193 protein-coding genes, 1 tRNA gene, 7 pseudogenes and 2 riboswitches (1 of these 203 cut by a window edge) are annotated in these 230,686 nt (G+C 56.4%); of the genes and pseudogenes, 109 read left to right on the top strand and 92 right to left on the bottom strand.

The window, feature by feature from the left end; genetic code table 11:
- The 5 genes in view from AC2FFH_RS10290 to bioB are tightly spaced (each overlapping or abutting the next) and all read right to left on the bottom strand, a layout consistent with a single transcriptional unit that may run on beyond the window.
- Window positions 1–342, bottom strand: the 5' portion of a protein-coding gene (locus AC2FFH_RS10290; RefSeq protein ID WP_496766453.1) for a pimeloyl-ACP methyl esterase BioG family protein. It extends 279 nt beyond the left edge of the window; 342 of the gene's 621 nt are visible here — the first part of the coding sequence; the start codon lies at window positions 340–342; its stop codon lies off the left edge, out of view.
- Window positions 339–1,625 carry an adenosylmethionine--8-amino-7-oxononanoate transaminase gene (bioA, locus tag AC2FFH_RS10285; RefSeq protein ID WP_496844356.1) on the bottom strand — a complete coding sequence of 429 codons (1,287 nt, stop codon included), beginning with the start codon at window positions 1,623–1,625 and terminating at the stop codon, window positions 339–341. Before bioA ends, AC2FFH_RS10290 begins: the two co-directional genes overlap by 4 nt.
- The gene (gene bioD, locus AC2FFH_RS10280) at window positions 1,622–2,242 is read right to left on the bottom strand and encodes a dethiobiotin synthase (RefSeq protein WP_496844355.1); all 621 of its coding nucleotides are present in this window, start codon (window positions 2,240–2,242) and stop codon (window positions 1,622–1,624) included. The genes bioA and bioD overlap by 4 nt, the downstream gene beginning before the upstream one ends.
- Window positions 2,239–3,372: an 8-amino-7-oxononanoate synthase gene (locus AC2FFH_RS10275; protein WP_496844354.1), complete on the bottom strand. Its 1,134-nt coding sequence runs from the start codon at window positions 3,370–3,372 to the stop codon at window positions 2,239–2,241. Before AC2FFH_RS10275 ends, bioD begins: the two co-directional genes overlap by 4 nt.
- On the bottom strand, window positions 3,369–4,349 hold the full coding sequence (gene bioB / locus AC2FFH_RS10270) for a biotin synthase BioB (protein ID WP_496766445.1): 981 nt from the start codon (window positions 4,347–4,349) through the stop codon (window positions 3,369–3,371). The genes AC2FFH_RS10275 and bioB overlap by 4 nt, the downstream gene beginning before the upstream one ends.
- A gap of 389 nt (window positions 4,350–4,738) precedes the next feature.
- Here bioB and AC2FFH_RS10265 point away from each other — a divergent pair, with 389 nt between their 5' ends.
- Window positions 4,739–6,718, top strand: coding sequence for a bifunctional 2',3'-cyclic-nucleotide 2'-phosphodiesterase/3'-nucleotidase (locus AC2FFH_RS10265; RefSeq protein WP_496766443.1), 1,980 nt, complete (start codon window positions 4,739–4,741; stop codon window positions 6,716–6,718).
- A 102-nt stretch (window positions 6,719–6,820) separates the two neighbouring features.
- Here the strand turns inward: AC2FFH_RS10265 and AC2FFH_RS10260 are convergent, their stop codons facing one another.
- The 5 genes from AC2FFH_RS10260 to AC2FFH_RS10240 all read right to left on the bottom strand — a co-directional run bounded on the left by AC2FFH_RS10260 (window position 6,821) and on the right by AC2FFH_RS10240 (window position 14,261).
- On the bottom strand, window positions 6,821–7,855 hold the full coding sequence (locus AC2FFH_RS10260) for an AI-2E family transporter (RefSeq protein ID WP_496724686.1): 1,035 nt from the start codon (window positions 7,853–7,855) through the stop codon (window positions 6,821–6,823).
- 81 nt (window positions 7,856–7,936) lie between these two features.
- Window positions 7,937–8,728 carry a TIGR03084 family metal-binding protein gene (locus tag AC2FFH_RS10255; RefSeq protein WP_496844351.1) on the bottom strand — a complete coding sequence of 264 codons (792 nt, stop codon included), beginning with the start codon at window positions 8,726–8,728 and terminating at the stop codon, window positions 7,937–7,939.
- A 100-nt stretch (window positions 8,729–8,828) separates the two neighbouring features.
- Window positions 8,829–10,802, bottom strand: coding sequence for an acetyl/propionyl/methylcrotonyl-CoA carboxylase subunit alpha (locus AC2FFH_RS10250; protein ID WP_496844350.1), 1,974 nt, complete (start codon window positions 10,800–10,802; stop codon window positions 8,829–8,831).
- Window positions 10,803–10,857: 55 nt separating this feature from the next.
- Window positions 10,858–12,477 carry an acyl-CoA carboxylase subunit beta gene (locus tag AC2FFH_RS10245; RefSeq protein ID WP_496766437.1) on the bottom strand — a complete coding sequence of 540 codons (1,620 nt, stop codon included), beginning with the start codon at window positions 12,475–12,477 and terminating at the stop codon, window positions 10,858–10,860.
- Entirely contained in the window at window positions 12,477–14,261 is a 1,785-nt protein-coding gene (locus tag AC2FFH_RS10240; protein WP_496844348.1) for an acyclic terpene utilization AtuA family protein, read from the bottom strand. Before AC2FFH_RS10240 ends, AC2FFH_RS10245 begins: the two co-directional genes overlap by 1 nt.
- A gap of 167 nt (window positions 14,262–14,428) precedes the next feature.
- Here AC2FFH_RS10240 and AC2FFH_RS10235 point away from each other — a divergent pair, with 167 nt between their 5' ends.
- Window positions 14,429–15,010, top strand: a complete 582-nt coding sequence (locus AC2FFH_RS10235) for a TetR/AcrR family transcriptional regulator (protein WP_496766433.1) — start codon at window positions 14,429–14,431, stop codon at window positions 15,008–15,010.
- Window positions 15,007–16,164: an acyl-CoA dehydrogenase family protein gene (locus AC2FFH_RS10230; RefSeq protein ID WP_496766431.1), complete on the top strand. Its 1,158-nt coding sequence runs from the start codon at window positions 15,007–15,009 to the stop codon at window positions 16,162–16,164. Before AC2FFH_RS10235 ends, AC2FFH_RS10230 begins: the two co-directional genes overlap by 4 nt.
- Window positions 16,165–16,741: 577 nt before the next feature.
- Here AC2FFH_RS10230 and AC2FFH_RS10225 read toward each other — a convergent pair.
- Window positions 16,742–16,826: transfer RNA gene (locus AC2FFH_RS10225), tRNA-Leu, on the bottom strand.
- Between the two features lie 787 nt (window positions 16,827–17,613).
- Between AC2FFH_RS10225 and AC2FFH_RS10220 the strand changes: the two genes are divergently transcribed.
- The 12 genes from AC2FFH_RS10220 to AC2FFH_RS10165 all read left to right on the top strand — a co-directional run bounded on the left by AC2FFH_RS10220 (window position 17,614) and on the right by AC2FFH_RS10165 (window position 33,404).
- Window positions 17,614–18,009 carry a hypothetical protein gene (locus AC2FFH_RS10220; RefSeq protein WP_174822482.1) on the top strand — a complete coding sequence of 132 codons (396 nt, stop codon included), beginning with the start codon at window positions 17,614–17,616 and terminating at the stop codon, window positions 18,007–18,009.
- 2 nt (window positions 18,010–18,011) lie between these two features.
- Entirely contained in the window at window positions 18,012–20,024 is a 2,013-nt protein-coding gene (locus AC2FFH_RS10215; protein ID WP_496766429.1) for a dynamin family protein, read from the top strand.
- Between the two features lie 8 nt (window positions 20,025–20,032).
- Complete coding sequence (locus tag AC2FFH_RS10210) at window positions 20,033–21,757, top strand: dynamin family protein (protein WP_496844347.1); 1,725 nt, start codon at window positions 20,033–20,035, stop codon at window positions 21,755–21,757.
- Window positions 21,758–21,789: 32 nt separating this feature from the next.
- Complete coding sequence (locus tag AC2FFH_RS10205; RefSeq protein WP_058276616.1) at window positions 21,790–22,191, top strand: hypothetical protein; 402 nt, start codon at window positions 21,790–21,792, stop codon at window positions 22,189–22,191.
- A 23-nt stretch (window positions 22,192–22,214) separates the two neighbouring features.
- Entirely contained in the window at window positions 22,215–23,075 is an 861-nt protein-coding gene (locus tag AC2FFH_RS10200) for a hypothetical protein (RefSeq protein ID WP_496844345.1), read from the top strand.
- 66 nt (window positions 23,076–23,141) lie between these two features.
- Window positions 23,142–25,184, top strand: coding sequence for a dynamin family protein (locus AC2FFH_RS10195; RefSeq protein WP_496766423.1), 2,043 nt, complete (start codon window positions 23,142–23,144; stop codon window positions 25,182–25,184).
- Window positions 25,181–26,467 carry a dynamin family protein gene (locus AC2FFH_RS10190; protein WP_496766421.1) on the top strand — a complete coding sequence of 429 codons (1,287 nt, stop codon included), beginning with the start codon at window positions 25,181–25,183 and terminating at the stop codon, window positions 26,465–26,467. The genes AC2FFH_RS10195 and AC2FFH_RS10190 overlap by 4 nt, the downstream gene beginning before the upstream one ends.
- 338 nt (window positions 26,468–26,805) lie before the next feature.
- The gene (locus AC2FFH_RS10185; RefSeq protein ID WP_496844344.1) at window positions 26,806–28,968 is read left to right on the top strand and encodes a serine/threonine protein kinase; all 2,163 of its coding nucleotides are present in this window, start codon (window positions 26,806–26,808) and stop codon (window positions 28,966–28,968) included.
- Window positions 28,969–29,173: 205 nt separating this feature from the next.
- Entirely contained in the window at window positions 29,174–30,175 is a 1,002-nt protein-coding gene (locus tag AC2FFH_RS10180; protein WP_496766417.1) for an FHA domain-containing protein, read from the top strand.
- A 3-nt stretch (window positions 30,176–30,178) separates the two neighbouring features.
- Entirely contained in the window at window positions 30,179–30,964 is a 786-nt protein-coding gene (locus AC2FFH_RS10175; RefSeq protein WP_496766413.1) for a PP2C family protein-serine/threonine phosphatase, read from the top strand.
- A 22-nt stretch (window positions 30,965–30,986) separates the two neighbouring features.
- Window positions 30,987–32,249, top strand: a complete 1,263-nt coding sequence (locus AC2FFH_RS10170; RefSeq protein ID WP_496724718.1) for a type 2 periplasmic-binding domain-containing protein — start codon at window positions 30,987–30,989, stop codon at window positions 32,247–32,249.
- Between the two features lie 45 nt (window positions 32,250–32,294).
- The gene (locus AC2FFH_RS10165) at window positions 32,295–33,404 is read left to right on the top strand and encodes a peptidoglycan-binding protein LysM (protein WP_496766411.1); all 1,110 of its coding nucleotides are present in this window, start codon (window positions 32,295–32,297) and stop codon (window positions 33,402–33,404) included.
- A 276-nt stretch (window positions 33,405–33,680) separates the two neighbouring features.
- On the opposite strand, the gene AC2FFH_RS10160 is transcribed toward AC2FFH_RS10165, so the two are convergent.
- From AC2FFH_RS10160 to AC2FFH_RS10125, 8 genes are all read right to left on the bottom strand, one after another.
- Entirely contained in the window at window positions 33,681–35,894 is a 2,214-nt protein-coding gene (locus AC2FFH_RS10160) for an NADP-dependent isocitrate dehydrogenase (protein WP_496844343.1), read from the bottom strand.
- 335 nt (window positions 35,895–36,229) lie between these two features.
- Window positions 36,230–36,778 (bottom strand): tetratricopeptide repeat protein, encoded by a 549-nt coding sequence (locus AC2FFH_RS10155; RefSeq protein WP_496844342.1) that lies wholly within the window; start codon window positions 36,776–36,778, stop codon window positions 36,230–36,232.
- A 124-nt stretch (window positions 36,779–36,902) separates the two neighbouring features.
- Window positions 36,903–37,928, bottom strand: a complete 1,026-nt coding sequence (locus AC2FFH_RS10150; protein WP_496766406.1) for a trans-3-hydroxy-L-proline dehydratase — start codon at window positions 37,926–37,928, stop codon at window positions 36,903–36,905.
- A 9-nt stretch (window positions 37,929–37,937) separates the two neighbouring features.
- Complete coding sequence (locus AC2FFH_RS10145) at window positions 37,938–39,176, bottom strand: NAD(P)/FAD-dependent oxidoreductase (protein WP_496844341.1); 1,239 nt, start codon at window positions 39,174–39,176, stop codon at window positions 37,938–37,940.
- Window positions 39,173–40,105, bottom strand: a complete 933-nt coding sequence (locus AC2FFH_RS10140) for a 4-hydroxyproline epimerase (RefSeq protein WP_496766402.1) — start codon at window positions 40,103–40,105, stop codon at window positions 39,173–39,175. Before AC2FFH_RS10140 ends, AC2FFH_RS10145 begins: the two co-directional genes overlap by 4 nt.
- On the bottom strand, window positions 40,096–41,055 hold the full coding sequence (locus tag AC2FFH_RS10135; RefSeq protein ID WP_496724731.1) for a dihydrodipicolinate synthase family protein: 960 nt from the start codon (window positions 41,053–41,055) through the stop codon (window positions 40,096–40,098). Before AC2FFH_RS10135 ends, AC2FFH_RS10140 begins: the two co-directional genes overlap by 10 nt.
- A gap of 135 nt (window positions 41,056–41,190) precedes the next feature.
- Window positions 41,191–42,249, bottom strand: a complete 1,059-nt coding sequence (locus AC2FFH_RS10130; protein WP_496766392.1) for an ABC transporter ATP-binding protein — start codon at window positions 42,247–42,249, stop codon at window positions 41,191–41,193.
- Complete coding sequence (locus AC2FFH_RS10125) at window positions 42,246–43,052, bottom strand: IclR family transcriptional regulator (protein WP_496766382.1); 807 nt, start codon at window positions 43,050–43,052, stop codon at window positions 42,246–42,248. The genes AC2FFH_RS10130 and AC2FFH_RS10125 overlap by 4 nt, the downstream gene beginning before the upstream one ends.
- Window positions 43,053–43,202: 150 nt before the next feature.
- Here AC2FFH_RS10125 and AC2FFH_RS10120 point away from each other — a divergent pair, with 150 nt between their 5' ends.
- From AC2FFH_RS10120 to AC2FFH_RS10075, 10 genes are all read left to right on the top strand, one after another.
- Complete coding sequence (locus AC2FFH_RS10120) at window positions 43,203–44,462, top strand: ABC transporter substrate-binding protein (protein ID WP_496766380.1); 1,260 nt, start codon at window positions 43,203–43,205, stop codon at window positions 44,460–44,462.
- 96 nt (window positions 44,463–44,558) lie between these two features.
- Complete coding sequence (locus AC2FFH_RS10115) at window positions 44,559–45,482, top strand: carbohydrate ABC transporter permease (RefSeq protein WP_496844340.1); 924 nt, start codon at window positions 44,559–44,561, stop codon at window positions 45,480–45,482.
- Window position 45,483: 1 nt separating this feature from the next.
- Window positions 45,484–46,332: a carbohydrate ABC transporter permease gene (locus tag AC2FFH_RS10110; protein ID WP_170418690.1), complete on the top strand. Its 849-nt coding sequence runs from the start codon at window positions 45,484–45,486 to the stop codon at window positions 46,330–46,332.
- Between the two features lie 22 nt (window positions 46,333–46,354).
- Entirely contained in the window at window positions 46,355–47,695 is a 1,341-nt protein-coding gene (locus AC2FFH_RS10105) for an alpha-glucosidase/alpha-galactosidase (protein ID WP_496844339.1), read from the top strand.
- A gap of 25 nt (window positions 47,696–47,720) precedes the next feature.
- Window positions 47,721–49,430: an IlvD/Edd family dehydratase gene (locus tag AC2FFH_RS10100; RefSeq protein WP_496844338.1), complete on the top strand. Its 1,710-nt coding sequence runs from the start codon at window positions 47,721–47,723 to the stop codon at window positions 49,428–49,430.
- Window positions 49,430–50,197, top strand: coding sequence for an SDR family NAD(P)-dependent oxidoreductase (locus tag AC2FFH_RS10095; protein ID WP_496766372.1), 768 nt, complete (start codon window positions 49,430–49,432; stop codon window positions 50,195–50,197). The genes AC2FFH_RS10100 and AC2FFH_RS10095 overlap by 1 nt, the downstream gene beginning before the upstream one ends.
- A gap of 4 nt (window positions 50,198–50,201) precedes the next feature.
- Entirely contained in the window at window positions 50,202–51,095 is an 894-nt protein-coding gene (locus AC2FFH_RS10090; RefSeq protein WP_496766370.1) for a 2-dehydro-3-deoxygalactonokinase, read from the top strand.
- Window positions 51,092–51,697, top strand: a complete 606-nt coding sequence (locus tag AC2FFH_RS10085) for a 2-dehydro-3-deoxy-6-phosphogalactonate aldolase (RefSeq protein ID WP_496844337.1) — start codon at window positions 51,092–51,094, stop codon at window positions 51,695–51,697. Before AC2FFH_RS10090 ends, AC2FFH_RS10085 begins: the two co-directional genes overlap by 4 nt.
- Window positions 51,694–52,554 (top strand): SMP-30/gluconolactonase/LRE family protein, encoded by an 861-nt coding sequence (locus tag AC2FFH_RS10080; RefSeq protein WP_496766366.1) that lies wholly within the window; start codon window positions 51,694–51,696, stop codon window positions 52,552–52,554. The genes AC2FFH_RS10085 and AC2FFH_RS10080 overlap by 4 nt, the downstream gene beginning before the upstream one ends.
- Window positions 52,551–54,467: a beta-galactosidase gene (locus AC2FFH_RS10075; RefSeq protein WP_496766364.1), complete on the top strand. Its 1,917-nt coding sequence runs from the start codon at window positions 52,551–52,553 to the stop codon at window positions 54,465–54,467. Before AC2FFH_RS10080 ends, AC2FFH_RS10075 begins: the two co-directional genes overlap by 4 nt.
- 37 nt (window positions 54,468–54,504) lie before the next feature.
- On the opposite strand, the gene AC2FFH_RS10070 is transcribed toward AC2FFH_RS10075, so the two are convergent.
- From AC2FFH_RS10070 to AC2FFH_RS10030, 9 genes are all read right to left on the bottom strand, one after another.
- Window positions 54,505–55,770, bottom strand: coding sequence for an ABC transporter permease (locus AC2FFH_RS10070; protein ID WP_496766362.1), 1,266 nt, complete (start codon window positions 55,768–55,770; stop codon window positions 54,505–54,507).
- Window positions 55,767–56,687 carry an ABC transporter permease gene (locus AC2FFH_RS10065; RefSeq protein WP_496766359.1) on the bottom strand — a complete coding sequence of 307 codons (921 nt, stop codon included), beginning with the start codon at window positions 56,685–56,687 and terminating at the stop codon, window positions 55,767–55,769. The genes AC2FFH_RS10070 and AC2FFH_RS10065 overlap by 4 nt, the downstream gene beginning before the upstream one ends.
- A gap of 11 nt (window positions 56,688–56,698) precedes the next feature.
- Window positions 56,699–57,811, bottom strand: coding sequence for an ABC transporter ATP-binding protein (locus tag AC2FFH_RS10060; RefSeq protein WP_496844335.1), 1,113 nt, complete (start codon window positions 57,809–57,811; stop codon window positions 56,699–56,701).
- A gap of 118 nt (window positions 57,812–57,929) precedes the next feature.
- The gene (locus AC2FFH_RS10055) at window positions 57,930–59,054 is read right to left on the bottom strand and encodes an extracellular solute-binding protein (RefSeq protein ID WP_496766357.1); all 1,125 of its coding nucleotides are present in this window, start codon (window positions 59,052–59,054) and stop codon (window positions 57,930–57,932) included.
- 457 nt (window positions 59,055–59,511) lie between these two features.
- On the bottom strand, window positions 59,512–60,594 hold the full coding sequence (locus tag AC2FFH_RS10050; RefSeq protein WP_496844334.1) for an ABC transporter ATP-binding protein: 1,083 nt from the start codon (window positions 60,592–60,594) through the stop codon (window positions 59,512–59,514).
- A gap of 3 nt (window positions 60,595–60,597) precedes the next feature.
- Window positions 60,598–62,253 carry an alpha-amylase family glycosyl hydrolase gene (locus tag AC2FFH_RS10045; RefSeq protein ID WP_496766353.1) on the bottom strand — a complete coding sequence of 552 codons (1,656 nt, stop codon included), beginning with the start codon at window positions 62,251–62,253 and terminating at the stop codon, window positions 60,598–60,600.
- A 9-nt stretch (window positions 62,254–62,262) separates the two neighbouring features.
- On the bottom strand, window positions 62,263–63,411 hold the full coding sequence (locus AC2FFH_RS10040; RefSeq protein WP_496778319.1) for a carbohydrate ABC transporter permease: 1,149 nt from the start codon (window positions 63,409–63,411) through the stop codon (window positions 62,263–62,265).
- Between the two features lie 4 nt (window positions 63,412–63,415).
- Window positions 63,416–64,423, bottom strand: a complete 1,008-nt coding sequence (locus AC2FFH_RS10035) for a carbohydrate ABC transporter permease (RefSeq protein ID WP_496844331.1) — start codon at window positions 64,421–64,423, stop codon at window positions 63,416–63,418.
- Window positions 64,424–64,489: 66 nt separating this feature from the next.
- A complete protein-coding gene (locus AC2FFH_RS10030) occupies window positions 64,490–65,758 on the bottom strand; it encodes an ABC transporter substrate-binding protein (protein ID WP_496766349.1) in 1,269 nt (422 codons plus the stop codon).
- Between the two features lie 216 nt (window positions 65,759–65,974).
- Between AC2FFH_RS10030 and AC2FFH_RS10025 the strand changes: the two genes are divergently transcribed.
- The 7 genes and pseudogenes from AC2FFH_RS10025 to AC2FFH_RS09995 all read left to right on the top strand — a co-directional run bounded on the left by AC2FFH_RS10025 (window position 65,975) and on the right by AC2FFH_RS09995 (window position 71,904).
- On the top strand, window positions 65,975–67,006 hold the full coding sequence (locus AC2FFH_RS10025) for a LacI family DNA-binding transcriptional regulator (protein WP_496724758.1): 1,032 nt from the start codon (window positions 65,975–65,977) through the stop codon (window positions 67,004–67,006).
- A 3-nt stretch (window positions 67,007–67,009) separates the two neighbouring features.
- A pseudogene (locus tag AC2FFH_RS10020) lies at window positions 67,010–68,314 on the top strand (GH1 family beta-glucosidase); the annotation flags it as partial.
- A gap of 18 nt (window positions 68,315–68,332) precedes the next feature.
- Window positions 68,333–69,334 carry a glucokinase gene (locus AC2FFH_RS10015; protein WP_496766540.1) on the top strand — a complete coding sequence of 334 codons (1,002 nt, stop codon included), beginning with the start codon at window positions 68,333–68,335 and terminating at the stop codon, window positions 69,332–69,334.
- Window positions 69,335–69,371: 37 nt separating this feature from the next.
- The gene (locus AC2FFH_RS10010) at window positions 69,372–70,298 is read left to right on the top strand and encodes a carbohydrate kinase family protein (protein WP_496739074.1); all 927 of its coding nucleotides are present in this window, start codon (window positions 69,372–69,374) and stop codon (window positions 70,296–70,298) included.
- A gap of 17 nt (window positions 70,299–70,315) precedes the next feature.
- A complete protein-coding gene (locus AC2FFH_RS10005) occupies window positions 70,316–70,981 on the top strand; it encodes a D-lyxose/D-mannose family sugar isomerase (protein ID WP_496766347.1) in 666 nt (221 codons plus the stop codon).
- Between the two features lie 166 nt (window positions 70,982–71,147).
- Window positions 71,148–71,423 (top strand): hypothetical protein, encoded by a 276-nt coding sequence (locus AC2FFH_RS10000; protein WP_058272015.1) that lies wholly within the window; start codon window positions 71,148–71,150, stop codon window positions 71,421–71,423.
- 10 nt (window positions 71,424–71,433) lie between these two features.
- The gene (locus AC2FFH_RS09995; protein WP_496766344.1) at window positions 71,434–71,904 is read left to right on the top strand and encodes a phage holin family protein; all 471 of its coding nucleotides are present in this window, start codon (window positions 71,434–71,436) and stop codon (window positions 71,902–71,904) included.
- 6 nt (window positions 71,905–71,910) lie between these two features.
- Here AC2FFH_RS09995 and AC2FFH_RS09990 read toward each other — a convergent pair whose 3' ends face one another.
- Together AC2FFH_RS09990 and AC2FFH_RS09985 are read right to left on the bottom strand one after the other, a co-directional pair.
- Window positions 71,911–73,080: an acetate/propionate family kinase gene (locus AC2FFH_RS09990; RefSeq protein WP_496766342.1), complete on the bottom strand. Its 1,170-nt coding sequence runs from the start codon at window positions 73,078–73,080 to the stop codon at window positions 71,911–71,913.
- Window positions 73,073–74,467: a bifunctional enoyl-CoA hydratase/phosphate acetyltransferase gene (locus AC2FFH_RS09985; protein WP_496844329.1), complete on the bottom strand. Its 1,395-nt coding sequence runs from the start codon at window positions 74,465–74,467 to the stop codon at window positions 73,073–73,075. The genes AC2FFH_RS09990 and AC2FFH_RS09985 overlap by 8 nt, the downstream gene beginning before the upstream one ends.
- Window positions 74,468–74,660: 193 nt before the next feature.
- Window positions 74,661–74,866: riboswitch (cobalamin riboswitch) on the top strand.
- Between the two features lie 101 nt (window positions 74,867–74,967).
- Here AC2FFH_RS09985 and AC2FFH_RS09980 point away from each other — a divergent pair.
- The 13 genes from AC2FFH_RS09980 to AC2FFH_RS09920 all read left to right on the top strand — a co-directional run bounded on the left by AC2FFH_RS09980 (window position 74,968) and on the right by AC2FFH_RS09920 (window position 87,320).
- Entirely contained in the window at window positions 74,968–75,324 is a 357-nt protein-coding gene (locus AC2FFH_RS09980; protein WP_496844328.1) for a DUF1636 family protein, read from the top strand.
- On the top strand, window positions 75,321–76,106 hold the full coding sequence (locus tag AC2FFH_RS09975) for an ABC transporter ATP-binding protein (RefSeq protein ID WP_109311106.1): 786 nt from the start codon (window positions 75,321–75,323) through the stop codon (window positions 76,104–76,106). Before AC2FFH_RS09980 ends, AC2FFH_RS09975 begins: the two co-directional genes overlap by 4 nt.
- Window positions 76,107–76,116: 10 nt before the next feature.
- Window positions 76,117–77,067, top strand: coding sequence for an ABC transporter substrate-binding protein (locus AC2FFH_RS09970; RefSeq protein WP_496844327.1), 951 nt, complete (start codon window positions 76,117–76,119; stop codon window positions 77,065–77,067).
- Window position 77,068: 1 nt separating this feature from the next.
- Window positions 77,069–78,082, top strand: coding sequence for a FecCD family ABC transporter permease (locus AC2FFH_RS09965; RefSeq protein WP_496844326.1), 1,014 nt, complete (start codon window positions 77,069–77,071; stop codon window positions 78,080–78,082).
- Between the two features lie 101 nt (window positions 78,083–78,183).
- A complete protein-coding gene (locus AC2FFH_RS09960) occupies window positions 78,184–78,747 on the top strand; it encodes a ferredoxin-type protein NapF (protein WP_496844325.1) in 564 nt (187 codons plus the stop codon).
- Entirely contained in the window at window positions 78,744–79,037 is a 294-nt protein-coding gene (locus AC2FFH_RS09955; RefSeq protein ID WP_496778341.1) for a chaperone NapD, read from the top strand. The genes AC2FFH_RS09960 and AC2FFH_RS09955 overlap by 4 nt, the downstream gene beginning before the upstream one ends.
- Entirely contained in the window at window positions 79,034–81,526 is a 2,493-nt protein-coding gene (napA, locus tag AC2FFH_RS09950) for a nitrate reductase catalytic subunit NapA (RefSeq protein WP_496844324.1), read from the top strand. Before AC2FFH_RS09955 ends, napA begins: the two co-directional genes overlap by 4 nt.
- Before the next feature lie 27 nt (window positions 81,527–81,553).
- Window positions 81,554–82,372 (top strand): ferredoxin-type protein NapG, encoded by an 819-nt coding sequence (napG, locus tag AC2FFH_RS09945; RefSeq protein ID WP_496706212.1) that lies wholly within the window; start codon window positions 81,554–81,556, stop codon window positions 82,370–82,372.
- Window positions 82,369–83,286 (top strand): quinol dehydrogenase ferredoxin subunit NapH, encoded by a 918-nt coding sequence (gene napH / locus AC2FFH_RS09940; protein ID WP_496844323.1) that lies wholly within the window; start codon window positions 82,369–82,371, stop codon window positions 83,284–83,286. The genes napG and napH overlap by 4 nt, the downstream gene beginning before the upstream one ends.
- Before the next feature lie 12 nt (window positions 83,287–83,298).
- Complete coding sequence (locus AC2FFH_RS09935; RefSeq protein ID WP_282119339.1) at window positions 83,299–83,736, top strand: nitrate reductase cytochrome c-type subunit; 438 nt, start codon at window positions 83,299–83,301, stop codon at window positions 83,734–83,736.
- Window positions 83,737–83,765: 29 nt separating this feature from the next.
- Window positions 83,766–84,467, top strand: a complete 702-nt coding sequence (locus tag AC2FFH_RS09930) for a NapC/NirT family cytochrome c (protein ID WP_058272027.1) — start codon at window positions 83,766–83,768, stop codon at window positions 84,465–84,467.
- A 14-nt stretch (window positions 84,468–84,481) separates the two neighbouring features.
- Window positions 84,482–84,739: a hypothetical protein gene (locus AC2FFH_RS09925; protein ID WP_108859619.1), complete on the top strand. Its 258-nt coding sequence runs from the start codon at window positions 84,482–84,484 to the stop codon at window positions 84,737–84,739.
- 193 nt (window positions 84,740–84,932) lie between these two features.
- The gene (locus tag AC2FFH_RS09920; protein ID WP_496844322.1) at window positions 84,933–87,320 is read left to right on the top strand and encodes a fatty acid cis/trans isomerase; all 2,388 of its coding nucleotides are present in this window, start codon (window positions 84,933–84,935) and stop codon (window positions 87,318–87,320) included.
- A gap of 318 nt (window positions 87,321–87,638) precedes the next feature.
- Here AC2FFH_RS09920 and AC2FFH_RS09915 read toward each other — a convergent pair whose 3' ends face one another.
- Window positions 87,639–88,247: a TetR/AcrR family transcriptional regulator gene (locus tag AC2FFH_RS09915; protein WP_496844321.1), complete on the bottom strand. Its 609-nt coding sequence runs from the start codon at window positions 88,245–88,247 to the stop codon at window positions 87,639–87,641.
- A 415-nt stretch (window positions 88,248–88,662) separates the two neighbouring features.
- On the opposite strand from AC2FFH_RS09915, the gene AC2FFH_RS09910 reads away from it, so the two are divergent.
- The 8 genes from AC2FFH_RS09910 to AC2FFH_RS09875 all read left to right on the top strand — a co-directional run bounded on the left by AC2FFH_RS09910 (window position 88,663) and on the right by AC2FFH_RS09875 (window position 96,695).
- Window positions 88,663–88,965, top strand: coding sequence for a hypothetical protein (locus AC2FFH_RS09910; RefSeq protein ID WP_496844320.1), 303 nt, complete (start codon window positions 88,663–88,665; stop codon window positions 88,963–88,965).
- A gap of 30 nt (window positions 88,966–88,995) precedes the next feature.
- Window positions 88,996–90,060, top strand: a complete 1,065-nt coding sequence (locus AC2FFH_RS09905; RefSeq protein ID WP_496766318.1) for a hypothetical protein — start codon at window positions 88,996–88,998, stop codon at window positions 90,058–90,060.
- 208 nt (window positions 90,061–90,268) lie between these two features.
- On the top strand, window positions 90,269–91,687 hold the full coding sequence (locus tag AC2FFH_RS09900; protein WP_496766316.1) for an MFS transporter: 1,419 nt from the start codon (window positions 90,269–90,271) through the stop codon (window positions 91,685–91,687).
- A gap of 224 nt (window positions 91,688–91,911) precedes the next feature.
- Window positions 91,912–92,130: a hypothetical protein gene (locus AC2FFH_RS09895; RefSeq protein ID WP_496844319.1), complete on the top strand. Its 219-nt coding sequence runs from the start codon at window positions 91,912–91,914 to the stop codon at window positions 92,128–92,130.
- Window positions 92,131–92,148: 18 nt separating this feature from the next.
- The gene (locus AC2FFH_RS09890; protein ID WP_496844318.1) at window positions 92,149–92,580 is read left to right on the top strand and encodes a DUF2141 domain-containing protein; all 432 of its coding nucleotides are present in this window, start codon (window positions 92,149–92,151) and stop codon (window positions 92,578–92,580) included.
- A gap of 202 nt (window positions 92,581–92,782) precedes the next feature.
- Complete coding sequence (locus AC2FFH_RS09885) at window positions 92,783–94,519, top strand: DUF1800 family protein (RefSeq protein ID WP_496844317.1); 1,737 nt, start codon at window positions 92,783–92,785, stop codon at window positions 94,517–94,519.
- 4 nt (window positions 94,520–94,523) lie between these two features.
- Entirely contained in the window at window positions 94,524–95,906 is a 1,383-nt protein-coding gene (locus AC2FFH_RS09880; protein WP_496844316.1) for a DUF1501 domain-containing protein, read from the top strand.
- A gap of 252 nt (window positions 95,907–96,158) precedes the next feature.
- A complete protein-coding gene (locus AC2FFH_RS09875; RefSeq protein ID WP_496739095.1) occupies window positions 96,159–96,695 on the top strand; it encodes a TetR/AcrR family transcriptional regulator in 537 nt (178 codons plus the stop codon).
- A gap of 26 nt (window positions 96,696–96,721) precedes the next feature.
- Here the strand turns inward: AC2FFH_RS09875 and AC2FFH_RS09870 are convergent, their stop codons facing one another.
- The 3 genes from AC2FFH_RS09870 to AC2FFH_RS09860 form a co-directional block, all read right to left on the bottom strand.
- Window positions 96,722–97,783 carry a 2Fe-2S iron-sulfur cluster-binding protein gene (locus tag AC2FFH_RS09870; protein ID WP_496844315.1) on the bottom strand — a complete coding sequence of 354 codons (1,062 nt, stop codon included), beginning with the start codon at window positions 97,781–97,783 and terminating at the stop codon, window positions 96,722–96,724.
- Window positions 97,784–97,866: 83 nt separating this feature from the next.
- On the bottom strand, window positions 97,867–98,742 hold the full coding sequence (locus AC2FFH_RS09865; protein WP_496844314.1) for an ABC transporter six-transmembrane domain-containing protein: 876 nt from the start codon (window positions 98,740–98,742) through the stop codon (window positions 97,867–97,869).
- A complete protein-coding gene (locus AC2FFH_RS09860; RefSeq protein ID WP_496778368.1) occupies window positions 98,739–99,890 on the bottom strand; it encodes an aromatic ring-hydroxylating oxygenase subunit alpha in 1,152 nt (383 codons plus the stop codon). The genes AC2FFH_RS09865 and AC2FFH_RS09860 overlap by 4 nt, the downstream gene beginning before the upstream one ends.
- A 326-nt stretch (window positions 99,891–100,216) precedes the next feature.
- On the opposite strand from AC2FFH_RS09860, the gene AC2FFH_RS09855 reads away from it, so the two are divergent.
- Together AC2FFH_RS09855 and AC2FFH_RS09850 are read left to right on the top strand one after the other, a co-directional pair.
- Entirely contained in the window at window positions 100,217–101,395 is a 1,179-nt protein-coding gene (locus AC2FFH_RS09855; protein WP_496844312.1) for a patatin-like phospholipase family protein, read from the top strand.
- A gap of 108 nt (window positions 101,396–101,503) precedes the next feature.
- Window positions 101,504–102,415 (top strand): LysR family transcriptional regulator, encoded by a 912-nt coding sequence (locus AC2FFH_RS09850; RefSeq protein ID WP_496844311.1) that lies wholly within the window; start codon window positions 101,504–101,506, stop codon window positions 102,413–102,415.
- A gap of 28 nt (window positions 102,416–102,443) precedes the next feature.
- On the opposite strand, the gene AC2FFH_RS09845 is transcribed toward AC2FFH_RS09850, so the two are convergent.
- Window positions 102,444–103,022, bottom strand: a complete 579-nt coding sequence (locus AC2FFH_RS09845; protein ID WP_496766294.1) for a TetR/AcrR family transcriptional regulator — start codon at window positions 103,020–103,022, stop codon at window positions 102,444–102,446.
- Between the two features lie 194 nt (window positions 103,023–103,216).
- On the opposite strand from AC2FFH_RS09845, the gene AC2FFH_RS09840 reads away from it, so the two are divergent.
- A complete protein-coding gene (locus tag AC2FFH_RS09840; protein WP_496766292.1) occupies window positions 103,217–104,404 on the top strand; it encodes an aromatic ring-hydroxylating oxygenase subunit alpha in 1,188 nt (395 codons plus the stop codon).
- A gap of 174 nt (window positions 104,405–104,578) precedes the next feature.
- Here AC2FFH_RS09840 and AC2FFH_RS09835 read toward each other — a convergent pair whose 3' ends face one another.
- Together AC2FFH_RS09835 and AC2FFH_RS09830 are read right to left on the bottom strand one after the other, a co-directional pair.
- Window positions 104,579–106,129, bottom strand: coding sequence for a class I adenylate-forming enzyme family protein (locus tag AC2FFH_RS09835; protein WP_496844309.1), 1,551 nt, complete (start codon window positions 106,127–106,129; stop codon window positions 104,579–104,581).
- Window positions 106,130–106,237: 108 nt separating this feature from the next.
- Window positions 106,238–106,735, bottom strand: coding sequence for a flavin reductase family protein (locus tag AC2FFH_RS09830; RefSeq protein WP_109311127.1), 498 nt, complete (start codon window positions 106,733–106,735; stop codon window positions 106,238–106,240).
- A gap of 186 nt (window positions 106,736–106,921) precedes the next feature.
- Between AC2FFH_RS09830 and AC2FFH_RS09825 the strand changes: the two genes are divergently transcribed.
- A complete protein-coding gene (locus tag AC2FFH_RS09825; protein ID WP_496766287.1) occupies window positions 106,922–108,361 on the top strand; it encodes a coniferyl aldehyde dehydrogenase in 1,440 nt (479 codons plus the stop codon).
- A gap of 112 nt (window positions 108,362–108,473) precedes the next feature.
- Here AC2FFH_RS09825 and AC2FFH_RS09820 read toward each other — a convergent pair whose 3' ends face one another.
- From AC2FFH_RS09820 to AC2FFH_RS09800, 5 genes are all read right to left on the bottom strand, one after another.
- Window positions 108,474–109,175: an ABC transporter ATP-binding protein gene (locus tag AC2FFH_RS09820; protein ID WP_496724825.1), complete on the bottom strand. Its 702-nt coding sequence runs from the start codon at window positions 109,173–109,175 to the stop codon at window positions 108,474–108,476.
- Window positions 109,175–109,939, bottom strand: a complete 765-nt coding sequence (locus AC2FFH_RS09815; RefSeq protein WP_496734790.1) for an ABC transporter ATP-binding protein — start codon at window positions 109,937–109,939, stop codon at window positions 109,175–109,177. Before AC2FFH_RS09815 ends, AC2FFH_RS09820 begins: the two co-directional genes overlap by 1 nt.
- Window positions 109,936–111,222: a branched-chain amino acid ABC transporter permease gene (locus AC2FFH_RS09810; protein WP_496778387.1), complete on the bottom strand. Its 1,287-nt coding sequence runs from the start codon at window positions 111,220–111,222 to the stop codon at window positions 109,936–109,938. The genes AC2FFH_RS09815 and AC2FFH_RS09810 overlap by 4 nt, the downstream gene beginning before the upstream one ends.
- On the bottom strand, window positions 111,219–112,175 hold the full coding sequence (locus AC2FFH_RS09805) for a branched-chain amino acid ABC transporter permease (protein ID WP_109311132.1): 957 nt from the start codon (window positions 112,173–112,175) through the stop codon (window positions 111,219–111,221). Before AC2FFH_RS09805 ends, AC2FFH_RS09810 begins: the two co-directional genes overlap by 4 nt.
- An 81-nt stretch (window positions 112,176–112,256) precedes the next feature.
- On the bottom strand, window positions 112,257–113,501 hold the full coding sequence (locus AC2FFH_RS09800; RefSeq protein ID WP_496837136.1) for a branched-chain amino acid ABC transporter substrate-binding protein: 1,245 nt from the start codon (window positions 113,499–113,501) through the stop codon (window positions 112,257–112,259).
- A 378-nt stretch (window positions 113,502–113,879) separates the two neighbouring features.
- On the opposite strand from AC2FFH_RS09800, the gene AC2FFH_RS09795 reads away from it, so the two are divergent.
- The 11 genes from AC2FFH_RS09795 to AC2FFH_RS09745 all read left to right on the top strand — a co-directional run bounded on the left by AC2FFH_RS09795 (window position 113,880) and on the right by AC2FFH_RS09745 (window position 126,138).
- Window positions 113,880–114,713, top strand: a complete 834-nt coding sequence (locus AC2FFH_RS09795) for an FAD binding domain-containing protein (protein ID WP_496766281.1) — start codon at window positions 113,880–113,882, stop codon at window positions 114,711–114,713.
- Window positions 114,706–117,456, top strand: coding sequence for a molybdopterin-dependent oxidoreductase (locus AC2FFH_RS09790; RefSeq protein ID WP_496766279.1), 2,751 nt, complete (start codon window positions 114,706–114,708; stop codon window positions 117,454–117,456). The genes AC2FFH_RS09795 and AC2FFH_RS09790 overlap by 8 nt, the downstream gene beginning before the upstream one ends.
- Complete coding sequence (locus AC2FFH_RS09785; RefSeq protein WP_496844307.1) at window positions 117,446–118,939, top strand: 6-hydroxynicotinate reductase; 1,494 nt, start codon at window positions 117,446–117,448, stop codon at window positions 118,937–118,939. The genes AC2FFH_RS09790 and AC2FFH_RS09785 overlap by 11 nt, the downstream gene beginning before the upstream one ends.
- 6 nt (window positions 118,940–118,945) lie before the next feature.
- Window positions 118,946–119,809: a UPF0280 family protein gene (locus AC2FFH_RS09780; RefSeq protein ID WP_496739110.1), complete on the top strand. Its 864-nt coding sequence runs from the start codon at window positions 118,946–118,948 to the stop codon at window positions 119,807–119,809.
- Complete coding sequence (locus AC2FFH_RS09775) at window positions 119,802–120,383, top strand: amino acid synthesis family protein (protein WP_113788527.1); 582 nt, start codon at window positions 119,802–119,804, stop codon at window positions 120,381–120,383. The genes AC2FFH_RS09780 and AC2FFH_RS09775 overlap by 8 nt, the downstream gene beginning before the upstream one ends.
- On the top strand, window positions 120,380–120,961 hold the full coding sequence (locus AC2FFH_RS09770; protein ID WP_496844306.1) for an amino acid synthesis family protein: 582 nt from the start codon (window positions 120,380–120,382) through the stop codon (window positions 120,959–120,961). Before AC2FFH_RS09775 ends, AC2FFH_RS09770 begins: the two co-directional genes overlap by 4 nt.
- 88 nt (window positions 120,962–121,049) lie before the next feature.
- On the top strand, window positions 121,050–122,264 hold the full coding sequence (locus AC2FFH_RS09765) for an ABC transporter substrate-binding protein (RefSeq protein ID WP_496844305.1): 1,215 nt from the start codon (window positions 121,050–121,052) through the stop codon (window positions 122,262–122,264).
- A gap of 67 nt (window positions 122,265–122,331) precedes the next feature.
- Window positions 122,332–124,176: an ABC transporter permease gene (locus tag AC2FFH_RS09760; RefSeq protein ID WP_496766270.1), complete on the top strand. Its 1,845-nt coding sequence runs from the start codon at window positions 122,332–122,334 to the stop codon at window positions 124,174–124,176.
- Window positions 124,173–124,946, top strand: a complete 774-nt coding sequence (locus tag AC2FFH_RS09755; protein WP_496766268.1) for an ABC transporter ATP-binding protein — start codon at window positions 124,173–124,175, stop codon at window positions 124,944–124,946. Before AC2FFH_RS09760 ends, AC2FFH_RS09755 begins: the two co-directional genes overlap by 4 nt.
- Window positions 124,939–125,640: an ABC transporter ATP-binding protein gene (locus AC2FFH_RS09750; RefSeq protein ID WP_496766266.1), complete on the top strand. Its 702-nt coding sequence runs from the start codon at window positions 124,939–124,941 to the stop codon at window positions 125,638–125,640. The genes AC2FFH_RS09755 and AC2FFH_RS09750 overlap by 8 nt, the downstream gene beginning before the upstream one ends.
- 72 nt (window positions 125,641–125,712) lie before the next feature.
- Window positions 125,713–126,138, top strand: a complete 426-nt coding sequence (locus AC2FFH_RS09745; protein ID WP_108859585.1) for a MarR family winged helix-turn-helix transcriptional regulator — start codon at window positions 125,713–125,715, stop codon at window positions 126,136–126,138.
- Here the strand turns inward: AC2FFH_RS09745 and AC2FFH_RS09740 are convergent.
- Window positions 126,133–127,245, bottom strand: coding sequence for a CaiB/BaiF CoA transferase family protein (locus AC2FFH_RS09740; RefSeq protein WP_496766264.1), 1,113 nt, complete (start codon window positions 127,243–127,245; stop codon window positions 126,133–126,135). The two genes, AC2FFH_RS09745 and AC2FFH_RS09740, sit on opposite strands and share 6 nt — an antisense overlap.
- 268 nt (window positions 127,246–127,513) lie before the next feature.
- Between AC2FFH_RS09740 and fdxA the strand changes: the two genes are divergently transcribed.
- Together fdxA and AC2FFH_RS09730 are read left to right on the top strand one after the other, a co-directional pair.
- Window positions 127,514–127,843 carry a ferredoxin FdxA gene (fdxA, locus tag AC2FFH_RS09735; protein WP_282169614.1) on the top strand — a complete coding sequence of 110 codons (330 nt, stop codon included), beginning with the start codon at window positions 127,514–127,516 and terminating at the stop codon, window positions 127,841–127,843.
- A gap of 9 nt (window positions 127,844–127,852) precedes the next feature.
- Window positions 127,853–128,659, top strand: coding sequence for a ferredoxin--NADP reductase (locus tag AC2FFH_RS09730; protein WP_109311145.1), 807 nt, complete (start codon window positions 127,853–127,855; stop codon window positions 128,657–128,659).
- Between the two features lie 76 nt (window positions 128,660–128,735).
- On the opposite strand, the gene AC2FFH_RS09725 is transcribed toward AC2FFH_RS09730, so the two are convergent.
- Both AC2FFH_RS09725 and AC2FFH_RS09720 read right to left on the bottom strand, forming a co-directional pair.
- Window positions 128,736–129,506, bottom strand: coding sequence for a crotonase/enoyl-CoA hydratase family protein (locus tag AC2FFH_RS09725; protein WP_496766260.1), 771 nt, complete (start codon window positions 129,504–129,506; stop codon window positions 128,736–128,738).
- Window positions 129,507–129,515: 9 nt separating this feature from the next.
- Window positions 129,516–130,277 (bottom strand): SDR family NAD(P)-dependent oxidoreductase, encoded by a 762-nt coding sequence (locus AC2FFH_RS09720; RefSeq protein WP_496766258.1) that lies wholly within the window; start codon window positions 130,275–130,277, stop codon window positions 129,516–129,518.
- A 208-nt stretch (window positions 130,278–130,485) separates the two neighbouring features.
- Here AC2FFH_RS09720 and AC2FFH_RS09715 point away from each other — a divergent pair, with 208 nt between their 5' ends.
- Genes AC2FFH_RS09715 through AC2FFH_RS09700 form a run of 4 tightly spaced genes read left to right on the top strand, consistent with a single transcriptional unit; the run spans window position 130,486 to window position 135,545 of the window.
- Window positions 130,486–132,330, top strand: a complete 1,845-nt coding sequence (locus AC2FFH_RS09715; protein ID WP_496844304.1) for a feruloyl-CoA synthase — start codon at window positions 130,486–130,488, stop codon at window positions 132,328–132,330.
- Complete coding sequence (locus AC2FFH_RS09710; RefSeq protein WP_496844303.1) at window positions 132,327–133,955, top strand: acyl-CoA dehydrogenase family protein; 1,629 nt, start codon at window positions 132,327–132,329, stop codon at window positions 133,953–133,955. Before AC2FFH_RS09715 ends, AC2FFH_RS09710 begins: the two co-directional genes overlap by 4 nt.
- 16 nt (window positions 133,956–133,971) lie before the next feature.
- Window positions 133,972–134,385: a Zn-ribbon domain-containing OB-fold protein gene (locus AC2FFH_RS09705; protein ID WP_496706163.1), complete on the top strand. Its 414-nt coding sequence runs from the start codon at window positions 133,972–133,974 to the stop codon at window positions 134,383–134,385.
- Window positions 134,386–134,396: 11 nt separating this feature from the next.
- Window positions 134,397–135,545 carry an acetyl-CoA acetyltransferase gene (locus AC2FFH_RS09700; protein ID WP_496844302.1) on the top strand — a complete coding sequence of 383 codons (1,149 nt, stop codon included), beginning with the start codon at window positions 134,397–134,399 and terminating at the stop codon, window positions 135,543–135,545.
- A gap of 204 nt (window positions 135,546–135,749) precedes the next feature.
- Here AC2FFH_RS09700 and AC2FFH_RS09695 read toward each other — a convergent pair whose 3' ends face one another.
- From AC2FFH_RS09695 to AC2FFH_RS09650, 10 genes are all read right to left on the bottom strand, one after another.
- Window positions 135,750–136,919: an amidohydrolase family protein gene (locus AC2FFH_RS09695; RefSeq protein ID WP_496844301.1), complete on the bottom strand. Its 1,170-nt coding sequence runs from the start codon at window positions 136,917–136,919 to the stop codon at window positions 135,750–135,752.
- Window positions 136,920–137,206: 287 nt separating this feature from the next.
- Window positions 137,207–138,343, bottom strand: a complete 1,137-nt coding sequence (locus AC2FFH_RS09690) for an LLM class flavin-dependent oxidoreductase (protein ID WP_496844300.1) — start codon at window positions 138,341–138,343, stop codon at window positions 137,207–137,209.
- Between the two features lie 141 nt (window positions 138,344–138,484).
- Window positions 138,485–140,254, bottom strand: a complete 1,770-nt coding sequence (locus AC2FFH_RS09685) for an acyl-CoA dehydrogenase family protein (RefSeq protein WP_496844299.1) — start codon at window positions 140,252–140,254, stop codon at window positions 138,485–138,487.
- 12 nt (window positions 140,255–140,266) lie between these two features.
- Window positions 140,267–142,564, bottom strand: coding sequence for a 3-hydroxyacyl-CoA dehydrogenase/enoyl-CoA hydratase family protein (locus tag AC2FFH_RS09680; protein ID WP_496844298.1), 2,298 nt, complete (start codon window positions 142,562–142,564; stop codon window positions 140,267–140,269).
- Complete coding sequence (locus AC2FFH_RS09675) at window positions 142,565–143,746, bottom strand: acetyl-CoA C-acyltransferase (protein ID WP_496766239.1); 1,182 nt, start codon at window positions 143,744–143,746, stop codon at window positions 142,565–142,567.
- 23 nt (window positions 143,747–143,769) lie between these two features.
- Complete coding sequence (locus tag AC2FFH_RS09670) at window positions 143,770–145,419, bottom strand: long-chain-fatty-acid--CoA ligase (RefSeq protein WP_496844297.1); 1,650 nt, start codon at window positions 145,417–145,419, stop codon at window positions 143,770–143,772.
- 38 nt (window positions 145,420–145,457) lie between these two features.
- The gene (locus AC2FFH_RS09665) at window positions 145,458–146,846 is read right to left on the bottom strand and encodes an amidase family protein (RefSeq protein ID WP_496844296.1); all 1,389 of its coding nucleotides are present in this window, start codon (window positions 146,844–146,846) and stop codon (window positions 145,458–145,460) included.
- A gap of 26 nt (window positions 146,847–146,872) precedes the next feature.
- Window positions 146,873–147,250 (bottom strand): nuclear transport factor 2 family protein, encoded by a 378-nt coding sequence (locus AC2FFH_RS09660; RefSeq protein WP_496844295.1) that lies wholly within the window; start codon window positions 147,248–147,250, stop codon window positions 146,873–146,875.
- Window positions 147,251–147,298: 48 nt separating this feature from the next.
- On the bottom strand, window positions 147,299–147,946 hold the full coding sequence (ribB, locus tag AC2FFH_RS09655) for a 3,4-dihydroxy-2-butanone-4-phosphate synthase (RefSeq protein WP_496844294.1): 648 nt from the start codon (window positions 147,944–147,946) through the stop codon (window positions 147,299–147,301).
- 10 nt (window positions 147,947–147,956) lie between these two features.
- Window positions 147,957–149,090 carry an LLM class flavin-dependent oxidoreductase gene (locus AC2FFH_RS09650; RefSeq protein WP_496844293.1) on the bottom strand — a complete coding sequence of 378 codons (1,134 nt, stop codon included), beginning with the start codon at window positions 149,088–149,090 and terminating at the stop codon, window positions 147,957–147,959.
- 179 nt (window positions 149,091–149,269) lie between these two features.
- Here AC2FFH_RS09650 and AC2FFH_RS09645 point away from each other — a divergent pair, with 179 nt between their 5' ends.
- The 5 genes from AC2FFH_RS09645 (at window position 149,270) to AC2FFH_RS09625 (ending at window position 156,050) form a co-directional block, all read left to right on the top strand.
- Window positions 149,270–150,241 (top strand): TetR/AcrR family transcriptional regulator, encoded by a 972-nt coding sequence (locus AC2FFH_RS09645; RefSeq protein ID WP_496766227.1) that lies wholly within the window; start codon window positions 149,270–149,272, stop codon window positions 150,239–150,241.
- Window positions 150,242–150,503: 262 nt separating this feature from the next.
- Window positions 150,504–152,600 carry a hydantoinase/oxoprolinase family protein gene (locus tag AC2FFH_RS09640; protein WP_496766225.1) on the top strand — a complete coding sequence of 699 codons (2,097 nt, stop codon included), beginning with the start codon at window positions 150,504–150,506 and terminating at the stop codon, window positions 152,598–152,600.
- Window positions 152,600–154,252, top strand: a complete 1,653-nt coding sequence (locus AC2FFH_RS09635) for a hydantoinase B/oxoprolinase family protein (protein ID WP_496766223.1) — start codon at window positions 152,600–152,602, stop codon at window positions 154,250–154,252. Before AC2FFH_RS09640 ends, AC2FFH_RS09635 begins: the two co-directional genes overlap by 1 nt.
- A complete protein-coding gene (locus AC2FFH_RS09630; RefSeq protein WP_496766221.1) occupies window positions 154,249–155,316 on the top strand; it encodes a pyridoxal phosphate-dependent aminotransferase in 1,068 nt (355 codons plus the stop codon). Before AC2FFH_RS09635 ends, AC2FFH_RS09630 begins: the two co-directional genes overlap by 4 nt.
- The gene (locus AC2FFH_RS09625; protein WP_496766219.1) at window positions 155,313–156,050 is read left to right on the top strand and encodes a maleate cis-trans isomerase family protein; all 738 of its coding nucleotides are present in this window, start codon (window positions 155,313–155,315) and stop codon (window positions 156,048–156,050) included. Before AC2FFH_RS09630 ends, AC2FFH_RS09625 begins: the two co-directional genes overlap by 4 nt.
- 66 nt (window positions 156,051–156,116) lie before the next feature.
- On the opposite strand, the gene AC2FFH_RS09620 is transcribed toward AC2FFH_RS09625, so the two are convergent.
- The 3 genes from AC2FFH_RS09620 to AC2FFH_RS09610 are packed head-to-tail and all read right to left on the bottom strand — an operon-like array spanning window position 156,117 to window position 158,181.
- The gene (locus AC2FFH_RS09620) at window positions 156,117–156,914 is read right to left on the bottom strand and encodes an iron chelate uptake ABC transporter family permease subunit (RefSeq protein ID WP_496844292.1); all 798 of its coding nucleotides are present in this window, start codon (window positions 156,912–156,914) and stop codon (window positions 156,117–156,119) included.
- Entirely contained in the window at window positions 156,914–157,666 is a 753-nt protein-coding gene (locus AC2FFH_RS09615; protein WP_496724895.1) for a metal ABC transporter ATP-binding protein, read from the bottom strand. The genes AC2FFH_RS09620 and AC2FFH_RS09615 overlap by 1 nt, the downstream gene beginning before the upstream one ends.
- A 2-nt stretch (window positions 157,667–157,668) precedes the next feature.
- Window positions 157,669–158,181, bottom strand: coding sequence for a Fur family transcriptional regulator (locus AC2FFH_RS09610; RefSeq protein ID WP_496734856.1), 513 nt, complete (start codon window positions 158,179–158,181; stop codon window positions 157,669–157,671).
- A gap of 56 nt (window positions 158,182–158,237) precedes the next feature.
- Between AC2FFH_RS09610 and AC2FFH_RS09605 the strand changes: the two genes are divergently transcribed.
- On the top strand, window positions 158,238–159,290 hold the full coding sequence (locus tag AC2FFH_RS09605) for a zinc ABC transporter substrate-binding protein (RefSeq protein WP_496766215.1): 1,053 nt from the start codon (window positions 158,238–158,240) through the stop codon (window positions 159,288–159,290).
- Window positions 159,291–159,528: 238 nt separating this feature from the next.
- On the opposite strand, the gene AC2FFH_RS09600 is transcribed toward AC2FFH_RS09605, so the two are convergent.
- Window positions 159,529–160,314: a HalD/BesD family halogenase gene (locus AC2FFH_RS09600; protein ID WP_496844291.1), complete on the bottom strand. Its 786-nt coding sequence runs from the start codon at window positions 160,312–160,314 to the stop codon at window positions 159,529–159,531.
- Between the two features lie 474 nt (window positions 160,315–160,788).
- Here AC2FFH_RS09600 and AC2FFH_RS09595 point away from each other — a divergent pair, with 474 nt between their 5' ends.
- From AC2FFH_RS09595 to AC2FFH_RS09565, 7 genes are all read left to right on the top strand, one after another.
- On the top strand, window positions 160,789–161,553 hold the full coding sequence (locus tag AC2FFH_RS09595) for an enoyl-CoA hydratase-related protein (RefSeq protein ID WP_496844290.1): 765 nt from the start codon (window positions 160,789–160,791) through the stop codon (window positions 161,551–161,553).
- A gap of 319 nt (window positions 161,554–161,872) precedes the next feature.
- Entirely contained in the window at window positions 161,873–162,361 is a 489-nt protein-coding gene (locus AC2FFH_RS09590) for a CBS domain-containing protein (protein WP_058272048.1), read from the top strand.
- Between the two features lie 24 nt (window positions 162,362–162,385).
- Complete coding sequence (locus AC2FFH_RS09585) at window positions 162,386–163,750, top strand: ArsB/NhaD family transporter (protein WP_282169644.1); 1,365 nt, start codon at window positions 162,386–162,388, stop codon at window positions 163,748–163,750.
- A 137-nt stretch (window positions 163,751–163,887) separates the two neighbouring features.
- A riboswitch (TPP riboswitch) is annotated at window positions 163,888–163,993 on the top strand.
- A gap of 33 nt (window positions 163,994–164,026) precedes the next feature.
- Window positions 164,027–165,007, top strand: a complete 981-nt coding sequence (gene thiB, locus AC2FFH_RS09580; protein ID WP_496766207.1) for a thiamine ABC transporter substrate binding subunit — start codon at window positions 164,027–164,029, stop codon at window positions 165,005–165,007.
- Window positions 164,983–166,530, top strand: a complete 1,548-nt coding sequence (locus AC2FFH_RS09575; RefSeq protein ID WP_496766205.1) for a thiamine/thiamine pyrophosphate ABC transporter permease ThiP — start codon at window positions 164,983–164,985, stop codon at window positions 166,528–166,530. The genes thiB and AC2FFH_RS09575 overlap by 25 nt, the downstream gene beginning before the upstream one ends.
- On the top strand, window positions 166,517–167,209 hold the full coding sequence (locus AC2FFH_RS09570; protein WP_496766203.1) for a thiamine ABC transporter ATP-binding protein: 693 nt from the start codon (window positions 166,517–166,519) through the stop codon (window positions 167,207–167,209). Before AC2FFH_RS09575 ends, AC2FFH_RS09570 begins: the two co-directional genes overlap by 14 nt.
- A gap of 66 nt (window positions 167,210–167,275) precedes the next feature.
- Complete coding sequence (locus AC2FFH_RS09565; protein WP_496844289.1) at window positions 167,276–169,144, top strand: adenylate/guanylate cyclase domain-containing protein; 1,869 nt, start codon at window positions 167,276–167,278, stop codon at window positions 169,142–169,144.
- A gap of 31 nt (window positions 169,145–169,175) precedes the next feature.
- Here the strand turns inward: AC2FFH_RS09565 and AC2FFH_RS09560 are convergent, their stop codons facing one another.
- The 6 genes from AC2FFH_RS09560 to AC2FFH_RS09535 form a co-directional block, all read right to left on the bottom strand.
- Window positions 169,176–170,141 carry a GlxA family transcriptional regulator gene (locus AC2FFH_RS09560; protein ID WP_496724915.1) on the bottom strand — a complete coding sequence of 322 codons (966 nt, stop codon included), beginning with the start codon at window positions 170,139–170,141 and terminating at the stop codon, window positions 169,176–169,178.
- A gap of 233 nt (window positions 170,142–170,374) precedes the next feature.
- A complete protein-coding gene (locus AC2FFH_RS09555; protein ID WP_496724917.1) occupies window positions 170,375–171,352 on the bottom strand; it encodes an HpcH/HpaI aldolase/citrate lyase family protein in 978 nt (325 codons plus the stop codon).
- Window positions 171,353–171,397: 45 nt separating this feature from the next.
- Complete coding sequence (locus AC2FFH_RS09550; RefSeq protein WP_496724919.1) at window positions 171,398–172,369, bottom strand: 2-hydroxyacid dehydrogenase; 972 nt, start codon at window positions 172,367–172,369, stop codon at window positions 171,398–171,400.
- Window positions 172,369–173,259 carry a succinate--CoA ligase subunit alpha gene (sucD, locus tag AC2FFH_RS09545; RefSeq protein WP_496766196.1) on the bottom strand — a complete coding sequence of 297 codons (891 nt, stop codon included), beginning with the start codon at window positions 173,257–173,259 and terminating at the stop codon, window positions 172,369–172,371. The genes AC2FFH_RS09550 and sucD overlap by 1 nt, the downstream gene beginning before the upstream one ends.
- Window positions 173,259–174,455 (bottom strand): malate--CoA ligase subunit beta, encoded by a 1,197-nt coding sequence (locus AC2FFH_RS09540; RefSeq protein WP_170559666.1) that lies wholly within the window; start codon window positions 174,453–174,455, stop codon window positions 173,259–173,261. Before AC2FFH_RS09540 ends, sucD begins: the two co-directional genes overlap by 1 nt.
- A 28-nt stretch (window positions 174,456–174,483) precedes the next feature.
- A complete protein-coding gene (locus AC2FFH_RS09535; RefSeq protein WP_496844288.1) occupies window positions 174,484–175,725 on the bottom strand; it encodes a pyridoxal-phosphate-dependent aminotransferase family protein in 1,242 nt (413 codons plus the stop codon).
- Window positions 175,726–175,945: 220 nt separating this feature from the next.
- Between AC2FFH_RS09535 and AC2FFH_RS09530 the strand changes: the two genes are divergently transcribed.
- The 3 genes from AC2FFH_RS09530 (at window position 175,946) to AC2FFH_RS09520 (ending at window position 177,956) form a co-directional block, all read left to right on the top strand.
- The gene (locus AC2FFH_RS09530) at window positions 175,946–176,575 is read left to right on the top strand and encodes a response regulator transcription factor (RefSeq protein WP_496766192.1); all 630 of its coding nucleotides are present in this window, start codon (window positions 175,946–175,948) and stop codon (window positions 176,573–176,575) included.
- Between the two features lie 27 nt (window positions 176,576–176,602).
- Window positions 176,603–176,968 (top strand): transposase, encoded by a 366-nt coding sequence (locus tag AC2FFH_RS09525; protein ID WP_496766190.1) that lies wholly within the window; start codon window positions 176,603–176,605, stop codon window positions 176,966–176,968.
- A gap of 127 nt (window positions 176,969–177,095) precedes the next feature.
- Complete coding sequence (locus AC2FFH_RS09520) at window positions 177,096–177,956, top strand: Rossmann-like and DUF2520 domain-containing protein (RefSeq protein WP_496844287.1); 861 nt, start codon at window positions 177,096–177,098, stop codon at window positions 177,954–177,956.
- A 421-nt stretch (window positions 177,957–178,377) separates the two neighbouring features.
- Here AC2FFH_RS09520 and AC2FFH_RS09515 read toward each other — a convergent pair whose 3' ends face one another.
- Window positions 178,378–178,782 carry a Crp/Fnr family transcriptional regulator gene (locus tag AC2FFH_RS09515; protein WP_496766538.1) on the bottom strand — a complete coding sequence of 135 codons (405 nt, stop codon included), beginning with the start codon at window positions 178,780–178,782 and terminating at the stop codon, window positions 178,378–178,380.
- A pseudogene (locus AC2FFH_RS09510) lies at window positions 178,762–178,956 on the bottom strand (cyclic nucleotide-binding domain-containing protein); the annotation flags it as partial. The gene AC2FFH_RS09515 and the pseudogene AC2FFH_RS09510, both read right to left, overlap by 21 nt.
- 74 nt (window positions 178,957–179,030) lie before the next feature.
- Here AC2FFH_RS09510 and AC2FFH_RS09505 point away from each other — a divergent pair.
- Window positions 179,031–179,684, top strand: a complete 654-nt coding sequence (locus tag AC2FFH_RS09505) for a YrbL family protein (RefSeq protein ID WP_496766185.1) — start codon at window positions 179,031–179,033, stop codon at window positions 179,682–179,684.
- Between the two features lie 131 nt (window positions 179,685–179,815).
- Here AC2FFH_RS09505 and AC2FFH_RS09500 read toward each other — a convergent pair whose 3' ends face one another.
- The gene (locus tag AC2FFH_RS09500; RefSeq protein WP_496724932.1) at window positions 179,816–180,421 is read right to left on the bottom strand and encodes a YrbL family protein; all 606 of its coding nucleotides are present in this window, start codon (window positions 180,419–180,421) and stop codon (window positions 179,816–179,818) included.
- A 617-nt stretch (window positions 180,422–181,038) separates the two neighbouring features.
- Between AC2FFH_RS09500 and AC2FFH_RS09495 the strand changes: the two genes are divergently transcribed.
- From AC2FFH_RS09495 to AC2FFH_RS09485, 3 genes are read left to right on the top strand one after another with little or no spacing between them, the layout of a single operon-like run.
- Entirely contained in the window at window positions 181,039–181,863 is an 825-nt protein-coding gene (locus AC2FFH_RS09495) for an ABC transporter substrate-binding protein (protein WP_496844286.1), read from the top strand.
- Window positions 181,864–182,724: an amino acid ABC transporter permease gene (locus tag AC2FFH_RS09490; RefSeq protein ID WP_058273739.1), complete on the top strand. Its 861-nt coding sequence runs from the start codon at window positions 181,864–181,866 to the stop codon at window positions 182,722–182,724.
- The gene (locus tag AC2FFH_RS09485; RefSeq protein WP_496844285.1) at window positions 182,721–183,452 is read left to right on the top strand and encodes an amino acid ABC transporter ATP-binding protein; all 732 of its coding nucleotides are present in this window, start codon (window positions 182,721–182,723) and stop codon (window positions 183,450–183,452) included. Before AC2FFH_RS09490 ends, AC2FFH_RS09485 begins: the two co-directional genes overlap by 4 nt.
- 688 nt (window positions 183,453–184,140) lie before the next feature.
- Here the strand turns inward: AC2FFH_RS09485 and AC2FFH_RS09480 are convergent.
- The 3 genes from AC2FFH_RS09480 to AC2FFH_RS09470 are packed head-to-tail and all read right to left on the bottom strand — an operon-like array spanning window position 184,141 to window position 186,622.
- On the bottom strand, window positions 184,141–185,217 hold the full coding sequence (locus tag AC2FFH_RS09480; RefSeq protein ID WP_496766178.1) for a helix-turn-helix domain-containing protein: 1,077 nt from the start codon (window positions 185,215–185,217) through the stop codon (window positions 184,141–184,143).
- A 59-nt stretch (window positions 185,218–185,276) separates the two neighbouring features.
- On the bottom strand, window positions 185,277–186,023 hold the full coding sequence (locus tag AC2FFH_RS09475; protein ID WP_496741138.1) for an anti-sigma factor: 747 nt from the start codon (window positions 186,021–186,023) through the stop codon (window positions 185,277–185,279).
- Window positions 186,020–186,622: an RNA polymerase sigma factor gene (locus AC2FFH_RS09470; protein ID WP_496844284.1), complete on the bottom strand. Its 603-nt coding sequence runs from the start codon at window positions 186,620–186,622 to the stop codon at window positions 186,020–186,022. The genes AC2FFH_RS09475 and AC2FFH_RS09470 overlap by 4 nt, the downstream gene beginning before the upstream one ends.
- Window positions 186,623–186,640: 18 nt before the next feature.
- On the opposite strand from AC2FFH_RS09470, the gene AC2FFH_RS09465 reads away from it, so the two are divergent.
- A complete protein-coding gene (locus AC2FFH_RS09465; RefSeq protein WP_496778480.1) occupies window positions 186,641–187,585 on the top strand; it encodes a c-type cytochrome in 945 nt (314 codons plus the stop codon).
- An 87-nt stretch (window positions 187,586–187,672) separates the two neighbouring features.
- A complete protein-coding gene (locus tag AC2FFH_RS09460) occupies window positions 187,673–188,695 on the top strand; it encodes an Ldh family oxidoreductase (protein WP_496766173.1) in 1,023 nt (340 codons plus the stop codon).
- A gap of 62 nt (window positions 188,696–188,757) precedes the next feature.
- Here the strand turns inward: AC2FFH_RS09460 and AC2FFH_RS09455 are convergent, their stop codons facing one another.
- The 6 genes from AC2FFH_RS09455 to AC2FFH_RS09430 all read right to left on the bottom strand — a co-directional run bounded on the left by AC2FFH_RS09455 (window position 188,758) and on the right by AC2FFH_RS09430 (window position 193,443).
- Entirely contained in the window at window positions 188,758–188,913 is a 156-nt protein-coding gene (locus tag AC2FFH_RS09455; protein WP_496741144.1) for a hypothetical protein, read from the bottom strand.
- A 6-nt stretch (window positions 188,914–188,919) separates the two neighbouring features.
- A complete protein-coding gene (locus AC2FFH_RS09450) occupies window positions 188,920–189,936 on the bottom strand; it encodes an alpha/beta fold hydrolase (protein WP_496766171.1) in 1,017 nt (338 codons plus the stop codon).
- A 16-nt stretch (window positions 189,937–189,952) separates the two neighbouring features.
- Window positions 189,953–191,392 (bottom strand): glutamine synthetase family protein, encoded by a 1,440-nt coding sequence (locus AC2FFH_RS09445; RefSeq protein WP_496844282.1) that lies wholly within the window; start codon window positions 191,390–191,392, stop codon window positions 189,953–189,955.
- 102 nt (window positions 191,393–191,494) lie between these two features.
- Window positions 191,495–191,893, bottom strand: coding sequence for a cupin domain-containing protein (locus AC2FFH_RS09440; protein WP_108859955.1), 399 nt, complete (start codon window positions 191,891–191,893; stop codon window positions 191,495–191,497).
- 4 nt (window positions 191,894–191,897) lie between these two features.
- Window positions 191,898–192,332 carry a lactoylglutathione lyase gene (gene gloA / locus AC2FFH_RS09435; protein WP_085823161.1) on the bottom strand — a complete coding sequence of 145 codons (435 nt, stop codon included), beginning with the start codon at window positions 192,330–192,332 and terminating at the stop codon, window positions 191,898–191,900.
- A 19-nt stretch (window positions 192,333–192,351) separates the two neighbouring features.
- Complete coding sequence (locus AC2FFH_RS09430) at window positions 192,352–193,443, bottom strand: aromatic ring-hydroxylating oxygenase subunit alpha (RefSeq protein WP_496766168.1); 1,092 nt, start codon at window positions 193,441–193,443, stop codon at window positions 192,352–192,354.
- 433 nt (window positions 193,444–193,876) lie between these two features.
- On the opposite strand from AC2FFH_RS09430, the gene AC2FFH_RS09425 reads away from it, so the two are divergent.
- The 3 genes from AC2FFH_RS09425 (at window position 193,877) to AC2FFH_RS09415 (ending at window position 203,140) form a co-directional block, all read left to right on the top strand.
- Window positions 193,877–194,413: an Lrp/AsnC family transcriptional regulator gene (locus AC2FFH_RS09425; protein ID WP_496844280.1), complete on the top strand. Its 537-nt coding sequence runs from the start codon at window positions 193,877–193,879 to the stop codon at window positions 194,411–194,413.
- 450 nt (window positions 194,414–194,863) lie between these two features.
- Window positions 194,864–199,615 carry a hypothetical protein gene (locus AC2FFH_RS09420; protein ID WP_496844279.1) on the top strand — a complete coding sequence of 1,584 codons (4,752 nt, stop codon included), beginning with the start codon at window positions 194,864–194,866 and terminating at the stop codon, window positions 199,613–199,615.
- 24 nt (window positions 199,616–199,639) lie between these two features.
- Window positions 199,640–203,140 carry a hypothetical protein gene (locus AC2FFH_RS09415; protein WP_496844277.1) on the top strand — a complete coding sequence of 1,167 codons (3,501 nt, stop codon included), beginning with the start codon at window positions 199,640–199,642 and terminating at the stop codon, window positions 203,138–203,140.
- Between the two features lie 203 nt (window positions 203,141–203,343).
- Here the strand turns inward: AC2FFH_RS09415 and AC2FFH_RS09410 are convergent.
- A pseudogene (locus AC2FFH_RS09410) lies at window positions 203,344–203,570 on the bottom strand (DDE-type integrase/transposase/recombinase); the annotation flags it as partial.
- A gap of 113 nt (window positions 203,571–203,683) precedes the next feature.
- Between AC2FFH_RS09410 and AC2FFH_RS09405 the strand changes: the two are divergent.
- Window positions 203,684–203,871: pseudogene (locus tag AC2FFH_RS09405) on the top strand (transposase); the annotation flags it as partial.
- Between the two features lie 105 nt (window positions 203,872–203,976).
- Here AC2FFH_RS09405 and AC2FFH_RS09400 read toward each other — a convergent pair.
- From AC2FFH_RS09400 to AC2FFH_RS09390, 3 genes are all read right to left on the bottom strand, one after another.
- A complete protein-coding gene (locus AC2FFH_RS09400; RefSeq protein WP_496844276.1) occupies window positions 203,977–204,993 on the bottom strand; it encodes a GlxA family transcriptional regulator in 1,017 nt (338 codons plus the stop codon).
- 72 nt (window positions 204,994–205,065) lie between these two features.
- Entirely contained in the window at window positions 205,066–206,538 is a 1,473-nt protein-coding gene (gene nhaC / locus AC2FFH_RS09395; RefSeq protein ID WP_496844274.1) for a Na+/H+ antiporter NhaC, read from the bottom strand.
- A 348-nt stretch (window positions 206,539–206,886) separates the two neighbouring features.
- Entirely contained in the window at window positions 206,887–207,969 is a 1,083-nt protein-coding gene (locus tag AC2FFH_RS09390; protein ID WP_496844273.1) for a helix-turn-helix domain-containing protein, read from the bottom strand.
- Window positions 207,970–208,090: 121 nt separating this feature from the next.
- Here AC2FFH_RS09390 and AC2FFH_RS09385 point away from each other — a divergent pair, with 121 nt between their 5' ends.
- Window positions 208,091–209,281 carry a sterol desaturase family protein gene (locus tag AC2FFH_RS09385; RefSeq protein ID WP_496766150.1) on the top strand — a complete coding sequence of 397 codons (1,191 nt, stop codon included), beginning with the start codon at window positions 208,091–208,093 and terminating at the stop codon, window positions 209,279–209,281.
- A gap of 130 nt (window positions 209,282–209,411) precedes the next feature.
- Here the strand turns inward: AC2FFH_RS09385 and AC2FFH_RS09380 are convergent, their stop codons facing one another.
- The 3 genes from AC2FFH_RS09380 to AC2FFH_RS09370 all read right to left on the bottom strand — a co-directional run bounded on the left by AC2FFH_RS09380 (window position 209,412) and on the right by AC2FFH_RS09370 (window position 211,510).
- Window positions 209,412–210,029 (bottom strand): TetR/AcrR family transcriptional regulator, encoded by a 618-nt coding sequence (locus AC2FFH_RS09380; protein WP_496844272.1) that lies wholly within the window; start codon window positions 210,027–210,029, stop codon window positions 209,412–209,414.
- Window positions 210,026–210,544, bottom strand: a complete 519-nt coding sequence (locus AC2FFH_RS09375) for a dihydrofolate reductase family protein (RefSeq protein WP_496766144.1) — start codon at window positions 210,542–210,544, stop codon at window positions 210,026–210,028. The genes AC2FFH_RS09380 and AC2FFH_RS09375 overlap by 4 nt, the downstream gene beginning before the upstream one ends.
- A 93-nt stretch (window positions 210,545–210,637) precedes the next feature.
- On the bottom strand, window positions 210,638–211,510 hold the full coding sequence (locus AC2FFH_RS09370) for a LysR substrate-binding domain-containing protein (RefSeq protein WP_496766142.1): 873 nt from the start codon (window positions 211,508–211,510) through the stop codon (window positions 210,638–210,640).
- Window positions 211,511–211,613: 103 nt separating this feature from the next.
- On the opposite strand from AC2FFH_RS09370, the gene AC2FFH_RS09365 reads away from it, so the two are divergent.
- The 3 genes and pseudogenes from AC2FFH_RS09365 to AC2FFH_RS09355 form a co-directional block, all read left to right on the top strand.
- Window positions 211,614–213,182: a trimethylamine methyltransferase family protein gene (locus AC2FFH_RS09365; RefSeq protein ID WP_496844271.1), complete on the top strand. Its 1,569-nt coding sequence runs from the start codon at window positions 211,614–211,616 to the stop codon at window positions 213,180–213,182.
- 14 nt (window positions 213,183–213,196) lie between these two features.
- On the top strand, window positions 213,197–214,288 hold the full coding sequence (locus tag AC2FFH_RS09360; RefSeq protein WP_496844270.1) for an aminomethyl transferase family protein: 1,092 nt from the start codon (window positions 213,197–213,199) through the stop codon (window positions 214,286–214,288).
- A gap of 65 nt (window positions 214,289–214,353) precedes the next feature.
- Window positions 214,354–214,745 (top strand): annotated as a pseudogene (locus AC2FFH_RS09355) (site-specific integrase); the annotation flags it as partial.
- A 119-nt stretch (window positions 214,746–214,864) separates the two neighbouring features.
- Here AC2FFH_RS09355 and AC2FFH_RS09350 read toward each other — a convergent pair.
- A complete protein-coding gene (locus AC2FFH_RS09350; RefSeq protein WP_496766134.1) occupies window positions 214,865–215,755 on the bottom strand; it encodes an AraC family transcriptional regulator in 891 nt (296 codons plus the stop codon).
- 160 nt (window positions 215,756–215,915) lie between these two features.
- Between AC2FFH_RS09350 and AC2FFH_RS09345 the strand changes: the two genes are divergently transcribed.
- Together AC2FFH_RS09345 and AC2FFH_RS09340 are read left to right on the top strand one after the other, a co-directional pair.
- A complete protein-coding gene (locus AC2FFH_RS09345) occupies window positions 215,916–216,728 on the top strand; it encodes an SDR family oxidoreductase (protein ID WP_496844269.1) in 813 nt (270 codons plus the stop codon).
- 38 nt (window positions 216,729–216,766) lie between these two features.
- Window positions 216,767–217,609: an SDR family NAD(P)-dependent oxidoreductase gene (locus AC2FFH_RS09340; protein ID WP_496844268.1), complete on the top strand. Its 843-nt coding sequence runs from the start codon at window positions 216,767–216,769 to the stop codon at window positions 217,607–217,609.
- A 572-nt stretch (window positions 217,610–218,181) separates the two neighbouring features.
- On the opposite strand, the gene AC2FFH_RS09335 is transcribed toward AC2FFH_RS09340, so the two are convergent.
- Complete coding sequence (locus AC2FFH_RS09335) at window positions 218,182–219,264, bottom strand: DUF2652 domain-containing protein (RefSeq protein ID WP_496844267.1); 1,083 nt, start codon at window positions 219,262–219,264, stop codon at window positions 218,182–218,184.
- An 878-nt stretch (window positions 219,265–220,142) separates the two neighbouring features.
- On the opposite strand from AC2FFH_RS09335, the gene AC2FFH_RS09330 reads away from it, so the two are divergent.
- Window positions 220,143–222,170, top strand: a complete 2,028-nt coding sequence (locus AC2FFH_RS09330; protein ID WP_496766122.1) for an oxidoreductase — start codon at window positions 220,143–220,145, stop codon at window positions 222,168–222,170.
- A gap of 219 nt (window positions 222,171–222,389) precedes the next feature.
- Here AC2FFH_RS09330 and AC2FFH_RS09325 read toward each other — a convergent pair whose 3' ends face one another.
- Window positions 222,390–222,614, bottom strand: coding sequence for an ester cyclase (locus AC2FFH_RS09325; protein ID WP_496766536.1), 225 nt, complete (start codon window positions 222,612–222,614; stop codon window positions 222,390–222,392).
- A 355-nt stretch (window positions 222,615–222,969) separates the two neighbouring features.
- Between AC2FFH_RS09325 and AC2FFH_RS09320 the strand changes: the two are divergent.
- Both AC2FFH_RS09320 and AC2FFH_RS09315 read left to right on the top strand, forming a co-directional pair.
- A pseudogene (locus AC2FFH_RS09320) lies at window positions 222,970–223,089 on the top strand (site-specific integrase); the annotation flags it as partial.
- A 553-nt stretch (window positions 223,090–223,642) separates the two neighbouring features.
- The gene (locus tag AC2FFH_RS09315) at window positions 223,643–224,278 is read left to right on the top strand and encodes a glutathione S-transferase (protein ID WP_496766532.1); all 636 of its coding nucleotides are present in this window, start codon (window positions 223,643–223,645) and stop codon (window positions 224,276–224,278) included.
- 253 nt (window positions 224,279–224,531) lie between these two features.
- On the opposite strand, the pseudogene AC2FFH_RS09310 reads toward AC2FFH_RS09315, so the two are convergent.
- The 5 genes and pseudogenes from AC2FFH_RS09310 to AC2FFH_RS09290 form a co-directional block, all read right to left on the bottom strand.
- Window positions 224,532–224,621 (bottom strand): annotated as a pseudogene (locus AC2FFH_RS09310) (IS6 family transposase); the annotation flags it as partial.
- A gap of 99 nt (window positions 224,622–224,720) precedes the next feature.
- On the bottom strand, window positions 224,721–226,205 hold the full coding sequence (locus tag AC2FFH_RS09305; protein ID WP_496844266.1) for a SpoVR family protein: 1,485 nt from the start codon (window positions 226,203–226,205) through the stop codon (window positions 224,721–224,723).
- Window positions 226,198–227,520: a YeaH/YhbH family protein gene (locus AC2FFH_RS09300; protein ID WP_496844265.1), complete on the bottom strand. Its 1,323-nt coding sequence runs from the start codon at window positions 227,518–227,520 to the stop codon at window positions 226,198–226,200. The genes AC2FFH_RS09305 and AC2FFH_RS09300 overlap by 8 nt, the downstream gene beginning before the upstream one ends.
- 15 nt (window positions 227,521–227,535) lie before the next feature.
- Window positions 227,536–229,470, bottom strand: coding sequence for a PrkA family serine protein kinase (locus tag AC2FFH_RS09295; RefSeq protein ID WP_496844264.1), 1,935 nt, complete (start codon window positions 229,468–229,470; stop codon window positions 227,536–227,538).
- Window positions 229,471–230,236: 766 nt separating this feature from the next.
- A complete protein-coding gene (locus tag AC2FFH_RS09290) occupies window positions 230,237–230,632 on the bottom strand; it encodes a RidA family protein (protein WP_496766114.1) in 396 nt (131 codons plus the stop codon).
- Between the last annotated feature and the right edge of the window lie 54 nt (window positions 230,633–230,686).

Below are 230,686 nucleotides of genomic sequence, written 5' to 3'. Positions count from 1 at the left end.
GGTCAGGTTTTCCGCCGTGGCGCGGATCATATCCGGTGCGATGCCACGCTCGGGGTCAGCCGGACATAGCGTGCCGCTGACGGCAATCAGCCGATCGGGACAAAATCCAGTTTGCGTCAGCCAGTGGCCCGCAGATGCGACACCAAAAGAAAAGGCAATCAGATTGACCCGGTCATATTGCGCAATATCAGGCAGAGGATCGTCAAGGTGGCGGAAGTCGTCGACGAATAGCACATCACCGCGCCCTGAAAGCCCAGCAAAAGGCGCAGCCCCCAGCGCCCAACCGCCAAAGATCAGGATCAATTCATCCGTTCCGGAATGCGATAACCACCGCTGTTTCATGACATGCCTTTGACGAGCGAGATCATGGCCGATGTTACACGGCTCAATTCATTCGCAGAGATGATGTAAGGCGGCATGCAATAGATGTTGCGGGCAAACGGGCGCAACCAAACGCCGGTATCGGGTGCCAGCGCATGCGCAACCGCGGGATCAGCCCATTGCTCCATTTCAATGACCCCGATCGCGCCAAGCACGCGCACATCGGCAACGCCTGGCAATTCACGTGCGGGGGCAAGTTCTTGCTTGATCTGGTCGGCGATCGCGTGCACTTCGGCGCGCCAATCTCTGACCGATAGTTGGTCCAGACTGGCCACCGCGGCAGAACAGGCCAGCGGGTTGGCCATATAGGTCGGGCCATGCATCAGAACGTTTGCTTCGCTTTCGCCAATTCGGCGCGCGACATCTTCAGTCGTGGCGGTCGCGGCCAGAGTAATATGTCCGCCTGTCAGCGCTTTGCCCATGCAGATGATGTCAGGAACCACTTCGGCATGACGCATCGCGAACAGTTCGCCCGTGCGACCAAACCCAGTCGCGATTTCGTCAAAAATCACAAGAATTCCGTACGCTTTACACAGGTCTTGCGCGCCTTTTAACCACTTGGGGTGATAGAAATACATGCCACCCGCGCCCTGCACCACAGGCTCAAGGATCAGGGCCGCGATCTGATCGGCCTTGGCTTCCAGCAGCTCAGCCAGTGCATCCAGCCCATTCAGGGTTGGATCATCCGTCCATTCCTGATCAAACGATATCGGTGGGCGGGGCAGGAAATGTTGGATCGACAGCGCGCCGCTGAACAGCCCATGCATCCCATTCTCGGGGTCGCAGACGCTCATCGCTTTCCATGTGTCCCCGTGGTATCCGCCGCGAATGGTCGCAAATTGCGTGCGCCCCGTGTGACCCAGCGCCATCTGATACTGCACAGCCATTTTCAAGGCGACTTCAATCGCGACCGATCCGCTATCGCTGTAGAAAATGCGATCCAGCCCGTCAGGCAACAGCTCGACCAGCTTGCGACCCAGTTCAATAGCGGGTCGATGCGTCAGGCCACCGAACATGACATGGGGCATTTGCCGCAGCTGTTCCTGCATCGCAGCAGTAATGGCCGGATGACGATGCCCGTGCACCGCACACCACCACGACGACATAGCATCGATCATCCGAGTGCCGTCTTCCCGGGTCAGCCATACCCCTTCGGCCTCGGTGATCAGATGCATCGGACCGGGGTTCAGAACATTCGTATAGGGATGCCACAGGTGGCGGGCATCAAACTCCAGAGCGGTCACAAAGCTCTCCGAATTGTTGCTGTGTCAATCGCATCGAAAGCATCCGACAGCGTTTCTCGCGACAGGGTTTCAAGATACGGCAAGCGTCCCAAATGGGTAACCTGACACATCTCGGCGATGGTCTGTTCAACCTCTGGCTCAGCGTCGCCTACAAACGCTACGCCGACGACGTTGCAACCTGCTCCCCGCAAAGCCATCAGGGACAGGCTTGTGTGGTTGATCGTACCCAATGCGGTCCGGGCCACCAGAACCACGGGCGCCCGCCACACCGAGATGACATCAAGGAAAAAGGTCTTGCGGTTCAGCGGCACCATGATCCCGCCTGCCCCCTCGACGACCAGGGGTCCGTTGACCTGAGGCAGCGCAAGCCGATCCGGCGAAATCTCGACGCCCATGTCTTCGGCCGACAAATGTGGTGAGGCTGGCATGTTCAGGCGATAGGCTTCCGGCAAAATTACAGCACCGGAAAGCGCCGCGACGGTTTCTGTGTCCGTTGCATCCTCAAGCCCGGATTGCACCGGCTTCCAATAGGTTGCGCCAAGCGCGGCCGTCAGGCCCGCAGCAAAAACCGTTTTTCCGACACCAGTGTCGGTGCCTGTGACGATTACAGCGCTCATGCCGCCTCCGTCTGTTGATGCGCCAGTGCTTCGAACAGGGCGCTTATGTCATCCTTGCCCACGTTGCCGGTGATCGACACGCGCAGGCGCGACGTGCCCCGTGGCACGGTCGGCGGCCGGATACCACGGACATCAAAACCTTTGGCCTGTAACGTTGCGGCCATTTCCATGGTTTTGGCGTCATCGCCCAAAATTATGGGGATAATCTGGCTGTTCAGCGCCTCTTGGGGTGTTCCGATCTGACGTGCAACGGCATGCGCGTGGCGGGTGCGGGACAGGGCGTTCAGGGGCAGCGAACTATCTGTTTGAAGATGCTGCAGAACCACGCGAACAAGGGCCGCATTGAGCGGAGATGGGGATGTCGCAAAGATAAACGGGCGCGCGCGGTTGATCAATGTTTCGATCAACACCCGCGGGCCACAAATCAGCCCTCCAGAAACCCCCAACCCTTTGCCGCATGTGTGCAAAGTCAGCAACTCAGCCTTGAGGCCATGCGCCAGACCCTTTCCGTTCGGGCCAAATACTCCGGTCGCATGAGCCTCATCCACGATCAATATGGCACCGTGTTCACAGGCCAGATCAGACAGCGCAGCCAAGGGCGCAATGTCGCCCTCCATGGAATAGATGCTTTCCACGGCGATCCAGATTTGACCAGACCCGCCTTTTGCCAGCCACGCCTCAATGGCCAGACGCGCTGCGGTCACGTCATTATGAGCAAAGGCACGTGTTTGGCCACGTCCCATCCGCATGCCTTCATGCGCGCTTGCATGAACCAAAGCATCGTAAAGGATCAGATCTTCGGCGGCAGGAAGGGTCGAGAAAATCGCCTGATTGGCCTGGAATCCTCCGCCCATGAACAAAGCAGCCTCAGCATCAAAAAAGGCGGCGGCCTCGTGTTCAAGCGCCTCATGTTCGGGATGATTGCCCCGCAAAAGACGGGAACCACCGGATCCCAGCGGCACGCCCTGCGCCAATGCCGTTTGCGCGGCAACGCGAAGGAATGCCGATTGCGCCAAACCTAGGTAATCATTGGACGCAAAGTCCAGACCGCGCCGTGATGCCAACACCCGGCGACGGTGCCGGGTGTCCAACAGTTCAAGCATCGAGTTCAATCGACTCAGTGCTATCATTCAGCAGCATCCAAACAGGATTTTTCGGCCGATGTTTCCGCCTGCAACCCAAGCTTGGCAAACAATATGGCATCAGTGTCTTCTTCGGGGTTTTCTGCCGTCAAAAGCGTTTCACCAACAAAGATCGAGTTCGCACCGGCGAAGAAGCACATGGCCTGCAATTCCTCACTCATATCGCTGCGCCCTGCGGACAGACGAACATAAGACTGCGGCATCATTATCCGCGCCACGGCTATTACCCGCACAAAGTCGATCGGGTCGATGGGCTTCGCGTCTGCCAATGGTGTGTCTTCCTGCGGCATCAGCATATTGATCGGCACTGAATCCGGCGCCGGGTTCATATTGGCCAAAGTGACAAGCATATCGACCCGGTCCTGAACCTCTTCGCCCATTCCGAGGATACCGCCGGAACAGACTTTGATACCCGCTTCCTGCACACGGTTCATCGTGTCAATCCGGTCCGCAAAGGTGCGTGTGGTGATGACTTCGGGATAATACCGCTCGGACGTGTCGATGTTGTGGTTATAGTAATCCAGCCCCGCATCGCGCAAACGGACCACCTGATTGTCGTCCAGCATGCCAAGGGTCATACATGTTTCCATCCCCATCTCGCGCACGCCTTCGACCATGGCAACAAGGGCATCCATATCCCGGTCTTTGGGTTCGCGCCACGCAGCGCCCATGCAGAACCGGGTTGCCCCACCGTCGCGAGCCTTGCGCGCTTCGGTCAGAACGCGCTGAACCTCGATCAATTTGGAGGCCGACAGCTTTGATCCGTTCCGCGCCGATTGCGAGCAATAGGCACAATCCTCGGCGCATCCACCGGTTTTGATCGACAATAGTTTGGATGTCTGAACCTTGTTGGGATCAAAGTTTTCGCGGTGCACAGTCTGAGCGCGAAACAGCAGATCCATCAACGGAAGGTCATACAACGCTTGGGCAGCTTCGCGGGACCACAGCGGGGAGGTGTTTTTCATTTTATAGATACTTTTCGAAAACTCTCATGGCTGCGCATACTTTTATAGATAAAGATCGTTATCACAACCAGATTCTACCATCTGCGTCACTCAGGCGGAAAAACGCGGATGCTTGCAATGGTCCGCTGTGCCAACGCCGCTTCAGCAAACGATGCGGAACATTCTATCCCAATGCGGCTGCCGCCATTTCCGCAATATGCACCGCGCGAAAATCAACCGTCTCAAATCGACACATGTTGCCATGATTGGGTAAGCAGATCACAATGGGCATCAGTACCAAACATTCCCGCATGCGCCGCGCCGCTGCAAACGCGTTGGATACCAGTGTCACACGGTTGTTTTGTAAGTTATGCAGAAGGCGCGTTAGCCAACATATTGAAAGGTTCCGAATGACCTCCTCCAACCATTTTTCGATGTCTCGCCGCCAGTTCCTTGCCACAACCACGGCCAGCGCCGCCGCAATCACCCTGCACCCTTTTTCGGCCGCCGCTGCCGACAATCAGGCGCATCTTCGGATCATGGAAACCACCGATATCCATGTGCATGTCTTCCCTTATGATTACTACGCAGACAAGCCGCGCGATACGGTAGGCCTGTCGCGCACCGCATCGATCATCAATGACATTCGGTCAGAGGCAACCAACTCGTTGCTGGTGGATAATGGCGACTTTTTGCAGGGCAACCCGATGGGCGATTACATCGCTTATGAGCGTGGTATGAAAGAAGGCGACAGCCATCCGATCATCGCCGCATTCAACACCGTAGGCTATGACGCCGCTACTTTGGGCAACCACGAGTTCAATTACGGTTTGGATTTTCTGGAAAAGTCACTCGCCGGCGCTGATTTCCCTGTCGTGTTGGCCAACGTCGCCAAAAAACAGGGTGCAGGGCCACGCGATGATAAGACCCTGGTCAAGCCTTACGCCATTCTGGACCGGGAAATTGAAATGGGCGACGGCAGCAAGCATCCAATCAAGGTCGGCGTCATTGGCTTTACACCACCTCAGATCATGAATTGGGATCGCAAGCATCTGGAAGGCAACGTTCAGGCCCGAGACATTGTCGATACGGCGAAAGCCTATGTACCAGAAATGCAAGAGCAAGGCTGCGACCTGATCATCGCCCTGTCGCATTCGGGTATCGGTGAGGCAGACCATGCCGACGGGATGGAGAACGCCTCAGTCGCGCTGGCTGGCGTCGATGGCATTGACGCGCTGGTCACAGGCCACAATCACCTGGTCTTCCCTTCGCCCACCTTCGCGGATCGTCCAGGTATCGACGTCGAAAAAGGTACCTTGCTGGGCAAACCAGCGGTCATGGGCGGTTTCTGGGGCTCGCATCTGGGTCTGTTGGACCTGCTGCTGGAACGCGACGGGAACGAATGGCGCGTCGTAACAACGACGTCCGAGGCGCGCCCGATCTCAAAGCGCAACGAAGATCGCTCAATCACTGCGCTGGTTGGCGACGACCAGACCGTGCTGGATTCGGTTGCCAAAGATCACGACGAAACACTGGCATATGTTCGCCGCGCCGTAGGGAAGACGTCCGCGCCTTTGCACAGCTATTTCGCGCTCGTCGCGGATGATCCGTCGGTGCAAATCGTGTCGATCGCACAAAAATGGTATGTTGAAGAGATGATGAAGGGCACCGAGCACGAGGGGCTGCCCATCCTATCAGCCGCAGCCCCGTTCAAGGCCGGTGGCCGTGGTGGGCCAGAGTATTATACCGATGTTCCAGTGGGCGATGTGGCAATCAAAAACGTGGCTGACCTGTATCTCTATCCGAACACCGTGCGGGCGGTCCGCGTGAACGGGGCACAGGTCCGGGGTTGGCTGGAGCGTTCGGCAGGTATGTTCAATCAGGTTGAGCCGGGCTCGGCCGACGCAATTCTACTGAACCCGGAATTCCCGTCCTACAACTTTGATGTTATGGACGGCGTGACCTATCAGATCGACCTGTCCCAGCCCTCGCGATTTGGACCAAAAGGCGAAGAGGTGAACCCAGATGCGGCTCGGATTGTGAACCTTTCCTTCAACGGCACGCCGGTTACGGATGATATGGAGTTCATCATCGCCACCAACAATTACCGCGCGTCTGGCGGTGGGTCCTTCCCGGGCGCATTGGGTGACACGATTGTTTTCGAGGCCCCAGACACCAACCGCGACGTCATCGTGCGTTACATTGTCGAACAGGGCACAATCGATCCAAAGGCGGACGCCAACTGGTCCTTCGCCCCGCTCGCAGATACCACGGTGCTTTTCGAAACCGGCCCCAAAGCGCGCGACTATATGAGCGACGTCAATGGAGTGGTGATCGAAGACGCCGGCGAAGGCGCCGATGGTTTCGCCGCGTTCCGCATCAAGCTTTAAACGCCAGAACTTATAAACCGACCGTCACCCCGACCAATGGGTGGCGGTCGCGCACCAAAGATGACGAATTATTCGATCACTTAAAACCGGGCTTTGGAAAAATCAGTCAAGTTCACCGCTTTCTGACATCAAAATCGCCAGCGGTCGTGTAGAATGGATTTGCGACAAGATGATCATCACCACGGCAGTCAACGGTATCGCCAATATGGTGCCTGCCAGACCCCACATCGCGGTCCAGATCGTCAGCGAAAACAGCACCATAAACCCGCTCAGGTTCACCGAATTTCCGACCAGGCGGGGTTCAAGGAAGTTTCCGACAAACAGCTGAGCGGCCATGAGCGCGATCAGCGCGACACCGGCGTGCCAGATGCCGCCGAATTGCACGAGGCTCAGCATGACGGGAAACAGAACGCCAACAATGGAACCCAGGTATGGGATATAGTTCAAAAGGCCGATCAATATGGCCCAGAACATTGCGAACTCGATGCCAAGCAACAACATGATCACATATGAGATCACAGCCAAAATGACGTTGATCAGGGTCTTTGCGCTTAGGTAGCTGCCGATTTTCTGGTTTATCTGGGCGACAATTTGCAGCGACCGGTCAGCTGTTTCAGCATCACCCAAAGCCTTTCTAACTTTTTCCGGCATATCGTCCAGATCGGACAGGATGAACACAATATAAAGGATTGTCATTAACATGACCGTCCCGAAACCCTGCACTGTGGAAAGCGTCCCCTGCACAAAACCCAAAACATCGAACTTGCCAGCAATCGTCTGCTCGATCGTGGACCAGTCTGGCAGTTTTTTGACACCCAAAATCGCCATTGCCGAGTCAACCAGCGCTTTTAGGTTGGTTTGGTAACGCGGGATATTCTGGGCGACCGCTTGCGCGTTTGCCTCAAGAAAAACCCCTATCAGAATCAGCGTTAGAAATATGGCAAGCAGTGCAAGTAAACGGCGCCCGCGGCGTGGAATGTGGCGCAACCCCGGAACACGGCCGATTGTCGAGGCGGTCGAGTCCAGAATGTATATTCCGATAATGCCCAAAAGCACCGGAAGAAAAATGCTCTTGCCCAGCACCAGCAGCCAGCCGATGACAACAGCGACGATCAGGCCAGATGCAAGTTTTGTCACATTAAACTGCAGCATATCTTCGCTTTCGGTCGAACGTGTGGGTCCTTTTGTGCCGGGTTCTAGGCTTATATTCAACGTCTTTCACGCAATCTGAGCGCCCCGAGCGCAGTGACGGCTACCCGGTGCTGGAGGCGTTTCGCGACCACCGGCAAAACACTGCGCGATTGACATCCATTCGGCAGAAACCGGCCCTTCCACCTTTAGAGATGTATCTGCGATGTTGCGGGTTTGGGCCGAGACTTGCGCAAACTCTACCGCAGGTCCTGTTATCCGATTGTCCCCCGGTTCACCGAACTCCCATAAGGCTCCGGAAGGTGCGGTCAGTTCAAGTCGCGGCATCGCCTCGGGCACAGGTTTGCCGTTGACCTGATAAGCCCAACCAAAGGTATTCACACCCAGAATGACGATGTTCTTGACTCGGTCCTGTTCGACGCGCTCGACACCAAGAACGTCAAAAATCTCTTGCCCGTGTGCCCAAGTCTCCATCTGGCGGGCCGTGATCGACGAGCGTACAGACATATCCGGACCGGCCCATTTCACCCGGTGCTTGGGATCGAGATCGGCCCAACGTGTGCCAATATCTGTGTAAAGTGTCCGCCAAGCATCGCGCAGCTCGTTCCCACGCAGCAAAATCGCTTCGTTCTCGGCTGCGCGCAGCCCTTCGGCATTGGCTTTGACAAACAATGCGCCAATGCGCGCAGCAAATGCGTCGGGGTCCTGAAGCGACAAATCGGCCATCTGGTTCCAATAGTGCAGATGCACCAGAACATCGTTCAGCGTCCATCCCTTGAACTGGGTTTGGTTTTCCCATTGGTCGCCCGAAATATCGGCTAGAATGGCAAACAATGCCTGGCTTTCTTGCAAAAAATCCATTGCCTGTTGCACTGCTTGTTCCCTCGATTTTGTGTTTGCCTGTTCGATGTCCCCGGATGCAGTGCCTGAGCGGCGGTAGCCGACACACACCCAATTCTACCTATGTTTCGTCAATCTCGATCATAACATCCCCCGCCGCCACCTGTTGTCCGATCTCAACGTGTACAGAGGTCACGACGCCCGCAACGGCGGCAGTGATTTGGTGCTGCATCTTCATGGCTTCGAGAACGGCCAGACAGTCGCCATTCGAAACGCTTTGACCAGGTCTTGCCGCCACCTCGACCAGGGCACCCGGCATGGGGGCGGTGACGCGACCGCTAGCGATCGTTCCCGCATCCAATGCACCGGGACGCAGGCGTCGAAACGTCCGGCGCTCGGCGCCGATGGCGATCTGGGCCGTGTCCCGGGTTATGTGTGCGGTGGCGTCGACGGTGTTGTCATTTATGCGTGCCCGGACCTTCCCGCTGCTGCGCTTGATGAACGAGACATCATACGCGTTGCCCTCAACCCATACGGTCCATCCTTCGGGGCGGGCGAGTGCGCGCGTTTGTATCTCTTCGTCAACATAGGCAAGCGTCACGGCGAACGGCGGCAACGCCGCGCTAGACCAACCCAACTGTTCGGCGGATACGTAGCCCGACGCCGCCCTTGCGCGGGATTGATCCGCATCCAACAACAGCGCAGCCGCCAAGGCGATGTCCGGCGCAGTTACCCGGTACGCAAGAAAGCCCCGGGGGTAGGTCCGATCCAAAAATGTTGTCGTTGCATCACCAGCAATGAAATCTCTGTGCTGCAGCACATCTGCAAGAAACCGCGAATTTGTCACCGTTCCCAGCAAAATAGATTCGTTCACAGCCTTGATCAGCCGCGCACGTGCCGTTTCGCGGGTTGGACCATGCGCAATGATCTTTGCAAGCATGGCGTCATAGAAAGGCGATACCTCCTGCCCTTGTTGAATGCCGGAGTCCACACGCACTCCGGGTCCAGTCGCAGCCTGCCAGAAATCAATTGGACCGGTTGCCGGTAGATATCCGTTAGCGGGGTCTTCGGCATAAAGCCGCGCCTCAATGGCGTGGCCGTTCATGGTGACGTCTTCCTGAGAGATCGGAAGGGCGTCACCCTGCGCGACAGCGATCTGTAGCGCCACTAGGTCGATGCCAGTGACCATCTCGGTGACAGGATGCTCAACCTGCAGTCGGGTGTTCATTTCAAGGAAATAGAAAACGCCGGACGGTTCCAATAGGAACTCCACGGTTCCGGCGCCGCGATAGTTCACCGCACGGGCCGCCTCAATCGCCACGGCTCCCATTTTTTCGCGCAATTCTGGCGTCATGGCGGGGCTTGGGGCTTCTTCGATGACTTTTTGGTGGCGACGCTGAATCGAGCATTCCCTTTCGCCCAGATGAATTACGTTCCCGTACCCATCGACAAAAATCTGAAATTCGATATGGCGCGCATCACCGATCGCTTTCTCAAGGATCAATTTGCCGGATCCAAAAGCGTTCTCGGCCTCGGATCTGGCAAGCGCAATCGCCTCAGAAAGAGCGTCGGCGGATTGGACCACGCGCATTCCGCGACCACCGCCACCAGCTGCGGCTTTAACCATAATAGGAAAGCCGATCTTGTCCGCTTCTGTGACCAGAGCGGCATCCGATTGATCATCGCCTTCATACCCCGGAACGCAGGGAACGCCCGCGCCGATCATCAGGCGTTTGGCGACGGCCTTGTCGCCCATCAGCCTGATCGCTTCGGGATCGGGTCCGATAAAAGTCAGACCCGCGGTCTCGACTGCCGCTGAAAAACCCGCATTTTCGGACAAAAACCCATAGCCCGGGTGAATTGCCCCTGCCCCGGCTTTCTGAGCGGCAGCAATGGTCTTTTCTGCGTTCAGATAGCTATCACCAACCGGCCCTTCACCGATCCAAACCGCCTCATCAGCAAGTTCGACATGGGGTGCCCGCGCGTCAGCGGTTGTATAAACGGCCACCGTGCGCAGCCCAAGCGACCGGGCGGTTCGGATGATACGCGCGGCGATTTCCCCACGATTGGCAACAAGAAGCGTGTCGAATGTCATGCCTCAGCCTCTGCTATCTGTCTTGGATGTGGATTTGGTGAGTAATGCAGTATGATCAAAACCTGTGCACCCCGTACGAGCTGGGTTTGACCGTTCGCGCGCGACCCTCAAGGCAGGTTTCAAGGCAAAAACCCAGCACGCGCCGCGTGTCGCGGGGGTCAATGACGCCATGATCGATACACCGGCCCGAGGTATAAAACGCATTTTCCTGTCGTGTGAAATGCGCTGTGATCGCTGCCTTCTGCGCAGACAGTTTGGCTTCGTCGGGGTCGATCCCTTTGCGTTTGAACCCTGCGCGCGCGACCAGTTCCATCGTCCCGGCGGCTTGCTCGCCGCCCATCACGCCCGTTGCCGCATTGGGCCAGGCGAACAGGAAGTCCGGGTCATAGGCGTAGCCGCACATCCCGTAATTGCCCGCCCCGAAACTTGCCCCGACATAGAGCGTGATCTTGGGCACATCGACAGATGTAACGGCCTGAATCATCTTGGCCCCATGTTTGATCATGCCGCTTTGTTCATATTGGGTGCCGACCATGAAACCTGTGATATTGTTCAGAAAGATAAGGGGAGTGTCAGCCTGACCACATAGCTGAATAAACTGCGCGGCTTTGTTCGCGCCTGCAGGGTCCAGTGGCCCGTTGTTTCCAAGAATGCCCACAGCGATACCATTGATTGTGGCCTGCAAACAGACAGTCGCTGAGCAATAGTCGGGTTTGAAATCCTCAAAATCCGAGCCATCCACAATGCGGGCCACGACCTCGCGAACGTCATAGGGAACGCGATAATCGGTTGGAACAAGGCCTGCGATCTCATCCGTATCATATTTCGGAGGCTGCACGTCTTTGCAGCGACGCACAGGCAAGGATTTGTTCCAATCCAGCCGGGCCATCACGTTCCGGGCCATTTCGATACCGTGCGCATCATCCTCGGCCAGATAGTCGACCAGCCCGGATGTGGTGGCATGCATCTCGGACCCGCCCAGATCGCGGTCATTGGCCTTTTCGCCCGTCGCCGCGTGAACCAAGGCTGCACCGGCCAATGCGGCCATACCATTGTTCTTCACGCCGACAACATAGTCTGCAAGGCCTGGCATATAAGCCCCACCGGCGGTTGACGGGCCATGCAGTACCGCGATGTTGGGCAGGCCAGCGGCCGAATGGCGGGCCAGATTGCGGAACAGTTTGCCGCCATTGGCCCAGAATTCGACCTTGTACTCCATAAGATTTGCACCGGCGCTTTCGACAAGATGCACAAAAGGCAGGTTCTGTTTCAAAGCCATGTCTTGCGCACTCAGGAAGGCCGCAGCTGACATCTCGACCATCGCGCCGGCCTTGATCCCTGCATCGTCGACGATGATCATGCAGCGCACGCCCGAGATGAAACCGATGCCAATAACCAATGACGCGCCCGGAACCGATTGATCAGGATCGTCTGTATCGACGCAGTAACCCGCCAACCCGTGCAGCTGCAAAAAAGGCATTCCAGGATCCAACAGTTGGGTCAAACGGTCACGGGGTGTGATCTGCCCCCGGGCCTCCATCCGTTCACGCCGTTTCTCTGACAGGGCGACAGGACGTGCTTCAAGCGCGCGCATCTCGTCGACAAGAGCCAGCATATCGGCTCGGTTCTTGGCAAAGCTGCCAGAATCGCGGACGACTTTACTGACAAAACCCATCAGATTTCTCCTCGCTCGGTGTATGAGGATAACTCTGCAGGAATCCTGATCGGTGTGGCCAGCAATATCTGGGCATAACTCTTGCCTTGCGCGTCGTTGCGCAACGAGGCTACGCCACCGCCACCCAGCGCATTGTGCAGCAGAATGTTCATGGAATGCATTCCTGGAAGAAAGAACCGTTCGACCCTGCCAGATAGGTAGTTAGAAAAAACATCTGCCAGCGTCGCTTCGGTCAGCGCGGCCCAAATGTAGGGCAAAAAGGTAGCATGACGTACAATGACCCCAATGTTTGCGGTGTCGCCTTTGTCCCCAGATCTAGCACAGGCCAAATCTTCCAAAGGGCATGTGATCCACTCGGTCACCTTTTCATCGGCTATTTCCGGGGCTTTTGCCGGGACAGGTTCCGGGTCTTGAGTGGGCGTTTTTGGCGGATTGTATGCGATATCGTCCCCATCCATCGTTACGCAATAGGTCAGCGTGTCGTTTGGCACCAAGAAGGAAAACAGGGCAACGACTGGCGAGGGTTTTGGCCGTCCTCCTCCGGTAAAGATGTGCAACCCCGGCGGTGCGGCCAGTGCGCACCCGGTCATCTCACGCAGGAATACGCCAACCGCGCGGGGGTCGTCGTGTTTCACGGCTGCCTTGAACGAGATCTCTTCGTAATCGCCGTCGCCAGGCCGACCTCCGAAGGTTTCAAACGACACCTCGCGATAGTCGGGAGAACCGATCTGGTGGAGGACAGCGCGCGCACGATCCAACCCCGCTTGGGCAAAAGCCTTCGCCTTTTGTCGTGCCTCACGCCCGTTGATCAGAATCGTAATGCCCGCGCGATAGCCATCCGCCCAGGTGGCGGACACTTTGAGCTGCCCGGTCGGCGCGCGGCCTTTTGCACCCAAAACGGTTACATGGTCTGGCTCGGAGTGCTTAATCCTGACATTGGAAAAGTCGCAAATCACGTCAGGCAGAATATAGGACTGCGGGTCGCCGATCTCATACAGCATCTGCTCGCAGACCGAAGCCGGGGTCACACATCCAGCTGTGCCCTGCGGCTTGGTCAGGACCAGCCCGCCATCGGCGTTTACCTCGACAATTGGATAGCCGATCTTGGCGATGTCGCCTGCCAATTTCCAGTCCGTGAAATTGCCTCCGGTGGCTTGCGGACCACATTCTATCAAATGCCCTGCAAGCGACCCGGCAGCCAATAAGTCGTGGTCTTCGGGCCGCCATCCAAAATGATACATGCACGCCGCTAAAGTCAGAGCGCTGTCGACGCAGCGGCCTGTGATGACGATATCAGCACCGCCGTGCAGCGCCACCAATATCGGCCCAGCCCCAATATAAGCATTCACCGAGGCGATCTTTTCGATCGGTGGCATCGGCGCACCGGAAAACATCTCAGTCCGATCGACAAACTCAGCCACACGCGGCAGCAGGTCGTCGCCTTCGACCACTGCAACTTTCAAGTTCAATCCCAACTCTGCAGATTTGCGACGTAATTCATCAGCACAGGCAACTGGGTTGACCCCGCCTGCATTTGACAAGACCTTGACGCCTTGCTCGGCGATTTGGGTTAAATTGTTGGCCATAACGTCAGAGACGAAATCCACCGCATATCCCTTTTGGGGGTCTTTAAGACGGGCGCGGGCCATGATCGACATGGTGATTTCGGCGAGGTAATCGTAGACCAGAAAATCGAGCCCCGGGGCACGCAGCAATTGCTGTGTCGCATGAGGGGCATCCCCCCAAAAACCACTTGCTCCTCCGATCCGCAGAGAATGTGTCACGCCACGTCTCTCCCGCTTGGGTGCGATCCGCAGTTTACAGACCGACTGTTCTGTTTTTATGATTTACTGACCACCTTGGTCAACGAAGATTTACCACTGCGACGCGACGGAAGATGACGGAATCGATGCCAAAAAAACCTTCAGTCCAGGATCAAAGGTCCCGAGATATGCAGGCCAAAATCAGCAATGCGACGGTCACTTGTCTGGATCAGCTTGGGTATGCCGAGACCACTTTTGCCAAAGTACAAGCCAAGGCGGGTATCTCACGCGGGGCAATAACGCATCACTTCCCCACGAAGCAGGCATTGGTCGCAGCGACCGCGATGCGACTATTGGGCAATGCGCAAAACCCGCTCTGGCCACATGATCGCGCGCCTCAGCCCGTCTATGACCTGATTATGTCTGCCTGGGCCAATATCGTAAATTCCGCAGGTGGGCGCGCCATAGTCGAGATTCTGGTTGCTTGCCGAACCGATCCGGAACTGTTCGGCATGCTTGAACAGAGCCTGAGAGACTGGGACAAGTCGAACCTCACCCTGATCTCCGCCCGGTATGTCAGCGCAACGGGTGACCGTAACGACACTGAATTGTTGTGGAGCATCGCCCGGAATTTCCTGCGTGGTTTGTTGTTGCATGAGAAATTCGTTTCATCGCCAGAATACCTTACGCAGATGATGGATCGCTTCGCACGCATGATGGAAAGCCAGCTTCAGGTATTGCCCGAAAATGACGTTGAGGAGGTCAAATGACCCTGCCATCCCCTTTCATGGCCCCTGAACGCGAAGCTTTCCGCGGAAATTTCCAGCGTTTTGTCGATGCCGAAATCAAACCTCATATTGAGCAATGGGAGGCGGATCGCAGCGTCCCGTGGGAGCTGCATGCCGCAATTGCTGAGTTCGGCGTATTTGGCTTTGGGATCGATGAGGAATACGGCGGTCTAGGTTTCGACAACGCCTTTATGCGCCATGATTATAGTGAAATCCTGTTCGGCTGTGGGGCATCCGGTATCGGAGCCGCCGTTGGGGGACGTACGATTTCCATCAGCCCAATTGCGAAATTTGCTTCCGAGGAGTTCAAACAGAAAGTGCTGCCCGAGATCATCTCGGGGCGCATGATGTCGGCCCTTGGGATCACCGAACCAGGCGCAGGGTCGGACGTTGCCAATATTCAAACAAGTGCCGAGCGCAAAGGCGGCCGATGGATTCTGAACGGGGAAAAGACCTATATCACCGGGGGTATGGATGCCGAATGGTTTGTGATCGGCGCCCGCACTGGCGGCCCGGGCCTGACCGGTATCTCATTGTTTTTGGTCCCTCATGACGCGCCCGGGTTCAGCCGCACGCCGTTGGGTGGCAAGATGGGTTGGCACAGTTCACAGCAAGCGACGCTGCATTTCGATGATTGCGAGCTGGATTCTACTGCCCTGTTGGGGCCTGAGAACAGGGGCTTTATCGCAATCATGAACAACTTTAACTTTGAACGGCTTGGCCTGACATCCGCTTCGTTGGGTATGATGAAACTATGCTACGATAGTGCCCTGGACTGGGCACGGGAACGCAAGACATTCGGCAGGCGACTGGTCGAACATCAGGTCATTGGCCACAAGTTTGCAGAAATGTCTGCCCGGATTGATATGAATGAGGCATATATCGAACGGATCTGCTGGGCAATTGAACAGGGCCTGATGCCAGTCGCCGAAATTGCAAAGGCCAAGGTTCAGGCCACGACGTCACTGCAATTTGTTGCTTCCGAAGCGATGCAGATCTTTGGCGGTGCCGCATACATGCTGGGCAATCCGGTCGAGCGGATCTGGCGCGAAATCAAAATAATGGCAATTGGCGGCGGATCCGAAGAGATAATGCGCGACCTGGCCGTGCGCCAGATGGGATTGGCCGGGCAATAGTGGCGGCGTTGTGGGTCCGCAAGCGCGTGCTATGGACGTGAAGAGATCGCTGAAAGGCCGAAATTAACCAAATTCTTTGGTCAGCAATTGCCGAAAATGATCAATGCACAATTGCGCAATCATTTTTGACAACCTAAGTTGCGCCAAACTCATCACGCGAGGGAATTATGGATATTTGGTTCTATGTGGGGCTTGGCTTGTTGTTATGGGCTATCAGAGACTTGGTGTTTGGTTCGACCTACTTGTGGGAACGGGTAACCCGCGCTGAAAATCCGGGAACCTACTGGGTTTGCGTTTTGGTTTGGCTTGTCGTTGCATTGGCTATTTTAGCCACGTCACCAACGACCTACTACCTGTTCTCCTGACTGCGCGTTCCGAAATGCAGGCCATGTAACCTGCATTTCCAAATCATAGAGGCCGGTGTTTTCACTATGGATGCAGTCACCTAATCGTTCGCTTGGCGAGCGGACCCGACTGTTCAAACGTCAAAATCCAGTCGGCTGTCCCGTACGAAACGTTGGTCATTGCCTGAAAGCCGGCAAAGGCGGTCCGGACGGGAAAATTCTCTGAAATGGTATGGTGCGGGTGGAGGGACTTGAACCCCCACGCCTTGCGGCGCCAGAACCTAAATCTGGTGCGTCTACCAATTTCGCCACACCCGCAACCCAGGCACTCGGTGCCGGAATGTCGGGGTGAATAGCAAAGCTTGCCACGGAGTGCGAGAGGGAAAATTGAGTTGTGCGCAAGATTATTGATGACATCGGCGCAACATGCTTCTGAACTGACCGTCGTGCACATATGGTGTCTGCCGGACGCTGCCGCTAAGCGGGATGCGGGATATTCTCATGTGTTGCTGTTCGCGGCAGGAAAGCAGCCTGATTTTTGGCGTTCTACGAGTAGAGAGAAAAGATTACTTGGGCAAGTTTGACTAATTTTATTGTTTTGTATTTAGCAACACTCAGGTCCCTTTGGTGAGAAGAAGAAAACTATCTTACGTTGAGTAAAATGCCCCTCATCTAAGGGCGGGCTATGATGAGAACCCAAAGACGAATGCAACATACATATATTTTACAGACGTCCTCTGGGTAGATTTGGTGTCAGGTTGATTTCAAAAGATAGAGTAATTACTGTTTATGAACAGTGCTCTAGACGCACTACCAAAAATACAACACGTGCGCATCGTTGCAAGTTTTCTGCTCTTGAATGCTGCTAACGATAAATGGCGCTGTTCACATTGACGCCGAAAATACGCCCGTAGGTTGTGGTTGAAAAATGTTACCAAACACAATTGCGCCACAATTCAAACGCCAAAAAATCTTATTCGCGTCAAAATAAGAACGCCTTGAAAGTCACTTATGAGCAGTAGGAGTTAATGAGTCTTTTTTGCCTTCGGGCGCTGTACGAGTTTTTTCGCTCAACTCCAGTACAAGGGTCTGAAACGTGACCAATATGATGAACTCCGCTGCTGCCGAGCAAGAAGCCGTTGGCCTTGCGCGTGAAAGTTTTCTTGGTGAACTCAAATCCCTGAACCGCGACCATCCAAACACCGGGTTTGGCGTTTCGTTGCGCACCCGCTCCGGGCGGCGATATTTGCTAGCCAACTCGCGTATGCCGCTGCCCGAAACCAAATCCGAGGGCTTTCCGACCGGGCGTCGTCTTGCCCGCCTTGAAAACAGCGAGCGATTTAGCTCGATCGAAGTTCTGGCGGATTGCCACACCTTCGAATCGATTTCGCCGGGGGCCGAAGCTGCGATCCTGGGCAATGCCCTGAATCTGATCGCCCGAATCGACACCATGACCAGCACGCCGACAGACACGTTGGCCGCGACAGGAACCGGAGGCTGAACATGGCGCGCAACGACCATCTTTTGTCAGTTGGCAATGAGGCACTGACGCCCATGACGTCAGCGATGAACTCGCTGACCGCACAGATTGATCAACTGACAGAGGTGGCGGATGCACGTTCGTCCGCACGTCTTGCCACGCTCAAGACGCGGATGGAGAATTTCTCGGCCAGCGTTACAATGGTCGGGCAGGTCAAGGCTGGTAAGTCCTCGATCGTGAACATCCTGGCCGGGCGCCCTGCCCTGCTTCCATCGGATGTAAACCCGTGGACATCGGTGGTGACCACGTTGAACATCAACACCCGCACCGAAGGCGACAAACGCGCCAAGTTTACCTTCTTTGAACAGGAAGAATGGGACAATCTGATGGTCGGCGGCGGCCGCCTGGGTGAGTTGGCAAACCGCGCCGGAGCCGATGACGAGATGGATGACATTCGCCGCCAAATCGGCGAGATGAAGGCTAAATCCGAATCCAGATTGGGCCAGCATTTCGACCTGATTCTGGGGCAGAGCCATCAATATGATTACTTCGACGAAGAGCTGATCCAGCGCTATGTCTGTCTGGGTGACGAAGATGACCCGGACATCAACCCCAAGACCGGGCGGTTCGCCGATGTGACGAAGTCGGCAGAGCTGTATATGGATATCCCGCAATACCCGATTGCGCTCAAACTGTGCGACACGCCGGGTGTCAACGATACCTTTATGGTCCGCGAACAGATCACCCTGCGCAGCTTGCGCGGATCTGAGGTCTGCGTTGTTGTTCTGGCTGCCAGCCAGGCGCTGACGACAATGGACATGGCGCTGATGCGCATTATCGCGCAATTCGAAAACCGGCAGATCATCCTGTTTGTGAACCGAATTGACGAATTGGCGGATCCGGTCAATCAGGTGCCGGAAATCCGCGACCGCATTCAGGATACACTCAAACAGAACAATATCGACGCCAATACCAGTGTTGTCTTTGGCAGCGCCTTGTGGGCCGAGGCCGCGTTGACGGGCAACCCTGAGATTCTTTCCGATGAATCCCGCGAGGCGTTGAACACGTTCTATCTGGCCGCCGGTTTTGGCGATCAGGCACCCTCGCTCGACAAGATTTGGGCACTGTCCGGCTTGCCCGATTTGCTGTTGGCCATGAACGAACGCATCGCCGAAGGCGCAGGCACCCGGTTGCTGGATCGCGTCCGTCACCGCGCCCGCAATATCGCCAGTCAAATCCGCGCCACGGCCGTTGCCAAGACCCTTTCGGGCGGCGAAGGCCTTGTGCGTGATTTGGACGGGGTATCGCCAGAGGAAGCGATTGCCACACTCTCGGATCAATATGAAAAGAAAGCGGCCGAATTGACCGCATCCCTGCGTGCGAAGGTGTTGGAGCGACTGAATTCAGCGGAATCGAACTTTGTCAAACGTGCAACGGATTCGCTGATTGCCCACCTTGAGCTGAACGGCGAACAAGGCACATGGCAGTATGACCCAGCGGGGCTGCGCACCTTGCAAAAGGCCGCATATTTCAGCTTTGCGCGGTCGATGCGCAAAGAAGCAAGTGCGCTGTACAATACGGCGGCCGCAGATATTGAGACGCTTTATCAGAAGATACTGGGCAACCACCTGGGTGAGTTCAGTATCGAAGCGCCCATTGTTCCGCGTGTCCCACCCCCACTCGGAATTGGGCGAACAATCGCTTTGGACTTGCAAAGCACCTGGTGGCGTCGCTGGTGGCAGCGCCGCAAAGGGTTCGAAGCTTATGCAGCCGACTATACGCGCCTGATCGCGTCCGAGGCGAATTCGATCACCAAGGATATCGAGGAAAATCAGGTCGCAGCCGTATTGGAAAACGTACGTGCCGTCCTGTCGGATTTCATGCGCGAGCAGAAAGAGACGTTGCTTAGCATTTCGGCCTCGGCCGAGAATGACCCAAGCCGCAACGCAGCTCTGATGGCAGGACTGACACCACAGAAATCGCGTGACGATATTCTGGGCGACATCCTGAAAGATCTTAGTAACGAGGCAGCATAAGTAGCGATATGGCAAAAGACTCACAAACCCGTTTCGTCTCGCCCAAAGCATGGGAACGCATCGAGCAGTGGTCCCGCCGCAAGCCGGTCTTTGCCCTTATGGGAGAGTTCAGCGCCGGCAAATCGACGCTGATGAACTTTCTGCTTCGGTCGCACGCGCTGCCAACCCAGGTGACGGCCACACAGTTACCGCCGGTCTGGTTCAGCTGGGGTAAGCAATCAGCCTATGTGCAGCGCCATGATGGTATGCGCGAGAATATTGAACTGGATGCGTTGGAATCGATCGGCGTAAACGACGCCCAATTCATTCGTATTTTTCTTGAATCCGATATCCTCGAAGCGGTTGATCTGATCGACACGCCGGGTATCTCGGACCCCAAGATTTCAACCGATGTTTGGCGTCGCGCCGTAGGTCAGGCCAATGGCGTGCTGTGGTGCACACATGCAACCCAAGCCTGGCGCGAGACCGAGCGGGCGACTTGGGTCGCCCTGCCCGAACGGTTGCAGCACAACTCGCTGCTGTTGGTAACACGTGCGGATACACTGGGTCCGAAAGACCGCCAAAAGGTGTTGCGCCGCGTCAACCGCGAGGCAGGGCATCTGTTCAACCGGTCGATTTTGTTCTCAGCTCGCGATGCGATCACCGCCCGCGACAAGAGCGGCGATGCCGAACTGTGGGGACGCAGCGGTGGCGGCAAGATGGTAGACAGCTTTCTTGAGATCACCGAGCAGATCATGGACAATCGCGCAGACATGCTGGCGCGGTACCAGATCGACAATAGCCTTGCTGATGGGCCACGTGTCCAACCGATCCCCCCACGCAAAACCACTGAAAGCGCAGAACAGCCCACTCCACTAAAGCTGGTCAATCCCGTTCAGGACGAAAATGCGCAGGACGAAGTGGTAACAAGCTTTCCTGTACGCCCTGCCCGCGTTGAAGCACGCTCAAACGATACGGAACGTGCCCCCCGGATTGATGCGGATGAGGCTGAACGGTTGCGCGCTGAGATGACCGCGATATCGGAAGAAACCAAACCTGAGACCGAAACCGATCAGGACGAGCTGCGTTCTTTCTTCCGGGAAACGCCCAGTCAGCCTCTGAATTTGGCCGATGTTGCCGAGATCCCTTCGGAAGAAAACGCGTTTCTTGAACTGGATGACGAAGATTTCGACGAAGAAGAGACCTTGGAACTGGAAGTCGAGAGTGAAGGCGAGGCAAATCAGCCTGACACCGGCTCCGATGGTCAGGATCACCTATTGGCGTCGATTGAGGATAAGCTGGCTGACGCAGCTGAAGATGCTGTATCCGAAAACACCGAAGCAGACGCGCAACGTGCTGACACATCTGTGTCGTCAATCGTTGCATTGCTCGCCGAGCAATCGGATGGTACGGCCGATGAGTTCGAACTGGAACCCGAAACCAGCGGCCTGATCGAAACACAGGTCGTGCCTATATCAAACGGAACGTCCGAGGCCGAGCCTGAGTCTGAAACCCTTGAGAAATTGCTGAATGCGGACGCCGGATCAACACTCAGCGCATCGGCGATGTGGCGCGAGATCACCGCTGGTGAGGATCTTCCTGAAGACTCCGAAGGCCTGAAAAAAGTTTTTGTGGCCTTCCTGGAAGAGTTCGACAAGATCGCCGCTGAACACGGCGCCCGCGACGCAAAAAAAGACGTTTCAACGCTTCCGAAAGCCGGGAACAAGGGCGGGGCTGAATGGCATGTTTTATAACGTGAAATCAAGGTAGAAGGACGGGAAGCCCGATGTCTATCGAAGCCGCACTGAAATCTGCGATGGAAACGATACCCGACTGCGTCGCAGCCGGGTATATCGACATGGAAACAGGGATGTTATTGGGGACCAGTGTCCGCGATCAAGAGGACGCCGAAGTGCTGGACAGTCTCGCGCTTGCAGTGGCGAACCTGTTTCAGGGCGGCGGCGTGGGTGCTTTTGAAGCATTGCTGCGGAAATCGGGTAATGCTGATACCGAAAATCCGGGATTTGGGGAAATCGCGGTGTTTTCAAAGGATCGGTTGAACATTTTTTTGCGGACGCAGGCCTATCCGGATCATGTGGTCTGCTACATCTGTCGCAACAGCGCGAATGTAGGGTTGGCACTGACAAAATCGCATCTCAGTCTGGGGCCCGTCGCGGCCGCAGTTTAGACGGGACCAGAGGGGGTCACGGCATGATGGATACAAACATACTCGATTTGCTCGAGGACATTGGGCGATCATCGGTTGCCCGACTGGAGCCAGCCGTCGCGCTTGCTGGTGACACTGCGCTTGAGCGCCGCGAAAAGGTATTGCAGTCCATCCGTGGCACTGTTTTGCCGCGCCGGTTGGAGTTTACGGCTGCCAATGGCGATTGTCTCGCGATTGAGGTCAACAGCTCTCGGGTTACAGATGTCTTTCGTGTCCGGTCCGGCGTTGCGCCTGATTTTGAAACCGAAGAGCGCGATACGCTGGCTGGGCAATTGGCGCAACTGGTAACCGATATTGCCGCGGCGCCTGCACCGCTCAGCCTGATATCCCTACGGCCGGACGCCACGCTGGAAGCGGACGATGTCGGAATCACTTTTAGCGAAATCGCTAGTGCTTGCACGATGATCGAAATGCCCGCTGAACCCGTCATAGCAGTCGTTCCGGACACAGCCGAGCCAGCAAATTACGTGGAAGCAACAGACGATGCCAGCGATTTGGCCAATCAGTTCTATCTCGGCAGCCAGCGTTTGGCTGTTGGTCGCATCCGGGTCAAAGCTGAAGGCGGGGAAATGGTTCAGTCTGACGGCGATTGTAGTGAAGATCAGCCATTACATGCAGATGAAACTTTGCTGGCGCAGTTCGCGCATGACCTGTCGGGCTGGGATGATGACGCAGCCGCGGCGCTGGATCATCCGCAATTGATCGTCATGCGTCCGTCCGGCGGTAAAGGTTCTGGTTTGGCCGTCCTGAACGACGGCGAAGAATTTTCCATGGTCGTTCACGAGGCGCGCAAGCTAGGCGCCATTGTGAATCTGTGGACATCTCTGACGGAGCGTTCCGAATGAGCGCGCCCGTAATATTCAATTTTTCGACTAATTCAATCTGTGATTGCAAGTACCCAGGGTAACAGTATGAGTGAAAATAACCGTCGTGAGTTAATAAGAATCGCCGAAGATATGAACGGGGTCAGCAATGACGAGACCCGCCAGTTCATTTCGCGTATTGTCGGCGACCTTTCAAATCTAAAACCGTCAATTGCATTTGTCGGGCAAATCAAGGCTGGCAAGTCCCGCCTTATCAACGGGTTTACGGGGCAGGCCGAATACCTGCCCTCGGATGTTAATCCGTGGACGACCGTGATCACCGACATGCATTTCGGTCACCCCTCGGGTCGGACCCAAGGGGCCGAATTTCATTTCTTCGATAACCGTCAATGGCAGGCGCTGATCGCCGAGGGCGAAGAGCTGCGCAACATGTTCCCCGACGACGAGGACAGCTATAAGCGCGAGATGATCGAAGAGCAGGTCGACGCGATGAAAACCCGCGCACAACTGCGATTAGGCGACAGCTATGAGCAGTTGCTGGGTCAGCATCACGATCTGGAGCATCTGAACTCGGACGATCTGGCCCGTTATGTTTGTGCGGGTGACGATCCGACCGACAGCGAAGAATACGACCCCGGTTCAGATCGGGGACTGTACAGTGACATCACGCGCAAGGCCGAGGTCTACTTTGACATTGGCCATTTTCCGTTCCCGCTGACGGTCACGGATACGCCCGGCGTCAACGACCCGCTGCTGATCCGCGAAGAAATCTCGCGCCAATACCTCAAGGAATCCGATTTCTTTGTTGTTGTATTGTCCGCACATCAGGCGCTGTCCCGTGCGGATCTTAAGTTGTTCCGCCTGATGCAGGCGCTGGAACTGGGGCAGATCGTCGTCTTCATCAATCGCGTGGACGAACTGGGCGGCGGCGCTGAAGACGCTGGAAAAGTCCGGACGGACGTGTTGGATGGCCTGGAAAAAGCCCTGGGCAACTCGGACATTGATGTTCTGATGGGCAGCGCCCAATGGGCCCATTATGCCTTGACTGGTGACGATACCGGCGTGAACCACGATCACGTTCTGGCTTGGCTGCGCGCCCACCCCGAGCAGATGAAGCAATATCTGGACGGTGTAGAAGAGATCAAACAGGGCCCTGGCCCAATCAGCCGTGAGGGCGTTTTGCGCTTTGCCGCAATGATCGCCTCTGGTCTACCCGATCTGCGCCGCCACGTTACGCACGCCTTGACCCAAGGGCCCCGTGACGAACAGCTCAAGATGGCCTGGCAGCACCTTAACAGTTTTGCGCAAGGTGAGCTGGAACGGTCTAAGGCCCATCTGCGCGTAATTGACGACGAAAACTCCGCCGACATTACCGACGGCGACGAAAACGACAAAACATTGGCCGAGCTGCGCGCGCTGGTTTCGCAAAAAACCACACAGATCATTGACGATATGGATGATGTGTTGGCCAATCTTCGCGGCGTCATGGATGACACTGTATCCGAAGCCGTCTCCGCCGTTGTCCGCGGACCGAATGGCGATTCCCCTTTGTTGGCCAAGGGCGGTGACACTGAATTGAACTTTTCGCCGCTGCGGGACCGCATGCGCGAGCTGGTTCAGGGTGCGACACAGGTGGTGCGGCAGCGAATGCTCAGCGAGCTTTATGCGGTCGACATGAACAGCAATGCCGCACTTCGCGCCCTGCCCGGCTGGCAAGACCCGACCGACAGTCGGATGAATACCAGTGCGGTTCGGTGGTTCCGTCCGGATACCACCGCACTGACGCGTGGCATTACCGTGGAACTGCGCGTCAGTTGGCTGTCCCGTCTGATTTCGCGTAAAAGTGTGGTCGCTCGGGCCGAACGGATGATCGTTCAGGAATTCGAAATGATCGGGGACGATCTGGTGGACACGGCGCGCGCCGATCTGCTTGAGCGTCTGAACACCGTTCTTGATCACTATCTGGCCTTGTTGGCCGGACATCTTGAACAACGCGCCGGAACCGGCCAAACCAATGTTCGTGCAGAAGCACAGGCAGCATTCGATCAGGCACAACGTGTTGCAGATGATCTGGATGCGGTATTTGGCGGCAATAGCGCCGACAAGAAATTAGCAGAGGCTGCGGAATGATTGAATTTCCCGGAACCGAACAGGAAGTACGCAAGCTTGAACGCTTCCTGACCGCCACCGAAAACCTGCCTTCAGAGGCGGGTCTGGACAAGATGCGCGAGCGCGCCTTGTTCCATGCCGAACGGCTTTCGAATGCGGTAAACATCGGTTTTGCCGGGGAATTCGGGGCCGGAAAATCCAGCCTCGCAAACATGCTAGCCGGGGCGGACATTCTGCCAACCGGCCCTCAACACTTGAAATTGCCATTGGTTATAGTGGCCTATGCGGATGCACCGGAAACCACCGTTGGCTGGTGGGACAAAGAGCCCAAAGTCTATTCCGGCATTGCACTGGAAAAAGCCGCGGCAGACGACCCGGACTTTATCTCGATTGGGCTGAATACCCCTGCCCTGCAAGAGATCTCATTGTTCGATCTGCCGGGAACCGGCGCATTGGATGACACCTACAAGTCCACTTTGGACCTATTGTCCTATGTCGATTGTGCCATCTGGTGCACGAACGGAACCAATGCCTGGCGTGAGACTGAGCGCCACCTGTGGGCACAAGTTCCGCAAGAGTTGCGCTCGAATAGCTTGCTGGCCGTAACCCACGCGGATCTCCCCCCGGTCCGCGACGCGCTGGACCGTGTTCTGAACCGATTGGAAAAAGGAAAAGGTAAATTCTTCCGGTCTGTCGTGCCTATCGGCACACCAGTCGCGGTCAAAGCCATGGCGCAAGAACCCGAGCCTGATTTTGATCTGTGGGAGACCTGTGGCGGTCAAAATTTGGCCGAACAGGTCCTGCAAGTCGCATCCGAGCGGCGTTTGAAGGATTTGGAAGCTGCCCGAAATGACATCGAGCAAGAGTTTCTTCCGTATCTCTCCACCCTGGACATCGCAGAAGCTGAACCAGCGCAGGTCGAAGCACCGTCGATTCATGCGACGTTGGAATCCGCCCTTCCCCCGCTTGAAAACCCGATCCTTGAAGACTGGCTGGCGGCAATTGCCAGCATCTATGACGACTTGCGCGAGACATCAGATATAGAACCGGCCGCATTCCTGAACAGTTGTCAGGAAATCGTCGAAGATTTTGCGGAGCGTCTGGAGCAAGGAGGCGAAATCGCCACTGAAGCCGACTGGATCCCCGGTGAGTTTGAAAAGGCCACCGATCTTCTTTTGCTGCTGCAATTCGAAAGCGGTGACGCGCCACTGAAGGACGCAATCAGCATCCTCGCCCAGCTAAGCGACAACCTCGCCTGGGCCGGCAGCCGCGTCGATTCCGTTCAGGCAAAAACCGGAACCTGACGCCTACCCGTTTTAATTGAGCCGCAATGCAGCGATTCGAAGCCCTCAGAATCGCGCGTTTATTGTTTCGGATTTAGTGACCAATCCGCAAAAAACAGGCACTCAGTCCGCAAGTTTTACCGGTAAAAAATCAACATTTAGATTCACGCGCACGCAATGGCACCATATGTGGATTTTCTTGGCGCTGGGTTCTTAGTGAAGCCATCAGGCGGCCCCAATAAAGTCAAATTTGAAACGTCTAACGTACTTGAGTGTCCTGCGGTTGTGTTTGGTTGTGAGTTCGCGGGCTGAAAGCCCAGTTAAGTAAGCCGCAAAACGATTAGAACGGGCGGAAAGAAATGAGCCACAACCAGGCCGTCGGCGCGACGCACGACGAACCGAAAATTGAAGGTCTTCAACCAGGCGCCAAGCTGTTGCGCGGGCAGTACGAGATCCTGCGCTTTATCAGCAATGGCGGATTTGGGATCACCTATCTTGCGCGGGACAGTCTGGAACGCGAAGTTGTGATCAAAGAGTGCTATCCCGGTGCCCTTTGCCGTCGTAACGGCGATATGGTTGAACCGGTCGAGCCGGACTACAAGGACGATCTGCGCGCAATCATCGACTTGTTTATCCTCGAAGCACGCAATCACGCCCGCTTGGTACACCCCAATATCGTCGACGTTCATCAGGTGTTCGAAGACAACGAGACCGCTTATATCGCGATGGATTTCATCCGTGGCTGCGATCTGCTGGACTACGTTGAAGACTCCAAAAACAAGGCTGGTCCGGACTTTATCGTTCAGGTCACTGAAAAAATGCTGTCAGCGGTGTCTTTCATACACCAAAGCGGCATGCTGCACCGCGATATTTCGCCCGACAACATCCTGATCGACGAAAACGGTGATCCGGTGCTGATCGACTTTGGCGCCGCGCGTGAACAGGCTGCGCACCAGTCCGCCGCGCTGATGACCCTGCGGGTTATCAAGGATGGCTATTCGCCGCATGAGTTTTATGTACGCGGCGCGGAACAAGGGCCAAGCAGTGACCTCTATGTTCTTGCGGCGACCCTGTATCACGCCATCAGCGGCGAACGTCCGATCGACGGTCAGACCCGCCTGAACGCATTCAACAACGGTCAGACGGACCCCTACACACCGCTGGCAGGGCGTATCGAAGGCTACCCCGATGGGTTCCTGGAAGCCATTGACAAGGCGATGGAAGTTCACGCAACGGATCGCCTGCAGACCGCATTAGATTGGCTACGCATGTTCCGCGGCCCCGGCGTGATGTTCGACAGCTTTGACTATCGGCCGGTGTCGGTGATCGTGGCGATGGACCAAAAAGACGAAGAAGAAGAGAAAGCCAGGATCAAGGCTGAAAGCGAAAACGCCGAAGCCGTTGTCACCGCATTGCTTGCCGGAAACACTGACATTGCACTGGGCAATGAGGACAAGAACGACGACGGGCTCGCTACGTTCACATCGAAGGATGAAGCTCCGGTCGCGGTGGATACAGTGGTCAAAAGCGGATCCAGTGGTGCAGGCAAAATTGTTGCGGGTGTGGCCGTGGTCGCCGCTTTGGCGGCAGGCGGGTTCTTCCTGATGTCCGGAGAGGAAACTCCGGTCGAGGACACCGCATCGACCCAAACACCCGTGGTGGCGGAACCGGCGGAAGAAACCGCCGCAGTCGAAACATCTGAGCAGGAACCGGTCGAGCAAGTGACCGCAGCCGAAGTGGAGCCGGCACCAGAACCAACTGAGCCCACGCAGGCCGAAGTCGCATCCACTCCAGAGCCTATCGAGCAAGCGCAAGAAGACCCGGTCGCCACGGAGCAGGAAGAAGCTGCGGCGACGGAAACGGCCGAAGCCGCGACCGTTGAGCCGACGCCGCTTGTTCCGGCGGAACCGGTGAACCTGGCAGAACAGCAGATCGCATTCTCTCACTGGGACGTAGACATCCCGTTTCAGACATCACGCCGCCGGGCTTCGACCGGCAACGTGATTGCGATAACCGGTGTTGACCAGGATATGGACGCGTCGATTGTGGGTGAGTGGGTCAAGCGCGGCGCCACGATCTTTACTCTGAATGGCACACCGGTGCAGGCGGATACGACTTTTGCCGCTCAGGTGTTGAACGATCTGAAGGTGGACCCGGACGGCTACATCCGCGTTTCTGCCCGGTATCGCACATTGGGTGAAACCCGCCCTCAGAACGGATTGTTGGCACTGCCCGCGATGCGCGTGCTCGGCCTGGAAAATGGCTACGTTTTCACAATTCAGAACAAAGACGGTGCGGGATGGAAAACAGTCCTGAGCTCGGTTCCGCCCGAGGCGACAGGCAGCTTGCAGGAAGGGGATGTCCTGGTCGCAGAGACAAATTCGGGAACTGGCATTGATGGCTCGGACAGCCTTGATGTTTTGTTGGCCAAACTTGTTTCCGAAAACCAGCCGCAGGCCCGTTTCAGCGTTTTGCGCAGTGGGGTCGAAACGAATGCTGACATGCCCTTAGCGCAGGAGTGATCTGACCGGTTCGTGTGTGATCTGCCAGTAAGTGTTTGCTGAGGGTTGTGTCAAATTCGGCACCCCTGACGGGAACCGGCCCGTCGCGGAAGTAGAAAGTGACTTGTTATCGCAACTATCCATGCCGTTGTGCAACCGCGCACAGAGGTAAGAAGCAGCCCCATGGGACCGTTGTCCTGTGCCAAGAAATAAAGGTGTCGACACCATGTTCAAATACAAAAGCCCTCTTAGCCGGCTTCTCGAAGGTGCCGGCAAACCGAAAGAGAACGAAGCCGAGGAAGCTGTAACGCCAGAGGCGGAAAAGACCGAACCAATCGCCGATTTCAATGCCCTGCGCGAAGCGCTGGCAGGTGGCAATATGACCTCGGACAGCTACGAAGAAACCGATGAGTTGGTACCCGAAGAGAAAATGCCAGATTTCTCTGAGGAAGGCGCGCTGGACACAACTGAGGCTGAGGATGAAATCGTCGTCGCTGAAGTTATCGCAGAAGTTCAGGACGTGGCGGACGAGGCACCCGCGCCCGAAGCAGAGACCGTGTTGACGCTGCACTCGGCAGTTGAGGAAGAGGTCGAAGCGGTCACTGAAGAGGTTGTCGAGCACGAAGTAGTTCAAGTCGTGGACCCCGAGCCGGAACAGATTATCGAGGTTGTCGCTGACGAACCCGCCGCAGAACCGGTTGCAGAAACACCGGTCGCCGAAGAACCGTTGGTTGAGGTTGCACCGGTTCCGCAACCCGCGGCTGCCGAAGATCGTCGTGGTCGCGTCAAGACAACCTTCCTGGGTTTCGAACGCGCCGATACACATGTGCAGGACCTCATTGAGACAGCAGAACCTGCAGCCAAAACCGACAATGCCGAACAGTCTTTCCCGGTTGGTTGGCTGGTCATCACTGGCGGTCCGGGTCGGGGTGCAAGCGTAACGCTGACCGAGGGCTTGATGCAGATTGGACGCAATGACGATCAGGCCATTCAACTGGACTTTGGAGACACTGGTATTTCCCGCAGCAACCATGCGGTGATTGCCTATGATCCCGAGGACCGCAAATGTTACTTGGGACACGGCGGCAAGGCCAACCTGGTGCGCCTGAACGGCAAGCCGGTCCTCAGCACCGTCCCACTGTCCAGCGGGGACCTGATCCGCATCAGTGAAACCTCAATCCGCTTTGCCGCCTTCTGTGACGATGGCTTTGACTGGCGGGATTCCTGATAGATGCTGGCGACACCGGCATATGATATTGCGCTGATCCTGGACAAGGGCCAGCGTGACACGCAGGAGGACGCGGTTGCCTCGCGCATGTTCGATGCGGCGAACGCAAGCTATGTCGTCGTCGCTGACGGCATGGGCGGGCATGCGGCGGGCGAAGTCGCCTCTGACCTTGTGATCCAGGCCTGGCGTGACGCGTTAGATGCTGAGCTTGAAGGTACAACAACACCCGAGTCCGCATTGATCGACGCGTTGCCCCTGGCGGCGATGCAGGCCAATGCCTCCATCGCCCGCTATTCCGAGGAACAAGAGGCTGGATTCAACATGGGCTCGACCATGTTGGGCACTTTGTTGCTGGGCCAACGGCTGTTCTGGATTTCGATCGGCGACAGTCCACTATACTTATTCCGGGACGGAGAGCTGTCGCAGATCAACGAAGATCACTCGATGGCACCCATGATTGATGCGCAAATGGCCGAAGGCACTTTGACCGAAGCCGAAGCGCTGGCGCATCCTGACCGCAACCAACTGACTTCGGTCATCATGGGTGCTGCAATTCCAAAGGTCGATTGCCCGGAAACCCCGTTGGACCTGACACCTTCGGATGTTTTGGTTCTGGGAAGCGACGGCCTGCAATATCTCAGCAACGCAGAAATTCAGGCCATTCTTCAATCCAATGCCAGCGGGCTTGCACAAGACATAGCCGGGGCGCTGCAGGCCGCGCTGAACGCTAAGGGCGACCCGGATCAGGACAACATCTCAATCGGTGTTGTCAAACTTACAAAAAACTAAACAAGGCAAAGCAACAGGACCCATGAGAAACCATCTGATCATATCAAGCCTGGCACTTGCTGCCGCAGCGGGCACTGCCTCGGCGCAACAGGCGTGCTCAACCTACGAAATCCAACGCGGCGACAGCCTGCGAGAGCTTACGATCGAAGTGTATTCGACCGAAGACTTTCGTATCATTTACGATGCAAACCGGGACGTGATCGGCAACAACCCGAACATCATCCGGGTGGGTGACGTTCTGACCATGCCTTGTCTGGAAGAGATCGGCCGTGCCCCGGCCGCTCCGCAGACCGAAGCCGAGGCAATGGCCGCGGAAATGGCAGCCGAGCTGGTCAAGGCCGCCGAGGATCGCGCGGCGAAAGCCATCGCCGAGGCGGAAGCCCGCGTTGCCGATGCCGAAGCAGAAGCCAAAAAGGCAAGCGAAGATGCAGTGATCGCCGCAAAAGCGGCAGCCAAGGACGAGATCGAAGCCGCCCGGGCAGAAGCCGCAGCGCTGATCCGTAATGCAGATGCCGGCGAACGCCCGGAAATCCGTGACCGTCAGTTGTTGCTTATCACTGGCGGTGACTATGCGCCGTTCACCGACGAGGCACTGCCCAATCGCGGGCTCTACACCTACCTTGTCGAAACAGCGATGCTGCGTGCCGCGCCCGAACAGTCCTATAAAATCCAGTTCGTCAACGATTGGTCATCGCATCTGGACCTTCTGATGCCGACACTCGCGTTCGATGCCACCTTCCCCTGGTCGCGTCCAAACTGCGAAGAGGCCGGGGCGCTTTCTGAAAAAGATCGTGCGCGGTGTGATACATACAACTTCTCTAACCCGTTCTACGAAGTTGTGGACACGTTCTTTGCCCGCGACGGCTCGGGCTATGAGCAAACGCTGACCTATGCCGACTTCGCCGGGACAACCATCTGTCGCCCGGAAGGCTGGTCCTTGTCGCACATGGATACGGTCGGATTGTACGAACCGGCAATCTCGCTTTTGCGTCCGGTTTCACCCGATGACTGCTTTCACGCGCTTATGAACGGGACAGCCGATATCGTCGCAATCGAAGCTCATCTAGCTGTCGAGGCAATCGGCCGACTGGGTTATGAACACCGTATCATCGAGAACCCCAATCTGGCGGCAATCAAGTCGCTTAACGTCATGACCCACAAAGATAATCCGGATGGGGAAGCGATCCTTGAGACGCTCAATCAGGGTCTGGCGATCATGCAGCAATCCGGAGAGTGGCGAGACATCGTGGCAGCCGCTCTGCGTCATCAAATGGAAAACGGTTAAGGCCCCTTTTGGCCTAACTATAAGAAAAGTCTAGAGGAAGTGGACATGTTTGAAATCAACCTTAAGAAAGTTGTAATGTCGGCCACCGCCGTCACCGCTCTGAGCGCCGGCGCCGCCGCTGCGCAGGAAGCTTGTACCAACTATACCGTTGCCGATGGCGACACGATGGCAACCATCGCGATCGCAGCTTACGGCACATCGAACTATCAGCCGATCTTCAACGCGAACCGAAACGTCATCACCAACCCGAACGCGCTTGCGCCGGGCCTGGTTCTGGCCCTGCCGTGTGAAGACGGTAGCCTGCCGAACGGTCAGACCGCCCAGGAAATCATCGCGGCGGAAGAACAGCGGGCTGCGAGCGTGCAACGCTCCAGCGTTTATCAGCCGCCGATCAAGCTGGTCACCGGCAACGGTTGGGCACCTTTCGCTGATGAATCACTGAATGGTGGTGGCGCGATCACTCGTCTGGGCACAACCGCGCTGCAGCGTGGCGGCAACGCACGCGACTACTCGGTCAGCTTCGTGGATGACTGGAATTCGCACTTGGAAACACTGCTGCCGCTGGGGGCGTTCGACGTCTCGATGGCCTGGAACATGCCGGACTGCACCAACCGCACATACGAATGGTCCTGGGAAACCGAAGTGCGTTGCACTCAGTTCGACTCGTCGGTTCCGGTTTATGATATTGTCGTTGGCTTCTACACGCTGCCGGAAAGCCAGTACGCAAGCGCCACTACTTTCGATGAGCTTCAGGGTTCCACAATCTGCCGTATGGACGGCTGGTTCATCCATGACATGGAGCAGGAAGGCCTGCACAACGGCGATACCATGACGCTGATGCAGCCGATCACGGCGCGCGAATGCCTTGACGCGGTTCTGACCGGCACCGCAGATGTCGCTACTTTCGAAGTTCAATTGTTCTCGGACACCATGGTAGAAATGGGTCTGAACCAGAACGACCTGATCGAGAACCCCTTCGTCACCTCGCTGTCGTCGCTGCGCTTCATCAGCCACCGCAGCAATCCATTCGGCAAGCAGTATTTGGCGATGCTGAACAAAGGTCTGAACGAGATGCGTGAATCCGGTGAATGGTACGCCGTTGTCTCGGACACGTTGCGTGAGCACAACGAAAAGCTGATGGCAGCTTCCAACTGATAATTCGGAAATCCGAACGCCTTGGGCCGGTCTTCTGACCGGCCCTTTTTCATTTTTCGTCGGAATTTATGAGAAGTTTGGACCTTAAAACTCGAATAGTACGGGAATCCCCTAATTTCCAAGAATTGTGGATTGGTTAACATGAAATCAACTACACCGGTGAGGCTTCGGCCTGACCACTCACTCAAAAAAGGGTCGACTTTGGGGGTCGACCCTTCTTTCTATTGATCTCATCAATCCAAAAATACCCACGCCGCAAAGCGTGGGTACTGTTTATCAGCCGATGATCGCGTTCAGTGTTGCGCTGGGGCGCATTACCGCTGCGGTCTTCGCAGGATCGGTGTGGTAGTATCCACCGAGATCCGCCGCAGCACCCTGAGCGGTCGCCAATTCAGACAGGATCTTGCCTTCGTTGTCCGCCAGCTCTTTTGCAATCGGCGCAAATTCTGCTGCCAATTCAGCATCATCGGACTGCGCGGCAAGGGCTTCGGCCCAATAACGCGCGAACCAGTAGTGGCTGTCGCGGTTGTCCGGCTGTCCAACTTTACGGCTGGGCGATTTATTGTTGTCCAGGATGCCTTGCGTGGCCGCTTCGGCCGCAGCACCTAAAACACCCGCTTTGGCGTTGCCTTTGTTGTCGGCCAGGAAGTTCAGCGATTCACCCAAAGCACAGAATTCACCCATCGAGTCCCAGCGCAGGTGGTTTTCCTCGACCAATTGCTGCACGTGTTTCGGAGCGGACCCACCCGCACCAGTTTCGAACAGACCACCGCCATTCATCAGCTTTACAATCGACAGCATCTTGGCCGACGTGCCCAGTTCCAGAATCGGGAACAGGTCAGTCAGGTAGTCGCGCAAAACGTTGCCCGTGATTGCGATGCTGTCCTTACCTGCCGTGATGGTTTCCAACGACTGGCGGGTCGCCTCGCGCGGAGCCATAATCAGGAACTTGTCGGCAACCCCAGCCGCCTCAAGCGCCGGTTTGACGTATTTGATCAATTCCGCATCGTGAGCGCGGTTTGCGTCCAGCCAGAAGATCGCTTCGGATCCGGTCAGGCGCTGACGGTCCATGGCCAACTGGATCCAGTTTTCGATCGGAGCTTTCTTCACAGTGCAGGCACGCCAAATGTCGCCCTTTTCAACGTCGTGTGAATGCAGCCTTTCGCCATTGGCCAGAACGATACGGATGGTGCCGTCGGCCGGCGCTTGGAACGTCGTCGGGTGCGAACCGTATTCTTCCGCTTTTTGCGCCATCAGGCCGACGTTGGCGACAGCACCGACAGTGGCTGGGTTCAGCGCGCCATTGGCTTTGAAAAAGTTAATGCTCTCATCATAAACCGATGCATAGCAGCGGTCAGGGATCACACAGTTGGTGTCGCCCTTGGCACCGGCCTCGTCCCAGCCTTTGCCGCCTGCACGGATTACGGCAGGCATCGAGGCATCGATGATCACGTCCGACGGCACGTGCAGGTTGGTAATGCTTTTGTCACTGTCGACCATATACATGGACGGGCGATCAGCCTTGATCGCGTCAATTGCCGCCATGATTTCGGCATTGTCCTGAACACGTTCCAGCAAATCGCCCAGACCCGAGTTTGGGTTCACTCCCAATGCGTCCAGCTCTGCGCCAAATTTCTCGAACACCGGAGCCAGCCACGCTTTGACAGCATAGCCAAAGATGATTGGGTCCGAGACCTTCATCATCGTGGCTTTCATGTGCAGCGAGAACATCGTTCCGTCTTTCTTTGTGTCCTCAATCGCATCTGTCAGGAAGGATGACAGCGCCTTGACGGACATGAATGTGGCGTCTGCAACGGTGCCCTCGGCCAGTGGCCAGGCGTCTTTCAGGACAGTGACGCTGCCGTCTTTGCCGACAAATTCGATCTTGGCATCACCGGCCTGAGCGGCGGTAATGGTGGCGGACTTCTCGTTGGCATAGAAATCATTGCCAGACATCGACGACACTTTGGTTTTGCTGTCCGACGCCCACTCCCCCATCGAATGCGGGTTCTTCTGAGCATAGTTCTTCACCGCACGCGCCGCGCGACGATCCGAGTTACCTTCGCGCAGAACCGGGTTCACGGCCGAGCCCTTGATAGCGTCGTAACGCGCACGGATCGCCTTTTCCTCATCGGTCGACGGCTCTTCGGGGTAGCTCGGGATGTCATAGCCTTGTGACTGGAGTTCCTCGACGGCCGCCACCAGTTGCGGGACCGATGCCGAGATGTTTGGCAGTTTGATCACGTTGGCGTCCGGCGTTCTCACCAGCTCGCCTAATGCGGCCAAATCGTCGGTGATGCGCTGTGCATCAGTCAGTTTATCCGGAAAGGTCGAGAGAATACGACCGACCAATGAAATATCCTTGGTGCCAACACTGACACCTGCGGCACTAGCAAACTTGCGAATGATGGGCAGAAACGAGGCGCTGGCCAGTTCGGGCGCTTCGTCTACAATGGTATACAATATGTCGAAGTTCGAGTTATCTGCCATATTCTTTTACCTTTTTTAAACCTTTCGGGGCGTGCGATCCAAGAGTGTTCCACTTTTGCGTGGCGTAGGGGGGGGCGCGTTTCTCCTACCGCCCCGACGGTGACTCTGATTTGACAGGGCCTCCCATAAATCAGGAAGGGCCTGGGATCAATCATCTAAAGCGCGCGCATATTGCCACGGGTAGTCAGATTTACGGATTGGACCATGGGTATAACTATTGATCAGTAAGTTTGCGGGTAGTTATTGATACAGCTTTTTTGCCGGTCCAAAACGCCTTGAACCCGCCTTCGTTTGCAATTTGGTTCACGTGATCTTCAATTGCGGTGTCCAAATGCTCAACAGAACCAGCGTCCGCCTCGCGTGGAACCGAGGTTCCCGCTCCCCGCATGACTCGGGTCGAGATCCAGAACCTTCTCAAAACCATGAATAGCGGCAGATGTGTTTCCTTGATCCCTGTCGAACTGGGCCTTGTGAAACAATGCCTCAGTGCTGCTTGGTGCAAGCGACAGAGCTTTTTCATACGCTGTTTCAGCAGATTGGACATCGCCCGTCGCGTGATAGGCAATAGCACGCCACAAAGTTGAATGTGGGTCGTCGAGAGCGAGAGCCAAAGCACTGCTATAGTCCGAAATTGCTTTTTCGTACTGTTTGCCGCTGTAGTACGCCCAACCACGAGATCTCAGCAGCGTGCTCCGGTTTTTTGGGGTAACATCCACGCCATTCATCAAAGTTATGCAGGCCGCAACCACATTTGCCATGCCGCCTTTGTTGCCAAGGCATGACTGGGCCAGCTGCGTGTAGTTTGGTCCAGATTTTGATGGTGAATTGAAGGACAGCAACAACGTGGCGATCACAATAGCCAGGGCGGCAAGACGAATGTGCATTACACCTCCAATCTGTTCAAATCACTCACCTTAAAGTGGCAATCCAGAACCTATACTCAAGGAAACGGGTCGCCAAATTTGCGTAATGAAACGGAAAAGACACAAGCGCAATCGCAGAAGTTGATCAAACGCCCCAAGTGTCACTCAACCGATACCCACCCGGCCAGGGGTCGTCTGGATCAAGCATGTGCTGATGGGTTCCGGTGATCCATCCGCGCCCGCTGATTTCTGGAATGATAGCGGGTTGGGCACCAACTTGCGTTTCCCGAACAATCCGCCCGGTAAAGCGCGAGCCGATGACCGAAACAGCTTCGAAGGTTTGCCCGACCGTCATCTGCCCTTTGGCCGCCATTAGCGCCATACGCGCAGATACCGCTGTGCCAGTGGGCGAGCGGTCCACCTTTCCGGGCTGAATGGCAACGGCAGATTTACCGCGCCAACCAGTCGGGGTCTTTTCAAGCGGGCCACAAAAAGCGCAAAAGGAAATGTGGGTCCAATCCGGGTTCTCAGGATGCGAGAACCCCAATTGGGCATTGGCGGCATTCGTAATTTTAACGCCGGTCCGGGCGATTTCACGCGCTTCGTCTTGGGTTATGTCAAACCCCAGCTTGGCGGCATCTACAACCACGAAACTGTCGCCTCCAAAAGCCGTATCAACAGTCAGCGTGCCCAAACCCGGAACCTCTAACGGGACAGAGAGCTTACCCGCAAAACTGGGGAGGTTCTGCACGTGGATCCGTTCTGCCTTACCGCCCCGGCATTCAGCGCGCACGCGAACCAGGCCTCCGGGCGCTTCAAGCGTCAGAATTGTCTCGGGTTCTTGCATTGCTATGATCCCGCTATCCAGCAATACCGTCGCAACACAGATTGAGTTTGAGCCGGACATGGGTGGAGTGTCCTCGGGCTCCATAATGATAAAGGCGGCATCGGCATCCGGATGTTTGGGCGGAACCAGAAGATTGACATGACGAAACACACCGCCTCGCGGTTCGTTCAGTACGAAATTTCGTAACGTTTGATTGTTGGCGATATGCGTCCGTTGCTCCCAGATCGTGTCACCGGGCGGCGGAGAGACCCCGCCAACGATGACGTCGCCGACCTCGCCTTCGGCATGGGCCGACACAACATGAATGGTCTTAATGCTGCGCATATCCCCTCCTTAAAGTCGGGTGGCGGCGTAAGGCGACAATGATATTGGTGGGTCTTGCCCATCGACCAGCGCCCCGACGAGTTCCGCAGTTCCCGCAGATTGGGTCAGGCCCAAATGCCCGTGCCCGAATGCGTAAACGACATCCGCCGATTTACGAGACGGGCCGATCACCGGAATGCTGTCCGGCAACGATGGACGATACCCCATCCATTGCGTGCCACTTTCGGTTTTTAGTCCAGGCAGGAACGCCGCCGCCTTTTCCAACAAAATATCGGCGCGCTTGTAGTTTGGTGGTAAGGTTAACCCGCCCAGTTCGACGGCCCCCCCTACACGCACGCCACCATTTATTTTGCTGGCAACAAAGCCGTGGCGCGAGAATGTTAGGTGCATACGCAAATCAAATGCGCCTTCCGGCAAAGTCGTATTGTATCCACGCTCGGTTTCCAGTGGAATGCGATCGCCCAATGTTTGCACTATGTGGTGAGACCAGGCACCTGCGGCAACCACCACCTTGCTCGCTTCAATTGTTCCGTCCGCGCATGATACGCGCACACCATTTTCCTGCGGTAACAGGGTTCGGATATTTTTCCGTTCGAACCGACCGCCTCGACCCTGAAAGACCTCAGCAAGGTGTTCGACCCATCGCTTCGGATCAACAGTGTTCAGCCAGTTCGGTGTAAACCCCGCATGGGTGAACCGAGGGCTGAGGCCCGGCTGCATCTCAGCAATCGCGGCCGGGCTTTCAAGCAGTTCAAATTCGATCCCGTGTTCGCGGCGCAAGTTCCATGTCGGCAAACTGGCGCGATATTCAGCCTCGCCTTCATACAACTGCATCTGCCCATCGCGTTGCAACAAGTATTCGGCGTCGACGTTTGGTATCAGCTGTTCAAGCGTAGTTTTGGATAACGCCATCAAACTGGCTTGTGCGCCAAGTAAGTTTTCATAGCGATCCGGTCGACTGGCCCGCCAAAACCGGTACATCCACGGTGCAATTTTCAAGGCGTAGGCCGGCGGGATAGACAGTGGGCCCAACGGATCCAACAACCACTTTGGAGCTTTTCGCATGATGCCGGGCGTGGCTAGTGGTTCGACCTCAGAAAAGGCAAAGGCACCGGCGTTGCCGGCTGATGTTTCGGCCGCGATGCCCTTACGGTCCAATACAAGGACGGAATGGCCGCGTCGTTGCAGTTCGAGCGCGGTCGTAATCCCAATTACTCCGGCACCGATGACAACGACTTGTGGGGTCATGTTTCGATTCCGGCTTTGAAAGGATCGTGTTCGTCGAACAACAACGTGGCCTCAGCCATGATAAAGGCCTGCCCGGTGATCGAGGGGATAACACCCCCGTTTGGCCCGGGCTGGTAAGACAATTGATAGGAACTGCCAATCACGCTTTGCTGGATGATCTCCTGACTCGGCGCCAAACGGCCGTCGGCCGCCAGACAGGCCAGCCGAGCCGAACTGCCCGTTCCACATGGTGAGCGGTCGTAATTGTCATCGGGGCACAGAACGAAATTGCGACTGTGTACCGCCGGGTCCGGTGAAGATTCCTGTAAGATGACATGGTCAATCGGTTCGCCATTTTCTCCACCAGCCCCTTGCGCGATCGAGGCTTCGCGGATGGCGATCGACATGTCCGTTAGGTTACGAATGTTCACGGGCTCGACCGGGATCGGGCTGGGGTCAACGATGAAGAACCAGTTGCCGCCATATGCAACGTCGCCTGTGACATGGCCATAGCCCGCGACATCCAGGGTAATGTCCTGATGAACCCTGCGGCTTTCAATGTTGGTCACGGTAACGGTGTTTGCATCGTGCAACTTGACCGTCACTACACCAGCGGGCGTTTCGATCCGGTGTTGGCCTACGTCGATTCGTCCCAGATGAGCCAATGTGACCGCCAAACCGATGGTTCCGTGCCCACACATGCCCAAAACGGCGTCGACATCGAAATAGATCACACCGGTCACGCATGTCGGATCAACCGGCTCGACCAGTAACGCAGCGACCATGGCTGGCTGACCGCGCGGCTCTAACATGACCGAGCGATAGAACGCCTCATGTTCGGTCGCCAGGCGACTTGCCCGCTCAGTCAAAGACCCGGATCCAAGTCCCGGCGCGCCATCCAGAATGACGCGCGTCGGTTCACCGCCAGTGTGACTGTCGATCACATGCATTCAGCGATCACCCCACCCTGCCTCGACCAATCGGCGAACCATGTTTGGAACAGATCATATTGCTGCTCGCAATAATTACGCTGTGCATCGGTCAGTTCATCCGTTTCGTTAAAGTGCAGGCGGTATTCCTGCTCCCCGTTCAGGACCAGCAAGTGCTTGTAGTAGAGCACCAAATCCGGGCCTTCGTCAAAGCTGGAAAGCACTTGAATCGCCTCTGTGAGTTCCTGCGCACGTTGGCGGGCCTCGGCATGGCCTTGCGCCGCCTTTTTGGACAGGGCGGCCAGCAGCAATGCTTCGCGCGGCAAGGCTGTGCCTATTCCCGTGATCGATCCGGTTGCACCGCAATTTACGATACCGTGGTAAACCTCGGTATCAACACCAACCATTAGGGTGACCTGATCATCCTGACTGGTGATGTTTTCAGCCGCATAGCGCAGGTCGTCTTTGCCACCGAACTCCTTGAATCCGATCAGGTTTGAATGTTCCGCGCGCAGAGCAAAGAACAGATCGGCCCGCGTAGCAAAGCCATAATACGGACTGTTGTAAATGATTGCGGGAACATCGGGGGCGGCTGTCAAGATCGCTTTGAAGTGGTTCTTCTGTGCGGTAGGTGAACTGCCGCGAGACAGAACGCGTGGAATGACCATCAGGCCAACGGCGCCTACCTTTTGCGCATGGGCTGCATGGGCTACGGCGGACTTGGTGTTGATGGCGCCGGTCCCGACCACAACGGGCAAACCCCCATCGACCAAACGCTCGACGCCTTCCATCCGCTGCGCATCTGTCAACAAGGGCCAATCCCCCATCGAACCGCAGTAGACCACCGCGGACATACCCGCCCCGATCATCTGCTTTCCTTTGTGCACCAAGGCATCAAAGTCAGGCGTCCGGTCGGGTTTGCATGGTGTCATCAGAGCGGGCATCGTGCCGGTGAACACATTGGTCGACATTGGTAAATTCCTCGATGGCTGGGCGGTTACACACGCTTTTGGAATCGCCATAACGGATATTGGATACAAAATCCAGAAAAATTGAAAACGCGCCGGATCGATGATCGGGCGCGCTCAAATTACAAAATGGATTTTTCAGCGAAGGCGGTGACCTGTTTCGGGATCAAATAGCATCGCGCGTTCCGGCCGCACTGACAGCCCGATGCGCTCACCTTGCTTACTGCGCTGATCTTCTCGTTCCTCGACAATCAACTTATCGCCATTGGGCGTCAGCAAATACGTATAGCTCACGCCGCCAAGCGCTTCGGTCAGATCAACCGTGCAAGTGTCGCCTGCCCGGTCCACTGTGATGTGCTCCGGACGTATACCAAGAGTCACTTTGTTCATCCCAGCCGGTACGTTTACAGGCACATCCAACGGTTCACTAAGGGCCGGGTGCGAGACCTTCCCATCGACAATATCGCAGTCAAGGAAGTTCATTGCAGGCGATCCGATGAACCCCGCTACAAACCGATTGTCCGGGTCCCGATACAAGTCCATTGGCGCGCCGACCTGCTCGATCCGGCCATCGCGCAGCACCACTATCTTGTCGGCCATTGTCATCGCTTCGACCTGATCGTGGGTCACGTAGATCATGGTCGCGCCAATTTCATTGTGCAGTCGCGCGATCTCGACCCGCATTTCTACGCGCAGCTCCGCATCAAGGTTGGACAGAGGTTCGTCGAACAAAAACACCTCGGGCCCCCGCACGATGGCACGCCCGATGGCGACACGCTGGCGTTGCCCGCCGGACAAGGCCTTGGGTTTGCGCTTAAGGTATTGATCCAACTTGAGGATATTCGAGGCGTCTTGCACTTTCTTGTTGATCTCGGACTTGGGTACACCATTCATGCGCAATCCAAAGCCCATGTTCTCGGCCACGGTCATGTGCGGATAAAGGGCATAGGTCTGGAACACCATGGCCACGCCGCGCTTGGCCGGGTCCATATGGGTCACGTCGCGAGCGCCGATATGGACTTGCCCTTCGGTCGTTTCCTCAAGGCCCGCTATCATCCGCAGCAAAGTGGATTTACCACAACCCGAAGGGCCGACGAAGACACAGAACTCTCCATCTTCGATCTCCAGATCAATGCCGTGAATAACCTGCGTCTCGCCATACCGCTTGATCGCCTGGTTCAGAGTCACACCTGTCATGTCGCTTGCATCCTGTCTGTTTCGGCGCTCGGGCGGGTCTCGGGGAACCGCCAGGCCTGTGCTTCGGCTCCGATTTGTTCGGCCACACGGCGAACACGGGGAACCCAGGTTTCCAATTGGTCGAAATTCATCCGTTCGGTCGATCCGGTCACGGAAATCGCCCCCAACATCCGCCCGCCCGAGGTGAGGATTGGACAGGCAATGCAGATGATGCCGGGCTCATGCTCTTCGTCATCGACGGCATAGCCACGACTGCGGATCAGGTCGAGATCGGCGCGCAACGCCGCCTCGGATGTCAGTGTTTTGTCGGTAAAGCCGTGGTAGCTTTGCTGAGACGCGGCGCGGTCCAGCGCGGCCTCATCCAGAAACGCCATCATGGCTTTACCCACGCCTGTGCAATAGGCCGGACCGACCTTGCCAGCCTGCGAATACATCTCAATCGGCTGGGCTGCGTTGCGTTTATCCACGTACAGCACCTGATTTGAATCAAGCTGTGCCAAATGCACCGTTTCCCCGGTTTCCCGGCTCAATGCATCCAGAAACGGTCGCGCAATCGGCGCGAGCGAGCTTTGTGTCCACGCTGCATGAGCCAGCCGAACCAATCGCAAACCAGGCGTATATGTCTGTCGGTCCGGATCATACGACAGCATTCCCTGATTGGTCAGCGTTTGCAGGAACCGATACAGGGTCGCCTTGGGGAAATTGCTGCTTTCCAACAGCTCTGCGAATCGAACCGGGCGCGCGAACGCAGCCACCTGATCCAGCACATCACATGCTTTTCCTATTGTTCCGTCACCAGCCACGGATGCCTGTTCTCCTCCAATTAACCCATCGCAATCGGCACGAGGGTCTTGACAAGACTAACCGAGTTGATGTGTAGTTTTCAATATATAAAACACAGTTTCATTATTTGGAACTGCAAAAGTATAAAATGGAAGCTAAGGGAGGAAACCATGCATTCCATGTACAAGCGCACTGCCGCCGCTTTGGCAGCCAGTGTCGCACTTGCCGCACCTGTCGCCGCCGAACTGACCGGCGAGCTGCGAATCTTTCTCGATACCTCCAACCCGGCGCCACGCGCGACGATGGAGGCAATGATCGACCGTTTTGCGGAACAGCATCCGGGACTGGAGATCGAAACCACGGTAATCGACCGGGAGGCGTACAAGACCCAGATCCGCAACTTCCTGACTGCGGATACGCCGGACGTGGCGACGTGGTATGCGGCAAACCGCATGAAGCCCTACGTCGAGGCAGGCCTGTTCGAAGATGTATCGGACTTGTGGGCCGAACCTGAGATCGCCGAAAATCTGGCCTCGACCAAAGGTGCGATGACCATCGACGGCAAGCAGTGGGGTGTACCCTACACCTATTACCAGTGGGGTGTTTACTATCGCAAAGACATCTTTGACGAGCTGGGCCTGACCGAGCCAACGACTTGGGAAGAAGAGCTGGCGAACTGCCAGAAGATCGTCGATTCCGGTCGCGCCTGCTATACGATCGGCACCAAGTTCCTGTGGACCGCTGGCGGTTGGTTCGACTACCTAAACATGCGCACCAACGGGTTCGACTTCCACAACCAGCTCGCCAATGGCGAAATCAGCTGGGAAGACGACCGGGTCAAGCAGACCTTCGCCAACTGGAAACAGCTGATCGACATGGGCGCGTTCGTCGACAACCATCAGACGTACAGCTGGCAAGAGGCCCTGCCCTTCATGGTGAACGGCGAAGCCGCCGCCTATTTGATGGGTAACTTTGCCGTTGCGCCTCTGCGCGAAGCGGGACTGACCGACGACCAATTGGACTTCTATCAGTTCGTTTCTATCAACCCGGATGTAGAATTGGCGGAAGATGCGCCAACTGATACCTTCCACATCCCGGCCAACGCATCGAATAAAGAAGCTGCACGTGAGTTCCTGCGCTTTGCCGTTTCCGCGGATGAGCAAACTCAGATCAACAACGGCGCAAACCTGGGACAGCTGCCTGTGAATGCCCAATCGTCTGTTGATGACGACAAGTTCCTGCAGCAAGGCTTTGAGATGCTGTCCGCCAACAGCCCCGGTGGCGTGGCCCAGTTCTGGGACCGTGATGCACCTGCGGAAATGGCAAAAGTGTCGATGGAAGGCTTCCAGGAATTCATGGTCAAGCCGGATAATGCCGACCGTATCCTGTCCAAACTGGAACGCGCACGTCAGCGTATCTACGAGAACTAAACCGGTCTGGCCGGGCTTCTGCCCGGCCTGCACCACTTCGTGCGTAAGGCGGGTGCATACCCGACTTACACCTTTGACCTAAATCCGAGTGAGCACATGTCAGCCGTCGATGTCCCCGAACAGGAAAGCTGGTTCCACAGAAATCAACAGCGCATAGCGCCGTGGCTATTTTTGGCCCCGGGTCTGCTGTTCTTCATGGTCTATGTGATCATTCCGGTGTTCCAATCCTTCAATCTGTCTTTGTACGAATGGGATGGGCTCGGCGCAGCGGAGTATGTAGGCGTTCGCAACTACGAAGACCTGTATTGGGAATTTGTTGATCGTGACGCGTTCTATATTTCACTGAAGAACAACCTGATCTGGTTGATCATGTACCTGTTGGCGATCCCTGCGGGTCTGTTCATTGCTCTGTTCCTTAATCAAACCGTCTGGGGTATTCGGCTCTATAAGTCACTGTTTTTCTTCCCCTTTGTCATCTCTCAGGTCGTCGTCGGACTCGTTTTTACGTGGTTCTATGATCCGACTTTCGGCCTGTTGAACGAATTCCTGGTCTTCTTCGGCTTCGGCCCGCTGAATGTTCTGGGGGATGAGCGTTTCGTCACCTACGGCATCATCTTTGCCGGTCTCTGGCCGCAAACGGCCTATTGCATGATCCTGTATCTCACAGGCCTGAACGCTGTGGATCCTGAACAGATCGAGGCCGGACGTCTGGACGGTGCAAAAGGCGGGCGGATGCTGTGGCATATCATCCTGCCTCAACTACGCCCCGCCACCTTCATTGCTTTCGTTGTCACCATCATCGGCGCGCTTCGGTCATTCGACTTGATCTCGATCATGACCCAGGGTGGCCCGTTCGGTTCGTCCCGTGTGCTTGCCTATTACATGTTCGAAGTCGCGCTGTCAGAATACGGCTTCCGCATGGGATATGGCGCCGCCATCGCGGTGATCCTGTTCCTGATCATGCTGTGCTTCATCGCCTATTTCCTGTGGTCGATGTATCGCGAAGAAAGGGGGCACTAAGATGTTTCCCAAACCCATCGAAAAACAACCCCGCGGGGCACAGATCACCTACCAGGCGATGCTGCCGCTGGCTCTGCTGCTGTGGCTCGGTCCCCTACTGGCGGTGGCGTTGTTCTCGGTCAAACCGGCCGCCGACTTTACCAACGCAAACTACTGGGGAATGCCGTCCAGTTTTGAGGGCGCCTATAACTATGGGCAGGTATTTTTCAACTCGGACATGCCGCGCTATCTGTTGAACTCGTTCCTAATCACCGTTCCAACTGTGATCGGGGCCGTAGCACTTAGCTGTATGACCGGGTTCGCACTGGGGATCTACAAATTCCGCTCAAACCTCTGGATCTTCTTCATGTTTGTTGCGGGCAACTTTGTACCGTTCCAGATCCTGATGGTCCCTGTACGCGACCTGACCCTGGAATTGGGTCTCTACAACACCAAAACAGGCCTCGTCTTGTTCCACATCGCATTCCAGACGGGTTTCTGTACCCTGTTTATGCGAAACTTTATCCGCGCCCTGCCCTTCGAGTTGATTGAGGCCGCGCGCGTCGAGGGCATCAGCGAATGGCGTATTTTCTGGTACGTTGTCTTGCCGTTAATGAAGCCAGCGATTGCTGCGCTCAGCGTGTTGATCTTTACCTTTATCTGGAACGATTATTTCTGGGCCGTGGTTTTGACTCAGGGCGCGGAAAGCCAGCCCGTGACGGCCGGGATCACCAGTTTCAACGCCCAGTTTCGGGCTGCCTATCAATTGATGAGTGCCGGTTCCATCGTCGCGGCGTTGCCGCCGGTGGCCATGTTTTTCCTCATGCAGAAACACTTCATCGCGGGTTTGACCCTCGGTGCCGTAAAATAACGTCAAACCAAAGGTTTGCCACATGACAAAGATCACCTTTATCGGGGCAGGTTCCACGATATTCATGCAGAATATCGTGGGCGACGCCCTGTTGACCCCCGCATTGGCCGACAGCCACTTTGCTCTGATGGACATCGATACAATGCGTCTTGCAGAAAGCGAGGCCGTCACAAAGGCGATGATCCGCTCTGTCGGAACCGGGGCGACCGTTTCCACCCATACCGACCGGCGCGCCGCGCTGGAGGGTGCCGATTTCGTCATCACCGCTTTTCAGATCGGCGGCTATAAGCCCTGCACGGTCACGGATTTCGAGATTCCCAAACAATACGGTCTACGCCAGACCATCGCCGACACGCTTGGCGTCGGAGGCATTATGCGCGGTCTGCGCACGGTTCCTGTGTTATGGGATGTCGCACAAGACATGATGCAGCTCTGCCCAAACGCGACGCAGCTTCAATATGTAAATCCGATGGCAATCAACACATGGGCTCTGGCTGAGCGTTTTCCGACGCTGAAGCATGTCGGCTTGTGCCATTCGGTCCAGAATACGGTCGAGGAACTGGCGCACGATCTGGACCTGCCCAAGGACGAATTCCGCTACAAAGTGGCAGGCGTGAACCACGTCGCTTTTTTCTTGAGGCTGGAGCATGACGGGCGCGATCTCTACCCTGCATTGCGGCAAGGGTATGCCAGCGGACAAATACCAAAACCACCACTGTTGATGCCACGTTGCGCCAACAAAGTGCGGTACGAAGTGATGGATCATCTGGGCTACTTTTGCACGGAAAGTTCCGAACACCTGGCGGAATACGTCCCGTGGTTCATCAAAGACGGCCGACGGGACCTGATTGAGCAGTTCAGTATCCCTCTAGATGAATACCCAACCCGCTGCGAAGAACAGATCGCCAGTTGGAAAGAACAGGCAAAGACCCTGACTGACGGGCGTGATATTGAAGTGATCCGAAGCCATGAGTTCGCCGCTGACCTGATGAATGCGATCGTGACTGATACGCCCTACGTGGCGTATGGGAACCTGCCCAATACTGGACAGATCCCTCAACTCCCCCTTGGCGCGGCTGTCGAAACACCTTGCCTTGTCGACACTAACGGTGTCCAACCTTCGGTCGTCACCGACATTCCACCGCAGCTGATCGCGTTAATGCGCAGCCAGATCAACGTGCAGGAACTGACTGTACGGGCATTGGTTGAGCAGAACCCCGAACACATTTATCACGCCGCCATGATGGACCCACATACGGCCGCTGAACTGGACCTGCGTCAGATCCGCAGTTTGGTTAGTGACCTGTTGGTGGCACATGCCGATTGGTTGCCAGACTGGTGCAAACCCGCCAAGGCGGCCTGATCCCAATTTAAGAAGGCTGAAAATAATGACAAAAAAACGCCGATCTCAGCATTGGTATGGCAAGCTTGACAAGGATGGCTTTATCCACAGATCGTGGATGAAGAACCAAGGCTTTCCTGATCACGCCTTCGATGGTCGTCCGATCATTGGCATCTGCAACACGTGGTCGGAACTCACACCCTGCAACTCGGGCCTGCGTGATCTGGCCGAAGGTGTCAAACGCGGCGTGTGGGAGGCTGGAGGGTTTCCGGTCGAATTTCCCGTCATGTCGCTGGGCGAGACCCAAATGAAGCCCACCGCCATGCTGTTCCGCAACCTGCTGGCAATGGATGTCGAGGAATCTATTCGCGCCTATGGCATCGACGGCGTAGTCCTGTTGGGTGGTTGCGATAAGACCACGCCGGGGCAGCTGATGGGGGCCGCTTCGGTAGATCTGCCCTCTATCGTGGTCAGCTCTGGCCCGATGTTGAATGGGAAGTACCAGGGAAAAGACATTGGTTCGGGCACGGATGTTTGGAAATTCTCAGAAGCTGTGCGCGCTGGTGAGATGACACTGAAGGACTTCATGAATGCCGAGTCCGGCATGTCACGCAGCGCCGGGGTCTGCATGACCATGGGCACGGCCTCGACCATGGCATCGTTGGTCGAAGCAATGGGCATGTCCCTCCCAACCAACGCCGCCCTACCAGCAGTTGATGCCCGCCGGATGGCGCTGGCGCATCTGACAGGCAAACGGATTGTGGAGATGGTGGACGAAGATTTAAAACCGTCGGACATCCTGACCAAGGAAGCGTTCGAAAATGCCATTCTGGCCAATGCAGCCGTTGGCGGCTCGACCAATGCAGTGGTGCATTTACTCGCGCTGGCGGGCCGCGTGGGGGTAGACCTGGCGCTGAAAGACTTTGAAATCGGGTCGGAAATCCCGCTGCTGGTGAACTGCATGCCCTCAGGGAAATACCTGATGGAGGATTTCTGCTACGCAGGCGGTGTGCCCGTGGTTCTGAACGAGTTGAAACCCTTCCTGCGCCCTGCAAAAACCGTTCTGAACAAAGATATCTCGGCGCATTTTGAGGGGGCAGAATGCTTTAACCCCAACGTCATCCGCCCCTTCGACAATCCGGTGAAACCCGCCGCGGGATTGCGCGTGCTGCGCGGAAACCTCGCGCCCAACGGGGCCATTGTGAAACCTTCGGCCGCGACGGATACGCTGCTGGAAACCGAAGCTGAGGCCTACGTTTTCGAGAACATCGAGGATTTGAAAGCCAATATCGACCGGGATGATCTGCCAGTGACGTCCGAAACCATTCTGGTCCTGAAGGGTTGCGGCCCAAAGGGCTATCCCGGCATGCCCGAAGTCGGGAACATGCCAATCCCCGGAAAATTGATCAAAGAAGGCGTGCGCGACATGATCCGTATCTCGGATGCGCGCATGTCAGGCACTGCATATGGCACCGTGATCCTGCATTTAAGCCCCGAGGCGCAAGCCGGAGGCACCTTGGCCCTTGTCAAAACCGGCGATCGTATCCGCGTGTCCGCCAGCAAGGGCGAATTAGAGCTGCTGGTCGATGAAAAGGAACTGGAAACCCGCCGTGCCACGTGGCAACCGGACGATCCGCACTACACGCGCGGTTACGCGAAACTCTATATCGACCACGTGCTACAGGCCGATAAAGGCGCGGACCTTGATTTTCTCGTTGGCAAAGACACGCGCCTTGTAACCAGAGAGAGCCACTGATGGACAATCCAGCCACATTCCACGACCTCAACGGCGCCTCGGTCTATATTACCGGCGGCGGCTCTGGTGTAGGGGCCGCACTGACAGACGGTTTTTTGGCCCAGGGCGCAAACGTTGCCTTTATCGGCCGCTCGGACGCCAGCGCATTCATTGAGGAAATGCGAGACAAACATGGCCGCGCGCCGCTGTTCATGCAGGGCGACATGACGGATACCGAATTGCTGCACGCCACAATGCAAAAGGCTGCCGAGGCACATGGACCTTTGGATGTGTTGGTCAACAACGCCGCTAACGACAAGCGTCACTCGCTTGAGGAAACCACCGCCGAGTTCTGGGACTGGATGATTGAGGTGAACCTCAAGGCCTACTACTTCGCTTGTCAGGAGGCTGCGCGCCAAATGACTGGCAAAGGGGGTTCAATCGTCAACTTCAGCTCGATCAGCTACATGATGGGGAATGCGGGGTACCCTATCTATACGACGTCGAATGCCGGTATCACGGGGATGACGCGATCATTGGCGCGCGAGTTGGGGCCGAAAAAAATCCGTATCAATGCGCTGGCTCCCGGATGGGTTTTGACGCAAAAGCAACTTGATATGTGGGCGACGCCGGATGACTTGGCAGCGCATTTGGAGCGCCAGTGCCTGAAAGAACACCTGACGCCCGAAGACATGATCGCACCGACATTGTTCCTGGCCTCGGATGCCAGCCGCGCGATGACCGGACAGTGCATGGCCGTCGATGGCGGCGTTGTGGTAACGGGGTAAGGCCATGAATGCAGAGTGGATAGCCGTCGACTGGGGAACATCCCAACTGCGGGCCTGGGCTATGCAGTCCGACACCGTACTGGCGCAAAGGCAGTCTGACCGCGGCATGGCGCGTCTGAGTAGAGATGACTTCCAATCTGTCTTGCTGGACCTTATCGAAGATTGGTTGGGCGCTGAACCTGTCGATGTTGTGGCTTGCGGCATGGTCGGTGCGCGGCAAGGCTGGGTCGAAGCCCCCTACTCGGCCGTCCCGTCAGCGCCACTGCCTGATGCGCCTATACGGGTACCCGGTACCGATGCCCGGATACGCGCATTCGTGGTGCCTGGGCTGAAGCAGAACGCACCGCCGGATGTGATGCGCGGCGAGGAAACTCAAATTTCTGGCTTTCTGGCAACCCGCCCGAACTGGGACGGGGTTATCTGCCTGCCCGGGACGCATTCAAAATGGGTTCAGATCAGCGCAGGAGAAGTCGTGAGCTTTCGAACGTTCATGACAGGTGAGATGTTTGAGCTTCTCTCCGAGCAATCAGTGCTCAAGCATTCGGTCGGTGACGGCTGGGACGCCGATGCCTTTGCAGAAGCTACGGCAGACACGTTGTCAAAACCCGAACAATTGGCTGCACGTCTGTTTGGACTGCGGGCGGCGGATTTGTTGCACGATCAGGACAAGGGGACAGCCCGGGCAAAATTATCCGGGCTCTTGATCGGGGCTGAACTGGGCGCAACACGCCCCTATTGGTTGGGGCAGCAGCTGGCAATCATCGGCGCTGAAGGGATTTCCCAAATCTATGCGGGCGCGTTGCAACTGCAGGGTGCTTTCGTGGACACCGCTAGCGCAACCCAATGCACATTGGCAGGCCTGTCGCAGGCCCGTAAACTAACGAGGCAAACCGCATGAACCGCCCCATCATCGCCATATTGCGTGGCTTGCAACCGGCAGAAGCCGTCGATGTGGGTCATGCCCTGATCGAAGCCGGTATCGACAAGATCGAGGTTCCGTTGAATTCGCCTGACCCGCTGAACAGCATTGATTCGTTGGCCAGCTCATTCGGCGATCAAGCTCTGATCGGCGCTGGCACGGTTCTGACCCCCGAACAGGTCGAAGCCGTTGCGCAAGTTGGCGGTAAGCTGATCGTTTCCCCGAATTATGACGCCGAGGTCATTGTGCGTTCTGTCGCACTAAACATGCAAAGCTGGCCGGGCGTCTATACCCCGACCGAGGCGTTTGCGGCACTTAAGGCTGGCGCGACGGGATTGAAACTGTTCCCGGGTGTCACTGCCGGGCCAAGTGGATTGGCCGCACTGCGACCTGTATTGCCATCGGGGACTTTGGTCTATGCCGTTGGTGGCGCTGGACCTGAGAACTTCGCCGAATGGATCAAGGCTGGGGCAGACGGGTTTGGCATCGGATCGGCCCTGTTCAAACCGGGGATGTCCGTCGCGGAAATTGCCGGTCAGGCCAAGCGGATCGTCGCTGCCTATGACGAGGCAGCTGGATGAGCTTTGTTTTTGACGACCGTCCATGTGAGTTAGGCGAAGGGCCCCTGTGGCATCCTGAACGCAAGCAACTGTTCTGGTTCGACATCATCAACAAACGTCTGATGACGCAGACAGCGGGCGAGCAACACAGCTGGCAGTTTTCGGAACATGTCTCAGCGGCAGGTTGGGTGGACCGGGATACAATAGTGATGGCATCGGAAACCGGTCTGTGGCGGTTTGGTTTGGACAGCGGTCAAAAAGACCTGATCGTCTCGCTTGAGGCGAACAACCCGGACACCCGCTCCAATGACGGGCGCGCAGACCCGTGGGGCGGGTTCTGGATCGGGACGATGGGAAAGAACGCTGAAAAGCAGGCTGGCGCGATCTATCGGTACTGGCAGGGTGAGCTGCGCCTGCTTGTGCCCGAGGTCACAATCTCGAACGCGATCTGTTTTGCCCCAGACAGGTCCTGCGTCTATTACACCGATACAGTCACACAACAGGTCAGGCGCTGCTCGCTGGAGGCTGAGATGGGCTGGCCCGAAGGCAATAGCACGGTGTTTCTCGACTTGCGCGCTGATGGCCTTTACCCCGATGGTGCTGTGGTCGACGCAGAAGGCAATATCTGGATCGCCCAATGGGGGGCAAACCGTGTCGCCTGCTACGAACCGAACGGACGGTTTCGGCATGCGGTCTCGTTTCAGGCCGCACATACATCTTGTCCCGCCTTTGGCGGCGACGATCTGACGACGCTGTTTTGCACCACTGCCCGTCAGGGGTTGGACGCAGACACTGTTGAAGCACAACCAACCAATGGCATGACCTTTGGCGCATTGGACGCGGGCACAGGCCAAGCAGAACACAGAGTCCTTCTATGAAACCAGAACTTGGTGTTTGCTATTACCCGGAACATTGGCCCGAGGCCATGTGGGCCGAAGACGCGGCTCGAATGGTCGAAACTGGCATAAGCTGGGTCCGGATCGGTGAGTTTGCCTGGAGCAGAATGGAGCCAGTTCCCGGTGAGCTGCAGTTGGATTGGCTGGACCGTGCAATCGACACGCTGGGGGCGGCTGGGCTCAAGGTTGTGCTGGGGACGCCCACTGCGACACCTCCGCGTTGGATGCTTGAGAAATATCCCGACATGCTGGCGGTGGATGCGCAAGGAAACCCCCGCAAATTCGGCTCACGCAGGCATTATTGTTTTAGCCATCCGGGTTATGTCCAGGAATCCGTCCGCATCGCCCGGATCATGGGCGAGCGCTACGGGCAAAACCCGCATGTTGCGGCCTGGCAGATCGACAATGAATATGGTTGTCACGATACGACCGTCAGTTACGGCCCCGCCGCTCTGCATGCCTTTCGGCTTTGGCTAAAGGATCGATACGGCAGCATTGACGCGCTAAACGAGGCATGGGGCAACATATTCTGGGCGATGGAGTATCGCGATTTCGACCAGATTGATCTGCCCAATCTGACAGTGACCGAACCCAACCCGGCGCATGTTCTGGCGTTCCGGCGTTTCAGTTCGGATCAGGTCGTTGCGTATAACAAAGCCCAGGCAGATGTACTGCACGCCTTGACCGATGCGCCTTTGTTGCACAATTATATGGGCCGAGTGCTGGATTTCGACCATTTCAAGGTTGGCGAAGATCTGGATATCGCCACATGGGACAGCTACCCAATCGGCTTCCTCTCCGACCGGCTAGAGGCGGATGAAGCGCACAAAACCGCCTTTCTTCAGCAGGGCGACCCGGACATGCAGGCATTTCACCATGACCTGTATCGCGCGGTCGGCCGAGGCCGTTGGTGGGTGATGGAGCAGCAACCCGGCCCGGTGAATTGGGCACCATACAATCCGGCACCACTACCTGGAATGGTTAAGCTTTGGTCGCTTGAGGCAGTGGCGCACGGGGCAGAGGTCGTCAGCTATTTCCGCTGGCGGCAGGCCCCGTTTGCACAAGAGCAAATGCATGCGGGGTTGCTGACACCCAACAACCGCCCTGCCCCGGCCCTGACCGAGGCAAAGCAGACTTCGGACGCGTTGTCAGAAATAGGCAACGTTGTGCAAACACAGGCCCAGGTGGCCATCCTGTTCGACTACGCCTCGGATTGGGCTTGGTCGACACAGCCTCAGGGGGCGGGATTTGACTATTTCCGTCTGGTTTTCTCGGCGTATCGCGCCTTGCGGCGGGCTGGCTTGTCTGTGGACTTCGTGTCCTCAACCAACATTCCGCGTGTTGGCTACAAGTTCATCCTTGCTCCGGGGATAGCCACCGTGAGCGACAATTTGGAGCGACAATTGGCGGAGGTCAGTGATCTGCTCATCCTGGGTCCACGCAGCGGGGCGATCACACATGATTTCCAGATTCCTCGGGCACGACCCGGTCTGAACGGTCTGAAATGCGACGTCGATTTGGTCGAGACACTGCCGCCTAACATCCGCCGTGGCGTTGAAGGCGGCGGCGCGGCGCAACATTGGATCGACAGGGTTTCGGGTACTGCCCCCAATTTGCTGACATTTGCAGACGGCACCCCTGCGCTTTTGGGTGAAAATCGTCTTTGGTATCTGGCAGGTTTCCCGGATGACACATTATGGGACCGGGTTGTTGAAATGGCCGCGCGCAAAACCGACGTTGCCCTTCATCCGATGCCCAAGGGGTTGCGCCGTCGCGAGACGGCCACGCATGTTTTCCTAATCAACTACAACGCGCAACCGGTCGCATGGAACGGTGACGTCGTTGACGCCTGTGACGTAGCACTCACGCAGAAAGATGCGCCCGAAGAGGAATAACCTCTCCGGGCGCTGGTTTTGGATTTCGCTCCGAAACCTACTGGTCAGTCTGCAGACTGTTGGGGTCGAACGCGCCCCCGAAACCACCGTTGTTTGAAGGTGGAGTTTCAGTATCCGAACTCTCCTCTTCCGCGTCGCCACCCAGAGCATTCGGCGCGAAGACGTTGCCAAAACCACTGTTGTTGGACGGTTTCGGTGTGGATTGCTGCGCACCACCTTGTTCGGCTTCTTCGGCCTCACGCTTTTTGCGCTGTTCTTCGCGCTGCTTGCGCAGCTCTTGAATACGCTGTTCGGCTTCTAGGCGTTTCTGCTCTTTCACATTGGCGATGCATTGGCCGGGGTTGTAGGCCGTTGCGGTGCCAACGACAGTGATCGTCGCAACCGCAAACACAACCAGCAAGACAGCCGCCATGTTGCCAGCAAAGAAGCTGGGCAGCTTAATCTTGCCGGCCAGCTCCTCAACTGTGGCGCTCTTGCGGGCTGCGGCCACCAGTTCCTGACGCTTGAGCTTGGCTTCGTTCAACAAGGCAAAGAACACTGTCAGTGCCACGATGATGAAGGCCAGAGCCGAAATGGCAGGCGTAATGCCGTAGCGCACCTTTTGCGCCAGTTCGATCGTCAGCGTCGGGTATTCACCAAAGGTGAAAGTGGTGGTGTTGTAGTTCTCGAACGAAGCGAGGAACGCCAGCACTGCAGCCGAGGCAATCGCAGGACGCATGAAGGGCAACAGGATCTTGCGGAAAGCCTGAGCATGCGTTGCACCAAGGTCCAGTGCCGCTTCGGTCAATGCCACATCGTAACGCTGCAGGCGCGCCACAAGAACCAACATGCAATAGCTTGCAATGAAGGTAGATTGGCCGATTACCGTCAGGAAGATACCGTTGGACAGGAAGCTATCTGCACCCAGTCCCAGCATCCGGTTGATCCGATCCCAGAACACCAAAGTCGAGATGCCCAGAACAACACCCGGGATCAGGATCGGAGCGATGATGATCGTATAGTAGGTCGCCCGTAACTTAGGCCAGATCTGGGTCAGCATCAGCGCACCGGCCAGACCCATCGCCACCGACAGAACAACCGTTCCGGCGCCAATGATCAGCGAGTTCTTGATGCCGTTCAGGATACGCTGATCCTGAAACAGCTCGCCGAACCACTGGAAGGTCAGACACTCCCACGGCGTCATCCGTGGGAAAGCCGACGAGTTGAAGGCCGTGACCGACATGATTACCAGCGGGCCCAACAGGTACAGGAAGAAGATGATCAGATAGACCCAGATGCTTACACGAAGGAAGGAATTATTCATTTCCCGATATCCCCCATGTTCACCTTGAACAGGCGCATCATCGCCAGCACGAACAGGATACAGGTCACCAGAAGAACGATGGCGTAGGCAGCACCTTGCGGCCAGTCATTGTTGTCATTGAATTGCTGGTAAATCAGCTGCGTGAACCACAGACTTGACGGTCCGCCCAGGATTTGCGGCGCGGCCAGCGCACCGGCGCTTAGCATGAACACCATGGTACAGCCCGAGCTGATGCCCGGCTTGGCGTAAGGAATGACCACACGCCAGTGAATTCGCCACCATGGCGCACCAAGATCACGCGCGGCCTCGATCTGGTTTTTGTCCAGACTTTCGATCACGTTGTACATCGGGAAGATCATCAGCAGGATGTAGGCATAGCCAAGACCCGCATAGAGCGCGATGTCATTGCGAATAAAGTCAAACGGCGTATCCCAGATGCCCAGCCCCACGAACAGGGTATTCAAAACACCGGTCTCACCAAAGATAATCCGCAGGGCAAAGGCGCGCAAAATCTCGTTGATCCAATATGGGATGATCAGCATGATCGCGAAGATGCGAATGTGGCTGCCTTTGGACTGACCCAGGTAGTAAGCGATCGGGTAACAGAGGATCAGGTTGAAGACCGTCACACAGACTGCGGCCAGCAGTGTGCGAAAAAAGACCCTCAGGTCGACTGCATTATAGGACTGACTGCCGCCTTCGGGGCCATAGATCAGGTATTTGTAGTTCTCCAGCGTATAAACGTCCTTAGGCCCGCCAATCTCGGGCGGTGGCAGGTTCGGACGGAAGGAGAAATCCAGCATCGACAGCTGGGGCAGAATGATCAGGCCAATGGTCCAGAACAGGACAAGACCCAATATTGCGGCGCCCATGCCGATGCCGTTTCGGTTGAAGAATTCTTTCAGGAAGCCTGGCATAGAAGGCCCCCTTATTCTGCGGCCAAATCACCCGCCGGAACCAGAACCGCATTGCGAGTCTCATATTCCAACGTGATGTTTTGGCCTGTGTGGTCATCGAAGGATTGGCCGAGATTTGGCAAGGACACCTTGATCTCTTTACCGCCGTCACCTTCGGTGAAGATGTTGAAGACGTTACCTTCGAATTCTTCGTGGTTCACCCGCGCGGTGACAAAGTGATCTCCTGATGCGCCATCGGCAGCGATCGCAAAAGCTTCGGGGCGAATGAACATCATGGCGTCATCGCCCACTTTCAGCTTTCCTTGGTTGGCGGTCGAGATACGTGCAACCAATTCACCAGACCGGTTTGTTGAAATCAGCGCTTCGTTCCCCATTATCTGTTTAATTTTGCCGCGGAACACGTTGTTTTCACCTACGAAAGAGGCGGCGAATGCAGTGTTGGGATCATTATAGATGGTCTTGCCATCGGCGATTTGATCGATGACACCAGCCCGCATGACCGCGATATTGTCTGACATGGTCAAGGCTTCGCCCTGGTCGTGGGTGATATAGATGAAGGTGATGCCGACGCGCTTTTGAATCTCACGCAGCTCGGTGCGCATATGCTGGCGCAGTTTGAGGTCCAGCGCGGACAACGGCTCATCCAGCAGCAGTACATCCGGTTCCGCACATAGCGCGCGGGCGATGGCAACCCGTTGTCGCTGACCGCCGGACAGTTCACTTGGCAGCTTGTCACCTTGATCGGGCAGCGCGATCATGTCCAGCAGCTCATCGGCACGCTTTCGGCGCTCTTTTGCGCTTGCGCCACTGATCTCCAATGAGAAGGTGATATTTTCCCACACTTTCATCAGCGGGAACAACGCGAGGTTCTGAAAAATCAGGGCGGTCGGGCGTTTGTTCGGGCCGATGCCCCGCATATCCTTGCCGCCGATCAGAACTTTGCCTTCGCTTGGTTCAAGAAAGCCCGAAACTGCCCGCAGGATCGTTGTTTTGCCGCACCCCGAGGGACCGAGAAACGAAAAGAAATCGCCCCCGTTGATGTTCACGTTTGCATCCCTCACGGCAACAAAATCACCGAAACGGATCCACAGGTTCTCAAGATCTACACCGACCCCTGCACTCATTTTTGGTATCTCCGTCAGGTACAGTCCATGACCGCACCGAAATAGCGTCCGTCACGCCTTTGTGGCATGCGGGTTGATAGCCCTCCGCACAGTGGCGGAGGGCACCTTGTCAAAGCAATCAGGCGCTTTTGAACTTGTTGACGAACTCGGTCCGAGTTTCGGCATACCACGGAGCCTCAGCAGGCCATGGGTTCAGGTTTGCCAGCGAGTCGCCCGGATAGGCCTCAGCGAAGTTCTTCTTGTAGGTGTCGCCCGCATATTGGTCGGCACCCAGAACTGGCGAGTTGTAGCCGTGGCTATCGATGGCGACACCTGCAGGCTTGGCCTGATAGGCGAAATCAATGAAGGCATAAACCTGATCGATGTTCTGCGCACCGGTCGGCATCGACATACCGTCGACCCATGCCATCGCACCTTCGACCGGAGCCTGATAGTGCACCGGCTCACCCGCTGATTTCAGCGCCAGCGGCGGACCATCCCAGGTCTGGCCGACAATAACGCCTTCGTTCAACAGGCCGTTTTTCTGGGTGTCGGCATCGTTCCAGATCAGCTTGATCCGGTTCTTCCGCTCGACGCACCAGTCAGTGATTTGGCCCCAGACCTTGCGCATGGTGTCTTCGTCGCCGTACGCGGCCCAGACAGAGCCAGGCTCCATCTCGCCAGAGGCTTCCATATACAGTCCCGCGCCCAGCATCATCGAGTGTGCGCGACCCATGGTCTTGCCTGCGTTTGCTTCGGACCAGACGTCCCCATAGGACGGGGCGTCGCCCTCGGGCAGCCACAGGTCGGTGCGGTAGGCAATGCCTTCGGTACCCCAGATATGCGGCAGCCAGTGCACGCCGCTGTCAGCAAAGTTCCAGGCGTCGGTGCCGATCTGCGCCATCGCAGGGTTCACCAGATCAATCGGAACCTTGTTCATGTCGAAGGGCTGCAACAGTTCCAGCGGCCCCCACTGAAGCGAGCGGTTGTTCGTCGGCGACACGATGTCAAAGCCTTGGCCCTTGGTGGCCTTCATCTTGTTGATGATTTCTTCGTTCGACCCGATACCGGTATAGTTCACCTTGATTCCGGTCAGAGTTTCAAACTCTTGCAGGAATGCGGGCGGCAGATAGTCCGACCACATCAGAATGTTGATTTCACCCGAAGATGCCAGAGCGCTTTTGCTGTAAAGCGGCGCAGCAAGGGCAGCCGCACCCGCGCCTTTCAGAATCGAGCGTCTGGAAAGGGTTTTCCGTTCAGCCATATTATGGTTCTCCCGTTATTGGACTGTGTTGTTTTGTTATTATGATTGCCACGCTAGAACTTTGCGGGGGCATTGTCAGGCCAAAAGTGACGGATTGGCAATTTCGTATATCCAGATTGCGATTTAATCTAGCAAATATGGTTAGTTACCCCCTGGGATCGCAGTCACATTTTGAGACCGGAGCAGCTTATTTTGGCAATGTTTCGTAAGAAATTGACACGGCTGCCCGTCAAGCTCGGGACTAGGCTTTGCGCCGCAATTCAAAAGGGGAAAAGAAGTATTTGCCATGCCCGACCGAAAGAACTCACGTCAAAAACAGTCATAAACTGCATGCATTTGGAAACGCACACAGACCTCGGGACTTACCACTGCGGGGCACAGACAACGTTCCAAACTGTGCAGTAAGCGGCATTCGCGTACTGTGCCGCACCTTTCGATCATCATGCGCCGCTCGCGGTCACTTCCTCATGGACAGGCCCTGGTGAAACAAGTGAACCTTGCCCGGATCTGCCGAAACGGCAACGGTTTGGCCCCGCATGTTTTTTTGGACCCCCGGCAGTTTTGCGATTGTGGGGTCCTCCCCGTCCTTGGCGGCAAAATACAACAGCGTGACCTCGCCAAGTGCTTCGGTAAAGTCCACAATCCCTTCCATAATCGGATTGCTTTCAACGGGGTGAAAGTCTTCGGGACGCACTCCGATATTTACCTGTTTACCCTCGTCAGCTGCGTCGGTTGGGATGCTGGTCACCGCGGTCCCACCACCATCCAGTTTTACGACGGTGCGCTCACCAGTCTGCGTGATGACCCCCGGCAAAAGGTTCATTGCAGGTGAGCCAATAAATTGCGCGACAAACTCATTGTCAGGCGTTTCGTATAGTTCGAGAGGGGTGCCAACCTGTGCGATCCCCTTGTTGGCCAGGACGACAATTCGTGTGGCCAATGTCATCGCCTCGACCTGATCGTGGGTGACATAGACCATCGTGCTGTCGGGCATTGCCTCTTTCAGACGCGCGATTTCAATGCGGGTCGCGACGCGCAGCGCTGCGTCAAGATTGGAAAGCGGTTCATCGAACAGATAGACCTTTGGATCGCGCACGATCGCCCGACCGATTGCAACCCGTTGCCGCTGGCCACCAGAAAGGGCCTTTGGAAGCCGATCCAGAAACGGTTCCAGCTGAAGGATACGGGCGGCGCGATCAACCGCCGCGTCGACCTCGTCCGATGGCATTTTGGCGATCTTCAATGCGAAAGCCATATTTTCGCGTACCGTCATGTGCGGATACAGGGCATAGCTTTGGAAAACCATCGCAATGCCCCGCTGCGCTGGCGGCACGTCGTTCATCACCTGGCCTTCGATCTCAAGCGTTCCGCCAGTGATCTTTTCTAGCCCCGCAATCATACGCAGCAACGTGGATTTACCGCAACCCGAAGGCCCGACAAATACAATCAATTCACCGCGTTCGATGTCGAGGTTAATGTTCTTTAAGACATCAACATTGCCATACGTTTTGGCAACATCCGTGAGATTGAGTTCAGACATAACTTACCCCTGTACCCGAGCCATCAAACAGAATTGGGCCGCACCGAGGGTGATGGTCCCCGCCCCTCCGACACCGCCCAACTCTTGCCCGATTGCTTGCCAGTTATCGTCGGGCAGTGTGATTTCCGCGCTGTCAGATCCCAAATTGAACGCGCAGAATATCTGTTGGGCATTGTCCTCACGCAAGAAGGTCAGGATCGGTCCAGACTGCGCCATCTCGCGCTGCTGGCCAGACATCAATGCGGAATGCGCGTGGCGCAACGCGATGGCACGGCGATAGTGGTGCAACGTCGAATTTGGCTCTTGCTCTAACCGGTCAACCGCACGCTCGGCCTGCGTTTGGCTGACGGGCAACCAGGGGGCTCCAGTACTGAACCCGGACTGTTCGTCCTGCGCAGCCCAAACCATCGGAGTGCGGCAACCATCACGGCCCTTGAACTCCGGCCAGAATTCTATGCCGTAAGGGTCCTGCAGATGTTCAAATGGAACATCCGCCTCGGGCAGGCCAAGTTCTTCGCCTTGGTACAAGCATGCTGACCCACGCAGGCACATCATCAGCACTGCATGTTGACGGATGGCTGCGTCGTCCAGCCCCCACCGCGACGCGTGACGCTGAACATCATGGTTTGAGAACGCCCAGCAAGGCCATGCATCGCCAGCCTTTTCTTCCAACTGATCAAACACCTGTTTGGCGTATGCGGCGGTCAAAGCGCGTTTTTCAAGAAACTCAAAAGCATAACACATATGCATGCGCTTATCGCCACTGGTATACTCACCCATGATCTCAAGACCGCGCTGCGCGTCGCCAACCTCGCCCAAACAAGCACGGCCTTCGTATTCGTCCGTTAGTGCGCGCAACCGCTCGAGGAAGGCGATGTTTTCCGGCTGGCTTTTGGAATGAAGGTGATCCTGATGGTTATAGGGGTTCACCATGGGCGCGATCGAGGCATTGCGCTGATCCATCGGCAGGCCAGGGTTGTCGCGCAGTTGTTTGTCGTGGAAATAGAAGTTGATCGTGTCCAGACGGAAACCATCCACGCCCAAGTCCAGCCAGAACCGCGCCACATCCAGCAATGCATCCTGCACGTCCGAGCAATGGAAGTTCAGATCCGGCTGCGACGTCAGGAAATTGTGCAGATAGTACTGCAAGCGCCGGGAATCCCACTGCCATGCGGACCCACCAAAAATTGACAGCCAGTTGTTTGGCGGAGTGCCGTCGGGCTTGGGATCAGCCCAAACATACCAGTCGGACTTGGCATTTTCGCGACTGGACCGGCTTTCCTTAAACCATGGGTGCTGATCCGACGTGTGCGACAGCACGAGGTCAATCATCACCTTCAGCCCAACTGAATGCGCCTGATCCAAGAGTTCCTTAAAGTCCTCCATGGTTCCGAACATCGGATCAACATCACGATAGTCGCTGACGTCGTAACCGAAGTCCTTCATCGGTGATTTGAAGAAGGGCGAGATCCAGATTGCGTCGACGCCAAGCGAAGCGATGTAACCAAGCCTTTGGGTGATACCCTTGAGATCTCCAATTCCATCGCCGTTGCTGTCCTGAAAACTGCGTGGATAGATCTGGTATATCACTCCGCCCCGCCACCATTCGGCGGCTGCTTTGGTTGCTGTTTCGAGTTTCACGGTGTTCTGCACGTTCATCAGACGCCTCTACTTAACGGACCCGGCCAACAGACCGCGGACCAGATATTTTTGCATTGCGAAGAAAACAATCAGCGGGACGATGATCGAAACAAAGGCCGCTGTGGCAAGGATTTCCCAATTCCCGCCGCGCGTGCCTAAAAGCTCGACGATGCGGTTGGTCATGACGGTGGTCTGTCCGGATGCGTCGATCAGGAACACCTTAGCTACCAGCAAGTCATTCCACGTCCAGAGAAACTGGAAGATCGCAAAAGACGCCAGCGCTGGAAAGCTGAGCGGCAAGATCAACTTGGTAAAGATCTGAAACTCGGTCGCGCCATCGACCCGCGCGTTTTCGATCAGATCGCGGGGCAGACCCGCCATGTAGTTACGCAAAAGATAAATCGCCAGCGGCAACCCGAACCCGGTGTGTGCCATCCAAACCCCCAAATACCCTTTGCCAATCCCAATATTCAGGTGGAATTTCAGCAACGGGATCAGGGCCAGTTGCAGCGGGACAACCAACAGACCAACGACAGCCGCAATAAGCAACGCGCGCCCGGGGAAATCCATCCAGGCCAGCGCGTAGGCTGCAAAAGCCGCCACGAGAATCGGAATGATCGTTGCCGGTATCGTCACGGTCAACGTGTTGAAAAATGCGCGTCCCATACTGTCGGTGCTGTCTTCTGCCAGAAGAACCTTGTGATAATTGTCTAATGTAAACTCAGGCGGCAATTCTGCAGTTACAAAAACACGCGATCCGCGGCTGCCGGTGAACTCGTCCGGGTTCTCCATGCGGTAATTCCCTGCAGCATCTACGGTAATTGTGCCGCCCTTTCGCAGCACAGCTGTTTCGCCGGGGGCAAAGGCATCGATCGCGCGAGAGCTGATCCCCCATTTTGAGATTGTCGCCTTCGTCCCTTCGTCAAACAGATTGCCTTCGATCACGTACAGCCCGTTTTCGAGTACCTGGGTATCCGGGGCCGCGCTGCGAAGGGTCAGGTTTTGTTCGGACGGGAACAGCGACCGCCACCAACCACTGGTTGCGATCTGGTCCGCCGTGCGGAAAGATGAAATCAGCAAGCCAAGCGTGGGTACCACCCACAGCACCACCAGAAAGAGAACCGAGGCATGGACGACCCAGCGAAGGGCGGGTTTGGTTCCTGCAATATCGCTCATTGCCCTACTCCATCTCTTTCCGTGCGTTGCGCACATTCCAGACGAGAATCGGAGCCACCAGGAGCATAATAACCATGGCCGAAGCGGACCCGACGCCCCAGTCATTCGCTCGGAACAGCTTGTCGTACATGTAGTTGGCAAGAACCTGCGTCTCCCATTGGCCGTTGGTCATGGCGAAGACGATGTCAAAGACCTTGAGGACAGTAATGGTGATCGTGGTCCAGACGACAAGGATAGTAGTTTTGATCTGCGGCACTTTGATCCGAAAAAAGATCTGGATCGGATTGGCGCCATCCAAAATTGCGGCTTCAATCGTTTCTTCGGGGATACCACGCAAGGCGGCCGACAGGATGACCATTGCAAAACCAGTCTGAATCCAGATCAGGACAACCATCAGCAAAAAGCTGTTCCAGAACGGTATCGTAAGCCACGTCTGCGGCTCGGTCCCGCCAAAGAAAATATACAGCGCATTCAGCATTCCGATCTGATCTTGTTCGGCCGGACGTGTGTCATAGACCAGCTTCCAGATAACCGATGCCCCAACAAACGAGATCGCCATAGGCATAAAGATCAGCGACTTGGCCAGATTCCCCCAACGAATGCGGTCAGTCAGCTGTGCCACCAACAGGCCAAAGGCCGTCGACATTGCAGGCACAATGATCAACCAGAACATGTTGTTGCGCATTGCTTCCCAAAACTTGGGCTCCTTGGCCATCTGGATATAGTTGTCCAGCCCGACCCATTTGTAGCCGCCGCCTGGGACGCGGTCCGTCAGTGACAGGCGCAGGGTTTCGACAACCGGATAGGCCAGATACAAGCCCAAAGCAGCCAGCGCTGGGAATAGAAACAACCAAGGCCGGATCATGTTCGCGCGGTTGATATTGCGGCCAGCATTCGGCCCCCGAGGCGGGAAAAGAACTCTGTCCAGAAACTGATTGGATAGATAGAAATAGCCCACGCAACCTGACACGCCGATGGCGATGGTCAGCAGGCCTTGAAATGCCGGGTGCATGCCGCTCTCCCTTGCGACGATAGGTTCGGGCAACCCGGCAGAGCGGGTTGCCCAATCTCAGACGCTTTAGTCCAGCGCGTCCCACGAGGACTGGATTTCGTCGGCGACGTCCTGGGCAGGTGTTCCGCCCGTATAGTCGACCATTCCAGTCCAGAAGGTGCCTGCACCCACGCCGCCCGGCATCAGGTCGGAACCGTCAAACCGGAAGGTGGTGGCCCCCAGAAGAATGTCATTCATCTTCTTCAGCGTAGGGTCTGAGAAGACCGAAGTATCGACGCCTTTGTGCGGCGTCAGGAACCCGGTCAGAGCCATCCAGGCTTCGTGCGCCTCGGGTGTTTCCAGGTATTTCATCAGCGCATGCGCGCCCGGGCCGTCATTGGTGATCGCCCAAACTGTGCCGGCCCCAAGGACCGGGCTGCCAAGATCCTTGCCTTCATAGGCCGGGAAGTAGAAGAAATCGGCATCTTCGCCCACAACCGTGCCTTCAGGGAAGAAAGCGGGAATGAATGAAGCCTGACGGTGCATGTAGCACTGCGGAGGTGAGCTGAACATTCCCTTCGGGCTGTCACGGAAGTCAGTCGTTGCAACCGCACCTGCTCCACCGGCCACGTAATCATCGTTGCGCGCAAACGCTCCGAATTCTTCAATCGCGGCAACAACCTTAGGATCGTTAAACTTTAATTCGTTGGCGACCCAGGCGTCATAATCTTCGGGCGGCAACGTGCGCAGCATCATGTCTTCAACCCAGTCAGTCGCTGGCCAACCGGTCGCTCCGCCGGACCCCAGCCCGATGCACCATGGCGTTTCGCCATCTGCAACGATCTGATCGGTCAGCGCCTTCAGCTCTTCCATTGTGGTCGGGATTTCATAGCCGGCGTCTTCGAAGTTCTCCGGCACAAACCAAACCAGCGATTTCACGTCGACCTTGTAGAAAAACCCATACAGATGGTCCTGCCCGTCCGGGCCCTGATAGGTTCCCAGATCCACCCAGGATTGGCCGGCCGCATAGTTGTCGCGAATCCAATCCGCAGTTCCTTCACTCAGGGGCGTCAGGAATCCCGCCTTGGCCATATCTGATGCCAGACCGGGTTGGGGAAACACTGCTACGTTGGGCGCCGATCCGGCTTCGGCATCAATTCTGATCTGCTGCTCAAAGCTGTCCGAGCCCACATAGCTGTACTCATGCCCAGTCGCTGCGGCAAAGCCGTCCAAAACCTTTTCGACATTTTCCTGATCAGGCCCCAGCCACGGGCCGAACACGGTGACCTTGTCGGCATGCGCCGCGCCCGCCATCAGGGCGAACGTGGCCGCGCCTGCGTAAAGCGAGTGTTTCATGAAGTTTCCTCCCAACTTTGCTCGCGCTTTTGAGACTCTTTTTCAAAGCGCTTTGGATGACGCACTTTATCCGCTAACATTCAAATTTTGTCAATAATCTGTTTACTGATGCCCATATTATTAATATTCAGGGCAGTGTCAGCAAGATGTGACAGTCGGGCGGGAAGCGCCTGCAATTTTGCAAATGATCAAATTTGAAGGCGCTTTGAGGCGAAGATGAATCTAAAGCAGCTCTCAGAAATCCTTGGTTTATCTCAAACCACTGTCAGCCGCGCGCTGAATGGCTACCCCGAGGTGAACGAGGACACGCGCCTGCGCGTCCAAGCCGCCGCTGCCAAGCATGGCTACCGGCCGAACAGCCGGGCCAAGGGATTGGCAACAGGCCGCTCGATGGTGATTGGGCACGTGATTCCCTCCTCATCCCAGCATGAAATGGTAAACCCGATTTTTGGTGATTTTGTCGCCGGTGCTGCACGCAAGTATTCGGATCATGGATATGACATGATGTTCACCAACGCCGATGACACCTCGATCGAGGAAGCCTATCGCAGTCTTTTTCAACGCGGCGCGGTTGATGGAATTGTTTTGCAAGGCCCCAAAGTCAACGAGCACCGGATCGAGGTCCTGACCAGAATGGGCGTGCCCTTTATTGTTCATGGCAGGTCAACCGGGGTGGACGTGCCTTATGACTGGATCGACGTGAACAACAAAAGTTCGTTCCTGCGCGCCACCCGGTTTCTGATCGACCTTGGGCATCGTCGCATTGCCCTGATCAACGGGCTTGAGGATATGGATTTCGCTCAACGTCGCCGCGACGGATATCTTGAGGCCCTGCATGAGGCAGGTCTGTCCCCCGACCCGGAATTGATGCGCAGCGCCGAGATGACCGAGGTTTATGGCCACCATGAATCCCGCGATATGCTTCGCCTGGATGACCCACCTACGGCCATCCTGACCGCATCCATGATTTCCGCGATCGGTGTGCGCCGTGCTCTCAACGAGGCGGGGTTGAAGATGGGCAAGGACGTATCAGTCATCGCCCATGACGACGATCTTTCTTATCTGAAAAACGGTCAGGATGTGCCAATTTTCACGGCCACACGGTCATCCGTGCGTCGAGCCGGAGAAATAGCCGCTGAAATGCTGATCGAACGCATCAAATCTCCGGAAGACCCGGTAAAAACTAGATTGCTGGAGGCCGAACTGGTAGTTGGCGGCTCGACCGGCCCCGCTCCCAACAGGTTCTGAAAAATGAAATACACTCGTTCGGACTTCCCCAAAGACTTTCTCTTTGGTGTCGCAACCTCTGCCTATCAAATCGAAGGCCACGCACAGGGCGGTGCGGGGAAAACACATTGGGATAGTTTTGCCGCTTCACCCGGAAACGTTGTGCGAAACGAGAATGGAGATCTGGCCTGTGACCACCTGAACCGTTTTCCACAGGATTTCGATCTGGTGCGGGACGCGGGTTTTGATTGCTACCGGTTCTCGACAAGCTGGGCGCGCGTTTTGCCTGAAGGGCGTGGCCCGGTAAATCAGGCAGGTCTGGATTTTTACGACCGGCTCGCCGACGCGCTGCTGGAACGCGGCATTCGCCCCTGTGCGACCCTGTATCATTGGGAATTGCCCTCTCCGCTTGCAGATCTGGGCGGCTGGCGCAACCGGGATATCGCAAATTGGTTCGCCGATTTCACCGAGGTCATCATGGGCCGCATTGGCGACCGTATGTACAGTGTTGCGCCGATCAATGAGCCGTGGTGCGTCAGCTGGCTGAGCCATTTTGAAGGGCATCACGCGCCCGGAATGCGCGACATCCGCGCCACGGCTCGCGCGATGCACCATGTTCTGCTGGCTCATGGCCGCGCCATCGAAGCGATGCGTGGTCTGGGCATGTCAAACCTGGGCGCTGTGTTCAATCTGGAATGGGCCGAACCTGCCGATGACAGCCCCGCTGCACGCAAGGCGGCCGACCTTTATGACGGGATTTACAACCGGTTTTTCCTAGGTGGTGTGTTCAAAAAAGCCTATCCGCAAAATGTTCTGGACGGGTTGGAACCTCATCTTCCATCCGGCTGGCAAGACGACTTTGACACCATTGGTGCACCCGTCGATTGGTGCGGTCTGAACTACTATACCCGCAAACTGATCGCGCCTGCCGATACCGCATGGCCAAGCCTGGAAGAAGTACCCGGCCCGCTGCCCAAAACCCAGATGGGGTGGGAGATTGAACCCGATGCCCTGACGCGCTTTCTGACCCGTACGGTGCGCGATTATACCGGCGACTTGCCAATTTATGTCACCGAAAACGGCATGGCGAGCCCGAAACGCCAGCAAGATGACGACCGTATTGACTACCTCAACAAACACCTTGGTGCCGTTCAAAACGCGCTGGACGACGGCGTTCCAGTCAGGGGCTATTTCATCTGGTCCTTGTTGGATAACTACGAGTGGTCCTTTGGCTATGAAAAGCGGTTCGGGTTGGTTGATGTAGATTTCAATACGCTCGAGCGGACGCCAAAAGCCTCGTACAACGCGCTGAAATCGGCCTTGTCCGGTGGGCCTGTTTCTCTGCCGATGGCACAGCCTGCCGGAACCATGCACGAACACTGGAACCTTGTCGCGGACATCGGTGGCACAAACACAAGACTAGGTGTCATCTCGAACGGAGAGCTGATGGACCTCCGCAAACACCCAACCGGGTCGTTGCCAGAGCTTCTGGATGCGTTTCACAGCCTGCGCGACGAGATTGGTACCGATCCACGCGCCGTCGTTGCGGCCGGAGCAGGTCCGGTCAAAGACGGGACAATCCGCCTGACAAATGCGCATCTTGATTTGTCCGAAAGCGACATCTGCAAGGCAACAGGCGCGCAACACACCTTTGTTATCAATGACTTCACCGCGGCCGCCTGGTCGGTCGCCGAAATCACCGGTGACCATGTCGAGGTCCTGCAAGGGGCTGAGACACCGCCGGTCGGAACCCGGCTGGTTGTGGGCCCCGGCACTGGCCTAGGCGTAGGCGCATTGCTCTATTCCCAAGGGCGATACCATACCGCGTCGGGCGAAGGTGGCCATGTCGGACTGTCCCCACGCCACGAGGATGAGGTCGAAGTCTTCAAAGCGGCACGCCATATCGCGCCCGAATGCTTCTTTGATGACAGCCTAGTGCTCGAAGCGGAAATGTTCCTCAGCGGAACCGGCCTTCCCATTCTGTACCAAGCCGCCAGCATGGCCGCTGGACAGTCCGATGCTCCTAGGCGCAACGCCAAGGATATACTGCAGGACGCGCTGGCGGAATCCGACCCGATTGCGGTCAAATCTGCGCATATGTTCAAAACCCACCTTGGGGCTATTATGGGCGATCTGGCTGTCGCCTACATGCCGACAGGAGGTGTTTTCCTTGTGGGTGGCGTCGCCGAGAAAAACCGGTGGCTGTTCAAGGATGCGTTCCGGGATGCCTTTAACGCCGGCGGGCGGTTCAGTGACTTGCGGCGTTCAATGAACCTGTATGTGTCCGAGCAGGATGAATTTGGCATTGTTGGCGCTAACAATTTCTGTAAAAGTGCGCTCGCGCGGTAAACTGGCCGCCTGACCCTGTTACAGAAAGGACCACGGCATGATTCTGTGCTGCGGTGAAGCCCTGATAGACATGATCGCCGAGCCAACCGTTTCTGGGTCGCGCGGATTCGTGCCCCACTCCGGCGGCGCAGTGTTCAACACAGCCGTAGCGCTGGGTCGGCTAGGCGCGCCAGCGGGTCTTTTGACCGGGCTATCGTCGGATATGTTCGGACAGCAACTGGCGGACGCGCTGCAAACCAGCCATGTAGACGCCAGCCATGTGATCCGATCGGATCGCCCAACGACATTGGCGTTTGTCCAGCTGGAAGATGGCCATGCCAGCTACAACTTTGTCGACGAAAACTCGGCCGGGCGCATGTTGACCCCTGAGGATATGCCAAAACAATTGCCTGCTGCATCGGCGCTGTATTTTGGCGGGATTAGCCTGGCGTGCGAACCCTGCGCTGATGCTTATGCAGCCCTGCTTGAGCGTCACGGAGCGGACCGAGCGGTCATGCTGGATCCAAATATCCGGCCGGGATTTATCAAGGATCAAACGCGGTATCGCACCCGGCTAAACCGTATGATTGCACAATCTGACATCGTCAAAGTCTCGGATGAGGATCTGGACTGGATCGTTCCGGGACCTGAAACACTGGCGGAGAAAGTACCTTTGCTGCTGCAAACAGGTCCTTCCGTGGTTATCGTAACGCGCGGCAGTGATGGGGCCTCGGGATATCTGGCGGACGGGTCCGAAACCTCGGTGCCAGTCAAAGCGGTCGAGGTGGTCGATACGGTGGGTGCCGGTGACACGTTCAACGCCGGAGTCCTTGCTGAATTGGACCGAACAGGTCGATTGACCAAGTCCAATCTGCGGACGTTGGGCCAGGACGACTTGCGCGCGGCGTTAGCCAAAGGTGCAGACGTCGCCGCCATCACCGTTTCCCGCGCTGGCGCAAACCCGCCCTGGGCGCATGAACTTTGACCCCCTGAGGGACCGAGATGAAAAGATCAGATATCAACGACATCAAGACCAAAGCCGAGACCTTCATTCGCTCGTTCGGGGCCGTCCTGCCCCCCTTTGCCAACTGGTCGCCGGAACAAATGCGCAGCGCTCAGGCACAAGGCATCCGTGACCGCGGCCTCGGATGGGATATTACCGACTATGGTCAAGGCCGGTTTGATGAGCTCGGCCTGTTCCTATTTACCCTGCGCAATGGCGATGTGCAGGATCTGAAAAAAGGTCGCGGGATGCTTTATGCAGAGAAGCTTTTGGTTTCTCGGGACAAACAACTCTCCCCGATGCATCGCCACATCATCAAGGCCGAAGACATCATCAACCGGGGCGGCGGCGATCTGGTCATGGAGATTTATGCCTCGGACCCTGAAGGCGGTATCGACCGAGATAACCCGGTGGTTGTTCCCAGTGACAACTGCCCTGTCATCATCCAACCTGGTGAGTTGCTGCGGCTGAAACCCGGTCAGAGCGTAACCCTGATGCCGGGAATCTGGCACGCATTCTGGGCGGAACAGGGCGACTGCCTGATTGGCGAGGTGTCAACTGTCAACGATGACCGGACCGATAATGTATTCGAGGATCCCATTCCGCGCTTTGCAACGATTGAAGAAAACACAAAGCCCGATTTCTTGCTGGTATCGGACTATTGATAAACGGATAGCGCGTGCGCAGGCTTGATCACATCCGGGGCCGGGTGCTGATCGCTGCATCGGGATAACACCCTTTCCCGAATTCAAAAAATCGAATTAACATGGCCCTCGACAAAGGAAAAAGTCGCGAGCCTGATTTTTGCGCGACCATCGAAGGACCCAAGTGATGGTAACCAAAGCACAGCTAGAAGCCGAAGTCGCAGAGTTGCGGCGTCAACTGGCCGAACAATCCAGCGCACCAGAAGGCATCTCAGATTCGAACAGCGGCAAACAAGCTGATCCACACAAATCGATGACGGACGGAATTGTCGAAAGCCTGGATGAGTGGTCAACGCAATTAGAAGAAGTCATGACAGAGCTTGAGGAGTTTCCACATAAAAGGCCGATCCTATTCGCCCTTGGGATTTTCACGCTTGGCTATCTTCTAGGCCGTTCCCGGTAGGAGCCCGAACATGAATCGCATTTCACGCAACATTTCGATCATCCTGCGCGCTGAACGGTTGATTGCACAACGGCAACTGGCCGTCGCGGCAAAGCGCACGGGTTTTTATGCCGCTGCCGGGTTGGCCGTTGGGCTGGCGGTTATCATGCTAAACGTCGCCGGGTTCTTTTGGCTGTCCGAGACCATGTCAAAGTCTCTGGCGGCAATCATAGTGGCCGGGGTGAACTTTGTTCTGGCCGTAATCCTCGCATTGGTCGCAAATTCCATGACGGCCGAAACTGATACCTCAGCGGCCGTCGAGTTGCGGGATATGGCGCTGCACGACATTGAGGATGAAGTCCGGGACAATGTCACCGAAGCGCGCAACATGATTGTCGGTCTCAAACGCGATCCGATCGGGATGCTGTCGCCTGACATTATCAGCACGGTTCTTGGCGTCCTACTCAGATACGCGCGGCGTGGAAAAAACAAATCGGATTAGTAGCGATTATGCCATTCTGGCCGCTGCACGCGCGATCACCATCTCTTCGTTTGTGGGAATGGCCAGAATACGCACCCGGCTGAAATCAGTGGACAGAACCGTGGCGTTGTCTGCATTTCGGTTCGGGTCCATATCAATCCCGATCCAGCGCATCCCTTCGCAGACCATCTGTCGGATACGGGCGGCATTTTCACCGATACCTCCGGTAAATACCAAAGCGTCGATGCCTTCCAGCGCAGCAGACAAGGCACCCAGTTCCCGACGGATGCGGAAGACGTAATACTCAATCGCTTTGCGCGCATCCGGAGTGTCAGCAGCCAACAGGGTGCGCATGTCTGAGGACATGCCGGACAGACCAAGCAAGCCAGACTTTCGATAAAGAAGCTCGGCGATTTCGTCTGCCTCCATCCCTTCTTGCTGCATCATGTAAAGCACGACCCCCGGGTCCAATTGCCCGCTGCGGGTGCCCATGGGCAGACCGTCGAGCGCCGAAAACCCCATGGTCGAGGCCACGGCCCGACCGCCCGACACCGCACACATCGACGCGCCATTTCCCAGATGCGCAATAACGACACGACCGTCGTACAAACCCGGCGCAATTTCTTTAAGCTTTTGCGAGACATAGTCGTAGCTCAGCCCGTGAAACCCGTATCTGCGCACACCCTTCTCGTAAAAACGTTGCGGAAGGGCGAAAGTATCATTCACCCAAGGATGCGTCCGGTGAAACGCGGTATCGAAGCACGCAATCTGGGTGGTACCCGGAAAGGCTGCCGCGGCCGCCTTGATACCCGCAAGGCTGTAGGGTTGGTGCAAAGGTGCGAAGGGAATGAAACCGCTTAGCGTATCAAAGACGTGCTCGTCCACCACGACAGGTTCCGAATAGACTGGCCCGCCGTGAACGACGCGGTGGCCCACGGCCCGGACGTGAGTGTCCGGCAGGTATTCGCGGGTAAGTTCAAGAAACGCATTGATGGCCTCGTCATGTGTTTTAGCCCCAGACAGCTGGCGATCGACAGATCGCCCCCCCGCCGATTGGGCCAACAGGCGTGGGGCATCCCCCAACCGCTCGATCTGACCGCGCCAGCGCATACTGGGGCGTCGATCCTCGACCAGTTCGTACAACGCGAATTTCAACGAGGACGACCCGGCATTCAGTGCCAAAACATGTTCAGCCATGGATTTTGCCTTCATTCGCAATTGCATGCAGCGCCGCGACAGCACAAGACGCCAGCCGCGAAGCATCGTCATCTGCCCGAGATGTCAGGATAATCGGTGCCGCAGCACCTATCACGACGCCGGCAGCCTCGGCATGAGAGATATATGTCAGCTGCTTGGCTACCATGTTGCCGGCTTCGATATTCGGAACAACCAGAATGTCTGCGACCCCCGCGACCGGTGAGGTGATGCCTTTTGTCCGCGCGGCGTTCAGATCAACCGCATTGTCCATTGCCAGAGGGCCATCGACCAGCCCGCCGGTGATTTGTCCACGCTCGGCCATTTTCGACAACAGCGCCGCATCGACAGACGACGGTAAATGCGGGTTGATGGTCTCAACCGCCGACAAGACGCCAACCTTGGGCATCTCGATGCCAATAGAATGCGCAAGATGGATGGCGTTCTGAACAATATCGGCCTTGGTTTCGAGATCCGGTGCAATATTCACCGCCGCATCAGTAACCATGATGGGCCGGGACATGCCCGGCACGTCCATGACGAACACATGCGACAAGCGTCGCCCGGTCCTCAGGCCGTTTTCGCGGCGAAGAACGGCGCGTAGAAGGACATCTGTGTGCAAGTGACCTTTCATCAGCATCCGGGCCTTACCTTCAACGACCAGTCCGACCGCGCGTTGGGCGGCCACTTCGTGGTCTCGCGCTTCAATGATTTCAACTCCGGACAAATCGGCCCCAAGCTGGGCGGCAGCGGCGGTGATTTTGTCCGGGTCGCCCACCAAAATCGGAGTAATGATGCCGTTTTCCAACGCGAGCAATGCCCCGCCTAGCGAATTCGGCTCTTCCGGGGCGACGATCGCTGTGGCCATCGGGTCCAGAGGACGTGCCTTTTCCAACAAAGCGTCGAAGTGCCGGTGACGCTGAACGATCAGTCCCGGTACCTCGACCGAGTCGAAGGTCAAATGCCGCGACGGTGGCGTGACCTGTACGGTGCCGCTTAGGATCAATGCGTTATCCCCGACCCGGCGCACTTCGGCGGAACAGGTCAGGTCGCCGTCTTCACGCTTTTCTGTAACAGCCACAAAGGCAGTCAGTTCTTCGCCCGCCAAAACCGAAGCATGAAAACTCAGATCCGCCCGACGTGTTTGCGTACCGGCCCCCGGCAAGATGTTCCCAATGACTGCGGCCACCAGACCAGCAGGCCACAAAGCGGGCGCGACAGCCTCGGGGCGCCCATCTCCATCACCGTCATAGGCTGCTAGGTTCAGCGGGTTGTGGTCGCCCGAAGCGGAGGCAAACGCGTACAAGTCGTCCACGGTGCACAATCGGGTGACCTGCGCCTTGTCGCCTACCTTCAGTTGAGAATAGGTTCTGTTTTCTTGAATTTTCATCTCGTCCGGCTTTGTTTTTGAATGCGTGTTCGTTGTTTCAAACATTGGATGTGCGGCCCCCCGGAACCAGAACATATCCACCTTTGTTGCTACATTTCTGCAACGCAGCGTAGTCAGATCATTGGCAAATGACAAATGACCTCTGTGCGTGGGGCGGCGCGGATTATCGCTTGACCCAAATTCGGAACTCGGGCAAGCATCACCGCGATGGTTCCCTATGGTTCGCCACGGGATGAAAAGGGAATACGGTGAGGTTGCCAACAAGCGCCAAGTCCGTGACTGCCCCCGCAACTGTAAGCGGTGAGCGACGCCAAATACCCACTGACCCCAAATGGGTCGGGAAGGATGGCCAAGCCACGACCCGCAAGTCAGGAGACCTACCATCCGATGTTCAACCAACCCGGGGCGGGGCGTCCTGGAAGGAGGCTTTATGACACGTCTAAGACGTAATGACATGATTGGCACCTTCTGTCCGCGCTTGGCAACAAGCGGAGTGGGCCATGTCGATCAGTACTGATCACTTCCTTCTGATTTGCGAGACCTGCGAGGGTTCTGACCGGGCGGGTTCATTGCGCGCTGCGCTTGCAGGCAAGCTTCCATCCAGTTTTGGCATCCGCAGCGTTTCCTGCATGGCCGGTTGCGGTCGACCCACAACCGTCGGGTTTCAGGCAATAGACAAAGCGCAGTACCTTTTCGGTGACATCCAATCGACTGAGGACGTGGATGCTTTGGCCGAATTTGCACATCAATACCATCGCATCGCGGATGGGTGGACCAATGCAACGCAGCGCCCGCCTGCCCTTCTTGAAAAGACTCTGGCGCGCCTGCCGCGGCTAAAAGTGGAGACAAGCGCATGACCTGCGGAGCTTTCCTTGAGGCGCGCGGGCTGGAGTATTATGCCCTGAACGGCGACGTACTGCTGCAAAACATCAATTTCGAACTGAATGAAGGGGCCACTCTGGCAATTGCCGGCCCAAACGGTGCGGGCAAGACAACGCTGCTGAATCTTTTGTGCGGCGGTGAAGAGATTGTGCTGGGGGACGTTTTGGTAAAGGGGCGCAGCCTTCGGCAGCTTTCGGCGATGGACCGCGCCCGAATGATCGCCGTGGTCAGTCAGCAGGAATCGCCGGACGGGCGTTTGTTTCTGCGCGACTACGTGGCCCTTGGGCAAATCCCGATCCGCGCCGATCGATCTGCGGCTGAGCACGCCTTGGAATTGGACCGCATCCTGAAGCTGACCGGACTCGTCGCCCTCGCGGACAAGCGGATGGCCGTGTTATCCGGCGGGGAACGCCAGCGCGCTCATATCGCAAGGGCGCTGGCGCAAAACCCTTCGCTTTTGTTCCTGGATGAGCCGACGAACCATCTGGACCCGGACGCCAAGGGACGCATGCTGTCGCTGGTGGCCGAGCTGGGCATTACGGTCGTCATGATCGTCCATGATCTGGTCATGATCCCGGAATTCGCGACCCATGTCGCCTTGATGAAATCCACGCGCCTGACCGGTTTCGGCCCAGTGCACGAAGTGCTGACACCCGAAAGGGTCCGTGAAACGTTTGGTGTCGATTTTCTTAGCTTTCAGCATGAAGGCCGCATGATCCCGGCACTGGATATCAGAAGAACCACTACCTCAAACTAGGAAAAATAACATGAACAAAACTCTCTGGTGCGCTGCACTGATCAGCGGCATTGCAACTGCCGCAACAGCGCGCGAGATCACCGTCGACAATTGCGGCGAGCCGCTGGTGTTTGAAACTCAGCCCGAGCGGCTGGTCGTGCACGACATGAACATGACCGACATGGCTTTTGCGCTGGGTTTGCAGGACAAGGTCGTTGGCCTGACAGGCATCACTGGCTGGTACAAAACCAGCCCCGAGTTTGACACCCTGCGCGGCGACATCCCGGAACTTGCGCCTAAGTACCCGACAGTTGAAAATCTGGTCGCTGTCGAACCCGACCTTTTCTTTGCGGGCTGGTACTATGGCATGAAGCCGGGCGGTGACGTGACCCCGGACACGCTTGCGCCGTTTGGCATCAAAACGATGATCCTGACGGAAAGCTGCGTACATCTGGATAAGGATCGCCCCGAAGCCAGCATGGACCTGCTGTTCACGGACGTCCTTCGCTTGGGCAAAGTCATGCACGTTGAAGACAAGGCAGAAGAGCTGGTTTCCGGTTGGAAAGAAGAACTGTCCGCGATTGAGACGCAGACAGCCGACCTGCCCAAACCCCGCGTTTTCCTGCTGGACGGCCCCGCCGATGCCCCGTTTACGGCTGGTAAGTTTGCCATTCCCGACGCGATGATTGCTGCCGCTGGCGGCGAGAATGTCACCCATGACATGGACACCAGCTGGGGACGTTCATCGTGGGAGGCTGTCGCCGCGTCAAACCCGGAATTCCTGGTTTTACTTGATTATCAAACTGGAAATGGCGCCGCGGATACCTTCAAGTTCCTACAGGACCATCCTGTGATGTCTCAAACGGACGCAGTCAAGAACGAACGCTGGATTGGTCTGCGCTACGAAGAACTGACACCCGGACCTGCCAATATCGAGGCAATCTCGAAAATGGCCAAGGCTATGCATCCGGGTCTGAACTGATATGGGCCGACTTGGCCTGACACTCTTACTGGGGGCGGCTGTACTGGCCGCCCTTTTGCTGACCTCGACTATCTACGGAACCACATCCATTCCGGCCTCTGACGCACTGGCCGGTGTCTTGTTGGGCACGGGAATAGTGGAAGGGGAAATGTCCCCGCTCCACCGCATCGTGTTTGACCTGCGCTTACCACGCGCGCTGTTTGCCGCCGTGATCGGTGCCGGGCTGGGCATCGTCGGCGTTGTCCTGCAAACCACCACACGCAACGATCTGGCGGACCCGTTTCTGTTCGGCCTGTCCTCTGGCGCTGCGGCGGGAGCTGTCTTTGTCATTACAGTAACCGGAGATGTGCTGGGCTTTTGGACCCTGCCACTGGCCGCGTTTTTCGGAGGGCTTGTCGCATCAGGTATTGTGCTGGCTTTGGTTCATGGGCTGCGCACAAGCGCGCCCGAAAAACTGATCCTCGCGGGGCTTGCGGTTTCGTTTTTGTTTTCAGCTATTACCAATTATCTGATTTTCGCGGGCGACAGCCGTGCGGCGCATTCTGTTATCTTTTGGATGCTTGGGGGTTTGGGTCTTGCCCGGTGGGAGACATTCCCTCTGGTCTGCGCAGGTTTAGCATTGATCCTCGCCTATGCGATGTACCGCAGCCGCTGGCTTGATGCGCTGCTGACTGGTGATTTGACGGCCGCCACCCTAGGTGTGCCCGTTCAAGGCTTGCGGTTCCGGATGTTCTTCGTGGCCGCTCTTGCGACTGCTGTGTTTGTGTCCGTTGCGGGTGTGATCGGTTTTGTCGGCTTGATGGTTCCCCACATCGCGCGCGGTATCGCAGGGCCATTGCACAGCCAGCTTGTGCCTACCGCCGCCATTGTTGGGGCAGCGTTGCTTACAGGATCGGATATACTGAGCCGTCTGTTGCTTGCCCCGCAAGAGCTGCCTGTTGGTATTGTCACGACATCGCTGGGATCGGTTTTTGTCTTTCTTCTGTTGATCCGAACCGCTCGACCTCGGCGCTGATCGCCAAAGGTCGCATAGGTGCAAAAGTTAAAGTTTCCCAAATGACTAATAATAATCGGGCAAAATGACCTAAATCAAAAAAGAACCCCACAGATCACGGTATGCGATACACTCGATTACAGGAATCGAGTGTAGCCAGGTCGCATGCAATGCAACAATTGACCAGCCGACGCGCGTTTCTAAGCGCCAAAATTAGACCAGAGGACGGCAATATCGCCAGACCTCCGGGCTCGGTTGAGCTGTGCTTTGTTGAAACATGCAGCAAATGTGGTGATTGCGCAGATACTTGCCCCGAGGATGCGATCATCATCGGGGCAGATGGATACCCCCGGTTCCAGCCAACTGATAATCCCTGCACCTTCTGCGGTGACTGCGCCCGGATTTGTCCAACCGAAACGTTAATGTTTGACCGTTTGCCAGATTGGCCATGGCGCGCCGCGCTTACAGCGGCCACGTGCCTATCCATGAACGGCGTCAGTTGTCGCATCTGTCAGGACAATTGCGAACAAGGCGCGATCCGCTTCAAACTGATGACCGGTGGCCGCGCAGAGCCCGTGCTTGACCTTGATACATGCAACGGCTGCGGGATTTGCCCAAGTTTATGTCCCGCCGATGCCATTGCGCTTGAACGCCAATCTCAACCACAAATGGAAACTACTCAATGAACATCTGCGGTTGTCTTGCCCATGTCGCACCTGATCACACAAGCGCAGCAGCGCGGGTGATGAGGGACACACCGGGTGTCGAAATTCACGCCGAAACAGACGATGGGCGATTTGTTGTCGTTGTCGAAGACACGCCATCACGCCTTGCGTCCGAGATCATCATGGATCTGCACCAGATCCCGGGCGTCATCTCACTGACACTGACTTATCACCATTTCGAGGATCCCGCGGACGCCCGTCCGCAGCCCGATGCCCCAAGCCCAACCCCCAGCCGGAGGCCCACGCAATGACACATTCTGAATCCCGTCGGACTTTTCTCAAGGCCTCTGCGGCCGCAGCAACGGCGTCAGCCGCTGGTATTCCGCTGGCGGCCGGTCAAGCCAATGCCCAGGCCGGAGCGCCGGACATCCGGTGGGACAAGGCGGCTTGCCGGTTCTGTGGTACAGGCTGCTCTGTTCTGGTTGGCACCAAAGAGGGTCGCGTCGTTGCGACGCAAGGCGATCCTGACGCGCCTGTGAACCGCGGGCTGAACTGTATCAAGGGCTATTTCCTGTCCAAGATCATGTACGGCAAGGATCGACTGACCACGCCTTTACTGCGCAAGACCAACGGCGAATACGACAAAAACGGCGAGTTCGAACCAGTCAGCTGGGACGAAGCCTTCGATGTTATGGCCGCAAAATGGAAAGAAGCGCTGGCCAAGAAAGGCCCAACCAGCGTTGGCATGTTCGGATCCGGTCAATGGACGGTTTGGGAAGGCTATGCGGCTTCCAAACTTATGAAAGCCGGGTTCCGGTCCAACAACATCGACCCCAACGCCCGGCACTGCATGGCCTCGGCCGTCGTAGGTTTTATGCGAACCTTCGGCATTGATGAGCCGATGGGGTGTTATGACGACTTTGAGCACGCGGACACCTTCGTGCTGTGGGGCTCGAACATGGCTGAGATGCACCCGATCCTGTGGTCGCGCCTGACAGACACGCGCCTGACCAAGCCGGGATGTGAGGTGCATGTGCTGTCCACTTTCGAACACCGCTCGTTCGAACTGGCGGACAACGGCATTGTTTTTGAACCGCAAACCGATTTGGCGATCCTGAACTACATCGCCAACTACATCATTCAAAATGGCGCGGTAAACGAAGACTTCGTGAAGAAACACGTTAACATCACCAAAACCGCCACCGATATCGGCTATGGCTTGCGCGACAGCAACGCGCTGCAGCAAGAAGCCGAAAATCCGAACTCGGGCAAAATGGAACCGATCAGCTTCGAAGAATACGCCGAAGCCGTCGCGCCCTACACGCTGGAATACACCTCTGAACTGTCGGGTGTCCCCGCAGACAAGCTGGAAAAACTGGCCCAGCAATACGCTGACCCCAACCGTAAAGTGATGAGCTTGTGGACCATGGGCTTCAACCAGCACACCCGTGGGTCCTGGGTGAATTCGCTGATGTATAACGTGCACTTGCTGGTGGGCAAGATTTCCGAACCCGGCAACTCTCCCTTCTCGCTGACGGGTCAACCGTCGGCCTGTGGCACGGCGCGTGAGGTGGGGACCTTTGCCCACCGTCTGCCGGCGGACATGGTTGTTACGAATGATAAGCACCGCAAAATCTGCGAAACCGCCTGGAACATCCCCGAGGGCACTATTCCTCCCAAGCCCGGCTTCCACGCCGTGTTGCAGCACCGCAAACTGAAGGACGGCGAACTGAATGCCTATTGGGTCCAGTGCAACAACAACATGCAAGCCGCGCCCAACATCAACGAAGAAGGCTATCCTGGTTACCGTAACCCGGAAAACTTCATCACAGTCTCGGATCCTTACCCAACTGTCACCGCAGTTTCGGCCGACTTGATTCTTCCCACAGCCATGTGGGTTGAGAAAGAAGGTGCCTATGGCAACGCCGAGCGCCGTACGCAATTCTGGCGCCAGCAAGTGCAGGCACCGGGTGAGGCCAAGTCGGACCTGTGGCAGCTGATGGAATTCGCAAAACGCTTTACCATCGAAGAGGTCTGGGGCGAAGAACTGCTAGCCAAGATGCCCGAGCATCGCGGCAAGACCATGTATGACGTGCTTTATGCCAACGGTAAGGTCGACCAGTTCCCGCTGTCGGAAACGGCGGAAGGGTTCCACAACGACGACGCCGAGCATTTCGGGTTCTACGTTCAGAAAGGTCTGTTCGAAGAATATGCCGATTTCGGACGTGGCCACGCGCACGATCTCGCTCCGTTCGAGATGTATCACGAGGCCCGTGGAATGCGCTGGCCTGTCGTTGACGGCAAGGAAACACTCTATCGCTTCCGCGAAGGGTATGACCCGTATGTGCCGGAAGGCGCAGACGTTAAGTTCTACGGCTACGAGGACGGCAAGGCCAAGATCATCTTTGCCCCTTATGAGCCCGCCGCCGAGGAACCGGATGAGGAATTCGATCTGTGGCTGTCCACTGGTCGTGTACTGGAACACTGGCATTCGGGTTCGATGACCCGCCGCGTGCCCGAACTGCATCGCGCGTTTCCGTCAGCCGTTGTCTACATGCACCCGGAAGACGCCAAGGATCGCGGTCTGCGCCGTGGGCAAGAGATCGTACTCTCCACCCGCAGGGGCGAGGTGACCAGCCGGGTTGAAACGCGCGGCCGCAATAAGGTGCCACGCGGATTGGTCTTTATGCCATGGTTCGACGAGCATCAGCTGACCAACAAGCTGACGCTGGACGCAACTTGCCCGCTGTCGAAAGAGACCGACTACAAGAAATGCGCCTGTAAGGTCGAGCGCGCGTAACGGACAAGCGAGGCAAAGGCCGTCCCCATGCCCTTTGAAGGTAAACCTCTTTCGCCGCAACGGCGTCGCTTCCTGCAGGATGCGGCGCGTGCGTCGGGCGGCTGTGTGGTCGCCGGGTCAATGTTGGCCTGGCTCGCCCGCGATGCCCGTGCGTTGCCGGCCGAAGCGTTGCGCCCCCCCGGCTCGCTACCAGAAGAGGCGTTTCTGTCTGCATGCATTCGCTGCGGGCTTTGCGTGCGGGATTGCCCTTACGACACATTGAAACTGGCAGAATTGGGCGTGGATGCGGTTGCTACCGGGACTCCCTATTTCACAGCGCGGGACGTGCCTTGTGAAATGTGTGACGACATCCCTTGCGTGGCCGCCTGCCCCACCGGTGCATTGGATCCGGCCCTCGACAATATTGATGATGCCAAAATGGGTGTTGCCGTCCTTGTCGATCAGGAGAACTGCCTGAACTTCCTCGGTCTGCGCTGCGATGTCTGCTATCGCGTCTGCCCCGTTATTGATGAGGCAATCACGCTGGAAACGGCCCATAACGAACGTTCAGGCCACCACGCACTGTTCATCCCGACAGTTCATGCGGACCACTGCACAGGCTGCGGCATGTGCGAGAAAAGCTGTGTTCTGCCCGAGGCCGCGATCAAGGTCCTGCCTGCGCGTTTGGCCCGCGGCAGCAGTGCCGATCACTACCGCAAAGGCTGGGAAGAGAAAGAGGCCAAAGGCGGTCCCCTTGTTGAAGGCCTCATCGATCTGCCGGACCGACTGCCCGGACCGGGCACCGACAACCTTGCCGCACCGGGCGGGTTCGCACCTGCATACGATTTGCCGGGGGTCGGACAATGAGTGCACGCACACATATGCCGGCCGGAATGGAGGCCATCGAGGAAAAAGGTTGGGTGCGCGCCCACAAATACCTGCTGCTGCGCCGCGCAAGCCAGCTGTTCTTTTTGACTGTGTTTCTTCTGGGGCCGTGGTTCGGCATCTGGATCGTGCAAGGCACGCTCGCGGGTTCTTTGACGCTGGGCGTGCTGCCGCTGACCGACCCATTTATCCTACTGCAAAGCGCGATCGCCGGACACTGGCCGGAATGGACGGCCCTGATCGGGGGTGTAATCGTTCTGGTCGCCTACGCTCTGATTGGTGGGCGCGTCTATTGTTCGTGGGTTTGTCCGATCAACCCAGTCACCGATGCGGCCAACTGGTTGCACAGACGTTTGGACCTGCCGAAAGGCTGGCAGCCCAAGCGCAACACCCGCCTTTGGATATTGGCCACCGTCCTAATCGTCTCGGGCATGACAGGCGTGATCGCTTGGGAGCTGGTCAACCCGATCACCATGCTGCATCGCGGTCTGATTTTCGGCGCGGGGTTCGTCTGGGCCATGATCATTGCCATCTTCGTGTTCGACCTGTTCGTTTCGCGCCACGGCTGGTGCGGTCACATCTGTCCGGTTGGCGCATTTTACGGCCTGATTGGCGCGAAAGGCCTGCTGCGAGTTAGCGCTGCGAACCGGGCAGCCTGCGATGATTGCATGGATTGCTATGCCGTTTGCCCAGAAAATCAGGTCATATCTCCTGCGCTGAAGGGTAAGTCGGGTTCCACACCACTGATCCTTTCCCCTGACTGCACCACCTGCGGTCGTTGCATCGACGTATGCGCCGTCGACGTTTTCAAATTTACTCACCGGTTCGACGACAAGGTCGCCGCACCTACCGATCCAGTTCCCGCGCCCGATCCGCGCGCAGCCAGACCTATCTGAGGGAGTGCCAAGATGAACAAGCCAACCCGAACAGGCCTTATAGCCCTTATCCCCGTTTTGCTCTTGGGCGGATTCGCCCTTGCGCAATCAGCTCAGGTAGAATCCCTGCGGGGTGCCGATGTGGATGAACTGATCCCTCTGGAACAGATCCACAAGAACGTCGAAGGGCGCATGCAGCGCAACTATCGCCAACAACCGCCGCTGATCCCGCACTCGGTCGAGCAATACCAGATCGACACGCGCACAAATCAGTGCTTGTCCTGCCACGACTGGACCAAAGCCGGCGAACGCAACGCCCCGACATTGTCGATGACACACTATCTGGATCGCGACGGCAACGAGTTGGATCACATCGCAGGCACCCGTTATTTCTGCAACCAATGCCACGTGCCGCAAGCAGACGCGCCGCCATTGGTTGACAACGTCTTTCAACCGTCCTCGGGCAATTAATCCAACGCAAGAATGAAAGGAGCACCAACATGGCAGACTCTCCTGAAAAACGCGGGTGGATTGGCCGCATCTGGAACTGGATCTGGACCCCGGCGGTTGCCTTTAGCTCGGGTTTTCTGATCCTTGCGGGTTTTCTGGCTGGAATCCTGTTCTGGGGCGGGTTTCACTGGACGCTTGAGCTGACGAATACCGAGGAGTTCTGTACCTCATGCCATACGATGGAGACTAATCTGGGCGAGTATCGCGAGACGATCCACTACAACAACCACTCCGGTGTGCGGGCTATCTGTTCCGATTGCCATGTGCCACATGAGTGGAATCACAAGATCAAAGCCAAGATCATGGCGGTCAAGGACGTCTATCACGAGCTGGCAGGCACGATCAGTACACCCGAGAAATACGAAGAGCATCGTCTGAGTATGGCGACCGCCGTCTGGAAGAAGATGAAGGCCTCCGACAGTCGCGAATGCCGGAATTGCCACAACTTCGACTATATGGATTTCACGTTGCAGGAAACGCGCGCTGCCTCTGAGCACCAACGCGCCATTGATGAAAACATGACCTGTATCGATTGCCACCAGGGCATCGCCCATAGCCTGCCGCCCGGCTATCAGGAGCGGTATCAGGAAGTGACCGAAACTCTGGCCAGCAAAGCGCAGGGTTCGTTGCAACAACAGGCCGCAGCTGACGGCGATGACATCAAATCATTCCTGAGTACTCGGGCAGACTGAAAAAGGGACGCGACATGCTGGAAATTCTGGGAACAATCGGGGCCAACGTCATCAGTCTGCCGGGTATCCTTGGGCTGGCCCTTGGAATGATGACTCGCCGCGTTTGGCTGGGTGCATTGATGGGGGGCATTGTCGGGGTGTTGGCGACCTTCGTTTTCGCCCATGGTTCATTTGCCGCGGTCGATACATTCGAGCTGTTGATTGCTATTGGCATTGGCCTTTGCGCCGGTAGCGTGGGATCGGCCATACGCATCAAGGGCGCAACGGTCTGACATTATTGGCGAACTAAGCTCCCAATAAATCTACTTTGCCGCATGTGAAACTGCGGCAAACAACCCAGCGTTGCCTCAACGTAAAAGTTCAGGAAACGCGACAAACGAAATCAATTCAGTAGTATAAACCTGTTAGGGCCTATGGGCTTTGCGTGATGGTCAATAAAATCAAACCATTCAGACGGGGGCATCTATGCTGCGAACATTACAAGATTGGTGTTTTATCACCCGTGTTTTAGCGGCTTCGATTGCATTTTTGCTTGCTGATCAGGGTTTGGCCCAGTCAGATGCAGCAGCGCCCGGCGCGACCATTGACGACAAGCTGGAAAATGCGAACTGGGCCAACGTGCAGGATATCCTAAACCACCGCTGTGTGGTGTGCCACGGCTGCTACGACGCGCCCTGCCAACTCAAGCTGACATCCCCTGCCGGCCTTTTGCGCGGCGCCAGTAAAGAGGCGGTCTACCACTCCGAACGACTAAAAGATGCGCAACCAACACGGCTTGGCATCGACGCGCACACAATTCCTGGGTGGCGGGATCTTGGGTTCTTTTCCGTTCTTCCGCCATCCGAGGTAACCGGCGCGGGTGGATCGGTGTTAGAGCGCTCCATTAAGCTCGGCAGGCAAGCTCGTTTGACGGCTAACGCACCTGTCCCAACCCAGCTTGGTTTGTCGATTGATCGCCCCCTGACCTGCCCTACAACACAGGAATTCGACGCCTTCAGCACGGCAAACCCAAGGGCGGGAATGCCCTACGCCACGGCCCCACTGAGTGAACAAGAATACCAGACCCTCATGTCATGGCTTAAAAATGGTGCGCCCGTGCCATCGGCCACACCACAAATCCCTCAGGACATTCAGGATCAGATCACAAATTGGGAGGCCTTTCTGAACGCGCCCGACCTGCGCCATCAATTGATGAGCAGATATATATACGAACATCTGTTTCTGGCGCGTCTCCATTTTCCGTCCGACAATCCAAGACTGTTTTTTCAGCTGGTGCGGTCCGCCAGCCCGCCAGGATCAAAGATTGAGATCATCGCGACACGCCGTCCCTTCGATAGCCCCGGCGCAGGGCCGTTCTATTATCGACTGCAGGCATTCGACGAAACGATCGTGCACAAAGATCATCTGGTCTATAGTTTTGGTCCGGATCGTCTGGCGCGATACAAGCAGCTATTCCTTGATCCGGCGTGGTCCGTCACCGAGTTGCCTGCGTACGGAGAAGACGAAGGCGGCAACCCGTTCAGCACCTTTGCCAACATACCGGCCCGCAGCCGTTATCAGTTTCTCTTGGACGACGCATTGTTTTATGTGCGCAGCTTCATCCGCGGACCGGTCTGTCACGGCGAAACCGCTGTTGACGTGATTGAAGATCGGTTCTGGGTCAGTTTCCTTGATCCGGATGCCGATCTGTCCGTCACAGACCCCAGCTTTTTGGCGGACGGGGCGGCCTTTTTGGAATTGCCGGTGGGTTCTGCAGATTTAGGGTTCTTGGGGGACATTCAGGGGATGTCCCACGAAAACCAGATTAAGTATCTTGAGTTCCGGGATGCCCGATATCGCAACAGCGCGGCGCACAAAAACGGGTTTGGATATGACGCAATCTGGGATGGTGAGGGCACCAATCCCCAGGCGCTGATTACCGTGTTCCGGCATTTCGACAATGCCTCTGCCATGACCGGGTTCCACGGCGGCATCCCCGAAACCGCATGGGTTATCGATTATCCGGTGTTCGAACGTATCTATTACGACTTGGTCGCAGGTTTTGATGTCTTCGGTCGCCTCGAGCACCAGCTTTCAACCCGGTTATACATGGATGAGTTACGGATGGAGAGTGAGGACACTTTCCTGAACTTCATGCCGCGCGGCGTCAGGCAAAGGATGCACAAAACCTGGTATCAGGGGGCACTGGCCGAGCTGCACACCTATTGGCACCGGCGCCGTGTCGATGACAGTTTTCCGACTGGCATAGATTTTAAAACGGACACGCCAAAGCAGGAATTCCTTCTGGAACTTCTCAATCGCGGCAACGGTCTTTGGGCCCTCGAGGATACGATCAACAGATGCAAAGGCGTTGATTGTTCGAATGGCAATTCAGAAGTTGTGGACGACTTGCAGGCGCTCGCGGATCAAACCGGTGATTGGGTCAGGTATCTATCAGATGTTTCTCTGCTTTTGGTGGACAACGAAGATGGTTCCACGTCTCTCTATTCGTTGCTCCACGACAAGGCCCATTATAATGTGGCGTTCCTGTTTGAAGAAAGAGATCGCAGGAATCCGCAAGCCGACGTGCTGACCATCCTGCCGGGGGTGATCGGAAGCTATCCAAATTTCTACTTTCGACTTCAGGAAGTCCAGCTGGCGTCTTTTGCAACCGACCTCAAATCAGTTCGGTGGCAGGCCGAATGGCTCGATTTCGTAGCCACTTATGGCCTGCGCAGGACAAGCCCTGGGTTTTGGGAAACCAGCGATCAGGTGATGACCATGTTTCTGGCAAGCGATCCCATTCAGGCAGGTGTGCTGGACCTGAACCGGTATAAGGACCCTCGATCCGATAGCGATCCTGAAAACAACTAAGTCTGTCCATTGAAACAGGGGAACTTTGTCATTCGCACTCTGTCAACGCGACGCAGAAAGAAAGGCTAATACCTGTGCCACGTCATCGGGCCAAACTGAAGTAGCAGTAAGCACAGCAAACGCGGTTGATGCAGCAGTTTAAAAAGCCAATGCGGCCTCGTTTGCTTTATTTTCTGTCATGACAATATATTGCATGCAAGAGCTCGGTCTGCCCCAGGTGATCGGCGGGAAACCTTGTCTGCAACCCCAGCGAAATCAAAGTGAAAATACGCCCGGGCAAGCGAATAGCAAGATGGCGGAGTATTGGTCTGCACCTTACTATTCACCCGTCAGGTAACCAATAATGCGTTTTAGGCGCTGCGCGATGTCCTCAGCGGTGATTGACATCCCGGCTATGCTTTGCTGGATGTAATACCGATAGGCGCCGTCCAGCATCACATAAATTTCCACACCACGCACATCATCGACAGCAAATTTCTTTCCGAGCTCATCACAAATTGCGACAAACCGGGCCTCGACGTCAGCAACTCGCGGCCTGAGCTGGCCATCGAACATAGCCTGATTGCGGATGTCATACCAAAGCCTGTGCAGGTGCGCATAGTTGATGATCGAATAGGCAAACAGCTCGATATATGCGCTGCGTGCCTCGCGAGGGTTGAGTTCTGCATCCAGAATCTCGTTCAGCTGTGACGTGAACTTGTCGACCGACAGATCTACGCAATACAACAGCAACCCCTCTTTTTCGGGAAAATAATACTGTATTTTGCCTAGTGATACGCCGGTCGAGGCCGCAATGTCCCGCAAGGTGGTGTTGGCGTATCCAGCCCGCGCAATTGTCGCAATCGCGTTCTCGGCAAGTTCACGTCGCTTCTGTTCTCGGTTTCTGTCGCGCTGTTTGGCCCGATTCTCTGTCAAATTTTGCGTCATCCGCCTTTCCTAGCGCAAATCCCGCAAAAGTGTGAGCGGAACACTAGTGTTTGTGAGAATTGGATCAAAGCCCTGAAAATACAACGTTTGCCACGAAATAATATTCCAATTCAAACGTACAATACAAACGTATTGAAAAGATGTCAGCTATGTGCAACAAATAACTGTCATAACCGACAAACAAATAGCCAGCAGGCAAGCAACAGGGGCAGTTCCATGACCAATCCACGATACATTATGGTAGTTGGTAGGGTTCGCGCAGAACAGTTGTTCCGTAACGCGGCACGGACCCAAGAGGAACGCGCCAATCAAAACATCTAAGCAACGAGGAGGTGTCACCCCGGGGCTACTCGCAACGCAATAATCAGACCAAAAACCCGGCCTAAGACTGGGCTGCAAAAAAACGACAGGGACTATGAAAAAACGCGCAATCGGCTTGTTTGCCGAACCAATTGGTATTGCCTGCTGCAAAACGGCCCGCTTCAGAGGCGCGGCGTTGCATTCAGACGGAAGACCACATTCCCGCATCTCATGTAATTGCGACGGCCACACGCTGCGCGCCTCCCTACTGCACCGCAAACAGTTCCACAGGCCAGAAACGCAATCATTTGAAGACACATCATTCGATGGCTGCACGACCATGCGCAAACCACGGCGCTTTCAACAGGCCGAAGCGCCCTTGCGCCACGGTCAAATCAGATCCCCTCGGCAAAATTAAAGAAACAAAGCCGAGGAAAGGGAGGGAAGAATGAAGAAAATCGCAACATTGGCATTGGGCGCGGGCTTGATTTCAGGCCCAGCATTTGCTGGCGGAATCGAGGGGTTTCCGTCGGCAAACCGGTTCCTTTTTGAGCAGGGCCGATATGTCGAGATCACCGGAGGATGGGCCGATTCAAAAACCGAAGGCACTGAGTTCGGACAGCCAACTGGTAACGTCACACCGAGCATTAGCGGCCTGTCCCTAGCCTACAAACAGGACGTAGGCGACAAATGGGCAGTCGCAATCCACGGCTTCAACTCGGTCAACTATAAACTACTGTACCCAACCGGTACGGGCGCTCCTTCTGCTGGCACCAACGTCAGGTATCGCGGCACCGAGGTCGCCTTGATGGCGCGGTACAAGTTCAATGAAAACTTCAGTGCCTTTGCCGGGGTTCGGTTCGAAAAGATTAACGATTTCAGCGGTGCGCTGATCAATCCCTCTCTCAGCTACTCGCTGGATTCCGAGGGTGACTTCAACCCCGGTTTCCTTGTGGGTGCCGCGTATGAGATCCCGGAGATCGCGTTTCGCGCCGACCTGACATACTACTCGGAAATCGATCACGATCTGGATGGTGTCGAACAGCTGCAACCCCTTTCGCCATCTGACGTGACGACGCAATTGAGCACCCCTCAGACAGTCGCGCTGAACGTGCAAAGTGCGATCAAGGGCCCTTGGGGTGCCTTTGGATCGATCCGCTGGAGGAACTGGGATGATGTCGCCGTACAGTCTCCGGTTCTTGGCGGTCCGCTTGCGGAATTTGCGGAAAACTCGGTCGACTACCAAATTGGCGTCGGCTACCTACTGAACCCGAAATGGTACTTCTACGGCATTCTGTCCCGCTCTGAACCTGAAGGCGGTTTTGTTGGCTTTGACTATGAAGGCGGCGGCAAAGGTATCACGCTTGGTGCCGTGCACTCGATTGGTCAGACCCGAATTCTGGTTGATGTCACGTATGGCACGCTTGGCGATGTGAACGAACCTGACGCGGGCCTACAGATCCGGGATGTTTCCGGCACCGCTGTACGTGTGAGCCTGTCGCATAACTTCTGATCAAGCACCCGACTGCGAACGCGGTCGGGATTCGCTTTCCACTACGCGAATGGCCCCTGCTTATTGCCTGTTGCTTCGGCGGTCATTTGCTTCTCAGACGCGGTCGTTAGGTACCATTGTCTAACACCTTTGACAAAAAACGATCCTTGTGATCTGATTTGAGTGATCGATCACTCACCGTCTTGCCGCAAGAAGATCCGGAGGAAAAATGAATACCAGTACTGAAAGCCCGCCGGTCGGCATGCAGCTGTTTTATGGGGCAGGCGGCATAGCCAACGGCATCTTGTCGAACGGGCTGAGCTTTTTCCTGCTTATCTACTACAATCTGGTCATCGGCCTTCCGGCCGAGACGGTGGGTTTTGCGCTTTTCATTGCTCTGATGTTCGACGCTGTATCCGATCCTGTTGTCGGTTACTTGTCAGATAACACGCGTTCTCGTGCTGGCAAGCGCCACCCGTTCATCTACGCGGCGATCATACCTGTCGCACTCCTGTTCTGGTTTATTTGGAACCCACCTGCAGCACTGACTTCAGAGACCCAGCTGTTTTGGTTCCTACTGATCACAACGATCCTTCTGCGGACGGCAATGACGTTGTTTGATGTACCACACAACGCGATGGTGCCAGAGTTGACCAAGGACTATGGCGGACGAACCATGTTGTCTGGCCTCAAGGTCTCGGTCACCTGGATTGCCGGTCAGATCATGGTCATCGCGATGTATGTGATCTGGTTGGTTCCGACCGACACGATGCCTTACGGCATCCTCAACCAGGCCGGCTATCAGGAAGCAGGCCTTGTCGGTGCAATACTTATAGCGCTGGCTATCACTGTCACCGCATTAGGCACGCGCAAATGGCAGAATAGAATGCTGGATATTTCGCATGTGGCGACCTACAGCATCTCTGGATTTTTCAGACAGTTTTTCGCAGCGTTCAAGCTGCCAGCTTTGCGCTCAATCTTTGTTAGCACAGCCGTTTTTTTCGTAGGCGCCGGAATCGGAGCAGCATTGTGGACCTACCTGACCTCGTTCTTCTGGGAGTTGAACAATGATCAGATAGCTTTGATCCTGGTGGCAAACCTGATCGGCGCCGTGATTGCGGCCGTAACCCTTAAGCCGATAACACGATCTGGCGACAAAAAATCGAGCGCGATCTACCTGTCGATCCTCGCGGCTATTGTAAGTGTCGCCCCTTACGTACTGCGTGAAATCGGGTTTTTCCCTGCGAACGGCACCGAGCTTTTGATCTGGTTGCTTTTCGTCCACGGCATTCTGCAAATCATCCTGATTGTCTGGACCACGTCCTTATTGACGTCGATGACGGCGGACGTTGTCGAATTGGGTATCAGCCAGAACGGGTATCAGAACGAAGGGATCATTACATCAGTCATTACCTTCTCCTATAAAGCCGGTACGGCTGGCGGGTTAGCGATCTCTGGAATGTTTCTGGCATATGTTGGCTTTCCGGAAGCGCCAGATCAATCGAACCTGACCCCCGAGGTCACCCGTGCACTGGGATGGAACTACGCCTGCCTTAGCCTCGTCATATACATGGCCTCGATTGTTGCCCTGATGTTCTACCGGTTGGATAAAGCGCAATTCGACCAGCTTCAGGCAATCCATGACTAAAAAGCTGGCGCGTCGCCTGCGTGGACGGAACTGCAACTGATCTGCAATGGCGGCAAGCCAGAATGTTACACAACCCCTTCAAAGCCACACAGTTTTGTGACGCATAGGTATCCCTTCGTCGTGCCCACTTTGATGCGGGCACAAACCCCGAAAATAGATAGAGAAGTTCAATGCAATACCTCAAATCTCACCCCTTTTCCTGGATCATCTTCTTATGTTTGCTGTTGGCAACATGGTTTCAGGTCTACGCGATCTGGGGGTTGCTGTTCATGTGGTGGGCCGCCTCATCCTTCATGACAGGCCAGGCCTTTTTGATTGAAACAATCGACAGCCGGGAAAACCCGCCGCTTTTCTACGCCATCACGATCATGTGGTTCGCCTTCGGGCTGCTTTACGTCGTGCAGGATCTCGCATGGCGCCTGTTTGGAATTTACATTGGTTAACTGTTCAGGAGAAACTCAATGACCAAGACTGCATTCTTCGCTGGCCTTATGGCTCTGGCGGCCTCTCAGGCTACGGCCGGGGACATACAGATCGATATCACTGGTGTCGACGCCGGACGCGGGGGCGTCATCTACGTCCTGGCCTTTGACGATAAGACCGCATTTGACCAAAGCCAGATGGCGAAAATCGTGGGCTACGCGAAGATCCCGGCCTCAGGTAGCACAGTTTCCGGAACGCTTGAGAACCAGAAACCCGGACAGCTTGCGATCATGATACACCATGACCAGAACGACAACGGCCAGTTCGAGATGAAAGGGCCGATCCCGCAAGAAGGTTGGGCTTATTCCAAGGGCGCAGGCGTCAGATCGTTGCCGGCGTTCGAAGACGCGGCGATCGAATACGATGGCAATACCTCATCGCTTGGTTTGAAAATGAACTACGCAAACTAAAGCTACCCTACAAATTTAACCCCAACTGCCCCGGAAACGGGGCATTTTTTTTGCGGACATCGGATTCTTCGGGTTGAAACGGCGGGGCTAAGTTTTATTTTGTCTCACATGACAATTTATGCCAATCCCAGCTACTGTCGTCAGATCTAAAGGACCGCCATCCACCATGAAGTCATCCTTGGAAGACACCAGTCGATTCTTGATGCAGGCCACGCTTGGGGCCGATCAGAGGTTACTGCATCAGGTTAGCAAGACCGGCCCGGAACGCTGGTTGGATGATCAGCTGAACGCCTCGATCGGTAACAAAGGGCCGTTCGAAAAGTCCACTCGCAAGATTTGGAAGAGCTTCCGAAAGCGCCTAAAACGCGCGCATGGCGAATGGGCGATCAACGGCGACGGCAACAACCCCGCCCTGCCCTATAAATGGTATTTCCACATGGCCTGGTGGAACCACACCCTGACGCAACGCGACGATCTGCTGCGCCAGCGTGTTGCGCAGGCACTGTCCGAGATCCTAGTCATCTCGGACGCGTCATCGTTGGAGCTGGATGCCATCGGGATGGCGAATTACTATGACCTGCTCTATAAGCACGCGTTCGGCAGTTATTCAGACCTTCTGTACGATGTGTCGGTGCACCCGATGATGGGTATCTACCTGTCGCATATGACCAATCAAAAGGCGAACGAGGCCAAGAACACCCATCCGGATGAAAACTATGCGCGTGAGATCATGCAGCTGTTTTCGATTGGCTTGTTCGAGCTGAACCCCGATGGCACGGAAAAACTGGATGCCAGTGGGGATCCGATCCCGACCTATGACAATCGCGACATCAAGGAACTGGCTCGGGTCTTCACCGGCTTGCTGCCCGCAGCCTATGAATACGAGTGGAACACGTCGTTCTGGGAAGACAGCTATAATGGTTATCCAGTTCAGTTCGATGATGGGGTCGAAAAGGCCTATAAGACAGTGCCCTTCATTGACGCGACCAAACCGATGATCGTGGAAGAAGCCTTTCACGACCGCGGCGCAAAATCCCTGCTGAACGGTCGTCTGACCTTGCCCGGCGATCAGTCCGGCCCGAAAGAAATTCGTTCGACCATCGACCAACTGGTTGCCCACCCTACGACCGCGCCGTTCATCGCAACCCATCTGATCAACCGGCTGGTCACATCCAATCCCTCGCCCGCCTATGTCGAAGCGGTGTCGCAGGCATTTGGCTCAAACGGAGATCTGAAAAGCGCGGTTCGCACAATCCTGACCTACCCATTGACCAATGAGGTTGCCGCCAAACGTCTTCCTTCGGCATACAAATCCCCGACAAAAGTAGTTCAGTCCCAAAAGCTAAAATCGCCCCTGCATCGCGTCACGCAGGTTCTGCTTGCGTTTGGAGCGCATAACCAGACCGGCAAGCTGTGGCTGCTGGGTGATGACATTCAAGAGGCGCTGCAGATGCATCCGCTGTCCGCGCCCACGGTGTTCAATTTCTACAAACCCGACTTCACCCCGCATGGCGCATTGCAGAAGATGGGCCTTCGCGCGCCCGAGTTCGAGCTGCACACGGCCGCGACCTCGGTCGCTTATGTCAACAACATCTACTATTGGTTCTTTGGCGGCTACTTGCCGCTGGTCTCGACTCAGATCGGCACGGGCCCTGAACAGATGATGGTGATGGAATTTGACCCCGATACACTATGGGCCAATTCCAAGAACGCGCTGCGCTTCGACCTGAGCGAAGAGATCAAAATCGCACAGAACCGAGGCCGTCATGATGAGCTGATAGATCGGATTTCGGTCCTATTGACCGGTCGGACTGATGCCGAAGTGCGCAAACGGATCAAGCAGGCCTATGTGCAGTATGCGGACAATCCCGAATGGGTGGTGCAGACCATCGCCTTCATGATTGCCGTTTCCCCAGAATTCACCGTGCAGGAGGCCTGAGCCCATGCTGATCAAATCCTTTACGCGCCGGCAGTTTTTGGCCTCGACCGGTGTTGCCGCAACTGGCGCAATGATGGGTGCCGCCCTGCCCGGTTTGGCGCAAGCTGGGACGGGAATGATCAAGCCCGCCCGCAGGGCGCTTGTTTTTGTTATGTTGGATGGTGGCAATGACAGCTTCAACATGCTGGTACCAAAAGACAAAATCGCGCACGGCCAATACTCGGAGACGCGGGCCAATCTTGCCCTTTCGCGAGGTGAGCTGCTGGACTTGGATACGCCCAAAGATCGGCTGGGCCGCAGCTTTGGCCTGCACCCGTCGATGCCCGAAATGGCCGAGCTGTTCGATCAAAGGCGCCTCTCTTTTGTCGCCAATGTTGGGCCCTTGGTCGAACAGGTCCGGAAAGAGCAGTTCTATGACGGCTCGGCCGCACTCCCCTTGGGACTGCTGAGCCACGCGGACCAGTTCAAACACTGGCAAACCTCGCGCCCGGATCTGCGTGTGAACGACGGATGGTTCGGGTTCTTTGCTGATGACCTACAGCCCTCAAAATCGGTGCACGAGATCGGAATGAACATCTCTTTGGCCGGAAACAACATTGCGCAGAACGGCACGATCGACTTGCCATATTCAATCACAAACAAGGGCAGCGTCGGTCTATACGTGAAAGAAGAGAAAAGTCCCCTCAACGACCTGCTTTTGGACAGTTTCAACCGAATGATGAATGCCGATCAAAACGGCGATCCCTTCCGCGAGACATATCTGAACCTGACCCGCGACGCGCAGTCCAAACACGAGACGTTTAAATCCGCAACCCGTGGGATCAAGATACCCCGCTCCTTCCCGTCTTCGGACCTCGCGCAACAATTGCGCATGGTCGCCAAGACGATTGCCGCCTCGGACCGGCTGGGTCACGAGCAGCAAACGTTCTTTGTACGCTATATTGGCTGGGACCATCATGATGAACTGTTGGCGAACCATGCCCGTATGCTGCGCGTATTGTCCGAAGCGTTGGGAGCGTTTCAGGCAACGCTTGACGATATGGGCTTGGCGGATCGTGTTGTGACTTTCACGGGATCAGATTTCGGCCGGACGCTGACGTCGAATGGCAACGGTACGGATCATGGTTGGGGGGGCAATACCCTGGTTATGGGCAATGCTGTCAAAGGTGGGCAGATTCTGGGGGATTACCCCGAACTTGGCCTGGCCAGCGAAAACGCGCTTGATGTGGGCGACGGCGTTTTGATCCCAACGACCTCGACCGATCAACTTTATGCTGACCTGTCTCTTTGGTTTGGTGTGCAACCGTCGGCATTGAACACTCTGTTCCCAAATCTTAATAGATTTGCGGATGTGGCAGGCGGAGAAAGGCTTGGGCTTTTCACCTAGACCCACCGCCCCAAAACACTTCGCCCTACCGGGACGCTTGAACATCGCTTGCGTTAGGTTGCCTGCTGGAACGGCGGGCGATAGCTCAGAAAACGTTGAAGAGCGGTAGATATTTTGGAATTAAATTGACTGTCAGTCTTGACAATCAATCTCAACTAAAATATCTCTAAAATTCCGTTCCTACGTAAGGGTCATCGCATGGGTCGCCCCTCTGTACAAGATCAACGAAAAAAAGAAGTCCTCGATGCATTTATGTCGTGCGTCGTTCGCTACGGCGTCGAAGGGGCCACACTTGAACATATTGCGGCACAAGCCGGGCTGAAGCGCCCACTGATCCGCCATCATCTTGGCAACCGCAAAGCAATGGTTCTGGCGCTAGGTGAGCATGTCGTCGAAACGTTCAGCAAACAGACCGAAACATTGCGCGTTGCGCTGGCCGAGAATCCCGATGTCCGCAATCTAATCGAGGCCCTGTTCAACTCTGACGGTGAGATGGATCCGCGGATCAACATTTGTTATCAGGCGCTCGTAAACTCGATTGAGATTTATCCAGAACTTCGCAAACCGTTGCTGGAATCGATGGAGGCCTTTTACAAGGTCGCGATAGATATCGTTCTTGGCTCACACCCAAAAGCCGACAAACAAGCCTGCGAGATCGTCGCGCACGGAATCATAAACCTTTTTATCACCACGGATGCTTTCATTCCGCTTAAACCTCCGAAAACATGGGGTTATTCGTCCTATTTCGCTGCGCTGAAATTGGCTGAAACATTGGAAGAAAAAACCTGACGGCGACTGCCTGGCCAACGGCCGGGTTAATCGTAACTAACCGCAAGCTTGTCTGTCGTGGCAACCGCCTGGCAGGACAGCACGGCACCTTTCGCGATCTCATTATCATCCAAAGCGGTTCGTGCCCGCATATGAACCGAACCCTTTTTCACCTTACACCGGCACGCCCCACAGACCCCAGACTGGCAGGAATATGGCGGCTCCAACCCCGCCTGTTGGGCAGCCTGTAAGATCGTCTGACCAGATGCCATCTGAACCGATTGTCGCTGACCGTTCAGCGTTATGTCCACAACAGCATCAACGCCCTTGATACTGTCATCGGTCTCTTGCGCGCCGCCGTAGCTTTCCATGTGAATCCGATTGGCGGGCACATCCAAAGACATAAGTGCGTCTTTGACCGCTTTGTTCATCCCGCCGGGACCACAGATGTAGTACTGGGCATTCTGGGCATAAGGCGGATTTTCTGTGATCAGCGCCTCGATCGCATCCTTGTCGATGACACCCCTGCGCCAATAGGCGAAACTGGACCACATTGAAGGCTTGGACAGAAGGTGATGCACCGTCAGGCGTTCCGGAAACGTCTGCTGGTATTCGGCAAACTTGTCTTTGAACAGGATATTGTCCGCATTCGCATTGCCATAGGCCAGATGTGCAACCGACCACGGTTCGGCCAATAGCACAGACTTAAGCATGGAATACAATGGGGTGATACCGCTGCCCGCCCCAAAGAAGTAGTGTGTGCGCCGTTCCTCCGGGTCTGTATCCAGACAAAAACTACCAAATGGCGGCATGACGTCGATCACATCACCCTTTTGAACCGTATCGTTGATATGGTTGCTGACAAGCCCCTTTTTCACCCGTTTGACGGTGATACGCAGCGGATCGCCTGAATCGGGCGAAGACGAGATCGAATAGCTTCTACGCACCTCTTCACCCTTGATCCAAAAGCGAAGGGTCAGGTGCTGACCGGCACGCCAGGCAAAGTCTTGGGCCAGATGTAGTGGCACGTCGAACTTGACGGATTTGGCCTGCCCGCCGATCTCACTACGCGTTTCAAGCACCTCAAGCGGGTGAAAAACTCTGGTCATTTGAGCCTCCGAAATTCGTGCCGTGCGAAAGGGCAGGATGTGTGATGATACCCGATATGGGACGGGTGTTTGAATTGAACGTATTAGGCATTGGCACCCTGTTTCGATGCCGGTGCGTTGATCCGCTCAGTGATCTCGGACAAGCGCACGAGGCTTTGCAGGACCATCGGTAAAATCACGACCGATTGCACAAACTCGAACGAATAGGTGACAACCGAGAAGATCTGCCCTGCCGTCGCCCCGCTTTGCGTCGCCGCAAACCACAGGTTGAAGGCCAGCATGCTGAGCAAGACAGCAAAAATCGCAGCATAGACAAGTGCCTCGGAATCCGACAACCGAACCTCATGCGTGCGCAATCGGAACAAGTGCTGGCCGATCTTTTTCAGATCCATGCTTTGCAACGCAGTCACCTGTCTTTCTGACTGGTGGTTCAACAGCCCATTCAGGCGGAAGAAGCGACGCGAAAACAGGGTAAAGATGATCAGGATAATCACAGCAGCGGCCCCTGCGGCGGTGGCAAGTGCCCCGTGAAAGGACATCAGAATACCAACCGAGACCAGAACCTGCACGACTGCACCCATCGATTCAGGGGCCTCATTCTCCAGAAAATCAACCAACTCGCGGGCCATCAGTACCCGCGCATTTAGCACCGAGACCTCGCGCCCCGCATCCCGTTTGGCCTGCGCCTTACCCAATTCGACGCGGATCGTGCCATAGGCCCGCGTGTCGTAAACACGCCGCAACGTCGACACAACCAGCAGCGCTGCCATCGCAACACCGAAATGGATGAACGACGTGTAGTCCCCATTCGACAGGCCGTCGATCGAATAGCCGATCAACAGGGGAAGGAAGATAAACAACCCCGTTTCAACCAGGGTCAGACCCCAGGTCGTTACGATTTTTGTGCGGAAGACCCGCAGCAAGGTCGCAATCGACAACCGGTCGTCGGGGTTGATCATTCTTCTTGCAACCAATCGCGAACGACCCTTTGGTGTTGAACCACGGGGCTTTCCCCAACGGCGGCTGGACCAACTTCGAAATAAGGCGAGGTCAAGGATTTCTGTTGCTGTTCACAGGCATAGATGTCCTCTTGCGTGAAATCGCCCGAGGCCATCGGATCGTTTTCATCATACGCATCATCACCTTCATATTTGCCTTTGATGCCAAAATTGTTCCAGAAGGACGCCGACCGGGTAGCCTGTTTCGAAAACTCCCAGCCCGATGCATTGGCAACACGCGTCCGGTTCAGAATCCGCGTCCTGTCCGGAGCAAGCGGGGTAATGATAAAGACGTTCCATACGTCCTCTGACGCGCCAATTCCGACCCCTGGAAACAGCATCGGCACCCATGCACCATTCTGATCTTCGGGAACGACCCGCGGCATCTGAAGCTTTTTGTTCTGATCTTTGGCGAACTCTTCGACCGGCGGCTCCCAAAAGATGTAGTGCGGCCCGTACCAACCATATTGCGCATTGGCGTGGTCATACATTTGTAGGGTGTTCGAATGAAGGTGGCTCAGATGGTAGACGTCGATGTAATTCTCGACAACGATCTTCCAATTGGCCTTGATTTCATAGGTGTTCGAGGTGTCCTCGTGTTCCACCAGCTCTTCTGGCACATGTGGTCCGACCTTATCGTCCACGTCGCCAAACCATTTCATGATCGACCCTGCGTTCGGGTCGGGATGCACAAACAACATACCTTTCCAGATATCGACCGAAGCAGGTTTCAGGCCAAGGCAGGATTTGTCGACGGACTTATATTCGCGATGCTCATCCGGGACTGAGATCAGGTTGCCCTCAAGATCATAGGTCCAGTCGTGATAGGGGCAGGTCAGCGCTTTTTGGGTCTTTCCCAGGGCGCGGATCAATTGGGTGCCCCGATGTCTGCAGATATTGTGGAAGGCCCGCAGCCTGCGATCCCTCCCCATGACGATGAACAAGTTGTTCAATCCCGCCTGAACCGAAAGATAATGGCCTGGCTCGGGCAAATCTTCCATAAAGCCAGCAAAACGCCATGTTTTTGAGAATATCTCTCGCTGTTCACGGTCGAACCACTCCTGCGATGTGTACGCTTCTGCAGGTAACTCATGGTACATTTGTGGCATGCTGTCCCCTCCTAGGGCCGTCGTCTTCACGGTTGGCAAGCTAAACGTTTTGACCTCAGCAACAGTGATTAACACATGCCCGATCTTACGGTGCTTTGAAACGAAATAGGCAAACAGCAATCAACTGTCAATGGTGACAATTTAAAGAATAAGATCGGCCGAAACGAGTAAGCGCATTGTTGCAATGTCTGCCGTTTCGATCGGTGTCATCTCGCACAAGACCTAACGATACAACGAGATTTAGGCACCTGCGGAGATTTGGCACTCAACAAAATATGTTTGGCACTATACAGAGCGGCACCACTTTCAAGACGGACAATTCACCGATGCCCTCACTCAAGATTTACGTCAATTTCGTTCTCTTGCTGATGTTAACCGCCTGTGCCGGCAGCTATGATCGTTCAGCACTTACACCGACGTCCGAAAATTACGAGACCTTTCTGCCGGTTGTCACAACCCCGGACAGCCGGTATTTCGAAGATGATAGCCGCGACCGTCTGGCAACTCTCAATGCGGAAATGCACAAGACGCTAGCACAGGTTCCAAGGGGGCAAGGCCTGAACATTCTTGCGCTATCGGGCGGCGGCCAGCACGGCGCTTTTGGGGCCGGCGTTCTAAATGGTTGGACCGACAAGGGCACACGCCCGTCCTTTGATGTGGTCACCGGAATCTCCACTGGCGCGCTGATCGCGCCCTTTGCTTTCCTCGGTCCGGATTATGACAGCCGCCTGAAGCGGTTCTATACCGAAACCGCGACCCGGGATGTCGTGCGATTAGACGTTTCGGGTGCCGTCATTGGGCGCGGTTTTCTGACCAAAGCAACGCCACTGAAAGCGGCAATCAAGCAAGAACTGACCGACAATCTGATCCGCGAGATCGCGAAGCAGCACAGATTGGGCCGCCAGCTTTTGATCGGCACCACCAACATCGACGCGGAGCGTCCGGTGCTGTGGAACATCGGGGCGATCGCCCAAACCGACACGCCGGGCGCGCGGGATCTCATCCGGGACGTAATTCTGGCCTCGGTCTCGATACCTGTCGTGTTTCAACCCGTTACAATCAAGGTGACCAATGGCGAAGTACAACACGAAGAATTGCATGTGGATGGCGGGCTTACCCGCGAGATTTTTGCCTACCCATACGACTTGCAGATGCGTCAGCTGCTGCGGGACGCCGGGCTGAGCAATCAAAAAAACCGCATTTGGCTGATCCACAATAAAACGCTGGAACCGAGTTTCGATCCGTTGCCCGGAAATGCGACCGCTGTGGCTAACCGCGCGTTCGAAATGCTGATCCGTTCCCAAAGCCTTGGCAATATCGAAAGCATCCTGACCCTCGCGAACCGGGACGGGTTTCAAGCCAACATCACCTATATTCCCAAGGAATTTCAAAGAAAACCGCAGGAACCCTTCGACCCCGAATACATGACCGACCTGTCTGCGATCGGTTATTGGGCCGGACGGCATAAGGAAGGGTGGATCTATGATGCGCAGGAGTGGCAGTGACGAGGATTTTAGGCCCGAACACCTACTGAAGCAGACATTCAACAAGATGTTTGAACAAATCGCAAATAACTGCAAGATAACAGGGTAACTCATGAGCAGACCGCATAGATGGTAGCGCCACGCCGCCTTTTCCCCTCAATCTCATCACTCCGCGCCCTTGAAGCGCTGGATCGCTTAGGCTCGGCTTCTGCGGTCGCTGATGAGCTTGCCCTGACCCAAAGTGCCGTCAGCCGTCAATTGCAAACATTGGAAGCCCAGCTAGGTGTCGGTCTGATCCGTCGGGATCGCAAACGCCTGCTGCTGACCCCGGTTGCGCAGGAATATGTAGCTGAAGTCCGGCAAGGTCTGAACCAGATCGCTCAGGCCTCGTTAAAGCTGCACATGGCTCCTATTGGTGGCACCTTGAACCTTGCGATCTTGCCGACGTTCGGAATGCGGTGGTTGGTGCCCAGATTGCCGGAATTTGCCCGCATGCATCCGGAAATAACCATCAACATGTCGACACGCCTGCGTCCGTTTAGCTTTACCTCTGAACCCTTCGACGCAGCGCTGTATTTTGGTGAACCCGATTGGCCCGGCACGGATCGGCTGTTGCTGCGCGTGGAAAGTGTATTGCCGGTTTGCGCGCCATCCTTGCTGCCCAAAGGCGCGCCGTCATCACCGCGAGATCTGCTGAAACTCCCATTGCTGCACATCCAGACCCGGCCCCATGCCTGGCAAGAATGGTTCAGCCATATGGGGACAAGCCATCCCGACGCGTTGCCCGGAACGATTTACGATCAATACACAACGATCAATCAGGCGGCGGTTCACGGTCTCGGCGTTGCGTTACTGCCAAATTATTTGATCGAACAGGACCTCGCGACAGGCAAACTGATCGCAGCCTTTCCGGACGCAGTCGAGATGATGGGCGCCTACTATCTTGTTTGGCCAAAAACCAAGTCGGACGATCCGTCGCTGCGCAGCTTTCGTCACTGGCTGTCAACGCAGGCCCAAACTGAAGAGGGTCTGCCGCGCTGACGGTGTCGAATGCGACCCGACTTGGCAATTACAAAGTTTCCGTCAGCAATGAAGCCGCCCGCTTCAATTCAGTACGCCAATTTGACGGCGCATCAAGTGCGGCCAGTGAATCGAGGGACAGGAAGATCGTTGAAATGCCCTGCGCCACGGCCCTGACCCGTTCTGGTGTAGCGTCGGGCGACACGCGACCAAGGAACTTCTCAAGAACCGCCACAAAACGTGCCAAGACTTCCAGCAACGGCTCGGCAAGTTCGGGATGATCCCCGACTGATGCGGATAACCCCTGCCACGCAGCAGCAAGCCGCGGGTCGATCTCTTCATCTTCGGCAAAAAGGATTTCCAAGAGCTGATCGCCTGTTTCTATCTGTGTAAGATGACAGTCCAGCTCCAATGTCAGCTCGTTGAACGCGTCTGCGACATGCAGATTCAGCGCAGCAATCATCTGGTCACGATTGCCAAGGTAGTGCCGTAACAATGGTCGCTTCACACCAGCCTCGGCCGCGACACGCTCTTGGGTGGCACCATCAAGCCCGTACCGGGCCACGCAGGTCATATAGGCATCAAGGATTTCTTCTGACCGTTGCGGTTTTAAGCTCGGGCGCGGCATGGCATTTCCAATCCCTTCATCAGGCTCAGGACAAGAGCCTATGAAATCTTGATGAACCGCAGTTCTTGCGGCCAATTTCTTCAAATTTTTTTAACTTTAGTGAACGATCACTTTGCATTGACATATGGCGCATTTAAGGTTATCTGTCAACTTTGACAATAATGAAAACTTAGCAGCCATTTGTGAGATCATTCATGCAACAGCCGAACCAAATGCCAGAGGTCGCCACCCAGGAATTGCCTTCTGAAGCCTACACATCAGATGAATGGCTGGCGCAGGAAAACAAGAAACTGTTTTCGCGCAGCTGGGTGTTTGCTGGCGTCGAGTCAAAGGTTGCCAATGCGGGCGATTACATGACGGCCAAGGCAGGGCACTTTACCCTGGTCGTAATCCGCGGAAACGACGGCGAACTGCGGGCGTTCCACAACGTTTGTCGCCATCGCGGAACCGAATTGCTGGACCGCGGCTGCGGAAATGCGGGCAAAACGATCGTGTGCCCCTATCACTCGTGGACTTTTGGCCTGGATGGCGCGCTGCGTGGCATCCCTGACCAGAAGGCCTGTTTCCCGGACATCAACAAAAAAGAAAACGGCCTGCACAGAGCTTCGGTCGCGGTGTTCAAGGGCATTGTCTTTGCCAATCCCGAACCCGATCAGGACCTGTCCGATTGGCTCAGCGGATTGGAAGATGTCGTCTGGCCGCACGACATCACCAGCCCTGAACTGATATCTTACGGTGAACCTGTAACCTATGAAATGCAGTGCAACTGGAAAGTGTTCTTCGAGAATGCGATCGACGGATACCATCTGGCCTATCTGCACAAGAACACCCTTGGCGGCCCAACTCAGGACAAGAACATCTGGGACCCTTATGGTGACAATCAGGTTTGGTACTCGACCGAGAATGAAACCGTGCGTTCGCGTGTTCCGAATTTCGTGTCTACGCGCATGGACAAATGGAACGCGAAGAAAATCCCGCATGCTGAGAAAGAAGGCTATGGCGGCGTCTACATGTTGTTCCCGACGACCCTGATCGTGGCAAGCCCGTGGTCCTTCTCAATATCCGTGATGGAGCCTGTAAGCGCCGGTGTGACACGGTTGCATGCTTATGTCTGGGCCGCAAAATCATGGATGTCGAGCCGCGGATCCGTCAAAGATATCCCCGGCTATGACAAGGTATCCGGCATGATCAAAAGCTCGCACTGGAAAGTGCATCCGCTGGAAACCCAGGACTTCCAGACTGAAGATGTATATGTCGTCGAGAAAATGCAGCGTGCGATGATGTCGCCCAAATACACGGTCGGCAAAATGGCCTCTGGTCCTGGGGCTGAATCTCCGCTGACCTACTTTCAGAGATCGGTTCTGCGCCACATGGAAGCGTAGGTACACGCGGCAAGCGACAGAGATTTCACTGGGTCACTTGCCCAATCGGATGGCCTGCTTCATTTGAGGTGGGCTATTGAAACGAAGAGGCTTGATCGCATTTCAACGATCAAACCTCACACTGTTTTTCGAGCTTTCATCCCCTGACCAAGAGCATTCGGTGAGGAACGGTGCTTATGCCGCACCGCTTTGGTCGTCGCGACTGCAAATCTCGATGATCTCGCGCTTTTGAATTTTGCCGGTCGGTCCTTTGGGCAATGCGTCCCAAATCTCGATATCTTTCGGGATTTTGAAGTTGGCAATCTTACCCCGGCAGTACTCACGCAGTTCTGCGCCACTAACAGCCGTATCAGAGTTCAGGGTGACAACGGCATGAATCCGATCCCCCCATTTCGGATCCGGCAGGCCGAACACACTGACTTCGTCGACTGCATCATGTTCAGCCAGACAGTTTTCGACCTCGACCGGGAACACGTTATAGCCGCCGGACTTGATGCGGAACTTTGCCCGGTCCTTGAGATGGACGTAGCCCTCTGCATCGATAACAGCGATATCCCCGGTATGCAGCCAACCATCGCGGACGGTTTCCGAATACTCTACCGCCTGATTCCAATAGCCCGGGATCACGTAAGGCGAGTGAATCAGCAGCTCACCTGCCTCACCGCTGGGAAGGTCATTGCCCTGCTCGTCAACGACACGGACGTCCACGTAGAAAAGTGGCCGGCCCGCGCTTTCGAGACAATTGTGCCCGTCTTTCAAAGCGCGCTCATGATCCGTTGCGGTCAACATCATGCCCATGCCCATCAGCTCGGTCGTGCCAAACATCTGCAAGAACTTGCACCCGAAAGCCTTGAGCGCATCGCGCACTGTCGCGGGTGGAATTGGCGCAGACCCATACCCCAGCTGCCGGATCGACGAGCAATTGTATTGCGTAATCAGGCCGGAAGACAGCAGGTCGTTCAGCATCGTTGGCACCAGAACGCAGATCGTCGCCTGCTCACGGTCAATAAGCTTTAGCGCCGTTTCAGCATCCCATTCGCCGACAATGGCACATTTGGTGCCGTGGAACATGTTACGCAGTAGGTGAATGATCGGAACGCCCGATGCCGGCATCGCGTGCAACCAGACATCGTCCGGACCCGCACCTTCCGTCAGGGCGATTACACCCATCGACTCGATCATCAACGCGTGAGGATAGATCGCACCTTTCGGCAAACCGGTTGAACCGGTGGTGTAGCAGATCATCAATTGCTCATGCGGGGTATGGGTGAAGGCCCCGCGATCAGATGCTGATGCGATAAGGGTTTCATAGTCCCGCTCCAACGCATGTTGGGAACCGACCCCTACCAGCACCGGCTGGCGCTTGCTGAAGGTCAACGCGTCTTGGGCGATTGCAACTTTCGTGTCCTGCACGATCAGAACATCCAAGCCCGCGTCGTCAATCAGCGCGCCGATTTCGCGCGGGGCAAGGCGATAGTTCAGACCCACTCGAATCGCACCGGCCTTGGCGCAAGCGCCAATGGTTTCCGCAACCTCTATGCAGTCGGGCAGGATCACCCCGACCCTATCACCTTTGCGGACATCCAGCGACCGCAACGTATGCGCCAGCGCATCCGTTCGCTGGCCCAACTCGCGCCAACTGCGACGGCGGTCCAATTCCACATAAGCATCCTGATCTCCAAAGCGGTCTGCGTTTCGGTCGATCAGCTGTCCAAGCGTCGGCATTGGTGTCTCCTCCCGGGCATCATCACGGCAATTCTTAAGTTACGTGATTGTCGTTTTTTGGTGGCGTAGGGCGTGCGAAGTCAGGTGAAAATTCACTTTGACCCCACATCAGCCTTCCAGCGGTGTGAGTTTGTGAAATCCCTTGCGCCCATAAATAAGCGCCGACTTTTCCGGGTTCAGGTGAACTTCTTTCACCATACCGAAGAACACCGCATGTGTCTTCGTATTTGCCCAGTTGTCGACCACGCATTCAAAGGACACGACGGACTCTTTCAAAACAGGCAGACCCAGATCTCCTTTGATCCATGTCCCGGCTGCCTGGAACTGTTGTTCCTTGTCCATTTTTGACGAAAAGGCACCGACAACCTCGGTCATGTCATCAGGTATGAGGTTTACGGCAAACTTTCGGCTGTCCATCACGACGCCATATGTTCGCGCTGTTCGGTTGATGCAAACCAACAAAGCTGGCGGATCGGCCGTTAGCGAACATACCGCTGTCGCCGCCATTCCAGCACGCGAATCTTCGAATTCTGAAGTGATGATGGTCGTTGAGGCCGCCAGCAACTGCATGCCGGTCTTGAACCTGTCTTCTGTGGTCAGGGTCATACTGCGCTCTTGCTAATTAGTGAACGATCACTTACCTTCCACATCGCCGGATAAATGTCAACGCAGACTTCGCAGCCCGGCGGCAAAGAAACGAAACCCGACCCTTGTGACCAAGGGGACAGAACGGGCACACAGACCAACAGGAAGGCGGTTGCACACCGCAAAGCCAACCGCAGGAGACGCGTATTGAACCAGCATAGCCCCAACCCCGCCGAGAGCCTCGCGACGCTTTTGGAGACACAAAAAGCCCACCAGGCCGAACATGGCGTGCCAAACGCGGCTGAACGCAAGGATCGCATCACGCGGTTAATCGACCTAGTACTGGATAATCGCGATGCCATGATTGACGCGATCTCGTCCGATTTTGGCAATCGGTCACAACATGAAACAATCGCAGCCGACATCGTTGGCACGGTAAAACAGTTAAAATTCGCGCGGGACAACCTTGATCGCTGGATGCGCCCTGAAAAGGCAAAAGTCGAGTTTCCGTTGGGCTTGCTGGGCGCGCGCGGTCGCATCCATTATCAACCCCTGGGTGTCATTGGGATTGTCAGCCCCTGGAACTTTCCGATCTATCTGGCCATCGGCCCAATGGCCGAAGCCTTTGCGGCAGGCAACTCGGTCATGCTGAAGCCGTCAGAGTTCACATCCCGCACATCCGACCTTTTGAAGTCGCTGATAGAGGCAAACTTCGCCCCGCACGAAGCCGTGGTTGTGACCGGGGGCGTCGACGTCGCGCAGGCGTTCACCGCCCTGCCTTTTGACCACTTGCTGTTTACCGGCGCCAGCACCATTGGCCCGCACGTCCTTCGCGCAGCAGCTGAACATATGGTGCCGACAACGCTGGAACTTGGAGGCAAGAACCCCGCCATCATCGCCCCCAGCGCAGATATGAACCTTGCGGTCGCCCGGATTGCGGCGGGCAAAGGATTCAATGCGGGTCAGGTTTGCCTGGCACCGGACTATGTCTTGGTCCCATGCGCAAAGATGGAAGAATTCGCCACCCAGCTTGCGGCAAAACTTGCCGAGGCCTTCCCGACTCTGTCCGGCAACCCGGATGTCACCCATATTGTGACCGACCGCCAATTCGATCGGCTCAAGGGCCTTGTGGAGCAAGCACGCTCGGCAGGGGCGAGGGTCGTTCAGGTCAATCCCGCCAATGAAGATCTCTCAGCCACAAACGAGAAAATTCTGCCTCCGACACTGATCGTCGACGCCGATCCGGCGCTGGACGTCATGCAGGATGAAATCTTTGGGCCGATCCTGCCAATCCTGCCTTACGACTCGCTGGATCAGGCCATTAGCTTTGCCAACACCCGTCCGCGCCCCCTAGCGGCTTACGTATTTGCCAAGGACGCGGGCGAGCAGGAGCAGGTGATGGAAAGCACCATTTCCGGCGGAGCGTGCATCAACGAGACCATCATGCATTCGACCCAGAACACCCTACCCTTTGGCGGCGTCGGGAATAGTGGCATGGGCGCTTTTCACGGCCTGCACGGCTTCAAACGGTTCAGCCACGCAAAGGCTATTTTCAAGCAGATCAACATGGATGGTGTCTTCAAGGCTCTTCGCCCGCCCTATGGCGAGAAGTTCTTTAAAACAATGGCACCGTTCCTGAAAAAATAATCTGGTGCACCAACAAAAGAAGGAAACTCCGCATTTACGAAGTTCCCTTCAATCCTTTTGCGGTATTGCTGACAGCGCGGCTTACTATGGGCAAGGTGCCTGTGGCACTGCCTCAGACCTCCAGCCATTCCTTCCGGATTTCGTCATTTTCGCGCAATGCCTGCGGGGTGCCTTCGTAAACCATGTGCCCGTGACCCATGACGTAAACCCGGTTGGTCACACGCAAAGCGATAGTCAGCTTTTGCTCGACCAACAGGATCGAGACGCCACGCTCGGCAATCTGCAGCAGCAGATCCCCCACTTGCTCAACAATCTTCGGGGCCAGACCTTCGGTCGGTTCGTCGATCATGATGAAATCGGGATTGCCCATCAAAGCGCGACAGATGGTCAGCATTTGCTTTTCGCCGCCCGACATGACCGAGGCATCCACATCCGCACGGTTGCGCAAGTTGGGAAACATCTCAAACATGTCCTCGATACACCAGCGGCCATCGCCGTCCTTTTGGCCCGGCTTCAGCCCCAGTATCAGGTTTTGGCGCGTTGTGAGACCGGGAAAGATATCCCGGTTTTCGGGCACGTAGCCAATCCCGGCCTTGGCAATCTCAAAGCTCTTGCGACCAGCGATCTCCTGGCCGCGGAACTTGATCGACCCATGTGGCGCGACCTCGCCCATGATCGCCTTGCAGGTGGTTGACCGCCCAACCCCGTTGCGCCCCAGCAGCGAGACGATTTCGCCCTCGCCCACTTCAAGGTTCACCCCCTGAAGAATGTGACTTTTTCCGTAATATGCGTGCAAGTCGGTGACCTGAAGCATTACACCGCCTCCTCTTCCAAACTTGCGCCCAGATAGGCTTCTTTCACTTTCACCGATGCGCGCACGACGTCCGGCGTGTCGGATTCGATCACTTCGCCATAAACAAGGACCGAGATCTTGTCGGCCAAATCGAAGATCACGCCCATGTCGTGCTCGACGATCAATAGTGTCTTATCCTCGGTCACGTTGCGTATCAGATCGACGATCAGGTCAGTTTCTGAATGGCTCATCCCGGCGCAGGGTTCGTCCAGCAGAATGATATCGGCTCCGCCAGCGATCGTGATCCCAATCTCAAGCGCGCGCTGTTCGGCATAAGCCAGCGTGCCTGCCAGTTCATTCCGGCGCGCGGTCAGATTGATCTGTGCCAGAATACCCTCAGCCTTTTCAGTCACATCCTGCTGCCGACCAATCATGTGCCAAAACGAATAGCGATACCCCATTGTCCACAACAACCCGCAACGAATGTTTTCGAACACGGTCATGTTGGGAAAAATGTTGGTGATCTGGAAAGATCGGCTGAGACCACGGCGGTTGATCTCGAAGGGCTTCAATCCGGTGACATCTTCGCCGTGCAGAAACACCCCGCCCGAGGTCGGCGCGAACCGCCCGGTGATCAGGTTGAACAGGGTCGACTTCCCGGCCCCGTTTGGCCCAATGACCGCATGGCGTTCACCTTTTGCGATCTGCAGGTTCACACCCTGAATGATCTTAGCCAGACCAAAACTTTTTTCGAGGTTTCTTAGCTCGATAGCAGGAGCGCTCATGCCCGGTCCTCCGCATGGTTCGCATTGTCCCAGGCTTCACGGATTTCCGGCAAAACGCGGGACACAAGGAATAGTGAGATCGCGGCGATGATTACTGCAAAGGCTATGGCTTGATAGCCACCACTGTCAAAGGCAATGCCATAGAGGTGCATCTCGTGATCGCCGCCGTATCCATGGCGCTTGTGGAACAGAATCTCCAAAATGGCGGCCAGGGACAGGACACTCGTGATCGCGGGGATTGCCACCTTGAGATACGGCTTGATCAGCAATTTCAGTTTACCCAAGGCGAGCGGGCGTCGATGCATCGCAATCAACCCGGCAAAACCAGACGGGAAGAACATCACACAGGCCACGAACAAAATGCCCAGATACAGCGCCCACAATTCGGTATGCAGGCCAAGAACCGTTTGCAGCAAGGTGAACACGACCGCGCCGATGATTGGCCCGACAAAGAAGCCGGCTCCGCCAATGAAGGTGATCAGCAGGATTGAGCCTGACGTTGCAAGGTTCAGGTTTTCCTCGGTCAAAATCTCAAAGTTGATCGCGAACAACGACCCGGCGACACCGGCAAAGAAACCCGAGGCGCAGAAGGAAATCCAGCGAACGTTGCGTTGGGAATACCCCAGAAACTCGGCGCGTTCCTCGTTGTCGCGCACAGCGTTGGCGATCCGCCCGATCGGCGTGCGCGAGAACAGGTACATCAGCAACGCCGCCACCAAAAGCCACACGACAGTAAGGTAATAAACCTCTTGCTGTGTAAGGAATTCATATCCAAACACTGGCGGACCCATGGTCCGGTCGCCCGAGATGCCTTCTTCGCCGCCAAAGAACACTACGATGATGACGGAACAGGCGGCGATCAGCTCTCCGACACCAAGCGAGATCATGGCGAATACAGTGCCTGCCCGACGGGTCGAAAAACTACCGATCAGGAAGGCGAAGACCATGCCGAACAAGCCTCCGACAATCGGAAGAAACGGCAAAGGCAACCATAGCCCGTCCTCGACCATGTTCATCACGTGCATGGCGAAGAACCCGCCAAGACCCATATAGACCGCATGACCAAAGGACAGCATACCACCCTGCCCCAGCAACATGTTGTAGCTTAGCGCGAAGACGATGGTGATTGCCATCTGGTTCATGATCGTCAGCGCCGAACTGGATTGGAACACAAATGGCAGGCACAACAGGAACAAAGCGGCAAAAGCCCAGGGCATCACGCTTGATAGCGATATCAGCCGCGTAGTGCCCGCAGTTAAGGGCGTCTTACTAGCGATACTCATGATTCACGGTTCCCCATAAGACCTTGCGGGCGCAGAACAAGAACGATGATCATCAACAGGTAAGGCAAGATCGGGCCGAGTTGAGGCAGCGTCAGTGTCCAAAGGTCCTGCAGCGGATGATCCCAGATCATCTCTGGCTTGGTAAAGCCGATCGCGGTCAGCACCTGTTCAGCCGTGACGTCATAGGCGGTGGCAAAGGTCTGAAGCCAGCCGATAATCAGGGATGCAACCAAGGCGCCCCAAAGGGAACCCAGACCGCCGATCACAATGGTCACAAAAACGATTGAACCCAGCTGCAAGGCCATGCCGGGGAAAACACCCAGAACCGGACCAGCGATGACGCCGGCCAGCCCGGCCATCGCGGTTCCTACGCCAAACACGCACATAAAGACCAACGGTACGTTGTGACCCAGGTTCTGCACGGTTTCGGGATAGCTGAGCGCGGCCTGAATGGTCATGCCAATACGGGTCTTGGTCAGAATGTATAGCAGTGTCAGGAAGATCCCCATTGCGACGGCGATCATGAAAACCTTGTAGGCAGGGAAAGCATTTCCAGCGATAGCGAAAGCTGCAAAATCCAGCGCGGCAGGTTCCGAGAATGGAAGCTGACTTTTGCCCCAGAAGAATTGAATCGTTTCTTCAATCAGCAGCGCAAGACCAAAGGTAAAGATCAGTTCCGGCACATGCCCGTATTTGTGAACTCGTCTTAACCCGTATCGCTCGATCAGAGCTCCGATCAAACCGACAATCAATGGCGCGACAAGCAAGCCGACCCAGAACCCGGTGACGAGGCTGATCTGATAGGCGAAATAAGCACCCAGCATGTAAAAACTGGCATGAGCAAAGTTCAGAACGCCCATCATGGAAAAGATCAGTGTCAGACCGCTGCATAGCATGAACAGCAACAAACCAGTCACAAATCCATCCAACACGTTCACGAGGAACAGCGCCATTACGTGTCTCCCTGCATTTTATTGAGTGGTAGCCTAGCGGCCCGCCCGGATTTCGGACGGACCACCAGAGTGGTTAGAGGGTTATGGGCGCTTCATCTCGCACGTGGTGGACGAGTCATTGGACGCCAGTTCGACAACAGTTTCTGCGACCATACCACGGCCAGAATTGTCATAGTCGAACGCAGCCTCGGGTGTCTGCCCTTGCACCGTCACTGTCTGGATCGTCTGGTGATCGCTTTCACGCATCAAGGTCTTGCCAGTGACAATACTGTCGTATTCCATACCTTCCAGCGCGTAGGCGATCGCCTTGATATCCGTGGCGTTGCCTACTTCGTTGATCGCGGCCGCCAGCATCGGTGCAACATTCGCCATCTGAGGCTGACCGAAGTCCAGATCCGGGAAGCTTACATAGAAGGCTTCGATGAACTCTTGCGCTTCTGGTGTTGGGGCGGGGTTTACCTGACCTGCGCCAACCAGCTTGACGATTCCGTCGCCTTCTTCACCAAAGGCCGCGGTGATGCCCGATGTCGCGCCATAGTAGGTGTAGATCGGCTTGTCGAAACCGGCACCCATGACCGCCTTGCCCAGACCGACCATATCGCCACCCCAGTTACCGGTGATCACGGCATCTGCGCCCGAACCAACAATCTTGCGCGCGTAGGGCGTGAAGTCTTTGACTTTGCCGATCGGGTGCAACTCGTTCCCGACAATCTCAATATCGGGGCGCTTTTCCTGAAGGAAACGCTGAGCGGCCGCAGCAACAGCCTTACCGAACGAATAGTCCTGACCGATCACATAGACTTTTTTAATATCCGGGTTGGCTGCAATGTCATCGGTCAACGCGTCCATTTTGATGTCAGCATTGGCGTCAAAGCGGAAATGCCAGAACTGGCACTTATCATTGGTCAACGCCGGGTCAACGGCCGAGTGGTTGAGGAAGATAACCGGATCATCAGGGTTGCGACGATTGTGCTTGGCAACGGCTTCGGTCAGCGCGTTCGCCACACCGGATGATGCGCCCTGAGCGATGATGCGAATGCCCTGATCCATGGCAACCTGCAACTGGATGAGAGATTCCTTTGCGCTGATCTTATTGTCGAAAGGCACCATCTCGAATTCGGCATTCCCATCCAACAGCCCGCCAGGTTCGTTCACCAGCTCTTTGACGCTGTGGCGATAGATTGCCAGGCCTTGTGTGCCCGTCGTCGCAAATGGCCCGGATAGCGGATCAATGAAAGCGATTCGTACTTTTTCCTGTGCCGCAGCGGCCCCTGCAACAAGACCAGCAGCAAGTGCGGTCGCCATCATCAAATTGAACTTGTTCATTTCTTCCTCCCTATTGACACCAGGCGGTAGGTTTCAGCCCGTTGTAAGATCCACACGTGGGTGAGTGATCGATCACTATATTCATGACTGTTTGTTAGTGTGTCAACGAATTACTGACCGAATTTGGAACTTCTGGACATTCGTGAAACAAAATCGGCATTGCGCCGTCACATCGCCCAATTTCATCTCGCCTAGAGTGACTGCTCCTCAATTAGCTTTGAAAATAAGGGGAATGCTCAATCGACTGAATATCCGTGATCCAATCTTCTACCCGCGCTCATGATAAACAGAACTGGCCCAAACAAATCGTTGACATTTTTTTTGTTCGCGTAATATCATTTGTGTACTAACGAGAAATTTCTCATCAGGATAGACACTTTGCGGTATCTCTCTCCCAACACGCTCGATGATGCATTTGACTTGCTGACCAGCAATGATCTGACGGTTGTCGCTGGCGGCACTGACTTTTTCCCATCCCGGCAGCGTCATGAGCTGCAAACCGACATATTGGACGTCACACGCATCAATGGTCTTTCGGGCATCCAACTTGTGGATGACCGTTGGAGAATCGGAGCCACAACAAGCTGGACAGACATTGCCCGGGCCAATCTGCCCGTCGCATTTAGGGGCCTGCAAATGGCAGCGCGGGAAGTCGGTAGCCTGCAGATCCAGAACAGCGCCACGATTGCAGGGAACCTGTGCAATGCCTCGCCTGCCGCTGACGGCGTGCCACCGCTGCTGACGCTGGAGGCCAGCGTTGAACTTGGCTCGGCCCGTGGCTTTCGCGAGGTTCCGCTGTCAGAGTTCATCACTGGCGTGCGCAAAACGGCGCTGTCCGACGATGAGATTGTGACCGCGATCTACCTGCCCGATCCGCCCAAAGGGACTGTTGGACATTTCGAAAAACTCGGCGCGCGGCGATACCTTGTGATCTCGATCACGATGACTTCTGTCATCATCGGCCTAGATAAAAACCACCGGATCAACTATGCGCGCATCGCCGCGGGGGCTGCGTCAGCCGTGGCACAAAGGCTGGTACAGCTCGAAACCGATTTGATCGGGAAATCCCCTGAAACGGTTGAAGTTTCATCAGAGCATTTGGCACCGCTCAGCCCCATTGATGACGTCCGTGGAGACGCCGCATTCCGACTGGACGCGGTGGCAGAACAATGTGTCCGGGCAATCGCAGAAGCGGGACAACACCATGGATAAACGCGCTGATGAATTCACGACCGAATTCACCTTGAACGGCCACCCTGTCAGCGCGGTGCCGCGCGTGGGTGAACGCCTGTCGGAAATGCTGCGCGAGCGGCTGTCAGCACGCGACGTCAAGATCGGATGCAACGCCGGCGACTGCGGTGCTTGCACTGTACTGGTCGATGGTGATCCGGTCTGCGCCTGTCTGGTTCCGGCGCAACAGGCTGCCGGGCGGTCCGTGGAAACGGTGTCCGGGCTGACGCAGGATGATCAGATTGCCAAACGTTTGGCAGACAGCTTTCAGAACCACGGCGCGGCGCAGTGCGGAATCTGCACACCCGGCATGATGACCTCCGCCGTCGCTTTGCTGCGCGAGACACCTGAGCCAAACAATGAACAGGTCCAGGATGCCCTTGGTGGCGTTTTGTGCCGCTGTACCGGGTATCGCAAGATTATCGATGCCGTTGTTGCCGCTGGTGCGCCTACTTTGCCAGAAGCAACACTGGGACATGCGGGCGACGCTATCTGGCGCGTGGATGGGCACAACAAGGTCACAGGCACAGAGCTTTTTGGCGATGATGTTGCCCCGGCAGGTACGTTGGAAATCCATGTCATCCGTTCCCCTCACCACCGCGCCGGGTTTACGCTTGGCGATCTGGACGCTTGGGCCAACGAGACCCCTGGGATCGAAGCAGTCCTGACTGCGGCCGACATTCCCGGGCGCAACAACTTTGGCGTTATTCCCGACTTTGCCGACCAGCCTGTCTTTGCGGAAACCGAGGCTCGGTTCCGTGGTGAGGCTGTCGCCGCCATCATTGGCCTGCCCGAGGTTCTGGCAACATTCGACCCAGCAGATTTTCCGGTAACGTGGGAAGAACGCCCCGCGGCGCTGGACTCCCTTGACGCCATGACGCCCCAAGCCGCGCAGCTGCACCCAGATCGCGACGGCAACGTTATGTGTGCCGGTTTCGTGAAATGCGGAACACCAGAAACCGCGTTGGATAACGCAGATGTTGTGGTCGAAGGCCATTTCCGCTCGGGCTTTGTCGAACATGGGTATATCGAGCCTGAGGCCGGGTTCGCCGAGATCGTGAACGGGCGGGTCGAAGTCCATGCCTGCACGCAAGCCCCGGTGATGGATCTGGACGCGCTGGAGATCATTCTGGGGATGCCGCGCGATCAGATCCGTATTGCCCCGACCGGGGTCGGCGGCGGGTTCGGTTCAAAACTCGATATCTCGGTGCAGCCTTATCTGGCACTTGCCGCGCTTAAAACCGGTAAGCCGGTGCGACTGACCTATTCCCGAACCGAGTCGATGCAGTCCACCACCAAACGCCACCCTTCCGACCTGCAGGTCAAGATCGGGGCAACCAAAGACGGTCGTATCAGTGGGATGACTTTTGACGGGCTGTTCAACACAGGCGCCTATGCCAGCTGGGGTCCGACCGTAGCCAACCGGGTGCCCGTGCATGCCTCAGGCCCCTACAAAATCACAGACTACCGCGCCGAAGCCAAAGGCATCCATACGCATTGCCCGCCATCGGGCGCATTCCGCGGCTTTGGGGTTCCGCAATCGGCTATCGCACAGGAATGCCTGTTCGACGAGTTGGCGGACAAGCTGGGCATCGACGCGCTTGATTTCCGCATCAACAATGCGCTGGAAAACGGTGTACCCACCGTTTGTGGACAGATCTTCGATCAGGGCGTCGGCATTCGCGCCTGCCTCGAAGCGCTGCGTCCCGCGTGGGCCGAAGAAAATACAGCAGTTCAGGCATTCAATGCACAAAACAATACCTTGAAGCGCGGCGTTGGACTGGCGGCAGGCTGGTACGGGTGCGGCAACACTTCGTTGCCCAACCCGTCGACGATCAAATCGGGCATCCGGTCTGATGGCAGTTTGGTCCTGCACCAAGGGGCGATGGATATCGGCCAAGGGGCAAACACCGTGATCACGCAGATCTTTGCCACAGCGCTTGGTGTCCCGGTTGCGCAGATCGAAATCATCGGGGCCGATACGGATGTCACGCCGGATGCCGGCAAAACCTCGGCCTCGCGTCAGACCTATGTCTCTGGCAGCGCTTCACGTCTGTCGGGTGAATCGATGCGGGCGCAGATTTTGTCCCGCGTGAACGCCGGGCCTGACGCCATGATCACCCTGAGCGCAGGTTTGATTGTGGTGGACGACAACGGGCAACATCACTCTATCGACCTGACTGTGCTGGAGCCTGACGCAGAAGGCTACGTCCTGCGCGCCGAAGAAACCTATGACCCGCCCACAAAACCGTTGGACGAAAACGGTCAGGGGATACCTTATGCTCAGTTTGGTTATGCTGCGCATCTGGCGGTTGTCGAGGTGGACACAAAGCTGGGCACGGTGAAACCGATCAAATTCGTGGCCGCCCATGACGTTGGCAAGGCGATCAACCCGATGCTGGTCGAAGGTCAGGTACAGGGCGGTATCGCGCAGGGTCTGGGCATGGCACTGATGGAAGAATACCTGCCCGGCCGCACCGAGAACCTGCATGACTATCTGGTCCCGACCATTGGTGACATCCCTCCGATCGAAACGCTGATCATCGAGGAAGAGGATGCCCACGGCCCCTATGGTGCCAAAGGCCTGGGCGAGCACGTGCTGATCCCGACAGCCCCGGCCCTATTCAACGCAATCAAGCGCGCCTGCGGCGTTCGGCTGACTCACGGTCCCGCCACACCAGCAAAAATGCGCGCAGCAATCAAGGAATTGACAGATGCCAACTGAGCGCACAATAACGGAAAAAATCCGCTGCGACGCCTGCCCGGTGATGTGCTATATCGCAGATGGCAAAATCGGGGCCTGTGACCGCTATGCCAACCATGGCGGCGATCTTGTCCGACTGGATGCGCTGACCATCATCGAAAGTGCAGAAGACACTCGTCTGGTCCCGTTCCTGAAGGATGGTAAGGGCCCCGAAGATTGGGACGGCGACATCGTGCAGGGAAAACGGCCCTTTGTGACGGCCGTCGGCGCGGGCACGACCTATCCCGACTACAAACCCGCGCCCTTCATCGTCAGCCAGAACGTGGCGGGCGTGGATATGGTCACCGTGGTGACCGAGGGGATATTCTCGTATTGCGGCGTCAAGGTGAAGATCGACACCGACCGTCATATCGGCCACGAACGCGATGTTGTCCGCGTAAATGGAGAGCCGGTCGGGCACGTAATGACCTCAGAATACGGATCCAAGATGTTGTCGCTGGGCGGCGTAGAGCACCTGACTGGCGGCACCAAAAAAGAGGGCCGGATCACCTGCGATGCCCTGCTTCGGCTGTGCAATCGTGAAGCCGTCGAGATGGTGATCGGTGATGAAGGACATGAGACCACGGTTGTTGTTCAGGCCGGCAAAGCGCCCATCATCAACGGGGTCGAGGAAAAACTGATGCGGGTGGGCTGCGGCTCGGCCACAATCGGGATGTTCGCCAAGCAGTGGATTGAACATGTGGATGACGTGGTGGTGGTCGACGACCACATTACCGGCGTTCTGTCCGAGCATCAGGCAGGCAAACTGCTGGACGTCGAACCCACGGGGATCAAAATCAATGGCCGTCGTTCTACTCCGGGTCGCTATTTTCAGGTCGCAGAGCCCGGCACCGGCTGGGGCGGTACGGATATCGAGGATCCGCTGAAAATTCTGGGCGATTTCAATCCGAAATTCGCGCGTGAAGGTATGAGCCTGTTGATGGTATCCACCACTGGTGAGCAATATGGCTATTTTGGACTGGATGCCGAGCTGAAACCTCAGCCCGTCGAGATTCCCCCGGCGCTGAAGGCGTCTGCTGAGCTGATTGCCGAAAACTGCGAACCTTCGGTCTGCTCGGTTCTGTTCATGGGCGGCGCAGGCGGCAGCCTGCGGGCGGGTGTAACGGAAAACCCGGTTCGTCTCACGAAATCGGTCAAGGACTCGCTTACCTTTGTATCCTGCGGCGGGGCCGAAGCTTACGTTTGGCCTGGCGGCGGCATCACCGTGATGGTGGACATTCTGGATATGCCCACAGGATCGTTCGGATATGTTCCGACCCCGGCACTGGTCGCCCCCATCGAGTTCACAATGCGTGTCAGCGACTATGGCACGCTGGGGGGGCACATGGATGAGATCAAGCCAGTTGCAGATGTCATCTCGGACGAAACCCGCAAGGTAGATCAGTTCGAAAACCAGCCCGACCCTATGTCTTCGAACAACTACCGCTGGGCGAAAGGAGCATAAGGTCAGATGCAACCCATCTCTGCCATATTGCCGTGTGGCCGCAGATTGCATCTGCAACACGGCCCGATCGACCTGATCGTCGAGGCAGATGGGGCGCGCGATATCGCATTTGAAGCTGCCCAGTTACGGTTCCAATCCTTGCTGCAAGGCTTAGTGGATGAACTGGCTTTGTTGAAAACGCCCATGACGGCTGAATGCGCCCGCCCTCAAGGACGGGTAGCGCGCCGTATGGATGACGCTGCCCGCCCTCATACCAACGTGTTTGTTACACGCATGGCCGCAGTTGCCGGAGCCGTTGCAGACGAAGTACTGGCGGCCATGCTACAGGCCACGCCCCTGGATCGCGCGTCGGTCAACAATGGCGGAGACATCGCCGTGCATCTGTGCTCGAGTCAGGACTATAGCATCGCCATGAGTGGGCTTGACGGGTGCGACCTGGGCCGCATTGCTATCCGTGCAAGCGACAAAATTGGTGGCATTGCCACGTCGGGTCGCGGCGGACGTAGTCTGAGCCTTGGCATCGCCGACAGCGTTACAGTGCTGGCCAGCAACGCAGCAATGGCCGATGTGGCAGCGACTCTGATCGCCAACGCGGTTGATCTGCCCGGGCATCCGGCCATCCGGCGCCTTCCGGCCAATCAACTGCGCGATGACAGCGATTTGGGCGACCTGCCGGTTCCGGTTTCTGTCGGTCAACTCTCTGCCCAAGATATTCAAGATGCCCTGTCACACGGCCTGAATACTGCCGAGACCATGCTTGGACGCGGTTTGATCTCTGCCGCCCATCTGTCTCTTGGCTCTCACTCCTGCCAGACGGGCGCGTCCCGATTGGTGATCTCAACCACTCAGAAGGTTCCACAATATGCCTGACGTTCAACTGCGAAAAAAGCTGTTTTCGCTTGAAGAAATCTATCACGAAGGCGGACCACTGTCCGACACGCCGCTGGTGCGGGTCGCTGCGATGGCCGTGATCGCCAACCCCTTCGCAGGACGCTACGAACCCGAAATTCAGGGCTTTATGGAAGACCTCAAACCTTTAGGTTTGGAAATGGCGCAAACACTGATCGACATGTTGGGCGGTCCGGAAAACGTCCAAGGGTACGGCAAAGGGTCCTTGGTTGGCGAAGGCGGCGAGCTGGAACACGGCGCGCTGTGGCATGCCCCCGGTGGTTACGCGATGCGGCAGTTGCTGGGTACAGCCAACGCGATTGTGCCTTCATCGAAAAAAGTTGGCGGCGTGGGTGCGCGGCTGGATGTGCCGATCACGCATATCAACGCCTCATATGTGCGCAGCCATTTCGACAGCATGGAGGTGGGTTGCAATGACGCCCCGCGCGCAGGCGAGCTGGCTTTCTCGCTGGTCATGACAACTGGGCCGCGGGTGCATTCGCGCTCGGGCGGGCTTGAGGCCTGGGACATCAAAGGAGAGGACGGCCTAAGATGACAAAGATCCGCAAAATCGCAGTCAACGTTGAAGAAACCCATATAGAGGCAGGGCGCCCGATCTCGCCCGCCACACGCAAGGCGGTGGCTGTGGCCGTGATCGAAAACCCCTTTGCCGGGCAATATGTCGAGGATCTGACACCGCTGATGGAAACTGGTGCTGAGTTGGGCGCTTTGCTGGGCCGCCGCTGCGTCGAGGCCCTTAACATCACGCCGGAACAGGCTGAAAGCTACGGAAAATCTGCGATGGTCGGTGAGAATGGCGAGCTGGAACATGCCGCCGCCATCCTGCACCCCAAGTTGGGCGCGCCACTGCGCAAAGAGGTCGAAAAGGGCGCTGCCTTGGTGCCTTCTTCGAAGAAGATGGGCAGCCCTGGGCAGGTACTGGACGTACCGCTTGGTCACAAGGACGCAGCCTATGTGCGCAGCCATTTTGACGGCATCGAAGTGCAGTTGAACGACGCGCCCCGCGCGAATGAGATCATGGTGGCAGTTGCGATCACCGACAGCGGACGACCGCTGCCGCGTGTAGGCGGACTGACGAATGAGGAGGCAGAAGGCAAAGACGGGCTGCGCTGAATGTAGCAGCTGCGCTCTTTAGGGCTGACAACACATTAAGAAGCCGGGATAACTGGCCGTGAACAATGATCATTGGGAGGAATTTGAAATGAATCTGATCAGACGCACGGTACTGGGCGCGCTTGCTGCGCTGTCCTTCACCGGTTTGACGGTTGGGGTCAGTCTGGCCCAGGACACAATCGTTTTGGGTGAGGTGAACAGCTATACCCGTCTGCCCGCCTTTACAGAGCCCTACAAGAAAGGCTGGGAACTGGCGGTCGAACAAATCAACGCTGCAGGCGGAATCGACGGCAAGCAACTGGAAGTGATCAGCCGGGATGATACCGGTGATCCAGCCACGGCAATCCGGATCGCCGAGGAGCTGGTCTCAAAAGACGGTGCAGTTCTGATCTTTGGCACCTTCCTGTCCAATATCGGTCTGGCGGTTTCCGATTTTGCCAAGCAGAAAGAAGTCCTGTTCATCGCTTCCGAGCCTCTGTCCGACGCGATTGTCTGGTCCAAAGGCAATAAATACACTTATCGCCTGCGCCCCTCGACCCACATGCAGGCCGCGATGCTGGCCGAACAGGCCGCCAAGTTGGATGCCGTGAAATGGGCAACTGTCGCACCCAATTACGCCTACGGGCAGGATGCGGTGAAGGCCTTCAAATCCGAACTGACCAAATTGCGCCCCGATGTGGAATTTGTCGAAGAACAATGGCCACCGCTGTTCAAGATCGACGCAGGTTCCACCGTACGCGCACTTGAGGCCTCGAAACCGGATGCGATTTACAACGTGACCTTCGGCGGCGATCTGGCCAAATTTGTTCGCGAAGGTTCGCTGCGGTTCCTGTTCGAGGATCGCGACGTGGCATCATTGCTGACCGGAGAACCGGAATACCTCGACCCGCTGGGGGCTGAGGCTCCTGAGGGTTGGATCGTCACCGGATACCCCTCGACCGACATCGCAACGGACGAGCATAAGGCATTTGCTGAAGCCTATATCGAAAAGTTCGGCGAAGCGCCCAAAACCGGATCTATCGTTGGATATAACTCGATCCTCGCCATCGCCGCAGCACTAGAAAAGGCCGATTCCACAGACACTGACGCCTTGCTAGCCGCGATGGAGGGCCTGACCGTCGACAGCAGCCCAACCGGCCCCTTCACCTTCCGCGCGGCTGACCATCAGTCCACGATGGGCGCCTATGTCGGCATGACTGGGACAGTCGACGGCAAACCATCGATGGTCGACTGGTCCTATGCCGACGGGGCAGATTATTTGCCCAGCGAAGACGACGCAGCAGCCTTGCGTCCAGCGGAATAAGCCGACGTTGGCGGGGCAATAGCTGCCCCGCCCCACAAAAAGAACACGAACAAGGGACGGTGGCCCGATGGGGTTCTATTTTGCACAGCTATTGACTGGATTGGCGAACGCTTCCTCGCTTTTCCTGATCGCATCCGGGCTTTCGATCATCTTCGGCGTCACGCGGATCGTGAACTTTGCGCATGGCTCGTTCTACATGGTCGGCGCTTATCTCGCTTACACACTGGTCACACTCTGGAGTGGCAGCATCCTTGGATTTTGGGTCGGCGTAATTTTGGCGGCAATAATCGTCGGGGTGATCGGCCTGATCATCGAACTCACTATCCTGCGCCGCATTTACCACGCGCCCGAGTTGTTCCAACTGGTCGCAACGTTTGGCGTCGTTTTGATCTTTCAGGATGGCACGCTGGCGATCTGGGGGGCAGAGGACCTGCTGGGCCCGCGCGCACCGGGGTTGGATAGTGCGGTGCGCATCATGGGAGAACCAATTCCCGAATATGACCTCGCCCTGATTGCTATCGGGCCGGTCGTCCTGTTGGCCATCTGGCTGCTGTTTCACAAAACGCGATGGGGTGTTCTGGTGCGTGCTGCAACCCAAGACCGCGAGTTGGTCGGGGCGCTAGGCGTCAACCAAGTCTGGTTGTTTTCAGCGGCCTTCGTTCTGGGGTCATTCCTGGCTGGATTGGGCGGCGCGCTGCAAATCCCGCGCGAGGCAGTATCTCTGCAGATGGACCTGTCGATCATTGGTGAGGCCTTCGTTGTGGTTGTCATCGGTGGTATGGGCAGCGTGTCCGGCGCGTTTGTGGCGGCGGTTCTGATCTCGGTCCTGAACGCATTTGCCATCCTGATCTTCCCGCAGATCTCGATCGTCTTACCCTTCATTATCATGGCGATTGTCCTGATCTTCCGCCCGCATGGTCTGTTTGGCAAACCGGGCAGCGAAAAAGGAGCACCCGAGGAGCCGGACCAACCACTTGCGCTGATGGATCAGAAATCAGCAATGGTGCTGATGGCTGCGCTGTTGGTTTTGGCCCTTAGCCCCTTGTTCACTGCAGATTTCACCTCGGTCCTGATGGTCGATGTGATGGTCGCGACGCTATTTGCCGTATCGCTTCATTTCATGATGGGCGTCGGCGGCATGGTCAGTTTCGGACATGCCGCCTATTTCGGCGTTGGTGCCTATGGTGCCGCGATGGTGGTCAAATTCCTTGGGCTCGGCATGGTCTCGGCAATGCTTTTCGGCCCGGTTTGCGCGGCTATTGCAGCGCTGTTCTTCGGCTGGTTCTGTGTTCGGCTGTCTGGCGTTTACCTTGCCATGTTGACCTTGGCCGCAGCCCAGATCCTATGGGGTGTCACGTTCCAATGGCAGGAATTTACAGGCGGGGATGATGGCATCCTTGGTGTATGGCCTGCGAAATGGGCCAGCTCTGACAAGGTTTATTTTTACATCGCCTTCGTCCTTTGTATTGGCGGAATATGGGCGCTGCGTCGTGTGGCCTTCTCTCCGTTCGGCTATATCCTGCGCGGCATACGCGACAGCCAAACCCGGGCTGAATCGATTGGCATCGATACCCGGTTTCATCAATGGATGGGATTTGTGCTGGCGGGTGGCTTTGCCGGTTTGGCCGGGGTCGTCTTTGCATTCTCCAAGGGCAGCGTCTTTCCTGACAGCCTCGGCATCGCGCTGAGCATCGACGGTCTGATCATGGTTCTTCTGGGTGGCATTCACGCACTGGCGGGTCCGATCCTGGGGGCCGGTGCCTTTGTACTGATCGAAGATTGGGTCACGCGGTTAGACTATTGGCGTTTCATCTTCGGGGCCATCATTCTAATCGTTGTCCTAGTGGCACCTGACGGAATTGCGGGCGGTGTCCAGCGCCTGCTGCGCGGCCTGAAAGGAGGCCGCGCATGACCAACGTTCTCGAAGTCCGCAACCTGTCTAAATCCTTTGGCGGCGTGCAGGCCGTGAAGGGTGTGAATTTCGATCTGAAGGAAGGGGAATTCCTTGCCTTGATCGGTCCCAACGGCGCGGGCAAAACCACATGTTTCAACATGCTGAATGGCTACCTGAAACCGGATGCAGGCTCGGTATCCTTGCGCGGTCAGGCCCTGATCGGCCATCCGCCGCGCAAGATTTGGCGTATGGGCGTTGGTCGAACGTTCCAGATTACGGCAACCTTCCTGTCGATGACCGTTGTGGAAAACGTCCAGATGGCGCTGATCTCGCATCACCGCCGGGTGTTCGACCTGTTTTCCCGCGCGACGCGGATGTATGTGGATGAGGCAATGGCGTTGCTGGAACTTGTTTCGATGCAGGATCAAGCCGGGCGGGCATGTTCGGAACTGGCGTATGGCGATCTGAAAAGGCTGGAACTGGCGATTGCCTTGGCGCATGAACCCGCCCTTCTGCTGATGGACGAACCGACGGCGGGCATGGCACCGTCCGAACGGCTAGCCCTGATGGCGTTGACCGCGGAAATCGTGGCTAAAGGCGGCGTAAGCGTGGTGTTCACCGAACATGACATGGACGTCGTTTTTGCCCATGCTCATCGTATTCTGGTGCTGAACCGGGGTGAGTTGATCGCCGAAGGCACAGGGCCTGAAATCCGCACCAACCCATTGGTCCAAGAGGTATATCTGGGCGGTGGCTCAGTCTTTGAAGCGGAGAGCGCCCATGCTTGATGTCAAAAACCTTGGGGCCTGGTACGGCCGTGCGCAAATCCTCAACGGTGTTTCGCTGAACGTCGGCGAGAACGAGGTGGTTGCGCTGATGGGCCGGAATGGTGCCGGCAAATCGACCACCATGAAGTCCATCATGGGATTGGTGCGGCACATAAATGGCACCATCCGCTATGCCGAACGCGAGATTCAGGGGAATACCCCTCATGCGATCTGTCGCCTTGGCATGGGTTATGTCCCCGAAGACCGTCGGATTTTCGGGGATCTGACCATCGAAGAAAACCTTGAAGTCGGACGCCGCGAACCACGTCCAGATGCACCCGAATGGACACAGGAACACTTGTTCGAGCTGTTTCCAAATCTGGCTGAACGTCGCAAGAACCTGGGCAAACAGCTTTCGGGTGGGGAACAACAGATGCTGACCATTGCCCGCACGTTGATGGGCAATCCCAAGCTGGTCCTGTTGGATGAGCCATCAGAAGGGATTGCCCCGGTCATTGTTGAACAGATGGCCCGCGTGATTGCGGAACTGAAACGAGAGGGGCTGTCGGTGCTGATCAGTGAACAGAACCTGCACTTTGCGCGTATCGTGTCGGACCGGGCTTATATCATCGAAAAAGGCGAAATGCGGTTCGAAGGCAGCTTTACTGACCTCGACGAAAACCCAGAAATTTCAAATACCTATCTTGCCGTATAATACCTTGGTCTTGTGGGAAGGACATGGCTTTGATTATTATAGTACGAACAATTGAATCAGGCAGGAGCCGTCATGACGGAATCGATTGAAAGCTATGCGCTTGACGAGCAGGTCGGCTATCTTTTGCGGCTGGCGAACCAGCGCCACGCGTCGATTTTCCAGTCACACACATTGGACGGCCTGACGCCAACGCAGTTTGCTGCGCTGATCCGTATTGCAGATTTGGGCAAGTGCTCTCAAAACCGGTTGGGGCGGCTGGCGGCAATGGATGTTGCGACAATCAAAGGGGTCGTTGATCGCCTGCGTCAAAAGGGATTTGCGGTTGTCGAACCCGATCCGGACGACAAGCGACGCACACTGATTTCGCTATCCCCCGAAGGCGAGGCCATGGTCGCGCGGATGAAAGATGTCGGTCAACAGATCACCAACGAAACGCTCAAGCCGCTGACGGCCGCTGAACAGCGCAACCTTATCCGTATTCTGCGAAAAATCTCATGATTTGACGGGCCGTTTGGCAGACGCCTTGTCCAACTGCAATTCAGACCGGGAAAACTGGATCGGAGTGCGCAAACCGGGCACGCCCTCCGGGTTGATCTGCATCTGGCGATGCTGAATCTGCGGGTCGCTTAGTGCCTCGTGCACTGAATTGATCGGGCCACCGGGCACGCCATGTTGTTCAAGGGCCGCCAACAGATCAGCCTTGGTCCATTTCAGACAGGAACTCGTCAGCAATTCAGTCAACGCAGCGCGATTTTCCACACGGTCCGCATTGGACATGAATCGGGTATCGTCGATCAACCCCGACAGGCCCAGTATTTCGCACAGGCTTGCATATTGCCGGTCGTTTCCACAGGCGATGATGATGTGCCCATCCGCCACCGGAAACACTTGATAAGGCACGATATTGGGATGGGCGTTACCCAGTCGCGTTGGGCACACACCCGAGGCCAGATAATTCATCGCCTGATTGGCCAGAACGCCCGTCATGCAATCCAGCAGGCTCAGATCCACGTGTTGTCCCTGCCCCGAACGCTCTCGTTCAGCAAGTGCAGCCTGAATGCCGATTACCCCGTAGAGGCCTGTGAAGATATCTGCAAAGGCGACGCCGATCTTTTGCGGCTCTCCCTCCGGGTCGCCTGTCAGGTCCATGATCCCGCTCATACCCTGGATAAGAAAATCATACCCCGCCCGATGGGCATAGGGTCCATCCTGACCGAACCCAGTGACGGATGCGTAAACAAGTCCGGGGTTGATCTGTTTGACGCTATCATAATCCAGGCCATATTTTTTTAACCCGCCAACCTTAAAGTTTTCAATCAGCACATCCGCATCGCGGATCAGGTCCAACAGCTTCGCCCGATCACCCGCATCCCGGAAATCCAATGCGATACTGTCCTTGCCCCGATTGGCCGCGTGGAAATAGGCGGCTGTCTTATCGCCATCGCGCTCGATAAACGGAGGGCCCCATTTTCGCGTATCATCCCCCTCGGGGCTTTCGATCTTCAGCACATCTGCCCCCAGATCAGCCAGTGTCTGCCCAATCCAGGGTCCGGCCAGAATGCGGGCCAGCTCGATCACTTTCAATCCGTGCAAGGGGGTGCTCATGGGTTGAACCTTTCAAAACTCTGCTGCGATCGGCCAACTTGTGTCCGGGATCGAATCCTGCATCTCCCCAACAGCATAAGTCCGATGTTTCGACAACCCGCTTGTCAGTCATGCCACCCTGCCGAAGCGTAGTATTTTCGTTAGTACACTAATTTTTTTCACATTTGGGTCAAGAGTCCGACTCAGGAAAATTTTATTCGTACAGAAACGTATTGACAGGCACGCGCTTCTCACAATACTCATTTGTATACTAACGATTAGGCGCTCCATGACTTACGTCGTCACCGAAAACTGCATCAACTGCAAATTCACCGATTGCGTGGAGGTTTGCCCAGTGGATTGTTTCTACGAAGGGGAAAATACACTGGTCATCCATCCGGACGAATGCATCGACTGCGGCGTGTGTGAACCGGAATGCCCCGCCGACGCAATCCGCCCGGACACCGAGGATGGGATGGAAAAGTGGGTCCAACTAAACGGCAAATACGCAGAGGCTTGGCCCGTCATCACCGAAAAGAAAGACCCGATGCCTGCAGCGGACGACTGGAACGGCAAAGAAGGCAAGCTTGCGCTCTTGTCGGATGCCCCGGCAGAATAGGAGACTAATATGTCGCTGGATTCTACGACCAAAACTGAATTCCCCATTCCGGCGGGCGTGTTCGCCCAAACCGTTACCGAAGTGAAGCATTACACCGACCGGCTGTTCAAATTCCGCATCACCCGCCCGGCTTCCTTCCGGTTTCGGTCAGGTGAGTTTGTGATGATTGGCCTGCCGAACGCGGAAAAACCTGTGTACCGCGCCTATTCCATCGCATCACCCAGTTGGGACGAAGAGATCGAGTTCTATTCCATCAAAGTCCCCGACGGCCCGCTGACCGAACACCTGCAGAAAATTCGCGAAAGTGATACGGTTTTGATGCGCAAAAAGCCCACAGGCACGCTGGTCAATGACGCGCTGTTGCCAGGCAAGCGGCTTTGGATGTTTTCGACCGGAACCGGCATTGCGCCCTTTGCATCGCTGATCCGCGACCCCGAAACCTATGAGAAGTTCGACGAAGTAATCCTGACCCATACCTGTCGGGAAAAAGGCGAGCTGGACTATGGCAAAGAATTGGTTGCGGCGCTCAAATCCGATCCGTTGGTGGGCGAGATGGCGCAGAATTTGCGGCACTATTGCACCCTCACGCGTGAGGACTATCCGTTCAAAGGTCGGATCACCGACCTTATGGCATCGGGCAAAGTATTCGATGATTTGGACCTGCCGCCAATCTCACCTGAAACAGATCGCGGAATGATCTGCGGCTCGATGGCGATGCTGCAGGATACCAAGGCCGCGCTGGAAGGGTTCGGTCTGGAAGAGGGCGCGAACAACAAACCTGCAACTTTTGTGGTCGAACGCGCTTTTGTCGATTGACCAACCGGGGCTCTGCCCCGCCCTACACCGGGATCTGGTGAAACGCTCTCACACCAGATCCCGCGTGTCTCGGGACTTACTGATTGTCCCGCTTTCCTGTCTTGTTCAGAAACGCCTCCATCCCGGCCCGCGCTTCGGGTGAGGATTGGGCAATCGCCGCAGCCAGGCTTTCGGTAAAGAAGCCATCACTGGCCGACATGTCATTGATGCGCGTGATCGCCTGCATCATCATGTAGTTTGACAGCGGTGCGTTCTCGATCACGCGCCGGGCCAGCTCCATCGCTTTGTCGAACACGGTTCCGTCCGGCTCAACATAATGTGCCAGCCCCAGTTGCAAACCTTCGTCCGAGCCATAGCGGCGGCCGGTCAGCATCATCTCCATCATCCGGCTGGCCCCAATAATCCGGCCAACACGTACCGTTGCGCCGCCGCCGACAAAGATCGCGCGGCGTCCTTCGGGCAGCTCATAGAACGTATCCTGCTGCGAGACCCGAATATGGGCGGTCATAGCCAGCTCCATCCCACCGCCCAGAACACCACCGTTCATTGCGGCGACGACCGGAACCCGTCCGTATTCGATTTTGTCGAAAATCCGGTGCCACAGGCGGCATTCATGCATCGCCCCTGCGGCGTCGCGCATCGAATGTTCCAACAGGTCCAGCCCGGCACAGAAGTGCTGACCGGAACTGCGGATCACAACTGCGCCGATCTCATCGGGAAGGGTGTCAAAATAATGCTCGATCTCGAACAGCAGCCCGTGATTGATCGCATTGAACTTGGCAGGTCGGTCCAGCGTCAGGATACCAACCGGGCCGTCTGTCTCTGGGGTGATATGTGTATATTCCATTGCAAAGCCTTACTTGGGTTCCAGACGGATCGCGCCGTCCAGACGCACGCATTCACCGTTCAGCATGGTGTTTTCGATCATGTGCCCTGCCAAGCGCGCAAATTCAGCCGGCTGCCCAAGGCGCGACGGAAAGGGAACCTTGGCACCCAGACTGTCCTGAATCTCTTGCGGCAGCAAATCCATCATCGGGGTCGAGAAGATACCCGGTGCAATCGCCATGACCCGAACGCCCGAGCGCGCAAACTCCCGCGCCGCAGGCAAGGTCAGACTGGCCACCCCACCTTTCGAGGCAGAATAAGCCGCCTGCCCGATCTGCCCCTCAAAGGCCGCCGCCGACGCGGTGTTGATGATAATCCCCCGCTCGTTATCCTCAAGCGGTTCATTTTGCATGATCCGCTCAGCCGCCAGGCGCATGACATTAAAGGTGCCAATCAGGTTGATCTGAACCGTTCTGGCGAACCCGTCCAGCGCCGCCGGGCCGTTGCGCCCTACGATCCGCTCGCCATGCGTTACGCCGGCGCAATTGACGACAACACGGGGCAAACCATTGGCGGCAGTTGCCGTGTCCAGCGCCGCAGCAACCTGGGCCTCTTTGGTGACGTCGCAAGGCGCGGCAATTGCCCCCATCTGCTTTGCGGCCTCGTCCAGTTTGTCGCCGGGCAAGTCGAACAGGGCCACTTTCGCCCCGCATGATGCAAGATATTCGGCCGTCGCGAACCCCAACCCCGAAGCACCGCCAGTCACGATTGCGGATGCGTTTTCGATTCTCATTCCATGTCTCCCTGTGTGCCCCGTACGCCATGACGCAACGAAATCAGGCTTCGGTCTTGCGCGATTTCCTGATGCATCATACCCGTTAAGTCAGAACTTAGTGAACGATCAATAATACATTTGCATACTAACAATTTTTTGGATAGCCTGATTTTCAAAATATGCATCATGTCGTGTCCATGACGACCAGATGACAGGGAGAGGAAAGATGAGCATTTCAGCCCGGCAAAGTGAAGACGGTGTTGTGCCTATCCAAAAATTCGCGCCTTCAAAGGTGTTGCGAGAAGACCTAAGCGATGGCGCCTTTGTTTTGCGCAGCCCATACCCGCTGAATGTGGATGTACAGTGCGTTTCTGAATATCTGGAACGCTGGGCGGAAGAAGCACCCGATCGCCTGTTTCTGGCCGAACGTGGGCCAGACGGTGAATGGATCAGCGTCACCTATTCCGAGGCTTTGACGCAAACCCGCTCACTAGCTGCGTTTCTTCTGAACAAGGGACTGGGTAGAGATCGCCCGCTTTTGATTCTGTCAGGCAACTCGGTCCGGCACGGTCTGCTGATGCTGGCTGCTATGCATGTGGGCATTCCGGTAGTGCCGGTTTCTGTCCCTTACTCTCTGTTCGACGAGTCGCTGGCCAAACTGCGCCATATCGTCCGGACCACCAATCCCGGTATGGCCTATGCCGATGATGCCAAGGGCTTTGCCCATGCTTTTGAGTTTCTCGCCTCGGAAGGCATCGAACAGCTGTCGGACGATGGCGCACTGACATTTGAACGCGCCCTGGAAGCCACAGCTGACGAACCGGTTGCCCAAGCGCGGGCCGTGATTGACCATGACACGCTGGCCAAGATTCTGTTCACTTCCGGCTCGACCGGGTTGCCCAAGGGCGTGATCGTAACGCAGCGCATGATGTTGGCCACTCAAGAAGCCGTGGTGCAGATTTGGCCGTTTCTGGAAAGCGCCCCACCTGTCGTGGTTGATTGGCTGCCCTGGAACCATACGTTCGGCGGCAATTTCAATTTCAACATGATGCTGCGCAACGGCGGCAGCTTCTATGTTGATGATGGCAAACCCGTGCCGGGTGAAATCGAAAAGACAATTCGCAACGTGCGCGACGTATCGCCCACTCTGTTCTTCAACGTCCCGCGCGGTTTTGACATGCTTTTGCCGGTCCTGCGCGAGGACACAGCCTTTCGCAACGCTTTTTTCAAGCGGCTTGATCTGATCTTTTTCTCTGGTGCGGGGCTACCCGACCATCTTTGGGAAGGTCTGGAACAATTGGGCGTGCAGGAACGGGGCGAGAAAATCCCGTTTGTAAGCGCCTGGGGCCTGACCGAGGCGATGATGGCCACATGTGTGCACTTCCCCATCGAAAAGGCAGGAGTCATCGGGGTGCCGGGTCCGGGATCCGAGCTGAAGTTTCTGCCCAATGGTGGCAAGTTGGAAATGCGGGTCCGCGGACCGCATGTGACAACAGGTTATCTGAACAACGCCGAAAAAACCGCCGAGGCGTTTGACGAGGAAGGGTACTTCCTGACTGGCGACGCGGGCCGCCTGCAAGATCCAGATGACCCATCAAAGGGCATCGTATTCGATGGCCGCATCTCTGAGAATTTCAAACTGATGACCGGCACTTGGGTCGCCGTCGGCAACTTACGTGTTGCATTGCTGCAGGCCCTCAGCCCGATTGCCTCGGATGCCGTCATTACCGGCCATGACCGGACCGAAATTGGTGCGCTGCTGTTCCTGAACGTAGATGAATGCAAAGTCCTGACCGGACGGGGCGACACTTTGGCTGCCTATGCCGACGATCCGGCAGTACGCGCCTTCCTCACTGAAAAGCTGGCTGCATACAATGCCGGGCAAACCGGCAGCGCCACACGCGTGAAGCGCGTTCGCATCGAACACGACGCCCCGTCAGTTGAAAAGAACGAGATCACCGACAAAGGCTATATCAATCAACGCCTTGCGCTAGAGCTTCGGGCTGACGCGGTCACTGGCTTGTATGATGGAGCCGCGGATGTGATCGTATCAGGAAAGGCCGCCACATGATCGACTACACCGCCTCTGAAGCCGAGATTGCATTCGTCCTCAAGCATATCGGTCGGCCCGAGCGGCTGCCAGATTGGAGCGACGATCTGGCCGAGGCCGTAATCCCAGCCTTGGGCCGCTTCATCAACACCGAAATTGCCCCTTTGGACATGATCGGCGAGGAACACGGCGCGCGTCTGGAAAATGGCCGTGTACGGATGCCACCGGGCATGGTTGCCGCCTATAAACGCTATGCCGATGCCGGTTGGCCGGGCCTTTGTGCGCCTGAAGAATATGGCGGGCAAGAACTGCCACACATTCTGGGTGCGGTTCTGGCGGACATGCTGGCTGGCGCGTGTATTTCCTATGAGATGGTGCTGAGCCTGGCGCAGGGCTGCATTCGAACTCTGAATGCCTCGGGCAATGACGATCAAAAGGCGCGGCTGTTGCCGCCGCTGGTGTCCGGTGAATGGATGGCATCGATGTGCCTGACCGAACCGGATGCGGGGTCAGATCTGGGTCGGATCAAAACAACCGCTACGCCCGATGGTGATGACTACGTGCTCAGCGGCACCAAAATCTTCATTTCGGGCGGTGACCACGACTATACCGACAACGTCTTGCATCTGGTGCTCGCGCGCACCCCGGATGCGGCACCGGGGGTCAGGGGCCTCAGCCTGTTCGCCTGCCCTGCCGTGTTACCCGATGGGACACGTAACCGGGTTCAGACCGTGCGGATCGAAGAAAAGATGGGGATGCATGCATCACCCACCTGTCAGATGGCGTTCGACGGCGCAAAGGCCGAATTGTTGGGCCATGAAGGCCAAGGTCTGGCCGCCATGTTCACCATGATGAATGCCGAGCGCCTGGATGTGGCCCTGCAGGCCGTGGGCCAGATGGACGTGGCCTTTCAGCGTTCGCGTTTGCATGCCGCAGGTCGGCGCCAGGGAACGACATCAGAAGGCACGGCGCTGATCACCGAACACGGTGACGTTCAGCGGATGTTGCTGGATATCTACGCCTATACGCTGGGATGCCGGGCGATGGTCTATCGCACTTTTGTGGATATGGATTTGGGCGCCGATCAGGGGTTGCTGGATATCCTTACTCCGACCTGCAAGGCCTTTGCGACCGACGCAGTCAACGCGGCCTCAAGCCAAGCGGTACAAATCCACGGCGGCTATGGATTCTGCAAGGAATACCGCGTTGAACAGATCATGCGCGACAGCCGCATCATGGCGATTTACGAAGGCACCAACGGCGTTCTGGCGACCGGAGTGGCCCGCCGCGCGATCCGCGCAAATGGCGGCGCGGCGGCGCAAGCTTTTGCCGATTTGGCCTCAACGGGCCCCAGCTCGGTCGAGCTGGCCGATGCGATCGACGCCTGGAAATCCGCAACCCAAGTCATGCAAAGCTATACGGATATCGGACCGTCGGTCTCGGACTATGTGCGGCTGACCGGGCTGGTATATTTTGGTCGCGCCTGGGCGGATCTCGAGGCCGCCGCGGACAATGCCCCCGAGCCCGAATTGTTGCGCGCCACTGCGGCCCATGTCCGGGCGCGCATTCTGCCGGAAGCCGGTTTGCTGCGGCACCGCATCCTTAATCCAGAACCCACGCATTCTGCGGCGATCTTCGCCGCGTGAACATCAAGGACGACACATGACTGACTTTACTCTTCCCGAGGCCAGCCCTCAGGCCGACGCGGCGTTCCGTGCCGGTCTGGCCGCTGGAAAATTTCTGATCCAGCGCTCAAAAACCACCGGTGAATACAACTTCTACCCACGCGCCCTGTCCCCCACCACCGGAGCAGACGATCTGGAATGGGTCGAAGCCTCGGGCCGCGGCACCGTCTTTGCCTCGACCATCATCCGGCGTCCGGCGAAATACGGCGGTGACATCAACAACGTACTAATTGATCTGGACGAAGGTCCTCGCATGTTCAGCCGCATTGTGGACGTGGACAACGAAGCGATCACCATCGGTATGAAAGTGCAGGCCGTTGTCATGACCCCCGACTTCGGACCCAACGCAAAATCCGGCGAAGCCGCCGTGTTCTTCAAGCCCGCGGAATAAGGAATTCAATCATGGCACACGCACTTCGCGGCAAATCCGCTATCGTTGGCAAAGGCTATTGGGGTTTGGGCAAAACGCCCAACACCTCACCAATGGAACTGATCGTCAAAGCCACACAGAACGCGCTGACCGATGCAGGCATGGACCTGTCCGAGATCGACGGCGTCTGTGGCGGCACCTTCTACCACTTCTTCCCCACCCTCTCGATCGCCGAGTATCTGGGCATCAAGCCAACCTGGGCGAACTCGGACATGGTGGGCGGATCGTCCTTCATGTCCTATCTGGTCGAAGCGACCATGGCGATTCAGGCGGGCTTGTGTAAGAACGTGCTGATCTGCTACGGCTCGAACGCGAAATCCGCGCGCGATCTCAATGGGTTGATCGAAACTCCTCAATGGGAACGCGCCTATGAACCAATGGTGCCGGTGCCGGGATATGCCTTCACCGCGCAACGCTATATGCACGAGTTCAACGTACCCAAAGAGCATTTCGGACATGTCGCCATCTCGGCCCGGAAATGGGCTCAGCTGAACCCCGATGCGACAATGCAGGATGACCTGACGATGGAGGAGTATCTGTCCTCGCCCATGGTTGCCGATCCACTGGCGGTTCTGGATTGCTGCCTGATGTCGGATGGCGGTGCCGCGATCATCGTGACCTCGGCCGACCGCGCAAAGGATTTTCAGGAAAAGCCCGCCTATTTCCTTGGGGGCGGCAATGCCATTTCCCACCGCGAGATCAGCCAGGCTGCCACGCTGACCACAACCTGTGCCGCGGAAAGTTCGAAACGCGCGTTCGAGATGGCCGGCGTCACCACCAAAGACGTGGATGTCGTCGAACTTTATGACGCCTTCACCATCAACACGCTGCTGTTCCTCGAGGACATGGGCTTTGTAAAGAAAGGTGAGGCGGGGGCCTTTGTAGCCGATGGCAACATCGCACCTGGTGGCTCGCTGCCAGTAAACACCAATGGCGGCGGGTTAAGTTGCGTACACCCCGGCATGTACGGCCTGTTCTGTCTGATCGAGGCTGCAACCCAAATCCGGGGCGACGGTGGCGATCGTCAGATCGACGATGTAAATGTCGCGATTGCCCATGGCAACGGCGGCACGTTCTCGAACGAGTTCACGACCGTTCTGGGCAGCGAAGCTGCGCTTTAAGTGATCAAAGTGGGGCGCAATTGCGCCCCCAAAGCTTGAGATTTTGCTAATACGATAAAACGCAACCTGCCGAAGACGTACCCTCGGCAAGGGTTATTTAGCGTCTGAAGCAGACAATCCAAGTTCGTTTTGTTGGTAAAGCCCTAAGCCCGACCGCCAATCTGGCGGCCGGGTTTAGGCTTCAAACCTACGTTTCTCGTGTCTTTAAAGTACAGGTACGCGCGCTGCAGGAGGGGTCGAGCGCGACCGTCCGGTACGCATCTTACCATCAATCATAACAGCCCCAACTCCGGGGATGTTGCCGACGGCCATTCCTTCCAAAACGTTCTTACCGTCCGATCCCTCTGGGCGGTCCATGAACACCAGATCGGCTGGACGGCCAGGTGCCACGATCCCTTGTGCAAGACCCCGTCTCTTTGCCACGTTTCCGGTGCCACAGCACCACGCCTGTTCGGCAGGCAATCCGCCAATACTGGCCAACAGAGTTGCCATCCGCAGCATTCCGTTCGGCTGTACGCCGGACCCTGCTGGGGCATCCGTTCCAATCAGGAAATCGGCAAGGCGTCCTTCGGCCAGAGCGCCTTCCAGTGTCACAAGTACCGATTTCTCGTTACCATTGTGTACGGCTTCAAGCGCCCCTTTCGCGTGACGGCAAAGCTCTCGGATTTCATCCTGCGAAATTGAGGTTGGTCCGCCATTGATATGACTGACTACGTCCGGTTGCGCCTCTAGCACATCTGCAGCTCGAACATCGTGAGAGCCCGCAATCGAAGGGCCGCCAGTATGCATAATGGTTTCAATTCCCAATTCCCGACACCAGCCAGTGACGCGTGCCGCGTCGGGGCCTTTGGCTACTGTCCCAAGGCCGATCTCACCAATATGCCGGATACCGGCCGCCTTTATTGCCGCATAGAAATCGCGATCAAAATCAAGTTCAGGCACTGGCGCTCCCGCCAAAACCTTGGCACCGGACGGGCGGGAATTTGAATAGCAACGTTGTGCCACCATCGCCAATGCCTTGACGCCTTCGGCATCCTTGGGGCGACCGGGCAGATGGACTTCGCCCGCGGAAATAAAGCTTGTGACGCCGCCGTTAACATTCATTTCGATCCAGCCGATCTGGCTTTGGCGTGGGGTCCAATCGCCGAAAACCGGGTGGCAATGGCCATCAATCAGGCCCGGTGCGACCGCACAACCAGAGGCATCGATGATGCGATCCGCATCGCTGGCCTCAAGGCCCACAATCTCTCCGTCTTCGATGAGAAGGCTATCACTGTCCGCAATAGGCGAGTCCAGATCACCGGTCAGAAGCAAACCGATGTTGCGGATTAGTGTGCGACCCTGTTCCGGCGTGTCTTTTGGTGCGTCAGCCATCTGATCCCCCATTTGGCGTGTGATTTCTGGTTCATATTTGGATCAAAAAAAGCACGCCAAGTAACCGTTCGGCCGTCGTGCTTCCTTCAGACATTTTCATTAGTATACCAGCGATATTTAAAGGCCTGTGTCAAGACCTTCTAGTTGGCGCTACGCCGGGATTGGCTACCCTTGAGCGGTTGATTGACCAGAGCCAACCAATCCTCGCCTGTCAGATAGAAACCTGCATTCCCCAAGCCGCAGTTTAGTACCGCGGCTTGGGGGTTGTTGGCCCCTTTTGCCCCGGTTCAGGAAAACGCTTTGATGACTTTGGCGTAGTTGTCCAGCATCTCAAGCTCTTCATCCTGCGTGAAGTATCCGACGTGATGCCAGACTACGAATTCTTCGGTCCCGTATTTCTCTTTCAATGCACCAACCTGATCAATCACCTGGTCTACGGTGCCTTTCCAGACCCGACCCATCGGCACATGATATGGCGGGGCGTTATAGGCGAAATTGAACAGTTCCTCGAAATCGCGATAGTGCCGTTCGGCCTGCGCGTCGGTCGATCCGATGGTCAAATGCCCGCCCAAAACCAGAGTGTTTCCAACCGTCAGATCGGTATGGCCATGGTGGTGCGCTTCTTCCAGATAGATCGGCATCGTCATATCCATGAACTCATCCTTGGACACAAATGACACCAGCTTGGCGCCTTCCTTGGCCCAGAACTTCGCTGTCTCCATCGACCACGAAAACGGCACGTAAAGCGGTGGAAAATCCCGCCCGTCGGTCCGCTTACGCGGGCGCGAAACAATACCCATTTTGCGCAACGTGCCATTATCGTCCACCGCACCTTCGCCGCCATACTTTGCGGTCGGGGGGAAGGGCCATGTGATGTTGTCGGAAGGAATGTTCCAAAACTCACCATGATGACTGAAGGTTTCGTTGGTCCAGGCCTTTTTGACCACGGCCCAACTTTCCTCCATCAATCGACGGTTTCGGGCATCTTCCTTGCATCGGTCAGATTGGGTTGTTGTGATATCAAGATGTTGCGCCAGTGTATTCAGCCAGCGCGGCGTGTTGCCCCGAACAAACCCACAGAACAATCGGCCACCGGACATGTGATCGATCATTGCCAGATCCTCGGCTAGACGCATCGGGTGATGCGCCGTCAGCGCCATACCCACCTGCCCCACCATCAGATTCTTGGTGTTTGCAGCGATGTGCATGTTCCACAAAAGCGGGTTGGTCGTGGTTTCGATTCCTTCCACCTGAAAGTGATGCTCGGTCATGCAAAACCCGGCATACCCATTTTCGTCGGCAAACTTCATCTGCTCGGTTGTCCGCTCCAACAGCGTTTCATACCGATCCGGGTCCGAGCCGGGCAGAACGACATCTTCGCCCTTTGAACGCATGTAGGGTTGCACAAGGATATGGGATTTCATGGTATTACCTAAGGTTAGTGACCGATAACTAAATACTATTCTATGACCTCTCAGCGGAACTTGATTTGGGTCAAGAAACGCAAAAAGGGCGCCCTGTTTCCAGAACGCCCTTTAGAACCGCTGTCTGTGAAGAAGGAGGAGTTACAGACAGCGATCAGCCCGACATACAACGCCGGGTTCACCGGCCTGCATGATCAATTCGTGGCTGACAGCGCGGGGCAATGCCCGCGCCATAAAGGCGCGCGCTGCATCCACCCGATCCGCATAGTATTCTGGCGATTGAGAACCTGCTGCAGCGGTGGCCACCCGTGCAATCCGGGCGGACATCCAGGCCGATACGCTCAACGCCACGATTTCCAGATAGTCGCACGCCCCGGACAGCACGTCACCTTGCGCCGTGCCCAGCACCCAATCGGTCGAGCGCCCAAGCCGGGAAGCCGCATCGCGCAAGTTATTCTTCAAGTCAGAGACGTCGTCGCCCAGTTTGCCCGCCTCGTCCAGCATATCGGCCACCAGACCCTTGATGGCGGCACCATTGTCGCCGCGCACCTTACGCATAACCAGATCACGGGCCTGAACGGCATTGGTACCTTCGTAGATTTCAGTGATCCGCACATCACGCACCAGCTGTTCGACGCCGTAATCCTTGATGAAGCCATGCCCGCCATGCATCTGCACAGCCTCATTCGCCATTCGTGATCCCATGTCCGAAAGGTAGGACTTGATGACCGGCGTCAGTAGCGAAAGGCGCGCGTCTGCCGCTTTGCGCTGCTCGGACGTAGCGGCACGATGAGCTTCGTCCAACAGGCCCGCTCCAAAATAGGCCAGCGCACGGGCAGCGTCCATTTCGCCCTGGGCGGTCAGCAGACGGCGGCGTACGTCCGCATGGGCAATCAGCGGATCCGCAGGACCGTCCGGGTTCAACGGTTCCCCGTCCGCGCGCCCCTGATGACGTTCGTGGGCATATGTCGACGCGGTTTGCACAGCGGCCTCAGCCACGCCCAACCCCTGCAAGCCGACCGACAGGCGCGCGGCGTTCATCATTACGAACATCGCGGCCAGGCCTTTACCCTCGTCACCGACGATCCAGGCCTTGGTGTCTTCAAACGAAATCGCGCAGGTGGGTGATCCGTGGATACCCATCTTGTTCTCGATCCCGGCAATGGTGATCGTGTTTTGCTGGTCCGTCGTGTTGTTGTCCGCATCCAGCATGTATTTTGGTGCCAAAAACAGTGATAGTCCACGCGGTCCGGGCTGAGCGCCCTCGACCCGCGCTAGGATCAGATGGGCGACATTTTCCGACATGTCGTGGTCGCCCCAGGTGATGAAGATCTTGTTACCGGTGATGGCATAAGATCCGTCATCATTTCGCACGGCCTTGGTGCGGATCAGGCCCAGATCGGTGCCGCAATGCGGCTCGGTCAGGTTCATGGTTCCGGCCCAGTTGCCGGACGTCAGCTGAGGGCAATAGACCGCCTTTTGTTCGTCCGATCCATAGGCCATCAGCGCTTCGACAACGCCGAAGTTCAGTTCGTGGATCAGGGCAAAAGCCAGATTGGTTCCGGCCATCCCTTCACGCAGGGCGGCATGCAGGACGAAGGGCAGTTGTTGGCCACCATATTCTTCTTCCAGTGCCAGCGCGTTCCAGCCGTCTTCGCAGAATACCTTATAGGCATCACTAAACCCGGGGGCGGCATGGACCTGACCGTCTTCCAACCGCGCACCCGGGCTATCGCCCGCCTCATTGCAGGTTGCCAGATTGTTGCGCACAAACCCGTTGATCGCGTCAACGACCGCAAAGAACGTATCTTTGTCGCAATGCTCATATCCAGGCAGTGCCAGCGTTTTGTCGAGGTCAAGAACCTCGTCCAACAGAAAAGTAATGTCCCGCTGCGGGAGTTGATAGTCCATACCTATGATCCCTCAGTTTTTGAGCGGCTTGCCGGTCGTCATGGTGTGGCGCATTCGTTCGATTGTCTTATCCTTTCGGATCAGGCGCATCATGCCTTCGGCTTCCAGCCTGTGCAGCGCTTCTTCATCCAGAACGCCGCCCTCACCCCCGGCCAGTACGTGCGCCGTTTCACGCGCAATCTCGACCGCGTAGGGCGCGTCTGGCATAGCCTCGGCCAGTGCGGCCAGTTTGAGCTCCAGCGCGGCATTGATAGCGGCGGCATCCAGTGTGATCTCGGCCTTGGGCGCGGGTTTGTACCCGTCAGCCAGCGCCAGAGCCGCCGCCTTGGCCTCGGCCAGAAGGCGGTCGCGGTTCATGACAACGCCGTCCGTCGCGCGCAGATAGCCCGCGTGTTGCGCCATCGGGGCAGAGCCGGTCATCAGCGCCACAGAAATCACATCGAACGCAGCCTCGGCCCCTTGGACCGGATCACCCAACTCCGCCGCCTTGAGCAGCAACAGGGCTGTGGTTCCGCCCCACGCAGGCAGCAGGCCAACATTGGCCTCGACCAACCCGATATTGCTTTCCAAAGCGGCCATGACCCGATCCGAGTGCATTAGGATTTCGCAGCCGCCACCAAGGGCCAGACCACAGGCGGCCGAGACAACCGGGAACGGCGCGTATTTAATCTTGCGCATCGTGGCCTGACCGATGGCTAGTTGCCCTTCGACCAGATCCAATTCCCCCGCATCAGCACGATCCAGCGCTTTTTTTAGGTTCGCGCCCACAGAAAAGTGGTTGCCGTCCGACCCGATGACCATCGCTTTGAAGTCTCGGCCTACAACGTCCAGTGCTTCGCTCACACCTGTCATCACCTGATCATCCAAAGCCGCATTAAGTGCCGTGATCGTCAGCAGAGCGACACCATCACCCATATCGCGCAGCACAATGGCCTCGGTCTGGAACACCGGAGCATCCGTCAGGTCAGATGCAAAGATCACCCCGGGCCCACGCGGCACGTCCGCCTGTTCGCCCGAAGGCAACAGCACCTTACGGTCACGGCCCTGGCCTGAATAAATCCCGCCGCGTTCAGCGGCCAGCGCCAGCAAGGGCGGCACGTCCTGACCCTCGGCCTTCAAGCGAGCCACAATCTTGTCCGCACCAATCTTGTCGATCAGCTTGAATGGGCCCATACGCCAATTGTATCCCAGCTCCATCGCTGCATCGATATCCGCCGGGTTGGCGGTAATCTCGGGCACGCAGTATGCTGCGTAAGACAAAGTCGGCCCCATTACGGCCCAGGCAAAATCAGCCAACCGATCACCGGCCTGATCAATGAAGTCGACACCAAAGCTTTTGGCAAACTCCGGACCCTTGGCCTGCGCACGATACTCTAGCGTTGCCAGATCAACGGCTTCGGCGACTGGTTTGCCATTTTCGTCCTTGGATCTGCGATAGAAACCCGAACCGACCTTGCGACCAGCAAGGCCCTTGGCGGCCATCTGATCGAACAGCTCCAGACCGTCGGTGTGGAATTGCTGCGGATCATCAGCCTCAAGCAGATTGCGCATAGACAGGCGCGATTTGCCCATCAGGTCGATACCGATCAGGTCCATCAACGCGAATACACCCGTTCCGGGCACGCCGAAGGGACGGGCCAGCACTGTATCAGCCTCTTCAACTGTGATGCCACGCGCCACAGCCTCGCGGGCAGCGGCGTTCATCCACAGCCCGCCCAGACGGTTGGCGATGAAACCGGGGCGGTCGTTGCAGGGCACGACGGTTTTGCCGAGGCGTTCATCGCTGAACGCACGCGCACGTTCCGCAGCAGCCGGATCTGTGTCCGGTCCGGTCACAAGCTCAATCAGGCGCATATAGCGCGGCGGGTTGAAGAAATGCACGATGATGAACCGCTTGCGCAGGCTTTCATCCATCTGGCTGACCAGATCGGCCAGCGGAATGGTCGAGGTGTTCGAGCTCAGCAGCGCGTCCTCGCGAAGGTAGGGTGCAATTTTCGCATAGAGCGCGTGTTTGATGGCGAGGTCTTCCAGAACAACCTCAACCACCCAATCACAGGTCGAAAGCTGATCCAGATCATCATCCAGATTGCCCGCTGTCAGTCGGGCCGCATAGGCCGGATCGGCCAGTTGCGGCGCGCGGCCCTTGGTCATGCGTGCAATGGCACCTTTAGCCAACATCGAGCGGTCTTCGGCATCCTTTGGTACGATGTCCAGCAAAACGACTTCGGCACCGGCATTGGCGAAATGGGCGGCAATGCCTGCCCCCATCACGCCCGAGCCGATGACAGCAACTTTGTTGATCGCAGTCATTTAGAGAACCTCGAACAGACCAGAAGCACCCATACCGCCGCCGATGCACATGGTGGCAACGATGTACTTCGCACCGCGTTTCTTACCCTCGATCAGCGCGTGACCAACCATACGCGTGCCCGACATGCCATAGGGGTGACCCACGGAAATCGCACCGCCATCGACATTCAGGATCTCATTCGGGATGCCCAGCTTGTCACGGCAATACAAGGCTTGCGATGCAAAGGCCTCATTCAATTCCCACAGGCCGATATCATCCATCTTGAGGCCATTGCGTTCCAGCAATTTCGGCACTGCAAACACCGGGCCGATCCCCATCTCATCGGGCTCACAACCCGCGACGACGTAACCCATATAGCGACCCAACGGCTCGAGCCCGCGCTTTTCGGCCAGCTTCTCTTCCATCACAACCTGCGCCGAGCCACCGTCGGACAGTTGCGAGGCGTTACCGGCCGTAATCCACTTGTCCTCACCCATCACTGGAGTGAGACCCTGCAGGCTTTCCAGCGTGGTCGAAGGACGGTTGCACTCGTCCTGCGACAGCGTGACCTCTTCATAGGTGATCTCGCCGGTTTCCTTATTCTTGTTCGCCTTGGTGACCGTGATTGGCACGATTTCATCGTCAAATTTGCCCGCAGCCTGCGCCGCGGCGGTGCGCTGCTGCGATTGCAAGGCAAATGCATCCTGCGCCTCGCGGGTGATGCCATAGCGTTCGGCTACAGTATCGGCGGTCGCGATCATCGGATCGTAGAACCCACGAATGTTCTGCGCGATCCAGTCCTCTTTCAGGCGATAGGTGTTATCGCGACCCATCACCAGCGAGATGCTTTCGGCACCGCCACCGACAACCACATCGCAGCCATCGACCATGACCCGCGAGCAGGCGCGTGTCAGCGCCTCAAGACCCGAGGAGCAGAACCGGTTGATGGTTTGGCCCGATGCGGTCACGGGCAGACCGGCGCGCATGGCGACCTGACGGCCAAGATTGCCGCCATTTGCACCTTCGGGGACGGCATTGCCAATGATCACATCCTCAATTTCGGACGGGTCAACACCGGCGCGTTTGACCGCCTCGGCGACAGCATGGCCACCATAAACGGCGGGGTGAGTGTCGTTGAAAGCACCGCGAAAGGCTTTGCCAATTGCAGTACGGGCGGTTGAGACGATTACAGCAGAACGCATTAGATTGATCCTTGAAGGAAGTATTAGATGTCAGTGGGCAGCTTGTAGTCGGCGTATTGCTCACGCAGATGCAGCTTTGAAACTTTGCCGGTCGCGGTGTGCGGAAGCTCGGCCTGGAACACTACGTCGTCGGGCGTCCACCACTTGGCGATCTGACCGTCATACAGTGCCAGAATGTCCTCGCGGCTGACATCCGAGCCCTCACGCCTGACAGCAACGATCAGCGGGCGCTCATCCCATTTACGGTGTTTGGCGGCGATACAGGCGGCCTCCAGAATGTCCGGGTGGCTCATGGCGATGTTTTCCAGATCGATCGAGGAAATCCACTCGCCGCCCGATTTGACGACATCCTTGGTTCGGTCGGTCAGGCGCAGATAGCCTTTCGGGTCGAGCGCCGCCACATCACCGGTGATGAACCAACCGTCCTCGGTAAAGGCATCGGCACCGGCCCCACCCCAATAGCTTTCGGCAACCCAGTGGCCACGCACTTGCAACATGCCAGAGGCGACGCCGTCATGTGGCAGCAACGCGCCTTCGTCATTAACGATACGCATCTCGACGCCGTAAAGCGCGCGGCCCTGTTTGGTCTTCAACGCAAGACGGTCGTCGATTGGCAGTTTATCCTCGCCCCATTTGGGCACCGAAAGCGTGCCGACGGGGCTCAGCTCGGTCATACCCCAGCCATGCACCACGTCGATACCGTGGCCTTTTTCGATCTGCTCGATCAGTGACAGAGGTGCTGCTGAACCTCCCATCATCGCACGTTTGACTGTTTTTAACGTGGTGCCCTGTTGATCCAGATATTCGAACAAGCCCAGCCAGACAGTTGGTACACCTGAGATCATCGTGACCTCTTCATCGTCCATAAGTTCGCGCAGCGGGGCCGGATCCATGCCCGGTCCGGGCATTACCAGTTTGGTGCCGTTCATCAGGGCCGCATAGGGAATACCCCAGGCACAGGCGTGGAACATCGGCACCACGGGCAAAGTGGCATCACGCGAGCTGAGCGCCAGCCAGTCGCCACCGGACACGCCCATGGCGTGCAACACGGTCCCGCGATGGGAATACAAAACGCCTTTGGGATTGCCAGTTGTGCCAGATGTGTAGCACAGCGCCATGGCCGCGTTCTCATCCAGTTCGGGCCAGTCATAAACCTCGGGCTTGCCCGCGATCAGGGATTCGTAGTCACTGACCGGGGTGTTCATCTGCGGCACCTGGTCCGGGCCAGTCAGACTGAACCAGGCCTGAACGCTGGGGCAGCGGGCCGAGACAGCATCGATCAGCGGCGCAAAAGTCGTGTCGAAGAACATATGCGTGTCTTCGGCGTCGTTGATAATAAACGCGATCTGATCGGGATGCAGGCGCGGATTGATCGTGTGGCAAATCGCACCGATGCAAGCCAATGCATAATAGAGTTCCAGATGCCGATTGTTGTTCCAGGCCAGCGTCGCGACGCGGTCACCCGGCCCCACACCCAGTTCGGTCAAAGCGTGCGCCAGTTGTTGGGTCCGTCGCCCCATATCCGCAAAGCTGTACCGATCAATCGTCATGTCCGAGTTGCGCCAGACAATCTCCGCCTCGGGATGCGCACGCATGCCATGACGGAAAATGCTGGTCACCGTCAGTGGCATCGTCATGATCTGACCGGGAATCGTCGTTTTTTCTGCGCTCATTTTTTGCCTCTCAATGTGTTTTTCTGTATCTGCGTCCGTCACAGAGGCGCAGGCGGCATTTCTCCGATGTCCCGTTCGATCCGCCATGACATTTGCAAAACGCCCAGATCGTCAAAGCGGCGTCCGACCAGTTGCATACCGATCGGCAGCCCGTTGCGGTCTAGTCCGACCGGAATGCTGGATGCCGGTTGCTCAGTGAGGTTGAACAGGAAGGTATGGGCCCAGCTTTCGAACGGCTTATCGGGGTCAGACCCCGGCCGGTCGGCAGCAAAGGCGGTGTCCGGTGTCGATGGCAGCAGGACAAAATGATGGCCGTCAATCAGCGCCAACGCACGTTCGCGCAACGCCTGCGTGTGGTCGAAATTCCGCTGATGCTCAACAGCGGACAAAGCGCGTGCATCGTTGGTCCAGTCGCGGATATAGGGCGTTTTCGCCTGTTCGGCCTCGGGTTGGCGCATCAGTTCGGACAGGGTACGTATTTTGTAGAATGCCTCGGCGGGTTCCCAGTCCATTCGGCTGAACGGCGCGGTTTCAAGATAGGTGACCTGAACGCCCATATCCCGCAAAACCTGCGCCGTCCGTTCCAGCGCTGCCTGAACATCTTCCGCCACCGGTTCGCCCAAGCCCAGCTCGGGGATGACCAGAACCGACATACCTTTGCGGTCGCCGCGCGTCAGGCGCGAAACATAGTTCACGCCGTCCCGTGCCAATGCCGCGAAATCGCGCGTATCCTCTCCGGTCAGAACATTCATATGCAGCGCGACGTCGCCAAAATTGCGAGCCAACGGCCCCGCCGTGATCGCCGGGCTGTTGCAGACGTAATAGGGCACTCGCCCCTGGCTGGGCTTCAGCCCGGCCAGGCCGCAATACGAGGCTGGCAGACGGATGGATCCCACGATGTCGGTCCCAATCGAAACCGGCTCGATCCCAGCGGCAACACTGGCCGACGCGCCCGAAGATGATGCGCCTGTCGTGCGCAATACATCCCATGGATTGCGGGTAACCCCATGCTTTGAGCTCACTCCACCTGCAAGAATGCCGTAATCGCACATGGTATTCTTGCCCAGGATCACGGAACCGGCCTCACGCATGCGTGCTACCGTGGGATGATCGGTTGTGCTGACCGATGCCTCACCCGCCGCCGAGCCGCGATAAGCGGGCATACCGATGCAATCCATTGCGTCCTTGACTGTTGTCGGCACGCCATCCAGCGGCCCCATTGGTTTGTTGTCGTGCCAACGTTTCTCAGACGCCCGGGCCGCTTCAAGCGCGCCCTCGGCGTCCACGTGGTAAATCGCGTTGATACTAGGATTTACCGACTCAATACGGGCCAGCGCTGCCTGCGTGACCTCGACCGGAGACAGCTCCAGCCGAGCAAAGGCCTGCACCATGGCACGCGCCGAAAGTTGGGAATATGGGGCGGTCATTCGGGTGCTCGATCAGATAAAGGGGATCAGTCTTCGGTGCGCTGGACGTAATAGACCTTGGCCGCAATCTTCCAGCCCTCGCCGGTGCGGATCAGCGACAGGTAGTCGATGAAGTATCGCGGCTGCACGGCGCAGTCGATCTTGACAAAGGCTGTATTCGGCCCTGATTGATCGATCGAGATCGTGTGACCATAGACCGGATAGCCTTTAGATTTTGGGCTTTCGCGACCGCCGATGACCTCTTTGTATTTCTCCAGCGTCATGTGGATATAGCTGCCATCCTCGTTGGCGCAGCAAAGATCACATTCAGGCAGAAACATCTGGTCGGTTTTGCTGATGTCTCCGTCATGCAGGTTTTCGATATACGCCTGCATCAGGGTTTCGATCTCGGCAAATGCGGTCATAGGATATCCTCGGTCATGAGTGTCTTGAAACGCAGGTGGTGTTGGCTGTCAGGCGGCCTTGTCTGCAAGCAGGTCCTGGCGGTACCGTTTGAGGTCTTCAATCGTGCCGACCTTAAGGCCGTGCCGGGCGCCAAATTCCAGCAGATCCGGCAGGCGCGCCATTTCACCGTCATCATTCATGATTTCGCAGATCACACCGGAATCCCCCTGCCCGGACAGGCGGGCCAGATCAACTGCGGCTTCAGTGTGGCCTTCGCGTTCCAGCACACCGTGCGGTTTCGCCACCAATGGGAACAGATGCCCGGGCGAAACCAGATCTGCCGAAGAGCCGCTGTCGGACGCCAAAAGTGCAATGGTCCGCGCCCGGTCGCTGGCGGAAATGCCGGTGGTCGTGCCTTCTTTCGCATCCACCGAAATGGTGAACGCGGTATGATGTGGATCCGTGTTCAACGCTGTCATCGGTCCAAGACTGAACTGCTCGGCCCGTTCGGGCGGAATGGCCATGCAGATCAAACCCCGACCAAAGCGCGCCATGAAATTTACCGCGGTCGCATCCGCGCAGGCGGCTGGAATCACCAGATCGCCCTCGTTCTCGCGGTTTTCATCGTCGACAAGAATTACCATACGGCCTTGTTCGCAATCCGTAATGATCTCGTCGATGGGCGACAGCTGATAAACTTCATGCAGATCGAACACGGTCTTCCCCTTATACGTTCAGAGGTTTGATGACGCCTTCGGCGAATTCGATCAGAGCTTCCTGCTCGATCTCGTCGCCAAAGTAGTTCACGTGGTGCCAGACAAAGAATTCGTCGATCTGATAGCGCTCGGCCAGTTCACCGACCTGGTCCAGAACCTGTTGACGCGAGCCGTCCCAGACGCGGCCTAGTGGGACGTGATAGGGCGGCGCGTCGTAGGCCGAGAACCACAGGTTGTCGAACATTTCGCGGTACTGTTTGGTCTTGGCGGGAGTCTTGCCCATCATCAGATGCGCACCCAGAGCCAGAACGTCGTTGTTGGTGGTTTGAGGCAGCCCGTTTTCATGCGCAGCCTTCAGGCAGTTCTCAAGAATCACCGGCATGAATTCTTCTTTGTCGGCGGTCACGAAGGACACCATCTTGGCCCCTTCCGAAGCCCAGAACTTGGCAGTTTCCATCGAATACGAGAACGGCGCATATACTTTTGGGTGCGGCTTTTGCAGCGGACGAGGCACGATGCCCGATTTGCGCAGGATCTTGTTGCTATCAACCGGGCTGTCACCACCCCAGAGTTTGGTTGGATTGAACTCCCACTCGACATTCGACGGGAAATTCCAGAATTCGCCCTGATGTTCGGTCAGGTCGTCCGTCCACAGCGACTTGATCAGACGCCAGTTTTCGTACAGCGCGCGACGGTTGCGCTGGTCGGCCTCGGACTTGTCGGATTCAGCCGAGGTGATGTCCAGGTGCTGCCCCATGGTCGCCGTCCAGCGCGGCGTGTTCCCGCGCGAGAACCCTGCGAAGACGCGGCCGCCGGTCATATGGTCCAGCATGGCGATGTCTTCGGCTGTCTTGATCGGGTTCATCGCGGTCAGGTTCATCCCCAACTGACCAACTTTGAAGTTCTTGGTGTGCTGGGCGATGTACATGTTCCAGAACAGCGGGTTCGTGGTGCATTCAACGCCTTCGACCTGCATGTGGTGCTCAGTCAGGCAGAAGCCGTCATAGCCCAGCTCTTCGGCAAGGACCATCTGATCACGCATCGTGTGCATCATCTTGTTGAACCGAGCAGGGTCACGTCCGGCAAGCTGAGTATCCTCGCCATGCTGGCGTGCGAATGGAATGGCGAGAATCTTGAACTTCATACAGGCGTCCCCTGGCGTGTGATTGAACGTTCACTAACAATCCCATACAGCCGGCAATTTCGTCAAGCCCCGAATTGATTTTCCCTACGTCGCAATGACACTGCGACGATTTCCAACTGGACAAGAGATAGGGATTTCAACATGTTGCCCTCAGGTAGGGTCCTATGGAGGCAAGCCACGTGTTTTTGTATTCTGCTGCGCAAGTTGATGAATTTATTAATAAATCGCAGCTAGATGGCGTGTGCGTTGCGTTGGCGATTGATGCTGCGCGCGAGGAACTCAAACGCCTCGGAGACACTTTGCATCCAACACTGGTCAACACCTCGGCCACGAATCTGGCAACTGCGGGACAGGGGCAAATCGAGGCTCAGGCCATCCGCATGTCGCCAGAAGATTCGCCGCTGACCACATACCGTGTCTCGATCGTTCAGGCCGGACACAATCCCGGTGAAGCCGCCACGCTGATGGAAGTGACCTGCACGTTCTCAGTCGATGCGCAACTGGCGGAAACGCCGAAATCCACTCAGACTGAAAAGCCGCCCCGCGCCCTGTCCGACACCGCCGAGGAACGGCGGCGGCAGATCTTTGAAGGCGCATGCAAGGTGATTGCCAAGCATGGGTTCGGCAATGCATCGATGCGCGAGATTGCCAAAACATCCGGGCTGTCGGTTCCGCTGATGTACAAGTACATCAAGGACAAAGATGACATACTGCACTTGATCACTACGATGTGCATGCAGGACATCATCGACTTTTTCGATACCGGAGAACTGTTCACCGGCCCCGCCGATCAAAACCTTGAAAAAGCGGTTGACCGGTACATCGACTACATTGGCGAAAACCGCCGCTATATCAATTTGGTCTATTCGGAAACGCGGTCCATGTCTGCCGAGAACCGCGCGCGCGTATTTGATATGGAGCGTGAGTTCATGGGCCGCTGGAAAGGCATTCTGGACAAAGGGGTCGAGCAGAATGTGTTCCGCCCCATGAACACAGAGCTGATGGCCAATTATCTGTATTTCCTTTGTAATGTCTGGTCTCTCCGGCATTGGAGCATCGGAAAGTTCCCGGAAAGTGAAATCCGGACCAGCCTGAAGGCGCTTATCATGGATGGCGTTTTGGTCAGGGCTGCTCTCTCCAAGAAATCCTGAGCGAACCATCAACCGCTCAGGATTGTTGATGCACAAACGCTTAGGCAATCAAGTCGCACATCTCTGTCGCTTCCGGGCGATTTGGTCGCAAACCAACTTGCGACACGTCTTGGGCGTGTCAAACTGCGTATATGACAACGCTTTGTAGTCCTAACCCTCTGGATCGCCGCGCAACCGGTTGTGACCTCGTCGTGAGTGGATGATGGCAGGCGCTCTGCGCCTTTTGCCATCTGCCCAGACAACGGACAATTCGGACACTCTCATGACATCTCAAACCTTACGCCTGGCCATTGATATCGGCGGCACCTTTACCGATACGGTACTCGTCTCGGGCGATGAGACCATATTGGCTTCGACCAAGACGCTCACGACGCACAAAAATCCCGCAGATGGCGCGATGGAGGGCGCAAGACGTGTCATGGCGGAATCCGGCCGGTCGTTGAATGAGGTGACAGGTTTCATCCACGGAACGACACTGGCGACCAACGCATTGATCGAACGTCGAGGCGCCGTTGTGGCAACCGTGACGACTGAAGGGTTTCGCGACATTCTGGAAATCGCGTATGAGCGGCGATATGCGCAATATGACATCAACCTGGAAAAGCCGGCCCTGCTGGTCCCACGCGAACGGGCGCTGACCATTCGCGAAAGAATGGCTGCCGATGGGAATGTGCTGATCCCGCTGGACGCCAGTTCGATAGACGCGCTGTTGGCCGAACTGGATGCCACCGGTGCAGAAGCGGTCGCAATCTGTTTGATGCATGCCTACGCCAACCCGTCGCACGAACGCAGGTTGCGCGACATTCTCGCGGAAAAACGCCCCAGCCTGACAGTTTCAATTTCCTCTGATGTCAGCCCCGAGGCGCGCGAGTTCGACCGGCTTTGTACCACGGTCGCCAATGCCTACATCCAGCCACTAATGGAAAGCTATCTGGCGCGCTTTGCCTCACGGTTCCAGACAGAAGGCGTGACCTGTCCGATCCTGATGATGACGGCCAGTGGCGGAATGTGCACCGTTCAGACGGCCTCACGCTTTCCGATCCGGCTGGTCGAAAGCGGCCCGGCGGGCGGAGCAATTTTGGCCGCACGGATCGCAGCGCGGGCTGGGATTGACGAGGTTTTATCTTTCGACATGGGCGGGACGACTGCGAAGCTCTGCCTGATTGACAATGCAAGGCCTCAAACCTCGCGCCAATTCGAAATCGCGCGGGCCGCGCGGTTCATCAAGGGGTCGGGCATGCCTGTACGTATCCCTGTGGTCGAAATGATCGAGATTGGCGCGGGCGGCGGCTCAATCGCCGGGGTTGACCGTCTGGGTCGGTTGACTGTGGGTCCAAAATCGGCCGGATCAGAACCCGGTCCGGTAGCTTTTGGGCGGGGCGGCACAGAGCCAACCGTGACCGACAGCGACATTACCTTGGGCTATATTGTGCCGGACACATTTGCCGAAGGGTTTATCAAGATCGCCCCCGAAGCGTCTGAAGCTGCGCTGAACCGGGTCATCGCCGCGCGTCTGGGCACGAACGGCACTGCGGCAGCGGACGGCGTCAGTCGCATCGTCGATGAAAGCATGGCCAGTGCGGGCCGAATGCATGCGGTGGAGTCGGGCAAGGACCTCGGTTCGCGCACAATGATCGCTTTCGGCGGCAACGGCCCCCTGCATGCAAGCCGTGTGGCCCGATCCGCCGGGGTCCGTCGCATCGTGATCCCGCCCAATCCAGGTGTTGGATCCGCGGTGGGGTTCCTGTTTGCTCCGGTCAGTTTTGAGATCGTCAGATCAAGTTATTCTCTACTTGAATACCTGGATCTGGAGCGGGTCAATGCCCTGTTTTCCGACATGATCGACGAGGCAAGCCGGGTGGTTGCCCAAGGCGCGGGTGATGCACTCACCGAAACCCAACGCACGGCTTTCATGCGCTACAATGGTCAGGGCCACGAGATCGAGATTGCCCTGCCCGATCGCGACCTAACATTCGAAGACATAAAACCGCTGACCGATGCGTTCGAGGCGGAATACCGTAAACAATTCTCGCGTCCCGTGCCCGGGATGCAAATCGAGATCCTGAACTGGGCGGTCCGCGTCGCAACCCCAGATGCGGATGTTCCAGATTTGCCGGAAACGCCAGTTCTGACAACTATCACACCAGCCCAAACCCGCCCCATCACCTGCGATGTAGATAGTCAGATAAAGCAGGCTGGTTTTGTGCCACGCGACAGTCTGAGCCCCGGCGACCGGGTTTGCGGCCCGGTGCTGATCACGGAACCGCAGACGACGACTTTGGTCTCATCAGACTTCTCGGCGCATGTGGATGCCATTGGAAACCTCATCCTTATCCAAGATCCGAAAGGAGGTGTATGATGACTGCCGATCATTCCCCCGCCCGCCTGCAAGTCATGTGGAACCGCCTGCTTGCCGTCGTCGAAGAACAAGGTCAGACCCTGATCCGCGCCGCATTCTCACCCATTGTGCGCGAATGCGGAGACATCTCAGCCGGGATCTTTGACGCCGGGGGTCGGATGCTGGCACAGGCGGTTACCGGAACGCCCGGACACATCAACACGATGGCCGAAGCCGTGATGCATCTGCGCGGTCATTTCCCGGTTCAGAACATGAAGCCCGGCGATATCTACATGACCAATGATCCTTGGCTGGCTTCGGGACACCTCAACGACTTTCTGCTGATGATGCCTGCCTTCAAAAACGGTAAGGTCGTCGGCTTTACTTCATGCACATCGCATCTTGTAGATCTGGGCGGCCTTGGAATGGGACCCGAAGGGTCGGATATCTATGATGAGGGCCTGCTGATCCCACCCTGCAAACTGGTCGAACAAGGTGTCCCGAACGCCTTGCTTTTGGACATTGTCCGCGCCAACAGCCGCGAGCCCATTGCGAATGAGGGCGACATATATGCACTGATCGCTTGCTGCGAAGCGGGCGTGAACCGGCTGCTCGGTATGATGGATGAATTCGGAATCGACGATCTTTATCAACTGGGCGGCTACATCATCGACACCTCGCGCCGAGGCACGCTTGAAGCCATCGCTGAAGTGCCCACAGGCACCTATAGAAACGTTCTGAGGATGGACGGTTATGAAAAAGAACTGGAACTGCACGCCACCCTAACGGTCAGCAAAACGGGCATGCATGTGGATTTCACGGGAACGTCGGGTTGTTCGGGCAAGGGTATCAATGTGCCGTTGAACTATGCGACCGCCTATACAGTCTTCGCCCTGCGCTGCATCGTCGGGTCTGACATCCCCAACAACGCCGGATCGTTGGAGCCGTTTACAGTGGACGGCCCAAAAGGCTGCATCCTCAATGCACAACGCCCCGCCCCGGTGGCAATGCGGCACACGCTAGGACAGGTAACACCAGATCTGGTGCTTGGATGCCTGCATCAGGCCCTGCCAGCTCAGGTCCCCGCCGAGGGCGCATCCTGCATGTTCGATCTGCCGATGCGGCACGCACCCGAAGTGGCGCGTGATGGAGGTCGGGAATTCGCGGTTGAACCTGTGCATAATGGCGGCACCGGCGCTCGGCCACACGCGGATGGCTTGTCTGCCACAGCCTACCCTTCGGGCGTGTTCGGATCTCAGGTCGAGATCACGGAAAGCGTGGCCCCCGTCACAATCTGGAAACGCGAACTACGCCAGGATTCAGGAGGTGCAGGCAAGTTTCGCGGCGGTCTCGGCCAACGGATCGAGATGACCTCGGCCAATGGTGCACCCTTTCTCGTTTTCCTGTCGGTTGAGCGCCTCAAATTCCCCGCCCTCGGACGCATGGGTGGAAAACCCGGCGCACCTGGTCGTATTCGTTTCCGCGATAGCGAAAGTGATATCCCGGGCAAAGGAGAACTGCGCGTTGAAGCTGACGACTACCTTATATTTGAAACCCCTGGGGGCGGTGGTTTTGGCGACCCGGCCGCGCGAGACCCACAGGCAATCTCCCTAGACCTCAAGCGCGGTCTGATCAGCGCAGAAGGCGCAAAATCCTATGGGGGCACATCATGATCCGCCCGGTTCCCCACATAAGTGCAATGGCGGCCTATGCGCTGGCCGACCTTGGTGGCGAAAACACTATCTCGTTGGCCCAGAACGAAAGCGCCTTTCCCACAAGCCCCGCTGCCATCAAGGCGGGTCGTGACGCAATGGCCGATCTGCAATTGTATCCTGATCCGGAATGGTTGGAACTGCGCGCAGAAATTGCAGATGTGCATGGACTTGATCCGGCACGGGTGCTGTGCGGAGCGGGCTCGATGGAGCTGATCGGCTGTTTGATCCGCGCCTATGCCGGGCGGGGTGATCGGGTCCTTGGCACGGATTATGGATATGCGTTTGTCGCCTCAGCAGCAGCCCAGGTTCAGGCCGATTACGTCAAGGCGCGTGAAGTGGATCTGACCGTATCCGTCGACGATATCATCGCCGCGGTGTCACCTGAAACGCGGATCGTCTTTGTCTGCAACCCCGGCAACCCGACCGGCACCCTAATCCCCAATTCCGAAATCCTTCGTCTGCGCGGGGAACTGCCCACCGATGTTCTGCTGGTCGTCGATCAAGCTTATGCTGAGTTTTCCGATCACATACATGATCCGGCCGACATCTTCGCGCTGACCGATCGAGGGGACACCGTGATCATGCGCACCTTTTCCAAGGCCTATGGCCTGGCGGGCGCGCGCGCAGGTTGGGGATACTTCCCGCCCGAGATTGCAGCTGAGTTGCGAAAATTGCTCAACCCGAACAATATCTCCATCGCTTCACAAGCAGCAGCCGCTGCCGCGATCCGCGATCAGGAGCATATGCAAAATGTGGTTGCCCGCACGACTGAAATCCGTGAACGGTTTGCCGTGGAATGTCGTGCGTTGGGCCTAATCGTTCCTCAAAGCCATACAAACTTTGTGCTATTGCGCTTTGAATCAACGCAGGATGCACAACGGGCTGATGCGGCGCTTCAATCCGACAACCTTCTGATGCGCGGCATGGGGGGATACGGCTTACCCGACTGCCTGCGCGCCACTATCTGCGAGGCACCGGTCATGGATCGGTGCCTGACCGCCTTGAAGGGAGCACAGAAGTGACCGAAACACGAACCGCAGCCAAAATCGGTGTTCTGGTACCCTTCACCAACACCAACCTCGAACCGGATATGGAGTTGTTGAGGCCGCCCAACACCACAGTCCATTTTCAACGCATGGGCGGATATGACGTGGATGAAATCCCCGGCTCGGATCAGATGGCGGGGTTGGGCGCATCGGATATCACTCACGACCTGCGGATGATCTCGGGCATACGCCCCGATGTGGTGCTGTATGGCTGCACCTCGGCGACACTGACCCACGGACCGTCCTTTGATGCAGAGCTGGCCCTGCAGATTAAGGCGGGCTCGGGTGCAGTTTCGCTGACCGCTGCAGGGGCGTTGATCGCTGGGATCAATGCTGTCGGCGCAACAAAGGTCGGCTTTTCATCGCCCTATTTGGGCGAGATCAATGCCCGGGCGATGGATTTCATGGCCCTAAACGGCATTGAAACCGTCAAATGTGCCGATGTCGGCCGCGAGCTTGGCAATTATGGGCAAGGTGAACTGACCCCGGACGAGGTGTTCGATCTGGCGTGTAGGGCCGATCACCCGGATTCGCAGGCAATCGTCCTAAGTTGCACAGACATGCGCTCGGTCGAGGCGATTGAACGGATTGAGGCCGCGCTGAACAAACCCGTCATTACCTCCAATCAAGCGATGGTCTTTGGACTGCTGAAAGCGCTGAACCTGCCACGTCACAAAGCGTTGCCTGGGCGTCTGTTCGATAGCTTGTGACGCGCGGTCAGGGCAAATGAGATTTTTACGACCCGCCTAACATCGGTTGCAGTTTCCAGGCGGTTTTCAGGGCTTGGTATGGCGTTGCCATCCAAGCAGGCTAAAACAGGCAAACAGAATGGCGGCGACGCAGACGATGGAAGGACCTGCGGGCGTGTCGAAGACATAAGCCGCTCGCAACCCGGCCACAGCAGATGTCGCCCCAATCGCTGCAGCGATCAGAGCCATCGTTTCCGGTGACCGTGCCAGACTCCGCGCCGCTGCGGCCGGTATTATCAGCATTGCCGCGATCAACAAAACGCCCACGACCTTGATGGCGACTGCCACCGTGATGGCCAGTGCAAGCGTCAAAATCAGTTGTTCTCGCTTGGGGTCGAACCCGCTGGCATACGCCAGTTCCTCGTTCAACGTCGCCGTCAACAACTGGGACCAACGCCACGCAATCAAAAATACGACCAGTGCAGCGCCACCCCAGATGACGGCCAGATCCGAACGGGAAACGGCCAGAATGTCGCCAAACAGATAGGCCATCAAATCAATCCGGACACCGGAGAGGAATGAGACTGCCACAAGACCGAATGCCAAGGCGGAATGCGCCATGACGCCCAGCAACGTATCCATAGCGTAACCACGACCTACCAACAGTGTCACGGTCAGCGCCATCAACAAGGCGACGGCCAGCGCGCCTGTAAAAATCGACATCTGAAACGTTAGCGACAGGGCGACGCCAAGAATGGCGGCGTGCGCTGTGGCATCGCCGAAATAGGCCATACGGCGCCACACCACAAAACACCCCAACGGCGCCGCAGCAAAGGCCACGCCAACTCCGGCCAGTGTGGCCCGGGTCATGAAATCATCAAGCATTATTCTGCGGCTTCCTGAGAATCTGTTCCATGGTCATGATGATGATCGTGGTTGTGATCATGATCATGGCGGTAAAGGGCAAGGGCACCGCCTGTTCCGGTTCCGAACAGGGCGCGGTATTCGGGGGCCGAGGCCACGACCGCAGGTGAGCCCTCGCAGCAGACATGGCCGTTCAGGCAGATCACCCGGTCCGAGGCGCTCATCACCACGTGGAGTTCGTGGCTTATCATGATGATCGCGCACCCTGTTTCCTGGCGCACGTCTTCGATCTGGCGATAAAACGCAGCCGAACCGGGCTGGTCCAACCCTTGCGTGGCTTCATCCAGCAACAGGATTTCGGGCCGGTTGATCAAGGCTCGCGCCAGCAGCACGCGCTGGAATTGTCCGCCCGAAAGCTGTGACATCTGGCGCTTGAGCAGATCGGGCACTCCGGCTGTTTCCAACGCAGTCGCGCAATCCTTCTTTGAGGCGCGATGGGTCAGCCGCATGAACCGTTCGACGGTGATCGGCAAGGTCGGGTCGATATGCAGCTTTTGCGGGACGTAACCAATTCTCAGCCCCAGCTTTCGCTTTACCCGCCCGGCAGACGGTTTGATTGCACCGATTATGGCGCGCAGCAGGCTTGTCTTACCCGAACCGTTAGGGCCGACGATGGTCACGATTTCACCAGGTTCGACCCCCATGTTAATGTGCCGTAACACGGTATTGGCCCCATAGCTAACGCTGAGGTCTTCTACGGTAATCAGGTTCATTTCTACGCCTTTTCGGTGCAGTCGGGGCAAACGCCTTCGGCTTCTACAACGGTCCGCTCAATCTCGAAACCCACCGCCCGCGCGGCTGCGCCCAGCTCTCCTTTCGCGGGTGTTGAATGTGCTTCGGCCACGGCATCACATTTCCTACAAATCATGAAGGCCGGGGAATGCGTTGCCCCGGGATGCGCGCAGGCGACAAATGCGTTCAACCGTTCGATTTTGTGGACAAACCCGTTCTCAACAAGAAAATCGAGGGCGCGATAAGCCACCGGCGGCTGCGATCCGAAGCCTTCGTCGCGCAATCGATCAAGGATTGTATAGGCACCCAAGGCCCGATGTTCCTGCAGCAGCATTTCCAAAACCTTGCGCCGCACGGGAGTCAGCCGCAAACCTTCTTCTTTGCACCGGGTCTCGGCAACGGTCAGGCTGCTTTCGACGCAGTGCGCGTGGTCGTGCTTTTGGAATCCGACAAGGGCGGAGTCTTCGGCAGGTGCAGGTCTCGTCTCACTTGTCATGTTATTCCATATCATATATGCCACTCGCAACGTTATAAAATCACATAGAGGGTTTGATGTCCAGAAAGCTTCTTCCTGTTTCGATCACGGCTGCGTTGATGGGGGGCACAGCAATGGCCGATGTCCCAAATGTTGCAGTTGATATTGCACCGGTGCACTCGTTGGTGGCGCGCGTGATGGAAGGTGTTGGGACACCTAACCTGATCGTACAAACCGGCGCGTCCCCGCATGAATACAACCTGCGCCCTTCTGAGGCGGCTGCCCTGCAAAATGCGGATCTGGTATTCTGGATGGGGAAGGACCTGACCCCATGGATGGAAGGCGCGGTAGAGACCCTGGCCAACGGCGCGACAGTCACCCCCCTGCTGGAAGTGGATGGCACCGTCCTTCTGGATTTCCGCGAGGATGCGCTGTTTGAGGCGCACGATCATGACGATGAAGATCACGCCGAAGAGGAGGAACATGACGATCATGGTCACGAGGATCATGCCGACGACAAAGACCATGACGATCATGACCACGAAGAGCATGCCGAGGGCGATGACCACGATCACGAGGATCATGCAGAACACGACGACCACCATGACCACGCGCACGGCGATCATGATCCGCATGCCTGGCTTTCGCCCAAAAACGCCGACACCTGGCTGAACGTGATTGCCGCTCAGCTTTCCGCTGCGGACCCGGACAATGCGGGTGCATATTTCGCAAACGCGGCGGCTGCGCGCGAAGAGATGGCAGCCCTCTCTGCTGAAGTAAGTGCAACTCTGGAACCTGTACGCGGAAGCAACTTCATCGTGTTCCACGATGCCTATCAGTACTTCGAGAACGCCTTCGACATCCCCGCGTCGGGTGCGATTTCGCTCAGCGATGCGTCGGATCCAAGTCCGGCGCGGATTTCAGAAATTCAGGTGCGCATTCGTGAAGAAGGGATCAATTGTGTTCTGTCAGAGCCGCAATTCAACCCCGGCATCGTCGCCACCGTCTTGGACAGAACCGAAGCGAATACCGGTGTGATAGATCCGCTAGGTTCTGATCTTGAACCTGGGGCCGAACTGTACCCGCAAATGATCCGGAGCATCGCAAAAACTTTGGCGGAATGTCTATGACCTGACCGGGCAGCCCGTTTTGGCATGAAAACCCAGAACGGGCTGAACATAGCCGGGGACACCAAAGCATCTCGGACACTTGCTTTTTTTGCGTTTCAGTGCCCGGGGTATTCGCCCGTTTGGGAACGCACCCAGATGTCTTATTGAGTTCCCATCAGAACGACGCAGTCAGAGGCTTTAGCGCTGTCCGGATTAACGATTCTGACACTGGCTAGGGTCAGGCATGTGCCATCTCAGATCACGACGCGCGCCCGTAAAACCCGATGCGTTCTTCGTCTGTGAACTGAACATTTGGCCGATCATAAAAGGAAAACACGGCGATCATGCGGTCGCGGTCGCCTTGAACAGGCGAAACGCGGTGCGCCGTGTTTTTGCCTTTGAAGATGTTCAAAGTCCCCGGTTGCAGTTTCATGAGCGTGGGCTTGCGCCGACCTTCCAGCAATTCAGCCACCCCGTCATAATTAGGGTTGTCATCACTACGCAGGTCCTTTTCGTACTCGAATTCACCGCCCGCCAACGGCGCTTGCAACAGCAGCGTTGTGGTGAATTCGGACCTGTCGAAATGCCAGTTCAGGGCCTGCCCGGCTGAGTAAGCCATTACATTCACGCGGGCCAGCGGATCATCCATGACAAAAAGCTTAGGCTTTTCCATGACCGCGGCCAGAAACTTCGCAAATGGCGGCCATTCATACAGGCGGATGACAAAGGCCTGCCCCAACTGATCGGCGCAAATCGTCCTGTTAGACGTTTCAAGTTGGGTCAGGGCAGGATGGTTGCTACCGAGGCCCTCGATAGACGTCCTGAAATAGATGTTGTGCCGCCGTGCATGGACAAAAGCCTCTTCAGCGAAAACCGGTTGCAGCTCAGACACCGCCGATTCCAGCGCACTGTCGCGAACAAAGCCAGGCAGGTTGAAAAGTCCATTCTCAGAAAGATCGGCTTTGCAGCGTTCGATCAGGCTGTGCCAGGCCATGCTGCCCGGCTGGTCCAGCGGATACAAATCCAAGTTTATGACATCACGCATCTTCGACCCTCCCTTCCTGTTATCCTAAGCAGGGCTTGAAACAGGGTTTTATCAATGGATAGCCTTTTTGGGGAGCATAAGAATTTCAAAAGCTCTGACCAGAAACGGATTGCCCGGCGGAAAGCGCCCGTTCCTGAGGGCGCTGGTTCAGTAGAAATGACGGCGATGGATTTAAAGTCGGAGACCCTCACCAGGATGAGCATGTCGCCGATCCCTTTGCGGCAGGATTACCGGATAGCTTACGCAAAAAGACGTAGATCTCCTCCAGATGTAAAAAAGTCGTGGCTGCGCTGCAAAGTTAAGGCACCACTGAATTCAGCGGTGGGGATCAATCTGGCACACTCGCCCGGCGACGTGAGGTAACCGCCCTGATTTGTTGACGCAGGCTATTTGCCCGCATACGAACTTGCCCACATGCAGGAAACCCACAGCCGACGCGGCACAAATTCCGCCGGACATCCAAGGAATAACGCCATGAGCGAACATATCATCGTCAGCACTCAGGATCGCGTCACCACAGTCACGATTTCTCGCACAGACAAGAAAAACGCGATCACTTTTGCCATGTATACTGCGATAGCTGAAGCCATCGAAGAATACGGTCAAACTGATCATGCCCGGGCGCTGGTCATCACTGGTGAAGGCGATATGTTCACAGCCGGGAATGACCTGCAGGACTTTATGACAGGGGGCCTTCCGGCGGGTGACGTTGAAAATCCGATTATTCGGTTCCTGAATGCGATCCGGGATTGTCCGAAACTCCTGATCGCCGCAGTCAACGGTTCTGCAATTGGTGTTGGCCTGACCATGCTGCTGCACTGCGATCTGGTCTATTCCGCGAACAGCGCTTCATTCAGCGCTCCATTTGTCCAACTGGGTCTGGTGCCCGAGGCCGGTTCTTCGATGTTGCTGCCTGCGTCCCTCGGCATGGCTGTCGCCAATGACGTCTTGCTGGCGGGGCGGGTTCTGACGGCATCCGAGGCCCTGAACCACGGGTTGGTCGCGCGCGTCTTTGCCGACGGTGAGTTGATGAGCGAAGTCCAGGAGATCGCAAAAGCCATTGCAGCCTCATCCCCAGTGGCGCTCAAGCAGTCCAAGGTCCTGATCCGCAATCAGCGTGACGAAGTGGCCGGACACATGGCCGCAGAAATCAAGATCTTTGCCGCGCAGCTACAATCCCCGGATTTCGCCGAAAGCGTTGCGGCCAAACTGCAAAAACGCGCACCGAATTACAGCTGACCTGCGCCTTTGAGGGACTACGGCTTTCCTCGCCTCGAAGGCAGCCCCGGTTATTTCGGAAACGAAAGCTGAGGCACAAAACGCCTCTGACGCAAACCCAAGCTGAAACCAACCTTCCGTTATTGGCCTGCATCGCGAATAACGGAAGGATAACAACTTAATTTCATTACCGGGCTGGTCAATTCCGCCCGGCAATGGAATCAGTGCACATCAACAAATTTTGATTCGCCCTGACACGCTTTAACAAGCCGAAAAGGGCGTGCCCTGTGGCTGTTGGATGGCGTTTCACCCGATAGCCGCGTGAAGTCAGAGGAAAAGCATGGGCCTAACCTGCTATGACGTGATGGTGCCGCCTGAGGTACAAAAGACCATTCTGCCGGATGAAAGCATCGCCACGGCTTTCAACATCATCAGGGGCAGCCGGGCACGGTTTCTGCCTGTCGTGGCCGAAGACGGGACTTATGTTGGCGTCTTTACCGCCCCGACGCTGCTGAAACTGATTCTGCCGAAGGCGGCTACAATCGGTCTAAATGATGATGCGTCGCGCGTCGCGATCGACTCGCTCAGCTTCATGAATCTGACGCGGGATGATTTCGAACAACAGATGGAGCGGCTGAAGACCGAAAAGGTTCGCGACAACATGTCGAGGCCCTCGAACATCCCTGTCGCTGCACCTGATACGCCGGTGATGGAAGGTATCTTCCTGATCTACAAATTCAAACGGCACGTGATCCTTGTTGAGCCCGAAACCAACCGTTTCGTTGGCACCGTAAGCGCCAACTCGCTTTTGGATCGCGCACTCAGCTAACCCTATACAAACCGGACTAAAACCTTGGCTACGCATTCGACGTCACACGGAGAGGCCGCTCTCTCTGTTCCACAACTATTGGGCATTGATCCGCTTTGGATCGCGACCGGAATTCTGATTTTGGTGTATGCGGTCCTGATCACCGAAAAGGTTAACCGCGCCATTCTGACGATGCTGGGCGCGTCCCTGATGGTCCTGTTTGGCATCATCAATCAGGAACAGGCCGTGGCGGGTGTGGACGCCAACACTCTGGCACTGCTTATCGGCATGATGGTCATCGTGGGGATCACCAGCAAATGCGGATTGTTCCAATACGTAGCGATCAAGGCCGCAAAAGCGGTGAAAGCCAATCCAACCGGCATCCTCATCATGCTGACGCTGATTACGGCGGTGTTCTCGGCCCTGCTGGACAACGTGACGACCGTTTTGCTGATCGCCCCGATTACGCTGCTGATCACTGAAGCCCTGGAAACGCGTGTGTTCCCGTTCTTTGTCGCCGAGATCCTGGCCTCGAACGTGGGCGGAACAGCGACGCTGATCGGTGACCCACCCAACATCATCATTGGCTCGGCCGCAGGGCTTAGCTTCAACGATTTCGTGGTGAACCTGGCGCCTATCTCGGCCATATGTCTGGTTGTCCTGACCGGCATTATTTACCTTATGAACCGCAAGGAACTGGCCCGCATTCCGAAATCGGCCAGCGATCGGATTATGGGGTTCAACGAATCCGAAGCGGTTACTGATGTAGTCTTGATGATCAAGTCTCTGGCCGTTTTGGCTCTGGTTTTGCTGGGGTTCACGCTGGGGCACAGCTACGGCATTCAGCCGGGTACGTCAGCGTTGGCCGGTGCAGGCCTGTTGATGCTGCTGGCCTATGGCCACCAAAGCGGTGAAGAACAGTCGGAGTCGGTTCACCACATCTTTGGCGAAGTTGAATGGGTCACAATCTTTTTCTTCGGTGGGCTGTTCGTCATCGTTGCCGGTGTCGAACATGTTGGACTGCTGGCATTCTTCGGTGAGAAAGTGCTGGAGCTGACCCAAGGCGACATGATGTGGACCGCGTTCTTCATCTTTTGGGCCTCCGGCATTTTGTCCGCAATCCTCGACAACATTCCTTTCGTGGCAACGATGATCCCTCTGATCGAGTCCACCGCAGACACGTTCGGCGGCAAGGACGCGATTGAACCCCTTTGGTGGTCGCTGGCGCTTGGGGCCTGTCTGGGCGGCAACGGTACACTGTTGGGGGCAAGCGCCAACCTTACGGTGGCTGCTTTTGCGGAAAAGGCCAAGCAGCCCATCGGCTTCATCGCCTTCGCCAAAATTGCATTCCCGATCATGATCCTCACCCTGATGATCGCGAACGTCTATATTTGGCTGCGTTACTTCTGACCTATGGCCCTTTGAACCAAACGTATTACAGGTTCAAAGGGCGTCCGACTCCGGACAGGTTTACTTGCCCGCATGTGACACGCACCGCGCTGAGGCACCGAATTTGGTTGTCTTTCTAGCCAATCCCCCCTAGTGACGGCCTCACCTCGGGGAGCACGGCCTGCCGCGCTGAGATGCTTATCAAGCGAACCCGTAGAACCTGAACCGGCTAGAACCGGCGGAGGGAAGGGTTTCGGTTTCATCCATCCTTGCCCTCTCGCCGCAATGGAGGATGACATGAAACATCTGCTAATTGCTGCGGGACTTCTGAGTGCAACTACGGCCATCGCTGCCGACAAGCCTCAGCTAACCGTTTACACCTATGACAGCTTTGTATCCGATTGGGGCCCCGGCCCGCAGGTCAAAGAAGCCTTTGAGGCAACCTGCGACTGCGAGCTGAACCTCGTGGGCGTCGAAGATGGTGCCGCACTTTTGTCGCGTGTCCGGCTTGAGGGTGAAAACTCTGACGCCGACGTCGTGCTTGGTCTGGATACCAACCTGATTGCAGCGGCCCGGGAAACCGGCCTGTTTGCGCCCAATTCCGTCTCTGCCGACTTCGCGCTGCCGATCGAATGGACCGATGACACGTTCACACCGTATGACTGGGGCTACTTCGCCTTCGTTCACAAAGCGGATGCGACAGCGCCTGCAAACTTCCGGGAACTGGCGGACAGCAACACCAAGATCATCATCCAGGACCCTCGCTCGTCCACACCAGGTCTGGGTCTGCTGATGTGGGTCAAAGCGGCTTATGGTGACGAAGCACCCGAAATCTGGGCAGGTCTTTCCGACAACATCGTGACCGTCACCAAAGGTTGGTCCGAGGCATACGGCCTGTTCCTTGAGGGCGAGTCGGACATGGTTCTCAGTTACACCACATCTCCGGCCTATCACCTGATCGCCGAGGATGACGGCAGCAAGGCCGCGTCCGCTTTTGACGAGGGCAACTATCTGCAAGTTGAGGTTGCGGCAAAGCTGGCCGCGACGGATCAGGCCGAACTGGCGGATCAGTTTTTGCAGTACATGGTCTCGGATGCGTTCCAGCAAATTATTCCGACAACCAACTGGATGTACCCGGCCGTAACCCCGGCAGAAGGTTTGCCTAAAGGGTTTGACACCCTGACAGTGCCGGCAAAGTCGCTGCTGTTCTCTCCCGATGAAGCCGCCGCCGTGCGGGATCAGGCCCTGGCAGAATGGCAGAACGCGCTCAGCCAGTAAGCCTATGGCCCGGTATCGGTGCGGCAGCTCTGGTCGCCGCGCTGATCCTGGGCACTCTTGCGGCGGTTGCACTGCGTGCTGAAACCAGCGGCGGGTTCACTCCCGCCGACTGGGCTGCGCTGCGGTTCACGCTGACCCAAGCCACACTGTCCGCATTGTTCAGCGTGGTGTTGGCCGTGCCGGTTGCGCGGGCTTTGGCACGTCGGAGGTTCCCCGGCCGACGGGCTTTAATTGCGCTTTTGGGCGCGCCCTTCATCCTGCCGGTCATCGTTGCCATTCTGGGTCTGCTGCAAGTCTTTGGCCGGTCGGGATGGATCTCGGACATCCTTGGCATTTTCGGCCTGCCGCCCATACGCATCTACGGCTTGCATGGCGTCGTATTGGCGCATGTGTTCTTCAATCTGCCTCTGGCCACACGCCTTGTGTTGCAAGCCTGGCAGGAAATTCCGGCAGAACGGTTTCGCCTGGCCGCACAACTGGGATGCAACGGCATGGCCATGTTTCGACTGATCGAGATGCCCATGCTGAAACGGACCCTGCCCGGGGTTCTTGCAGTAATCTTCGCCATTTGCCTGACCAGCTTCGCCGTCGCCCTCACCTTGGGCGGAGGACCACGGGCTACAACGATCGAACTGGCGATCTATCAGGCCTTCACCTACGATTTCGACCTGGGCCGCGCCGCCCTGTTATCCGCCCTGCAACTTGCCCTGACAGCTGCGACCGCTTTAGTGGCGCTGAAGTTTTCGCGCGGGGACGGTTTTGGAACAGGCCTTGATCGCGCATTGCGCCGCTGGGACGGGGGTGCGCCGACGATAGATGTATTCTGGATCGTCGCAGCGGCCGTCTTTTTGCTACTGCCTTTGGCATCGGTCGTAATTTCGGGAGTTGCCGGGTTGTTTGACATGCCCGCAATCGTTTTTCGTGCCGCGTTGATCTCGGTCCTTGTTGCCGCTGCAAGTACCGCTGTCCTGCTTTTGCTTGCTTTGCCCATGGCCACCGCCGTCGCGAGCGGCCGGCACGGGCTTGTGGAACTCAGTGGCATTTTGGGTTTGGCGGCATCACCACTGGTCATCGGTACGGGCCTGTTCATCCTGATCCGGCCTTTGGCAAATCCGACGACATTGGCTCTGCCTGTCACTGCTTTGGTGAATGCCGCGATGGCCCTGCCCTTTGCTTTACGCATTCTGGTCCCCGCGGCGCGCGACATAACCGCTAGGCACGGACGTCTCGCGCTTTCATTGGATATGACAAAATGGACGTTTTTCACGCGCATCTTGCTACCGCGCATGCGTCCACAGATCGGTTTCGCCGCTGGTCTTGGGGCGGCTCTGTCAATGGGTGATCTGGGCGTGATCGCACTGTTCGCCGATCCGCAGATCGCGACCCTGCCCTTGCAAATCTACCGCTTGATGGGTGCCTATCAGATGCAGGCGGCTGCCGGCGGGGCATTACTGCTGTTGCTGCTGTCCATGGGCGCATTCTGGCTATTGGACCGAGGAGGGCGCTCGCATGCTGAAGCTTGACGACTGCGTGATTGAAAACGGGAATTTCACCCTAAACGCCGATATCCAGATCGAGGTTGGCAACAGCATTGCCATTGTCGGCCCCTCCGGGGCGGGCAAGTCCACATTGTTGGAGACTATCGCTGGATTTCGGGATCTGAAAAAGGGTCAGATCTTTTGGGGTGGTCAGCAGATTTCCAACTTGCATCCCGGCAAGCGCCCTATGGCGATGCTGTTTCAAGACGGAAACCTGTTTCCGCATCTGACGGCTGAACAAAACATCGCCCTGGGCCTGCGCCCAAACGGTCGGTTGTCCGAAGACGAGGATGCACAGGTTCAGTCCGCTCTGGGCCGGGTTTCTTTGCATGGTATGGGCGCGCGCAAACCCTCGGAACTGTCCGGAGGACAGCAAAGCCGGGTTGCCCTGGCCCGCGTACTTGTGCAGCGGCGCGAACTGTTGCTTTTGGACGAACCATTTGCGGCCCTTGGGCCAGCCCTAAAGGCCGAAATGCTGGATTTGGTGGCCGATCTGGTAGCCGAAACTCAAACGACCCTGTTGATGGTCAGCCACGACCCGCAGGATGCACGCCGTATTGCCGACCAAACCGTACTTGTTGCAGACGAAACGGTGCATGCCCCCGTTCAGACAGCGGAACTCTTTGACAACCCGCCGCCAAGCCTGCGTGCCTATCTTGGCTAGCGGTGATCCCGCCTCAGAAGTCAACGAGGCGTTGTAACGGGTCGCCAAGCTAAATATCGTTCAAAGATGGTCAACGAAGACAAGCATACGCAGCACACTGGCGTGATCGACAAAAGCGCCCAGGCGCAAAGCAACCGCCAAACAAGGTTGAAAATCCGAATTTCCACTCTGCTGGCGCTGACCATTGGCGGACTGGTGGCAATATCGGCTGGCGCAGTTCTGTTGGTTTCGACTTATGCCAATTTTCAGAACACGACGGAACTGTTGAATACGTCTGCCGCGATGATCGTCGAATCCATCGAAGACGATATCTTCAGCCTGACGACACCGATCGAGGAACTGGCACAATCCCTACAAGAAGACGCAAGCACGGGTGAAGTCGATCTGCACGACACCGATTTTCTGAAAGCCTACTTCAAAGGCGTGGTGGCTTCGGTCCCGTATCTGACAGATCTTGCCATCGTGTATCCTGACGGCAGTCTGTTCATTTCAACACATATCACGGATGTTGAGGGGCCACGTTTAATAACGTCATACGAGCCTCCGGCTGCAGGCACACTTCAGTATCTTAAAGATGTTAAAGGCTATGATGGTTTGTTCTGGAACGAACCCTTCTTTGACCAGGGCCGGACACATATCTCAGCGACTGTACCTGCCTATAAAGACGGTATTTTCCTCGGGGCCGTGCTCGTTTCTTCTACCGTTCACCATTTCTCGGGCCTGGTCGACGAGTTAAGCGGAAAATACGGGGCAACCGGTTTTGTTCTGTACGGTGACAACCGCGTTCTGGCCCATCCCAAATTGCTGAACCTGTCTGCAAACACGTTAAGCTCAAACGCCCCCTTGCATTCGGTCGCAGCACTTGATGACGCGGTCATCTCACAAATGCTGATGCAGCCACCTGAGTTTCAGGGCAACGATGGAACATTTGTCGGATATGTGGTCGAGGCGCTGAACGGAGAACACCTGGTTTTGACAAGCATCGTCAGAGGCTTCGGATCTGAGCCGTGGGTGATCGGGCAGTATTCTCCACTAAGCGATTGGAGCAACCAGTGGTCCCGGCTGAGTGATGCCGCCCTGGTCAGTCTTGGTTTACTGATCGCTTCGGTCATTGCGGCGCTTGTGTTGGCAAGACGATTGGCGGCACCCATTCACAGGTCGACCGAAGAAGCCATCAAAATCAGCGAGCTGAATCTGAACCAAATCGACCACCTGCCCCCCTCTCGGGTCTCTGAACTGAACCTTCAGGCTGTGGCCTTCAACAAGATGCTCGACGGGCTGCGCTGGTTTCAAACTTATTTGCCCCGAACCCTTGTACGGCAAATGCTAAAGACCGGAGACCCTAACCTTGTGTTGCCGCGCGAAGTCGAACTGACCGTCATGTTCGCCGACATCGTGGGGTTCACACCCGCATCCGAGGCCATGACACCACAAGCCACGGCAGCAATGCTGAACCGGCATTTCGAGATCCTGAACCGCTGTATCGAAGCCGAAGGCGGAACGCTCGACAAATACATCGGCGACGCGGCGATGGCGTTCTGGGGCGCCCCTCAGGACCAGACGGATCATGCCGAGCGCGCCTGCCGGGCTGCATTGGCAATCAAGCAATCTCTGGCTGAGGCTGGCGTCGAGTACGGCGTCAAGATCGCGGTGCACACCGGACCGCTGATTGTCGGCAATATCGGGGCCGTCGACAGGATGAATTACACAGTGATCGGCGACACGGTGAACACCTGTGCCCGGATCGAAACCCTGGTAGGCGAACTGCCAAGTGACGAGCAAACCAGGATTTTGATCAGCGATGCCACAGCGCGACTGATCGGCCCGGTTTTTCATCTGATCGACTGCGGCGAATTCACGGTCAAAGGACGTTCAAGGAAAGTGAATGTCTACCGCCTTTGCGATGCAGATAAGACCCTTGGCCCCTCAGCATAACCTGCCAGAAATTCCGGAGGCCACATAAAGGTCACTCGGTGCGCCGCAATTGCTTTGGTGTTTTGCCGTATTCGGCCTTAAATGTCTGGGCAAGCGTAGAGGTTGATGCAAAACCGCAGGCAATGGCGATGTCAATAATCGGCATTTGCGAGTTCGAGACCAGGGTAAACGCTTTTTTTAATCTGATCTTTCTATAAAATTTTCCGGGCGATGTGCTCAAGTGCAGCATAAACTGGCGCTCTAACTGCCGGGTGGATACGCCCACGCGGCGGGCAAGACTGGCCGTTGGCAACGGGTGTTCCGTGTTTTCTTCCATGATGCGGATCGCGTTTTGCAGCCGCTTTTCTAGGAAATTCGGGTTCGCGCTCACGCCTTTGGGTTGCTCTTGCGCGTGGCCCCGAACGTCGTTCAGCATCAATTGACAGGCCAGTTCAGCCCTGTCCTGAGGCTCAAGAACCTCGGCCAGAATGCCGATGATCGCCTCGACGGTATGACCGTGCCCGGCGCAAGTCAGCACCGTTCCATTTCGGGCAACAAGACTTTCAGAAAGCATGGGGTAATCCCCAATCTCACGCAGCAAACCTATGTCGCGCCAATGTGCCGTGACCGGCCCGGATTGTTGCACTGTCGCCTTGATATATTCGCGCGCCGCGTCCGAAAACAAGGCAACCGGTCGTTTATGCTTTTGCATTGCCCGGACGCGTCGCAACCATGTACTGACATTTCCCAATTGACCGCCCACGACACACAGGCAATCGCTCAGATACTGGTCAGAGATGGCAGGCGTTGCCCGCACAATCAGGTCTGAACTGCTGGATACCAAGCCGGGCGTGTCCGACGTAATCTGCCACCGAAAAAGATCGCGGTTGAGAACATCATTTGCCGTCTGCAAAACTGCAATGATGGATGACAGCTCCAGATAGGCAAATTCCGCCTGAACAAAAATCTCGAAAGCTATTTGCTGTTCGGTCTTCGATTTGTCTGTGAGTGCTAACATTCGACGAGATCTTGTTGTTCTTTATCAGCGCGATAGCCCCTTTCAAGACCCGATCAATCTTTGGGGCAGCCGAACATCAATTGGCAAGGACCTAGTTTGAACCGATCGTGGGGTTGAAAGCAAGGAACAAGTCCGCAGGGGTCGTCGCGGCCATGCGTTTCCGATCGTAGTCGTAAAATCGAAACGCAGGGTCTGAACGACCCCGCGCCAAGTGATGCCTGGTCTACCTTGGTTTATGCCGCCGCTATCTGGCCTGCCTTTTCGACCAATACTTCTGCCTGACGGATCGAGGCATAGTCGATCAATCGTCCATCCAGCGACACAGCACCTTTCCCGGATGCCTCGGCCTCGGACATGGCGATAAGGATACGCTGTGCCTTGTTCACCTCAGCGTCAGATGGGGACATGACCTCGTTGGCCAATGCAATCTGGCTGGGATGGATGGCCCATTTGCCTTCGCAGCCCAGAACGGCCGCACGTTTTGCCGCAGCCTTGTAGCCGTCAGGATCCTGAAAGTCTCCGAAAGGCCCGTCGATTGGGCGCAGACCGTTAGCACGGGCAGCAACGACCATGCGGGCTAGTGCATAGTGCCACATGTCGCCCCAATGAGTCAGACGGCCACCATCAGCATCCGCGTCTGTCAGAACCGAATAATCCGGGTTCACCCCACCGATGATCGTCGTCCGCGCGCGGGTAGAAGCGGCATAATCGGCAACCCCAAAATGCAGGCTTTCATTGCGTTTTGAGGCGGCCGCGATCTCGCTGACGTTCTGCATGCCCAATGCAGTTTCGATAATGTGTTCAAAACCGATCCGCTTCTTATATCCTTTGGCATCCTCGATCTGAGTGACAAGCATATCAACAGCATAGACGTCTGCGGCGGTGCCTACCTTTGGGACCATGATAAGGTCCAGCCGCTCACCAGCCTGTTCGACCACATCGACCACGTCGCGATACATGTAATGGGTATCCAGCCCGTTGATCCGAACCGACATGGTTTTGGAACCCCAATCGATATCATTCAGTGCCTCGATGATATTCTTACGCGCCTGTTCCTTTTCGTCCGGGGCAACAGCGTCTTCGAGGTCAAGAAAAATGACGTCCACATCTGATTTCGCGGCCTTTTCGAACATACCAGGCTGGCTGCCCGGAACGGCAAGTTCGCTGCGGTTCAGGCGGGCGGGCGCCTGGTCGATGGAATGAAAGCTCATGGTTTGGGTCCTTCGTCTTTTGGTTCAGAGTGATCGGGGTTGGCCTCAGATCACGCGATCTCGGGGCGCGCGTCCGGCGAAAAAGTCGTTGAGGTTATCCAGAACGCGAAACCCCATCGCTTCGCGCGCCTCGCGCGTGGCGCTGCCCAGATGCGGCAGCATCACGAGGTTGTCGCATTGCAACAGGTCCGGGCTGATGCGGGGTTCGCCATCGAAAACATCCAGCGCCGCTCCGCCGATCATGTCAAACATCAGCGCCTGGATCAGTGCCCATTCGTCGATCACCTCACCGCGCGCGGTGTTGATCAGAAAGGCGTCGGGTTTCATCAGGCTTAACCGGCGCGAGTTGATCAGGTGCCGGTTCGCAACACCACCAGGGCAATGCAACGAAACGAAGTCACACTGCGGCAACAGATCGTCAATCGTATCTACCTGAGTTGCGTTGCATCGGGCCAGTACATCCGGCGCAACCTTGCTGCGGTTGTAGACAATGATATCCATCCCGAACCCGTGGTGCGCCCGGCGGGCCATCTCTTGTCCGATGCGGCCGTAGCCGATGATGCCCAGAGTTTTGCCACTGACCTTGGTGCCCACCAGATGTGTAGGCCGCCATCCGGTCCAGTTGCCCGAGCGCAACTCACGCTCTCCCTCACCTGCACGGCGCGCCACCATCAGCAGCAACGTCATCGCAATATCAGCAGTGCATTCGGACAGAACGTCAGGCGTGTTTGTCACCGTCATGCCCAATTCGCGGGCCGCGGGTTCGCAGATGTGGCTGTAGCCGACCCCGTAATTTGCAAGGATCCTGGTTTGCGCCGCTGAAACGTCCAGTGCCTCGGCGTTCAGCGTATCTGTGACAGTGGGCAACACCGCATCATAGCGTTTCAAGGAATCCCGTATTTCAGCCGGGGACATGGGCTTGTCCCCGGTATTCAGAACGACGTTGTAATTCTCGGCCAACTGCGCCTCGACGGCAGCAGGCCAGCGACGGGTAACAAGAACCGAAGGTTTAGCCATTACGCAGCCTTTCCCATGACGCGGGCGATGGTTTCGCCGATAACAGCGGGATTTTCAGCGACCGTGACGCCGGCTGCCGAAAGGATTTCGACTTTCTCGGACGCGCTTTCGCCAAAGGCCGAGATGATCGCGCCCGCGTGGCCCATCGTCCGGCCTTTGGGTGCGGTCAAGCCTGCGACATAGGCGACGACGGGTTTGGTCACATGATCGCGGATGTATTCCGCGGCCTCGGCCTCCTGTGGGCCACCGATCTCGCCGATCATGGCGATGACTTCGGTACTTTCGTCCTGTTCGAACCGCTCAAGGATATCGCGGAACGAGGACCCGTTGATCGGATCACCACCGATACCCACGCTGGTCGAAACGCCAATACCACGTTCCTTGAGTTGGGCCGCAGCCTCGTACCCAAGCGTCCCCGAGCGGCCAATGATTCCGACATTGCCCGGCAAATAGATGTGTCCGGGCATGATCCCCAATAGCGCTTTACCTGGGCTGATTGTACCCGCGCAGTTTGGTCCGGTCAGCACCATGCGTTTGTCTTTGGGATAGCGATACATGTAGCGCTTGACCCGGATCATATCCTGCGCCGGGATGCCATCGGTGATGCACACGCAATAGCGAATACCTGCGTCGGCGGCCTCCATGATGGAATCCGCGGCGAACGGTGGGGGTACGAAAACAAGGCTGGCATCCGCTCCGGTGGCTTCGACGGCCTGTTTGACGGTGTCAAAAACCGGCACACCCTCGACGGTTTCGCCGCCTTTGCCGGGGACAACACCGCCAACGACGTTTGTGCCATAGGCCAGCATGTCCTTCGTATGAAAGCGCGCCATGCGTCCGGTGATGCCCTGAACGATAACCCGTGTGTCGCGGTCGAGAAGAATGCTCATTACACAGCCCTCATCTTGGTGTTTTGGGACAGATCGTTGCGCCACGCGCCGACAGCGCGTTCTGCGGCCTCCATCAGAGTAGTGGCGCGGATGATCGGAAGACCGGATTTGGCCAGAATTTTCTGGCCCTCTTCGACATTCGTTCCAGCAAGGCGCACAACGACCGGAATGTCGATCTCGATCTCGCGCAGTGCCTGCACGACGCCTTCGGCAACCCAGTCACAACGGTTGATCCCGGCGAAGATGTTGACCAGCACCGCCTGAACATTGTTGTCCGACAGAACCAGCCTGAACGCCTTTGCTACTCGTTCTGGAGACGCTCCACCACCGATGTCGAGGAAGTTTGCGGGCTCTCCTCCGGCCAGCTTGATCGTATCCATCGTGGCCATAGCCAAACCAGCGCCGTTCACGATGCAACCGATATTGCCTTCCAGCCCAACATAGGAAAGACCACGATCCGCCGCGCGGCTTTCGCGCGGGTCTTCCTGGCTTTTGTCGCGCAGTTCAGAAATCTGGGGATGCCGGAACAGGGCGTTGTCGTCAAAGCTCATCTTGGCATCCAATGCCAACACGCGGTCGTCACCTGTGACGACCAGCGGGTTGATTTCAACCATCGTGGCGTCCAGTTCGCTGAACGCGGCATAGCAGCCCTGCAATGTCCGCACCATTTGCTGAACCAGACGCGGTTCCAGCCCAAGGTTGAACGCGATCTCGCGCGCCTGAAACTCTTGCAGGCCCACAGCGGGTTCCACAATAGACCGCACGATGCTGTCGGGGCGCTCGGCCGAGATATCTTCGATCTCCATCCCACCTTCAGACGACGCGACGATCATCACCCGCTGGCTGGAGCGATCCAGCACGAAGCCCAGATAAATCTCGCGGTCGATAGGCACGGCAGATTCGACATAAACACGGTAGATACCCTTGCCCTCGGGTCCTGTCTGATGTGTCACAAGCTTGCGGCCAAACAGGTCGTCACAGGCCTGGTAGATCTCATTTTCGGTGTTGCACAGCTTGACGCCACCCGCCTTGCCGCGGCCGCCGGCATGAACCTGCGCTTTGACAATCCACTTGTCTCCGCCCAGTTCACGCGCGCGGTAGGCCGCCTGTTCAGGGCTGTAAGCCAAAGCGCCCGACGGCACGGCAACACCGAAATTCGAAAGAACCTCTTTCGCCTGATATTCATGAATATCCATCTGCAATCCTCCCGTTCATGCAGTGTGATTAAGCCGCGATCGACGTGCCGTACCGGCTTTCGAGCAGCGCCTCGATCTCTTCGAATTCGATCTGACCGCCCAGTTCCCGGATGGCCTCGGCAAATAGACGCACGATGCGGCTGACGGCCTGTCGGTTGAGCTGATTGAGAATGCCAATGCGAACCTGAACCGGCGCGCTCAGCGTCGGCCAGATGCCAAAGCCCTGTGCCCGGCAATTCTGCACCAATTCCATTTCGCGACCAGCCAGTTCCGGCGGCAGGTTGAGCACAACAAGGCTGGGCATATCCGAGGTCACCTCGCACCCCATGGCTGTTACGGCGTCGCGCAGCACGCGCTCGTGGGTCTTGTAGGATGCCGACCGTCTGGCCAGACCTTCCTGCAATGTCAGACGCAGGGACTCATGGAACGCGGCGACGGCGTATCCGGAATGCGTTCTGTGATAGGTCCCTTTTTCAACATCCTGACCGTCGACAATGCCCCAATGGCGCGCTTCGAAAATCGGATTGTGCACGTAAGTGTAGGCACCTGTGGTCTTGAGAGATCGGATAAAGGTATCCGTAAAACTGACCGGCGCGTAAGTCAGGGGCAGACAACAAAGCCCCTTTTGCGGACATGACGCCCAACCGGCGATCCCCGGATAGTCATCGATCGAAAAGTCATCCACACCCAGCGATGAAACTGCATCAATCAGACCCATTACACCGTGACGCTCGCACGCATCCGAGAACGCGCGCAGGTCGTTGACGCGACCAGATCCGGTTTCCCAATGCGCCATGAAAGCCCATTTGGGCTTGTGTTCCGCCAACGCGTCCTCGGCCATTTCACCGGTCACCGGCTGATCATGCGGGACATCAATCACTGTGACACTTGCTGCCTGAGGATCCAGCGGATTGGCGGCATGTTCCTCTGGTGTGGCCGCCTTGATCCGCAAAGTCAGCGCGTCGATCCCGGAGAAGGTTCCGTTGGCAAAGGCCACGACCTTGTCACCGGGCATGACGGCAGAGAACATGGTGTCCAGCGCGCTCCAACCTGTCCCGGCGACGGCGAAAGTATATGCGTTTTGGGTGCCCCAGACCTTGCGAAGCATGTGTTTGCATTCAACCATGCCCCTGAGAACATCGCCCTGCATGTGATCGGCCACGCCCGCGTTGGTGAAAGCTTGCAGAACACGTGCATCCGTATTGCCCGGCCCGGGACCGGCGGCCAAGGTCTCGGGGATCTCAAGCGGAGGGAAAATCTGAAATGTCATCGGTTGACGTCCTCGGCATTTGAAGGGGCATCTGGGCCCATTGGGTTGCATTGCCAATTAGGAAACGCGGACTTGCCTCGTGACACAACGTAACTTACTACTGCTTTAGGATGGCTATTTGGGTGGGAAATTTCCCACCTTTATAGGTAAAAATACAAAGGTATACTGAAATTCCACCTACCTATACGGGTAGTTTTTGCGGAAATTGGACAGAAATCAGATGGTTGAAACCGTACAGAAACCGATTGACGTCATGCTGGCCGACAGCAATCCTCTGGTCCTGTCGGCCATGTCGGAGATCTTTGAACGCGACTCACGATTCTCGCTTGTTGCGACCTCGGCGACGGCCGAAGGCTTTTTGGGGACGGTGATGCGGGTTCCCGTGAAAGTCGGAGTTATCGACTGGAATCTTCCCGTTTTGGGTGCAGCCAAACTGATTGAGGTGCTGCGCGAACAGGCCAATGCACCACGGTTTGTCGTTTACGGCGATACGTCCGGTGACGTTCCAAGACTGGCAATGCAAGCGGGGGCCGCCGGGTTTGCTGCGCGATCTGGCGAGGTCGAAGGCTTGCTGAAAACCTGTGCAGACGTCGCCGATGGCAAGATGGTGTTTCCCTTCGTTGACGTTCGCAAAATGCAGCAGGACCCCATCCAAAGCCTGTCCCGCAAAGAGCGCGCGATTCTCGAGGCTCTGGCACAGGGTATGTCCAACCGGGATTTATCGAAGGAGCTTCAGATTTCCACCAACACGGTCAAATTTCACTTGTCCAACATTTATGAGAAACTGGCCGTAAAGAACCGAACCCAAGCGATTGCATACTACTATTCATCTCGGTTGTCGCGCGAGTAAGCCAAGCGTTTCCCGGCTTAGCCGGCCATGAAAGTGCTGTTCAGATCACCGCCGAGGCAAACGATCGGGTTCGTCGCCAGTCTCTTGCACCTGATCGGGTTGAAAAGATATATTCCGGATTTCAGCACACAGTGTCGACGTCTAAAGACGCTGAACGTGAGAATACTGTGTCATTGTTCCAAAGGTCCATTGAAACCCGCGGTCGATCGAGCTGCAGCAACGTCAAAGATGCTCGCACGTTGCCGAAGTTTCTGGATCAAATTCCACCAGAATAGCCAATCGGCTCTGTCACGACCGAACTGTGCGCGGGTAATCTGGACTGAGACACAGCCTCAATGGTTGTCACTGTACATGAGGCACTTTGCGAGAAACGCCAATAGATCGGATTGGTGATGTCCGGCAAAAACCGAAAGGTGGTCGCTGAAACTTTGAAATTGCAATCCTGTCAAGCCGGGCCTTTGCAATGGCCCTGCGCCGCAGGCATAGTCCTGACAAAGCCAGTCGCCAAAGGCCGAAAAAAATGGACAGGATCAAAGTAAATCTGATCGGAGCGGGCCGGGTCGGTCAGACATTTCTGAGCCTTCTCAGCTCTTTGGCGGATTGCGAAATACAGGATGTTCTTAGTGCAAGTCGGAACTCGGCAGAAAACGCTGTTCAACGCGTCGGCGCAGGTCGGGCCGAAACTGACCTATCAGATATGCGGCCAGCCGATCTCTGGGTTGTCGCAGTACCGGACACGCAAATCTCTTGCGTCGCCTCGGACCTTGCCGCGACGCAAACAGCGACAGAACAACGCCCCACAGTATTTCACTGCAGCGGATTCTTCCCGGCTGATGAGCTGGCCGCGTTGCGTAGGCTGGGCTGGCGTTTGGCCAGTGTGCATCCGGTCCTGTCCTTCGCTGACCCCGATAAAGCGATAAAACAGTTCACGGGCACCCTGTGCGGCCTTGAAGGTGACGCCGATGCATTAGCCATCCTCAAACCCATTTTGGAAAGAATTGGGGCCGAATGCTTTTCGATCCGCTCTGATGGCAAGAGCCTTTATCACGCGGCGGCCGTGATCTCGAACAACTTTGCAGTAGTGCTGCAAGCCATCGCGCGCGAAGCCTGGGCTGAAGCCGGGGTCAGGGCCGATGTGGTCCCACTGCTGAACGCAAGGCTTCTTGAAAGCACTGCGAAAAATGTCGTTGCTTTGGGACCGCAACAGGCATTGACGGGCCCGGCCGCGCGCGGAGATGAACGAGTCGTGACCACTCAGGGACGCGACGTGGCAAACTGGCACCCCCAAGCCGGAGAGGTTTATCGCGCCTTAAGTGACATGGCCGGGTCTTTAAAAAAGACCGGTTCGACCGATGCCACCCTTAAGTTGTCAAAAGAATAAGCCGCATCGCTCGCGTACTGTGGCCCGCGCAATTCAGTTGGCACCTTTTCGGGGTGTCTTCAACACAAAGATCCCCCTCTCCTTGGGTTGCCAGCTTGGCACGAGCACGTTGACACCCGACATCTAAATCGGCCGTCACCTGTCGCAAAGGTGTGTAGGTTGCAGTCAACTGGCTGCGAGGCTGATCAAAACAAACAGGCACAACTGAAGGAGCACATTTCCCCCGTCTTCAGTGCTCGACAAACCCCGCTAAATCACTTTGAACAGCAGCGTTTTCCCAGTTTCGTCGTCTCTTATTTGGCCCGAGGCGATTTGGTGGCAATGCCGACGGAGTGGCATTCTAGGGGGCACTAAGATCTGCGCATAACCTGACCGATACATTCGATGCCGCTTCGGAATTCCTGTGATAGCCTCACAGCGCTCAGGGTCTTGAAACGGCACCGTACTCCATTTCATGAAGCCGTTCCAGGAAGGATGCATTCAGAATAATGATTGAGCGATCCTGGATTCGAATTGCGTCGGCGCGCTCCCACTCTTTCAGGCCTCGATTCACGTTGCTGCGGGTACTGCGGACCATACTCCCGATATCGGATTGCGTAGCAAACGCCCCGATCCTGATCGCCTGCCGTCCGTCGACCGAGATCGGCTCGCCGATCTGACTGGCAACGCGCAACAAAGCTTCCGCAAGGCGCGCCGACAGGCTGTTCATTGTCAGACAACGCGTGGCGTCAACGAATGTTCGGAACCTTTCCGCGACCAGATCGCTCAGGGCCAGACAGGTCGACATATTGGAGCGGCTGAGCATGTTCAGAACATCTCTGCGAATGCGGTAGACAGTGACAGAATTCAGCGCGGTTGCGGTGCCTGCATATTGGCTTTTTTGGAATACACCCAACTCACCAAACGTGTCACCGGGGCGCAGAATAGCATAGGTAAACTCGGAACCGTTCCGTGTCAGGCTGCTCAGGCGGACATAACCATCGGCCAGAAAGTAAAGGTAGTTCGCGTCGTCTTATCGCTTTCAACGATCAAAAAACGACTTGCGTTGGTCTGTAATCAACTTAAACAGAAAAAATGAAATGCCACCAAAACCCCACCTTGCTTGAACTAGGAAACAGCCCTGTTATCGCGAAGGGAAACAGGCAATTCGTGTATGAACACCCATTTGATAAGGGGTTGCTGTTAAAGGTTCCACAACCTCATACGATGGATGCAGGTTCGAGGCTTGTAACCGACAAATGGTATGACCGGCTGTTCCGCAGAGCTACCGCTTTTAAGGGTTTCATGCGTGAGTTTGATGAAGCCTTTTTTCTGATGGTCCGCCATCAGGAAAGCCCGGACGTTATGCCCGTTTGCAGGGTGTTTGGCACTGCACCGACAGACAAGGGTCTGGCGCTGGTCTATGAACGCATTTCTGATCCGGATGGCCAGCTTTCCCCAAGTCTGTCTCAGTTAATAGCCGAAGATCGTCTCACCCCTCAGCATTTGAGCGATCTCAATAGACATTTTGAGCAACTGTCAGATGAACGTGTCATCATAAGCAACAAAAACACTGGCAATCTTGTCTATCAAACATGGCCCGACGGATCCGGGCGATGGGTTTGGATTGACAGCTTTGGGTCTAAACAAGTCATTCCTCTGCGAAGATGGGTTCGCAGTTACAATGACCGCAAGCTCGGCCAAGTTCGAAAAAAGTTCTTTGATTTGATTGGCGCCGCAAAAGGCTAATCGTCTGGCTAACCCAGTTGATCGGAGTCAACAGGTCCTTGTTTGGTTCGGGCGGGAAGGCGCCTATTCGGTTGGTGGCTTATGAAGCGAAGCCAAATCGACGCCAGTAGTTGGTCGCAGAGCGGGTGTTACTAGCTCAGACCAAATGCCTGGCCCATGCGCGTCCGACGACGCTCGATGGACTTGCGGAATGCTAAATCAGAAACCAGCGTCAGCGGAAACAGCACTCGTTCGCCCAAACCATCGATAACGACCAGTTTCCCATCGCGTTCTTGCGCCCGCACAATGTTTTCAAAACTCAGGTCGCCCACGATAATCCGGCCACGTTCAAGGTCGTCCATGAGTTCCATAAACTCACCGTGCAGCTGTTTGCGCTCTGACAAATCATCGCCCAATGCGGCCCGTTCAGACTCCAGCGTTGGTGCCAAATCACCATCTGGGCCGGTCATCTTTTCGACCACCAGTGCTGGTCCTTGAGATGTCGCAGCATACCCCATAAAATCCGCAAGGCGTTCAATCTCGGGGCAGCCTCGAGTCAGCGCGGCTAAGTATTCGTTTGCTTCCCGGTTCCACTGACGGAGGTTGCCATAGCGTCTCTCGGCATAACGAGGAATCACGTGGTTGCGCACCGGTTCATCCACCCTGACTTTCAACAGCGCGCGCTCAACAAACGGATGCTGATAAATCTCGTAGTTGCGGCTTCTTCGCATTGGCCGAATTTTACTTAAGTCTATCATGTTGTTTTGCCGATCCTAATAGAGAAGATCACTGATTACAGCGATCCTCTCAAACCAAAACCTCCAATTAGTCCTTTTCATTATTGAGGACAACCAGATGTCGAAACCAATTGTTTAGTACTGGCATCTGGTGGACCGAATCGAGAAGGAATCGAGACGATTCTTAAGTCCAGATTTTGCAGATTTTTCGTATGGAGCGAGGCGACTTGGTGTCTTCAATCGGTGGCGCAAGTGTAGGCATCATGGACTTCAGTCAAGTTCGAGCGAAGCTGGTTGTTGCAGCTGGCTGCCATTGACGGTCAAGGTGGTGTTGATATCGCAGGGAACCGTTTCGAGCAGGTGCTCCAGAAAAGCTCAAGCTTCCTTTGTGTTTGCGATTTCCACCAGTTGAGACGCAGCAAAGACGCAGGTCCAGCCAATGGCCAAATGTTTGCAACAGATCCCTTAACGAAATCGTTCGACCGGTTCCTGAGAAGTTTTGCGATTGGCCGCTAAATTCATTGTACCGCCTCTCATTCCAATGAAAATTCCCCGCCATCACATCGTGGGATCAAACACCTAGACAAATCCCCCTGCGCATAAGAACCTGTGACCAAACAAAAACAGGGAGAAGATTGATGAAACTGATTGCTGGCCCAGCTCTGGCCTTACTTTTCTCAACAGCCTCGGTGCTTGCTGCGGACGATGGGACCTGCGCCAAAGGCAAGACCCTAACAGAGGGCACCCTGACAATCGCAACAGGTAATCCGGCCTACTATCCTTGGGTAATGAATGACGCGCCCGATAGCGGCGAAGGATTTGAAGCTGCCGTTGCTTATGCCATCGCCGAAAAAATGGGCTTTGGCCAGGAAAATGTCACCTGGGTTCGCACAAGTTTTGACGAGGCGATTCAGCCCGGCGCAAAGAACTTTGATTTCAACATGCAGCAGTACTCGATCACGCCCGAGCGCGAAGAAATGGTTGATTTCAGCCTGCCATATTACACCTCGGCCATGGCGGTTTTGACAACCCAGAACGTTGTCGATTCCGGTGCAGAAGCGACGTTGGACGGCCTTAAGGATTTGAAGTGGGGCGCTGTGGCCACGACAACCGCGATCCCGATGCTGAACGACGTGATCCAACCGTCGAGTGAACCGCTGCTTTACAACGACAATGCTGATGTGAATGCGGCCATCATGGCTGGCCAGATCGATGCCGCAATTTATGACCTGCCTACGGCACTCTATCTGTCGGCTGTCGTGGTCGAAAACGGTGCATTGCTTGGCCAGTTCCCTCCGGGGCAGTCCGAAAGTCCTGATCAGTTCGGCCTTTTGATGGAAGAGGGCAACGCCTTGAAGGAATGCGTCAACGCGGCCATCACAGAATTGACCGAAAGCGGCGAGCTTGCGGCGATTGAAACCCAATGGCTGTCCGAGGCTACAGGTGTGCCGGTCATCGAGTAGATGGAAGAAACGTCATTGCAAAAAGACTCGGTTGAGCACTCTGCCGCGACGCCAACGCGTCGCGAGGTTTATGAAGCCGAGGTACGGCGTCGCTCAAATCGCATCGCGCTGATTTCAGTGGTCAGCGTGGCTCTTGCCATCGTCGTCCTCGTCCCGCTCGCCCCAGGTTGGGAGGCCGTACAACGCTCGTTTTTCAACGGCCGGGTCTTCGCCGAGACGTTTCCCGGATTGCTCGAAGCCTTTCTGATGAACGTGATGATTTTTGCCTGGTCTGCACCGCTGATCGCGATCACGGGACTGGTTATCGCGCTGTGTCGGGACACGCGCGCACCTGCGCTTTTTCCGCTGCGGCTGTTCGGCATTGCATATACGGACATCTTCCGTGGCCTGCCAGTGGTTCTTGTAATCTACATTATTGGCTTTGGCGTGCCCGGGTTGGGCCTGCCGAGACCCTGGAATAGCCCCTACATTTGGGGCACGCTGGCGCTGGTTTTGGTCTATTCAGCCTATGTGGCCGAGGTGATCCGCTCGGGCATTGACTCGATCCATCAGTCGCAGCGATCCGCCGCGGCCTCGTTGGGGCTAAGTGATCAGGACACCATGCGCTATGTGGTCCTGCCGCAGGCCATACGAAACGTCGTTCCTGCCAATATGAACCTGTTCATCGCTTTGCAGAAGGACGTAGCGCTATTGTCCTTTATCGGCCCGGTTGAGATTTTCCGACAGGCTGGTGTTTACAAATCGCTCTATGCCAATTTTACGCCTTATGTGGGCGCAGCGCTTATCTTTCTTGCGCTGACCATACCAGCCACGCGGTATGCGGACTACCTTATGAATAAACAGAACAGGGCCCGTACATGACAGCAAAGTTATCCTTGCGAGGGGTGCGGAAACGGTTCGATGATCACGAGGTATGCAAGGGCATTGACCTGGACGTAGCTGAGGGCGAGATGGTGTGCCTGATTGGCGCCTCAGGCTCTGGCAAATCCACACTCTTGCGCTGCATGAACCTGCTCGAACCCATCGATGACGGGGAGATCTGGCTGGATGGAAAGGACATCTCTGAACCGGGGCTGGACCCACAGCCGGTGCGCCAACAGATCGGCATAGTCTTCCAAAGCTATAACCTCTTTCCTCACATGACAGCGGCAGAGAACGTAATGCTCGCGCCACGCCGTGTACGCGGGCTGAGCAGAGATGACCTGCGCCCGCGGGTGACCCAGCTTTTCACGCGCTTTGGGCTGGGTGAACGGATGGAGCACTATCCAGACCAACTATCGGGCGGTCAGCAGCAGCGGGTGGCTATCATCCGTGCGCTGGCGATGGAGCCGCAGATCATGCTGTTTGACGAGATTACAAGCGCACTGGATCCCGAGCTGGTAGGCGAGGTTCTGGACGTGCTGAGGGACCTGCGAAAGCAGGGTATGACCATGGTACTTGCCACCCACGAAATGGGCTTTGCACGCGAGCTGGCGGACAAAGTGTGTTTCCTGGACGCCGGACGCATCCTGGAGCAAGGCCCGCCCGAGGTGCTCTTTTCCCAACCAAGCGAACCGCGCACCAGGGCATTCCTGTCGCGCGTGTTGTGATACCGCGGATATCGTGCAGCGTCACGCCTGGGGCCTATGTTAAACAATGTACCGGTATTCCAAACCGATGCTCATCTGCGTTTCCCACCCACGTCCAATTCGTAGGTTCTGCCAAGGCAGGCGGCTTAAATTACATGAATGAAAAGCCTATTTTGCGTGACACAATATCGACACGCTATCGATCAGCGTCAGCGGATTGTTAGCCAGTGCTTGCACTAGGATTTCACGTTCACCAGACAAGGCATAGTTTCGAGGCAGAGGCATGCACAGTGGAAACCGACCGACGCACGCCAGTCCTTCATTCTTGATTGTGGAACCAAATTCTCAGATTGGCAGCGTCTAAGTGACGGGATCGGCGCGGATGACTGGTTTTGCGACCCACAAGCGGCTTATCAAAATGCACCGTCGATACCACTCACAATAGGCTACGAAAATAGCTTCGACGGTCAAATGACCCTTCGGCGCTGAAAAATCGATACCTTGTCATCCCATCATTTCTAAGCCGTGCAAATGTTTCGGTTACGGAACATCTGCAGAAGTCTTCGAAAGCAACCCGATGGGAACACTGAACTGGATGACCCGACAAGATACGTCCGAGATCGCGCTTCAACGTGGGTTCACGTGAATTTATCTGAATGAATTGGGGTTTTCACCCTGCCGACCGGGCAATTCGCAGTTTGTTCAGCGGCTACAGTGCAGCTGTCCAGACCCGGTAACGCCCCTGCCCCGTTACCTCTCGGATCAAACCCCGGTTCATAAAACGGTCGATATTGCGTTGCACCGCAGCGCGCGAAGCCTGTGTCAGGTCCTCGGCCAGCGGTGCCGACACCATGGGCCATGCGGTCAGCGCGTCGATCAGGCGCGGTGGCGTGCGGCCGCTCAGGTCACTTGTCGCATCGCGGGCGCGCTGATCCCAGGCGCTGACCCGATCCAGGTGCAACAAAGCCGCTAATATCGACTGCCCTGCCCCCCTGATCCAGGCCGCGAGTTTTTCCTGCGGCTCACCAACCCCACGCAACGCCCCCGGACCCGACAACGCCAACGGCATGAAGATCGCCCCACCCCGCCCCATCGACGCAGCATGTCGGGCTGCAATGATCGCTGCCTCAGTGTCCTGACCAGGGCTTTCCGAAAGGGCGCGCCAAGCATGAAACCCGATGGCTGCCTGCGTGACGGGATGCAAGCCTTCCACATTCTGCATAATCTCAGCCAAATCGGCGACGGCCTCTGGCATGTCTTCGATGCCCTGTGCCATGCGATCAAGAAACGCGGTCAGGCCAGTCGCCCAGCCGCCCTCTGATGGCCCAGCCCCTGCAGTTAGTCGGCGCACAGCCCAGCCTGCCCGGAACATCGCCTGGACATCATCGCCGGTTGCGCCAATCCGTAATCCCACCCACAACGCAAGCCGGTCGACACCGATCCTATCCCCTGTCCACCAACCCAGATCAGACACATCCATCAGCGCCAGCCGGTGTCCCCACCCGGTCGGGCCTGCGCGCAAACGTTCGTCCAACGCCCCGAACGTGGCTGCCAGTTCGGCCAGTTCATAAGACAGCTCGGCCTGGGCCGCACGCCAGTCCCTTGGATCAAACAGCAGGCGGCGATCGACCACCGGACCGGGCGGCAGAAAAACATCCTGCGCCAGGTCCTCATCCGGGGGGAGGAACCAAAGATCATCATCCTCAGGCGGATCTGTGTCATAGATGCTGGGAGGACCAACCACATCGTCGTCTTCCGGGTCCGGCATCACAGGTTTCGTCGTCATGCCCGCTATATTTCGGACATTTCGTGCGGTTCACAAGACGTATTTCGCCCTGCCCCCGGTTAGCCGGCGAATGTTGTCGTCAGAATGTCCAGTTGCTGGTCAAGATCGGTCTGCTCGCTGCTGCCGATCAGCATATATCCATATCCATCCTGCGCCCATGTCGCAGTGGCAACACCACTTATCGCCGCAAGTTTGACATCCTTTGCTGGCGCGCCCTCACCCTGGCGGATCACACAAAACGCCAACGGCTGACCCTGATCATCCGCAAAGACAACCTGAATCAGAGGTTTCCCCTTAAAAGACAGAACCTGAGCGCGTTTCAATTCCAATCCAGGCAGCGTTTCAAGCGCATCCCGGTTAAGCGACCGGCCCAGCTGTGCCTCAGCCCGCGCAAACTGCGCATCAAGCGCAACCGGAGAATTGTCCAATGATGCAATCGTGTCCGGTGAATAAAGTGACTGGTAGATTGCCGCCTGTTCGGCCCACCCCATCGGCTCGGGGCGTGTGGCCCAGAACGTTGCGGACACGGCCACGACCGCCACTGACGCCGCAACTGCCATCAAGCGCCAGGGGCCGCCCGAGGTGCGGGCCGTACTGACCGGCATTGGTTGCGGCAATTCAATCTGTGGCGCGTCTGCAGGAATGTTTTCGAACACTGATTGAACCACAGGTGCCAGCAGGTCCAGTGTCATCAGGCGTTGTTCCAGCGCAAGATCGGTCTCGATCGCCGCTTCGATTGCGGCGGCCTCGGCTGCATCCGCATTGCCTTCCAGATACGCCTTCAGCGTCTCGTCGGAAAACTTCATTTGCCACTCCGTCGAACGGTGTCTGCCGCATCATGCTGCATCACGTTTTTCAGTTTCTGCCGGGCGTTAGACAACCGGCTCATAATAGTCCCTATCGGAACCTCCAGCAACGCGGCGGCCTCGCGGTAGCTATATCCCTCAACAAACACAAGCATGACTGTCTCCCGCTGCGCTTCTGGCAACTGCATCACTTGTGTAAACACCTCAGCGGCGAAAATATTCGTTTCTGAATCCGGTCCGACCGAAATTAATTCGGCTTCGGGCGTCACGGACAGCGCTTGGGCCTTGCGCACCGAGCGTGCGCGCACCTCGTTCAGCCAGATCGAGCGGCAGATCGTCATCAGCCAACTGTCCAACCGATCATGCGATGTGACCTGATGATGACGCTCCAACGCGCGCAAACACGTCGATTGCAAAAGATCATCTGCAACGTCCGACGCCCCCGATAGTGCAAGACCAAACCGCCAGACCCGCTTGGAATGCGTCTGGATTGCGCCGCGCACGGCCTGTTCGGAGTTAATTTCGGGACTCATCGAATAAATCGCGACCTGTGTGTGTTTGTCATTCACGGACCGGGCCCGCGAGGTCAGGACTGACATAACCCGAGGAGGAAAGAAATGAAACTTCTGTTGAAGGCAGTCACAATCGCGTCGGCAATTGTTGCAACCCCGGTTCTTGCGCAAACTTGGACGCTGGACCCTGAAGGCTCGCATCTGGCCTATGGTTCGATCAAAAAAGACACCGTGGGTGAGGTAAACTCTTTCACAGGTCTCTCCGGTCAGGTTGGACCCGACGGAAAAGCCGATATTGAAATTGACCTGTCATCGGTGGAAACCAATATCGACATTCGCAATGAACGTATGGTCGAATACGTGTTCCAAAAAGCGGGTACAGCATCACTGACGGCGCAGTTCGACATGGCAGATGTAACGGCCCTGAGCGTTGGCCAAACCACGATTGTCGATGTCGATGCGATGCTTTCGCTGGCAGGCACAGATGTAGCGTTTGATGCCGAGATGTTTGTGGCGCGCCTGTCTGAAACATCAGTCATGGTTTCAACAAATGACATGGTGTTCATCAATACAGAAGATGCAGGCGTCGATGCGGGTGTGGATAAGTTGATGGAATTGGCCGACCTGCCCGGCATCACACGGACCGTACCCATTACAGCGCGTCTGATATTCAACCTGGACGAAAAGAAAGCCCAAGCCGAACCTGCCGCCACAGCCGTAACTGCTGCGGTTGCTATCGAAGGTGACGTCAAAGCAGGTAAGAAGGTGTTCCGCAAATGCAGCGCTTGCCACAAGTTGGACGAAAACCGCCATACGGTGGGCCCATCGCTTCACCGCATTATCGGCGCTACGGCGGGTCAGGCTGACGGATTTAAGTTCTCGGAACCTCTAAAGGGGTCGGGTATCGTATGGACAACCGACACCCTGACCGCCTTTCTAGCGGATCCCAAAGGCACAGTTCCGGGCAACAAGATGCAGTTTCGCGGCCTGAAAAAGGAATCCGATATCGTGAATGTGATCGCCTATTTGCAAGCCGAAGCACAGGGTTAAACCTGAACCAATCTAATAAAGCGGGTTCCCTTTACACGCATCGCCACGCTATCCCTTGTCTGACCTCAGACAAGGGAGACGCGCGGCATGAGCGACACGGTCAAACTGACACTGGACGAGATCCGGAACCTCAGCCTGTCCATCCTGACCAAGTCGGGGTTTGGCCCGGAACACGCGGCCGCAATTGCCGATGTATTGACGACCTGCCAGGTCGACGATTGCCAATCTCATGGGTTGTTCCGCCTGTTCATGTGCAATGACACCATGAAGACCGGCAAGATTGACGGGCATGTGGCCCCGGCTCTTGCGCCTTCGGATAATGCCATTGTTCGTGTCGATGCGCGCGGAGGCATGTCTTTGCTGGCTTTTCGCGAAGCATTGCCTGTGCTGATCGAAAAGACCCGCACCCACGGCATCGCTGCAATGGCAATCAACCGCTGTTTTCACTTCTCGGCCCTTTGGCCCGAAGTGGAAAGTCTGTCTTCAGAAGGTCTGGCCGCGATGGCGATGGTGCCCAGCCACAGCTGGGTCGCACCGGCTGGGGGCACTCGGGGTAGTTTGGGTACGAACCCCTTGGCATTTAGCTGGCCGCGTCTGGGAAAAGATCCATTCACGTTTGATTTTGCAACCAGCGCCTTTGCCCGCGGTGAGATTGAACTTTATCGCCGGGCGGGGAAACCCCTGCCCGAAGGCGTCGCCATAGACAAATATGGAAATCCGACCACTGATCCGCAGACCGCGATGGAGGGGGCGATGCTCACCTTCGGCAGTTACAAAGGCTCGGCCTTGTCGATCATGATCGAGCTGTTGGCCGGTCCGTTGATCGACGACCTGACCAGCCTGGAAAGCATGGAGTTTGCCGAGGGCCACGGCGGCGCGCCCTATCACGGCGAGATCATTCTGGCTTTTGACCCCGCCCAGTTCAGCGGTGGTCGTGCCGCAGCAAATGATGAGCGCGCCGAACGCTTGTTTGCCGACATCGTCGATCAGGGTGCGCGCTTGCCGTCGCAAAGACGTTTCGCGGCGCGCGCACGCAACACGTGCCGCGGTTACGTTGAGATCGCAAAAACCCTGCACGACGATTTGCTGGTTTTGGCCGAACAGGCTTAACAGCTTCGATCGCCTCTTTCCCTTGGTGGAGCGGCTGGCCAAGAAGTGCCTCCCAAATGAATTCAGGGGGCATCCTTGGACCGCATCGCCCGCACCATCGCCACCGAAATCAACGCCCGCCCTGAACAGGTCGATGCAGCGAATGACGGAAAATCGGGCTGCACCCTCAGCATCACGGTTGGCTGCTGGATATCGGCTGCGGTCCCCCGATTCTTCACCAAGCATTACTCTTCTAAAAGTTCACGAATATTGGCATCTAACTGAGCCGTGAAACCTTTGTCATTGCCTGGGTTGGCAGCGCAATGACCCCACGGGGAATTGTAAGGGCGGAAGACGGCGCGAGGTATGTGGTGGGCCTCAAATTCGTTATCCTCGGGAGGGAAATATAGATCCTGAGTACAGGGCATCAGAATGGCACGAGCCTTGATGGCACCTAGCGCCAGTTCAAAATCTTCATTGTAAAGCGGCCCGGCTGAGATGTCGCCTGCCTGCCATGTGGCAAGCTTGGCCAGCAGATTGTTTGCATCCCAGCCCTGCACATGGTCCTGTTCCCAATCCTGCATCAGCGCTTCAATCGATTGGAATCCCAGCTGCCGATATAGCCCCTCGCGATAGAAGGTCTGAGAGAAGGCCCAGCCTGCGTAAACCCGGCCAAAGGCTCTAAGCCCGGCCTCAGGTGGGCTGTCATAATTGCCGCCGCTCCAACTCTGATCCGCGCAAAGGGCGGCCTTGACCCCCTCGAGGAAGACGAAATTATGCGGTGAGGTTTTGGCTGAGGCGCAGAAAGGCAGGATCGCCTGCACTATGTCCGGGTATTGCGCCGCCCACTGGTAGGATTGGCAGCCCGCCATTGACCAGCCCGCGACAAGGGCGATTTTATCGATCCCCAGGTGATCATGGATCAACCGATGCTGGGCAGTGATGTTGTCCCACATCTGCACCAAGGGAAAACGCGGGCCGTCCTGCGGCGCAGGCGCATTCGATGGCGACGACGAACGACCATTGCCGAACAGGTTCGGGCTTACGATGAAATGGCGGCTTGGATCAATCGCGCGACCCGGGCCAAAGAACCCCTCGTTACGGGAATTTGTGCCTGTGTAAAACGTGGGCAGAACGATGACGTTGTCACGGGCGGCCGACAATGTGCCATAGGTCTGATAGGCAAGCCTGGCATCCTTCAATACCTCGCCCGACAAAAGTGGAAGGTCGCCAAGCTCGTATATCTCAAAGTCCGACACCATCTGGTCATCTCCTGCCTCAGTAGAGTCGCAAATATTCCTGCACTTCCCAATCGGTGACCGATTGGTGATACCGCTCCCACTCGTCGTTTTTGTATTCGAGATATGAATTACGCATCACCGGACCCATCACATGTTCCGCCATGGCATCGCCACGCAAGGCCTCGATCGCGTTAAACAGGGTCCGCGGCAATCGGCGGATTCCGAGCTCGGCGAGTTCAGCTTCGGTCTTTGAGTAGAGATCAAAATCCGTTGGTTCGCCCGGATCGGTCTTTTCTTTGATCCCCTTCACACTGCAGCTCAGATGCATCGCCATTGCCAGATAGACGTTCATGGTCATGTCGCAGGCACGGTTTTCGATGCAGTGACGGCTTTGCGGCAGGCGGAACTGGGCGGAGCGATTATTGAAGCCATATGTGATATTGGTCGGAGCCCAGGTGACGGTGCCGCCTTCAAAACCTCCAACGCGCGGCACCAACCCGTTATAGGAGTTCACGGTCGGACAGGTGATCGCCGTGATTGCTTCGGCATGCTGCATCAGCCCGCCTACGGCCCAGCGGCTCTCGTCGCTCCAGTTGCCATCGGGTGTCTCAAAAATGTTTTCGCCGGGGCGACTTTCATGCTGCATCGACATGTTGATATGCGCCCCGGACCGCCAGTCCCCCACAGTTGGCTTTGGCATGAAGGTCACAAACAGCCCATGCTGCTTGGCCACCTCTTTCAACGTGATGCGCAGAAAAGCCAACCGGTCGGACATTTCCAGCAGGTTGGTATAGTGGAAATCAAGCTCAAACTGGGAATATGCACCCTCGGCCACCACGTCATGCAGGTTCCAGCCTAATCCTTCGATGATGTCGATCAGGGTTTTTAGGAATGGCATCGAGTCTATCGAATACTCAACATCATAGCCAAATGCCTGACGACGCGGACGAAGCCCATCTGCAGGGTCATCGTCAAATGCCTTTACCGGCTGCCCGGCGTCGTCATATTTCATCACGATAAACTCGGGTTCTACCCCGGCGTAACCAGTGTACCCTTCCAGCGCCGCCTCGTGCATGGCGCGTTTCAGGGCCTGACGCGGGCAGACATTATAGGGTGCGTCTTCCCAGTAGAGATCCGAGAAGATGATCGCCATCGATGTGTCCCACGGACAGACGTAGACGGCATCGAGATCCGGAACCACCACCTGATCGCTGTCGGCGGGGCCTAGCTCGGGCACGTACGAAATCGAATGCACCGCGAATTGCGGGCCTTTTCCAAGGCATAGCGGTTCAAAATCACTCATTGGTACGGGTTTGGTTTTTGGAATACCGTGCAGGTCAATCCAGGCGGCCATCACGTATTTGACACCAGCCTCCTCCAGACGTTGCCGTACCTCTGCGATACGCGGGCGGTTACGCTCGACAGCGTCATGGAAAGTCTCGTAGTAGATGCGGGTGCTGGCATTATCTTTGGGCATTCGGCGTCCTCCCATCGAATGGCAATCAGATTTGGTTCACCGAGGGTGACCCCTCAGTGTTGGTGCTGGTTTCGGTTGTTCTGTCGCTCAGCGAAAAGGTGTTCAGCCGGGGACAAAATCGTCTGGGTCGATGCCCGGAACCTGCGTGATCCCGGCAAGCTGTTTCCAGTTGTGAGGGTAGGCGGCATAGAAGATCACGCATTTGCCGTCCGACTCGTAGGAAATGTGGTTGTCCTTGGGGACAAACAGCACGTCACCACGATTGCAAACATAGCTTTTGCCATCGCAAACAAGTCGGAACGTGCCCTCAAGGCAATAAATGATCTCGTCGCAGGTCAGATCCCAAGGCACCTTGATGTTGTTCAGGACGTTGATGCCACCGCACATGGACTTGCTGAATTCGCTGGTGACCATCGGTTTGATGTAGGTGTCGCTGTCGCCCATCGAGTCGTAGCGATTTTGAACCAGATCGAATTTGAAAAGTTGAGGTGTGTCACCCATTTGGTCAGCCTTCCTGTGCCAGGTGTTTCAGTATGGATTCGTTCAATTCGACCTTGTAACCGTCAGGGTCCTCGCAAAAGGCGATGACCCTAGTGCCGTTTTTCATTGGCCCCGGTGGACGGGTGATGTTTACCCCCGCTGCAGCCAGCTGTTCGCACGCGGCATAAACATCCGGCGTTTCGATGCAGATGTGACCCCAGCCGTCGCCTTTGTCATAAGGCGTGCCCTGATCCCAATTGGCGGTCAGCTCCAGCGTGGGAAATTCGGCCTCAGGCCCATAACCGATAAAGGTATTGGTGAATTTGCCTTCGGGGTAGTCCGTGCGCCGCTGCACTTCCATACCCAGAATTCCGCAATAGAAATCCAGTGACTTCTCCATGTCGGTGACCCGCATCATCGTATGGGCCAGACGAAACCCTTTGGATATGGACTTATTCATCGATATTGTTCCTTCTTGCTTAAGCACCGGCCACATCACGCTCGATCAGATCCTGGAAGGCGCGCACGCTGTCCTCCCAGGCGGGCGACAACAGGCCTCCGTCCTCGGCGACTGGGGATTTGCGGCCCTCAAACATGCGCTCAACCATCTCGTGATCTTCCTTGTGGACATCCCACCAAAGGTTTCTGAGGGCTTGTATTTCCTCGGCGCTCAGTTCCTGGCCTTCCGTTGTGTAAAGAGCTCGGTACTGGCGCATTTTTCCGGCACCGATGGGCACGTTCAGATAGACGCCCAGTTGGTCCGGGAAATAGCGGCCCAGAATGAAATTGGGGTACAGGGTCAGATAGCGAGAGCTGACGCCCAGACTGCCGGATGTGCCCAACTCTTCGTTCAGGTCCACGGCGCTGCCGATGCAGTTGCCATCGATGAGCGTATAGTGGTTTTCCAACGGCTGATCGGTGGTTGAGGCATGGACAAACTGGACGTGGTAAGGCTCGATAAAGTTCTCCATGATCAGCTTCCAGTTGGTGCCAATCTCACCAAAGTCGAGCAGGCCAATTGGTTCCACTTTGGTGAAGTCCATCCCCTCCAGCCGGCTGATCAAAGGTGCGGCATAGTCTTCGAATTCCGGCGCGTTCCCATCAAGATTGACGAAAATCCAATCATGCCAGACATGGGTGCGCACGGGCTTCAGGCGGTGTGCTTTGATGTCAAACCCGTCGAACTCCTGCTTTCCGGTTCCGGCAAAATGCGGTGCAGCACGCAGGTGGCCATCCAGATCATAAGCCCAAGCGTGATAAGGGCATCGGATCAGCTTGCCGACGTTCTTAGGCTTGTCGACCAATGTCATGCACCGGTGCAGGCAAACGTTGTGAAAAACCTGGATGTCGCCATCACGACCGCGCACCGCCAGCAGTGGCAAGTCTGCGCAGGTGATTGGATGTGCATCACCGGGGTTGGCCATCTGATGGGCAAAGCCGATGAACACCCAGTTCTTGGCCAGGACAGTCTGGCATTCCCTCTGCCAGAACTCTTCGCTGCGATACGCCCCGGCAGTCAGCCCGTGCTGAGGCCCGCCAACGGCCTGCGCTCTTTCCTCGGCAATTGTCATTTGTCCTCCCTTCGACACTGCCACCTGCACCCGCCTGTTCAACGGTATGCGTATGGTTTCCACCGTTTCTCGCGGTCTTCCTACTTGCCGGCTCTGTTTCGCCGCGCCGGGACTTGAGGTTTTGACTGCGAATATCGAATTTCTCGTCCATTTTTTTCCGTTTTTCGCGACTAATTGGAATCTTGAGGCAAGAATCAGAAATAATCTGGTCAAAAAACGGCATAGTGGTGCGAATTTCGTATAGCGGGATCGTGTGGATTGCGAAAGGCGCAATTCCAACGGAATTTTACAGAAAATCTGGCAATCGACTCGCGTCACCGTCCTTAAAATCTAGGGTGTCGAGGGCAATGGATGTCGTTTTCTGCACTTCCCGCCACAGAATTCACAGGGGAGAATTGCGGATTTCGATGTCCTCACCTAGTCTCAGCTACGAATGCAGCAATCGAGCATCGGGTATATGGCAGTCAAAAAGCAATCAAACATGCGCGCCACCGCACAGAGCATTAGGTCCCCAAAGGATGACTTGAACCAACAGATCATCCGGCTACTGCAGCAAGATGGCCGGATGGCCTTTTCTGAGATTGCGCAGCAGTTGAATGTGTCCGAAGGAACCATCCGCAACAGGGTGAGCGGGTTGCGAGACAACAACATGTTGCGGATTGTTGCGATGTCGGATCCTGTGGCCACAGAGTACACAACCGACGCGATGATTGGGTTAAATGTGGCTGTTGGCGTGACACCACGCCAAGTGGCGGAACGGCTTGAAAAGAACCCAAGGGTAGTTTTCATCCTGTGGGTCGCGGGCCGTTATGACCTGATTATCGAACTCGTCAGCGACGACGGTGACGCACTAAAGGAATTTCTTGAACATGAAATCCACGCGAGTGACGATATTGCCAAGGCCGACGTCATGCCGGGGCTGCAAAATTTCAAGAACCAGTTCCTGCTGAAGCAGGGTGTGAGGGAATGACTAGGGAGCTGTCCACAGATGGAAATGCCGGCGACACATAGTTCTGCCTCCAGCGAATGAACTCATCCATTTTCGCAGCGCGCCCTTCATCCAGCATCTAAACCGATTTCATTGATCCTGACCTCGATTTGCCAAAATTGGCGCTGATTTGTAGATCAGACGCCGAAGACGACTGTTCCTGTTGATCTGCCACGTGGCGGTCGCGGATACCGTTCATCGCCACGATGCGAGCGCCGGATTTCGGAGCCCCCGCGAGAAGGTTCGCACCCGAAAAAAGCGGATCGGTGAACCAAGCGGAAAGGCGACGACCGGAAAAAACCGCTGTCGCAAGTTCGTATCGAATCGCAAAATATGTTAGGATTTCTCATCAAGAACGCCGGTCTATTAACCTCAATTCTTCAACCAGTATTAGTTTATCGTCGCATCTCTCCACTTGTTCTTGGAGGTCATATGTTAGCCGATTCAACACTTTACAACTTTGCCGTAGAATTCTTGCGAAACCAGGACGAGCGGCCCAACACACCAGATACCGTTCCCGATTCCAATGCCCTGGACGTGCGGCGTGCAGCGCTGGCAGGGTCGAGCGAAGCCTTCGCTGCGGCGCTTTCAGGGGCTGCTCCGGCGGAAATCAGCGTAACCGAAGCTGAGGAAGCGGCTGCGGCCCTTCGAACACTTTACGTCGATAGCGCCCAGGATCGCGATACGCTTGCAAGTCTTGCAGAGCACGGGCTTTCTTGGGACCGGATCGACGGCGCGGAGAGAGTACTGCGCTCCGGCTCCGACCGCGTGGTGGCGGTGCGCCGGGTTCCGATCTTCAGTACGCAACTGAATGACGCTCTTCCGGCCTGGACCAGTGGCTTGGCGGCCGAAGCGGTCATCGGGCCAGTACGTGATGCTTTCGGTCGTGACATTTGGATCCATATTTTCCGGATCGTCCGCCAGGTCCGATTTGTCCGTGCCCCTGGCGGTGCCCCGTTCCTAAGCGTCCCGCACGTCCAGTTTGCCTCAGTGTTCCATTCCGCCGCACAAGTCGATCATGACCTCGCGGGCGGCAGCTTTTGGATGGCAACGAACCTATTTGCGACCGTGGCTGGCGACACCTACACTGGCATCCGGATCAAAGGCGGCTCGCTGTCTTTTTCTTCACCAATTGCGGTCAATGGCGACGAGGTCGTCGTCCCGACCAATGTCACCTGCAAGCTCGATATCTTGCTGGATCCGCCCGCGCGGGGCACTTCGGGCGTCCCATTGGACCACGCCGGCGCCGACGCGCGCGCCTCAATCTTCGATCCACCAGAAGCCCTGCAGATCGTCATTGGCCCTGGCGGCAATCAGATTGAAGCGACGGCAGACGCCACCATTGGTGCCTTCGGTGAAGAGGTGAAATTAACGCCTGCGCAATCCGCAGCACAGTACCTGCCGGAATTCAACCGCCTGTTGGTGCCAATGACCCCAACCGAAACGGAGTTCACGGTCACCGCCTCTGATGCCAAGGACTTTGCGATCGCGGGCGAGGCCCCGATCACCGGCGGTGGCCTTGCACTGCCGGCCGCGCGGATCGCCCCCGCGCTTTTGGGCGAGGCGGCGGGAGTCGGCGCATTGATGCTCCAGATCGACCCCGGACTTTCGGCTCAAATCTCTTCTGAAACCGCGCCCGGACAGCTTTGGCTAACCACTTTGATGGTCGATCAGGAGCGACTTGCACTCACCGCCCTGCAAGCCGAACAGGATGGCCACCGCACACTGATCGAGATTGGCGACGTGACACCTGCGTCACGCGCTGAAATCGGGCGTGCGACCCAAGGTTCGGTGCGTTACTTCGCCCAGACTGGCGGGCAGGAGGCCGTCCAGTATGTGGCCGATGTCAGCCTGCGCCCGGACCTTCCGCGCGATGTCGCAGGCGATCGTGTGCCGCTGCGTTTACTGGATGCGGTCGTCATCATCGCTCAGATTGGGGATATCGGCGCGCTCGCAATCTATGGTCGAAACCGCGGGGACCGGCGACGGTGCTTTCAGATAAAGAATGGTCTCCTGCGCACCAACGACCCGATCAACGCCCTTCTATACGGCTTTTTCGATGGCGAGCGCATAAACTCCGGCGCCCTTTGGGCAGGCTACAGGCTGGAGGGGATCGTACCTACACTGCCTGACCCTTATGCCGCCAACGTCGGTATCCGCGACACGTCCGAGAAACGGGGCGCTCAGCTTCTGATCAGCCGGTTCGGCGTCCAGCCAGGCAGCCGGACACTGGACTTTTTCCTCCCGGGCCCAGCGCCTGTAGCGGCCCCCAACGATGGCGACACCGGCGCATCCATGAACCTACTGTCGAACTCCGTTGCGGCTGTTGCCTCGGTCACCGACATCTCCATCGCCGCGCGTCCCAACACCGCCGCGGCCGCCGCTGATCCGAGTTGGGGGAAAGCGCTTGGCGATGCGCTAGACTTCGAATTTGTCCCTAAGATCACCCTTCTCGATGTCTCCAGTGGCGCGGGCCAGTTTGGTGTCGCGCTGCGCCCACCACGTGGCCCGCGCGATCCTATCGGAGTTTCCAGCACTGCACCGACGACTGCAGTTAACCAGGTCGTCGCCATTGAGGACCTGGCTTTCGAGGTGGATCCCAATTGGATGGTGCTGCTGACCCTTCCTGCGGTTCAATGGGAACCCGCGGTCGTCGTTCCGCCGGAGCCTGCGGACGCTATCGCCTTTCCCGAACGTGTGGTGTTTCTCAATTCCGGCGTCCCCGCGGTCATCGACCTGCCCGACGGGGACCGCGTACCATTCGCACCGGTGCCCGCCTATGACACGATCCTCGACCGGCTCCGCGGCGACACCCACCCGTCTAGCCGGGCGCGAGTCACCCTCCCCTTTGGAATGATTGCCTCCGCTCGATTGACGGCGCCGACCGATACCGAACGCGGTGTTCGGGTGCAGGAAACCCGCCCGGAGGCCCCTGATGACATGCAAGGCGCCCACCAGCTTTCGCTGCGCGCGCGGGACCGCACGCTCGCAGGTCGCCAGACCCCGGCCATGCCCGGCCATACGGTGCAACTTCCCGTTGCCGTGCCTGCGGATGTACCCGGTGCGCCAGTCAGTATCCTGGGAACCAGCGCGACGAGCATATTCAACTCTAGCCTTGGTGCTGGTTCACCCAGCACTGCGCTCGTCCCCGTCACGCGGCTCGACCTTTCGGGCTATGGCGAAAGCATCTTCAGCAAGTGGAACAACCCACTGAACGCCACAACTCAGGTCGAGAAGGTCGAACTGGACGTGCCCGTCGGACGCACCGCGCGGGAAGTCGTCACCGTCAAATCGGTTCTGGTTCCCTACGGCGTGCCTGTTGTGCGCACGATCACGCTTCAGCGTAAGGCAGACGCCATTGTCGGTCGCAGCGACACCGGCTGGGTTGCGGGCGGCGATGGCCTGTATGACTTCCCAGGTCTCGGCCTGATCACTCATCCCGGAGTCGTAAGCCGGATCACAAATGTCACCGAGATCGCCGAGACCGGCCAGATCGTCACCGCCAATGGGCAGGATTTCATGGCCGTCTACTTCCAAGGCGATCTGGTCATGGATGGCGCCGACGCTCCTGTACCGGTCAAACAGCACCTGGGCTACGTGCGCATTACCGCCGACCCGCCAGCCTTCGACGTCGCCACCTACACCGACCTGATCAATCAGGTCGGGCCGATGTGCGGCCCTGTCGAAGCGGTTTGTGCCGTCGCAGGCGGAGAGCAGAAGATGCGTATGAACCGCGTCGGCATTGCTGTGGCGGGAACCGAGTTCGCGATGACTGCATGGGGCAGCCTCGTCTTTCCCGGCGGCGAATGGTCTGTGCTCGAGACGCTCGACGCCAGCGGCGCCCCTTCGCCGGTGCCTGAGGATGAAGGCTTGCCGCTGATCCGGCGCGGCGCAGCCGGCCTGCCGACAGGAGAACCTTACCGCTTTGCCGACCCCGAGGATCTCTTCGCCGTCAACCCGGCCAAGGATTACGGCATCCTGCACTCCATGGGGATGCAGCGTGCCTTCTTTCGCCGACCCCGGATCGAGCCGACCGAACCCAATCGCATCGTCTCGACCGAACGCCCGATCATCGCCGATCCTTTCGTCCTCGCCGACTCGTTGTCCATGTTCCCCGAGCAGTCCGACTGCATCCCCTTCCCGAGTGCCAATTTCGCATTGGTGGCTGATGGCGGCAGCTTCCGCCTTGACGGTCCCGGCACTTTCAATGCGGGGATCGGGCGACGCACGACCGCGTCTGCCGGAAGCGTGCAAAGCGACGTTGATTACACCAACTCAGAGGTCACATACGAAGTTGACACCAGTCAGCCAACTCCATGGGAGTTCCGCCTAACCAACGCCACCCGCATCATGGCGCATACTGATATGGGCGATGTGATCACCACGGTTGCGCAGGTCAGCGCCCTTGGTGACCCCGACACCCGTTTCGAAGCGCCCGAACTCCGAATGGGCGGACCCGTACAGATCGTGCAGGACCTTCTGACAATCCTGCAGGAACTGGGTATCTCCGGCGAACCGGATGTCCGGATGGAGAATAAATGGAAATTCACGTTCGGAATGAAGGTTCCCTTCAAAACCAGTAGCGGTGCCGATCTTCAGATCCCGCCCTCACCGCTGCCGGGAGACATCATCTTTGCGGACACAGGCGTAGAAGTTCTGGTCACCTTGGCGAAGGAAAAGACCAAAGCGAAGTTCTCGCTGGGCGGCAAACCGATGTTCGCGATCAAGGCTGTTCCCGGCCTATACGCCGTTGCGATCATCAAGTTCTCACTCATCATGTCTGTGAAGGACGGCACGACCTTCGTGGTCACTATCGGCTTTGGGATTGCCTACATGAAAAAGGTCGGACCGGGCGACTTCCTCAAGCTTAAGGGTATGGTTGGGTTCACCTTCATCGCCATTATAGGTGAAACCGTAATGGGTTGGGGCGGAGGGATTCTGCTACAGGCCGAGGCAGCCATCAAACCAATCATATCCGTCGCCATCCGGTTCGAGGCAATGGGGGCCCGACTACTCGCGCAACCGGGCACCGGCAACGAGACCGTGTTCTTCGTCTCGAAAGTTACCGTATCGATCGACATCTCGGTCTTCCTGGTCTTGAGCTTTTCCGCCTCCTGGGACGCAAAGATGGTTGAAATCACGCGCGGCCCCCTCGGCAAAGAGGATGCTCCAGATGTGCTGTAATAACCAAAAGGGGAGGATCGCCCCATGACTGCCGTGTCCCGCCTTGTGCTGCTGCCGTTCCTCCAGAATTGGGATGGCGCAAATCTCTCGCTACGTCTGATGGTGACCCCCCAGACCGATCCGACCTCGGCCCCCGCACCGGGCCTGCCACCCTATGCGACAACGGATTTCGACGTTGTTGTTCGCACCATCGCGGACCCGACGGTGCTGCCGTCACCGGCCAGCGTCGCCACCGGCGAGACTGCGATCACGTTGCCCGCAATGCCTCAGGCCGAAACGCTGTTTCAATCACTGGCGTCCGAGCTCCCCATCGACAACTCCGTCACGCCTACCGACCCACGCACCGCCTCGATCCGGATCATGAAGTACGCGCCACCGCCCTATCGCGAGGCCACAGGCTATGGCCAAGGTGCCAATCCCTTCCTTCTGACCGATGACACGTATCGCTGCGCGCTCAAGGCCGTTCCGCCAGCAGGCACGTCCATCGCCGATACGGCACCACCGTTGTCGTGGGGCCAGGTTCTGGCCGGCGTACTTCGCCAGCCTTTACTTGCCGAAGCCGTAGGTCTCATTCGCGCAATCGACATCCCCCTTCCTGCAGACGTCGTCTCACAAGGGGGCTGGGTCTATGTCGATCTCGCCCCCGGCAGTCCGTGGCAGTCGCTTGCCGGCATTCCCGGAGCGCTGCGTCTCTACGCCGCGCGGCTGTCCCCGCTATCGGGGCCACGCCCGCTGTTCACGGCCGTACAGTTCCCCGTCACAGCAGCACCCATCCCAGGCTACGACGATATCTTCGCCGAGGCCGTACGTTATGACGACGGCTTCGCCAAAGAGGTCTATGGCGCGCAACCGGCCTGGGCCGACCCCTTCGACGAGGACGGTGAGGACGAAGCGGAGCGTCCCGCGACAGAACGCGGCCTGCTTGTCGGGTGCGACGACTCGCAACTAGTCACCTGGTTCAACCGTCAGATTAGCCCCGGTGCTGCGCCGTTGGATGCGCCGATGGGCGTACGCGGCTATCGCATCGATGCCCGGGAAACCGGCAATTCAGACTGGGTTCCTTTGACGATGGGGGAAACCGCTCTTGTTCTCGGCGGCAATGACCTTGGTAGTGTTCAGGCCAACTTCCCCGTCGAGGTCGGACCGAACAAGATCCTCGGCGATCCCACTGCCAACATGTGGCTTCCCTCGTACTTTGCTGCCTGGAACGGCCGGCCGCTTGTGGGGGTCGACCGCTTCGCCGACCGGCTGATGGGCGGCGACGATGAACCTGAACCTGTCATAGGCGTGCCCCCCGATATCCCGTTGCGCTATGGCACCACCTACGATCTGCGCATTCGACTTTGCGATCTTTCCGGCGGTGGCCCCGGCATCGAAACCGAGGCCCTGAACCCTGGCGCACAGCCTGTCTACACCGCAACGATGAAGCGCTACGTCCGGCCCGCTGGACTGCGTACGACGCCCGCCCTGCCTTCGGCAGCCGATCCCACCGACCCTCCAGCCTCGCTCACAGTTAGCAAACCCCGACTGCACTACCCCGCGTGCCTCGTGGCCGGCGGAACCGAGGCCGAGCTTGAGGCAGATATGCCCCAGGCCGCCGCCGAGCAGCGCGCACCTGGCCTTCCGGACCCAGATGTGGACATCCTCGAGATCTCGGTTGAAGTGCTGCGTCCAGACGTGAACCCGGAAGACGATGAGCCGGTCTACGAACAACTCTACACTATAGAGCGCGCCTTCGATGCCGATGGTCAGGCCCTGCTAGATCTCGAATACGTTGACACCGCCGACATCGGGACCATGGCAATCCCCACAGACGGCGCGATCACTATTCCGACTTCGCGCAATGTGCGGCTGAACCTGACCCCTATCTGCTCGGACAAACCCAACTACTTCGGTGCCGATGACGTGCGCCGCGGCGAAACTGCGCGGCGCTACCTACGCAGCCCGGCCCAGGACGAACGCGGCCTCATTAGCCTGCCACGCGGATGGGTGGCCGAGGGTTTCTACCTGCAACCTACGGAACCGGGAAGCCGGGCGCTTGTCAGAGCCAACCGTGCCGGAGGTCGTACCGGTCAGGGGGCCGAGAACCCGATCGCGCGGCTTGCCTCCGCGCTCGACCTCGATCATGTGGGCGCAAGCCTGCGCGCTCGCCCGGGACAGCGCTGCCTATTCGGACTGCACTCAAGTCTGAACGCAGTTATCGGTCCCGACGGCGGTTCAGTCCGCTTCGCAACCAAATCCGAAGTGACCAGCCAGTGGATCGTCGCGGTCATTGTCAACATCGAAAGGGACTGGACATGGGATGGGCTCAGTGGGTTGCGCATCGAGCGTGACGGCAACCAAGTGGGTCGCGTGAGCTGGCGGCAGTCCGCCCCCCACGAGGTCGCCCGTGCCGCCGCCAATGGAGAAACGACGCTGATCTTCCTCGATGCGATCGACCCCGAGCCCGCGGACGGCAGCTTCCCGCGTCCTTTGCAGTTAAAATACACCGCCATCCCCGAATACAAGGTTGACCCCGCACAAGAGGACGGTGCCGAAGAGGTCGATCTGACCTTGCCTGTCGCCCGGCCTCCGCGCCAGGTGCCCAAGATTGTCTCAGCAGGCATCGCATTATCACCTTACTTGCGCGACCCAGCGTATTCCCACTCCGAGGAACGAACCCGGCTGGTCTGGCTCGAGTTCGACCGACCGCCCGACGATCCGAATGATAGCCTGTTCGCGCGCATGCTCGCCACCAGTCCGGATCCGGTACTCACCGGGGATCTTACCGGCGATCCGACGCTGGGTAACACGCCCCTGCCCATCGACCTTGAACTGATCCGCACGATCATCCCCGAGCAGGCCGATGACCGCAGCGGACTGGGCGCGATGCAGAAGCTTTTGCCCACGAACAGTCCTCGGCACTTCATGCTACCGCTGCCCCAAGGGCTGCCGCCCGAAGCGCCCGAACTCTTCGGTTTCTTCCTTTACGAATTCCGCGTCGGTCACGCCGAGATGTGGAGTACTGCGCAAGGCAGATACGGGCGGCCCCTGCAAGTCGCAGGTATCCAGCACGCGCCGCCTCCGCTCACCTGCGGCGTCACCCGCTCGACCCAGCGGTTGACCGTCAGCGCCGAATTCGCCGACCCGGTCAAGAATGGTCGCTCCGTGCAACCTGTGGTGCCACGCACCGACCTTTGGGTGCTGCTTTACGTACAAGCGGTGCAAGCTGATGACGAAGACCGGCGCAACGTGCTTCTGGGTCGTCGCCAGCTTGCAGCTCCGCGCCGCCCGCGCCAGCCCTTCGATGACAGAAGCTTTGGATTTACCGCCACAACCGAGCCCGCCGGCCAGACAAGCTGGTCGGCCGCAGAGATCACGAGTCTTCTGGCCGACATAACGCTCGGCCCCGATGCACCGCTCAGCTGCCTCGTTGTCGAGACCCTGCCCGGCGAGGTGCCACACAAAGATCCGCTAGGTGCGCATCTTGGTTACGAACGCATTCTGCGCGCATCACCTCTGACGAAGGTGCCCGAGGTCTGCTAGGTCGAATTTATTCTGCCTACGGCTGATCGCAGGGTTTGGCGACGTGTACAGGGGTGCTGGTCGGATCGGTGACCTGCGGTAAGAGGACTGTTGCGTTAATTGGTTGAAGCTGGGTCAAGTGCAGCGCATGCGGCCGGACTATACGCGCTCGAACAGTTTGAGATGAAGCCGGTCTCTCCTCGAACACCGGTCTATTTGTGTCAAATGTGACCGCGCTTGTTGGTCCGGATCGTCTCTATCCCACTCAGTGTTGCCCTCACGGTTCGCAAGGCTCGAATGCTCTGACGGTACCTAAGTAGGCGCTTCATTGCGACATGGTCACTTTCGACCAAATTGTTCCGCCACTTTCGATCAATTTGCCTGTGCAGTCAAAATCCGGATCGTATCGGTGGTTGATTTCGCAGATGATACGCCGATAAGCGTAGGCCTTGGGAGCCTTAACGTCTCGCGAACCGAGAGCCGGAAAGCGGACCGTGGTTGGGCTCAGGACACATTGATTTTTGGTTTCAGCGTGATTCACGTTGCCGAAAACAAGCGGTTACCATGCCTGACCTTTTCTGGCTGAGCGACGAGCAGATGGCGCGCCTTGAGCCCTTCTTTCCTAAGTCTCATGGCAAGCCACGTGTAGATGATCGACGTGTTCAGAGTAGGATTATCTTCATCAATAGCAATGGGTTGCGCTGGCGCGATGCGCCAAGGAATACGGGTCGCACAAGACGCTATGCAATCGCGCTCGCGGCTCTCGTCATTTATTGGTTATGATGCCCGACCCTAACCGCACATTACCTAAATCAAAAATTCGAAATTTTTGACTTCCGATACTGGTCAGATGCAATCTAATCGCGTCTTTCAGACCATCCTCTCCGGAAAGAAGTTGGCGCCTCGCCGTAGCGTTTCTTGAATCGTACGGTCAGCTGAGTAGCGCTGCTAAAGCCAGTGGCTGCCGCAATTTCGGCGACCGACATCTCGGTTTCGCTGAGCAGTGCGTATGCCCTCGCGACGCGCAGTTCGATATAGAACTGGACGGGCGAGATTTCGACATACTTTTGAAAAAGACGTTCCAGCTGACGACGCGATATCTGCACAGCTTCCGCGATTTCAAAGATATCCAGCGGCTCTTCCAGGTTTTCATGCATGATCTGCATAGCATTGATCAGGTATTGATTGCGGCTGCCCAAGGCCACCGAGAAGGCCGATTTCTGAAGCGTTTTGCTATTGTTGGATCGAAAGTGGATGCACATGTCCGATACGATGACCGCCAGATCGTTTCCGAAATCGGATTCGATCATGTCCAGCATCATGTCGGTTGCGGCATTTCCACCACCACATGTCATAAGCTCGTTGTCAATCTCGTACAGGTTTGCCGATGGCTCCAAATCGACAAAACTTTCAATGAAAGCCGGGTGGTTTTCCCAGTGCAACGTAAACCTTTTTCCCGGCAGAACCCCGGCCTTAGCCAGGGCAAAAGCGCCGGTGCAAATTCCACCCAGATTGCAGCCAAAGGTTCTCTGTCTACTGATCCAGGACAGGACTTTGGGGTTCGTACTTTCGGCTGGTTCAATGCCTGAACAAACAAACAACCGCGAGGATCGCGGAAGATTGAGCAATGCAAAGTCCGGCGTAATTTCAATCCCGTTGGAACAGGAAACCGGTGTCCCGTCTTCGGTGATCAGAAACCACTTATAAAGCTCTTTGTTGGTGACCTGATTGGCGATCCTCAGTGGCTCTACCGCAGCACTAAAGGCCAGCATGGTCAGTTTCGGCAATAGCAAGAAGTAGATTTCTTTGGCCGACCCTTCATGGTCTATGCGATAGCTGGCCGCACCTTTTGGAACAAAGTTTCTCGGGTTCATTGTCTCTCCTCCCAGTATCGACCAAGGCGGATGAAGTGCACCAACACCTGTTGCGGTGTTGGTGCGGTACGGTCAGGCGCTCATCTGGGCAACAGGCTCACCGCTTTCCTCCCACGAGCGGATCTCATCTTCGCTCGCCTTTGGTGAGAAGAGCCCGGTCATGGCATAGATGATACCGATGACCGGTGACAGCCAGCAAGCAAATGCGAGCGGGATGTACAGCAGGTTCTCGAAGTTCCCGTCCGCGATCCCCAAACCAAGTGCCGTGATGACAAAGGCACCACCTGCATTCCATGGGATCAGAGGGGACACCAGCGTTCCGCCCTCCTCGACGGCGCGGGACAGGTTCAGCGGGGAATAGCCCATCGCGCGATAGACAGGCGCATACATTCGGCCCGGCAGTGCGATGGACAAGTATGGATCGCCTGCAACGGTATTGGTGGCGACAGACGTCATGATAGCGGAAATCTGTATGCCGGCGAACGACTTCACCTTCGATATGACGACTTTGATGATAGCCTGAAGGCAACCCACGCGTTCAAGCGCTCCGCCGAAACCCAGGGCCAGCAGCACCAGTGAGATGGTCCACATCATCGACTGAATACCCCCGCGGTTTAGCAAAGGGTCTATCTCCGGAACCCCGGTATCGATTGAATAGCCGCTGTTGGCAAAAGTGAACGTTTCATGAAGCCCGGCCCCCTGACAAAAGATTGCCATAACACCGCCCGCAACAGCCCCCGCAAACAGCGACGGGATCGGAGGTTGCTTCATGACAGCCAAAACGATGACCAGAACCGCCGGAAACAGCATGATCGGTGAAATCCAAAATGCGTCGTCCAGCGCGGTTGTGATCGCGTGAATACGATCAAACGAAACCTGCGACGTGTCGATCAGTGTGAAACCGACGACAAAGTAAATCACCAGCGCGATCAGCATCGAAGGAACTGTGGTCGGAAGCATGTTCCGAATGTGATCGAAAAGATTGGTCCCCGTCACGGCTGGGGCAAGGTTAGTTGTGTCCGACAAAGGCGAGATCTTGTCGCCGAAGAACGCGCCAGAGACCACCGCCCCTGCCGTCCAATACATTGGAATACCAAACCCGGCACCAATCCCCATCAGCGCCAAACCAACTGTACCGGTTGTTCCCCACGATGTGCCCAATGAAACAGAGACAATGGAGCAAAGGACCATTCCTGCAGCAAGGAAAAGCTCGGGCGACAATATCTTGAGACCGTAATAGATCAGCGTCGGGACGGTGCCGCTTGCGATCCACACGCCAATGATCATACCTACCGTGATCAGTATCGAGACCGACGGCAGGGATATATTAATGACGTGGAACACGCCTTCTTCGATGCTGGGCCATTTGTGACCCAACATAAGGCCAACGATGCCGGTGATCGCGATCCCGAAGGCCAAAGGGATGTGCGGGGTAAAATCGCCGAAATAGAATAGCTGCAGCCCAAGCACACACAGGGTCAGCACGATTGGCACAAGCGCCAGCACTAAGCCGGGTTGACGTATGTTGTCTTCATTCGCAGACATATGGGTCTCCTCCATTGGAATGATCCAGAAGCGGTATGATCTGCGGAAGAAACCAAGTTTAGCAGTGTGGGACCGTCGGTCAGAGCGCACATCCTATTAGAATTTGCGACACAGATGCGTCGGGGTTCGGCTTCTTCGGGTGAACTGAAGGCCGACCAACGCGATCAAGCGCAACAAATTGGCTCCAATTACTGCGCACTCCCAAGCCCCGAACGACAGCAGGCTGTACTACGGGTATTGGCAACAACCCTTGGCAGACGTCCGCCTCATTGATCGTTGCTGCGGTACGGCAGCCGTAATTTTGATTTTTTTTGCAAAGCAGGCTTGGAAGGTGGTTTTGCGGATAGCTTACAAACGTGACTTTGTCGTTTCATGTAAATGCGCCCTTCGAAATTCCGAAGGCGTCATCCCGGTTTGAGCGCGAAAGGCGCGGTTGAATGGTCCCAGTGAGGAAAACCCCACATCGTAAGCGATGCTCAGGACCGAGCGCTCTGCCAGCTCGGGCGATGATAACATGGATTGCGCCTCTTGAATGCGGAACGCGTTCACGAAGCTCGCAAAATTCCGGTGCCCCAAGCCTTGATTGATTGCGGACCTAATGCGGTGTTCCTGTGTCCCAAGATGTGCGGCCACTTGGGCAACGGTCAGCCTTTCGCTGCGCCACAGCCCCTCAGACATCGCGGCTTCAATACGCGTTATGAGCGCGGACTGCGCCGGGTTGGCTTGGTCATCCCGCTTTGGAGTGCTCGGTATCCAGATGTCTGGAACCACGCGAACCGACCACAGCAGGAACGCGCTTGCAGACAGGAAAAACGCACTTGCCTGTAGTGCAAATACCCAGACAGGAAGCGCTTTATCCAGATGGGTGATTTCAAATCCGGTAATGAGAATTCCCAAACTGAGGATCCAGATCAGAAACCAACGCCGAAACCGGCGACGGGCCTCGATCAGATCCCCTGCCTGACCTGAAACTACGATCCACAGGCCATGGAAAAAGAAGATCAGTACGCAGATACCGCGAATTGCACCAAGTTGCAGCTGTAGTTGAGAAAGCCATGCCAAACCCACTATCAACGCAGCGGTCAAGATCTGCCAAGGTCGAACAAAAAGGTCATCCAGGAACAGCTCAATCACGGCCCAATAGAGCAAGACAGGGATCACACCTGCGATCATCACAAGCACAATCCGAACCGGGCCGTCGGTTAGATCGATGCTTGGTGAGGACACAATCAAGTAGGGGCCAAAACTGAGGCACAGCAAGACTACTGCCATGCTTTTCCGCTGGAATCCCCCGTTTCTCATGAAGACAGCGGCGCATAACGCGAGTGTGCCGATGGCACTGCCGCGCAGGAAGATATCCAAAATCATTGGGTCTGACATAACAGGCGCAATCGAAGTCGGATTTACCCCGCCGGTCAACGGTATAGCCATACTGAAACTGAAAAATCCTCGCCGATTTTGCAAGAAACGGATCGGTTTTCAAATTCAGCGCGCTCTGATTTGCGTCGCCAGCCACTGTCCGCCACATGTCAATTCGCATTCGGAGCAGACAATGACTCAGTTAGCCACACTCTTATCCATCTACACGGATGTCTTCGGCGGAGACCTCTTACGGTATATTCTTGGCGCCGGCGGCACGTATCTATTGATCAATATCATGCTGGCACGGCGTCTTGGTGCGCAGAAAATTAGACCCTCTGCAGTGCCACAAGGTCAAATCCTGCGCGAGATTCTAACGAGCCTGCGCACAGTGCTTATCTTTACTGCCGCAGGGACATCCATCGCGCTTGGTGCGAGGGTAGGTGTCATCACAATCTACCAAGACATAGCCGCATATGGCTGGACCTATTTCGCGTTCAGTATCGCGGTGCTGATTATCCTTCATGATGCGTGGTTCTATTGGACGCACCGCGCCCTGCACTACCCGCCCCTGTTTCGCCGGTTTCACCGCTTGCATCACAAGTCACACCAACCGACTCCCTTCACCTCCTACAGCTTTGACGTTGGCGAGGCCGTGGTGAACGCCGTCTACTTGCCTTTCGTTCTTATCATTCTGCCAACACACCCTGTCGCGCTTTTCATCTTTGTGACCCATATGATGCTGCGCAATGCAATCGGGCACTGCGGGATCGAAATCTTCCCTGCCAATGCAAAAGGCAGGCCGGTCTTTGGCTGGCTCACGAGCGTTACTCATCACGATATGCACCATGCACATGCGGGCTATAACCACGGGCTCTATTTTTCGTGGTGGGATCGGTTCATGAAGACCGAGCATCCAAGATACTTGACCGAATTCGCCCGCGTCGCGCCGCGATTGCGCATCCGAATGGTCAAAACAGCTCTTTTGGTGATTGCGGTTATCGTGGGTATGTTGGCCACCCAAGGACATGCCTTTGACCTAAAAGGCCACTACGCGTCCCCCGGACTCGGCGTGATCGTCGCGTTTGAAGATTGCACATCGAATAAAGCAATAAAGTGTGGACGTCTTGTTTGGGTTTGGAACAAGGACGACACGCCCCATGCGCAGGTTGGTGATATGATCCTGACCGAATTGGTCTTTGACGGCACGGTATGGAAAAGCGCGCTACGCGATCCAGAAACTGGACGGACATATCGTGGATCCATCCAGCAATCGGCCAAGCATCAGTTGACACTTAAAGGCTGCGCCGGGGTATTCTGTGCATATCAAACCTGGCATTCGACCGAGTACCTCAGAACTGTGCTCAGGCGTCATGGAAATTAGGTACAAGGCCATCCCCAAAGATGGCCCATTCCGGACCTTCACACTGCCTTAACGATTCTACGCTCGCAGTTCGCTTACCGGTCATTCGCTGCAGTCGCGAAGACACAGCCCAGTGTGGATGTTTGGGTCGTTAAGGTCGTTCTGCCGGACCACCCTGATACGCTTGTTTTCTCCGCAACCGGACCTCGCGGTCACCAGCTGCTTGATCAAGAATCCAGTCAATCCCGCGCAGAAAGTCATCTGTTGTCAGGGGATTGTTTTCTCCGCTGGAGGCAGAGAGTACAAACCCATGTGCATAGTCTATTAGCACGTGAACAAGGACGTCGCCGCCATCGCTGTTTTCAAGCTGGTCCGTGCTGGCCTTTAATTCCCCGGACACGTTTATGAGATCCGCGCTCATCAGCGTCACATCCTCAAGGATCGCGCGCAGAAGGTTGGCGTTCTTCAAGGCGTATCCATAGTAGGTCATCATGATGCTTTGGGCGCGTTCAACCGGAGTATCTCCGTCCACGCCATCCAGAACGCCGGCGAAAGCATTTTCCACCAGACCGGATAAAAGCTGTCTCTTGGTGCCAGCGTGATAGGTCACCGCCATCGGGGTGACCCCAAGCTGATTGGCGAGCATGCGAAACGATAGCGCGTCAACGCCTTTGCTTTGGACAATCGGCAATGCAGTTTTCAGGATCAGCTGTTTCGAAAGGCGCTGCTCAGCCTTTGGCGGCCGCCCTGGTGGGGAAGTTTTCGTCATCCGATTTTCAATCTGTAATCGAGATCCACCAGACCGGAGGGAAAGCTGCTAACCGACACCAGTTCCAGATCAACGTCACCTTGTGTCTCGCCGAATATCCGAATGCCTTCCCCGATTAGGATGGGAATCAAGGTGATCCGCATGTCTTCAATCAGCCCGGCTTTGAGGAAAGAGCGAACGATTGCTCCGCCATCCACATAAACTCGGCTGAAACCACGCGCGTCAAAGCTCTGCATCAATTCGGTTGGAGATTTGTCTGAAACCTCAACCTTGTCGCGCAGGTCACTAGGGATGTCGTCGGCTGTCATCGAACGACTGAGAACCACCACCGGTTTCGTGTATGGCCACGCTCCAAACCCCCTAACCGTCCGGTATGATCCCGATCCCATTACGATCACGTCGACACTGTCTTGAAAGGCTGTGAACCCGTGGTCTTCATCCTTGGTGGGTTGCTTATCCAACCAATCCAGCCTGTGATCCGGCCTTGCAACAAAGCCGTCTAGACTCATTGCCATCATAATATGTCCTGTGGGCATCGTCTGGATCTTCCTCATATTATTTATATGCCGTATAATATTTTTCTTGACGCCGCTCAAGGGGGAGTACCATCAGGCCTGGCTCTGAACCCAATCCGAGAATGCCCGCACTGCGCCAATTGGGGCGGTTCTGTGCGGCTGAACTAAGAAATACCCGTATTCAGGCAGAACGGTTTCCGACAATCTAAACAGCCTTTCTGCATTCAAATCGTCCCCAACCAAGTCATCCATCAAAGCGATGCCCTGTCCGTCGATGACGGCTTGCACCCGGACATTCGGGTCAGGAACGATCAGCACATCTCGCCTTGATTGCCGAGGAAGCTTTGCGACGTTCAGCCAATCTGACCAGGCGCTGCTGTCATCGCGATCTCTCAGCAACGTAAGTTGCGACATTGCGCCTTCTATTCCCAACTCATTCACCAGGTCGGCCGCCGCCCGATTACCTACTGGATAGGGCCGTAAGTGCATGAACGGTGTAACGGTACCGTCACTCCAATTCCCGTTGCCCCACCTGATTGCCAAGTCCACTTCCTGCATCTCTGCATGCGAAAACTCGACCATCGGCTGAATGCGAAGCTGCACGTCCGGGTGGCTTTGCATGAATGACATCAGGCGTGGCGACAGCCAACGCGCAGCGAAATAGGTCGAGACACCAACAGTCAAAGAGCGCGATGAAATCCCTTTCAACGCCTGAATTTCGGTTTCGATCTCTTCGTATCGGGTCTGGCAGATTGCGAGCAGTTTCAGTCCTTCACCGGTGAGTGTGACACCCCGCGTTGTGCGCTGAAACAAGGCCATCCCCAGATCGGCCTCAAGCGTTTTGATCTGATAACTGATCGCACCCTTTGTCATATTGAGCGCCGACGCCGCCGTCGAAAAGCTGGAATAACGGGCGATCTCAGCAAATAGCCTAAGCAAGTCGTGGTGATGAAAGCGGGCAGCCATGAGTATAGCGTACAAATTTTCTAAACACTGAGAAAAGAAATTTTCGATTTTCAACATAATTTTTTAAGCCCAAAATTTGCACCTAGTTGCGCGAAACGAACAAATGACGTTGGACCCTTTGAACGCTGTAGCAGACACATCAACACTGACGGGGCACCGCAGACGCGTGCGCCGACGCCGCTTGGCCCGTGACAATGAGCCCTCTGAGGGCACGCCGTTCTCGGGGCGCAAAATACCTGCATACGATCTTCTGAGCGAAACGGCACTGACCCGGATCGAAGATCAAGCCGATTGGATTTTGAACAATATTGGTGTCGAGTTCCGAGGAGATCGTACAGCGCTGGATCACTTCGCCCAAACTGGTGCACGCATCGATGGCGAACGTGTACGGTTTGAACCGGGTCACATCCGCGCGCTTTGCGCTACCGCCCCTAGTGAATTTCAGTTGCATGGCCGAGACCCGGCCAAAACAGTGACACTTGGCGGCGACAATGTTGTGCTGATGCCGGGATACGGCTCTCCGTTTGTCAGCGATCTGGCGAATGGCCGCCGCTATGCGACGCTGGAGGACTTCCGCAATTTCGTCAAACTGACCTACACTGCGCCTGCCTTGCACCATTCCGGCGGCACGGTGGTCGAGCCGACAGATGTACCGGTGAACAAACGACATCTGGACATGATGCTGGCGCATCTGACGCTGTCGTCCAAACCCTTTATGGGATCTGTCACAGCTCCCGATCGTGCGCGGGATAGTATCGAGGTGGCTCGCTTAGTCTTTGGGCGCGACTTCATGAAGTGTCACGCGGTGATGCAGGCAAATATCAACGTCAATTCGCCGCTGGTTTATGATGATACCATGTCGTCGGCTCTGCGTATCTATGCGGAGGCAGGCCAATGTGTCTGCGTCTCCCCAGCGATTTTCGCGGGTGCCATGGGGCCGCTTTCGCCGGCGGCGGTAGCGGCGCAAACTCTGGCCGAAGCGATGGTTGGCATTGCGCTTGCGCAACTGGTGCGCCCTGGTTGTCCGGTGGTCTTCGGCTCGTTCCACTCCACAATGAACTTGCGTACGGGCGCTCTGACCTTTGGATCGCCCGAGGCGAACATGACCACGATGGCGCTTACTCAATTGGGACGAAGGCTTGGCGTGCCTGTGCGGTCCGGCGGCGGACAGATCACCGCCTCCAATGCGCCCGACGGGCACGCGATGCAGGACAGCACCGGTGCAATGTGGTCCACGCTTTTGTCCGGGGCTCATCAGGTTTGGCACGCAGCGGGCTGGCTCGAAGGTGGGCTTGTGATGTCCTACGAGAAATTCATCATGGATCTCGACCACTGTGGCGCGATGCTGAAACTGTTGCAGGGCTTCAAAACGGATGACGAGGCCTTTGGTCGTGATGCCTATTTCGAAGCAGGCCCGGGCGAAAATTTCCTGTCGACCAGTCACACGCTACGGCACTATGCGACGGCGAATTTTGAGCCACAGATTTCTGACGCCGGACCCTTCGAAACCTGGTCCGAAAATGGTGCTCTTACAACAGATCAACGTGCCACTGGGCGGTGGCGTCAGATGTTGAACGACTATCAATGCCCCGAAATGGAACCCGAAATCCAAGCCGCGCTTGAAGACTTCGTGTCAGATCGCAAAGCACGAATGCCGGACGAATGGTACTAGAGAGAGGAACCCCCATGGCCGAAGAACTTAGCCGCACATCCGCGCTTGCATCCCGCCACACCGCGCTTGGATCGGGGCTTGAGGATTGGAATGGTATGGGCACCGCCTGGACCTACCGCACCGACCCCAACGATGAACACGATGCGGTTCGCGAACGCGCGGGAATGTTTGACATGTCGCCTCTGAAAAAGGTGTTCGTGCGCGGTCCTGACGCCCAAGCGGTTCTTGATCACCTTACCACACGCGATCTTTCCAAGGTCACACCGGGAAAGGCGGCTTACCTGTGCGTTCTGACAGATGAGGGCGGGATCGCCGACGATGCCATAGTGTCCAACAACAGCGGTGACGAATGGATGATCGTGCATGGCTCGGGCAACACGATGGCGCTCCTGGAGAATTCGGCGGCAGGGCGGAACGTGCAGATCGAATTTACCGATGACTTGCATGACCTGTCCGTGCAGGGGCCAGCCTCGCTGGATATCCTCAATGCTCATATCAACATCGATCTCGCCAAACTGGGCTACTTTGAACATGCGCCTGCTGTGCTCTTTGGTCATCCCTGCCGCATTTCGCGTACCGGATATTCCGGCGAACGCGGCTACGAGATTTTTGCCGATGGCTCTGTGATCACCGACATTTGGGACAAACTGGCGGAGGCAGGCGTCATGCCCTGCTCCTTTACAGCACTCGACAAGGTGCGGATCGAGGCGGGGCTGCTATTCTACGGATATGACATGACCGAAGTCAACACGCCCTGGGAGGTCGGCCTTGGCTTTACTGTCAACAAATCCAAGGGCGATTTTCGCGGCAAATCGGCCGTCATGACTGCAAAAGGTTCCGAAAAGGTCAATAACTTCTGCCTGGATATCGATCATTCTGACATGGTCGATGGCGGAGAAACCCTGTTATTGAATGGCGCGGCGGTGGGCGTCATCAACAGCCCCTGCTTCTCGCACCGTTTGGGCAAATCGCTCGCCCTTGCGCATGTTCAGCCTGAGCTTACCATCGGAACCACGCTAAAGGTTTCAGGAAATGACTTCGCGACAAACGCAACAATTGTGTCCAGCCCGATTTACGACCCCGAAAAAGCTCGCACACATAGTTAGGGAGGTCTTGGCAGGCAGCGAGGGTTGCGTCAACGTCGGGTTATCCTCCTGAGTGGGCATGACGGATTGGAGGATCAGTTAAGGAAACACCAAACTTACCGGCCATTCGCGCACTTCGCCCAGCCTGGAACAAAGGCCGTGTCGTGGGTCAGAAGCACCCCTTGAAAACAAAACATGTCTGGGCGATCCGAGTGCGCCTCGAGCTTGCCGAAAACCATCGCGATCTTGCGCTCTTCAACATGGCAACCGACAGTAAGCTCCGCGGCTGCAATCTGGTAAAAATAAAATGACAGATGTCATGTCATCGGGTCAGATCAAGGAACGGGCTTCAGTACTTCGAAGCAAGACGCAGAAACCTGTGCGCTTCGAAATATCCAAGGGCACCCGCGCCTCTATTGAGAAATGGGTGGTAGACGAACTCATGGTCGAGTCAGAGTACCTGTGGCCCGGCCGATTCACACTTTGCAGAAAATGTACCAATTCCTCGATTGCGCCAATGGCCGCTTTCAAAAATTGATCGGTTCGAAAGCCTAGGTTCGTGTCGGGGCTGCGACGTTTGGTTTTATACCTGCAGCCCTATTGGACAGATTCGGGAACGCGGTCCTGTCTTGGGGAACGTCCGAATTTGCGGACATACTCTCTTGAGAATTGAGCCGAGCTTTCATATCCAACCCCGTAGGCAATCTCTGAGACTTTTGAGCCGGTGGTTTGAAGCTCATTCCGGGCTTGGAGCAAACGCAAGTCTTTCTGGTATTGCAGCGGCGAGGTTCCCGTAACAGCCTTGAATTGTTCGAAGAATGCCGAAGTGCTCATACCCACGCGCCCTGCAAGTTCTCCAACGACTAGGGATTTAGCTAAATCTGACCGGATTTCGTGTGTAGCTGCGAAAATCCGGCTTGCCGTGTTTTCGTGCCACGCCAGTTTTCGGAGCGTGCCACCATGTCGCCCAGTCAGCAGGCGGGCATGGATTTCCCGCACCGTGATCGGAGCGAGCATGTGACGTGTCTCTTCGGTTTCGCACTGGCGAAAATATCGCAATAGGGCGCTTTTCATTTCGTGATCGGTTTCAGCGAGGCAGATCGAAAATGGATCCGACACTTGATAGGTAGACGACCGCGGCCCTGACGAGGCCAGGACGCGCAAGAGTTCCAGATCGAGGGGGAACACGAGCGCGACGTAGGGACGTTCGGGTGTGGCCTTTGTGATCCTTGAGACAACCGGCAGCGCGTTACTGACGATCAGCGACTGCCCGGCCCGAACAGTGAGTGTTCTGTTACTGGTTCCTACCTCTTTGGCGCCTTGTAGGACCGCGCACAACAGCGGGCGGTAGACATTGGCGTCGTTTAGGGTGGTCGACGGGTGAATGAGAAAAACCGTCTCGCTTTCCTTCTGTGTCAGTACGCCCTGCGCGACGCCCGCGCGGTCAAGCAGTGCCAGAACATAGTCCAATAGTGTCTGAGATCCCATATACGCCTCCAGTGGTTGCTCTTATCGATAGCACGGAGGTGGGAAAACCTTTACAGAAGATCTCCACTTCTGGAGCATTGTGCAAGAAAACTGGATAATACTTAAAGACCCATCCGTGCCTAAATACTATTATGTGTTTCGTAACTTGCGGAGCAAAAACATGAAAACCATTCTGATCACCGGGGCCTCATCCGGAATTGGCGCGGCAACCGCCCGACATTTCCAAGCGAAGGGTTGGAATGTCGTCGCCACGATGCGCAACCCTGCAGGCAGCACGGATCTTGGGGCTTTGGATAGCGTGCATCTGGCCCAACTGGATGTGACGGATGCGGACTCAATTGCAACGGCCGTGCGAGATGGCATCGAACGGTTTGGACAGATTGATGTTTTGCTGAACAATGCGGGCTATGGCGCATATGGTGCGTTAGAGGCCTTCACAATGGACCGCATCCGGCGTCAGTTCGACACCAACGTGCTCGGGTTGATGGAAGTGACCAAAGCGGTTCTGCCTCATTTCCGCCAGAACCGGTCCGGCACAGTCATCAACATCTCCTCCATCGGCGGACAGATCGCATTTCCACTCGGCGCGCTCTATCATGGCACCAAGTTCGCAGTAGAGGGGCTTTCTGAAGCACTGCACTACGAGATGGAACCCCTTGGCATTCGGGTCCGTATCGTCCAACCTGGAATGATACGGACTAACTTTGGCGGCAGCTCTTTCGATTTCGCAATGGATGAGAACCTGCCGGACTATGCACCAATGGGCGAAGCCATGAGGCGCCTGTTCGGCAAACTGGCCGCGAACCCTTCAGCACCAGAAACTGTCGCGCAGGTCATTTGGGATGCGGCAACCGAGACCCGAAACCGCCTGCGTTTTCGCGCAGGGCCTGATGCTGAAGAACTGCTTGATGCGCGCAAACAACAGAATGACGAAACGTTCATCGGCGATCTCAAGCAAAAGATGGCGCCTTGAAGGGCCGTTCAGTCATTCATAGGAAAAGAGGATGATCCATGTACCGCGAAGCTATCGAAAAAGGCGGCTTTGCCGTTGTAACCGGGGCGGCCAGCGGCGTCGGCAAAGCCGCGGCCCAACGATTTATTCAGGACGGTCTAGGGGTTGTGCTGGTCGATTTGGCGGGCGAGGCCTTGGCCAGCGCCGAGGCGGAATTGCGCGATCAAGCTGGGTCATCCGCAACTGTTCAGGCAGTTCCGACTGATGTCACAGACACCTCTGCTGTGAACACCTTGGTGGATCAGGCTTTTGCGCTGGGTGAGGTGGCTGTCCTGATGAATAATGCCGGTATCGCCGCGCCAACCGGTAGTTGGGAAAACACGGAAAACTGGCGCAAACTACTAGAGGTCAATCTTTTCGGCGTCATGAATGGCGTGCATGCTTTTCTGCCGCGCATGATCGAAGCGGCGCGCCCGGCTGTCGTGATCAACACCGGATCAAAACAGGGCATTACCACACCGCCCGGAAACCCTGCTTATAATACCAGCAAAGCCGCCGTAAAGGTCATGACAGAAATGTTGGCACACGATTTGCGACAGGCTGAAGTGCCTATCACCGCTCATCTGTTTGTGCCGGGATTTACCTATACCAGAATGATTGAGAAGTTCATGCCGGAAAAACCTGCCGCCGCCTGGACCAGTGAAGAGGCAATTGACTATTTGCTGAAGCGCATGTCGGACGGGGATTTCTATATACTTTGCCCGGACAATGATGTGCCCGAAGAGCTCGACCGCAAACGGGTTGAATGGGCCGCGGGTGATATTATCAACAATCGCCCGGCTATTTCACGATGGCATCCCGACTATGCGGATGCCTTTGCGGCGCATGAGGTCTCAGAATAGTCGAATTAAACAAGAGGTCTAAAAAACACCGAGTGTGCTGTTGGATGGCGAGAGTAAGACTGTTGTGCATCCAAAAGGGTTCACGCCTCAATTTGAAACCTAGCGGAAAAACCGGGTACTGTATCCCAATCTTAGTAATCAGACGTTCGTACGACGCGCTGTCTCAAATACTTTGGACTCACAACCGACCTCAGAGGCAGCGCAGCATCAGTAGTGGCGCGGCGGGTTGGCTCATCTTTGACGGTCCCCAGCGGTCGTTCGACCTTAATCACCGTCGCTGCGGTGTGGCCCGTCAAAGGAGACATTCGCTGCGCGAGCGAAACTGGAAAACGGATGGAGGTCCCAAGAGCGCAAAGATGCCACCGTTAAACAGCATTGCGTCAGCGACCGCTTTGCCTAACGTTGGCAATGATAAAACCTCGCCTATTCTGTAGCCAACTTTCGAAAATTATGACAGCAACACGTTCCTGATCGCTGGGCGGTTGAAAACCCTGAGCGAGGGATTTTCACAGCGACCGGCTGCCTCACAATGGTGGTTCCGATTAATAGTCGCCCAAGCATCATTCTCATTACTATTGTTTCTCTTGTTGGAACTCCAACGCCATTTCGTCCAGAATACTGAAAGCCACCGGGTAAAAATTCTCAAATAGATCGATAACTGCAGATTCCTCTGCTGGATGGTGTTTGCCGTTGGCGCCAGTCAGCTGCCCCATCCGAAACACGATCTCGGTTCCTTCTTCTACCGGGACCAACTCATAGGTCTCCAGGTTTGTAAGGCCCTCAATGGAAGAATTGTGGAGGATGTCGGTCACGTATTCGAAAGGATGCCAGTCGACGATCAGCATCTGAAAGTGAGCCGCTTCATGCACGCAGTGCAGGCGGACGCCGGCGGATGTTCGCGACGCGCCCCCTTCCCGATAAGCGTCCCTCAACATCATCCAGCGCATCTTGAGCCGGGGGTCCGTAAGCATCACCCAGGCCACTACCGGTGGTGCCTTCAGTGTGTGCCGGGTTGTTAACACAGCATCCTCATCGGAAACGCGGACCGGCCCGGCAATCTCGCGGTATCTTTGCCAGGCGGCTGCAAGGTCATAGACCCGCATGGGCACGTCACCAAAGTGCTCGAACTGAGCGCTGTATTGCATGAGGTCAGACTCGATGCCCATTGCCCGGAACGCGTCTTCCGAGAACAGGGCGTAGCTGAGGATACCAGTATCCTCCTTCACATCTGTCTTCGCCATACGATGCACGAGTATGACGTCAGCACCGGAAATATCCTTCATCGGTCCGATCGACAGTTTCTCAAATTTTCCGTGATGCGCGAGGATCTTCAGATCAAGATCGGCTACGTTGCGGCAAGCATTGCAGGGGCAAGTTGTGTTCTGCACGATGTTCCGACGGCGTTCGGCGAACGCCCGATAAAGGCTTTCACATATATTGAGGAAAGTCTCGCCAGAGGGGAAGGGCCCGGTCGAGTAGGCAAGAACGGCGTCGCCTTCGAGACCTCGCAACTTCATTGGGTCCTTTAGTTCAATTACAACCGCCTCAAGCAAAGAACGGATGATTGGGTTGGCGTGCTCCAACTCCGACCGGGTCAGATATCCGGTATAACCGGTAATATCGGCGATTAGCAGGTAACCGGTTTGAACAGACATCCGAGCTTTCCCATTTGCATTACATCCTTTGACCGTAACTTTCACCATAGTGCCGGACAAGCGGGTCTGCCCCCGTCCGACATATCAGATAGAGGTTGCTGAAGCCGCAACACCTGCTGTTTGGTATCGGGCGAGGCCCAGAGAGCACCACCGGCGCATTTCCATCGCGCCCCTCCGCATTGAACGGCATGCGTTTGACGGCGCGGACGAAGACAACGAATATCAATTCGAACTGGACCACGCGAATGTTTTGGAGCCCTACGAAGGGCGAGACGCGAAGTGTTGTGAGCAGTGGTGAAACTGATTCAGCTGAAGTCACTGTTTTTGGTGCATAGCCGACATTCGTCGCGCCGCTGCAAATTTTGCGATGTACTGATTTCCAGTAACTGTGGGCGGCCCAATTATATGTACCGCCTGCAGTTCGTAAACGATTTGTGGCATGTTCTCGGAAGTTGCTCAAATGTATCCAGCCTATTGATCGGCCCGCAGGTCGTGGCCTTGTTGGAGTTACGCACGCGCTATGATCTAGTTACCGGCAAGGTCGATGTAGACCGATTGCGCCGTCAGACTCTGGGGGCGTAATTGTTCCGTTCCATACCTTCTTTCATTCGCGAACTCCTTTGGGTCGATCCGGCTAACCGACCTTGGTGGATCGAGCGGCAACTGTCGGGCCTCCGTCTCTGCTCAACGAGTTTTCCACATATGAGTCTAGTGGCGGAGTCGTCTTTTCATACAACCATGTCGGAAGCTGCGAATTCTCACACGTTGTATCCCGAATAACATTCCCTCGACAACGAAGCTCATCAGGCATGGAATTTGACCAGCGGCCCGACCCTGGACAGTTTTCAAACTGAAGATTTGGCCGAAGGGATACGAATGTGGCAAACCTACTTGATCCGTTTCAATTGAAACACATGGCTTTGCGCAACCGTATCGTAAGCACATCCCATGCACCGAATTTTGTCGAAGCTGGCCAACCCCGGGACCGTTACAGGTTGTATCATGAGGAAAAGGCAAAGGGCGGAGTCGCCCTGACCATGGTCGGCGGGTCGACCAATATCGCCCCTGATAGCCCATCGGTGTTTGGCCAGCTCTATGCCGGCGATGACAGCATAATTCCTTGGTTCCGTAAGCTTACGGATGGCGTTCACGAACATGGTGCCGCGATCATGTGTCAGATCACCCATATGGGGCGCCGCACGGCATGGGATGATGGGCATTGGCTGCCGGTTTTGGCTCCATCCGGTATCCGCGAACGCGCTCACCGCGCCTTTCCCAAAGTGATGGAACAAGAGGATATCAACCGCATTGTTGGCGATTTCGCAGCTGCTGCGCGACGCTGTCAGCAGGGCGGGTTCGACGGAATTGAGCTTCTGTCCCACTCACACCTTCTAGGGCAATTCCTGTCTCCACTTACCAACAAGCGCGACGATGACTATGGCGGGCCGTTGGAGAACCGCATGCAACTAACCTTGCAGGTGCTTGACGCAGTACGTGCTGAAGTCGGCTCCGAGTTCATCCTGTCGATGCGTATCACCGGTGATGAACTAACCGAGGGAGGGCTGAACTCAGAAGATTGCGTTGCCGCCGCCCGGATGTTGGAAGGCTCCGGCCATGTCGATCTGCTCAACATCCTTGCCGGCGCACCCTACGATGATCTTGGCTTGGCCGAATGGGTGCGCCCCATGGGTTTGCCAGCGGCCCCGCATATCACAGTGGCCGGACGCATCCGTGATGCCGTCGATCTACCGATTCTGCACGCCGGAGGGATTGCTGATATTGCCACGGCTCGCCACGCTGTCTCTGGCGGCCATGTCGATCTGGTGGGCATGACCCGCGCACAGATGGCCGACCCCTATCTGGTGGAAAAACTCGCACGCGGGGAAGAAGAGCGCATCCGCCCCTGTGTCGGCTTGGGCTACTGTGTGGACCGGGTCAATCAGGGCAAACCTGCCGTGTGCGGACACAATGCTGCGACGGGGCGTGAGCAGACCTTGCCGCACATCATCACCCCCAGCGACACCCCTAAAAAAGTGGTTATCGTTGGTGGCGGGCCCGGAGGCCTGGAGGCCGCGCGGATTTGTGCCTTGCGTGGCCACGATGTGGCGCTGTTCGAGGCGTCGGATCGCCTGGGCGGGCAGTTGGTTCTGGCCGCCAAGGGTATGACGCGCAGGCAGGTCTGGGGCGTTGCTGACTGGTTGATTTCTGAAGTGACGGTGCTTGGGGTCAATATCCGCCTGAACACTTTTGCCGAAGCCGATGACGTGCTGTCCGAAACTCCCGATTTGGTGATCATTGCGACAGGTGGCTGGCCTGAAACATTAGCCATCCCCGGCAGAGAACTGGCGATCTCCAGTTGGGAAGTTTTGTCCGGTGAGGCACGTGTCTCAGGTGAGGTGCTGTTATTTGACGAAGTCGGCGATCACCCTGCGGCCGTTACGGCTGACGCGTTGGCTGGTTCCGGTTGTAGCGTAAATCTTGTAACCCCGGACCGGACCCTTCTGCATGACCTCGGCCCAACGACCTCTGCCGTTGCATTGCGCGATCTGGCCGCTAACGGGGTTGCCTTCACCTGTCTGCAAGAGCTTACCTCTCTGACGCGCAAGGGCGACCGAGTTCGCGCCAGCCTGCGGCATGTGTTTACGCGGGATGTCACTGAACGTCTTGTCGATTACGTGGTCGTTGAACATGGACTTTCCCCGATGGCGGAACTCTATCACGAACTCAAACCAATCTCGCGCAACCTTGGGCAGGTGGAACACAAGGCACTCATTGACGGAACGTTTCCATTCGTTGACACCAATCGTAGCGGTCAATTCTATCTGGCGCGCATTGGCGACGCTGTTACAAGCAGAAATATGCACGCCGCAATTCTCGATGCCTTGCGCATATGTGCTCCGATCTGAAAGCAACCATGCTCCTCCGCCGATAAAAGATGGGAGCTGACTATAAGTTCTGGCGCAGCGAATGACCGGAAAGTATCCACTTTCATGGGTATCGAGTGGCCCATAACGAACCTTGGCCCTGCCGCTCCGGCGTCACGGTGTGCTCATCGAACAAAACATTCGATGCACGATGTTCCAACGCTTTGGTTTCCAGTTGGCGCAACAAAACTGCCGTCATATCTATGGATCGAGAAACGCTTCTTTCGGGTGGGCATTCAATTGTCTCTTGATTGAATCTATGTCACCCAGAGCCCAAAGGCTCCCGATTTTTATGGTCCCTAAAGTAAAGAACGCTGCCCCGGACCACTCGATCCGCTGCTCTGTTCCGTCAACCCCGAAAAATTTGCCTTGGTGCGTGCCGACGAAGGACATTCGTGCAGCTGCGTTTTCTCCTGCATCGACAATTTTCTATGATATTGCATTAAAATCTGAGAGAGCCGCTCGAACTTCCTCCATGTATCGAATGAATTCATCCGACCCCGAGCGCTTAGTGCCGAGGCTCCGACGACAATCGAACTTTTGAGTGTAGGATTTCCCAGGCGCAGACATTGTCCGCGATGTTCCATATATCGTGATAAAATCTCTTAATAGGATTGGACAGCGTCATGAGGTTTCCCCAACTTTGGTGATTTAATCCAAATACCACGCCGCGAAATCCAGCGCTAAGGGCTCACTACAGACCTTAGCATCTGACGCGCCTTTCATTGGTACATTCCAGCGCCAACGTTGGATTGGCGTTGAGGCGGATAGGAGTAACGCCATAACAATTGCGAATTTACCTGCCATTCGAGCCTGCCGACCAGCGTGGAACAAGGGCCGCGTCACTGGTCAAAAACGCCCCTTGAAGCCTAAGCACGTCTGGGCAATCCGCGTTCGCCTTTCCCGGAAAGGAGTAGGGCCGATGAAAAAGAACCGTCTCTGATCTGAGGGCTAGGGGTCAGGCTGAAATTAAGAACATTTGGGAGGGAAACGCGCGGGCTGCGTGGGAGGAACCGGGATTTTCGCGATTTCTGCTTGAGCCGCATTGGAGTTAGAAATTTGAGTCGGACAATCGGTGCGGCTTTCACTTCGCGCTTTCCCCAGGATCGGATGCGAGAGATTTTCGACCCCTGACGCCCGGAAAAACAATCACCGCAGACCGCAAGGCGGTCTGCTATCGCAAAGACAAGGGTCGCGGTGCGCGCGCTGTGGCGCGTTGGCCCCCTGCCCTGTCAATTGATCAATGTGAGCCACGCGGATCTCAACACACCCTGGGCATGACGCCGTCAGCGGCTGGATGCGTTGACTTGTTGCCAAGCGAGAAAAATCAATGGATCACCGCAGTTTGTGTCACATGACATCCAAATCACAATTTGATTGCGGTTAAGCAGGAGTACCTGTTGGGAAACAATGGGAGGTTTGACCAAGCTGGTAGTTTGGAGATAAATCCTCATATGGCTCACCACCCTATCTTATGGACGTTCCGTCGTTGCCCATACGCGATAAGGGCTCGCCTCGCATTGGCGAGTTCACGAGTTACAGTCGAGCTGCGCGAAATTGTTCTACGGGACAAACCAGAGGCCTTCTTACAAACATCCCAATCCGGAACAGTGCCCACGCTTCGACTTCCAGACAAAGTTATAGATGAAAGTCTGGAAATCATGGTTTGGGCGCTCCAACAAAATGATCCACAGCGGCTTTTGGACATGCCTCAAGAAGGTTGGGATCTGATTAGGGTAAGTGATGGTCCCTTTAAGGCCGCTTTAGATCACACGAAATACGCTACGCGGTATCCGGATTTAGATGCCAAAGAGGAACGCAGGAAAGCGGCAAGCTACTTGCTCAGTCTCGACGAGCGGTTAGTTGGGCAGGCTTGGCTTTTCGGAGATCGCCCCAGCCTAGCCGACCTGGCGCTTCTACCATTTGTGCGCCAGTTTGCGTTTATAGATCGGGCGTGGTTTGACGTGCAGGAGTGGCCGAATATAACAGCATGGCTGGATCAATTCCTGGATAGTGAAGTATTTTCGCTTGTGATGAGAAAATACGCAACTTGGTCAGAAGGCGACGCTCCGATTTGGTTCAACAGCTGAGCCGAACACGTTGTATCACGGCCCAGTGCTGACCTTGGGCACCAAGTTAAAATGATGCAGTCGCAGCCATTCGCTATGAACGCAAACCTGAGAAAAGTGTCAATGAAGAGACCTAAAACAAATTTCCCTTCTACTACATCTGTCTAAATAACCGGTCCTCACCTTTTGCTACCAATTACAAGTCGTCGCCTTTTAACGCTACGACTGTGCCTCAGCCATTCAGATGCTGAGTAGGCCCAGGCTCCAGACCAATCGCTGCGGCGTCGCGCCGTTCGGATAGCATGAAATCAAGGGTTTTCCGATCGCGATCATCCGCCCGATACAGATACATCCAGTAACCCTGACCGTGTCGGGGAACTGTGGGACAATCAAAACCAAAAGTTAGGGGCACAACCAAAGCACTCATGTCCATCCAAGCTCAGAGCTTGCAACACAATCGCTACTAGCTTTCGAACGCCGCGTCGAAACCCCAAATTTGCCGCAGATAACCCAAAGTCATTTCGCTGGTCTTTTTGTCCAGCGGCACACCATCACGCACAGAGTGATGCAGTCTGAGGTGGCGATCCCCCATTAAGTCCACATCAACGATCTGAATATCGGGATCGTATTCCGAAACGTCGAAGCCGCGCGCCAGGGTGTCGCGCACTTGGTGATAACCGCGTTCGTCGTGAATCGCGTCGACTGTGTAGAAGGGCTTCCCCTCGTCATCAGTTAGCGAAAACATCCGGAACCGGCGCATGACATTGGGGCTGAGGAACTGCTGAACGAAACTCTCGTCGCGATAGTGGGCCCAGGCATCCTTTAATATTTCGCGCCACGCACGGCTGCCCGCTATGTCCGGAAACCATTCCCGATCCTCATCGGTCGGGTCGGTGCAGATGCGCTTGATATCCTGCATCATCGCGAAACCCAACGCATAAGGGTTGATCCCGATCGCGTTCGGGGCGTCAAAGTCGGGCTGGGACAGAACATTGGTATGGCTGTGCAATATTTCGAGCATCGCGCCATCCGTCAGCAATCCAGCGCGGTGCAACTCGTTGGTAATATAATAGTGGACGAAGCAGGCGCATCCTTCATTCATAACCTTGGTCTGACGTTGCGGGTAGAAATACTGTGCTATGTTGCGAACGATGCGTAGAATTTCGCGTTGCCAGGGCTTCAGAACCGGGCTGTGACGTTCGACGAAATAGAGCAGGTTTTCTTCCGGCAGCCCCATTTCGCGCTTGCGCTTTTCCGCTTCTTCATCGGTTTTCGAAGACTGTGTGGGATGATCGAAGGCGTCCCACAGGTAATGGACCGCCCGCTCTTCTTCGATTTGCCGCTCTCGCTGCCGGATTCTCTCCTCTGCGAGCGATAAGTGGGTTGGGCGCCTGTGCCGGAAAACGCTGGACGGCATAAGCGCATGGGTCGCGTCGAGTAAATGCTCAACCTCGCGTTCCCCGTGCTGTTCTTCGCATTGGGCGATAAATCCGCGCGCATAGTCGAGGTAGTCGAGTATACCTTGCGCATCGCTCCACTGGCGAAACAGGTGATTGTTCTTGAAGAAATGATTGTGCCCGAAGGCCGCGTGGGCAATCACAAGGACCTGAAGCGCCATCGTGTTGTCTTCAAGGCAGTAGGAAATACATGGATCGGAATTGATCACGATTTCATAGGCAAGGCCATTTGCGCCTTTGCTATAAGCCTTTTCTTCGTGAACAAAACGCTTCCCAAAGGACCAATGCCGATACATGAGCGGCATCCCTGTCGACGAGTAGGCATCCAGCATTTGCTGATACGAGATGATTTCGATTTGGTTCGGATAGACGTCAAGTCCGAGGTCATCAATCGCCACACGCTCGATTGCATCATAGCTGCGCTGGATGGTCTCAAAATCCCAATCCGCGCCGTCAAACAGCGGCGCTCCAGTTTCGGCCCGATCAACCATTGGAAACTCCGTTCGTCTTGCGCGCAAACAGCTCGTGCAGAACCGGGTAGATGTCACTCGCTCGCGCGATCCGTTTCATGGCGAAGTTTGGCCAGGCCTCTGCAACTTGTCGGTACGAACGCCATAGTTCCATGCCGTTATCTTCGCTGTTCATCAGATTTGCTTCGGTCTCGTCGACAATTTCCGTATAGGCAAAGTACTGGCAGCGCTTCATCAGATCGCTGGTCAACAGGTCGGCGCATAGTTGTGAATCGCCGCTGAAATTCTCACCATCTGATGCTTGCGCGGCATAAATGTTCCATAGCGAAGGCGGATAGCGGGCTTCGATTATCTTTTTCATTTCGGTGAGCGCGCTGCTCACGACCGTACCACCAGTTTGGCGCGAGTGGAAAAAGGTGTCTTCATCAACTTCCGCTGCGACCTGGGTGTGGCGGATGAATACAAGTTCGATCTTATCGTAGCGTTGCTTGAGGAAAAGATGCAGCAGGACGAAGAACTGCTTGGCAAGGTTCTTCTCACGCTCCCCCATCGAGGCCGAAACATCCATCAGGCAAAACATCACTGCATTCGCCGCCGGTTCGGGGCACATCTCGAAATACTTGTAACGCACATCAAGCGGGTCAATATAGGGAACGATCCGGCGTCGCCGTAGCATCTTGTCGAGCTGCTCACGCAGCAGTTGCCTTTCCGCCTTTCGCGCTGCATCTGGCTTTTCCAGCGCCTCCAGTTCTTCAACCTGTTCTGTAAGAGCCTGGATCTCGGCGTTGGTCGGTCGTCGCATCGCAAGACGTCGGCCAAAAGCATTGCGCATCGTTCGGGAAACACTGAGGTTGGCGGGCGTCCCGGCGGCAGTATAGCCCATGCGATGCGGCTTCGAGACGGTGACCTCTTTGAGACTGCGTTTGACCATGTCAGGCAGTTCGAGATCCTCGAAGAACAGGGAAAGAAACTCGTCCCGCGACAGAACGAACATGAACTCGTCCTCGCCCTCCCCTTCGGGCGCCCCCTCACGTCGCCCCTGCCCGCCCTTGCCGGACGGAGGTTTCTTGAGACGGTCACCCGCCTTAAACTTCTTGTTTCCGGTCAGAACCCTGTGTTTGGAACCGCCTTTGTTGTCATGCTGAAAATGCGGTTCACCGATCCCTTCTGACGGTACCGAGATGTTTTCTTGCTGGCCGACATCCGCGATTTTCCGGCGCCGGACACTTTCTTCAACCGCCTCTTTGACGGCAGAGCGAACCCGGCGCAGAAATCGCCTGCGGTTCCCAAGATTCTTATCTTTGGGGTTTAGCCTTCGGTCGATGAAATGGGCCATTTGAGCATAGACTCCTCATCCTGCCTTGTTGACCCGCATGTACCATTCAACCAAGCGCCTGACCTGTCGGCGCGTATACCCGCGACCGATCATGCGATCGATGAACTCGTTATGCTTGGCTTCAGTTTCCTTATCCCTTTTGGCCCCAAAACTGATGACCGGCAGCAGATCCTGAATCTGACCAAACATGCGCTTTTCGATAACGCGTCTCAGCTTCTCATATTTTCGCCAGTCGGGGTTACGACCGCGATTGTTGGCCCGCGCGCGCAGCACGAATTTGACCACTTCGTTCCGGAAATCCTTGGGGTTGGAAATTCCGGCCGGTTTTTCGATCTTTTCAAGTTCCTGTTCCAAAACACTGCGATTGAGGATCTGGCCTGTATCCGGGTCCTTGAAGTCCTGATCTTCGATCCAGGCGTCAGCAAACGCGATGTATCTGTCGAAAAGGTTCTGACCAAAGTCAGAATAGGATTCCAAGTAGGCTTTCTGGATCTCGTTGCCGATGAATTCCGCATAGCGCGACGAAAGATCGTCCTTCATGAAAGACAGGTATCGGCTTTCCACCTCGTCGGGAAATTGTTCGCGTTTCACCGCCTGTTCAAGAACATAAAGCAGATGAACCGGATCGGCGCCGACTTCTTCGGTGTCATGATTGAAAGTCTCGGACAGCACCTTGAACGCGAAGCGGGTGGATGTGCCCGTCATCCCCTCGTCCACCCCGGCCTCATCCCGATATTCTTGCACTGATCGGGCTTTGGGATCGGTATCCTTCAGTGTTTCACCGTCATAGACACGGAGCTTGGAAAAAGCCGGTGAGTTTTCGTGTTCCTTCAATCGTGTCAGAACACTGAACTGGCTCAGGATTGACAGCGTTTCAGGTGCACAGGGGGATTCGCCCAGACTGCTTTCCTCAAGCAGCTTCTCGTAAATCCGGGTTTCATCCGAGGCACGTAAGCAGTAGGGGACTTTGACCAGGCTGATCCGGTCCAGGAAGGCCTCGTTGTTCTTGTTGTTTTTGAACTGCTGCCATTCCGCTTCGTTCGAATGTGCAACAATAACACCTTGGAAAGGGAAGGCACCGATGTTCTCTGTCCCCGCATACGACCCCTCCTGCGTGGCGGTCAGCAAGGGATGCAATACCTTGATCGGCGCCTTGAACATCTCCACGAATTCCATCAGCCCCTGCGTGGTGCGGTTCAGGGCACCGGAGTAGGAATATGCGTCTGGATCGTTTTGGCTGAATTCTTCGAGCTTGCGTATATCGAGCTTCCCGACAAGCGAAGAAATGTCCTGGTTGTTTTCATCACCCGGTTCAGTCTTCGCCACGCAAATCTGGCGCAGTTTGGACGGATAAAGTTTGACAACCGAAAATTTGGAAATATCGCCGTCGAATTCCTGTAAACGCTTGATGGCCCAAGGCGAAATCAACCCGTTCAAAAGCCGTTTGGGAATGTTGTATTTGTTCTCCAGCAGATCCCCCATTCGCTCGCCGTCAAAAAGACCGAGCGGCGATTCAAAAATGGGGCTGATCTCGTCACCTGCCCGCAGCACATAGATCGGCTGCCGCTCCATCAGGTTTTTGAGAATTTCGGCAAGCGTTGACTTGCCCCCGCCGACCGGCCCCAGCAGATAGAGGATTTGCTTGCGTTCCTCGAGACCCTGGCTGGCATGGCGGAAAAAGCCAACGATGCGTTCGATGGTTTCCTCGACGCCATATATGTCCTGGAAGGGTTTGTATCGCTTGATTGTCCGGTTAAGAAATATGCGACTGAGCCGAGCCTCTTGACTGGTATCGATAAGCTCTGGCTCGCCAATCGCAGCGACCATCCGCTCGGCGGCGGTAGCCCGCATCGTAAGGTCTTCTCGACATTCCAGCAAATAGTCCTGCAATGTCATTTCGATGAGCTTTGTCCGCCCATACTCTTCTGCAAACTGCTCGAAAATCTCCATTTTTAAAGTTCCTCTAGGTTTCGTACTCCTTCGTCCCAGCGCGCTAAGTTCATCCTAGTCTACCACAAATATGATCCGTAATTGTCTAATTTCTAATCACAATTTGTTTCCCGGCCGACGTTCTGTTGAAATTTTTTCTGATTGAAGCCTGCGAAACCTGTTGCCGCGCTGCTATTTGCAGTCGTAGCCTTTGCCTTCAGAACGCCGAATGACCGGTTGAGCATTGGCATCCGAAGGCGAGTAAAATCTATCGTATCCTCAGCAAATTGGTTCGCACCCTCAAAACAAGCTTCTCAACTGGAGCCCGTTCGCAGGGCTTAGTTGCAAACTTTTCACGATTGACGCTCACTTCTCTTTCGGCTGGTTGGTTGCCAATCCGGCCACAGAAACAAGTTTTTTCAATCGGCTTTGCATGCTACACTGCGCCGCCAAGACCGAACGAACCTCCAAAGACCCATGCCTTGAGGCGTCCCAAGTTTGGCCGACAGTGCACGAAATCGCGCCATAAGCGCATCCATCGGGGCAGGGTCATCAAAACACATAAACTCAGGAACCAATCATTGCGGCAGGCTGTGCAATCCACGGTGAAATTGCGAAGCCCGCTTTCTGCGCAATGCCGGCAACGGATCAGCGAGCAGCGCAAATGCCATAGAGCGCCCGTCAAACCAGACTTTCTCCGTAAGCGCAAAATCTGGAGGTGGTCGACTAACAACCTGCTGACAAGGCGGCCGCTTGAGAGATGACAACAAGGAGCGCCTGATCTCACCTATGCCGCTGCGGTTGCTTCAATCTCAAACAGCAATCCGGGGATAGCGAGGCGTGTGACACCCAGCAAGGTCATGGGCGGGGCGACCCGATGCGGGCCAAAGCGCATCCCCAGCAGATCGAAATTCTTCAATGCCTCATCCACATCAGTAGCAAAGACGCCTAACTTGACGACATTGCTCAGATCCATGCCGGCGCCTTTGATTACGGCTTCCAGATTGTCCAGGGCCAAGGCGATCTGCGCGCGCATATCGTTTGGGTGCTGGGGTGCGCCGTTCTCGTCCACAGCTGTCTGCCCGGCGCAAATGACCTGATGTGTCATGCCCTTGGTCACCTCAGCCTGATTGTAGCCCAGCTTGAGCGACCACTCCCATGGGTTCACGGCTGTCCGCTCCATGTCGCATTCTCCTTTTTGTTGCGTTGCTGGACCAGGTGTAGATCAAAACGGTGA

Source organism: Ruegeria sp. YTSC003, from assembly GCF_059609785.1.
Note: the sequence above shows the minus strand (reverse complement) of the source record. Positions and strands in the feature narration are given on the sequence as shown.

Excerpts from the sequence above, each read along its gene's own strand:
- AC2FFH_RS09300 (WP_496844265.1), bottom strand. The coding sequence starts at position 227,520 with ATGGCCCATTTCATCGACCGAAGGCTAAACCCCAAAGATAAGAATCTT.
- AC2FFH_RS10275 (WP_496844354.1), bottom strand. The coding sequence starts at position 3,372 with ATGATAGCACTGAGTCGATTGAACTCGATGCTTGAACTGTTGGACACC.
- AC2FFH_RS10000 (WP_058272015.1), top strand. The coding sequence starts at position 71,148 with ATGGTAACCAAAGCACAGCTAGAAGCCGAAGTCGCAGAGTTGCGGCGT.
- AC2FFH_RS09540 (WP_170559666.1), bottom strand. The coding sequence starts at position 174,455 with ATGGATATTCATGAATATCAGGCGAAAGAGGTTCTTTCGAATTTCGGT.
- AC2FFH_RS09665 (WP_496844296.1), bottom strand. The coding sequence starts at position 146,846 with ATGACCGCCCCATATTCCCAACTTTCGGCGCGTGCCATGGTGCAGGCC.
- AC2FFH_RS10110 (WP_170418690.1), top strand. The coding sequence starts at position 45,484 with ATGTTTCCCAAACCCATCGAAAAACAACCCCGCGGGGCACAGATCACC.
- AC2FFH_RS09785 (WP_496844307.1), top strand. The coding sequence starts at position 117,446 with ATGCCAACTGAGCGCACAATAACGGAAAAAATCCGCTGCGACGCCTGC.
- AC2FFH_RS10090 (WP_496766370.1), top strand. The coding sequence starts at position 50,202 with ATGAATGCAGAGTGGATAGCCGTCGACTGGGGAACATCCCAACTGCGG.
- AC2FFH_RS10150 (WP_496766406.1), bottom strand. The coding sequence starts at position 37,928 with ATGCGCAGCATTAAGACCATTCATGTTGTGTCGGCCCATGCCGAAGGC.
- AC2FFH_RS09955 (WP_496778341.1), top strand. The coding sequence starts at position 78,744 with ATGAACATCTGCGGTTGTCTTGCCCATGTCGCACCTGATCACACAAGC.
- AC2FFH_RS09830 (WP_109311127.1), bottom strand. The coding sequence starts at position 106,735 with ATGACCCTGACCACAGAAGACAGGTTCAAGACCGGCATGCAGTTGCTG.
- AC2FFH_RS10155 (WP_496844342.1), bottom strand. The coding sequence starts at position 36,778 with ATGCACATTCGTCTTGCCGCCCTGGCTATTGTGATCGCCACGTTGTTG.
- AC2FFH_RS09505 (WP_496766185.1), top strand. The coding sequence starts at position 179,031 with ATGAAATGCCACCAAAACCCCACCTTGCTTGAACTAGGAAACAGCCCT.
- nhaC (WP_496844274.1), bottom strand. The coding sequence starts at position 206,538 with ATGTCTGCGAATGAAGACAACATACGTCAACCCGGCTTAGTGCTGGCG.
- AC2FFH_RS09565 (WP_496844289.1), top strand. The coding sequence starts at position 167,276 with ATGGTCAACGAAGACAAGCATACGCAGCACACTGGCGTGATCGACAAA.
- AC2FFH_RS09470 (WP_496844284.1), bottom strand. The coding sequence starts at position 186,622 with ATGTCAGTCCTGACCTCGCGGGCCCGGTCCGTGAATGACAAACACACA.
- AC2FFH_RS09345 (WP_496844269.1), top strand. The coding sequence starts at position 215,916 with ATGAAAACCATTCTGATCACCGGGGCCTCATCCGGAATTGGCGCGGCA.
- AC2FFH_RS09805 (WP_109311132.1), bottom strand. The coding sequence starts at position 112,175 with ATGGCGCTGTTCCTCGTGAACGTGTTGGATGGATTTGTGACTGGTTTG.
- AC2FFH_RS09760 (WP_496766270.1), top strand. The coding sequence starts at position 122,332 with ATGGGGTTCTATTTTGCACAGCTATTGACTGGATTGGCGAACGCTTCC.
- AC2FFH_RS09835 (WP_496844309.1), bottom strand. The coding sequence starts at position 106,129 with ATGCCGACGCTTGGACAGCTGATCGACCGAAACGCAGACCGCTTTGGA.
- AC2FFH_RS09595 (WP_496844290.1), top strand. The coding sequence starts at position 160,789 with ATGAGCGAACATATCATCGTCAGCACTCAGGATCGCGTCACCACAGTC.
- AC2FFH_RS09620 (WP_496844292.1), bottom strand. The coding sequence starts at position 156,914 with ATGCTTGATGATTTCATGACCCGGGCCACACTGGCCGGAGTTGGCGTG.
- AC2FFH_RS09720 (WP_496766258.1), bottom strand. The coding sequence starts at position 130,277 with ATGAGAATCGAAAACGCATCCGCAATCGTGACTGGCGGTGCTTCGGGG.
- AC2FFH_RS09970 (WP_496844327.1), top strand. The coding sequence starts at position 76,117 with ATGAACAAAACTCTCTGGTGCGCTGCACTGATCAGCGGCATTGCAACT.
- napH (WP_496844323.1), top strand. The coding sequence starts at position 82,369 with ATGAGTGCACGCACACATATGCCGGCCGGAATGGAGGCCATCGAGGAA.
- AC2FFH_RS10210 (WP_496844347.1), top strand. The coding sequence starts at position 20,033 with ATGGCAAAAGACTCACAAACCCGTTTCGTCTCGCCCAAAGCATGGGAA.
- AC2FFH_RS09520 (WP_496844287.1), top strand. The coding sequence starts at position 177,096 with ATGGACAGGATCAAAGTAAATCTGATCGGAGCGGGCCGGGTCGGTCAG.
- AC2FFH_RS10255 (WP_496844351.1), bottom strand. The coding sequence starts at position 8,728 with ATGGATTTTTTGCAAGAAAGCCAGGCATTGTTTGCCATTCTAGCCGAT.
- AC2FFH_RS09810 (WP_496778387.1), bottom strand. The coding sequence starts at position 111,222 with ATGAGTATCGCTAGTAAGACGCCCTTAACTGCGGGCACTACGCGGCTG.
- AC2FFH_RS09525 (WP_496766190.1), top strand. The coding sequence starts at position 176,603 with ATGAAAGTGCTGTTCAGATCACCGCCGAGGCAAACGATCGGGTTCGTC.
- AC2FFH_RS09680 (WP_496844298.1), bottom strand. The coding sequence starts at position 142,564 with ATGACTGCGATCAACAAAGTTGCTGTCATCGGCTCGGGCGTGATGGGG.
- gloA (WP_085823161.1), bottom strand. The coding sequence starts at position 192,332 with ATGAATAAGTCCATATCCAAAGGGTTTCGTCTGGCCCATACGATGATG.
- AC2FFH_RS09925 (WP_108859619.1), top strand. The coding sequence starts at position 84,482 with ATGCTGGAAATTCTGGGAACAATCGGGGCCAACGTCATCAGTCTGCCG.
- AC2FFH_RS10180 (WP_496766417.1), top strand. The coding sequence starts at position 29,174 with ATGTTCAAATACAAAAGCCCTCTTAGCCGGCTTCTCGAAGGTGCCGGC.
- AC2FFH_RS09865 (WP_496844314.1), bottom strand. The coding sequence starts at position 98,742 with ATGATCAACCCCGACGACCGGTTGTCGATTGCGACCTTGCTGCGGGTC.
- fdxA (WP_282169614.1), top strand. The coding sequence starts at position 127,514 with ATGACTTACGTCGTCACCGAAAACTGCATCAACTGCAAATTCACCGAT.
- AC2FFH_RS09425 (WP_496844280.1), top strand. The coding sequence starts at position 193,877 with ATGCAGCAATCGAGCATCGGGTATATGGCAGTCAAAAAGCAATCAAAC.
- AC2FFH_RS09365 (WP_496844271.1), top strand. The coding sequence starts at position 211,614 with ATGACGTTGGACCCTTTGAACGCTGTAGCAGACACATCAACACTGACG.
- AC2FFH_RS10245 (WP_496766437.1), bottom strand. The coding sequence starts at position 12,477 with ATGGGTTTTGTCAGTAAAGTCGTCCGCGATTCTGGCAGCTTTGCCAAG.
- AC2FFH_RS09685 (WP_496844299.1), bottom strand. The coding sequence starts at position 140,254 with ATGGACTATCAACTCCCGCAGCGGGACATTACTTTTCTGTTGGACGAG.
- AC2FFH_RS10070 (WP_496766362.1), bottom strand. The coding sequence starts at position 55,770 with ATGAATAATTCCTTCCTTCGTGTAAGCATCTGGGTCTATCTGATCATC.
- AC2FFH_RS09420 (WP_496844279.1), top strand. The coding sequence starts at position 194,864 with ATGTTAGCCGATTCAACACTTTACAACTTTGCCGTAGAATTCTTGCGA.
- AC2FFH_RS09815 (WP_496734790.1), bottom strand. The coding sequence starts at position 109,939 with ATGAGCGCTCCTGCTATCGAGCTAAGAAACCTCGAAAAAAGTTTTGGT.
- AC2FFH_RS09400 (WP_496844276.1), bottom strand. The coding sequence starts at position 204,993 with ATGAACCCGAGAAACTTTGTTCCAAAAGGTGCGGCCAGCTATCGCATA.
- AC2FFH_RS09570 (WP_496766203.1), top strand. The coding sequence starts at position 166,517 with ATGCTGAAGCTTGACGACTGCGTGATTGAAAACGGGAATTTCACCCTA.
- AC2FFH_RS10085 (WP_496844337.1), top strand. The coding sequence starts at position 51,092 with ATGAACCGCCCCATCATCGCCATATTGCGTGGCTTGCAACCGGCAGAA.
- AC2FFH_RS09980 (WP_496844328.1), top strand. The coding sequence starts at position 74,968 with ATGTCGATCAGTACTGATCACTTCCTTCTGATTTGCGAGACCTGCGAG.
- AC2FFH_RS09885 (WP_496844317.1), top strand. The coding sequence starts at position 92,783 with ATGCAGGCCACGCTTGGGGCCGATCAGAGGTTACTGCATCAGGTTAGC.
- AC2FFH_RS09305 (WP_496844266.1), bottom strand. The coding sequence starts at position 226,205 with ATGGTTGATCGGGCCGAAACTGGAGCGCCGCTGTTTGACGGCGCGGAT.
- AC2FFH_RS09740 (WP_496766264.1), bottom strand. The coding sequence starts at position 127,245 with ATGAGCACCCCCTTGCACGGATTGAAAGTGATCGAGCTGGCCCGCATT.
- AC2FFH_RS09900 (WP_496766316.1), top strand. The coding sequence starts at position 90,269 with ATGAATACCAGTACTGAAAGCCCGCCGGTCGGCATGCAGCTGTTTTAT.
- AC2FFH_RS10010 (WP_496739074.1), top strand. The coding sequence starts at position 69,372 with ATGATTCTGTGCTGCGGTGAAGCCCTGATAGACATGATCGCCGAGCCA.
- AC2FFH_RS09630 (WP_496766221.1), top strand. The coding sequence starts at position 154,249 with ATGATCCGCCCGGTTCCCCACATAAGTGCAATGGCGGCCTATGCGCTG.
- AC2FFH_RS10190 (WP_496766421.1), top strand. The coding sequence starts at position 25,181 with ATGATTGAATTTCCCGGAACCGAACAGGAAGTACGCAAGCTTGAACGC.
- AC2FFH_RS09755 (WP_496766268.1), top strand. The coding sequence starts at position 124,173 with ATGACCAACGTTCTCGAAGTCCGCAACCTGTCTAAATCCTTTGGCGGC.
- AC2FFH_RS09480 (WP_496766178.1), bottom strand. The coding sequence starts at position 185,217 with ATGACGACGAAACCTGTGATGCCGGACCCGGAAGACGACGATGTGGTT.
- AC2FFH_RS09910 (WP_496844320.1), top strand. The coding sequence starts at position 88,663 with ATGAAAAAACGCGCAATCGGCTTGTTTGCCGAACCAATTGGTATTGCC.
- AC2FFH_RS09820 (WP_496724825.1), bottom strand. The coding sequence starts at position 109,175 with ATGCTTCAGGTCACCGACTTGCACGCATATTACGGAAAAAGTCACATT.
- AC2FFH_RS09660 (WP_496844295.1), bottom strand. The coding sequence starts at position 147,250 with ATGACCGCATTTGCCGAGATCGAAACCCTGATGCAGGCGTATATCGAA.
- AC2FFH_RS09780 (WP_496739110.1), top strand. The coding sequence starts at position 118,946 with ATGCAACCCATCTCTGCCATATTGCCGTGTGGCCGCAGATTGCATCTG.
- AC2FFH_RS10045 (WP_496766353.1), bottom strand. The coding sequence starts at position 62,253 with ATGAACGTGCAGAACACCGTGAAACTCGAAACAGCAACCAAAGCAGCC.
- AC2FFH_RS09445 (WP_496844282.1), bottom strand. The coding sequence starts at position 191,392 with ATGCCCAAAGATAATGCCAGCACCCGCATCTACTACGAGACTTTCCAT.
- AC2FFH_RS09845 (WP_496766294.1), bottom strand. The coding sequence starts at position 103,022 with ATGCCGCGCCCGAGCTTAAAACCGCAACGGTCAGAAGAAATCCTTGAT.
- AC2FFH_RS10165 (WP_496766411.1), top strand. The coding sequence starts at position 32,295 with ATGTTTGAAATCAACCTTAAGAAAGTTGTAATGTCGGCCACCGCCGTC.
- AC2FFH_RS09960 (WP_496844325.1), top strand. The coding sequence starts at position 78,184 with ATGCGATACACTCGATTACAGGAATCGAGTGTAGCCAGGTCGCATGCA.
- AC2FFH_RS09750 (WP_496766266.1), top strand. The coding sequence starts at position 124,939 with ATGCTTGATGTCAAAAACCTTGGGGCCTGGTACGGCCGTGCGCAAATC.
- AC2FFH_RS09705 (WP_496706163.1), top strand. The coding sequence starts at position 133,972 with ATGACTGACTTTACTCTTCCCGAGGCCAGCCCTCAGGCCGACGCGGCG.
- AC2FFH_RS09600 (WP_496844291.1), bottom strand. The coding sequence starts at position 160,314 with ATGCGTGATGTCATAAACTTGGATTTGTATCCGCTGGACCAGCCGGGC.
- AC2FFH_RS10080 (WP_496766366.1), top strand. The coding sequence starts at position 51,694 with ATGAGCTTTGTTTTTGACGACCGTCCATGTGAGTTAGGCGAAGGGCCC.
- AC2FFH_RS10015 (WP_496766540.1), top strand. The coding sequence starts at position 68,333 with ATGGCACAGCCTGCCGGAACCATGCACGAACACTGGAACCTTGTCGCG.
- AC2FFH_RS09765 (WP_496844305.1), top strand. The coding sequence starts at position 121,050 with ATGAATCTGATCAGACGCACGGTACTGGGCGCGCTTGCTGCGCTGTCC.
- AC2FFH_RS09640 (WP_496766225.1), top strand. The coding sequence starts at position 150,504 with ATGACATCTCAAACCTTACGCCTGGCCATTGATATCGGCGGCACCTTT.
- AC2FFH_RS09360 (WP_496844270.1), top strand. The coding sequence starts at position 213,197 with ATGGCCGAAGAACTTAGCCGCACATCCGCGCTTGCATCCCGCCACACC.
- AC2FFH_RS09440 (WP_108859955.1), bottom strand. The coding sequence starts at position 191,893 with ATGGGTGACACACCTCAACTTTTCAAATTCGATCTGGTTCAAAATCGC.
- AC2FFH_RS09385 (WP_496766150.1), top strand. The coding sequence starts at position 208,091 with ATGACTCAGTTAGCCACACTCTTATCCATCTACACGGATGTCTTCGGC.
- AC2FFH_RS09695 (WP_496844301.1), bottom strand. The coding sequence starts at position 136,919 with ATGGCTGACGCACCAAAAGACACGCCGGAACAGGGTCGCACACTAATC.
- AC2FFH_RS09975 (WP_109311106.1), top strand. The coding sequence starts at position 75,321 with ATGACCTGCGGAGCTTTCCTTGAGGCGCGCGGGCTGGAGTATTATGCC.
- AC2FFH_RS09375 (WP_496766144.1), bottom strand. The coding sequence starts at position 210,544 with ATGGCAATGAGTCTAGACGGCTTTGTTGCAAGGCCGGATCACAGGCTG.
- AC2FFH_RS09730 (WP_109311145.1), top strand. The coding sequence starts at position 127,853 with ATGTCGCTGGATTCTACGACCAAAACTGAATTCCCCATTCCGGCGGGC.
- AC2FFH_RS10235 (WP_496766433.1), top strand. The coding sequence starts at position 14,429 with ATGCAGGCCAAAATCAGCAATGCGACGGTCACTTGTCTGGATCAGCTT.
- AC2FFH_RS09690 (WP_496844300.1), bottom strand. The coding sequence starts at position 138,343 with ATGAAATCCCATATCCTTGTGCAACCCTACATGCGTTCAAAGGGCGAA.
- AC2FFH_RS10120 (WP_496766380.1), top strand. The coding sequence starts at position 43,203 with ATGCATTCCATGTACAAGCGCACTGCCGCCGCTTTGGCAGCCAGTGTC.
- AC2FFH_RS10185 (WP_496844344.1), top strand. The coding sequence starts at position 26,806 with ATGAGCCACAACCAGGCCGTCGGCGCGACGCACGACGAACCGAAAATT.
- AC2FFH_RS10220 (WP_174822482.1), top strand. The coding sequence starts at position 17,614 with ATGATGAACTCCGCTGCTGCCGAGCAAGAAGCCGTTGGCCTTGCGCGT.
- bioB (WP_496766445.1), bottom strand. The coding sequence starts at position 4,349 with ATGAAAAACACCTCCCCGCTGTGGTCCCGCGAAGCTGCCCAAGCGTTG.
- AC2FFH_RS09635 (WP_496766223.1), top strand. The coding sequence starts at position 152,600 with ATGACTGCCGATCATTCCCCCGCCCGCCTGCAAGTCATGTGGAACCGC.
- AC2FFH_RS10030 (WP_496766349.1), bottom strand. The coding sequence starts at position 65,758 with ATGAAACACTCGCTTTACGCAGGCGCGGCCACGTTCGCCCTGATGGCG.
- AC2FFH_RS10060 (WP_496844335.1), bottom strand. The coding sequence starts at position 57,811 with ATGAGTGCAGGGGTCGGTGTAGATCTTGAGAACCTGTGGATCCGTTTC.
- AC2FFH_RS09465 (WP_496778480.1), top strand. The coding sequence starts at position 186,641 with ATGAAACTTCTGTTGAAGGCAGTCACAATCGCGTCGGCAATTGTTGCA.
- AC2FFH_RS09890 (WP_496844318.1), top strand. The coding sequence starts at position 92,149 with ATGACCAAGACTGCATTCTTCGCTGGCCTTATGGCTCTGGCGGCCTCT.
- AC2FFH_RS09475 (WP_496741138.1), bottom strand. The coding sequence starts at position 186,023 with ATGAAGTTTTCCGACGAGACGCTGAAGGCGTATCTGGAAGGCAATGCG.
- AC2FFH_RS09450 (WP_496766171.1), bottom strand. The coding sequence starts at position 189,936 with ATGGTGTCGGACTTTGAGATATACGAGCTTGGCGACCTTCCACTTTTG.
- AC2FFH_RS10135 (WP_496724731.1), bottom strand. The coding sequence starts at position 41,055 with ATGTCGACCAATGTGTTCACCGGCACGATGCCCGCTCTGATGACACCA.
- AC2FFH_RS10075 (WP_496766364.1), top strand. The coding sequence starts at position 52,551 with ATGAAACCAGAACTTGGTGTTTGCTATTACCCGGAACATTGGCCCGAG.
- napA (WP_496844324.1), top strand. The coding sequence starts at position 79,034 with ATGACACATTCTGAATCCCGTCGGACTTTTCTCAAGGCCTCTGCGGCC.
- AC2FFH_RS09965 (WP_496844326.1), top strand. The coding sequence starts at position 77,069 with ATGGGCCGACTTGGCCTGACACTCTTACTGGGGGCGGCTGTACTGGCC.
- AC2FFH_RS09875 (WP_496739095.1), top strand. The coding sequence starts at position 96,159 with ATGTCGTGCGTCGTTCGCTACGGCGTCGAAGGGGCCACACTTGAACAT.
- AC2FFH_RS09675 (WP_496766239.1), bottom strand. The coding sequence starts at position 143,746 with ATGCGTTCTGCTGTAATCGTCTCAACCGCCCGTACTGCAATTGGCAAA.
- AC2FFH_RS09990 (WP_496766342.1), bottom strand. The coding sequence starts at position 73,080 with ATGGCTGAACATGTTTTGGCACTGAATGCCGGGTCGTCCTCGTTGAAA.
- AC2FFH_RS09745 (WP_108859585.1), top strand. The coding sequence starts at position 125,713 with ATGACGGAATCGATTGAAAGCTATGCGCTTGACGAGCAGGTCGGCTAT.
- AC2FFH_RS09880 (WP_496844316.1), top strand. The coding sequence starts at position 94,524 with ATGCTGATCAAATCCTTTACGCGCCGGCAGTTTTTGGCCTCGACCGGT.
- AC2FFH_RS09370 (WP_496766142.1), bottom strand. The coding sequence starts at position 211,510 with ATGGCTGCCCGCTTTCATCACCACGACTTGCTTAGGCTATTTGCTGAG.
- AC2FFH_RS09710 (WP_496844303.1), top strand. The coding sequence starts at position 132,327 with ATGATCGACTACACCGCCTCTGAAGCCGAGATTGCATTCGTCCTCAAG.
- AC2FFH_RS09430 (WP_496766168.1), bottom strand. The coding sequence starts at position 193,443 with ATGACAATTGCCGAGGAAAGAGCGCAGGCCGTTGGCGGGCCTCAGCAC.
- AC2FFH_RS09530 (WP_496766192.1), top strand. The coding sequence starts at position 175,946 with ATGGTTGAAACCGTACAGAAACCGATTGACGTCATGCTGGCCGACAGC.
- AC2FFH_RS10145 (WP_496844341.1), bottom strand. The coding sequence starts at position 39,176 with ATGACCCCACAAGTCGTTGTCATCGGTGCCGGAGTAATTGGGATTACG.
- AC2FFH_RS09790 (WP_496766279.1), top strand. The coding sequence starts at position 114,706 with ATGGATAAACGCGCTGATGAATTCACGACCGAATTCACCTTGAACGGC.
- AC2FFH_RS09495 (WP_496844286.1), top strand. The coding sequence starts at position 181,039 with ATGAAACTGATTGCTGGCCCAGCTCTGGCCTTACTTTTCTCAACAGCC.
- AC2FFH_RS10160 (WP_496844343.1), bottom strand. The coding sequence starts at position 35,894 with ATGGCAGATAACTCGAACTTCGACATATTGTATACCATTGTAGACGAA.
- AC2FFH_RS09985 (WP_496844329.1), bottom strand. The coding sequence starts at position 74,467 with ATGAAAATTCAAGAAAACAGAACCTATTCTCAACTGAAGGTAGGCGAC.
- AC2FFH_RS09725 (WP_496766260.1), bottom strand. The coding sequence starts at position 129,506 with ATGGAATATACACATATCACCCCAGAGACAGACGGCCCGGTTGGTATC.
- AC2FFH_RS10250 (WP_496844350.1), bottom strand. The coding sequence starts at position 10,802 with ATGACATTCGACACGCTTCTTGTTGCCAATCGTGGGGAAATCGCCGCG.
- AC2FFH_RS09860 (WP_496778368.1), bottom strand. The coding sequence starts at position 99,890 with ATGCCACAAATGTACCATGAGTTACCTGCAGAAGCGTACACATCGCAG.
- AC2FFH_RS10170 (WP_496724718.1), top strand. The coding sequence starts at position 30,987 with ATGAGAAACCATCTGATCATATCAAGCCTGGCACTTGCTGCCGCAGCG.
- AC2FFH_RS10040 (WP_496778319.1), bottom strand. The coding sequence starts at position 63,411 with ATGAGCGATATTGCAGGAACCAAACCCGCCCTTCGCTGGGTCGTCCAT.
- AC2FFH_RS10025 (WP_496724758.1), top strand. The coding sequence starts at position 65,975 with ATGAATCTAAAGCAGCTCTCAGAAATCCTTGGTTTATCTCAAACCACT.
- AC2FFH_RS09460 (WP_496766173.1), top strand. The coding sequence starts at position 187,673 with ATGAGCGACACGGTCAAACTGACACTGGACGAGATCCGGAACCTCAGC.
- AC2FFH_RS09490 (WP_058273739.1), top strand. The coding sequence starts at position 181,864 with ATGGAAGAAACGTCATTGCAAAAAGACTCGGTTGAGCACTCTGCCGCG.
- AC2FFH_RS09605 (WP_496766215.1), top strand. The coding sequence starts at position 158,238 with ATGTCCAGAAAGCTTCTTCCTGTTTCGATCACGGCTGCGTTGATGGGG.
- AC2FFH_RS09500 (WP_496724932.1), bottom strand. The coding sequence starts at position 180,421 with ATGATAGACTTAAGTAAAATTCGGCCAATGCGAAGAAGCCGCAACTAC.
- AC2FFH_RS09610 (WP_496734856.1), bottom strand. The coding sequence starts at position 158,181 with ATGACAAGTGAGACGAGACCTGCACCTGCCGAAGACTCCGCCCTTGTC.
- AC2FFH_RS09855 (WP_496844312.1), top strand. The coding sequence starts at position 100,217 with ATGCCCTCACTCAAGATTTACGTCAATTTCGTTCTCTTGCTGATGTTA.
- napG (WP_496706212.1), top strand. The coding sequence starts at position 81,554 with ATGCCCTTTGAAGGTAAACCTCTTTCGCCGCAACGGCGTCGCTTCCTG.
- AC2FFH_RS09800 (WP_496837136.1), bottom strand. The coding sequence starts at position 113,501 with ATGAACAAGTTCAATTTGATGATGGCGACCGCACTTGCTGCTGGTCTT.
- AC2FFH_RS10100 (WP_496844338.1), top strand. The coding sequence starts at position 47,721 with ATGACAAAAAAACGCCGATCTCAGCATTGGTATGGCAAGCTTGACAAG.
- AC2FFH_RS09295 (WP_496844264.1), bottom strand. The coding sequence starts at position 229,470 with ATGGAGATTTTCGAGCAGTTTGCAGAAGAGTATGGGCGGACAAAGCTC.
- AC2FFH_RS09770 (WP_496844306.1), top strand. The coding sequence starts at position 120,380 with ATGACAAAGATCCGCAAAATCGCAGTCAACGTTGAAGAAACCCATATA.
- AC2FFH_RS09870 (WP_496844315.1), bottom strand. The coding sequence starts at position 97,783 with ATGACCAGAGTTTTTCACCCGCTTGAGGTGCTTGAAACGCGTAGTGAG.
- AC2FFH_RS09380 (WP_496844272.1), bottom strand. The coding sequence starts at position 210,029 with ATGACGAAAACTTCCCCACCAGGGCGGCCGCCAAAGGCTGAGCAGCGC.
- AC2FFH_RS09575 (WP_496766205.1), top strand. The coding sequence starts at position 164,983 with ATGGCAGAACGCGCTCAGCCAGTAAGCCTATGGCCCGGTATCGGTGCG.
- AC2FFH_RS09930 (WP_058272027.1), top strand. The coding sequence starts at position 83,766 with ATGGCAGACTCTCCTGAAAAACGCGGGTGGATTGGCCGCATCTGGAAC.
- AC2FFH_RS09390 (WP_496844273.1), bottom strand. The coding sequence starts at position 207,969 with ATGGCTATACCGTTGACCGGCGGGGTAAATCCGACTTCGATTGCGCCT.
- AC2FFH_RS10055 (WP_496766357.1), bottom strand. The coding sequence starts at position 59,054 with ATGGCTGAACGGAAAACCCTTTCCAGACGCTCGATTCTGAAAGGCGCG.
- AC2FFH_RS09850 (WP_496844311.1), top strand. The coding sequence starts at position 101,504 with ATGGTAGCGCCACGCCGCCTTTTCCCCTCAATCTCATCACTCCGCGCC.
- AC2FFH_RS09555 (WP_496724917.1), bottom strand. The coding sequence starts at position 171,352 with ATGAGCTTTCATTCCATCGACCAGGCGCCCGCCCGCCTGAACCGCAGC.
- AC2FFH_RS09905 (WP_496766318.1), top strand. The coding sequence starts at position 88,996 with ATGAAGAAAATCGCAACATTGGCATTGGGCGCGGGCTTGATTTCAGGC.
- AC2FFH_RS10140 (WP_496766402.1), bottom strand. The coding sequence starts at position 40,105 with ATGCATGTGATCGACAGTCACACTGGCGGTGAACCGACGCGCGTCATT.
- AC2FFH_RS09775 (WP_113788527.1), top strand. The coding sequence starts at position 119,802 with ATGCCTGACGTTCAACTGCGAAAAAAGCTGTTTTCGCTTGAAGAAATC.
- AC2FFH_RS09840 (WP_496766292.1), top strand. The coding sequence starts at position 103,217 with ATGCAACAGCCGAACCAAATGCCAGAGGTCGCCACCCAGGAATTGCCT.
- AC2FFH_RS10205 (WP_058276616.1), top strand. The coding sequence starts at position 21,790 with ATGTCTATCGAAGCCGCACTGAAATCTGCGATGGAAACGATACCCGAC.
- AC2FFH_RS10065 (WP_496766359.1), bottom strand. The coding sequence starts at position 56,687 with ATGCCAGGCTTCCTGAAAGAATTCTTCAACCGAAACGGCATCGGCATG.
- AC2FFH_RS09535 (WP_496844288.1), bottom strand. The coding sequence starts at position 175,725 with ATGACATTTCAGATTTTCCCTCCGCTTGAGATCCCCGAGACCTTGGCC.
- thiB (WP_496766207.1), top strand. The coding sequence starts at position 164,027 with ATGAAACATCTGCTAATTGCTGCGGGACTTCTGAGTGCAACTACGGCC.
- AC2FFH_RS10230 (WP_496766431.1), top strand. The coding sequence starts at position 15,007 with ATGACCCTGCCATCCCCTTTCATGGCCCCTGAACGCGAAGCTTTCCGC.
- AC2FFH_RS10130 (WP_496766392.1), bottom strand. The coding sequence starts at position 42,249 with ATGACAGGTGTGACTCTGAACCAGGCGATCAAGCGGTATGGCGAGACG.
- AC2FFH_RS09340 (WP_496844268.1), top strand. The coding sequence starts at position 216,767 with ATGTACCGCGAAGCTATCGAAAAAGGCGGCTTTGCCGTTGTAACCGGG.
- AC2FFH_RS09560 (WP_496724915.1), bottom strand. The coding sequence starts at position 170,141 with ATGTTAGCACTCACAGACAAATCGAAGACCGAACAGCAAATAGCTTTC.
- AC2FFH_RS10175 (WP_496766413.1), top strand. The coding sequence starts at position 30,179 with ATGCTGGCGACACCGGCATATGATATTGCGCTGATCCTGGACAAGGGC.
- bioD (WP_496844355.1), bottom strand. The coding sequence starts at position 2,242 with ATGAGCGCTGTAATCGTCACAGGCACCGACACTGGTGTCGGAAAAACG.
- AC2FFH_RS10200 (WP_496844345.1), top strand. The coding sequence starts at position 22,215 with ATGATGGATACAAACATACTCGATTTGCTCGAGGACATTGGGCGATCA.
- AC2FFH_RS10215 (WP_496766429.1), top strand. The coding sequence starts at position 18,012 with ATGGCGCGCAACGACCATCTTTTGTCAGTTGGCAATGAGGCACTGACG.
- AC2FFH_RS09650 (WP_496844293.1), bottom strand. The coding sequence starts at position 149,090 with ATGAAGTTCAAGATTCTCGCCATTCCATTCGCACGCCAGCATGGCGAG.
- AC2FFH_RS10105 (WP_496844339.1), top strand. The coding sequence starts at position 46,355 with ATGACAAAGATCACCTTTATCGGGGCAGGTTCCACGATATTCATGCAG.
- AC2FFH_RS09335 (WP_496844267.1), bottom strand. The coding sequence starts at position 219,264 with ATGTCTGTTCAAACCGGTTACCTGCTAATCGCCGATATTACCGGTTAT.
- AC2FFH_RS09700 (WP_496844302.1), top strand. The coding sequence starts at position 134,397 with ATGGCACACGCACTTCGCGGCAAATCCGCTATCGTTGGCAAAGGCTAT.
- AC2FFH_RS09920 (WP_496844322.1), top strand. The coding sequence starts at position 84,933 with ATGCTGCGAACATTACAAGATTGGTGTTTTATCACCCGTGTTTTAGCG.
- AC2FFH_RS09670 (WP_496844297.1), bottom strand. The coding sequence starts at position 145,419 with ATGAGCGCAGAAAAAACGACGATTCCCGGTCAGATCATGACGATGCCA.
- AC2FFH_RS09995 (WP_496766344.1), top strand. The coding sequence starts at position 71,434 with ATGAATCGCATTTCACGCAACATTTCGATCATCCTGCGCGCTGAACGG.
- AC2FFH_RS10095 (WP_496766372.1), top strand. The coding sequence starts at position 49,430 with ATGGACAATCCAGCCACATTCCACGACCTCAACGGCGCCTCGGTCTAT.
- AC2FFH_RS10195 (WP_496766423.1), top strand. The coding sequence starts at position 23,142 with ATGAGTGAAAATAACCGTCGTGAGTTAATAAGAATCGCCGAAGATATG.
- AC2FFH_RS09350 (WP_496766134.1), bottom strand. The coding sequence starts at position 215,755 with ATGGGATCTCAGACACTATTGGACTATGTTCTGGCACTGCTTGACCGC.
- AC2FFH_RS09915 (WP_496844321.1), bottom strand. The coding sequence starts at position 88,247 with ATGACGCAAAATTTGACAGAGAATCGGGCCAAACAGCGCGACAGAAAC.
- AC2FFH_RS10265 (WP_496766443.1), top strand. The coding sequence starts at position 4,739 with ATGACCTCCTCCAACCATTTTTCGATGTCTCGCCGCCAGTTCCTTGCC.
- AC2FFH_RS09485 (WP_496844285.1), top strand. The coding sequence starts at position 182,721 with ATGACAGCAAAGTTATCCTTGCGAGGGGTGCGGAAACGGTTCGATGAT.
- AC2FFH_RS10115 (WP_496844340.1), top strand. The coding sequence starts at position 44,559 with ATGTCAGCCGTCGATGTCCCCGAACAGGAAAGCTGGTTCCACAGAAAT.
- AC2FFH_RS09315 (WP_496766532.1), top strand. The coding sequence starts at position 223,643 with ATGGCTCACCACCCTATCTTATGGACGTTCCGTCGTTGCCCATACGCG.
- sucD (WP_496766196.1), bottom strand. The coding sequence starts at position 173,259 with ATGAGCATTCTTCTCGACCGCGACACACGGGTTATCGTTCAGGGCATC.
- AC2FFH_RS09290 (WP_496766114.1), bottom strand. The coding sequence starts at position 230,632 with ATGGAGCGGACAGCCGTGAACCCATGGGAGTGGTCGCTCAAGCTGGGC.
- AC2FFH_RS09550 (WP_496724919.1), bottom strand. The coding sequence starts at position 172,369 with ATGGCTAAACCTTCGGTTCTTGTTACCCGTCGCTGGCCTGCTGCCGTC.
- AC2FFH_RS09935 (WP_282119339.1), top strand. The coding sequence starts at position 83,299 with ATGAACAAGCCAACCCGAACAGGCCTTATAGCCCTTATCCCCGTTTTG.
- AC2FFH_RS09415 (WP_496844277.1), top strand. The coding sequence starts at position 199,640 with ATGACTGCCGTGTCCCGCCTTGTGCTGCTGCCGTTCCTCCAGAATTGG.
- AC2FFH_RS10005 (WP_496766347.1), top strand. The coding sequence starts at position 70,316 with ATGAAAAGATCAGATATCAACGACATCAAGACCAAAGCCGAGACCTTC.
- AC2FFH_RS09615 (WP_496724895.1), bottom strand. The coding sequence starts at position 157,666 with ATGAACCTGATTACCGTAGAAGACCTCAGCGTTAGCTATGGGGCCAAT.
- AC2FFH_RS09590 (WP_058272048.1), top strand. The coding sequence starts at position 161,873 with ATGGGCCTAACCTGCTATGACGTGATGGTGCCGCCTGAGGTACAAAAG.
- AC2FFH_RS09715 (WP_496844304.1), top strand. The coding sequence starts at position 130,486 with ATGAGCATTTCAGCCCGGCAAAGTGAAGACGGTGTTGTGCCTATCCAA.
- AC2FFH_RS10035 (WP_496844331.1), bottom strand. The coding sequence starts at position 64,423 with ATGCACCCGGCATTTCAAGGCCTGCTGACCATCGCCATCGGCGTGTCA.
- AC2FFH_RS10050 (WP_496844334.1), bottom strand. The coding sequence starts at position 60,594 with ATGTCTGAACTCAATCTCACGGATGTTGCCAAAACGTATGGCAATGTT.